General features: G+C 60.8%; 192 protein-coding genes, 2 tRNA genes, 2 pseudogenes and 1 riboswitch (2 of these 197 cut by a window edge). Of the genes and pseudogenes, 89 read left to right on the top strand and 107 right to left on the bottom strand.

Features of this window, described 5'->3' with window-relative positions; all coding sequences use genetic code 11:
- Positions 1-191, bottom strand: partial view of a prepilin peptidase gene (locus tag AC07YV_RS01495; RefSeq protein ID WP_102700485.1) — the 5' portion only. The gene continues 280 nt to the left of window position 1, outside the view; 191 of the gene's 471 nt are visible here — the first part of the coding sequence; the start codon lies at positions 189-191; its stop codon lies off the left edge, out of view.
- A 75-nt stretch (positions 192-266) separates the two neighbouring features.
- Here AC07YV_RS01495 and AC07YV_RS01490 point away from each other — a divergent pair, with 75 nt between their 5' ends.
- Together AC07YV_RS01490 and AC07YV_RS01485 are read left to right on the top strand one after the other, a co-directional pair.
- A complete protein-coding gene (locus AC07YV_RS01490) occupies positions 267-707 on the top strand; it encodes a TadE/TadG family type IV pilus assembly protein (protein WP_102700484.1) in 441 nt (146 codons plus the stop codon).
- The gene (locus AC07YV_RS01485) at positions 704-3,445 is read left to right on the top strand and encodes a PAS domain-containing sensor histidine kinase (protein ID WP_102700483.1); all 2,742 of its coding nucleotides are present in this window, start codon (positions 704-706) and stop codon (positions 3,443-3,445) included. Before AC07YV_RS01490 ends, AC07YV_RS01485 begins: the two co-directional genes overlap by 4 nt.
- Here the strand turns inward: AC07YV_RS01485 and AC07YV_RS01480 are convergent.
- From AC07YV_RS01480 to AC07YV_RS01460, 5 genes are all read right to left on the bottom strand, one after another.
- Positions 3,442-5,424 (bottom strand): pilus assembly protein TadG-related protein, encoded by a 1,983-nt coding sequence (locus AC07YV_RS01480; RefSeq protein WP_102700482.1) that lies wholly within the window; start codon positions 5,422-5,424, stop codon positions 3,442-3,444. The genes AC07YV_RS01485 and AC07YV_RS01480 overlap by 4 nt on opposite strands.
- Before the next feature lie 149 nt (positions 5,425-5,573).
- Complete coding sequence (locus AC07YV_RS01475) at positions 5,574-6,137, bottom strand: DUF4136 domain-containing protein (RefSeq protein WP_102700481.1); 564 nt, start codon at positions 6,135-6,137, stop codon at positions 5,574-5,576.
- A gap of 37 nt (positions 6,138-6,174) precedes the next feature.
- On the bottom strand, positions 6,175-6,783 hold the full coding sequence (locus AC07YV_RS01470) for a DUF4136 domain-containing protein (RefSeq protein WP_102700480.1): 609 nt from the start codon (positions 6,781-6,783) through the stop codon (positions 6,175-6,177).
- Between the two features lie 12 nt (positions 6,784-6,795).
- Positions 6,796-7,545 (bottom strand): methyltransferase domain-containing protein, encoded by a 750-nt coding sequence (locus AC07YV_RS01465; protein ID WP_102700479.1) that lies wholly within the window; start codon positions 7,543-7,545, stop codon positions 6,796-6,798.
- Positions 7,545-7,847 (bottom strand): MazG-like family protein, encoded by a 303-nt coding sequence (locus AC07YV_RS01460; protein WP_102700478.1) that lies wholly within the window; start codon positions 7,845-7,847, stop codon positions 7,545-7,547. The genes AC07YV_RS01465 and AC07YV_RS01460 overlap by 1 nt, the downstream gene beginning before the upstream one ends.
- A 259-nt stretch (positions 7,848-8,106) precedes the next feature.
- On the opposite strand from AC07YV_RS01460, the gene AC07YV_RS01455 reads away from it, so the two are divergent.
- Together AC07YV_RS01455 and AC07YV_RS01450 are read left to right on the top strand one after the other, a co-directional pair.
- Positions 8,107-8,400 carry a hypothetical protein gene (locus tag AC07YV_RS01455; protein ID WP_102700477.1) on the top strand — a complete coding sequence of 98 codons (294 nt, stop codon included), beginning with the start codon at positions 8,107-8,109 and terminating at the stop codon, positions 8,398-8,400.
- 160 nt (positions 8,401-8,560) lie between these two features.
- Positions 8,561-9,910, top strand: coding sequence for an MATE family efflux transporter (locus AC07YV_RS01450; RefSeq protein ID WP_102700476.1), 1,350 nt, complete (start codon positions 8,561-8,563; stop codon positions 9,908-9,910).
- Positions 9,911-9,921: 11 nt separating this feature from the next.
- Here the strand turns inward: AC07YV_RS01450 and AC07YV_RS01445 are convergent, their stop codons facing one another.
- The 6 genes from AC07YV_RS01445 to AC07YV_RS01420 all read right to left on the bottom strand — a co-directional run bounded on the left by AC07YV_RS01445 (position 9,922) and on the right by AC07YV_RS01420 (position 16,705).
- Positions 9,922-10,722, bottom strand: coding sequence for a DUF4123 domain-containing protein (locus AC07YV_RS01445; protein WP_102700475.1), 801 nt, complete (start codon positions 10,720-10,722; stop codon positions 9,922-9,924).
- Positions 10,719-12,038, bottom strand: a complete 1,320-nt coding sequence (locus tag AC07YV_RS01440; RefSeq protein ID WP_102700474.1) for a type VI secretion system Vgr family protein — start codon at positions 12,036-12,038, stop codon at positions 10,719-10,721. The genes AC07YV_RS01445 and AC07YV_RS01440 overlap by 4 nt, the downstream gene beginning before the upstream one ends.
- Positions 12,039-12,269: 231 nt before the next feature.
- Positions 12,270-14,183 (bottom strand): arginine decarboxylase, encoded by a 1,914-nt coding sequence (speA, locus tag AC07YV_RS01435; protein ID WP_102700473.1) that lies wholly within the window; start codon positions 14,181-14,183, stop codon positions 12,270-12,272.
- A 219-nt stretch (positions 14,184-14,402) separates the two neighbouring features.
- Positions 14,403-14,774, bottom strand: coding sequence for a translation initiation factor Sui1 (locus AC07YV_RS01430; RefSeq protein ID WP_102700472.1), 372 nt, complete (start codon positions 14,772-14,774; stop codon positions 14,403-14,405).
- 302 nt (positions 14,775-15,076) lie between these two features.
- A complete protein-coding gene (locus tag AC07YV_RS01425; protein WP_102700471.1) occupies positions 15,077-15,634 on the bottom strand; it encodes an NUDIX hydrolase in 558 nt (185 codons plus the stop codon).
- Between the two features lie 3 nt (positions 15,635-15,637).
- Positions 15,638-16,705 carry a DUF2333 family protein gene (locus AC07YV_RS01420; protein ID WP_102700470.1) on the bottom strand — a complete coding sequence of 356 codons (1,068 nt, stop codon included), beginning with the start codon at positions 16,703-16,705 and terminating at the stop codon, positions 15,638-15,640.
- 483 nt (positions 16,706-17,188) lie between these two features.
- On the opposite strand from AC07YV_RS01420, the gene gcbA reads away from it, so the two are divergent.
- The 14 genes from gcbA to AC07YV_RS01350 all read left to right on the top strand — a co-directional run bounded on the left by gcbA (position 17,189) and on the right by AC07YV_RS01350 (position 35,855).
- On the top strand, positions 17,189-18,859 hold the full coding sequence (gcbA, locus tag AC07YV_RS01415; protein ID WP_102700469.1) for a diguanylate cyclase GcbA: 1,671 nt from the start codon (positions 17,189-17,191) through the stop codon (positions 18,857-18,859).
- A 52-nt stretch (positions 18,860-18,911) separates the two neighbouring features.
- Positions 18,912-20,858, top strand: a complete 1,947-nt coding sequence (locus AC07YV_RS01410) for a methyl-accepting chemotaxis protein (RefSeq protein ID WP_102700468.1) — start codon at positions 18,912-18,914, stop codon at positions 20,856-20,858.
- Positions 20,859-21,030: 172 nt separating this feature from the next.
- Positions 21,031-22,776, top strand: coding sequence for a protein-disulfide reductase DsbD (locus tag AC07YV_RS01405; protein ID WP_102700467.1), 1,746 nt, complete (start codon positions 21,031-21,033; stop codon positions 22,774-22,776).
- A gap of 132 nt (positions 22,777-22,908) precedes the next feature.
- On the top strand, positions 22,909-23,364 hold the full coding sequence (gene aroQ / locus AC07YV_RS01400; protein WP_007971361.1) for a type II 3-dehydroquinate dehydratase: 456 nt from the start codon (positions 22,909-22,911) through the stop codon (positions 23,362-23,364).
- A 24-nt stretch (positions 23,365-23,388) separates the two neighbouring features.
- The gene (accB, locus tag AC07YV_RS01395; protein WP_102700466.1) at positions 23,389-23,850 is read left to right on the top strand and encodes an acetyl-CoA carboxylase biotin carboxyl carrier protein; all 462 of its coding nucleotides are present in this window, start codon (positions 23,389-23,391) and stop codon (positions 23,848-23,850) included.
- Between the two features lie 17 nt (positions 23,851-23,867).
- Positions 23,868-25,226, top strand: coding sequence for an acetyl-CoA carboxylase biotin carboxylase subunit (gene accC, locus AC07YV_RS01390; protein ID WP_095964765.1), 1,359 nt, complete (start codon positions 23,868-23,870; stop codon positions 25,224-25,226).
- A gap of 273 nt (positions 25,227-25,499) precedes the next feature.
- Positions 25,500-26,378 carry a 50S ribosomal protein L11 methyltransferase gene (gene prmA / locus AC07YV_RS01385; RefSeq protein WP_102669200.1) on the top strand — a complete coding sequence of 293 codons (879 nt, stop codon included), beginning with the start codon at positions 25,500-25,502 and terminating at the stop codon, positions 26,376-26,378.
- 30 nt (positions 26,379-26,408) lie between these two features.
- On the top strand, positions 26,409-27,662 hold the full coding sequence (locus AC07YV_RS01380; protein WP_102700465.1) for a DUF3426 domain-containing protein: 1,254 nt from the start codon (positions 26,409-26,411) through the stop codon (positions 27,660-27,662).
- A 184-nt stretch (positions 27,663-27,846) separates the two neighbouring features.
- Positions 27,847-28,857, top strand: a complete 1,011-nt coding sequence (gene dusB / locus AC07YV_RS01375; protein WP_102700463.1) for a tRNA dihydrouridine synthase DusB — start codon at positions 27,847-27,849, stop codon at positions 28,855-28,857.
- A complete protein-coding gene (gene fis / locus AC07YV_RS01370; protein WP_015093301.1) occupies positions 28,854-29,174 on the top strand; it encodes a DNA-binding transcriptional regulator Fis in 321 nt (106 codons plus the stop codon). The genes dusB and fis overlap by 4 nt, the downstream gene beginning before the upstream one ends.
- Positions 29,175-29,256: 82 nt before the next feature.
- A complete protein-coding gene (gene purH, locus AC07YV_RS01365; protein ID WP_015093300.1) occupies positions 29,257-30,864 on the top strand; it encodes a bifunctional phosphoribosylaminoimidazolecarboxamide formyltransferase/IMP cyclohydrolase in 1,608 nt (535 codons plus the stop codon).
- Between the two features lie 155 nt (positions 30,865-31,019).
- Positions 31,020-32,315 carry a phosphoribosylamine--glycine ligase gene (purD, locus tag AC07YV_RS01360; RefSeq protein WP_095964762.1) on the top strand — a complete coding sequence of 432 codons (1,296 nt, stop codon included), beginning with the start codon at positions 31,020-31,022 and terminating at the stop codon, positions 32,313-32,315.
- Positions 32,316-32,415: 100 nt separating this feature from the next.
- Positions 32,416-35,193, top strand: coding sequence for a hybrid sensor histidine kinase/response regulator (locus AC07YV_RS01355; RefSeq protein WP_102700462.1), 2,778 nt, complete (start codon positions 32,416-32,418; stop codon positions 35,191-35,193).
- Positions 35,194-35,258: 65 nt separating this feature from the next.
- Positions 35,259-35,855: a MarC family protein gene (locus tag AC07YV_RS01350; RefSeq protein ID WP_102700461.1), complete on the top strand. Its 597-nt coding sequence runs from the start codon at positions 35,259-35,261 to the stop codon at positions 35,853-35,855.
- 11 nt (positions 35,856-35,866) lie between these two features.
- On the opposite strand, the gene AC07YV_RS01345 is transcribed toward AC07YV_RS01350, so the two are convergent.
- The 6 genes from AC07YV_RS01345 to cobG all read right to left on the bottom strand — a co-directional run bounded on the left by AC07YV_RS01345 (position 35,867) and on the right by cobG (position 42,049).
- Complete coding sequence (locus tag AC07YV_RS01345) at positions 35,867-36,586, bottom strand: hypothetical protein (RefSeq protein ID WP_102700460.1); 720 nt, start codon at positions 36,584-36,586, stop codon at positions 35,867-35,869.
- Between the two features lie 54 nt (positions 36,587-36,640).
- Complete coding sequence (locus tag AC07YV_RS01340) at positions 36,641-37,465, bottom strand: hypothetical protein (RefSeq protein ID WP_494990257.1); 825 nt, start codon at positions 37,463-37,465, stop codon at positions 36,641-36,643.
- A gap of 202 nt (positions 37,466-37,667) precedes the next feature.
- On the bottom strand, positions 37,668-39,377 hold the full coding sequence (gene cobJ / locus AC07YV_RS01335; RefSeq protein ID WP_102700459.1) for a precorrin-3B C(17)-methyltransferase: 1,710 nt from the start codon (positions 39,375-39,377) through the stop codon (positions 37,668-37,670).
- Positions 39,377-40,108, bottom strand: coding sequence for a precorrin-2 C(20)-methyltransferase (locus tag AC07YV_RS01330; RefSeq protein ID WP_095964814.1), 732 nt, complete (start codon positions 40,106-40,108; stop codon positions 39,377-39,379). Before AC07YV_RS01330 ends, cobJ begins: the two co-directional genes overlap by 1 nt.
- Positions 40,108-40,734, bottom strand: coding sequence for a precorrin-8X methylmutase (locus tag AC07YV_RS01325; RefSeq protein WP_007979603.1), 627 nt, complete (start codon positions 40,732-40,734; stop codon positions 40,108-40,110). Before AC07YV_RS01325 ends, AC07YV_RS01330 begins: the two co-directional genes overlap by 1 nt.
- On the bottom strand, positions 40,727-42,049 hold the full coding sequence (gene cobG, locus AC07YV_RS01320) for a precorrin-3B synthase (RefSeq protein WP_102700458.1): 1,323 nt from the start codon (positions 42,047-42,049) through the stop codon (positions 40,727-40,729). The genes AC07YV_RS01325 and cobG overlap by 8 nt, the downstream gene beginning before the upstream one ends.
- 286 nt (positions 42,050-42,335) lie before the next feature.
- On the opposite strand from cobG, the gene AC07YV_RS01315 reads away from it, so the two are divergent.
- From AC07YV_RS01315 to ureC, 24 genes are all read left to right on the top strand, one after another.
- Positions 42,336-42,983, top strand: coding sequence for a hypothetical protein (locus tag AC07YV_RS01315; RefSeq protein ID WP_102700457.1), 648 nt, complete (start codon positions 42,336-42,338; stop codon positions 42,981-42,983).
- Between the two features lie 157 nt (positions 42,984-43,140).
- Positions 43,141-44,352 (top strand): precorrin-6y C5,15-methyltransferase (decarboxylating) subunit CbiE, encoded by a 1,212-nt coding sequence (cbiE, locus tag AC07YV_RS01310; RefSeq protein WP_102700456.1) that lies wholly within the window; start codon positions 43,141-43,143, stop codon positions 44,350-44,352.
- Positions 44,345-45,442 (top strand): cobalt-precorrin-5B (C(1))-methyltransferase, encoded by a 1,098-nt coding sequence (locus tag AC07YV_RS01305; protein WP_102700455.1) that lies wholly within the window; start codon positions 44,345-44,347, stop codon positions 45,440-45,442. The genes cbiE and AC07YV_RS01305 overlap by 8 nt, the downstream gene beginning before the upstream one ends.
- Positions 45,439-46,167 carry a cobalt-precorrin-6A reductase gene (locus AC07YV_RS01300; RefSeq protein ID WP_102700454.1) on the top strand — a complete coding sequence of 243 codons (729 nt, stop codon included), beginning with the start codon at positions 45,439-45,441 and terminating at the stop codon, positions 46,165-46,167. Before AC07YV_RS01305 ends, AC07YV_RS01300 begins: the two co-directional genes overlap by 4 nt.
- Positions 46,168-46,538: 371 nt before the next feature.
- The gene (locus tag AC07YV_RS01295; RefSeq protein ID WP_102700453.1) at positions 46,539-46,937 is read left to right on the top strand and encodes a DUF2946 domain-containing protein; all 399 of its coding nucleotides are present in this window, start codon (positions 46,539-46,541) and stop codon (positions 46,935-46,937) included.
- A 47-nt stretch (positions 46,938-46,984) separates the two neighbouring features.
- Positions 46,985-47,464: a copper chaperone PCu(A)C gene (locus AC07YV_RS01290; protein WP_102700452.1), complete on the top strand. Its 480-nt coding sequence runs from the start codon at positions 46,985-46,987 to the stop codon at positions 47,462-47,464.
- A 21-nt stretch (positions 47,465-47,485) separates the two neighbouring features.
- Positions 47,486-47,929: a DUF2946 domain-containing protein gene (locus tag AC07YV_RS01285; RefSeq protein ID WP_102700451.1), complete on the top strand. Its 444-nt coding sequence runs from the start codon at positions 47,486-47,488 to the stop codon at positions 47,927-47,929.
- A gap of 239 nt (positions 47,930-48,168) precedes the next feature.
- Entirely contained in the window at positions 48,169-50,238 is a 2,070-nt protein-coding gene (locus tag AC07YV_RS01280; RefSeq protein WP_494990256.1) for a TonB-dependent copper receptor, read from the top strand.
- Between the two features lie 106 nt (positions 50,239-50,344).
- Positions 50,345-51,718 (top strand): PepSY-associated TM helix domain-containing protein, encoded by a 1,374-nt coding sequence (locus AC07YV_RS01275; RefSeq protein WP_102700449.1) that lies wholly within the window; start codon positions 50,345-50,347, stop codon positions 51,716-51,718.
- A gap of 187 nt (positions 51,719-51,905) precedes the next feature.
- A complete protein-coding gene (locus AC07YV_RS01270; protein ID WP_102700448.1) occupies positions 51,906-52,694 on the top strand; it encodes an ABC transporter ATP-binding protein in 789 nt (262 codons plus the stop codon).
- Positions 52,691-53,650, top strand: a complete 960-nt coding sequence (locus AC07YV_RS01265; RefSeq protein WP_102700447.1) for an ABC transporter substrate-binding protein — start codon at positions 52,691-52,693, stop codon at positions 53,648-53,650. Before AC07YV_RS01270 ends, AC07YV_RS01265 begins: the two co-directional genes overlap by 4 nt.
- The gene (locus AC07YV_RS01260) at positions 53,647-54,657 is read left to right on the top strand and encodes a FecCD family ABC transporter permease (RefSeq protein ID WP_102700446.1); all 1,011 of its coding nucleotides are present in this window, start codon (positions 53,647-53,649) and stop codon (positions 54,655-54,657) included. Before AC07YV_RS01265 ends, AC07YV_RS01260 begins: the two co-directional genes overlap by 4 nt.
- 201 nt (positions 54,658-54,858) lie before the next feature.
- Complete coding sequence (locus AC07YV_RS01255; RefSeq protein WP_102700445.1) at positions 54,859-55,281, top strand: hypothetical protein; 423 nt, start codon at positions 54,859-54,861, stop codon at positions 55,279-55,281.
- 317 nt (positions 55,282-55,598) lie between these two features.
- Positions 55,599-56,864, top strand: coding sequence for an urea ABC transporter substrate-binding protein (urtA, locus tag AC07YV_RS01250; protein WP_102700443.1), 1,266 nt, complete (start codon positions 55,599-55,601; stop codon positions 56,862-56,864).
- A 154-nt stretch (positions 56,865-57,018) separates the two neighbouring features.
- Entirely contained in the window at positions 57,019-58,521 is a 1,503-nt protein-coding gene (gene urtB, locus AC07YV_RS01245) for an urea ABC transporter permease subunit UrtB (RefSeq protein ID WP_102700442.1), read from the top strand.
- Positions 58,521-59,600: an urea ABC transporter permease subunit UrtC gene (gene urtC / locus AC07YV_RS01240; protein WP_102700441.1), complete on the top strand. Its 1,080-nt coding sequence runs from the start codon at positions 58,521-58,523 to the stop codon at positions 59,598-59,600. Before urtB ends, urtC begins: the two co-directional genes overlap by 1 nt.
- Positions 59,597-60,466, top strand: coding sequence for an urea ABC transporter ATP-binding protein UrtD (urtD, locus tag AC07YV_RS01235; protein WP_102700440.1), 870 nt, complete (start codon positions 59,597-59,599; stop codon positions 60,464-60,466). The genes urtC and urtD overlap by 4 nt, the downstream gene beginning before the upstream one ends.
- Before the next feature lie 133 nt (positions 60,467-60,599).
- Complete coding sequence (gene urtE, locus AC07YV_RS01230) at positions 60,600-61,298, top strand: urea ABC transporter ATP-binding subunit UrtE (RefSeq protein ID WP_102700439.1); 699 nt, start codon at positions 60,600-60,602, stop codon at positions 61,296-61,298.
- Between the two features lie 165 nt (positions 61,299-61,463).
- A complete protein-coding gene (locus AC07YV_RS01225) occupies positions 61,464-62,303 on the top strand; it encodes an urease accessory protein UreD (RefSeq protein ID WP_102700438.1) in 840 nt (279 codons plus the stop codon).
- Positions 62,304-62,458: 155 nt separating this feature from the next.
- Complete coding sequence (locus AC07YV_RS01220; RefSeq protein WP_007979647.1) at positions 62,459-62,761, top strand: urease subunit gamma; 303 nt, start codon at positions 62,459-62,461, stop codon at positions 62,759-62,761.
- 9 nt (positions 62,762-62,770) lie between these two features.
- Positions 62,771-63,304, top strand: coding sequence for a GNAT family N-acetyltransferase (locus AC07YV_RS01215; RefSeq protein ID WP_102700437.1), 534 nt, complete (start codon positions 62,771-62,773; stop codon positions 63,302-63,304).
- A gap of 6 nt (positions 63,305-63,310) precedes the next feature.
- Entirely contained in the window at positions 63,311-63,844 is a 534-nt protein-coding gene (locus tag AC07YV_RS01210) for a GNAT family N-acetyltransferase (RefSeq protein WP_102700436.1), read from the top strand.
- Positions 63,844-64,149, top strand: a complete 306-nt coding sequence (locus AC07YV_RS01205; protein ID WP_102700435.1) for an urease subunit beta — start codon at positions 63,844-63,846, stop codon at positions 64,147-64,149. The genes AC07YV_RS01210 and AC07YV_RS01205 overlap by 1 nt, the downstream gene beginning before the upstream one ends.
- Before the next feature lie 160 nt (positions 64,150-64,309).
- A complete protein-coding gene (gene ureC, locus AC07YV_RS01200; protein ID WP_102700434.1) occupies positions 64,310-66,010 on the top strand; it encodes an urease subunit alpha in 1,701 nt (566 codons plus the stop codon).
- 65 nt (positions 66,011-66,075) lie between these two features.
- On the opposite strand, the gene AC07YV_RS01195 is transcribed toward ureC, so the two are convergent.
- Positions 66,076-71,346, bottom strand: a complete 5,271-nt coding sequence (locus tag AC07YV_RS01195; RefSeq protein WP_102700433.1) for an NEL-type E3 ubiquitin ligase domain-containing protein — start codon at positions 71,344-71,346, stop codon at positions 66,076-66,078.
- 248 nt (positions 71,347-71,594) lie between these two features.
- Here AC07YV_RS01195 and AC07YV_RS01190 point away from each other — a divergent pair, with 248 nt between their 5' ends.
- Positions 71,595-72,722, top strand: a complete 1,128-nt coding sequence (locus AC07YV_RS01190; RefSeq protein ID WP_102700432.1) for a sensor histidine kinase — start codon at positions 71,595-71,597, stop codon at positions 72,720-72,722.
- A gap of 114 nt (positions 72,723-72,836) precedes the next feature.
- Here the strand turns inward: AC07YV_RS01190 and AC07YV_RS01185 are convergent, their stop codons facing one another.
- Together AC07YV_RS01185 and AC07YV_RS01180 are read right to left on the bottom strand one after the other, a co-directional pair.
- Positions 72,837-73,142, bottom strand: a complete 306-nt coding sequence (locus AC07YV_RS01185; protein WP_007979663.1) for a chaperone modulator CbpM — start codon at positions 73,140-73,142, stop codon at positions 72,837-72,839.
- Between the two features lie 27 nt (positions 73,143-73,169).
- Complete coding sequence (locus AC07YV_RS01180) at positions 73,170-74,117, bottom strand: DnaJ C-terminal domain-containing protein (RefSeq protein WP_015093265.1); 948 nt, start codon at positions 74,115-74,117, stop codon at positions 73,170-73,172.
- 297 nt (positions 74,118-74,414) lie between these two features.
- Between AC07YV_RS01180 and AC07YV_RS01175 the strand changes: the two genes are divergently transcribed.
- The gene (locus tag AC07YV_RS01175; protein ID WP_102700431.1) at positions 74,415-75,689 is read left to right on the top strand and encodes an Hsp70 family protein; all 1,275 of its coding nucleotides are present in this window, start codon (positions 74,415-74,417) and stop codon (positions 75,687-75,689) included.
- A 117-nt stretch (positions 75,690-75,806) separates the two neighbouring features.
- On the opposite strand, the gene AC07YV_RS01170 is transcribed toward AC07YV_RS01175, so the two are convergent.
- The 3 genes from AC07YV_RS01170 to AC07YV_RS01160 all read right to left on the bottom strand — a co-directional run bounded on the left by AC07YV_RS01170 (position 75,807) and on the right by AC07YV_RS01160 (position 78,244).
- Entirely contained in the window at positions 75,807-76,820 is a 1,014-nt protein-coding gene (locus tag AC07YV_RS01170) for an AI-2E family transporter (protein ID WP_015093263.1), read from the bottom strand.
- Between the two features lie 256 nt (positions 76,821-77,076).
- Positions 77,077-77,385, bottom strand: a complete 309-nt coding sequence (locus tag AC07YV_RS01165; protein WP_102673139.1) for a PsiF family protein — start codon at positions 77,383-77,385, stop codon at positions 77,077-77,079.
- A 64-nt stretch (positions 77,386-77,449) separates the two neighbouring features.
- Positions 77,450-78,244: an AraC family transcriptional regulator gene (locus tag AC07YV_RS01160; protein ID WP_102700430.1), complete on the bottom strand. Its 795-nt coding sequence runs from the start codon at positions 78,242-78,244 to the stop codon at positions 77,450-77,452.
- A 98-nt stretch (positions 78,245-78,342) separates the two neighbouring features.
- On the opposite strand from AC07YV_RS01160, the gene AC07YV_RS01155 reads away from it, so the two are divergent.
- Positions 78,343-79,230: a DMT family transporter gene (locus tag AC07YV_RS01155; RefSeq protein WP_102700429.1), complete on the top strand. Its 888-nt coding sequence runs from the start codon at positions 78,343-78,345 to the stop codon at positions 79,228-79,230.
- A 10-nt stretch (positions 79,231-79,240) separates the two neighbouring features.
- On the opposite strand, the pseudogene AC07YV_RS01150 reads toward AC07YV_RS01155, so the two are convergent.
- From AC07YV_RS01150 to AC07YV_RS01140, 3 genes and pseudogenes are all read right to left on the bottom strand, one after another.
- Positions 79,241-80,122: pseudogene (locus tag AC07YV_RS01150) on the bottom strand (esterase/lipase family protein); the annotation flags it as partial.
- A gap of 107 nt (positions 80,123-80,229) precedes the next feature.
- Positions 80,230-80,535 carry a DMT family transporter gene (locus AC07YV_RS01145; protein WP_007979676.1) on the bottom strand — a complete coding sequence of 102 codons (306 nt, stop codon included), beginning with the start codon at positions 80,533-80,535 and terminating at the stop codon, positions 80,230-80,232.
- Positions 80,536-81,174 carry an FMN-dependent NADH-azoreductase gene (locus AC07YV_RS01140; protein ID WP_102700428.1) on the bottom strand — a complete coding sequence of 213 codons (639 nt, stop codon included), beginning with the start codon at positions 81,172-81,174 and terminating at the stop codon, positions 80,536-80,538.
- Positions 81,175-81,283: 109 nt separating this feature from the next.
- Between AC07YV_RS01140 and AC07YV_RS01135 the strand changes: the two genes are divergently transcribed.
- The 3 genes from AC07YV_RS01135 to AC07YV_RS01125 all read left to right on the top strand — a co-directional run bounded on the left by AC07YV_RS01135 (position 81,284) and on the right by AC07YV_RS01125 (position 83,956).
- Positions 81,284-82,198 (top strand): LysR substrate-binding domain-containing protein, encoded by a 915-nt coding sequence (locus tag AC07YV_RS01135; protein ID WP_173900818.1) that lies wholly within the window; start codon positions 81,284-81,286, stop codon positions 82,196-82,198.
- A 213-nt stretch (positions 82,199-82,411) separates the two neighbouring features.
- Positions 82,412-83,194 carry a hypothetical protein gene (locus AC07YV_RS01130; protein WP_256358830.1) on the top strand — a complete coding sequence of 261 codons (783 nt, stop codon included), beginning with the start codon at positions 82,412-82,414 and terminating at the stop codon, positions 83,192-83,194.
- Positions 83,195-83,281: 87 nt separating this feature from the next.
- Positions 83,282-83,956 (top strand): hypothetical protein, encoded by a 675-nt coding sequence (locus tag AC07YV_RS01125; RefSeq protein ID WP_102700426.1) that lies wholly within the window; start codon positions 83,282-83,284, stop codon positions 83,954-83,956.
- A gap of 73 nt (positions 83,957-84,029) precedes the next feature.
- Here AC07YV_RS01125 and AC07YV_RS01120 read toward each other — a convergent pair whose 3' ends face one another.
- Positions 84,030-86,099 carry an AsmA family protein gene (locus AC07YV_RS01120; RefSeq protein ID WP_102700425.1) on the bottom strand — a complete coding sequence of 690 codons (2,070 nt, stop codon included), beginning with the start codon at positions 86,097-86,099 and terminating at the stop codon, positions 84,030-84,032.
- A 387-nt stretch (positions 86,100-86,486) separates the two neighbouring features.
- On the opposite strand from AC07YV_RS01120, the gene AC07YV_RS01115 reads away from it, so the two are divergent.
- The 7 genes from AC07YV_RS01115 (at position 86,487) to AC07YV_RS01085 (ending at position 91,799) form a co-directional block, all read left to right on the top strand.
- Positions 86,487-86,957 carry a hypothetical protein gene (locus AC07YV_RS01115; protein WP_102700424.1) on the top strand — a complete coding sequence of 157 codons (471 nt, stop codon included), beginning with the start codon at positions 86,487-86,489 and terminating at the stop codon, positions 86,955-86,957.
- A gap of 171 nt (positions 86,958-87,128) precedes the next feature.
- The gene (locus AC07YV_RS01110) at positions 87,129-87,761 is read left to right on the top strand and encodes a TetR family transcriptional regulator (RefSeq protein ID WP_007979686.1); all 633 of its coding nucleotides are present in this window, start codon (positions 87,129-87,131) and stop codon (positions 87,759-87,761) included.
- Between the two features lie 294 nt (positions 87,762-88,055).
- Positions 88,056-88,556, top strand: a complete 501-nt coding sequence (ureE, locus tag AC07YV_RS01105; RefSeq protein ID WP_015093252.1) for an urease accessory protein UreE — start codon at positions 88,056-88,058, stop codon at positions 88,554-88,556.
- Positions 88,553-89,227: an urease accessory protein UreF gene (locus tag AC07YV_RS01100; protein WP_102698680.1), complete on the top strand. Its 675-nt coding sequence runs from the start codon at positions 88,553-88,555 to the stop codon at positions 89,225-89,227. The genes ureE and AC07YV_RS01100 overlap by 4 nt, the downstream gene beginning before the upstream one ends.
- A gap of 23 nt (positions 89,228-89,250) precedes the next feature.
- On the top strand, positions 89,251-89,865 hold the full coding sequence (gene ureG, locus AC07YV_RS01095) for an urease accessory protein UreG (RefSeq protein WP_007979691.1): 615 nt from the start codon (positions 89,251-89,253) through the stop codon (positions 89,863-89,865).
- A gap of 27 nt (positions 89,866-89,892) precedes the next feature.
- Positions 89,893-90,465, top strand: coding sequence for a HupE/UreJ family protein (locus AC07YV_RS01090; RefSeq protein ID WP_102698679.1), 573 nt, complete (start codon positions 89,893-89,895; stop codon positions 90,463-90,465).
- Positions 90,466-90,665: 200 nt separating this feature from the next.
- Positions 90,666-91,799, top strand: a complete 1,134-nt coding sequence (locus tag AC07YV_RS01085; protein ID WP_102698678.1) for an AGE family epimerase/isomerase — start codon at positions 90,666-90,668, stop codon at positions 91,797-91,799.
- 102 nt (positions 91,800-91,901) lie between these two features.
- Here the strand turns inward: AC07YV_RS01085 and AC07YV_RS01080 are convergent, their stop codons facing one another.
- From AC07YV_RS01080 to amaB, 10 genes are all read right to left on the bottom strand, one after another.
- Entirely contained in the window at positions 91,902-92,807 is a 906-nt protein-coding gene (locus tag AC07YV_RS01080) for a cation diffusion facilitator family transporter (protein ID WP_102698677.1), read from the bottom strand.
- Positions 92,808-92,978: 171 nt separating this feature from the next.
- On the bottom strand, positions 92,979-93,740 hold the full coding sequence (locus AC07YV_RS01075) for an SDR family oxidoreductase (protein WP_007979699.1): 762 nt from the start codon (positions 93,738-93,740) through the stop codon (positions 92,979-92,981).
- Positions 93,741-94,034: 294 nt separating this feature from the next.
- Complete coding sequence (locus AC07YV_RS01070; RefSeq protein ID WP_102698676.1) at positions 94,035-94,283, bottom strand: hypothetical protein; 249 nt, start codon at positions 94,281-94,283, stop codon at positions 94,035-94,037.
- 296 nt (positions 94,284-94,579) lie between these two features.
- Positions 94,580-95,296: an ABC transporter ATP-binding protein gene (locus AC07YV_RS01065; RefSeq protein ID WP_007979701.1), complete on the bottom strand. Its 717-nt coding sequence runs from the start codon at positions 95,294-95,296 to the stop codon at positions 94,580-94,582.
- Positions 95,293-96,165 (bottom strand): ABC transporter ATP-binding protein, encoded by an 873-nt coding sequence (locus AC07YV_RS01060; protein ID WP_102698675.1) that lies wholly within the window; start codon positions 96,163-96,165, stop codon positions 95,293-95,295. The genes AC07YV_RS01065 and AC07YV_RS01060 overlap by 4 nt, the downstream gene beginning before the upstream one ends.
- Positions 96,162-97,445 (bottom strand): high-affinity branched-chain amino acid ABC transporter permease LivM, encoded by a 1,284-nt coding sequence (livM, locus tag AC07YV_RS01055; RefSeq protein ID WP_102698674.1) that lies wholly within the window; start codon positions 97,443-97,445, stop codon positions 96,162-96,164. Before livM ends, AC07YV_RS01060 begins: the two co-directional genes overlap by 4 nt.
- A gap of 3 nt (positions 97,446-97,448) precedes the next feature.
- A complete protein-coding gene (locus AC07YV_RS01050) occupies positions 97,449-98,363 on the bottom strand; it encodes an ABC transporter permease subunit (protein WP_008048116.1) in 915 nt (304 codons plus the stop codon).
- A 250-nt stretch (positions 98,364-98,613) separates the two neighbouring features.
- Entirely contained in the window at positions 98,614-99,747 is a 1,134-nt protein-coding gene (locus AC07YV_RS01045; protein WP_102698673.1) for an ABC transporter substrate-binding protein, read from the bottom strand.
- Positions 99,748-100,110: 363 nt separating this feature from the next.
- The gene (gene amaA / locus AC07YV_RS01040) at positions 100,111-101,394 is read right to left on the bottom strand and encodes an L-pipecolate oxidase (protein ID WP_015093244.1); all 1,284 of its coding nucleotides are present in this window, start codon (positions 101,392-101,394) and stop codon (positions 100,111-100,113) included.
- Positions 101,395-101,524: 130 nt separating this feature from the next.
- Positions 101,525-103,015, bottom strand: a complete 1,491-nt coding sequence (amaB, locus tag AC07YV_RS01035; protein ID WP_102698672.1) for an L-piperidine-6-carboxylate dehydrogenase — start codon at positions 103,013-103,015, stop codon at positions 101,525-101,527.
- Between the two features lie 174 nt (positions 103,016-103,189).
- Here amaB and AC07YV_RS01030 point away from each other — a divergent pair, with 174 nt between their 5' ends.
- The 3 genes from AC07YV_RS01030 (at position 103,190) to nadE (ending at position 106,352) form a co-directional block, all read left to right on the top strand.
- Positions 103,190-104,101: a LysR family transcriptional regulator gene (locus AC07YV_RS01030; RefSeq protein WP_102698671.1), complete on the top strand. Its 912-nt coding sequence runs from the start codon at positions 103,190-103,192 to the stop codon at positions 104,099-104,101.
- Positions 104,102-104,293: 192 nt separating this feature from the next.
- On the top strand, positions 104,294-105,520 hold the full coding sequence (gene pncB, locus AC07YV_RS01025; protein ID WP_007973300.1) for a nicotinate phosphoribosyltransferase: 1,227 nt from the start codon (positions 104,294-104,296) through the stop codon (positions 105,518-105,520).
- Between the two features lie 4 nt (positions 105,521-105,524).
- The gene (gene nadE / locus AC07YV_RS01020; RefSeq protein WP_102698670.1) at positions 105,525-106,352 is read left to right on the top strand and encodes an NAD(+) synthase; all 828 of its coding nucleotides are present in this window, start codon (positions 105,525-105,527) and stop codon (positions 106,350-106,352) included.
- A 176-nt stretch (positions 106,353-106,528) separates the two neighbouring features.
- Here nadE and azu read toward each other — a convergent pair whose 3' ends face one another.
- Positions 106,529-106,975: an azurin gene (azu, locus tag AC07YV_RS01015; RefSeq protein WP_015093240.1), complete on the bottom strand. Its 447-nt coding sequence runs from the start codon at positions 106,973-106,975 to the stop codon at positions 106,529-106,531.
- A 344-nt stretch (positions 106,976-107,319) separates the two neighbouring features.
- Between azu and AC07YV_RS01010 the strand changes: the two genes are divergently transcribed.
- Complete coding sequence (locus tag AC07YV_RS01010; protein WP_102698669.1) at positions 107,320-107,907, top strand: cytokinin riboside 5'-monophosphate phosphoribohydrolase; 588 nt, start codon at positions 107,320-107,322, stop codon at positions 107,905-107,907.
- 68 nt (positions 107,908-107,975) lie between these two features.
- Positions 107,976-108,155 carry a hypothetical protein gene (locus tag AC07YV_RS01005; RefSeq protein WP_102698668.1) on the top strand — a complete coding sequence of 60 codons (180 nt, stop codon included), beginning with the start codon at positions 107,976-107,978 and terminating at the stop codon, positions 108,153-108,155.
- Between the two features lie 213 nt (positions 108,156-108,368).
- Here the strand turns inward: AC07YV_RS01005 and AC07YV_RS01000 are convergent, their stop codons facing one another.
- The 11 genes from AC07YV_RS01000 to rnr form a co-directional block, all read right to left on the bottom strand.
- Positions 108,369-109,259, bottom strand: coding sequence for a transglutaminase family protein (locus AC07YV_RS01000; protein WP_102698667.1), 891 nt, complete (start codon positions 109,257-109,259; stop codon positions 108,369-108,371).
- Positions 109,259-111,745, bottom strand: a complete 2,487-nt coding sequence (locus AC07YV_RS00995; RefSeq protein WP_102698666.1) for a circularly permuted type 2 ATP-grasp protein — start codon at positions 111,743-111,745, stop codon at positions 109,259-109,261. The genes AC07YV_RS01000 and AC07YV_RS00995 overlap by 1 nt, the downstream gene beginning before the upstream one ends.
- Before the next feature lie 88 nt (positions 111,746-111,833).
- Positions 111,834-115,106 carry a transglutaminase family protein gene (locus AC07YV_RS00990; protein WP_102698665.1) on the bottom strand — a complete coding sequence of 1,091 codons (3,273 nt, stop codon included), beginning with the start codon at positions 115,104-115,106 and terminating at the stop codon, positions 111,834-111,836.
- Between the two features lie 363 nt (positions 115,107-115,469).
- A complete protein-coding gene (locus AC07YV_RS00985) occupies positions 115,470-117,773 on the bottom strand; it encodes a YgiQ family radical SAM protein (RefSeq protein ID WP_102698664.1) in 2,304 nt (767 codons plus the stop codon).
- Positions 117,774-117,962: 189 nt separating this feature from the next.
- On the bottom strand, positions 117,963-119,360 hold the full coding sequence (gene dnaB, locus AC07YV_RS00980) for a replicative DNA helicase (RefSeq protein ID WP_007982038.1): 1,398 nt from the start codon (positions 119,358-119,360) through the stop codon (positions 117,963-117,965).
- A gap of 121 nt (positions 119,361-119,481) precedes the next feature.
- Complete coding sequence (rplI, locus tag AC07YV_RS00975; protein WP_007973276.1) at positions 119,482-119,928, bottom strand: 50S ribosomal protein L9; 447 nt, start codon at positions 119,926-119,928, stop codon at positions 119,482-119,484.
- Between the two features lie 19 nt (positions 119,929-119,947).
- Positions 119,948-120,841, bottom strand: coding sequence for a YybS family protein (locus AC07YV_RS00970; RefSeq protein WP_102698663.1), 894 nt, complete (start codon positions 120,839-120,841; stop codon positions 119,948-119,950).
- 36 nt (positions 120,842-120,877) lie between these two features.
- The gene (gene rpsR, locus AC07YV_RS00965) at positions 120,878-121,108 is read right to left on the bottom strand and encodes a 30S ribosomal protein S18 (protein WP_002551829.1); all 231 of its coding nucleotides are present in this window, start codon (positions 121,106-121,108) and stop codon (positions 120,878-120,880) included.
- Positions 121,109-121,136: 28 nt separating this feature from the next.
- Complete coding sequence (gene rpsF / locus AC07YV_RS00960; protein WP_008048087.1) at positions 121,137-121,559, bottom strand: 30S ribosomal protein S6; 423 nt, start codon at positions 121,557-121,559, stop codon at positions 121,137-121,139.
- Positions 121,560-121,864: 305 nt separating this feature from the next.
- Complete coding sequence (rlmB, locus tag AC07YV_RS00955; protein WP_007973273.1) at positions 121,865-122,632, bottom strand: 23S rRNA (guanosine(2251)-2'-O)-methyltransferase RlmB; 768 nt, start codon at positions 122,630-122,632, stop codon at positions 121,865-121,867.
- Positions 122,629-125,256: a ribonuclease R gene (gene rnr / locus AC07YV_RS00950; RefSeq protein WP_102673156.1), complete on the bottom strand. Its 2,628-nt coding sequence runs from the start codon at positions 125,254-125,256 to the stop codon at positions 122,629-122,631. Before rnr ends, rlmB begins: the two co-directional genes overlap by 4 nt.
- Before the next feature lie 224 nt (positions 125,257-125,480).
- Here rnr and AC07YV_RS00945 point away from each other — a divergent pair.
- The 4 genes from AC07YV_RS00945 (at position 125,481) to AC07YV_RS00930 (ending at position 128,580) form a co-directional block, all read left to right on the top strand.
- Positions 125,481-125,567, top strand: a tRNA-Leu gene (locus AC07YV_RS00945).
- Between the two features lie 168 nt (positions 125,568-125,735).
- A tRNA-Leu gene (locus AC07YV_RS00940) sits at positions 125,736-125,822 on the top strand.
- A 191-nt stretch (positions 125,823-126,013) separates the two neighbouring features.
- The gene (locus AC07YV_RS00935; RefSeq protein ID WP_102698662.1) at positions 126,014-127,024 is read left to right on the top strand and encodes an iron ABC transporter substrate-binding protein; all 1,011 of its coding nucleotides are present in this window, start codon (positions 126,014-126,016) and stop codon (positions 127,022-127,024) included.
- Entirely contained in the window at positions 127,024-128,580 is a 1,557-nt protein-coding gene (locus AC07YV_RS00930; RefSeq protein ID WP_102698661.1) for an ABC transporter permease, read from the top strand. The genes AC07YV_RS00935 and AC07YV_RS00930 overlap by 1 nt, the downstream gene beginning before the upstream one ends.
- A gap of 90 nt (positions 128,581-128,670) precedes the next feature.
- Here the strand turns inward: AC07YV_RS00930 and AC07YV_RS00925 are convergent, their stop codons facing one another.
- From AC07YV_RS00925 to AC07YV_RS00870, 12 genes are all read right to left on the bottom strand, one after another.
- A complete protein-coding gene (locus AC07YV_RS00925) occupies positions 128,671-130,605 on the bottom strand; it encodes a methyl-accepting chemotaxis protein (RefSeq protein WP_102698660.1) in 1,935 nt (644 codons plus the stop codon).
- Positions 130,606-130,743: 138 nt separating this feature from the next.
- Complete coding sequence (locus AC07YV_RS00920; RefSeq protein ID WP_007973267.1) at positions 130,744-132,033, bottom strand: adenylosuccinate synthase; 1,290 nt, start codon at positions 132,031-132,033, stop codon at positions 130,744-130,746.
- A 54-nt stretch (positions 132,034-132,087) separates the two neighbouring features.
- A complete protein-coding gene (locus AC07YV_RS00915) occupies positions 132,088-133,275 on the bottom strand; it encodes an ATP phosphoribosyltransferase regulatory subunit (protein WP_007973265.1) in 1,188 nt (395 codons plus the stop codon).
- 312 nt (positions 133,276-133,587) lie between these two features.
- Positions 133,588-134,457 carry a protease modulator HflC gene (hflC, locus tag AC07YV_RS00910; protein WP_007973264.1) on the bottom strand — a complete coding sequence of 290 codons (870 nt, stop codon included), beginning with the start codon at positions 134,455-134,457 and terminating at the stop codon, positions 133,588-133,590.
- Positions 134,457-135,632: an FtsH protease activity modulator HflK gene (gene hflK, locus AC07YV_RS00905; RefSeq protein WP_102698659.1), complete on the bottom strand. Its 1,176-nt coding sequence runs from the start codon at positions 135,630-135,632 to the stop codon at positions 134,457-134,459. Before hflK ends, hflC begins: the two co-directional genes overlap by 1 nt.
- 96 nt (positions 135,633-135,728) lie before the next feature.
- Positions 135,729-137,030 carry a ribosome rescue GTPase HflX gene (gene hflX, locus AC07YV_RS00900; protein WP_095964699.1) on the bottom strand — a complete coding sequence of 434 codons (1,302 nt, stop codon included), beginning with the start codon at positions 137,028-137,030 and terminating at the stop codon, positions 135,729-135,731.
- 12 nt (positions 137,031-137,042) lie between these two features.
- Complete coding sequence (gene hfq / locus AC07YV_RS00895) at positions 137,043-137,303, bottom strand: RNA chaperone Hfq (RefSeq protein ID WP_003221112.1); 261 nt, start codon at positions 137,301-137,303, stop codon at positions 137,043-137,045.
- 93 nt (positions 137,304-137,396) lie between these two features.
- Positions 137,397-138,368, bottom strand: coding sequence for a tRNA (adenosine(37)-N6)-dimethylallyltransferase MiaA (gene miaA, locus AC07YV_RS00890; RefSeq protein WP_102698658.1), 972 nt, complete (start codon positions 138,366-138,368; stop codon positions 137,397-137,399).
- On the bottom strand, positions 138,368-140,278 hold the full coding sequence (gene mutL / locus AC07YV_RS00885) for a DNA mismatch repair endonuclease MutL (RefSeq protein WP_007973255.1): 1,911 nt from the start codon (positions 140,276-140,278) through the stop codon (positions 138,368-138,370). Before mutL ends, miaA begins: the two co-directional genes overlap by 1 nt.
- Entirely contained in the window at positions 140,275-141,705 is a 1,431-nt protein-coding gene (locus AC07YV_RS00880) for an N-acetylmuramoyl-L-alanine amidase (protein ID WP_102698657.1), read from the bottom strand. Before AC07YV_RS00880 ends, mutL begins: the two co-directional genes overlap by 4 nt.
- Positions 141,706-142,176, bottom strand: coding sequence for a tRNA (adenosine(37)-N6)-threonylcarbamoyltransferase complex ATPase subunit type 1 TsaE (gene tsaE, locus AC07YV_RS00875; protein WP_007973252.1), 471 nt, complete (start codon positions 142,174-142,176; stop codon positions 141,706-141,708).
- Positions 142,164-143,663, bottom strand: coding sequence for an NAD(P)H-hydrate dehydratase (locus tag AC07YV_RS00870; RefSeq protein WP_102698656.1), 1,500 nt, complete (start codon positions 143,661-143,663; stop codon positions 142,164-142,166). The genes tsaE and AC07YV_RS00870 overlap by 13 nt, the downstream gene beginning before the upstream one ends.
- 63 nt (positions 143,664-143,726) lie before the next feature.
- Here AC07YV_RS00870 and queG point away from each other — a divergent pair, with 63 nt between their 5' ends.
- Positions 143,727-144,791 (top strand): tRNA epoxyqueuosine(34) reductase QueG, encoded by a 1,065-nt coding sequence (gene queG, locus AC07YV_RS00865; protein WP_102698655.1) that lies wholly within the window; start codon positions 143,727-143,729, stop codon positions 144,789-144,791.
- Between the two features lie 14 nt (positions 144,792-144,805).
- On the opposite strand, the gene AC07YV_RS00860 is transcribed toward queG, so the two are convergent.
- Complete coding sequence (locus tag AC07YV_RS00860; RefSeq protein ID WP_007973246.1) at positions 144,806-145,417, bottom strand: trimeric intracellular cation channel family protein; 612 nt, start codon at positions 145,415-145,417, stop codon at positions 144,806-144,808.
- A gap of 149 nt (positions 145,418-145,566) precedes the next feature.
- Entirely contained in the window at positions 145,567-146,109 is a 543-nt protein-coding gene (gene orn / locus AC07YV_RS00855; protein WP_007983969.1) for an oligoribonuclease, read from the bottom strand.
- A 106-nt stretch (positions 146,110-146,215) separates the two neighbouring features.
- Between orn and rsgA the strand changes: the two genes are divergently transcribed.
- From rsgA to AC07YV_RS00830, 5 genes are all read left to right on the top strand, one after another.
- Positions 146,216-147,247: a small ribosomal subunit biogenesis GTPase RsgA gene (gene rsgA, locus AC07YV_RS00850; protein WP_007978809.1), complete on the top strand. Its 1,032-nt coding sequence runs from the start codon at positions 146,216-146,218 to the stop codon at positions 147,245-147,247.
- Between the two features lie 198 nt (positions 147,248-147,445).
- Positions 147,446-147,853, top strand: a complete 408-nt coding sequence (locus tag AC07YV_RS00845) for a TIR domain-containing protein (RefSeq protein WP_007978807.1) — start codon at positions 147,446-147,448, stop codon at positions 147,851-147,853.
- 2 nt (positions 147,854-147,855) lie between these two features.
- A complete protein-coding gene (locus AC07YV_RS00840; RefSeq protein ID WP_102698654.1) occupies positions 147,856-148,815 on the top strand; it encodes a caspase family protein in 960 nt (319 codons plus the stop codon).
- Positions 148,815-149,306 carry a toll/interleukin-1 receptor domain-containing protein gene (locus AC07YV_RS00835; RefSeq protein WP_102698653.1) on the top strand — a complete coding sequence of 164 codons (492 nt, stop codon included), beginning with the start codon at positions 148,815-148,817 and terminating at the stop codon, positions 149,304-149,306. Before AC07YV_RS00840 ends, AC07YV_RS00835 begins: the two co-directional genes overlap by 1 nt.
- A gap of 537 nt (positions 149,307-149,843) precedes the next feature.
- Positions 149,844-150,278, top strand: coding sequence for a hypothetical protein (locus AC07YV_RS00830; RefSeq protein WP_102698652.1), 435 nt, complete (start codon positions 149,844-149,846; stop codon positions 150,276-150,278).
- A gap of 120 nt (positions 150,279-150,398) precedes the next feature.
- On the opposite strand, the gene motB is transcribed toward AC07YV_RS00830, so the two are convergent.
- Both motB and motA read right to left on the bottom strand, forming a co-directional pair.
- Positions 150,399-151,430, bottom strand: a complete 1,032-nt coding sequence (gene motB / locus AC07YV_RS00825; RefSeq protein ID WP_102698651.1) for a flagellar motor protein MotB — start codon at positions 151,428-151,430, stop codon at positions 150,399-150,401.
- Positions 151,431-151,433: 3 nt separating this feature from the next.
- Positions 151,434-152,285: a flagellar motor stator protein MotA gene (motA, locus tag AC07YV_RS00820; RefSeq protein ID WP_046039800.1), complete on the bottom strand. Its 852-nt coding sequence runs from the start codon at positions 152,283-152,285 to the stop codon at positions 151,434-151,436.
- A 167-nt stretch (positions 152,286-152,452) separates the two neighbouring features.
- Between motA and AC07YV_RS00815 the strand changes: the two genes are divergently transcribed.
- From AC07YV_RS00815 to asd, 3 genes are read left to right on the top strand one after another with little or no spacing between them, the layout of a single operon-like run.
- Entirely contained in the window at positions 152,453-153,991 is a 1,539-nt protein-coding gene (locus AC07YV_RS00815) for an HDOD domain-containing protein (protein WP_102698650.1), read from the top strand.
- 42 nt (positions 153,992-154,033) lie between these two features.
- Entirely contained in the window at positions 154,034-154,858 is an 825-nt protein-coding gene (locus AC07YV_RS00810; RefSeq protein WP_015093218.1) for a rhodanese-like domain-containing protein, read from the top strand.
- A gap of 9 nt (positions 154,859-154,867) precedes the next feature.
- Positions 154,868-155,728: an archaetidylserine decarboxylase gene (gene asd / locus AC07YV_RS00805; protein ID WP_008048034.1), complete on the top strand. Its 861-nt coding sequence runs from the start codon at positions 154,868-154,870 to the stop codon at positions 155,726-155,728.
- A 122-nt stretch (positions 155,729-155,850) separates the two neighbouring features.
- On the opposite strand, the gene serB is transcribed toward asd, so the two are convergent.
- Positions 155,851-157,065 carry a phosphoserine phosphatase SerB gene (gene serB / locus AC07YV_RS00800; protein ID WP_007983950.1) on the bottom strand — a complete coding sequence of 405 codons (1,215 nt, stop codon included), beginning with the start codon at positions 157,063-157,065 and terminating at the stop codon, positions 155,851-155,853.
- 135 nt (positions 157,066-157,200) lie between these two features.
- Here serB and AC07YV_RS00795 point away from each other — a divergent pair, with 135 nt between their 5' ends.
- Positions 157,201-158,712, top strand: coding sequence for an AhpA/YtjB family protein (locus tag AC07YV_RS00795; RefSeq protein ID WP_102698649.1), 1,512 nt, complete (start codon positions 157,201-157,203; stop codon positions 158,710-158,712).
- 251 nt (positions 158,713-158,963) lie between these two features.
- On the opposite strand, the gene AC07YV_RS00790 is transcribed toward AC07YV_RS00795, so the two are convergent.
- The 9 genes from AC07YV_RS00790 to AC07YV_RS00750 form a co-directional block, all read right to left on the bottom strand.
- Complete coding sequence (locus AC07YV_RS00790; protein ID WP_102698648.1) at positions 158,964-159,677, bottom strand: PqiC family protein; 714 nt, start codon at positions 159,675-159,677, stop codon at positions 158,964-158,966.
- 175 nt (positions 159,678-159,852) lie between these two features.
- Entirely contained in the window at positions 159,853-162,120 is a 2,268-nt protein-coding gene (gene parC / locus AC07YV_RS00785) for a DNA topoisomerase IV subunit A (protein ID WP_102698647.1), read from the bottom strand.
- A gap of 7 nt (positions 162,121-162,127) precedes the next feature.
- Complete coding sequence (locus AC07YV_RS00780; RefSeq protein ID WP_102698646.1) at positions 162,128-162,652, bottom strand: retropepsin-like aspartic protease family protein; 525 nt, start codon at positions 162,650-162,652, stop codon at positions 162,128-162,130.
- Positions 162,649-163,638, bottom strand: a complete 990-nt coding sequence (locus AC07YV_RS00775) for an esterase-like activity of phytase family protein (RefSeq protein WP_102698645.1) — start codon at positions 163,636-163,638, stop codon at positions 162,649-162,651. Before AC07YV_RS00775 ends, AC07YV_RS00780 begins: the two co-directional genes overlap by 4 nt.
- Positions 163,638-165,542: a DNA topoisomerase IV subunit B gene (parE, locus tag AC07YV_RS00770; protein ID WP_007977465.1), complete on the bottom strand. Its 1,905-nt coding sequence runs from the start codon at positions 165,540-165,542 to the stop codon at positions 163,638-163,640. The genes AC07YV_RS00775 and parE overlap by 1 nt, the downstream gene beginning before the upstream one ends.
- Before the next feature lie 50 nt (positions 165,543-165,592).
- Complete coding sequence (locus tag AC07YV_RS00765) at positions 165,593-166,201, bottom strand: YqiA/YcfP family alpha/beta fold hydrolase (protein WP_015093211.1); 609 nt, start codon at positions 166,199-166,201, stop codon at positions 165,593-165,595.
- 203 nt (positions 166,202-166,404) lie between these two features.
- Positions 166,405-167,220 (bottom strand): 3',5'-cyclic-AMP phosphodiesterase, encoded by an 816-nt coding sequence (gene cpdA, locus AC07YV_RS00760; RefSeq protein WP_102698644.1) that lies wholly within the window; start codon positions 167,218-167,220, stop codon positions 166,405-166,407.
- A gap of 112 nt (positions 167,221-167,332) precedes the next feature.
- A complete protein-coding gene (locus AC07YV_RS00755; protein ID WP_007977461.1) occupies positions 167,333-167,785 on the bottom strand; it encodes a DUF1249 domain-containing protein in 453 nt (150 codons plus the stop codon).
- Positions 167,776-168,393 carry an NUDIX domain-containing protein gene (locus AC07YV_RS00750; RefSeq protein WP_015093209.1) on the bottom strand — a complete coding sequence of 206 codons (618 nt, stop codon included), beginning with the start codon at positions 168,391-168,393 and terminating at the stop codon, positions 167,776-167,778. Before AC07YV_RS00750 ends, AC07YV_RS00755 begins: the two co-directional genes overlap by 10 nt.
- Before the next feature lie 224 nt (positions 168,394-168,617).
- On the opposite strand from AC07YV_RS00750, the gene AC07YV_RS00745 reads away from it, so the two are divergent.
- A complete protein-coding gene (locus tag AC07YV_RS00745; protein ID WP_102698643.1) occupies positions 168,618-169,364 on the top strand; it encodes an RsiV family protein in 747 nt (248 codons plus the stop codon).
- On the opposite strand, the gene cytX is transcribed toward AC07YV_RS00745, so the two are convergent.
- Positions 169,333-170,625 carry a putative hydroxymethylpyrimidine transporter CytX gene (cytX, locus tag AC07YV_RS00740; RefSeq protein WP_007977456.1) on the bottom strand — a complete coding sequence of 431 codons (1,293 nt, stop codon included), beginning with the start codon at positions 170,623-170,625 and terminating at the stop codon, positions 169,333-169,335. The genes AC07YV_RS00745 and cytX overlap by 32 nt on opposite strands.
- A gap of 167 nt (positions 170,626-170,792) precedes the next feature.
- Positions 170,793-172,682 carry a phosphomethylpyrimidine synthase ThiC gene (thiC, locus tag AC07YV_RS00735; protein WP_102698641.1) on the bottom strand — a complete coding sequence of 630 codons (1,890 nt, stop codon included), beginning with the start codon at positions 172,680-172,682 and terminating at the stop codon, positions 170,793-170,795.
- A 150-nt stretch (positions 172,683-172,832) separates the two neighbouring features.
- A riboswitch (TPP riboswitch) is annotated at positions 172,833-172,938 on the bottom strand.
- A 205-nt stretch (positions 172,939-173,143) separates the two neighbouring features.
- On the opposite strand from thiC, the gene AC07YV_RS00730 reads away from it, so the two are divergent.
- Complete coding sequence (locus AC07YV_RS00730; protein WP_102698640.1) at positions 173,144-174,583, top strand: TolC family outer membrane protein; 1,440 nt, start codon at positions 173,144-173,146, stop codon at positions 174,581-174,583.
- Positions 174,584-174,681: 98 nt separating this feature from the next.
- On the opposite strand, the gene waaA is transcribed toward AC07YV_RS00730, so the two are convergent.
- Together waaA and AC07YV_RS00720 are read right to left on the bottom strand one after the other, a co-directional pair.
- Complete coding sequence (gene waaA, locus AC07YV_RS00725; RefSeq protein WP_102698639.1) at positions 174,682-175,959, bottom strand: lipid IV(A) 3-deoxy-D-manno-octulosonic acid transferase; 1,278 nt, start codon at positions 175,957-175,959, stop codon at positions 174,682-174,684.
- 11 nt (positions 175,960-175,970) lie between these two features.
- A complete protein-coding gene (locus AC07YV_RS00720) occupies positions 175,971-176,873 on the bottom strand; it encodes a LysR family transcriptional regulator (protein WP_173900784.1) in 903 nt (300 codons plus the stop codon).
- Positions 176,874-176,976: 103 nt separating this feature from the next.
- Here AC07YV_RS00720 and AC07YV_RS00715 point away from each other — a divergent pair, with 103 nt between their 5' ends.
- From AC07YV_RS00715 to AC07YV_RS00700, 4 genes are all read left to right on the top strand, one after another.
- A complete protein-coding gene (locus AC07YV_RS00715) occupies positions 176,977-177,309 on the top strand; it encodes a DMT family transporter (protein WP_007977444.1) in 333 nt (110 codons plus the stop codon).
- A 201-nt stretch (positions 177,310-177,510) separates the two neighbouring features.
- Positions 177,511-178,686 (top strand): NAD(P)/FAD-dependent oxidoreductase, encoded by a 1,176-nt coding sequence (locus AC07YV_RS00710; protein WP_102698638.1) that lies wholly within the window; start codon positions 177,511-177,513, stop codon positions 178,684-178,686.
- Positions 178,683-179,495, top strand: a complete 813-nt coding sequence (locus tag AC07YV_RS00705; RefSeq protein WP_102698637.1) for an aldo/keto reductase — start codon at positions 178,683-178,685, stop codon at positions 179,493-179,495. The genes AC07YV_RS00710 and AC07YV_RS00705 overlap by 4 nt, the downstream gene beginning before the upstream one ends.
- A 32-nt stretch (positions 179,496-179,527) precedes the next feature.
- Positions 179,528-180,496: a hypothetical protein gene (locus AC07YV_RS00700; protein ID WP_007977441.1), complete on the top strand. Its 969-nt coding sequence runs from the start codon at positions 179,528-179,530 to the stop codon at positions 180,494-180,496.
- A gap of 109 nt (positions 180,497-180,605) precedes the next feature.
- Here AC07YV_RS00700 and hldE read toward each other — a convergent pair whose 3' ends face one another.
- Entirely contained in the window at positions 180,606-182,027 is a 1,422-nt protein-coding gene (hldE, locus tag AC07YV_RS00695) for a bifunctional D-glycero-beta-D-manno-heptose-7-phosphate kinase/D-glycero-beta-D-manno-heptose 1-phosphate adenylyltransferase HldE (RefSeq protein WP_102698686.1), read from the bottom strand.
- Positions 182,028-182,203: 176 nt separating this feature from the next.
- Positions 182,204-184,006, bottom strand: a complete 1,803-nt coding sequence (msbA, locus tag AC07YV_RS00690) for a lipid A export permease/ATP-binding protein MsbA (RefSeq protein ID WP_102698635.1) — start codon at positions 184,004-184,006, stop codon at positions 182,204-182,206.
- Between the two features lie 156 nt (positions 184,007-184,162).
- Here msbA and AC07YV_RS00685 point away from each other — a divergent pair, with 156 nt between their 5' ends.
- Positions 184,163-186,025 (top strand): bifunctional O-antigen ligase/aminoglycoside phosphotransferase family protein, encoded by a 1,863-nt coding sequence (locus tag AC07YV_RS00685; protein ID WP_102698634.1) that lies wholly within the window; start codon positions 184,163-184,165, stop codon positions 186,023-186,025.
- 84 nt (positions 186,026-186,109) lie between these two features.
- Here AC07YV_RS00685 and AC07YV_RS00680 read toward each other — a convergent pair whose 3' ends face one another.
- From AC07YV_RS00680 to glnE, 15 genes are all read right to left on the bottom strand, one after another.
- Positions 186,110-186,994: a glycosyltransferase gene (locus tag AC07YV_RS00680; protein WP_102698633.1), complete on the bottom strand. Its 885-nt coding sequence runs from the start codon at positions 186,992-186,994 to the stop codon at positions 186,110-186,112.
- Positions 186,991-188,145: a glycosyltransferase family 4 protein gene (locus tag AC07YV_RS00675; RefSeq protein ID WP_102698632.1), complete on the bottom strand. Its 1,155-nt coding sequence runs from the start codon at positions 188,143-188,145 to the stop codon at positions 186,991-186,993. Before AC07YV_RS00675 ends, AC07YV_RS00680 begins: the two co-directional genes overlap by 4 nt.
- The gene (locus AC07YV_RS00670; RefSeq protein WP_102698685.1) at positions 188,142-189,584 is read right to left on the bottom strand and encodes a PIG-L deacetylase family protein; all 1,443 of its coding nucleotides are present in this window, start codon (positions 189,582-189,584) and stop codon (positions 188,142-188,144) included. Before AC07YV_RS00670 ends, AC07YV_RS00675 begins: the two co-directional genes overlap by 4 nt.
- Before the next feature lie 8 nt (positions 189,585-189,592).
- Entirely contained in the window at positions 189,593-190,489 is an 897-nt protein-coding gene (locus AC07YV_RS00665; protein WP_102698631.1) for an antimicrobial resistance protein Mig-14, read from the bottom strand.
- Positions 190,489-191,619: a glycosyltransferase gene (locus AC07YV_RS00660; RefSeq protein ID WP_102698630.1), complete on the bottom strand. Its 1,131-nt coding sequence runs from the start codon at positions 191,617-191,619 to the stop codon at positions 190,489-190,491. The genes AC07YV_RS00665 and AC07YV_RS00660 overlap by 1 nt, the downstream gene beginning before the upstream one ends.
- On the bottom strand, positions 191,603-193,360 hold the full coding sequence (locus AC07YV_RS00655; RefSeq protein WP_007977421.1) for a carbamoyltransferase family protein: 1,758 nt from the start codon (positions 193,358-193,360) through the stop codon (positions 191,603-191,605). Before AC07YV_RS00655 ends, AC07YV_RS00660 begins: the two co-directional genes overlap by 17 nt.
- A gap of 167 nt (positions 193,361-193,527) precedes the next feature.
- The gene (locus tag AC07YV_RS00650; protein ID WP_102698629.1) at positions 193,528-193,863 is read right to left on the bottom strand and encodes a YceK/YidQ family lipoprotein; all 336 of its coding nucleotides are present in this window, start codon (positions 193,861-193,863) and stop codon (positions 193,528-193,530) included.
- A gap of 219 nt (positions 193,864-194,082) precedes the next feature.
- Entirely contained in the window at positions 194,083-195,534 is a 1,452-nt protein-coding gene (locus AC07YV_RS00645; RefSeq protein ID WP_102698628.1) for a lipopolysaccharide kinase InaA family protein, read from the bottom strand.
- Positions 195,534-196,286, bottom strand: a complete 753-nt coding sequence (locus tag AC07YV_RS00640) for a lipopolysaccharide kinase InaA family protein (protein WP_102698627.1) — start codon at positions 196,284-196,286, stop codon at positions 195,534-195,536. Before AC07YV_RS00640 ends, AC07YV_RS00645 begins: the two co-directional genes overlap by 1 nt.
- The gene (locus tag AC07YV_RS00635; protein WP_007971805.1) at positions 196,283-197,017 is read right to left on the bottom strand and encodes a lipopolysaccharide kinase InaA family protein; all 735 of its coding nucleotides are present in this window, start codon (positions 197,015-197,017) and stop codon (positions 196,283-196,285) included. Before AC07YV_RS00635 ends, AC07YV_RS00640 begins: the two co-directional genes overlap by 4 nt.
- Positions 197,017-197,823, bottom strand: a complete 807-nt coding sequence (gene rfaP / locus AC07YV_RS00630) for a lipopolysaccharide core heptose(I) kinase RfaP (protein WP_102698626.1) — start codon at positions 197,821-197,823, stop codon at positions 197,017-197,019. Before rfaP ends, AC07YV_RS00635 begins: the two co-directional genes overlap by 1 nt.
- Positions 197,824-198,945, bottom strand: coding sequence for a glycosyltransferase family 4 protein (locus AC07YV_RS00625; RefSeq protein WP_102698625.1), 1,122 nt, complete (start codon positions 198,943-198,945; stop codon positions 197,824-197,826).
- Positions 198,945-200,006: a lipopolysaccharide heptosyltransferase I gene (gene waaC / locus AC07YV_RS00620; protein WP_007971808.1), complete on the bottom strand. Its 1,062-nt coding sequence runs from the start codon at positions 200,004-200,006 to the stop codon at positions 198,945-198,947. Before waaC ends, AC07YV_RS00625 begins: the two co-directional genes overlap by 1 nt.
- Position 200,007: 1 nt before the next feature.
- On the bottom strand, positions 200,008-201,042 hold the full coding sequence (gene waaF / locus AC07YV_RS00615; RefSeq protein ID WP_102698624.1) for a lipopolysaccharide heptosyltransferase II: 1,035 nt from the start codon (positions 201,040-201,042) through the stop codon (positions 200,008-200,010).
- A 307-nt stretch (positions 201,043-201,349) separates the two neighbouring features.
- Complete coding sequence (gene glnE, locus AC07YV_RS00610; protein ID WP_102698623.1) at positions 201,350-204,289, bottom strand: bifunctional [glutamate--ammonia ligase]-adenylyl-L-tyrosine phosphorylase/[glutamate--ammonia-ligase] adenylyltransferase; 2,940 nt, start codon at positions 204,287-204,289, stop codon at positions 201,350-201,352.
- A gap of 383 nt (positions 204,290-204,672) precedes the next feature.
- Between glnE and aceE the strand changes: the two genes are divergently transcribed.
- The 5 genes from aceE (at position 204,673) to msrA (ending at position 214,707) form a co-directional block, all read left to right on the top strand.
- Complete coding sequence (gene aceE / locus AC07YV_RS00605; RefSeq protein ID WP_015093183.1) at positions 204,673-207,318, top strand: pyruvate dehydrogenase (acetyl-transferring), homodimeric type; 2,646 nt, start codon at positions 204,673-204,675, stop codon at positions 207,316-207,318.
- An 11-nt stretch (positions 207,319-207,329) separates the two neighbouring features.
- Entirely contained in the window at positions 207,330-209,288 is a 1,959-nt protein-coding gene (gene aceF, locus AC07YV_RS00600) for a dihydrolipoyllysine-residue acetyltransferase (protein ID WP_102698622.1), read from the top strand.
- 268 nt (positions 209,289-209,556) lie between these two features.
- The gene (locus AC07YV_RS00595; RefSeq protein WP_102698621.1) at positions 209,557-210,951 is read left to right on the top strand and encodes an alkaline phosphatase D family protein; all 1,395 of its coding nucleotides are present in this window, start codon (positions 209,557-209,559) and stop codon (positions 210,949-210,951) included.
- A gap of 228 nt (positions 210,952-211,179) precedes the next feature.
- Complete coding sequence (locus AC07YV_RS00590; protein WP_102698620.1) at positions 211,180-213,873, top strand: putative bifunctional diguanylate cyclase/phosphodiesterase; 2,694 nt, start codon at positions 211,180-211,182, stop codon at positions 213,871-213,873.
- Between the two features lie 183 nt (positions 213,874-214,056).
- Positions 214,057-214,707, top strand: a complete 651-nt coding sequence (msrA, locus tag AC07YV_RS00585) for a peptide-methionine (S)-S-oxide reductase MsrA (RefSeq protein WP_102698619.1) — start codon at positions 214,057-214,059, stop codon at positions 214,705-214,707.
- 100 nt (positions 214,708-214,807) lie between these two features.
- Here the strand turns inward: msrA and AC07YV_RS00580 are convergent, their stop codons facing one another.
- From AC07YV_RS00580 to putP, 6 genes are all read right to left on the bottom strand, one after another.
- Positions 214,808-215,644 (bottom strand): 23S rRNA (adenine(2030)-N(6))-methyltransferase RlmJ, encoded by an 837-nt coding sequence (locus AC07YV_RS00580; RefSeq protein ID WP_095964657.1) that lies wholly within the window; start codon positions 215,642-215,644, stop codon positions 214,808-214,810.
- A gap of 189 nt (positions 215,645-215,833) precedes the next feature.
- Positions 215,834-216,163, bottom strand: coding sequence for a hypothetical protein (locus tag AC07YV_RS00575; RefSeq protein WP_102698618.1), 330 nt, complete (start codon positions 216,161-216,163; stop codon positions 215,834-215,836).
- Between the two features lie 373 nt (positions 216,164-216,536).
- Positions 216,537-216,920 carry a hypothetical protein gene (locus tag AC07YV_RS00570; protein WP_102698617.1) on the bottom strand — a complete coding sequence of 128 codons (384 nt, stop codon included), beginning with the start codon at positions 216,918-216,920 and terminating at the stop codon, positions 216,537-216,539.
- 204 nt (positions 216,921-217,124) lie between these two features.
- Entirely contained in the window at positions 217,125-217,514 is a 390-nt protein-coding gene (locus AC07YV_RS00565; RefSeq protein ID WP_494990255.1) for a hypothetical protein, read from the bottom strand.
- The gene (locus tag AC07YV_RS00560; RefSeq protein ID WP_102698683.1) at positions 217,511-218,932 is read right to left on the bottom strand and encodes a PAAR domain-containing protein; all 1,422 of its coding nucleotides are present in this window, start codon (positions 218,930-218,932) and stop codon (positions 217,511-217,513) included. Before AC07YV_RS00560 ends, AC07YV_RS00565 begins: the two co-directional genes overlap by 4 nt.
- Positions 218,933-219,226: 294 nt before the next feature.
- Positions 219,227-220,711, bottom strand: a complete 1,485-nt coding sequence (putP, locus tag AC07YV_RS00555; RefSeq protein ID WP_102698616.1) for a sodium/proline symporter PutP — start codon at positions 220,709-220,711, stop codon at positions 219,227-219,229.
- A 461-nt stretch (positions 220,712-221,172) separates the two neighbouring features.
- Between putP and putA the strand changes: the two genes are divergently transcribed.
- Both putA and AC07YV_RS00545 read left to right on the top strand, forming a co-directional pair.
- Positions 221,173-225,123, top strand: a complete 3,951-nt coding sequence (gene putA, locus AC07YV_RS00550) for a trifunctional transcriptional regulator/proline dehydrogenase/L-glutamate gamma-semialdehyde dehydrogenase (RefSeq protein ID WP_102698615.1) — start codon at positions 221,173-221,175, stop codon at positions 225,121-225,123.
- A gap of 258 nt (positions 225,124-225,381) precedes the next feature.
- Entirely contained in the window at positions 225,382-227,184 is a 1,803-nt protein-coding gene (locus tag AC07YV_RS00545) for an acyl-CoA dehydrogenase (RefSeq protein WP_102698613.1), read from the top strand.
- Between the two features lie 90 nt (positions 227,185-227,274).
- Here the strand turns inward: AC07YV_RS00545 and AC07YV_RS00540 are convergent, their stop codons facing one another.
- The 4 genes and pseudogenes from AC07YV_RS00540 to AC07YV_RS00525 all read right to left on the bottom strand — a co-directional run bounded on the left by AC07YV_RS00540 (position 227,275) and on the right by AC07YV_RS00525 (position 229,842).
- Positions 227,275-228,006, bottom strand: a complete 732-nt coding sequence (locus AC07YV_RS00540; RefSeq protein WP_494990259.1) for a methyl-accepting chemotaxis protein — start codon at positions 228,004-228,006, stop codon at positions 227,275-227,277.
- Between the two features lie 132 nt (positions 228,007-228,138).
- Positions 228,139-229,167, bottom strand: a pseudogene (locus AC07YV_RS00535) (HAMP domain-containing protein); the annotation flags it as partial.
- A gap of 145 nt (positions 229,168-229,312) precedes the next feature.
- On the bottom strand, positions 229,313-229,615 hold the full coding sequence (locus tag AC07YV_RS00530) for a cell division protein ZapA (protein WP_102698611.1): 303 nt from the start codon (positions 229,613-229,615) through the stop codon (positions 229,313-229,315).
- Positions 229,612-229,842: a hypothetical protein gene (locus AC07YV_RS00525; RefSeq protein WP_007971835.1), complete on the bottom strand. Its 231-nt coding sequence runs from the start codon at positions 229,840-229,842 to the stop codon at positions 229,612-229,614. Before AC07YV_RS00525 ends, AC07YV_RS00530 begins: the two co-directional genes overlap by 4 nt.
- A 376-nt stretch (positions 229,843-230,218) precedes the next feature.
- Between AC07YV_RS00525 and AC07YV_RS00520 the strand changes: the two genes are divergently transcribed.
- A protein-coding gene (locus AC07YV_RS00520) for a potassium/proton antiporter (protein WP_102698610.1) crosses the window boundary here: on the top strand, positions 230,219-230,686 show its beginning. 1,275 nt of this gene lie beyond the right edge of the window; only the first 468 of its 1,743 coding nucleotides appear in the window; it begins with the start codon at positions 230,219-230,221; its stop codon lies off the right edge, out of view.

Below are 230,686 nucleotides of genomic sequence, written 5' to 3'. Positions count from 1 at the left end.
AAGCCCACGGCCAGCAAAAAAGCCCAGCCGCCCTGTTGCGCTTCGGCCCCCAGCCAGGTCGTGCCGCTCCACAGCAGCCACGCCAGGGCCAGGGCGCCGGCGCCCAGGGTCAGGCCATTGGCGATGTGCCGTTGCCGGGCATCCTGTGCGGCGCAAAGCGCCAGCCAGATCAATAGGACAAAGCTCTGCATTCGGTAAAAAACGTCCGTTTTGGCTGAATGATTCTATGCTGACATTACACAGTGTTGGTCAGGGTAGACGCACTCATGAAAGCCAGCCTCCCCCACAAACAAAAAGGCGCCGCCGCGATTGAGTTCGCCCTGGTGTTCATCATTTTCTTTGGCGTGTTCTACGGCATCGTCAGCTTTAGCCTGCCGCTGCTGTTGATGCAGTCATTCAACCAGTCGACCGCCGAAGCCGTGCGCCGCAGCGTGGCGCTGGACCCAGCCACCCCGGGTTACAGCGCCGCGCTGATCGCCCGCGCCACGACGGAGCTGACCACGCAAACGGCCTGGATTGCGCCGGCCCTGAATTTCAATGTCGCCACCGACGCCAACATCACTTATGTGGGCGGATTGCTGACAGTCCGCATCAGCTACCCCACCAATAAAATCAGCGCCGTCATCCCGTTCCTGAACCTGCCCGGCATCGGTCGGGTACCCAATCTGCCGGCGACCCTCACGGCCAGTGCGAGCCTGCAATTTTGAGTGCCGGGGATAAACTGTTCGGGCGCCTGCTCCACCGCCACCCGCCGCCCCCACCGGAGCCGCCGGAGGCCCTGCGGGTGCACAGCTTCGGATTGCAGATGCAGCTCAATGCCGATGGGCGTGTCGTTCAATTGAGTGGTCCGTTGCGGCACTTGCTGGCCCAGCATCCCCCCGGCGCACAGGCACCGCACCTGCTCGACTTCCTGTTGCCCCACAGCGGCCTCGTCATCGAAGGCGCGCCGGCGCACTGGCAGGGACAAACCCTGGACCTGGATTTCTACAGCCTCAACGGTCCACCCCTGCATTTGCGCGGCTGGGTGCAACCCTTGGCCAATGCCTGGTTGTTGCAGATGCTCGACATCGGCGACTTGTTGCTCGAGCGCCGGCAATCGCGCAACCGCGAGCAATGCCAGGTGCTGGTGCTGCAAATCGCCGAACAGTTGCGCCTGTGCAGCCTGACGCGCCTGCCTGAGGTGCTGGGCGAACAACTGCAAAGCCTGGCCCAGCGCTTTCAGATCCCCTGCATTGCCCTGGCCTTGCTCGATGAGCAGGAACAGGGTTGGCAAATTCATCAGCACTACACGGCTTTCGATGCACCGCAGCTATGGCAAAACAACCAGCGCCTGGGCACGGGGCTGGACAGTTTGAGCGGCTCGGCACCTCAGTACCTGACCCCGCGCGAACACCCGCGCCTGCAAGGCACGTTCGGCAATACCGATGGCTTCGCCGTGCCCTACCACGATGCGCAAGGGGTGGTCGCCTGGTTGCTGTGCGGTTTCTACACGCCGCAACAACGCGCCCCCGATGTCACCGAACGCGACTGGCTGCAAATCACCGCCGCGCTCGCCAGCCCCTTGCTCGAACGCCTGCGCGAGCACCGGCATCACCTGCAACTGGAACGCCTGGAATCGCTGCAAGCGTTGCTGGGCACAGGCTGGTGGGAGGTTTTCAGCGACAGCGAAGAGGTGCAGTTGGCACCTTCGCTGGCGACGACCCTGAACCTTGGAACGTCGCGTTTATCGGTACAGGACTGGCTCGACCAAGTGTATCCCGCCGACCGCGAAGAGCTGCGCATCCGCCTGCAGGACTTGCAGGCGTCGGGCATGCCGCTGCAGTTGTGCGTGCGCCTGTATCGCCCCGACGATGCACTCGAACCCGTCTGGTATCGCCTGCAGGGCCAAGCGCTGGGCGTGGGCAAAAACCGTCGGCTGGTGGGTTTCATGCACGACATCAGTGACATCAAGAATCAGCAGCAGAGCGCTGCCGCAGCCCATGCACGCCTGGACAATCTGATCGCCAGTTCACCGGCGGTGATTTATGTACAGCGCTATGACGAAGGCGCTCTGCAACCGGTGTTCTTCAGCGACAGCCTGTTCCCGTTGCTCGGCTGGACCCTGGCCGACTGCGCACCCGGAACGTTGGTGGAGCGGGTGCACCCCGACGACCGCCTGCAGTATTTCGAGCGCACGCGGCTGTTGCTGCGTGAAGGCTCGGTGCGCGCCCGCTATCGGCTGCGCGACAGTCAGGGTGACTATCACTGGCTGCTCGATGAAGCGAAGTTGTTGCGCGACGACCTCGGCTTGCCGGTGGAAGCCGTGGGCCTGTGGCTGGACGTCACCGAAGCGACCCTGGCGACCGAGCAGGTCAGGCAGAGTGAGGAGCGCTACCGGATTCTGGTGGAGGACTCGCCGGCGATGATCTGCCGCTACCAGCCGGACCTGACCCTGACCTTCGGCAACCGCCCGCTGGCCACCTATCTGGAATTGGCGCCCGAGCAATTGCCGGGGGTGAATCTGGGCAACTGGATGTCCGGGGAACAGCGCGAGGCATTCACCCGGCGGCTGAACCAGTTGAGCCCGGAGTTTCCGGTCAGCACCGCCGAGATCAACCTGCAACTGCCCGGCCGCGAACACGCCTGGTGGGTCTGGTCCGATCGCGGGGTGTTCGACGAACAGGGCCGCTTGCTCGAGGTCCAGGCCGTGGGGCGCGACAACACCGAGGTACGACGCTCGCAGCAGCAGCTCACCCAAAGCGCGAAAATGGCCACCCTCGGTGAAATGGCCACCGGCCTGGCCCATGAGATCAACCAGCCGTTGAACGTGATGCGCATGGCCATCGTCAATGTCCTCAAGCGCCTCAACAACGGCGACGTACAGGTCGATTACCTGATCGACAAGCTCACCCGCATCGACAGCCAGGTGCAACGCGCCGCGCGGGTGGTGGACCACATGCGGGTGTTCGGCCGTCGCTCGGAAATCGAGCAGCAACCGTTCAATCCGACCCAGGCCATCGAAGGCACGCTGGCGCTGTTGTCCGAAGGGATGCGCGGCAAAGGTGTCGACCTGCGCATCAGCGAGACCGGTTTTGAAGTGCAGGTGCACGGCTACGTCGATCAGCTCGAGCAGGTGCTGATCAACCTGATGGTCAACGCCCGGGATGCATTGCTCGGCAAGCGCGAGGCCAACCCCGATTTCAAACCGTGGATTTCGCTGTACGCCGAACGGGATACACAGGTGGTACGCCTGTGGGTCGAGGACAACGGCGGCGGTATCGACCCGCGTTTGCTGGAGCGGATTTTCGAGCCGTTCTTCACCACCAAACCGGTGGGTGTCGGCACCGGCCTGGGACTCTCGGTGAGCTACGGCATTGTCGAGAACATGGGCGGAAAACTGAGCGTGCAAAACGCCACCGAAGGTGCGCGTTTCTGCATTGAGCTGCCGATAGTGAAGCCGGACTAGTTCACCAGCGTCGCTCGACCCGAGTGACAACTGAGGTTGGCACCCACCTCGACTTTGTTCAGGTCGATCCCCAGGCTCGCCAGCAACGTATTGATCAACGTATCCAGTAACGGGCTGAGTACCGTATTGATCGCATTGACCAACGCAGTCGTGACCTCACTCAAAATACCGCCCAAGCCACCGACGATACTGCCCGACGGCCCATACATGTTCACGCCAAGGTTGCTCACGGTGGTGCTCAGGCTGTTGACGATGTTGGTCGTGGTGTAGGCGTAGTAAAACGGCGGCTGATTGATCTCCGGCAGGTTTGTGGCCGCCGGCGCGGAATAGACGTGAGGCATGTTGGCATTCTGGACAACCGCAGTGTTGACCATGATATCGACGCTACCGCCAACGCCAGGCTGATGGTTGTAACAGGTTGGCGGCAAGATCAGCAGCCGCTGGCAGGTCTTCACGCCGATATCGATGACCTTCAAGGGATTGACGTTGTTGCTGGGTGGAACAGTCGGCGAGCCAAACACATCGGCAGGGTTGATCTGCCCGATCTTCAATCCGATCAACGTGGTGGTGGTGTTGGTCGTCAGGCTTTTGTTCGTCGCACTCACACAACTGTAAGCCGTGACATAACTCCAGGCACCGGCCGCCTCCAGCGCCACATCGATGCGTATCGGAGGTGGCAAGAGCTTGATGTCCGGCGTGTCACACGGCACGAGCAAGGCGCAGGTCAATGAGTTGACGACGCCTACCAGGTCCAGATGCAGCAATGAATTCAGGGTGTTGGTCAGTGGCGCAGCGAGATCGATGACGGCGTTGACCAGAGGCGTGATGGCGTCCAGCACGGGCAGGTTGATCGACAACAATGTCTTGACCTGAGCCGTGCGTACATAGATGCGGTTGGGTCCCAGAGGGGCCAATGCCGCGTTTTTCGGATTGCCGATGGCCGACAATTGCGGCGGCTCCATCACCTGCACCCGTGCAGTGATCTGCGCCAGGCCCGCGAGGTTGATCGGTAAAGTCGCGACCAAGGCATTCTTCTTGTTGGCCAGTTGCACAAAGCCTTCAATCAGATCGAAGGCTTTGAGATTCACGGCAAGGGTCGAGATGTCGGTGCCACTTTCAACATGCAACATATTACCCGGCACAACGGACGTCGTACCCGCTGCCACCTTCAACGCTTGCAGGCTGACAATGGTTGCGGAGGCTCCCAGTGTGCCGTTGGGGTCCAGTACGTTGATGGCGGTCTGGATCAACTGGCTGACATTGACCGTACTGCCCAGTACCTGGTCGTAGCCGCCAGCCGTCAGGCCGAGGTCAGTTTTCAACCGATTGAGGTAGCCGAGCAGGCTGATGTCGGTATTGACCAAACCGTTCCAGCCCGCCGCGCTGATACTGACGGTGCCTCCCAGCAATCCCCCGAACAGCAGACTGGTAATGGCCGCCTTGCTGGTATCGAAGGTCAGGGTCGCACTGCGGATCGTCAATGAAGCCACGGGGGGCGGCAGCGCAGCGACCGCCGTAGCGCTGAGCGTCAGCGTCGAGCCCGCCGGTGCACCGCCGGCCAAGGCGCCGATGCCACCGGCAATGCTCTGTTGCACGACATGGCTGGCGATAACCCGGATAGCCTCGCTTTTGCTTGGGTCTGCACCGAATACCCGAAGGTTGTTGGCATCCAGGGTCAGCGTACCGCAGGCCACCGCCAGTGCGCGTCCAGTGGAGGGAATGGCGAAACCATTTCGTTGCGCGCTGGCCGTGGCATAGGTGTTCGCGGTTGAGCCGGCGGAACAGTCTCCCCCCCTTGTGGCCGCCTCAAGGGCAGCCATGTCAGCCACGCGCTGCAAACTGCGTTTTTCCAGGTACAGCCTGCCGGTGTCGACCACCAACAGCATGAATGCCAAAGCCAAGGTCAGGGTCAAAGCAGCCATCAAGCCGATCGCCCCCCGTTGCCGGACCGGGCCGCGAAACTGCATGCGGGGAGACATGGCGCACTCCTTTGCCGGCAAACTGCCGGGCGCGACCTCCGTTGGTGCAAAGCAGTGTAGACAAGGGTGGCCGAGACTGCTGGCAACTCGCCAGCGCAGGCAATAAAAAACCCCTGTGAGGCACAGGGGTTTTTATGGGCTGGCCGATTCTAGGAGGCGTGCGGTGGATAGTTGGCCAATATCCGCGTGACTGTTTCCAGGATGGCATCACGACGATCCGACGGGTTCGGTGTGCGGCTCAGTATCTGTTCGTCACTGCCGCGCCACACCAGTTTGCCGTCCTTGCCATCGAGCAGGTCGATCTGGATGGTGGCGACCTTGTAGCTGACGTTGCGGGTTTCGTTATACATGGGCGCGCCGTAGTAGCCATACCACGGGTACCCCCAGCCGCCGCCGTAGTTGGTGGTCACCTGCTGTTGCCGCTCTTCGACAATCAGGTAGGTCTGCACATTCAAGTCGCCCTTGGCACCCGCGGCGGCCGGGCGCAGACCACGCTGGTCCAGTTGATCGGCAACCGCCTGACGGATGCGCTGGTCGGTCAGGTCGCTCTTGATCCGTGGATCATCGGGACGATATTGCACGGCGGGTTCTTTCCACGCCCAGCTGCGATAGGCAGCAAAATCGCGGCTGGCGTCAAAATCATGATTGACCTGGTTGGCGGCGCAGGCACTGAGCAGCGCGACCATGGCCAGTAGAATGAAACGGCGGAACATGATGGTTCTCCTGCGAAATGCTTCTTATCTACAGAAGCTAACTGGGAGGATACGCCGACATCGCCTTTTCCACAGCCTCCCGTATGGCATCGGCGCGCTCGCTTTCGCTGCCCCGGTTGCCGGTTTCAGCGCTGGAGCTCCATATCGGCTGACCGCTTTTGGCGTCATACATATCCACCTGAACCACCACGACCTGTTCCTGATAGGTCCGGATGATCGGCACGGTGGCGTATGCGCCATATCCAGGGCCGTAGCCGTTGTAGCCGCCATAACCGCCGCCGTAATAGTCGTCCTGAACCTGACGCAAGCGGGTTTCCATCCGCAGGTCTGCGCTGACAAACAGGTCCGCTGGACGATTGTCATGCAACGGGCGCAAACCCCGCTGATCCAGCGCATTGCTGACCGCTTCGGCAATCTGTGCGGAATCAGCCCAGGCCGTGCCCGGTGGCAGGTGCCCGTCGAGCCAGGCCCAACTGCGGTAGCGCCCATAGTCACGGGGTGCTGCCGGGTAAGCGCTGCGATCGAAGGTCTTGGCGGCCTGGGGCGGTGCCGGCGGCAAGGGGTTGGACGTGGCGACATAAGGGTTGCTGCCCTGACAGGCCGCCAGCCCCAGGCAGAACAGCAGTACACCTGAATGACTTTTCATTGCGTGCTCCGATCAGACAGGCCGACAGATCCAGTGCAAGTAACGCCCAAGCCCGGCATAGGCTGGATGACGGCGGTGGGCCAGTTCCATTTCCAGCAGGTCCACCAGCTCGGCGCGGGCCTGGAATTCCACCGGCATGTAATCGTGAAAAACCCGCACGCCACTCTGGGTTTCGACCCGCCACAGACCTTCAAGTTGCGCCGCCAGTTCGCGCGGATCAAGGGGCTGCTGCGGGGTCAGGCTCTGCTTTTCACCGGCCATGTCGTTCTTGCGCATCTTGCGGAAATGACCCTTGAGCAAGTTGCGGTAAATCAGCGCATCGCGGTTGTAGAACGCCAGGGACAGCCAGCCGTCCGCCTTGGTCAGTTGATGCAGCACCGGCAGGATGGCGTGGGGTTCGGCCAGCCATTCCAGCACGGCGTGGCACAGCACCAGGTCGTAGGGTTCGGTGAGCTGCCCGAGCAGTTCCTGCCAGGGTGCCTGAATGAAGGTGGCGCTCTGCCCGGCTTCGGCAAAACGTTGGCGGGCGCCTTCGAGCATCGGTTCGGCAGGCTCGGCGAGGGTCACCTGATGGCCACGCTGGGCCAGCCACAACGACATGTGGCCAAGGCCGGCGCCGATGTCCAACACACGCAGCGGGCGGTCGGGCAAGGTTTCGGCCAGGTCGGCCTGCAACACCGCCAGACGGATCGCACCTTTGGCACCGCCGTAGATTTTTTCGGCGAAACGGGTCGCCAGTTGATCGAAATGACGGTCGCTCATCAGCTGAACCTCCGCTCGCTGTCTGCCAGTTTGCTGCGCACCACGGCCTCCATGTCCAGGCCCAGCTCGCTGCACAACAGCAACAGGTAAAGCACGATGTCACCGACTTCCTGCCCGGCATGGACGAGTTTGTCCGCCGGCAACTGGCGTGACTGGTCTTCGGTCAACCACTGGAAAATCTCCACCAGCTCGGACATTTCCACGCTCGCGGCCATGGCGAGGTTTTTCGGGCTGTGAAATTGCCGCCAGTCATTGCGGTCACGGATGGCGTGCAGGCGTTCGGTCAGTTCAACAAGGTTCATCGGGCTCTCCTGAAGGCGTATAGCTTCGGGGGGATGACGAGTGAAGGCAAGTGACAACGGCTCAGTGTCCCGTTTGTTTTTTGTGGGAGCGAGCCTGCTCGCGAAGGCGGCGGCACATCCAACATTGATGTGTCTGATCCAGTGCTTTCGCGAGCAGGCTCGCTCCCACAGTTACGGTGCAACCCTCTATGCTTGTGGGAACTCGGCAGCATGATCGACAGCCCAAGGCTCAATTCTCTTTAATCAGGACGTTCACTCCATGCAGGTAGAAGGTTTTTCCGAATGGCTCGGCCAGGTACTCGGCTCGATCATCCGCTTCATCGTTGATGGCCTCAGTGGGCTGTTCAATCTGTTGAGCAACGCCAGCAGCAATTTTATCGAAGGCTTGTCCCAGGCGCTGGGCATGGAGACTTCGGTCGTCAGCATCGTGACCTTGATCCTCGGGCTGATCCTGCTGTGGACGGCGATCCGCGCCTTTCTCAATGCGTCGTTCATCATGGGGATCATCTGGTTGATGCTGGGGCTTTGGCTGCTCAGCTGGATCATCCACTGACCCCACCGAACACTGTGGGAGCGAGCCTGCTCGCGAAGGCGGCATCCCATCCAGTATCAATGCGTCTGACAGAATGCTTTCGCGAGCAGGCTCGCTCCCACAATGGATCGCGGAAGATTTCAAATGTGCCGCTACAATGCCGACTCCCCAAGGAGCCTGCATGTCCAACCTGACCGCCGACTGGCGCGACCGCCCTACCCATCGCCGGGTCTGGGCGCTCGCCGCGCCGATGATTCTTTCGAACATTTCCGTACCGCTGGTGGCGCTGGTCGACAGCACCGTCATCGGTCACCTGCCCCATGCCCATCAACTTGGCGCTGTCGCGGTCGGGGCCAGTCTGTATACCTTCCTTGCCTGGGCCATGGGTTTTCTGCGCATGGGCTCCACCGGGTTCGCCGCCCAGGCGGCCGGACGCGGGGATGGTGCGGCCTTGCGGCAGATTCTGTTGCAAGGCCTGTTGCTCGCCTTCGGCCTGGCCTTGGTCCTGGGTGCTGTGGGCGTGCCGTTGAGCGGAGCGGCGCTGCACTTCATGCAACCGTCGGCGGAGCTCGATCAGCTGACCCGCGAGTTTTTCCACACCCGCCTGTTCGGACTGCCCGCCGCGCTGGCCAGTTATGCACTGGTCGGCTGGTTTCTCGGGACCCAGAATGCCCGGGCACCGCTGGCGATTTTGCTGAGTACCAACCTGGTCAATATTGCCCTGAACCTGTGGTTCGTCCTCGGCCTCGAATGGGGCGTGGTCGGTGCGGCCCGGGCCTCGGTGATTGCCGAATGGACGGGGGCGCTGATCGGCTTGCTGATGACCCGCAAGGCCCTGCGCGCCTATCCCGGGCATATCGTCTGGGCGGCATTGGCACTGTGGCAGAGTTGGCGGCCATTGCTGGCGGTCAACCGCGACATCTTCATCCGCAGCCTGGCGTTGCAATCGGTGTTTTTCCTGATCACGGTGCAGGGCACGCGGCTGGGCGACGCCACGGTCGCGGCCAATGCCCTGTTGCTCAACGGTTTGCTGCTGACCGCCCATGCCCTCGATGGCCTGGCCCACGCCGTGGAAGCGCTGTGCGGGCATGCCCTCGGCGCCCGCGACCGCGATGCCCTGCGCCGATCATTGGTGGTGGCGGGCGGCTGGTCGTTGCTCGCGAGCCTGGGCTTTGCCGCACTGTTTCTGTTCGCCGGGCATTTGTTCATCGAGATGCAGACCAACATTCAAAGTGTGCGCGACACCGCGTTCATCTACCTGCCCTACCTCGCCGTACTGCCGCTGATTGCCGTCTGGAGCTACCTGCTCGACGGCCTTTTCATCGGCGCCACCCGCGCCAGGGAAATGCGCAACGGCATGCTGCTGACCGTGGTGCTGGTGCTGCCTTTCGGCTGGGCACTGCAAGGCTGGGGCAACCATGGCCTGTGGATAACCTTTTTGCTGTTCATGCTGCTGCGCAGCCTGACCCTCGGCGTGATCGCCTGGCGCCTGCGCCGTCACGATGGCTGGTTTGCCGTCAGCACTCACTGAGCGGGTCGAGCTCATGGCCAGGGTCGGTCGTTCTGCCACCGGTGGCGCAGGCTATCGAGGCGCTCCTGCTGAGTCCTGCCCGGCAATGGCTGCACGGGCACGGCGTCGGGATACTGCAAACGTAGCCATATCCAGCCATCAAGCACCGGGCGCTCGCTGAAACCCAGCGTCAACCCTTCCTGCACATGGGCCCACAGGCGGGAGAAATCGGCCCCGGTGGATCGGTTCCAGCGCCAGGCATGTTGTTCAAGCAGGCAGGTTTGCAGTTTTCCCTGTTGCCCGGCACTGAGGCTCTCCTCGACGGCCAACGGGCTGACCGCCAGCCCGGGATTGGACAAGCGTTGCCACCCCTCACATCCCGTTGCGCGATCTGCCCAGCTGCCGCCGAACCAACGCAACTGCTGGATGGGCCCTAGCCAGCGACTCAGTTCAGCGGCATCGCAAGCATCGAAAAAATAGCTGGCTGTGACCGGGTTGTAGTAGTTCAAAAGGGCCCGGTGCAAGCCAAGCGTAACCGTGAGCATGCGCCGTAAATGCGCCAGCAACGATGCAGCGCCGGCCTCGCTGACCATCAGCAATCCGGGCCAGCGTTGGCCGTCGACGATGCAAAGGTCGGCCAGTGCCGGGCAGGTGCGCAGATCGACCAGGACCGGCCCCTGCTCACGCAGCGCATGCCACTCCGTCCCCTCGAACAACCCGGACCACCGGGCTTGTGCAAACATCTGCCGAAGCATGACACCCGCCTGCGGCGTGCCCGGCACGTCCAGCAACAACCACTGCGGGGGCGCCTCGGGCGTACGTGTGACGATCATGTTCCCGAGCTCTGGCCAAGCTGCGTCGCCAGACGACAGGTGCACAACGCCTGTGCGCAATGACTGAAACTGCCACCGCCGGGCAGCAGGCACAGCATCAGCAGCGGTTCTGCCGAGTGCAACCATTGCTCCAGGCCCTCATCGGGGGTACAGATGGCCTGGGAAGTGTCCGCGTTCGTCTCCTCGATCGTTGCCGGCGCATGCAGCACCCCGGTTATCTGCGGCTGGTCGGGATCACCTTCGACAAAACTCACGACCAGTTCGGTTCCTTCGCGCAATGGCGAGTACGTCTCGGCCTGCAACGGCCCGGCCAATGCCAGCCAACAGTGACTGGGCGCGGCCCCTTCACCCTGGTAAAGCCAGTCGAACTGCACCGGTACCGGCCTTGCCGGATCGGGGCCTTGTTCATCGACCTCGACGACCCATGCCCGCTGCAGGCTGTGCATCCTGGGTTTGCTCGTCGCGCAGGGCGGCTCGAAGCGGGCCGGCCATTGCAGGGCACGGGCCTGGTTGTGGTACGGCGTCGCCGTACCCTGGCTGCCCCAATGTTCAACGTGGGTCACCAGCCAGAGCCGATTGCAATCGGCAACCGGATGACCGGACAGCGGCATCACCCGACCACTGCGCAAGGTCGCCAGGTCTGTCCGGCATTCGACACTTTGCGCCGCTGTCGCAGCACTACGCTGGCGTTCGAGCTGCCGCACTGCCGGCCGATCACCCTCGCTGTGCATTACCGCAGGCTCTGCGGTTCGAAAATGTTGCTGATCGTCGCTGAACACCACGCAGTGCCCCCCGACCCGGTTTTCGAAGTGGTAATGCAGCCCTTCCTGGGCGCACAGTCGCTGGAGAAACTGCAGGTCCGACTCTCGATATTGCGTGCAGAAATCCCGGGGCGGGTGGTCGCCGCTCAACGCCAGGCGTCGATCTTTACCGGTAATGCCGTGCTCCTTGAGCACCTGATCGAGGATTTGCGGAACTGAACGGGCACTGAAGATTCGTTGGCTGAAGCGCTGGGCCAGACAAGCCAGTCCTGGCCCCAGGCGCACCTGGCAGAGTCGGGGCCCCGAGGCATGATCACGCTGGACGAGTTCATGCAATTGTCCATGCACATGGTTTCCGGCTGGCCCGAAATGCAAGGAGGCCGGGCGGTACAGCAAACTGGCAAGGTCAAGCACCGGGTCATCGATCAGCAGCTCCAGGTCGAACACGAAGGGCTCGCTGATGGCTTCTCTACCGGTAAAGGCCAGGACCTCAAGGGAGTCGGGCAAACCTGCAACATCCAGACGAAATGACGGTTCGCTGACTGGATTGAACATCGGCGTTTCTCTACGGGAGGGGCGGCCGGGGATTCTCGCTGAGAGACATGGCCGAGTAGAGTGCCGAAATACAACTTAGGAAATAACCTACGCGAAAAGAAGACCAAATGCGCTGGGTAGTCGAAACGCAGGTAATTTCCCGCGAAATTGGAGAATTGCCGCACCAGGTCATCTGAAATTTCCGAGGCAAAAGGAAAATTTTCAGACAACCTGGTGAGCGTGGCGCTTACCTCAGGAAGACAGGTAAGACGAACGGGTCAGCCCCAGACGCAAGGCATCGAGGAACTGCGTGCGCTCGGTTGCGCTGATGCGCGCACTGGCGCACTTGTCGCGGTAGTGAGTCATCAACTCCTCCGGCGACAAGTGCACGTAACGCAGCATGTCTTCGATGGTGTCGTGGGTTTCAATACCGGCGTGGTACACGCTGCCGTCGGCGTTCTGGTAGATGTTCACCGAGTCGGTGTCACCGAACAGGTTGTGCATGTCGCCAAGAATTTCCTGGTAGGCACCGACCAGGAACACACCCAGCAAGTAGTCTTCACCTTCGTTCAGCGCGTGCACCGGCAAACTGGTTTCGATGCTCTGCTCGTCGACGTACTGGTTGATCTTGCCGTCGGAGTCACAGGTCAGGTCTTGCAGCACCGCACGACGCAGCGGCTCTTCGTCGAGACGGTGCAGCGGTATGATCGGCAGGACCTGGTCGATGGCCCAAGTGTCCGGCAGGCTCTGGAACACCGAGAAGTTGCAGATGTACTTGTCGGCCAGTTTGTCGTTGAGTTCGTCCAGCACCTGACGGTGGGAACGCTGGCGCGCCTTCAGCGAGTTGTGCAGGCGACGGCACACCGCGAAGTAGCACTGCTCGGCCAGGGCTTTCTCGGCCAGGGTCAGCTTGCCGTCGGCGTACTGGGCCGCAACATCGCTCATGTAGTGCGTGGCGCGCCAGTAGGTTTCGGTGACCATCTCGATGTCGGTCGGGCCGAGCAGATCGACCAGCCACTGCACGGTTTCCGGCAGCGCTTCCTTGTTCTCGATCTGCGGCACGTCGTCGTTGTGTTTCTCGACGTCGGTCACCTGGATCACCAGCATGGCGTGGTGCGCGGTCAGGGAACGGCCGCTTTCGGAGAAGATGTTCGGGTGCGGCAGGCTCTGCGCATCGCAGAACTCCTTGAGCATCCCGACCACGACGCCGGCGTAATCGTCCATGTCGTAGTTGATCGAACTGGCGTTACGCGAGTGCGTGCCGTCGTAGTCCACGCCCAGGCCGCCACCGACATCGATGTGGTCCACCGGCAGGCCGAGGTTGCGCAACTCGCCGTAGTAACGGATCGCTTCCTTGAAGCCGTGCTGGTAGTCCGCCAGGTTGGCGATCTGCGAGCCCATGTGGAAGTGCAGCAGGCGAATGCCCTGGTCCAGGCCGGCCGCGCGGAAACGCTCGACCACCGACAGCAGTTGCGCCGCCGACAGGCCGAACTTGGATTTCTCGCCGCCAGTGTCTGCCCACTTGCTCGACGCGAGGGACGACAGGCGCACGCGCAGGCCGACCTGAGGCTTGACCTTGAGCGAGGCCGCTTCTTCGATCACCAGGCCGACTTCGGATTCTTTCTCGATCACGATGAACACGTTGTGGCCGAGCTTCTGGCCCATCAGCGCCAGGCGAATGAACTCGCGGTCCTTGTAGCCGTTGCAGACGATGGTGCCGCCCTTCGGCGCCAGTGCCAGCACCGCCAGCAGCTCTGGCTTGGACCCGGCTTCCAGACCGATGGAAACGTTCTGGGTGGCGATGATGTTTTCGATCACCGCTTCCTGCTGGTTCACCTTGATCGGATACAGCGCGGTGTACTTGCTCTGGTATTCCAGACGCTCGATGTTGGCATCGAACGCGCCCGTCAGCTGACGCACGCGGTCTTGCAGAATGTCCGGGAAACGGACCAGCAACGGCAAGGACAGGCCGCTTTTGCGCAGCTGGTCGACTTGCTCGAACAGGTCGATAGGCGAGCTGCTCGGACCGTTCGGACGAACTTCGACGCGACCGGCGTCATTGATCGCGAAATACCCGGCCCCCCAATGGCGAATCCCGTAAACACTGCGGCTGTCCGCAACTGTCCATTGGCTGCCATCGTCTTTGCGTGTGCGTCGTACGGACATCGAAGTCCCCTATAAAGAAGTCATAGTGCGTCGCCTGGTTTCAGGCCGGCGCAGTCTAAAGAATGAAAATGACGGTTCGTCAACGAGGCAATAGACCCCGCCGACCGCAGTGAGTTTAGAAACCGGTCATGAACAGGCTCTGTGAAAACCATGTGGACGGCGCCAGGCCTGAATGCCATCAGGACCGGATCAAGCCGAGGGTGGTTTTCACAGAGGCTGCTAGCCGCCGGACTTCTTCGCCTTGAAACCGAGCTTGATCAGTTCTGCCAAGAGTAGCTCGACATGATCGCCCTGGATTTCGATGACACCGTCTTTCAACGCCCCACCGGTTCCGCAACGCTTCTTCAACGTCGTGGCCAGTTCCTTGAGCGCCTCTTCAGCCAATGGCACGCCGGTGATGGTGGTCACCGTCTTGCCGCCACGGCCCTTGCTTTCGCGACGCACGCGCGCAATGCCGTCGCCGGCCGGGATAACGGTCTGTTTGCAGATGCAGGCGTCCACCGGTTTACTGCATTCCGGGCAATGACGACCTGCGTCGGTGGAAAATACCAGGCCGCCCAAGGCGGCGAAGGATGCGGCTTTTTTGGCCACCGGCAATCCTCTTCGGAGGACAAAGACTGGTCGCAGCACTTGGGAAGGCTATCGACCGCGAAGCCCCACTCAGGCAGGGGCAGCGCTACTGAAACGGTACAACATTCACTTCACTGTGGGAGCGAGCTTGCTCGCGATGAACTCAAAGGCGACGCGTTCATTCTGGATGCCCGCGTAATCGTTGACGTCCATCGCGAGCAGGCTCGCTCCTACAGCAACAACCAGCAATACCGGTTCAGTTTAAAAAGGTCGCGCAGTGTAACGGCAAAAACGCCGATTGCTAAGAGCCAATCGGCGCCAATTTATAGCTGTTTTGCGACGTTGCTTTGTTGAGCCTTCAGATAGCGCTTCAACGCCGCCAGAGAGTCCGGGCAGTAAGGCTTTTGCTCGATCTCCAGCATGACCTGATCGATGGGGATAAAGCGCGCTTCGAGTACCTCTTCCGGTTGCAGGGTCAACGGGCCGTCCCACACCGCCGAGAACGCCGAGCACCACAGGCGATTGCCAGTGTCCTCGAAGAAGAAATGGTCATGGGCGGTCAGCTCCACGCCACTCACGCCCAGTTCCTCTTCCAGTTCCCGGGCCGCCGATTCGGCATAGGTTTCACTGGCGAGCACCATGCCCCCCGCCGCCACGTCCCAGTAACCGGGATAGATCGCCTTGCTCAGGGTGCGGCGATGCACGCATAGCTCGCCAGCGGAATTGAACAACATGATGTAGGTACCGCGCCCAATCAGCCCGCGCTCGCGCAAATCGGAACGGACCAGGGCGCCCAGCAGGTTGTCCTGCTCGTCTACCCAGGCGATCTGTTCGGCATCGGAAGCCGCACGGTGTGCGGCTTCCCTGGTGTTTTCGACCATGACTCAGCCCTGATTGAGCAGTTGACGCAAATCGATCACCGCGGCGTTGGCCCGGGAAATGTAGTTGGCCATGACCAGCGAGTGGTTGGCCAGTACGCCGAAGCCACTGCCGTTAAGGATCATCGGGCTCCATACCGGCTCCTGCGAGGCTTCCAGCTCACGAATGATCTGGCGCACGCTGACAGTGGCGTTTTTCTTGGCCAGCACATCGGCGAAGTCGACTTCGATGGCGCGCAACAGGTGCGACAGCGCCCAGGCCTGGCCGCGGGCTTCGTAGAACACGTTGTCGATCTGCATCCACGGTGTCTCGACGATTTCCTCGTCGACCTGCGGCACTTCGCCCGGTGCCACGACTTCGGTTTTCAATGCGGTATTGAGCTTGACCCGGCCCACACTGGCCGACAGCCGTTGCGACAGCGAACCCAGGCGGGTACCGACATCACCCAGCCAGTTGTTCAGGTTGTCGGCACGGGCATAGAACAGCGCGCTCTTCTGGTTCGGATCGGACAGGCGCGCCTGATAGCGACTCAGGGAGTTGATGCCTTCCTGGTACTCGGACTCACTGGACGGCAGCACCCAGCTCTTGTTGTCGAAGTTGAAACGCGGCTCGGCCTTGGCCAGGTCGGCGTCTTCGGCGGACTGCGACTGCGAACGGGCGAAGTCTTTGCGCAACGCCCGGCTCAGGTCGCGGACCTGCACCAGCACGCCATACTCCCAGCTCGGCATGTTGTCCATCCACAGGCCTGGCGGGAAACGGTCGTTGGATATATAGCCGCCCGGCTTGGTCAGCAAGGTACCGGCGACGGTCTTGAGGGTTTCCACCGTGGTGTAGCCGACGACCATCTGCTTGCCTTCTTTCTCGGCCGCCAGCTGTGCGGTTTGCTGGACCGGGAAGAGCGCCGGCTCCTGGCTCCAGTACCAGCCCAGGACACTCGCCACCAACAGGTAGATGCCCAGCAGAGTGGCCAGCGCCCGGCTGAACAACAGACCGCCCAGGTAACTGCGGGTCTCCGACTTCGGTTCAGCGGCACGTTCAGGCGCACTGCCTGTGCGGTTCTTCCAGTCCAGCATGGCGATATCCTTTCAATCTCTTGAGTTCAACGGTTCGACCACAACCATACAACAACGTGCCTTGGCCCGGCACCCGCCATTGCACCGATGGGGAAAATTACCGGGCTTGTGGATGAAAAATGTTCCTGGCCTCCCGACGACGCTACGACCTTCAGAATCCGGCTAATGCCCTGGACTGCCGCCTAAGGGAATCCCCTACCCCCGAAACCGAAAAAACCGGGCCACTGTGCACTGGCTGGAAAATCATGAATCTCCAAATGCCAGTCACACTCCAATGGCCATCCCACGCCCGCCAAGTGCCCTGAATAAAGCCCTTCACCCCCGCACACCGCGACTTTAAAGGCTAGAACCAGACTGACCGGTCACAAACTGAATGTGGTCGCATTACAGATTATTGACGTACAGCGCTCATGTAATGGAAAAGTGGTGCTAGCATAGAGCCACCAGTCGACCTCAGTGTGCACCCTAACTAGTAGTCAGGATATGACCGAGCCAGAAGACCCCAGCCGCGAGCGCCTCAAGCACCACTTTGCCCAGCGGGTAATTCATCAGGCTCGTCAGATTCTTGAGATATGGCAGCGCCTGCAACGCAGCGAGTGGTCCACCGCCGACCTGTCAGAACTGAGCGAGGCCAATCTGCGCCTGCTGCGTTTCGCCGAGCGCTTCGAGCAACCGGAACACACGCAACTGGCACGTCATATCGGTCAATCCCTGGAGGCGGTCGACGCCAACCGCGGACGCCTGAGCAGCGGTCTGATCACCGACCTCAATCGCTTGATGCAGCGCCTGTCACGCACCGGCCTGCGCCATGGCGACCAACTCGATCAAACCTTCCTGCCGCCACTGCGCAAGCCCATCTATGTGATGCTGCAGGATCACGACCGCGCCGAGCGCCTGGCCAAACAACTGGAATTCTTCGGGCTCAGCGCCCAGTCCCTGGACAGCGTAGACGCGTTTCGCTCGTCGATGGTCGAGCGCTTGCCCGCGGCGATTGTCATGGACGTGGACTTCAGCGGCCCCGGCGTCGGCCTGAAGCTGGCCGCCGAAGCCCAGGAAGGCCTGGACCATCGCTTGCCGCTGCTGTTCTTCAGCCTGCACGAAACCGACACACCGACCCGCCTCGCCGCCGTGCGTGCCGGAGGCCAGGAGTTCCTCACCGGCACCCTCGAAGCGTCGAGCCTGCTGGAGAAAATCGAAGTCCTGACCTGCGTCGCCCAGTACGAACCTTATAAAGTGTTGATCATCGACGACTCCCGCGCCCAGGCCCTGCACACCGAGCGCCTGCTCAACAGTGCCGGGATCGTCACCCGGACGTTGATCGAGCCGATCCAGGCCATGGCCGAACTGGCGGACTTCCAGCCAGACCTGATCATCCTCGACATGTACATGCCGGCCTGCACCGGTACGGAACTGGCCAAGGTGATCCGTCACAACGACCGTTATGTCAGCGTGCCGATCATTTACCTGTCGGCCGAAGACGACCTGGACAAGCAACTCGACGCCATGAGCGAGGGCGGCGATGACTTCCTGACCAAACCGATCAAGCCCCGGCACCTGATCACCACCGTGCGCAACCGTGCAGCAAGGGCCCGCAATCTCAAGGCACGGATGGTCCGCGACAGCCTCACCGGCCTGTACAACCACACGCACATCCTGCAATTGCTCGAAGACTGCTCGTTCCGCGCCCGTCGCGAGAACAAGCCGCTGAGCTTTGCCATGCTCGACATCGACCACTTCAAACGGGTCAACGACAGCCACGGCCATCCCATGGGCGACCGGGTGATCAAGAGCTTGGCGCTGTTTCTCAAGCAACGCCTGCGCAAAACCGACTTCATCGGCCGCTACGGTGGCGAAGAGTTCGCCATTGTCATGCCGGACACCGATATCGAAGCGGCCTACAACGTGCTCGATGAAATCCGCCAGCGTTTTGCCGAGATTCACTACCCCGCTCAACCCCAGGACCTGTGGTGCACCTTCAGCGCCGGGGTGGTGGAGTTATGCGAAAGCTCTGACAGCCTGATGATGGCCAGCCTGGCAGACGAGGCGCTGTACCGTGCCAAGGGCGGCGGACGCAATCGCGTACAGGCCGCTCGCACATCAAAGCAAAGTGCCACTTTTTCATCAGAATCGACCGATACAGTCATAACCCTGTAACAGAAACGCAATAACTTCAGGCGCTTACCATTTCTGTCGTTGGTAGTCCGTAATGCGCCTGAAGCTGCTGACCAATCTCAATACCCTCCTTTTGGTGGCCGTGTGCGTGGCCCTCGGCGCCACGCTGTGGTGGTCGCAAAAAGCCCTTGAGCGTCCGTATCTATTAATGGAGCGCTACCTGGGCCTGTCGCAGCAGTTTCAGAATGAAGTCGCCCGCAGCGTCGAGGATTACCTTGGCAGCGGCGATGCCCTGCGCCTGAGCAGTGCCGCCCAAGGCATCGACAGCCTGCAAAAACAACTCGGCGAATTGCCACCCGCCCTGGCCGAGACCTTGCGCCCGAGCCTGTCGACCCTTGAAGAGTTCAGCAAGACCGACCTGCTGGCAGCCGGCAAACTGGCCGGCGATCCGCAGGCACTGCTGCTGCAGGCCGAACGGGAACTGGGTGCCAGTCTCGATCAGCTCAGCCAGTACGCCAGTGGCAATGCCGCCTATCTGACACCGCTGCTCAGCGCATCGCAGCACCTGGGCAAATTGTCCCTGGCGCGGGACAAACTGGTCAGCAGCGGCCGCAGCGAGCTGGCCGCCGACGTCGAGCGCGAAGTGACCAACATTCGCACCCAGGCGGAAAAACTCGATGCCCTGCCCTTGCTGGGCGTGACCTCCAGCAGCGAATCGAACACCGATGATTTCGCCGCGATGATGGGCCTGGAGAACAAGGAAAAAACCGTCGCCGAAGATGCTGGCGTCGGCCTCAAGCGTGAGCTCAACAGCCTGCTCACCCGCTACCCGGCCGAGCTCGCGCGCACCCGTGATCAAATCGGCAAACGCGCTGACCTGAGCACCGCGACTCACCTGAAAATCGCCGACGTGCAACAGGCCATTGCCGGGTTGGAGCCGGTGGTACGCGCCCAGCACGGGCAGATCCAGGGTGAAGTGCGGCTGATGCAAGGCGTGATGATCGGCTTGATCCTGTTGATCGCGCTGCTGATCGACACCCTGCAGCGCAAACTGGCCCGGACCCTGACCAACCTCGCCCCGGCCCTGTCGACCTGGGCCGAAGGCGACTTCAGCCGCGACATTCAACTGGGCAACACCAACCGCGAATTGCATGACATTGAAGCCTCGCTCAACCGCCTGCGCGCTTATCTGGTGGACCTGGTAGGGACCATTCGCCTCAATGCCGAGCAAGTGGCCGGCAGCAGTCGCACCCTGGCCGACCTGAGCAACGATTTGCATGACGGTGCGCAACATCAGGCCGGCGACACGGCGCTGATCCGCGACTCCCTCAGCGAGCTGGAAGCGACCATTCAGCAAGTCGCCGGCGATGCCAGCCAGGCTGCCGACGCCAGCCGCCATGCCGGCCTGGCCGTGGAGCACGGACAGAAAGTCATCGGCCTGAGCCTCACCGGCCTGCATGCGCTGGTGGATGAAGTGCAAGGCAATGCGCAAATGATCGAACACCTGGCCGAGGAGTCGGCCACCATCGGCGGCGTGTTGACGGTGATCCGCTCGATCGCCGACCAGACCAACCTGCTGGCCTTGAACGCTGCCATCGAAGCGGCCCGGGCCGGGGAAATGGGCCGCGGCTTTGCCGTAGTGGCGGAAGAGGTGCGGTCACTGGCGCAACGTACCGCCGGGGCCACGGCAGAAATCCAGACGCTGATCGCCGGGTTGCAAACCGCCGCGCGGCAATCGGTGGAAGGCATGCGTGCCCAGGTCGAACACGCTGAAGCCACGGCCAGCCAGGCCCAGGCCGCCGATGGCGCGCTGGATAAAATCGTCGGGGCGATCCAGACCATTTCCGACACGGCGGTGCGCATCGCCGATGTCACCGCCCAGCAAAGCGGCGCGGTCAGCGAGATTCGTGATCACAGCGAGCGGATTCATCAGTTGGGTGGGGATAACCTGCTGCGCATTGGCGAAGGGCGTGAGCAGGGGGAGAATTTGCTGGTGCTGGGTGGGCGATTGCATACGGCCGTTCAAGCCTTCCGCGTCTGACAGACCGCCATCGCGAGCAAGCTCGCTCCCACATTTGATCTGTGCACGACACAAATCCCCTGTGGGAGCGAGCTTGCTCGCGATGGCGTCAGAACATTCGCAGCAGACTCCTGCTCTGCACGCCTGGCCACTGTCCGCTATCATCCCCCCAATTCCGATACGCGAGATTGTCATGCGCCGTTTGCTCTGCCTGCTGCTTTTAGTATTCGCCCTGCCGGCCAGCGCCACCGGCTTGCTGGAAAATCGTCCCAGCTCGACCCTGGGCTCGATCAACAACAGCGCCGACTTCCTGCCCGTGCGCGAAGCCTTCCAGTTGAGCCTGGTAGAAAGTACGCCGCAATCGATCAAGCTGCGCTTCGTCGCCACTGAAGGCTATTACCTCTACCGTCACCGCTTCCAGTTTCGTGCCGATCCGGCCGACGTCGTGCTCGGCGCGGCGAAACTGCCCGACGGCCAGAAAAAGCACGACGAGTACTTCGGCGATGTCGAGGTCTACCACGGCATTCTCGACGTCGAACTACCGCGCACCGATCAGCGGGCCTTCACCCTGGCCGTGACGTATCAGGGTTGCGCCGATAAAGGCCTGTGCTATCCGCCGGAGACCGAGCGCCTGAGCATCGACGGCAGCGGCGAGGCGACGACGGCATCTCAATGGAGCTGGCGCGAACTGGCCTTGTTTTTCCTCGCGGGCCTGGGCCTGACCTTCACACCCTGCGTGCTGCCCATGCTGCCGATCCTGTCCGGGGTGGTGCTGCGCGGCCAGGTCGGCGGCTGGCGCGGCTTCAATCTTTCGCTGGCCTATGTGCTGCCGATGGCCGCGTGCTTTGCCCTGCTCGGTGCGCTGATGGGCCTGTTCGGTGCCCAGCTCAATCTGCAGGCGCGGCTGCAATCGGCTTGGGTGCTGGTGCCCTTTGCGATGTTTTTTGCGCTGTTCGCGCTGGCGATGTTCGGCGTCTTCGAACTGAAACTGCCGCACGCCATCAGCAGTCGCCTGGACCGCATCGCCGGTCGCACCGAAGGCGGATCACTGTGGGGCGCCGCGGTGTTGGGCGTGGTCTCCAGCTTGCTGGTTTCACCCTGTGTTTCGGCACCACTGGCCGGCGCGTTGCTGTACATCAGCGCCAGTGGCGATGCGCTGGGCGGCGGCCTGAAACTGTTCATGCTCGGCCTCGGCATGGGGGCACCGCTGTTGCTGGTGGCCACCGGTGGCGCAGCCTGGTTGCCAAAAAGCGGTCCGTGGCTGGTCTACGTGAAAAACGCGATTGGCGTGTTGTTGCTCGGGTTGGCCGTCGGCCTGCTCGGTCGCGTCCTGCCGGGCCAGGTCACCTTGCTGCTGATCGGTTTGCTGGCCGGCGGTGTCGGCCTGTTCATGGGGGCGCTGGAGTTCGTCTATAAACCACCACGCAAACGTCTCGGACAGTTGCTCGGCATGTTCCTGGTGTTCTACGCGCTGGCCTGCTGGTACGGCGCGTTCAGCGGCCAGACCGACCCGTTCAACCCGATAGGCCAGCCCCGTATCATTGCCAACAGCGGTGCCGCGCAAAACACCAGCGCCTGGCAAACCGTCAGCACGCCAGCCGATCTGGACCGCGCACTCGCCGATGCACGCTCCTCCGGCACACCGCTGCTGCTCGACTGGTATGCCGACTGGTGCATCAGCTGCAAAGTCATCGAGCGCGAGGTACTGGAAGACCCTGTCGTCATCGAACGCCTCAAGGGTTACCGGCTGATCCGCTTCGACATCACCGCCAGCAACGCCGAGCAACGCGCCCTGCTCGACCGCTACCAGTTGTTCGGTCCACCGGCCCTGATGTTTTTCGGCAAGGACGGTGTCGAACGCGCTGATGTGCGGGTGATCGGCGAGATCAACGCCAGGGACTTCGCCGAACGTGTTACCAGGGCGAATGACCGCATTTAATCAAGCAGTCATATATTTCGCGCAAACATCGGTCATCGTGCTGCCTATTGCAGAGAACTGGACAGTCACAAAGGCTTTGCGGCATAGTCGCCGGGTTCTGACAATTGCTCACGGAAAATAAAGGAACAGCCGATGGCGACCCTACTGGTTCTGCACGGACCCAACCTGAACTTGCTCGGCACTCGTGAACCGGGCACCTACGGCGCCACGACGCTGGCGCAGATCAACCAGGACCTGGAACGCCGTGCCCGCGAAGCCGGTCACCATCTGCTGCACCTGCAAAGCAATGCCGAGTACGAATTGATCGACCGTATTCACGCTGCCCGCAGCGAAGGCGTGGACTTCATTTTGATTAACCCGGCAGCTTTTACACATACAAGTGTCGCATTACGTGACGCGCTGCTGGCGGTGAGCATCCCATTCATCGAAGTGCATTTGTCCAACGTGCACAAACGCGAACCTTTCCGCCATCACTCTTACTTCTCCGACGTAGCGGTGGGAGTGATCTGCGGCCTTGGCGCCAGCGGTTACCGACTGGCCCTGGAGGCCGCCCTGGAACAGCTTGAACAACAAGTTAACCGCCCCTGACCGACCCTTGGGAGTTGATGATTCATGGATATCCGTAAAGTTAAGAAACTGATCGAATTGCTGGAAGAGTCCGGCATCGACGAGCTCGAGATCAAGGAAGGCGAAGAGTCCGTACGCATCAGCCGTCATAGCAAGACCCCGGCTCAGCAGTACTACGCGCCGGCTCCAATGCCTGCTCCGGCTGCCGCGCCTGTCGCTGCCGCCGCTCCGGCTGCCGCTGCTGCTCCTGCTGCTGCCGCACCAGCGCTGAACGGCACCGTTGCCCGTTCGCCGATGGTCGGTACGTTCTACCGCAAGTCTTCGCCAACCTCGCCGTCCTTCGTTGAAGTCGGCCAGACCGTGAAGAAAGGCGACACCCTGTGCATCGTTGAAGCCATGAAGATGATGAACCACATCGAAGCTGAAACCAGCGGTGTGATCGAATCCATCCTCGTCGAAGACGGCCAGCCGGTTGAGTACGACCAACCGCTGTTCACCATCGTTTGAACCGCGGAGAGCCTTTGATGACTGCGAAGTTGGAAAAAGTTCTGATCGCCAACCGCGGTGAGATCGCCCTGCGGATCCTGCGCGCCTGCAAAGAGATGGGCATCAAGACCGTCGCCGTTTACTCCAAGGCTGACAAGGAACTGATGCACCTGGGCCTGGCAGACGAATCCGTCTGCATCGGACCGGCATCGGCCGCCCACTCCTACCTGCACATTCCGGCAATCATTGCTGCAGCCGAAGTGACTGGCGCCACCGCCATTCACCCGGGCTACGGCTTCCTTGCGGAAAACGCCGACTTCGCCGAACAGGTCGAGAAATCCGGCTTCGCGTTCATTGGCCCGAAAGCCGAAACCATTCGCCTGATGGGCGACAAGGTATCGGCCAAGCACGCCATGATCGCTGCTGGCGTACCGACCGTTCCGGGTTCTGACGGCCCGTTGCCGGAAGACGAAGAAACCGCTCTGCGCATTGGTCGCGAAGTGGGTTACCCGGTGATCATCAAGGCCGCTGGCGGCGGCGGTGGTCGCGGCATGCGCGTTGTGCACAAGGAAGAAGACCTGATTTCCTCGGCGAAACTGACCCGCTCCGAAGCAGGCGCGGCGTTCGGCAACCCGATGGTCTATCTGGAAAAATTCCTGACCAACCCACGCCACGTGGAAGTCCAGGTTCTTTCCGACGGCCAGGGCCAGGCTATCCATCTGGGCGACCGCGATTGCTCGCTGCAACGTCGTCACCAGAAGGTTCTTGAAGAAGCGCCGGCACCGGGCATTGACGAAAACGCACGCCAGGAAGTTCTCGCACGCTGCGTCAAGGCATGCATCGACATCGGCTACCGTGGCGCAGGCACTTTCGAGTTCCTGTACGAAAACGGTCGTTTCTACTTCATCGAGATGAACACTCGTGTCCAGGTAGAGCACCCGGTTTCGGAAATGGTCACCGGCATCGACATCGTCAAGGAGATGCTCAGCATCGCCGCCGGCAACAAGCTGTCGTTCACCCAGGATGACGTGGTCATCCGCGGTCACGCGCTGGAATGCCGGATCAACGCCGAAGACCCGAAAACCTTCATGCCGAGCCCTGGCACGGTCAAGCATTTCCACGCTCCAGGCGGCAACGGCGTTCGCGTCGACTCGCACCTGTACAGTGGCTATGCCGTTCCGCCGAACTACGATTCGTTGATCGGCAAGCTGATCACCTACGGCGCAACCCGTGACGAAGCCATGGCGCGCATGCGCAATGCGCTGGACGAGATCGTGGTTGACGGGATCAAGACCAACATCCCGCTGCACCGCGACCTGACCCGCGATGAAGGCTTCTGCAAAGGGGGCGTGAACATTCACTACCTCGAGCACAAGCTGGCTGGCGAGAAGCACTAAGCTTCAGCTGGTACACGACAAAGCCGCCTTCGGGCGGCTTTGTTGTATCTGGACATTTCATCAGATAGGTGGCTTTGCACAATCCCTGTGGGAGCGGGCTTGCCCGCGAAGACGTCGGCACATCCAACATCAATGCGACAGACAGCACGCATTCGCGAGCAAGCCCGCTCCCACAGGCACAGCGGACTCCCACAAAACCCGCTCTCTCGCGTAAACTTGCGACCTTCTCGCAGCCCGCCAGGCTGCAATCAACATTTTTCAAAGGTGCCCGCCATGCCTTGGCTGCAAGTACGTCTCGCCATCAGCCCAGAACAAGCCGAAACCTATGAAGACGCGTTCCTCGAAGTGGGCGCCGTGTCGGTGACCTTCATGGACGCCGAAGACCAGCCGATCTTCGAGCCGGAACTCAATACCACGCCACTGTGGTCGCACACGCACCTGCTGGCCCTATTCGAAGGTGGCACCGAGCCTGGCCCGGTACTGGCCCACCTGGAACTGCTGACCGGCAGTCCGCTGCCTGAACACCACAGCGAAGTCATCGAAGACCAGGATTGGGAACGCAGCTGGATGGACGGATTCCAGCCGATGCGTTTCGGCCAGCGCCTGTGGATCGTGCCGAGCTGGCACGCCGCACCGGAACCTGACGCAGTGAACCTGTTGCTTGATCCGGGCCTGGCGTTCGGCACCGGCACCCACCCGACCACCGCACTGTGCCTGGAATGGCTCGACGGTCAGGACCTGAAGGACTGCAACGTGCTGGACTTCGGCTGCGGTTCGGGGATTCTGGCGATTGCCGCCCTGCTGCTGGGCGCCAAGGAGGCCGTGGGTACCGACATCGACGTGCAGGCGCTGGAAGCGTCCCGCGACAACGCCGGGCGCAATAACATCGCTGATGAGTTGTTCCCACTGTATCTGCCGGAAGATTTGCCGCAGGTTCAGGCCGACGTACTGGTGGCCAATATTCTCGCCGGCCCGCTGGTTTCCCTGGCGCCGCAGCTGTCCGGCCTGGTCAAGTCGGGCGGTCGCCTGGCGCTGTCGGGCATCCTCGCCGAACAAGGCGACGAAGTCGCTGCCGCCTACGCCAAGGACTTCGATCTGGATCCGATCGCCAATCGCGATGGCTGGGTGCGCATCACTGGCCGTCGGCGCTAGAATGGCCGCCTGCATAATCCGGAACGCCGCATGACCGATAGCTTCGTCACTCAGTGCCCGCATTGCCAAACCAGCTTCCGCGTCAGCCATGCCCAATTGAGCGTGGCTCGCGGCGTGGTTCGCTGCGGCTCCTGCCTGCAGGTGTTCAATGCCGCCAGGCAGTTGCTTGAGCAGGCCGGCAAGGAACCACCGGTAGCGGTGCCGTTACCGCCTGTGCAGCCTGCCGAACCCCTCGAGCCATCGGCACCGCGCGCCATCAGCCAAAAGCAATGGAGCGCGACCGAACTGGACCTGGACAGTCTCGACCTCGACGAAGAACTCGCCCGGCTCGAACAGCGGGAAATCCAGCCCGCCACCGAGCTCGGTCGCCATCGCGACGACTCGCTGAGCGCCCGCCGCGACAGCACCGGGCAGGATGATGAGGAGCCGTGGTCCGACAGCCTGTTCAGTGAGTCGGCGGCCGATCGTGCGCAAGTCGACGAACCGTTCGACCAACTTGAAACACCTGAGCCGACGATCGAATCGGGCAAAGCCTCGCGCACCGAACCTTCGCTGTCTCTGGAACCGGTCGATCTCGACGACGAACTGCAACCACCCCAGTTGCGCTTGCACGACCCACTCGATGCGCCGCTGCACCACGAACGCCTGTCGGCCGCCGACGAGAACGAACTCGACGACAACCTGCCCTCGGTCGAGCCGCTGCGCAAGCGCCGCGAACGCAGCGAGACGGGCCCGCGTGCCGAAGTGTTGCAAGACCTGACCGACGACCCGCTGCAACTGGACTGGCAAAAACGCCGCTCGCCCTGGGGCCGACGGCTGTTGTGGTTGTTGCTGGTGCTGATTGCCGCTGGCGCGCTCGCCGGCCAGTACATCGCCTACCATTTCGACGAACTGGCGCGACAGGATCAATATCGCCCGTGGTTCCAGCAACTGTGCCCGCAAATCGGCTGCTCCGTGCCCTCCAAGGTCGACATTGCAAAAATCAAAAGCAGCAACCTGGTGGTGCGCAGCCATCCCGAATTCAATGGCGCGCTGGTGGTCGATGCGATCATCTATAACCGCGCAACCTTTTCCCAGCCCTTCCCGCTGCTGGAACTGCGCTTCGCCGACCTCAATGGCCACCTGATCGCCAGTCGCCGCTTCAAGCCCGGCGAGTACCTCAAAGGCGATCTCGAAGGCATGGCGGAAATGCCTCCGCAGACGCCGATCCACATCGCCCTGGACATTCTCGACCCCGGCGCCAAGGCCGTGAACTACAGTCTGAGCTTCCACTCTCCGGAGTGAAACGCTTCATCGCCCCCCGATTGACGTGGGCTTTCTGACTCCCCCTGGCCAACCAAACCACGGGTAATAACAGAATAACTGTTCAGATTTTGTTCAATTCAGCCTTTATCCAGTCATCGAGAGCGGGTATCATGCCAACCCTTTTTCGAACTCTCATGATCCGGCCCCACAACAGGGAAGTCCTATGTCGGCGGTACGCATCGGCCCATACACATTACATAACAGCTTGATTCTCGCCCCCATGGCGGGTGTCACCGACCAGCCCTTTCGTCAGCTGTGCAAGCGATTGGGCGCGGGACTGGTCGTCTCGGAAATGGTCACCAGCGACATGAGTTTGTGGAACACCCGCAAGTCGCGCATGCGCATGATCCACACAGGCGATCCCGAGCCGCGCTCGGTACAGATCGCCGGTGGGGACGCGCAGATGCTGGCGGACGCTGCCCGTGCCAATGTTGAAATGGGCGCGCAGATTATTGATATCAACATGGGCTGCCCGGCCAAGAAAGTCTGCAACAAGGCTGCCGGTTCCGCACTGTTGAAGGATGAAACCCTGGTCACCGAGATCCTGCAGGCCGTCGTGGCTGCGGTCGATGTGCCGGTTACCCTGAAGATCCGGACCGGTTGGGACCGGGACAACAAGAACGGTCTGACGGTGGCGAAGATCGCCGAGCAGGCAGGCATTACGGCGCTGGCAGTGCATGGCCGCACCCGTGCCGACCTGTACACCGGTGAAGCCGAGTACGACACCATTGCCGCGATCAAGCAGGCGGTGTCGATTCCGGTCTTCGCCAACGGCGATATCGATTCGCCGGAAAAAGCCCGGTACGTGCTCGACGCGACCGGTGCCGATGGTTTGTTGATTGGCCGGGCTGCCCAGGGGCGGCCATGGATTTTTCGCGAGATCGACCATTTCCTGCGTACCGGCGAGAAACTCCCGGCGCTGGAACTGATCGAGGTGGAACGCATCCTGCTAGAGCATCTGGCTACCCTGCACGCCTTCTATGGCGATGTCATGGGTGTACGCATTGCTCGAAAGCATGTGGGCTGGTATCTCGCAACCCTGCCGGGCGCCAGGGAGTTTCGCGCCCACTTCAATCGTTTGGATGGTACGGATACACAATGCGCCAACGTTCGGGCGTTTTTCGCCGAGCGTTACAAGAGCCTGACAGGGGACGGAGAGTGGGTGGCCGCATGACGATGATGACCGAGACTTTAGTGAGTGGAACAACACCCGTGAGCGACAACGTGAATTTGAAACAGCACCTCAATACACCGAGCGAAGAGGGCCAGACCCTTCGCGGGAGTGTCGAGAAGGCGCTGCACAATTATTTCGCCCACCTTGAGGGCGCTGCCGTCACTGATGTGTACAACCTGGTGCTCTCCGAAGTCGAGGCTCCCCTGCTCGAGTGCGTGATGAACTACGTCAAGGGCAACCAGACCAAGGCCAGCGAGATGCTCGGACTGAACCGGGGCACGCTGCGCAAGAAACTCAAGCAGTACGATTTGCTGTAAGCATTCAATCAAACCAGAAAGGCGCCCGCGTAAAACCGGTCGCCTTTTTTGCTGACTTCCTTTGCTTTTGATGGAAATTGAGATGACCGACCAGACTACCCGCCTGCCGATCCGCCGCGCCTTGATCAGCGTTTCCGACAAGACCGGGATCCTCGAATTCGCCAAGGAGCTTGAAGCCCTGGGCGTCGAGATCCTCTCCACCGGCGGGACGTTCAAGCTGCTGCAGGACAACGGCGTTGCCGCAGTGGAAGTCGCGGATTACACCGGTTTCGCCGAAATGATGGACGGCCGGGTGAAAACCCTGCACCCGAAAATCCACGGCGGGATCCTCGGTCGTCGCGGTATCGACGACGCGATCATGAACGAACACGGCATCAAGCCGATCGACCTGGTCGCGGTCAACCTGTACCCGTTCGAAGCCACCATCAACAAGCCAGGTTGCGACCTGCCGACCGCCATCGAGAACATCGACATCGGCGGCCCGACCATGGTTCGTTCAGCCGCGAAAAACCATAAAGACGTAGCGATCGTGGTCAATGCCAGCGATTACGCCAGCGTCCTGGAAAACCTCAAGGCCGGCGGCCTGACCTACGCTCAGCGCTTCGACCTGATGCTCAAGGCGTTCGAACACACCGCTGCCTACGACGGCATGATCGCCAACTACATGGGCACCGTGAACCAGGCGGCCGACACCCTGAGCACGGAAGGCCGCAGCGAATTCCCGCGCACCTTCAACAGCCAGTTCATCAAGGCCCAGGAAATGCGCTACGGCGAGAACCCGCACCAGAGCGCGGCGTTCTACGTGGAAGCCAAGCCTGCCGAAGTCGGCATCGCCACCGCAACCCAGTTGCAAGGCAAGGAACTGTCGTACAACAACGTGGCCGACACCGACGCCGCGCTGGAGTGCGTGAAGAGCTTCGTCAAGCCGGCTTGCGTGATCGTCAAGCACGCCAACCCGTGCGGCGTGGCTGTCAGCCCTGACGCCGAAGGCGGCATCCGCAAGGCCTACGACCTGGCCTACGCCACCGACACCGAATCCGCGTTCGGCGGCATCATCGCCTTCAACCGCGAACTGGACGCCGAGACCGCCAAGGCCATCGTCGAGCGCCAGTTCGTCGAAGTGATCATTGCCCCGAGTGTCAGCGAAGAAGCCCGCGCCATTGTCGCCGCCAAAGCCAACGTACGCCTGCTGGCCTGCGGCGAGTGGTCGGCTGACCGCGCCGCTGCCTGGGACTACAAACGCGTCAACGGTGGCCTGCTGGTACAGAGCCGCGACATCGGCATGATCGGCGCCGACGACCTGAAAGTGGTGACCAAGCGCGCACCGACCGAACAGGAAATCAACGACCTGATCTTCGCCTGGAAAGTCGCCAAGTACGTGAAATCCAACGCCATCGTCTACGCCAAGAATCGCCAGACCATCGGTGTCGGCGCCGGCCAGATGAGCCGCGTGAACTCGGCGCGCATTGCTGCCATCAAGGCTGAACATGCCGGTTTGCAGGTAGCCGGTTCGGTGATGGCTTCCGACGCATTCTTCCCGTTCCGCGACGGCCTGGACAATGCGGCCAAGGCAGGCGTGACTGCTGTGATCCAGCCAGGCGGCTCGATGCGTGATGCTGAAGTGATTGCTGCGGCCGACGAAGCCGGCATCGCCATGGTCTTCACTGGCATGCGCCACTTCCGTCACTGATACGACGATCAACTGTGGGAGCGGGCTTGCTCGCGAAGACGGCGGCACATTCAATATTGATGTGACTGAAACACCGCTTTCGCGAGCAAGCCCGCTCCCACATAAGAGCATCCCAGCGGTGCTATCAAGAATTTGCGTCATCCGAGGTTTTTGAAATGAATGTTTTGATCATTGGCAGCGGTGGCCGTGAACACGCCCTGGCCTGGAAAGTGGCTCAGGATCCGCGCGTGCAGAAAGTGTTCGTGGCGCCGGGCAACGCCGGTACCGCCATCGAAGCCAAGTGCGAGAACGTCGCCATCGACGTACTGGCACTTGAGCAACTGGCAGACTTTGCCGAGAAAAACGTTTCCCTGACCATCGTCGGCCCTGAAGTGCCGCTGGTTGCCGGTGTCGTGGATCTGTTCCGCAGCCGCGGCCTCGATTGCTTCGGCCCGACCGCTGGCGCTGCGCAGCTGGAAGGTTCGAAAGCCTTCACCAAGGACTTCCTGGCTCGCCACAAGATCCCGACTGCCGACTACCAGAACTTCACCGAAATCGAGCCAGCCCTGGCTTACCTGCGTGAAAAAGGCGCTCCGATCGTGATCAAGGCCGACGGCCTGGCCGCCGGTAAAGGCGTGATCGTCGCCATGACCCTGGCCGAAGCCGAAGACGCCGTGCGCGACATGCTGGCGGGCAATGCCTTTGGCGATGCGGGTTCGCGCGTGGTCATCGAAGAGTTCCTGGACGGCGAAGAAGCCAGCTTCATCGTCATGGTCGACGGCAAGAACGTGCTGCCAATGGCCACCAGCCAGGACCACAAACGCGTCGGCGACGGCGACACTGGTCCGAACACCGGCGGCATGGGTGCTTACTCCCCGGCGCCAGTGGTCACCGCCGACGTGCACAAGCGCGTCATGGACCTGGTGATCTGGCCGACCGTGCGCGGCATGGCCGAAGAAGGCAACGTCTACACTGGTTTCCTGTACGCAGGCCTGATGATCGACAAGGCTGGTAACCCAAAAGTCATCGAATTCAACTGCCGTTTCGGCGACCCTGAAACCCAACCGGTGATGCTGCGCCTGCAGTCGAGCCTGGTGTTGCTGGTCGAAGCCGCCCTGGCCCAGGCGCTGGATAAAGTGGAAGCGCAATGGGATCCACGTCCGAGCGTCGGCATCGTTCTGGCCGCTGGCGGCTATCCTGGTGACTACGCCAAGGGCACAGCCATCAAGGGACTGGATGCAGCCGCCGCACTGGAAGGCAAGGTTTTCCACGCCGGTACGGCGCTCAAGGACGGTCAGGTAGTGACCGCCGGTGGTCGTGTGTTGTGCGCCACAGCCATGGGTGCCAGCGTCGACGCTGCACAGCAGCAGGCCTACAAGCTGGCGGCAACGATTGACTGGGAAGGCTGTTTCTATCGCAAGGACATTGGCTATCGCGCCATTGCCCGCGAGCGTGGCGAAAGCCAGGAATAAGGTAGACACCGCACCAGGCAATGAACACGGTTCATTGCCTGGCTATTCCGGCGCCGCGCATCGTTATATTCTGGCATCAACCTAACGAAGGGATTTCGCCGTGCGCTGGCTCAGGATTGCCATAAGCTTAACCGTCACATTGCTGACCCTGCTCTGCATGCTACCGGCCCAGGCCGCGCAAGGCAGTGGTTGGGCGGTATTGCTCGACGAACAGGGCGACCTGCAACTGAGCGACATCCGTTCCGCACGCTACACCAATCAATTCAGCCCCATCGAACTCGACCGCATTACAGCGGCTGAACCCGATGGGGCGCTATGGTTGCGATTCAAGCTTGCACCGGGCAAGCACGAACAAGTGCTGCGGTTGTTCGCGCCCGACCTGCGCCAATTCAACATGTACGTACTGGACGGCGACAAGCTGATCGACCAATCCAGCACGGGCAACGAACAGCCCCAATCCGAGCGTCCATTGCCCAGCAGCGACTTCATGCTGCCGCTGCCGCAAAGTGACAGCCCTCTGGATGTCTACCTGCGACTGGCCTCCGACCACCAGTTACGGCCCTACATCACCCTGCAATCGGCGGTCATCGCGGCTGCCAACCAGAACCAGACGCTGATCTATGGCCTGCTGTTCGGTTGCATCGCCATGCTGATCCTGCACAACCTCATCCGCTACGCCTACACCCGCTCGCACAGCGCCCTCTGGCTGGCAGCGTGCGAAGGGCTGTTGATGCTCAGCCTGCTGTTGTTGCTGAACCTTGCTGGCCCCTGGCTACCGGACTGGCACGCACTGCAAACGCCGGGGGCTTACCTGGCATTGCTGCTGACGGCGCCCTGCGGCCTGATGCTTGCCTATCGCTTCTTCTCCCCGCTCGGTCCGCACCCGCTGAACCGGTTGCTGCTCGGCGAGGTCCTGCTGATCACCGCCTGCGGCCTGATGCTGCTGTTCGTCAATACCCTGCCGCTGAACTTCATTACCTACGGCCTGGTAGCCCTGGCTGGCCTGACCATGCTGTTCATCAGCGCCTATCACTGGCAAAAAGGCTATCGCCCGGCGCGTCTCTTCGTGGCGGCCATGGTGGTGTTCAACCTCGGGACCCTGGTCATCCTGCCTGCGCTGTTGGGGCTGACCCTGGTCGAACCCCATGGCCTGATCACCACCTTGCTGGTATTCATCTGCATCAGCGGCCTGCTGATGAGCATTGCGTTGAGCGAGCGCCAGCGCCGCATCACCGAAGACCGTTTCAGCATCAGCCGTGACCTGGCGGCCAGCAATGCCGAGGTCAACGCCAAGGCCGAGTTCCTGGCGAAGATCAGCCATGAAATCCGCACCCCGATGAACGGCGTTCTCGGCATGACCGAACTGCTGTTGGGCACACCGCTGTCGGTCAAGCAACGCGACTATGTGCAGACGATCCACAGCGCCGGGAACGAGCTGCTGACACTGATCAACGAAATTCTCGACATTTCCAAACTCGAGTCCGGGCAGATCGAGCTGGACGATGTGCAGTTCGACCTCAACGCGCTGATCGAAGACTGCCTGAGCATCTTCCGCGCCAAGGCCGAGCAGCAAAACGTCGAGTTGATCAGCTTCATCCAGCCGCAAGTGCCTCGAGTGATCAGCGGTGACCCGACGCGCCTGCGCCAGACCCTGTTGAGCCTGCTCGAAAATGCCCTGAAAAAAACCGATGAAGGCGAAATCCTGATCGTCGTGGCGCTCGACGAGCGCAACACCAAACCGCGCCTGCGTATCGCCGTGCAGGACAGCGGCGAGCCGATGGACGCCGAAGAACGCGACGCCCTGATGCACGCCGAACTGCACAGCCGGCATTTTCTGTCGGCCACCCACCTTGGTGGCAACCTGGGTCTGGTAATTGCCCGACAACTGATACGCTTGATGCAAGGGGAATTCGGCATCAAGAGTGGCAGCAACCAGGGCAGCACCCTGTGGCTGACCCTGCCGCTGGATCCGGATCGCCTCGAGCACCCGACCTCCGACCTCGATGGCCCGCTGCAAGGTGCACGGGTATTGGTGGTGGACGACAACGATACCTGTCGCAAGGTGCTGGTGCAGCAATGCAGCGCCTGGGGCCTTAACGTCAGCGCCGCGCCTTCCGGCAAGGAAGCGCTGGCACTGCTGCGCACCAAGGCGCATTTGCGCGATTACTTCGATGTGGTCCTGCTGGACCAGAACATGCCCGGCATGACCGGCATGCAACTGGCGGCCAAGATCAAGGAAGACCCGAGCCTGAACCATGACATCCTGCTGATCATGCTCACCGGCATCAGCAATGCGCCGAGCAAGATCATTGCGCGCAACTCCGGGATCAAGCGCATCCTCGCCAAACCTGTGGCCGGCTACACCCTCAAGACCACCCTGGCCGACGAACTGACCCAACGCAACAAAGGCCTGGTCGTCACGCAATCACTGCCAAGCGGCCCGCCCCCGCCGGTCAAGGTCCCCAGCGATTTCCGCATTCTGGTGGCCGAAGACAACAGCATTTCGACCAAGGTGATCCGCGGCATGCTGAGCAAGCTCAACCTGCAACCGGATACCGCCTGCAACGGCGAAGAAGCCTTGCAGGCGATGAAAGCCCAGCGTTACGACCTGGTGCTGATGGACTGCGAAATGCCGATCCTCGACGGTTTCTCGGCCACCCAGCAATTGCGTGCCTGGGAAGTCGGCAACCAGCGGGTCCGTACCCCCGTGGTGGCATTGACCGCCCACATCCTGGCCGAACACAAAGAGCGTGCGCGCCAGGCCGGCATGGACGGACACATGGCCAAACCGGTCGAACTGTCACAACTGCGTGAATTGATCGAACACTGGGTCGCCCAGCGTGACCAGCAGAATCGCACAACGACCCAAACGTCCTGAGCCGACAGACTGCGCAACCCCTGATAGACTCCCCCTCGACTTCCCTCGCCAGTGAGCCCGGCACCATGCTCCATGTGTTGTTCAGCGTTTACCTGAAGATGCTGGTGCTCTACAGCCCATTCTTCGTGTTGTCCTGCTTCATCAGCCTGACCCGTGGTTATTCGCGCAAGGAACAGCGACGGCTGGCCTGGAAAGTTGCGGTCGCCACACTGGTCTCCAGTGTGCTGCTGTACTTGTTCGGCCGAGTGATTTTCAGTGTTTTCGGCATTACCGTGGACGCATTCCGCATCGGCGCCGGTAGTGTCCTGTTCATCTCGGCACTCGGAATGGCACAAGGCAAATCGGCGGTACAGACCGACAACGTGCAGCAGGATGTAACCATCGTCCCGTTGACCATTCCACTGACCGTCGGCCCCGGCACCATCGGTGCGTTACTGGTGATGGGCGTGAGTCAGCCGCACTGGGACGACAAGCTCACGGCCATTGTCGGCATTGCCATGGCCAGCTTTACCGTGGGCGTGGTGCTGTTTTTGTCCAGCCGAATCGAGCGCATTCTCGGTGATCAGGGATTACAGATCGTCAGCCGCTTGATGGGGCTATTCGTATGCGCACTGGCGGCGCAGATCATCTTCACCGGCGTCAAAGGCTATCTAGTGCCTTAGCCCGCGCCACCCTAAGCAAGCTGCACCGCATGTTCGCCGACCTTGATGCACAGTGCCTGCCGTTGCTGCCCTAGCCACTGCACTGTGTCTTCTCGGAATGCCGTGTATTCGTTGACAGCAAATCGGGCGTGAAGAAATGAAGTCTTCACACCTCCCTGCACGCGATTCAAAGCAAAGTCTTGCCCGATAAACCGGCCTTCAATCGGCTGATCCGTTTCAAAGAACACGGTGGCCAATGTTAAAAAACCATCAGCCTCGACTATGCCTGCCAGCACTCTCACACGATGAGTACGCTTGAGATTGTCTTCGATGCCGACTGAATGAGTCCCACTCTCCAATATCGATTGCTGACGGAAAACCCTGGCCCCCAGCGACTGTACCGGCAGTTGCGCAATCATGCGCAAAGCACTTCCCATCAGAATGACTTGCTGAGCGGACAGCCTTGATTGAAAGGCTGCATGCACAGCGTCATACACGGAAAAAATCGTAACGCCTGCGCAAGGGAACATCCCCGAGGTTTCCCCTTGGTCATGGAACTGCCAGCCACAAGCGGCCAGCGTATCCACAAATACTTCGGCCCATTTGACGTGGGCGTGACCATTCGGAAAATCTTCCTCGGCGGCGAGTTGCGCAAACAAGACAGTGTCGAGGCTGTCCTGCAGGGCCGCAGGCGACAACGCCTTCGACATCAGCAAAACGCCGCCTGAATTTATTACTACGGAGTACGTCATTCGCTTTCCTTGATTCAGGAAGGCCAAAGGCCTGAAGCCTCTGGCCTCGGTCCTTCACTTGCGCCGACTGAACCGCTTGACCAACACATCTTTTCGGTGCTCGCCGAGGTACTCTTCGATGTCCGACTTGATTTCCGCATAACGGGCAGGGTTGAACGTTACAAACGACTTTCCGTGAAAGATGTCCAGGGAAGAAGTCCTCCAGTCGACAAACAGCAGACCGCCATCATTACCTCCACCCTGATGATCAACCGCGCCTACCGCGATCAGGATAATTCCGTTGGCCATTTGCTCGCAGGGAATAGTGGTCAGGCGTACGCCTTCCGTATTCTTCGCTTCAAGGTTGAACAGATTTATTGCATCAGACTCTTTCTTCAATGCATCCAGCGTGGAGCTGGTGATTGCACTGAGCACAGTTGCACCAGGAATTGCAGCCTTTGCGGCGTCGACGGCAGCCTGGATAATATCGACCATGACATTATCCATTGTGATATTTAGCGAAGTGGCACTGTATTTTGAGTAACCTTTATCCGGGACAAAACACCCCAAGTCCTCCAGACATTTTGTAAACGCCTGGTACCAAGCTTTGGGGTCCTTATTTCCGGGCACTTCGTAATTGGCTTCCATCTTCGACATGGTGATCAGGTTTTCAATGATCGCCATGTTCTCGATGCTGATCTTGTCACCGTAGCCAATCAGGCTATTGCCCAGCACCAGCGCGTCCAATTCCTTGGTAGGACTCGAAGCGACCGACGACATCAGCGACATCATGCGCGGCCGCTTGGCCACAGCACTTTTACGTTTGTTAATGCATGCCCGTACAAAGTCAGCACTTTTCGTAATATTTACCGAACTCTCAAAATTATCCACGAATAACATTCCCTTATTTATTAATAAACGCCCCGTCCTGGAGCGTCCTAAACCTAGCGCGGCCACCCCCAACTATCAACCGCAACTAAATACAACATATGTATATCCACCACCCATCACTAACAACACAAACAACACAAACAATCAGCAACAACCAGGCCACTACTCATAAATAGTGGCCTGGTGCTACTCAGCAGAGAAGAACTATAAATTATTGGATTGGAGTCAGTTTGTCGCCGTAACTGCGCGGCGTGTAAACCCAGGTACTACCGTCCAGGCGAGGGAACACCCGAGTGGTCGACGAGCCAATAAGAACCATCGTTCGCATGTCCACCTGATCAACGCTCAGTTGCCCCAGCGTGGTGACCCGCAAGGTCTGACCGGGGCGGCCAATATCGCGCCCCAACACGACCGGAGTCGCCGGCTCACGGTGCTGGCTGACAATCTCCAGCGCCCGGCCCAATTGCCACGGCCGCGAACGCGAAATCGGATTGTAGAAAGCCAGTGCCAGGTCGGCCTGAGCGGCCAGATCCAGACGTTTCTCGATGATCGCCCACGGCTTGAGGTTGTCCGACAGTGACAACACACAGAAGTCATGACCCAAAGGCGCACCCGCCTGGGCAGCCGTTGCCAACGAAGCAGAGACTCCCGGCAAGATCTCGAGATCGACGCCGTGCCATGCGCCATCGCTGGACTCGTGAAGCGCCTCCAGCACAGCGGCTGCCATGGCAAAAACACCCGGATCGCCGGACGAAACCACCACCACCGACCGCCCTTGAGCCGCCAGTTCGAAGGCGTGTCGGGCACGCTGCATTTCTTCACGGTTATCGGTGCAGTGCAGGACCTGGTCTGCACGGAACGGGCCGGCCATGCGCACGTAGGTTTCGTAGCCGAGCACATCGTTGGCGCGAGCCAGTTCCGCCTTCACCGCCGGCACCATCAACTCGGCAGCTCCCGGCCCAAGACCGATCACCGCCAGACGTCCGCGAGGGCGGCCGATATGCAGAGGGTCCAGCGGCTGTTCGGCGACAGCAATGGCAATAGCGTCATCACCGACAATGGAGACAGGTTGCCCGATGGCGTGCCGCACCAGTTCGCCGGCCACACCGGCCGAACTGACAAAACGCAACGGCACACCCAACTCAAGCGCCACTTCACGCAAGGTGGAGCTGCTCATTTCGGTGTCGGCAGCCAACAGGCAAGCCACCGATTGCGCGGCGATTCCGGCCTGATGCAATGCCTCGCGAATGGTCTCTGACACAAGCATCGATTCGCCCGCCACGGCAACCAGCACGTTGCGTGGATAGATCAGCAATTCGTTGGCGGCCGGCTCGCGCCGGGCATGACCGACGTGAACAATCAGCCGCGCCTGTTCATTCTCGGGCAGTTGCGCGTCTGCCAACCAAGGCGCCGAACCTTCGATGCGCACCGTTTCCCCGGCCAGCAAATCGGAAACGAAGCGCTTGCCCAACGCCAGGTCGCCCAAGGCATACCCCTGGGGAGGATTCAGCAGACAGGTACCGAAACGCAGTTCACCACTGGTGGTGATGGCCGGCGCCACATCCAGGTGCGCCGCCACTTCGCGGGCGATGACATTGACCCCACCCAGACCGCCGAGCAGCGGCACCACGGCACTGCCATCTTCGGCAACGGCCAGCACTGGGGGCTCTGCGCCTTTCTCCAGCAACAACGGCGCCAGCGTGCGGATCACGATCCCGGCGGCGCACAGGGCAATCACCGGTGTGCCCTGTTGATAGAGCTCGCGCAGGGTCGCACCGAATTCGTGGTAGACCCGATCCGCGCCTTCGACCCGTTCAGCCAGGCCGTGGATCAGCGCATCGGGATAAAGCTGTTGAATCCTGCGCGCGGTCGCGAGGCTGCCATTGCCGAGAATGACAATCGCCGGAACTGGACGGGTCATCAGCCTTGCCACCTTTCACCGGGAACGATGATCAACGAGAAGTACGGCGAAGACATCGGCTCGACCTGATCCAGCGGCACGATCTTCTGGTTGGCCATGGTTGCGCGTTCGACGTACAGCGCACGCTCGGCCAGGCCGAGCTCTTCCAGCACCTGGCGGACCTTGGGGAAATTGCGTCCCAGTTTCATGATCACCGCCGCATCGGCATCGGCCAGGCGACGCTTGAGTTCGTCGTGCGGCAGCACACCGGACAACACCGACAGACTCTGATTGCGATACACCAGCGGCGCACCGAGCACCGAAGCACCGCCGAGCATCGAGCACACGCCAGGCACGACTTCAGCCTGATAACGCTGGGCGAGCCGGTCGTGCAGGTACATGTAGGAGCCGTAGAAGAACGGGTCGCCCTCACAGATCACCGCCACATCGCGGCCTGCGTCCAGATGCGCGGCCAGTTCTGCGGCAGCGTCATCGTAGAAGTCGCTGATCACTTGCTCGTAGGACAACGGCGCCGGCAAGGCTTCGGTGGTCACCGGGTACACCAGTGGCAACAAATTCTGTGCGTCTTGCAGGTGGGCTTCGATGATACCGAAGGCGTTGCCCTTCTTGCCCTTGGCGACGAAGTACGCCACTACAGGCGACTCGCGCAGCAACCGCAGTGCCTTGACGGTAATCAGTTCCGGATCACCGGGACCGACACCAAGGCCGATCAAACGTCCAGGTTGCTGCATCATTCGATCTCCGTGGCGAGGGCATTGACGGCGGCGGCAGCCATGGCGCTACCGCCCAGGCGACCCTGCATGATGACAAACGGCACGCCACGGCTGTCAGCCGCCAGCGCTGCCTTGGATTCGGCGGCGCCGACGAAACCTACAGGGAAGCCGAGGATCAGCGCCGGTTTCGGCGCACCGGCGTCGAGCATTTCCAGCAAATAGAACAGCGCCGTCGGAGCGTTGCCGATGACCACCACGCTACCTTCCAGATGGGGACGCCACAGTTCCAGCGCAGCGGCTGAGCGGGTGTTGCCCAATTCACGGGCCAGTTCCGGAACGCTTTCGTCGCGCAAGGTGCAGATCACCGGATTGTTCGCCGGCAACCGCGCGCGGGTCACGCCTTCGGAGACCATTCGCGCATCGCACAAAATCGGCGCGCCGGCCGCCAGCGCATCACGCCCGGCCTTGCCCGCCCCTTCGGAAAACTGCAGACCGTCAATGGCCTCGACCATGCCGCAGGCGTGAATCACACGGACCGCGAGTTTCTCCAGATCGGCCGGAATTCGGTCGAGGTTGGCCTCGGCGCGAATGATCGCGAAGGAGTTGCGATAGATCTCCTGACCGTCGCGGATGTAATCAAGCATCAAGGGGGCTCCGTGAGCGGGCGTCGAGCAAGGCCGCGACCGCTTCAATAGTAAGGTTGTGTGCGTGCAGCGCACCGAAACCCGGCTGCGCTGCATCGCGAAAATATAGATCGTAGTGACCGGGGGTGACGGCCAGCAAGGTGACGGGCGCAATATGCGCGGCGGCGCAGGAGCGCGGGCAACCGCTCAGGTGTATGTTGAGCGCCGGTCCGTGGCGGCGCAGCAGCGCGGCCAATTGCAGGGCATCGCCCTTGGTCTCGGCCAGGCCTTTGGCGCAACCGTTTGAGCCGGTGCAGGCGATCAGCCTGGACAATGGCTGATCGGCTTCGCACTGCAGCCCCAGGCACTGCAGTCGCCGAATGACCTCAGCGGCATTTTCCGCGCGGACATTGGGCACCAGCAGGCTTTGCCAGGGCGTGAAACGCAGACTCGAATCACCGAGTTCGCAGGCCACTTGCGCCACCCCCCTCAACATCGTCGGATCGAGCCGCCCCAGTGGCGGGACAGCCCCCACATAGACAACGCCGGACTCGGCCTGGGGATGGGCGCCGATGTGCAAATCGCTGCCAGCCGAAACCCGCTGCCAATCGACAACCGCTTGCATCGATACACGCTCAGCCAGCCGAAGCAGAACGTGCTCGATCGAGTACTCGGCCAGCAAATGACGCATCCGCGTCTGCTCGGGGCGCGCCCATTCAAGGAACAACTCAAGCACCGCGACGACCAGGGCATGGCCATCGTCGAGCGCGACCGAACCGGCCGGTTGGTCCGTCGGGCATCCAGCCAACCCAAACGCCAGCCGTTGCTCACCGTTTCGCTCGAAGGCCGCGAGCCACAGGTCGTGGGGATGCTCAAGCATCGCCAGAGCCTCGCCGCCATCGAGCTGCACAGCGAACTTGGCACTGAGATCGTGAAAGCGTTCGTGCTGTTGCACCGTGGCCAAAATCCGATCGGCAAGTGCACGGGTATCGAACAGCATCTGCCGATCGAACCCGGCGGCGGGGCTGAGCATCAGATTGCGCACATCGTCACCCGCCGCATGGCTCGGGCCCAATCCTGCGGCAAGCAGGCAGTCGATCAAGGCGGCCTGTTCGTTGCCGATGCCACGAATCTGCAAGTTGCCGCGGTTGGTCGCCTCGATCACACCACCGGCATATCGCTCGGCTGCATCGGCCACGGCGACAGCCTGCTGTGCGCGCATGGAACCACTGCTGAGTTTGATTCGGCAAATGCCGCCGTCCAACGCCTGGACGATACGCAGTAATCCGGGACAGGCCGAAGGGCGTAAAGGGTTGGATTTCTGACGAGAATTCACTGGATGACCGGTACGAGGCGAAGGGCAGCATTATGCCTGCTTTGTCAGGCGGGATGAAAAGTCCAGGCAGATGGACGACGAAAAGCGCCTGGCTCGGCGTCAGAGTGTTTGTTCTGGCGCACGAGTCGTACTGGCTCATGTCAGGCATAAACGCCGCAAAAAATACTGACAACAAAAATCAACTTCACAACCCGCTCTTGTTTCACCCCCCCTATCGACTCCTGTACTTTTCATTCGCAAACAACGATAGAAAACATATCCAACAGATAACTATCAGGAGCAACACATGAGCAAAAACAACCTGCCTGGAGTATTAACCGGACACAGCCTTACTTCATGCATAGACGAAATTTCACCGCAAGATTACGAAGACCTTACCGATTGCACGCAAATAGCCACAAAGTCCGCCGACATGCTTTGTAGTCGCTTCGCTGATTCGTTCAAGTGGCTGGATGAATATGTATTTACGATGAAATACCTGGGTTGGTCTGTTTTTGAAGACGCGATTTTCACCCGCACCCGTAGCGTCATTACACATAGCGTTGCGGACTTTCTGGTGCAAAGCGCTGAAGGGATGCGGGACTCCCGACAAGGCATTGCCATGATAGACACGCTCGACGCGCTGAAGCCCGACAATTCGGCGCTGTTTTCGCTGGATAAAGAAAGTCTGATGGGAGAAGGCTTTCAGGTAATACCTGCACGCTACGATTCAAAGGGTTTCCTTGAAATAGCCGTCTTTAATCTTGAATTGGAAGTCACTACAAGAAAAAATGGTTTTTTGTTCTGGAACTGGGAAGATCAGGATGCACAAATCACCCAGCGACGGGCCAGCCTTAAACTGGACAGATACAAACTCGAAAACAACAAACTATGGATTGAAAAAAAGATTCGCGAGATCGCCATGAAGAGATTCGAACTGCGCAAACCATCATAAGATTGAATACCCTGACACTTGAACGGTGTCCTCACGGTCAAAAGCATGCCTTCACCCGATGACAACAGGCGAATGCCGCGCCGCGGTATGATGCGCAACCGCCAGCCCGGCACGGACCGGCTCCGTGATTGGCTTCGATTGATAGATGAGGAACAGCATGACCCCCTGGCTGACAGTAGTAGGCATCGGAGAGGACGGCTTCAAGGGGCTTGGAAAAAATGCCCGACATGCTCTGCTGAAGGCTTCGCGGATCATTGGCGGTCAACGACAACTGGATCTGCTGCCAGCCTGCATCCGTGGCGAACGGCAATTGTGGCCAAGTCCTTTTTCCCTTGATCCGGTCCTGACCAGACGTGGCGAGCCCGTTTGTGTCCTGGCCAGTGGCGATCCGATGTTCTTCGGCGTCGGCGCCAGCCTGGCCCGGCAACTCCCCGCCGCCGAGATGCTGACGCTTCCCGCGCCCTCCTCCTGCTCACTGGCCGCAGCGCGAATGGGTTGGCCCTTGCAGGACGTGGTCACCCTTTCGGTGGTGGCCCGGCCGGTCGCCGCACTCAATGCCCAGCTGTCCAGCGGCGTACGCTTGCTGGTATTGAGCAACGACGGCCGCAGCCCCGCCGCCATCGCTGCACTGTTGCGCGAACGAGGCTTCGGTCTCAGTCGTCTCACCGTGCTGGAACACCTGGACGGCGAAGCCGAGCGGCGTGTAGACGGTATCGCCAGCGACTGGAACGATCCGCCGATCGCCGATCTGAACCTGATCGCCATCGAGTGCATCGCAGAGCCGAACACGTTGCGGCTGTCCCGACTGGCCGGACTGCCGGACTCCGCCTTCAGGCACGACGGCCAATTGACCAAACGCGATGTGCGCGCCATCACCCTCGCGCGCCTGGCCCCGATCCCCGGCGAACTGTTGTGGGATGTCGGTGCCGGCAGTGGCTCGATCGGCATCGAATGGATGCGCACCCACCCCGGTTGCCGTGCACTGGCCATCGAGGCGGATGACGGCCGCCAGGCGTTGATCGAACATAACCGCGATGCCCTTGGCGTTCCCGGCCTGCAACTGGTTCGCGGCAGTGCTCCGCAGGCCTTGGTCGGCCTGGAGCGACCGGACGCGATTTTCATCGGCGGCGGTGTCACCCGTGAAGGCGTGCTGGATACATGCTGGGCCAAACTCAAACCCGGTGGCCGGCTGATTGCCAATGCGGTCACCCTGCAAAGTGAAATGACCCTGATGGCCTGGCGCGAGCAAAACGGCGGAGAGTTGACGCGGATTCATATCGCGCAGGCTCAACCGCTGGGCGACTTCGACACCTGGCGCCAGGCATTGCCGATTACCTTGCTGGACGTGACGAAGCCCTTCGATGCGTGACGAAACCGCCGAACAACCCGCACCGCTGCGCAGTGGCCTGACCACCGGCAGTTGCGCCACCGCTACCAGCCTCGCTGCCGCACGCTTGCTGTTGGCCGGTGTAAGGGCCGATGCGGTGGACATCGTGCTGCCCAAAGGCAAGCACGTGCAGATGCGCCTGGAGTTCTGCCGCCTCACCGAGGACGGCGCCGAAGCGGGAACCCTCAAGGACGCCGGCGACGATCCCGACGTGACCCATGGCGCCCTGCTCTACTCGCAGGTGCGCCTGAGCGCCGAGCCGGGGATTCGCTTCCATGCCGGCCGCGGCGTCGGCACCGTGACCCGGCCCGGGCTGGTGCTGGGTGTCGGCGAACCGGCGATCAACCCGGTGCCACGCAAAATGATCGGCGATCACCTGGCGGGACTGGCCGACGAACTCGGTTATGCCGGCGGTTTCGACGTGACGGTCAATGTCGAGAATGGCGAGGCACTGGCACTGAAAACCATGAACCCACGCCTGGGCATTCTTGGCGGACTGTCGATCCTCGGCACCAGCGGCATCGTCCGGCCGTTTTCATGCGCGGCCTACATTGCCTCGATCCACCAGGGCATCGACGTGGCGAAAACCAACGGTTACCTGCACATCGCCGCCTGTACCGGCAACGCCAGCGAAGACACCATGCGCCAGGTCTACAACTTGCCGGAAATTGCCCTGATCGAAATGGGCGACTTCGTCGGTGCCGTACTCAAGCACCTGCGCAAAGTGCCCGTGGACAAGCTCAGCCTGTGCGGTGGTTTCGGCAAGATCAGCAAGCTGGCGGCCGGGCATATGGATTTGCACAGTCGTCATTCGAGCATCGACCTGCCGCAACTGGCGCAATGGGCCGCACAGGTCGGCGCCGATACGGTATTGCAGCAAAGCATCCGCGAGGCCAACACCAGCCAGCAGGCACTGGCCATGGCCGCCGCAGCCGGAGTAGCCCTGGGCGATGCAGTCTGCCAGCACGCCCTGGACTTTGCCCGCAGCGTGGTGCCGGCGCAGGTTCAGGTGGAAGTCTTTGCCATCGATCGCCAGGGCGGGATTGTCGGCCATGCAGGCGCTTTTCAATGAAGCGCATCCTGTTGCTCGGCGGTGTGACCGAAGCCCTGGCCATTGCCCGCACGCTGGGGCCGCAGCACATTTACAGCCTGGCCGGTATCGGCCGGGTGCCGACGGACCTGCAATGTCAGATCCGCGTGGGAGGTTACGGCGGTGCCGAGGGTCTGGCGCAATTCATTCGCGATGAAGGTATCGAACTGCTGGTTGACGCCACTCACCCCTACGCCGCCCAAATCAGCCAGAACGCTGCGACCGCCGCGCACTTGAGCGGTGTTCCCTGCTGGGCGCTACGACGTCCGGCCTGGCAAGCCCGGGCGGGTGATGACTGGCGGGAAGTTGCCGATTGGGCCGAACTGATCGAAGCCCTGAAACCCTTCCACCGACCGCTGTTCACCCTCGGTCGCGAGCCCCTGCAACATCTGGATGAAATTCCTGCGGAGCAATTCTGGACCCTGCGCGCGCTGGACGTCTATCCGGGCAACGCGCGCTGCGAAGTGATCGGCGCACGGGGGCCCTTCCTGATTGAGGATGAACGAGTATTGTTCGAACGTCGGCAGATCGACGTATTGATCAGCAAGAACAGCGGCAGCACGGCGACCGAGCCGAAGCTGGAAGTGGCGCGTGAGCGTGGGGTGCCGGTGATTGTATTGAAACGACCGGAGTTGCCTGGGGTTGAGCGAGAGTTTGCGGCGGTGGCCGAGATACTGCAGGTAATGGCAGAGCAGCAATTGATCTGATTTTTGCGAACACGTCAGGACGCCTTCGCGGGCAAGCACGCTCCCACAGTGGACTTCACCGAGCACAAATCCAGGGCTAGACAAAGAAACCTGTGGGAGCGGGCTTGCCCGCGAAAGCGTCATCAGTGGTAACGCAAAGGCTGGAACCTGCCAGTCACTCCGACTTTACGTACAAACCTTTAAGGAACGACTGACTCTCTGAGATTCTGAACAATATTTAAGCGGTGCAGGCATTCTGGAATTCGCGGCTATGATGAAATCAATGGACGCAACGCACTGCGACACCAAACCGCACGCCGCGTTTTTACTTATCGGCCCTGATCAGGCTAAATAGCCCGCGCCTGATCGCCCACCCAAACGGATTTTGTCCCATGTCCCGACAACGGCTCGCAATTGCCTGGATAGCCTGCTTCGCAGTGCTGTTCAATTTGCTCGCCATGCCGATGTCCGGAGCGATGGCGCAAACGTCGAAGTCACCTGCCGAACAGTTGTTGTGGGGCAGCTTCTGCAGCGCCAGCGGCACCAGGATGGTGGCGATCTCCATCGGCGACCTTGAACAGAAAGCTCCGCAAAACGACGATCATTCCAACATGCAGCATTGCTGGTGCTGTTCGGGGTCTGCGCCATTGGTGGCGTTGCCGGGGCATGCGCCACAGCTGTATTTCGCGCACTTCGAATCCAACCGAAGCCTGCCTGCCACCTCGCTCGACAGCCCGTCGCCGCGCCAGCAATGGCCGAGTCTCAACCCCCGCGCGTCCCCTCTGGTGTGATTTTTTCTCGCAATTGACTGCGTTTTAAATCGTTCCGGAGAACTGCCATGTTGAACAAACTCATCGTTCTGGCTGCGTTGCTGCTGCCTGCCTGCTTTGCCAATGCCCACGAATACAAGGTCGGCACGCTGGAAATCGCCCATCCGTGGTCCCAGGAGTTGCCGCCCAATGCGCCCACCGTTGCGGCGTATTTCGTGATCGACAATGAAGGCAAGACCGCCGACCGCCTGCTCAGCGTCGACACCCCCATTGCCGGCGAAGCGCAATTGCATGAGCACGTGATGCAAGGCGACATGATGAAAATGCAACACGTACCGAGCGTGGAAGTGCCCGCCGGTGGCGAGGTCACTTTCGCACCGATGGCCTATCACGTGATGTTGCTGGGCCTCAAGGACCGCAGCCTGCTGGTTGACGGCAAGCGCTTTCCCATGACGCTGCACTTCGAGAAGGCCGGTGACGTGACGGTCGAAGTCGCGGTGCAGAAGCAGGCGCCGGACGGCATGCAAGCGCACGTGCACAATCCGTAATCACCTGAGCTGAAAACGCCCATGCGCCCGCTTAGCGCCAGGTCATCCAGGACACGCTGTCAGGCATTGAGCCTGACACGCGGCAGCTGGATCAGCCTGTTCGCCATGCTGATGATCTTTATCGGTCCGCTGATTTCCCAGTCGATGCCGATGGATTCGCGCGCCATGTCGATGAGCATGCCTGCGGGTATGAGCATGGACATGTCGGCGATGGAGCATGCCGACCACGGCAAGCAAACCTCCGCCGAACATTGCCCGCCTGCCCCGGGGCACCATGTGCTGTGGGAAAAGTGCGGCTATTGCAGCCTGCTGTTCAATTGCCCGGCGCTGACCGGTGGCCTGTCCTTCGCCAACTTTGTCATTCCCCCCGTCAACACATTCACCACGCCTTCTCCGCGCCAGGGCCATGCCCGGCAAACCTTCTTCCCCGGCGCCCGCACCCGCGCCCCGCCTTCCGTCGCGTAAACACCCACCTCCGATCTCACACGGTCCGCAAGACAACCCAAGCAACCGGTGGGAGCGGGCTTGCTCGCGAAGAGGGAGTGTCAGTCAACGCAGATGTCGCCTGGCACACCGCTTTCACGAGCAAGCCCGCTCCCACAGGGACAGCTTCAGGCTGCCGGCCGTGTCGTTTACGACTGTACGATGGAAATTTCATGTCCAGGTTTTCTGCTGACACAGGCTTGAGCCCAGCTCAAGTCTCCATGGCCCAAAACGAATCCGGCATTCGTTTCAGGCACGCCACTGCGATTTTGTGCAGTGCATTGCTGGCGCCTTCCGCGCTGGCCGATGAACACGCCGGTCACACTGAAGAACTGAGCCCGACGGTGATTACCGCCGTTGCCCCCAGCTCGCCATTGACCATCGTCACCAACCCCAAGGACCCGCGCCAACCGGTGCCGGCCAGCGACGGCTCGGATTACCTGAAAACCATTCCGGGTTTCGCCCAGGTGCGCAACGGCGGCACCAACGGCGACCCGGTGCTGCGCGGCATGTTCGGCTCGCGGCTGAACATCCTCACCAACGGCGGCATGATGCTCGGCGCCTGCCCTGGGCGGATGGACGCGCCGACCTCCTACATTTCGCCGGAAACCTACGACAAGCTGACCGTGATCAAAGGCCCGCAAACCGTGCTCTGGGGACCGGGCGCTTCGGCCGGCACCATCCTGTTCGAACGCGAGCCGGAAAGCTTCGGTGAACTCGGCACGAGGGTGAATGCCAGCGTGCTGGCCGGCTCCAACGGGCGCTTCGACAAACTGGTGGACGCCGCTGCCGGCGGGCCACTGGGCTACGTGCGGGTAATCGGCAACACCGCACATGCAGACGACTATCAGGATGGCAACAACGACACCGTCCCATCGCGCTACGACAAATGGAACGGCGACGTTGCACTTGGCTGGACCCCGGATGCCGATACCCTGCTGGAGCTGACCGCCGGCAAGGGTGACGGTGAAGCGCGCTACGCCGGGCGCAGCATGGACGGCTCGCAGTTTCTGCGCGAGAGCCTCGGCCTGCGCTTCGAGAAATCCAACATCGGTGATGTGCTGGATACGATCGAGGCGCAGGTCTACTACAACTACGCCGACCACGTGATGGACAACTACACCCTGCGCACGCCGTCCGGTACCGGCATGATGGCCGGCCCCATGGCCTCCAACGTCGACCGCCGCACCCTCGGCGCGCGGATCAAGGCCACCTGGCGCTGGGCTGATGTGCAACTGATCAGCGGCATCGACGCACAGACCAACGAACATCGCCAGCGCAGCGCCATGGGCATCGACGCCTACAAGGACCTGCCCTACACCAAGGATGCCGACTTCCATGACTACGGTGTGTTCGGCGAACTGACCTGGTACGCCGCCGACCGTGACCGTTTGATCAGCGGCGCACGGCTGGACCGCGCCTCGGCCAAGGACTATCGGCAGACCATCGGCTCGGGAATGATGACCCGCCCGAATCCGACCGCCGACGACACCCGCGCCGACACCCTGCCAAGCGGCTTCATCCGCTACGAGCATGACCTGGCCGACAGCCCGACCACCTTGTACGCGGGCCTCGGTCACACCCAACGGTTCCCAGACTACTGGGAGCTGTTTTCGCCCAACTCCGGCCCCGCCGGTTCGGTGAATGCCTTCGATTCGATCAAGCCGGAAAAAACCACCCAGCTCGATTTCGGCCTGCAATACAAGACCGGAGCACTCGAAGCCTGGGCCTCGGGTTACGTCGGGCAGGTGCGCGATTACATCCTGTTCAACTACACCCCGACGATGATGGGCACGACCTCGCAAGCCGAGAACATCGACGCACGAATCATGGGCGGCGAACTGGGCGCCGCGTACAGCCTCACTGAACACTGGAAAGCCGACGCGACCCTGGCCTACGCCTGGGGCAAGAACAGCAGCGATGGCTCTGCATTGCCGCAGATGCCGCCGCTGGATGCCCGTTTCGGCCTGACCTACAGCGAAGATAACTGGAGTGCCGGCGCACTGTGGAGAGTGGTCGCCGCACAAAACCGTATCGACCAGAACAAGGGCAACGTGGTCGGCAAGGACTTCGGCAAGACGCCGGGATTCGGCGTGTTCTCCCTCAACGGTGCCTATCGGATCAACAGCAACTGGAAGGTCAGCAGCGGCGTCGACAACCTGTTCGGCAAGGCTTACGCCGAGCACTTGAACCTGGCCGGCAACGCCGGCTTCGGCTACCCCGCCAATGACCCGCAAGCCATCAAGGAGCCGGGGCGCACGCTCTGGACCAAGGTGGACATGAGTTTCTAACCCTTGAGGGCCCCGCTCCCTCTGTGGGAGCGGGCTTGCCCGCGATCGGTTGCGCAGCAACCGCAAAACAAACAACTAAAAGATCCAGCCAAGCGGAGCACACGTGATGAAACAGCCCAAAGTGAACTTCTACAACCTGGCCTGGCGCTGGCATTTCTATGCCGGATTGTTCGTTGCGCCATTCATGGTGATGCTGGCCCTGACCGGCACCATTTACCTGTTCAAGCCGCAACTCGATTCGCTGATGTACAGCAGCCTGCTCAACGTGCCGGCCGGTCATCACACCGTCCCGGCCGACGACCTGCTCAAGCGGGTAAAAGATGCGTATCCCCAGGCAACGATCAAACAGTACCTGCCACCGGTCAATGCCGAACGCAGCGCCCAGTTTGTCGTGCTCAACGGTGGCAACGAGCTGAACGTTTTTGTCGATCCGTACCAAGGCGACATCCTCGGCGAGCAAGACGCCAAGAAGAACCTGCAAGCCATTGCGCGCGCGATTCACGGCGAGCTGATGATCGGCACCGTCGGTGATCGGCTGATCGAACTGGCGGCCGGCTGGGGTGTGGTGCTGGTGGTTTCCGGGATATTCCTGTGGTGGCCGCGCGGTCAGGCCGCCGGCATTCTGTGGCCACGCCTGAGCAGTCGCGGGCGGGTGCTTTGGCGGGACTTGCATGCCGTCACCGGGTTCTGGGGCGCCTCCCTGTTGCTGGTGATGCTGCTCAGCGGGATGACCTGGACCGGCTTCTGGGGCCAGCAATACGCGGCCGTGTGGAACGTCTTTCCGGCGGCAATGTGGGACAACGTACCGAAGTCCGACGTCGAGGCGCGCAGCCTCAACAGCGCCACGCGCCAGACCGTGCCCTGGGCCATGGAAAACACGCCGATGCCAATGTCCGGCGGCCACGCCGAACACATGGCCCACGATGGCGCGCAAGCCGGTCCGGCCGCACCGACCATCAGCCTGCAGGACGTGCAAAACATCGCCACCCAAAGCAAGGTCGAACCGGGCTACAGCATCACCTTGCCAACGACCGCTACCGGTGTGTTCACCATCGCGGTGTCCGCCGATGACCCGCGCAATGACGCCACCTTGCACATCGACCAGTACACCGGCAAGGTCCTTGCCGATGTGCGTTACGAGCAATATGGCGCCGTCGCCCGCGCCACGGAAATCGGCGTGATGTTGCACGAAGGCAAGATGTTCGGCACGCTCAATCAGATCATCGTGTTGCTGATCTGCCTGATGATCCTGCTCAGCGCAGTCAGCGGCGTGGTGATCTGGTGGAAGCGTCGTCCGCAAGGAAAACTCGGCGTACCGCCGCTGCGTCACGACCTGCCGAAATGGAAAACCGCCATGGTGATCATGTTCGCCCTCGCGGTGGCCTTCCCGTTGGTGGGCGCTTCGCTGGTGGTGGTGTGGGTGCTGGATCGTGTGCTGCTGTCGCGTTTTACCCGGCAGACTGAGAGCGCCTCATCTTGATCATGAAACAGCTGAGATGCGCGGGGCGCAAGGGGCTGTAAACTCCCCCCGCGCGTCACCCTCTTGCATTCAGGGTGTCCTTTCGGGCCTCTTCGCGAGCAAGCCCGCTCCCACAGGATTCACGCAATTCCTGTGGGAGCGGGCTTGCTCGCGAAGAGGCCATCAGCTTCACCTCAAGAGTAACGGCATGACCTCGCTGCACCTCACCAACCTCACCTGGTCCCCACTGGGCCACGGCCATTGCCATCACCAATTCCAGCTGCGTGATGCCTCCGTGCACGTCGCCGCCGGTGAGTTCGTCGGGTTGATCGGCCCCAATGGCAGTGGCAAGACCAGCCTGTTGCGTTGTGCCTGGCGCTTCAGTAAACCGGAGCACGGCGAGGTCAGGCTCGATCACCAGAATGTCTGGAAACAGTCTTCACGCTGGTGTGCGCAACGCATCGCCGTGGTCTTGCAGGAGTTCCCCGACGCCTTCGGCCTGACCGTCGAGGAAGTGGTCGCCATGGGCCGCACGCCGCACAAAGGCCTGTTCGATGGTGACACGCTCGAGGACTCGATACTCATTCATCAGGCGCTGGAGTCCGTCGGCCTCAAGGGCTTCGATGACCATGAGTTCGCCACCCTCTCAGGCGGTGAAAAACAGCGGGTAATCCTCGCCCGCGCCCTGGCCCAGCAACCGCAACTGCTGATCCTCGACGAGCCGACCAACCACCTCGACCCTCGCTATCAGCTTGAGCTGTTGAAGTTGGTCAGGCGCTTGAACATCGGCACCCTGGCGAGCATCCACGACCTCAACCTGGCGGCGGCTTTTTGTGATCGCCTGTACGTGATCAACCATGGCCGCATCGTCGCCAGCGGCACGCCGCAAGAGGTGCTCACCGCTGCCCTGCTGCGCAATGTGTTTGGCGTCGAAGCGCTTATTGATGACCATCCGCTGCACGGCTACCCACGAATCACCTGGATAACCCAACCATGAATTTGCGTTCCCTGCTGCGCTCCGGCCTCTGCCTCGTGATGCTGTCGGGCAGCGCCCAGGCCTTGGCCGAAGCCACCCATTACCCGCTGACAGTCAAAAGCTGCAACCGCGAAGTGACCTTCACGCAAGCACCGCAACACGCCCTCAGCCACGACATCAACATGACCCAGATGATGCTCGCCCTCGGTCTCAAGCCACGGATGGCCGGCTACAGCGGCGTCAGTGGCTGGAAGGCGGTGACACCCGACATGCAGTCGCTGCTCGACGGCCTGCCGGAGCTGGCGGCCAAGTACCCGTCAGTGGAAACCCTGCTCGATGCCAACGTCGATTTCCTCTTCGCCGGTTGGGACTACGGCATGCGCGTCGGCGGCGATCTCACTCCGCAAACCCTGCAGCCGCTGGGCATCAATGTGTATGAGCTGAGCGAATCCTGCGCCTTCGTGATGAAGCGCCCACCGGCCAGCCTCGAAGACACCTACAACGACCTGCGCAACCTCGGCAGGATCTTCGACGTGCAGGACCGCGCCAACGCCCTGGTCGCCCACATGCAGGCGCAAGTGGCAGACATTCGCAAAACCCTGCCCGCGCAAAGACCGCGGGTCTTCCTGTACGACAGCGGCGAAGACCGGGCCATGACTTCAGGCCGCCTGGGCATGCCGCAAGCGCTGATCGACGCCGCTGGCGGGCGCAACATCCTGGAGGATGTCGACGCAAGCTGGACCCGGGTCAACTGGGAAAGCGTGGTCGAACACAATCCGCAGGTGATCGTGATCGTCGACTACAGCGAAATCACCGCCGAACAGAAGATTCAGTTCCTGCTGGCCAACAAGGCCCTGCAATCGGTGGACGCGATCAGGCACCGGCGCTTCATCATCATCCCGTACGTGCAGGCCACGCCGGGGATCGATAACGTGCTGGCGGTCGCTACCCTGGCCAAGGGTTTCCACGGCGAATGATCAACCGTCGCTACGCCCTGTTGCTGATCGTCCTCGGTGCCCTGTTGCTGGTGTCGTGCGTAGTGTCCCTGGGTTTCGGCCCGGCGCGGGTACCGCTGGACGTGGTGTGGCGCATCCTGCTGCACAAGCTGTTCGGCTTCGGTGTGCCGGACTGGAGCCCCGGGCAGGAGCATATCGTCTGGCTGATCCGTGTCCCGCGCATGCTGCTCGGTGCGTTGGTGGGCGCCGGGCTGGCACTGATCGGCGCGGTGCTGCAAGCGGTGACGCGCAACCCCCTGGCTGACCCGCATCTACTCGGCGTCACGTCCGGCGCGACGTTGGGCGCGGTGATCGTAGTGTTGCATGTCGGAGAGATCGTTGGCCTGCTGACCTTGCCGATCGCAGCCTTCATCGGTGCATTGCTGAGCATGCTGGTGGTGCTGATGATTGCCAGCCGCCACGGTCGCCTCGACAGTGACCGTCTGCTGTTGTGCGGCGTGGCGGTGTCGTTCGTGATGATGGCGATCGCCAATTTGTTGCTGTTCCTCGGCGACCATCGAGCCAGTTCGGCGGTGATGTTCTGGATGCTCGGCGGACTCGGGCTGGCGCGCTGGGAATTGCTGGCGGTACCGACCGCCAGTGTGTTGTTCGGGCTGGTTTTGCTGCTGGGCATGGCGCGACCGTTGAATGCGCTGATGGCCGGTGAGCAGACGGCAGTGACCCTGGGCCTGAATGCGCGCACCGTGCGCCTGCGGGTATTTCTGATTGCATCGCTGATGACCGGGGTGCTGGTGTCGATCAGCGGCTCGATCGGCTTTGTCGGGCTGATGGTGCCGCACATCGCGCGGCGTCTGGTCGGGGCTGAACACCGAAGAGTGCTGCCGGTGTGCGTGTTGCTCGGCAGCGTGTTTCTGGTCTGGGTCGACGTCGCTGCCCGGACGATGATTGCTCCGGAGGACTTGCCTATTGGTGTGGCCACGGCGGCGATTGGCGGGTTGTTCTTCATCGGTTTGATGCGACGTCGTTAACGCCATGTTTAATTAAAACAACATTCAAAAATGCATCTATGCCTGGAAAAACCTCGTATTGAGTTAGCACTTAACAAATCCATAACCACGCTCATACTCCGCTCCCGCGAGTTGAATAATAAAAAATACTCGCGCACTTCAATGACGATTATTCCTACACCTTAATCGTCACAACTCCTACAAGAGCGGAAAGAGGTAACCATGTTCAAAAAAATCATCATATCCATCGCACTTGTCTCATCGCCTGCATGGGCAGCCAAGCCCCCCTTTACTGGCGTTGACTACAGCGGCCGATATCAATGTAGCGGAATGGACAGCCATGACGGTGCGTTTGAAGGTGTTGTCGACATGAAGCTCAATGCCGAACAAAGTACCGGCGAACATGGCGCCTACGGTTTTACCCTGACGTTGCTCGACAACTCCCGGTATGACGGGTTTGCCGCCGCCAACTCGAGTTCCCTGGCGATTTACTTTGCCCATACGGATCCGTCGTTCAAGGACTACGGTGTCGGGATAGCGAACATCGCGTCCACGCCTGACGGGAAAACTTCATTCACCAAGTACTATTACGGCCCGGAGTACAAAGGTGGCGGACATGGTTTTGAAACATGCATTAAAAGCTGAGCGAATGCACCACTGACTTTGTGGGAGCGGGCTTGCTCGCGAAAGCAGTGGATCAGTCGACACTGCAATCGACTGACCTGACGCTTTCGCGAGCAAGCCCGCTCCCACAATTGATCGATGCTGCCCGCCCCAATCTGGCGCAACTCCTCGCACCAATACGCCTGCCGCGTCCATTTCTGGTGCGCCATCAATCCGCACAACCGCTCTAAAACGCCATTCCCGTACCTTTCTCCGACCGGGCACAGCCCTTGCTAAAGACCCTTCAGTAGTCCGCATCTGCCAACCAAGAAAACTCATAAGTTCATGGAGATCGCACAATGAAGCGTCGCAGTTTGATCAAGGCTTTCACTCTCTCGGCATCCATTGCCGCAATGGGCATGACCTGGACCGTCCAGGCCGCCGAGACCATCAAGGTCGGTATTCTGCATTCGTTGTCCGGGACCATGGCGATCTCCGAAACGTCGTTGAAAGACATGGCGCTGATGACCATCGACGAGATCAACGCCAAGGGCGGCGTGAACGGCAAGATGCTGGAACCGGTGGTGGTCGACCCGGCGTCGAACTGGCCGCTGTTCGCCGAAAAGGGCCGTCAGTTGCTGACCCAGAACAAGGTTGCCGTGGTGTTCGGTTGCTGGACTTCGGTGTCGCGCAAATCGGTACTGCCGGTGTTCGAAGAGCTCAATGGCCTGCTGTTCTACCCGGTGCAGTACGAAGGCGAAGAAATGTCGCCGAACGTGTTCTACACCGGCGCCGCGCCAAACCAGCAGGCGATCCCTGCCGTTGAATACCTGATGAGCGAAGAAGGCGGCAGCGCCAAGCGCTACTTCCTGCTCGGCACCGACTACGTCTACCCGCGCACCACCAACAAGATCCTGCGTTCGTTCCTGCACTCCAAAGGTGTGGCCGACAAGGACATCGAAGAGGTCTACACCCCCTTCGGTCACAGCGACTACCAGACCATCGTCGCCAACATCAAGAAGTTCTCGGCGGGCGGCAAGACCGCCGTCATCTCCACCGTCAACGGCGACTCCAACGTGCCGTTCTACAAAGAGCTGGCCAACCAGGGCCTGAAAGCCACCGACGTTCCGGTCGTGGCGTTCTCGGTCGGCGAAGAAGAACTGCGCGGCATCGACACCAAGCCACTGGTGGGCAACCTCGCCGCGTGGAACTACTTCGAATCGGTCGAGAACCCGGTGAACAAGAAGTTCGTCGACGACTGGAAAGCCTACGCCAAAAAACACAACCTGCCGGGCGCCGACAAAGCGGTGACCAACGACCCGATGGAAGCCACCTATGTCGGCATCCACATGTGGGCGCAAGCCGCCGAAAAAGCCAAATCCACCGACGTCGACAAAGTACGCGAAGCCCTGGCCGGCCAGACCTTTGCCGCACCGTCCGGTTACACGCTGACCATGGACAAGACCAATCACCACCTGCACAAGCCGGTGATGATCGGTGAGATCCAGTCTGACGGTCAGTTCAACGTGGTGTGGCAGACCGAAGGACCTATCCGCGCCCAACCGTGGAGCCCGTTCATCCAGGGCAACGACAAGAAGCCGGAGTATGCGGTGAAGAGCAACTAAGCCATTGGGCCTGACGATTGTTCAGGCCCAACACAACTCCCTGTGGGAGCGGGCTTGCTCGCGAAGACGGCGACACATCCAACATCTATGTGACTGACACACCGTATTCGCGAGCAAGCCCGCTCCCACATTTAGTCCGCGCAAGGCCAAGCATATGCCCACTGCCCTCTACCGCTTCCTCCTCGCCATCGTGCTCTTGTTGCCGATGACCACCCACGCCGATGACGCCGAAGACTTCGTCGCCGCCAATCCCGTGCAGCAAGCCAAACTTCTGGAAGCCTGGGCCGCGCAGCCCGATCCGGCCCGTATCGAATTGATCAATGCCCTGCAGCAAGGCGAACTGACCATCGACGGGCAACCGAAAACCCTGCGCCTGAACAACCGCCTGCGGGGTCTGATCGACTCGGCCCTGGCCAGTCATCAGTTGCTCGCCGCCGACGCCAAAATCCGTCTGGCCGCCGCGCAGCAATTGCAGAAGAGCGCCAAACCGGCGCAGTTGAAATTCCTCGACCGGCAACTGGCGGGCGAAACGGATGAAGGCGTCCACGCCGCCCTCAGCCTGGCCCTGGCCAATCTGCAACTGGTCGACAGCGATCCGGTCGTGCGCCTCGCTGCCGTGCGCCTGCTCGGTGAAACCGGCGATCCGCTGGCCCGCCCCCGCCTCGAAAGCCTGCTGGAGCCGGGCGTTGAAACCGATGCGATGGTGCGCACCGCCGCTGAAACCAGCCTCGCCCAGGTCAAACGCAAACTGCTGGTCGGCGAGATGCTGGGCCAGGCGTTTAGCGGCATGTCCCTCGGTTCGATCCTGCTGCTCGCGGCATTGGGCCTTGCGATCACCTTCGGCCTGCTCGGCGTGATCAACATGGCCCACGGCGAGATGCTGATGCTCGGCGCCTACTCGACCTATGTGGTGCAACTGATGTTCCAGCGCTTCGCTCCGCAGGCCATCGAGTTCTATCCATTGATCGCGCTACCCGTGGCATTTTTCGTCACCGCCGCCATCGGCATGGCGCTGGAGCGCACGGTGATTCGCCACCTCTATGGTCGCCCGCTGGAAACCCTGCTCGCCACCTGGGGCATCAGCCTGATGCTGATTCAGCTCGTTCGGTTGCTGTTCGGCGCGCAGAACGTCGAAGTGGCCAACCCGGCCTGGCTGTCGGGCGGGATTCAGGTGCTGCCCAATCTCGTACTACCCTACAACCGCATCGTCATCATTGCCTTTGCGCTGTTTGTGGTGGTGCTGACCTGGCTGCTGCTGAACAAGACGCGCCTGGGCCTGAACGTGCGAGCGGTCACCCAGAATCGCAACATGGCCGCCTGCTGCGGCGTGCCCACCGGGCGCGTGGACATGCTCGCCTTCGGTCTTGGCTCGGGCATCGCCGGCCTCGGTGGCGTGGCCCTGAGCCAGATCGGCAACGTCGGTCCGGACCTCGGCCAGAGCTACATCATCGACTCGTTCCTGGTGGTGGTGCTCGGTGGTGTCGGCCAGTTGGCCGGTAGCGTGCTGGCGGCTTTCGGCTTAGGGATAGCCAACAAGATTCTCGAACCGCAGATCGGTGCGGTGCTCGGCAAGATCCTCATCCTCGCGCTGATCATTCTGTTCATCCAGAAACGTCCGCAAGGCCTCTTCGCACTCAAAGGACGGGTGATCGACTGATGAACCAGCCCCTGCTCGTTACCGCGACCCAAAAAGCCGGCCCCAAAGTCTCGATTGCCATCGGCGCAGTGATCCTCATTGTGCTGCTGGCGTTACCGCTGCTGTCGCTGTTGCCGGTGGACAGCACGCTGCATGTTTCAGCTTATACGCTGACGTTGGTGGGCAAGATTCTCTGCTACGCCATCGTCGCCCTGGCGCTCGATCTGGTCTGGGGCTATGCCGGCCTGCTGTCCCTGGGGCACGGTTTGTTCTTCGCCCTCGGCGGCTATGCCATGGGCATGTACCTGATGCGCCAGGCCTCGGGTGATGGTTTGCCGGCGTTCATGACCTTCCTGTCGTGGACTGAAATGCCGTGGTTCTGGACCGGCACCAGCAGCTTCCTCTGGACCCTGTGCCTGGTGGTATTGGCGCCGGGGTTGCTGGCGCTGGTGTTCGGTTTCTTCGCCTTCCGTTCGCGGATCAAGGGCGTGTATTTCTCGATCATGACCCAGGCCCTGACCTTCGCCGGCATGTTGCTGTTCTTCCGCAACGAAACCGGTTTTGGCGGCAACAACGGCTTCACCAACTTCCGCACCATTCTCGGCTTTGGCATCACCGAACCGGGCACCCGCGCGGTGCTGTTTTTCGCCACGGTGCTGTTGCTGGTGGCGAGCCTGTACATCGGCTGGCGCCTGGCGCAGAGCAAGTTCGGCCGGGTACTGACCGCACTGCGCGATGCGGAGAACCGCCTGATGTTCTGCGGCTACGATCCGCGCGGGTTCAAGTTGTTTGTCTGGGTGTTGAGCGCGGTGTTGTGTGGCCTGGCCGGTGCGCTGTACGTGCCGCAAGTCGGCATCATCAACCCGAGCGAGATGTCGCCGACCAACTCGATCGAAGCCGCCGTATGGGTCGCCCTCGGCGGGCGCGGCACGCTGATCGGTCCGTTGCTCGGTGCCGGCGTGGTCAACGGCATGAAGAGCTGGTTCACCGTGGCCTTCCCCGAGTACTGGCTGTTCTTCCTCGGCGCACTGTTCATCGTCGTGACCCTGTACCTGCCCAAAGGCGTGATCGGTCTGCTGAAGAAAAGAGGTGAATCATGAGAGTCACGGCAACCGCTGAATTCATGCTCGAGCCGGCGTTTTTCCCCGTAGAGCCCAACAAGGACGCCGGCAGCAGCCGTGACGCCATCGGTCTCGGCCAGCGCGCCGGCAAAGGCCTGAATACGCGCCACGGCACCATCCTGACCCTGGAAGACATCAGCGTCAGCTTCGACGGCTTCAAGGCGCTGAACGAGTTGAACCTGTACATCGGCGTCGGCGAACTGCGCTGCATCATCGGTCCCAATGGCGCGGGCAAGACCACGCTGATGGATGTGATCACCGGCAAGACCCGTCCCGGCCACGGCAAGGCCTGGTTCGGCGAAACCCTGGACCTGACGCAGATGAGCGAAGTGCAGATCGCCCAGGCCGGCATCGGCCGCAAGTTCCAGAAGCCGACGGTGTTCGAAGCCTTGAGCGTGTTCGAGAACCTGGAACTGGCGCAGAAAACCGACAAGTCGGTGTGGGCCAGCCTGCGGGCGCGCTTGAGCGGCGAGCAGAAAGACCGTATCGCCGAAGTGCTGGAGACCATTCGCTTGACCAGCTCGGTCAATCGCCCGGCCGGCCTGTTGTCCCACGGCCAGAAGCAGTTCCTCGAGATCGGCATGCTGCTGATGCAGGACCCGCAATTGCTGCTGCTCGATGAACCGGTGGCGGGCATGACCGACGCCGAAACCGAATTCACCGCCGAGCTGTTCAAGCGCCTGGCCGGCAAGCATTCGCTGATGGTGGTGGAACACGACATGGGCTTCGTCGGCTCGATTGCCGACCACGTCACCGTGTTGCATCAGGGCAGCGTGCTGGCCGAGGGCTCACTGGAGCAGGTGCAGGACAACGAACGGGTGATCGAGGTCTACCTCGGTCGATAGGCATGTGAATGCCATCCAAATGTGGGAGCGGGCTTGCTCGCGAAAGCAGTGTGTCCGTCGATGAAAATGTTGAATGTCAGTCCGCATTCGCGAGCAAGCCCGCTCCCACAGGGGAACTGAGGAGTATTTGAGAATGCTACAAGTCGAAAAACTGCACCAGTACTATGGCGGAAGCCACATCCTGCGCGGCCTGACGTTTGACGTGAAGGTCGGCGAAGTCACCTGCCTGCTCGGGCGCAACGGCGTGGGCAAGACCACCCTGCTCAAATGCCTGATGGGCCTGCTCCCGGCCAGGGAAGGCGCGGTGAACTGGGAGGGCAAACCCATCACTGCGCTCAAGCCGCACCAGCGCGTGCATGCCGGCATTGCCTACGTACCCCAGGGCCGGGAGATCTTCGGCCGCCTGACCGTCGAGGAAAACCTGCTGATGGGCCTGTCGCGTTTTCCCGGTGGCGAAGCGAAGGAAGTGCCAGCGTTCATTTACGAGTTGTTCCCGGTACTGCTGCAAATGAAACAACGCCGAGGGGGCGATCTGTCCGGCGGCCAGCAACAGCAATTGGCCATCGGCCGCGCGCTGGCCAGCCGCCCTCGCCTGCTGATCCTCGACGAGCCCACCGAAGGCATCCAGCCATCGGTGATCAAGGAGATCGGTGCCGTGATCAAAAAGCTCGCGGCCCGGGGCGACATGGCCATTCTGCTGGTGGAGCAGTTCTACGATTTCGCCGCCGAACTGGCCGACCAATACCTGGTGATGTCCCGGGGTGAGATCGTGCAACAGGGGCGTGGTGAAAATATGGAAGCCGAGGGCGTGCGTGGGCTCGTTACCATCTGAGGCGTCACGGTCCGCTTCTTTTGACACGGCACCAATTTGTCGCGCCGAATTTGCGGCTGCGCACGCTTTTGGTGCATCACAACACTAAACAGCCACCTCCTGCCTGCAATGCCTTGCGGCACAGCCTTTGCAAACATCCTGACGACCTCTCGACAAGCATTGACTATGAATCTTCCGGCTTCAGGCGTTTTGTTTACCCCCAGTTGGCACGCCGAACTGGAACTGGGCTACGCCCGATTCGACAACACCACACGCCCGGTCCAGCGTCGGCACAAAGGTCCGCTGCGGGTACAAAAACACCTGTATGCCGAAGGGCCGGAAGTCTGCCAGCACATCATCGTCCACCCACCCGGCGGAATTGCCGGCGGGGATCGACTGGAGATTTCGGCCAGCGTCGAGGGCAATGCCTGGGCGCAAATCACCAGCCCCGGTGCGGCCAAGTGGTATCGCGCCGCGGGTCCCGCCTATCAGCAGCTGAATCTGAAGGTGGCGGCCGGTGCGACACTGGAGTGGCTGCCCCAGGAGACGATCATTTTCAGTGCGGCCCAGGCTGAACTCAGCACCTCCATCGACCTTGAAGGCGATGCGCGTCTGTTCTACTGGGACGTCGTGGCCCTGGGCCGTCCGGCCAGTGGCGAGCGCTTCGACCTTGGGCATTTCCAGGCACGACTGGATGTGCGCCGCGACGGCCTGTTGCTCTGGCATGAACGTCAGCGCATTGTCGGAGCGGACGGTTTACTTGATTCACCCATCGGACTGGATGGTCAACCGGTGTTTGCCACCTTGTTGGTGACGGGTGAGATCGATAGCGAACTGCTGGAGAAATGCCGCTTGCTGCCCAACGACGTGCGCGGGGATTTGACCCAGTTGCCCGGGTTGCTGGTTGCACGGTGCCTGGCGAGTGAGGCGTTGTTGGCGCGGGGATGGTTGATTGAACTTTGGAAGTTGTTACGCCCCGCCCTTCTGGGTCGCGAGGCCGTATCACCCAGAATATGGAGCACCTGAAATGCGATCGAATGTGGGAGCGGGCTTGCTCGCGAATGCGGTGGGCCAGTCAACATTGATGTTGAATGACACTCCGCATTCGCGAGCAAGCCCGCTCCCACAGGGATTGTATTCATAGATCCGAACTTTTTAATCTGCCCAGATGGATGTCTACGATGGACCTGACCCCACGCGAAAAAGACAAGCTGCTGATCTTCACCGCGGGCCTGGTGGCCGAGCGGCGTTTGGCGCGCGGCGTGAAACTCAATTACCCGGAAGCCATGGCCTACATCTCCGCGGCCCTGCTCGAAGGCGCCCGTGACGGCCAGAGCGTGGCCGACCTGATGCACTTCGGCACCACCCTGCTGACCCGCGAACAAGTGATGGAAGGTATCCCGGAAATGATCCCGGAAATCCAGGTCGAGGCCACCTTCCCCGACGGCACCAAACTGGTCACCGTCCACCAACCCATCGCCTGAGGCCGCGCCATGACTTACCACATCCGCGATGCCGTGCCTGCCGACTTGCCGGCCATCTGCGACATCTACAACGACGCCGTGCTCAACACCACGGCGATCTGGAATGAACAGGCGGTCGACCTCGGCAATCGCCAGGCCTGGTTCAGCGCCCGGCAATCCCAGGCTTACCCGATTCTGGTGATCGTCGACGGTGAAAACTCGGTACTGGGCTATGCCTCATTCGGCGACTGGCGACCTTTCGACGGTTTCCGCCACACCGTCGAGCATTCGGTCTACGTGCGCAGCGACCAACGAGGCAACGGCCTCGGCCCACAACTGATGGAAGCACTGGTCGAGCGCGCCAAAGGCTGCGGCAAGCACGTGATGGTCGCCGCCATCGAAAGTGGTAACGCCGCCTCCATTCGTTTGCATGAGCGCATCGGTTTCATCACCACCGGGCAAATGCCTCAGGTCGGCACCAAATTCGGCCGCTGGCTGGACCTGACGTTCATGCAACTGACCCTCAACCCCGGCGCGCAACCGCCGAGTGTCAACCAGGAGTAATGCCCGATGAACGCCGCCCAACTGCGACGCGTCAACGTTGAAAGCTTTGCGCACTATCGTCAGGGCCTGATCGACCTGCTGCTCGATGCCGTCGGCTACGGGGCCAGTGTCGGCTTCATGGCTGGCCTCGATGCGACCCAGGCCCACGCCTATTTCGATGAGGTCCAGGACAACCTGAACAAGGGCAATCTGTTGCTGTGGGTGGTGGTCAAGGACGAACAGGTGCAGGCCAGCGTGCAGTTGGGTTTGTGCCAGAAAGCCAACGGCCTGAACCGCGCCGAAGTGCAAAAGCTGCTGGTGCGTGAACATGCCCGGCGTCGCGGTCTGGGCCAGCAACTGATGAACGCTCTGGAGGCGGCGGCCCTGCAGCACAAGCGCGGCATGCTGTACCTCGACACCGAGGCCGGCTCGCCCGCCGAAGCCTTCTATCAATCGCTGGGCTATACCCGCGCCGGTGAAATCCCCGACTACGCCTGCGACCCGAGCGGCCGCTACAAGCCGACCGCCCTCTACTACAAGATTCTTCAGGGAGCCCATTGATGATTCCCGGTGAATACCAGATCCAGCCCGGCGACATCGAACTCAACGTCGGCCGCCGCACGATCAGCCTGAAGGTTGCCAACAGGGGTGACCGGCCGATCCAGGTCGGCTCGCATTATCATTTTTTCGAAACCAACGACGCCCTGGCGTTCGACCGTGCCGCCAGTCGTGGCATGCGCCTGAACATCCCGGCCGGCACGGCGGTGCGTTTCGAACCGGGGCAGAGTCGCGAGGTGGAGTTGGTGGATCTGGCGGGGCATCGTCGGGTGTTCGGGTTTGCCGGCAGGATCATGGGTGATCTTTGATTGATGCGATGTCTGCACCGGCCCCTTCGCGAGCAAGCCCGCTCCCACATTCGACCGAGTTCCTCCGGTTGGAATGTGGGCAACTGTGGGAGCGGGCTTGCTCGCGAATCTGTGAGCGAAGCGAACAGTCTCAAACACAATTGAATCCCAAGGCAAGCGCATGAAAATCTCAAGACAAGCCTACGCCGACATGTTCGGTCCCACTATCGGTGACAAGGTGCGCCTGGCCGATACCGAGTTGTGGATCGAAGTGGAACAGGACTTCACCACCTACGGCGAAGAAGTGAAATTCGGTGGCGGTAAAGTCATTCGTGACGGCCAGGGTCAGAGCCAGTTGCTGGCCGCCGACGTGGTCGACACCTTGATCACCAACGCACTGATCATCGATCACTGGGGTATCGTCAAGGCAGACGTCGGTCTCAAGGACGGGCGCATCGCGGCGATCGGCAAGGCCGGCAACCCGGACATCCAGCCCAACGTCAACATCGCCATTGGCGCCAGCACCGAAGTCATCGCCGGCGAAGGCATGATCCTTACCGCCGGCGGCATCGACACCCACATCCACTTCATCTGCCCGCAGCAGATCGAAGAGGCATTGATGAGCGGTGTCACCACCATGATCGGTGGCGGCACCGGCCCGGCTACCGGCACCAATGCGACCACCTGCACCTCCGGGCCGTGGCACCTGGCGCGCATGCTTCAGGCTGCCGATGCCTTCCCGATGAACATCGGCCTCACCGGCAAGGGCAACGCCAGCTTGCCGGAGCCGTTGATCGAACAGGTCAAGGCCGGTGCCATCGGCCTCAAGTTGCATGAGGACTGGGGCACCACGCCCGCGAGCATCGACAACTGCCTGAGCGTGGCCGACCGGTTCGACGTGCAGGTGGCGATCCACACCGACACCCTCAACGAATCCGGTTTCGTCGAGACCACCCTCGCCGCCTTCAAGGGCCGCACCATTCACACCTATCACACCGAAGGTGCCGGTGGCGGTCACGCACCGGACATCATCAAGGCCTGTGGTTTTACCAACGTGCTGCCGAGTTCGACCAACCCGACCCGGCCGTTCACCCGCAACACCATCGACGAACACCTCGACATGCTGATGGTCTGCCATCACCTCGACCCGAGCATTGCCGAGGATGTGGCCTTCGCCGAAAGCCGCATTCGCCGCGAAACGATTGCCGCCGAAGACATCCTCCACGACCTCGGTGCGTTCTCGATGATCAGCTCCGACAGCCAGGCCATGGGGCGGGTCGGTGAGGTCATCACCCGCACCTGGCAGACCGCCGACAAGATGAAAAAACAACGCGGGCCGCTGCCCGGTGATGGCGCCGGCAACGACAACTTCCGCGCCAAACGCTACATCGCCAAGTACACCATCAACCCGGCGATCACCCACGGCATCAGCCATGAAGTGGGTTCGGTCGAAGTGGGCAAATGGGCGGACCTGGTGCTCTGGCGTCCGGCGTTTTTCGGCGTGAAACCGACGCTGATTCTCAAGGGCGGCGCTATCGCGGCCAGCCTGATGGGCGACGCCAATGCCTCGATCCCGACACCGCAACCGGTGCACTACCGCCCGATGTTCGCCAGCTTCGGCGGATCGCTGCACGCCACCAGCCTGACCTTCATCAGTCAGGCGGCGCAGGAGGCAGGCTTGCCCGAAGCACTGGGTTTGAAGAAGAAAATCGCGGTGGTCAAAGGTTGCCGCGACGTGCAGAAAACCGACCTGATCCACAACGACTACCTGCCGAAAATCGACGTCGATCCGCAGACCTATCAGGTCAAGGCCGATGGGGTTTTGCTGTGGTGTGAACCGGCTGAGACGTTGCCGATGGCCCAGCGTTACTTCCTGTTCTGAACCGGCAACCACGACACGAGCAAAGGCCTCGCACACCCTGTGTCGAGGCCTTTGTTTTTCCGTGATTACTGAACGGATTCAATCCGCAACCGATCCAGCTTGGCCCGAATCATCGCTTCCCGTGTCAGTTTTTTCAGCAACTGCGTAATCTGCAGATCGATGTCATCCAAGGCTTGAACATATTCCTCGTCAGTCATCAGCTTGCCGTTCGCAAAGTCAGTTTCACTTTTGCCCAACTCACTGCACAACCCCTTGATTTCCGCCTCCACCGCCGCCTTTCCCTCGGCGGTGAGCCGCGTACCTTCGGCCCTGCGCTGCAACGCATCCTGCAAATCGATAGTGGCGTCGATCCTGCGCTTCAAGCCGTTCAATTCCTCGCGGTAAGTCGTCTCCAGCCAGGTTCGCCAGAGCGGTTGCTCGAAGAGGCGATCACTCAGCAGATCACCTTCCTCCAGCGCCTTGATCCGCTGGAACGCTGCTTCGGTCATTTCCTTGCTCACACCGGCGATGTTGCGAAACTGCATGCCCCGCGCCTGCCACGGCAAATCCAGACGCTCCGCCAGATCGGTCATGTAGGCCAGGTGCACTTCCACTTCATCGATAGTGCCGATCACATCGCCATTGGCGTCGTAGCGACGGAACCCTTCGCCGTTAGCCAACCGCGCAGACACCCGCTGACGGGCAATGGCACCCAGCTCATCGAGCCGGGACTTGCCCAGGGCCAGTTCCAGCAATTGCGCCTCGATCAGGTCCGCACGCACCAGGGCGTAGGCTTCGTGCACCAGCACCTGCACGCCCATGGCATTGAACAGTTGCGTGCCGCCATCCACGCACTCGGTGGGCGTTGCCGCCTCGTTGAACAGTTTGCTTCGCAGTTCAGTGTCGCGGGCCATGGCTTCGAGCATGCGCCAGACCTTGGTCGTCAGTTCCGTCTGATAGTCACCGCCGGCCTTGAAGTCGGCGGACTGGGTGAGCTTGCGCAGTTCATTGAAAAACGGCACCGAACCAAACTCGTCTTCGACCTCGTTCCAGATCTCCTGTTTTTCCTGCCATTGCCACTCGGTCATGCCCATCCACCAATCCGCGCTGTCGAGCAAGCCTCGGGGTGGGTATGGGCGGTCCGGGTCCATGCCGACCGACTCGATGTACAACCTGAGGGTGTCGAGATTTTCCGGCGATATCCAGTGCGGCTCCCGGCTGATCACCGTGCGGGCCAGCAGCTCGGCGCGAAACGATCCGGGCGCGACCTGCGGTATCCGGCTGATCGGATTGCGGCTCAACTCAATGAAGATACTGCGTGGCCGCGATTGGGAAAACAAACCGACAGGCCAACTGTCCAGTCCGGCATCGCTCAATACCAACACCTGCAAATGCGGCATCCGGCTGACATCGGGAATGAGCTTCAGCGGGTTGCCGCGCAACGCCAACGACCTCAGACGTGTCAGATTCTTCAGGCGATCAACTGCCACTAGATCCAGCTCGATGCGGTTGTCGTTGAGGAACAGGTCGGTGAGATGACGCATGTCCTTCAGTACCGGCGGAACAGCCGTCAGCAGATTGTCTTGCAGGTTGAGGTAGCGCACCTGATGGAACGGCTCGAGGAACGACAGGTTCCCGGAACGCAACTGCCCACCGCGCAGACTCAGGCTGGTGACATGATCGAAGTTGGCCTCCAGCCTCGGCAGGGTTTCCAGCAGTCGGCTCAGCCTGGGAATGTTGTCCAGACTCAACGCCTGCGGCCGCACAACCCCGTAAGCCTCGATGCCCTCCGGCCCGGTGCGCTGCCAGCATTGCCTGAGCGCTTTGTAGATGTTGTTTCGCGCATGCCACTCCGCCACGCCCGCCGGGGTAAAACGAGCGGATTGCGTCGGCGAATTCATCCAGCGTTGCAGGGCACGGTTCAATTGGTTGAACTCGGCCTCCAGCACGGTCAGCCGTGCATGCACCGCCCCTTCGCCCTGACCGAAACCCGCCAGCAGTGTCTCGACTTCCTCCGAGGTAAAATCCGGATACAGTGCATGAGCCCGTCGTCGCAGGCCTACGCCTTGCGGTGCTTGTCGGGCATAGCCACGCATGCCGCCACGCAAGCGCATGACGCTCGGGTCGTAAGCCGGCCTGGTGATCGGGTGGTCCCGCAGAATCGGCTCGAGCCGGGATCGATCCAGCGGCTGCGCCCTGACCGCTTGCTCAAGACGTGAAGACTCGTGAATTTCAAAGCCAAGCGCTGTGCGCTCGGAGTCGGGCAAGGCATGCAGCACCGCCGCGTACAGATTGTCCGCACCGTGCAGATGTTGATCGTTGCCGTCCCGTGCCTCGTATTGGCCATCCTCACCCAGGACCAGCACTTTGCGGGTCGTCGCGTCGACGGGACCGAGACTGTCGGTCAGTGATCCCGTGAATGAATACTCACGGATTTCCAGACGCAGATCCGCCGGCCAGCCCGGCAATGCGGCCAGCGAGTGCAGCTCCAGGCGTGCGGTATCGCGATTGTGCAGTGCGTCGAGGTACAGGCCTTCATATGCCCGTGTCACACGCAGTTGTTCCGCTGCCTCCCGAGCTTGTTGAGCCAGTCTCAACGGAACACGTTTTTTTTCGTTCAAATGCTGCACATCCGAGGGATGCGCTTCACTCAGCAACGCCTGCGCCTGACTGACAGAGATATCAGCCCCATCATCCATGAGCATCTTCACCAACGGATCGTCCGACCGACTCCGGCGCTTGTACAACAGGTCGAACAACTGACTTTTGCGCTGACGCGCCAGCGCCGCCCATTGATCACAAAGTGCCTGGACACGTTTTGCTTGTTCACCGGAATACCCTTCTCCAAGCAGTTCGCGTAGCGCTGTTTCGTCAAGGAAACCGACCACTCGTTCAGGCAACTCACCCGCAAGCAGTTCAGACCAGGTCATCTGCAAGGTATTGGTCGCTGACGCATTGGCGTAGCCTTCCTTGATCGATACACCGGTCAGGCCCGGTCCCTGGAAGACTTCAATGGCCTTGTCGCCGGGCCAGCCGCGCAATTCCGTCATGAGTCGAAGCGAGTAATCCGCCCAATCGTTACTGATCCGATGGGCCAGAATCTGTTGCACACCGGCTTCGGCATCGGCATGGGCCTTGAAGCGCTTGAGGGTATCGACCAATGACGCGGGCGGAGTTTCATGCTCGACATGGAGCCGGCGCAAGGTGTTTTCATGTACGCCGCTGGCAGTCAAAACCTGCTCCAGGGTCTCATCGGAAAGCCCCTCCACCGAAGCGCCCAGACGCCTGAGCACTACACGCCGATCCCATTCGAGCGGTTGATCGAGTTCGGTCTTCCAGCTGCCGGCACCGTTGTGCTCCAACAGCGGCTGATAGGCATCGGCGCGAGTCGGGTGTTGCAGCCGATGCTGGCCGGTTTCCGGGTCTTGCCTGACGGCATAGCATTTGTCATCGAGGCGTAGCAGGTCTTGCTCTTGATAACGGTACAGCCCAGTGTCACCAGCCTTCGCCCCATCGGGCAATGTGATCGATTGCTCATAGGGCACAAGGTCAGGGTTCCACAACCGCTCCTTGCCGCCGACTTCCACTGGTTTGAGCCCCTCGACAAACGGAGACACCTTGATCGGTGCGACAACGGGGCCGGGCAACACATGTCCGGCGCCCATCAGTGCCAATTGCGCGAAGTTGATCAAGACCCCGTTGAAGTACGCCGAAGCCTGTTCCTTGTCACCCTTGCTCCAGTCCTCGACGCCTTCGGCAACCTCGGCGAGCATTTGCGCGACCATGATGCCAAGCATGGCTTCCCCCAGCCCCGGCACCAGCATTGCGGCGAAATTGAAAACATTCCAACCGATCGACAGGTAACCGGTCAGGCGCTTGAAGCGGGCGTTGGCATCCTCGTCGCCGGTCGGTACGGCGATCAGCCGGGCATCGGCGATGGCCTTGTCACGGCGCTCCAGAAAAAGCGTGACCCACAGCTCATCGCGGATCTGGTTGGTCACCGGTTCCGCATCGGGATTTTCGACCGCCGTTTCACGCCACCACGGGCCCATGTCCAGCGGTTCGCGCTCATGCCAGGTATAGGTGGTGAGACGCTCTTTGACCCGGGCGAAAAACAGCCCCTTGTCCTTCTGCGCCACAAACCGGCTGAAAAAGGCCTGGTAATCCGTATTTCTCAACTGACCCAGGAGCGCCTTCATGAACGCGGTCAGTGAGGGATACTCCTTCAACGGATGGTCAGGATCATCGGGCACATAGGCGATCAACGGACCGCTTACACGACTCTGTTGATAGATATCGTCGCGGCGCAACAGTTCATCGCTCAACCCCTGCGGCCCATTGGCGAAGAAGGCTTGCAGCAGTTTGAATTGATCGTATTCCCGGCCCGGAAGAACAGGGACGCGGTGCGACCAGTCGATCCAGAATCTCAACAGCGCCGGCGTCAGCGCTTCAATGTCGCGCTTTATTTGCGATGGCTCGCTGACCGCGCTGAACAACACGATGCCGGTCAACCGAAAACCCATCAGCGACAAGCGATGAGCATGCAACGGCCGGTCGTACAGCGTGACGTTTGCCTGCCCCTCACGCACCTGGCCCAGTTTGACGTAGGCATGGTCACTGATATCGCCCTTCAATCGGGCAATCAGTGCGGCCACATGAAAGGCCGCCTGTTCACTGGCCACCGAGTCTTGTTGCAAGGTTCGCTGTGCTTGCGGGGTATCGGGCAACAGGATGGACTTGATGTGCCGCTGGTATTGCCCGCCGATGTCCACCCTGCGGCACAAGGCGGCAAAATCCGGCAGGGCAATCGCCGGCTCCAGGCTGAGACTGCCCCGGCTGTCCTTACGGTAAATACCGGAGCTGTTTCGGAACGCCCCTTCGACGGTTTCAGCTTCCTCGAAGTTGTGCAGTGCCGCCTCCAGCAAGGTGGACTGGCGGACGCGACTGGCGCCGGTGTCGATGCCGAATATGATCGTACTGGGCACCTCGAGCTGCACGCTGAGTTCGTCGACGCGTTCAACGGAGCTGAAATTCGCCTGCAACATCTCACTGACCAGTGGTTCGGCGAAGGCCTCAATGTCGTGTTGCAAGCTGCCCAGGGTTTTGTCCAGTACGCCCTGCACACGCCAGCGCTCCTCGATCAACTGCTTCAGGTATTGGCGGTCAATGGCCCGTGCGCCGCTGTACCACTCGGGCAACGCCGGCTTCAGGGTTTCGAGGGATTTGAGCCTTGCAAGCGGGGCATTTTTCAGGGCGCCCGGTATCCCGTCGACTACGCGACGGTAATGCACGCCCTGGTGTTCGACGCCTGTGGTTTCAATGGTTTGCTGTGAATGGCTTCCATGCAATTCAGACACTGTTACATCACCTTGATGGCTGGATTTGAACCCACAGCTTCGCCAACCCAACCGCCAAACAAAAGCCCAAAAAACCGCTGGGCCGCCCCTGAAAAAAGGCCTCCACCGTTCGAAATTCAAAGAGCCTTCAATACATAAGTACCGCCACTGAGGCCTGGACTTATGCCACCGAACGAGCGGTCGTGTTTTTTCCGGCAAAGGGACTACTATTCGATTCGCTGTCCCCGATTCATGCTCAGGTAACCGCCATGCGTCTTTCCGAATTCATCGTGCTACAGGTTGATCGCATCGTCGATGAGTGGGAGCAGTTCGCCAAAACCATCACCCCGGCCGCCGAGTCCATGGACAGCGCCGCCTTGCGCGACCATGCCCGGTCGATCCTGCTGGCCGCGGCCCGAGACATGTGCAAGCCCCAGACACCCTCCGAACAAGCGGCCAAGGCACGCGGCGAAGGCCCGGAGAAAACCCCGAGCCTCGACGAGGCCGGTGCCAGCCATGGCGAGTTGCGCCATACCGTGGGTTTTGATCTGGTGCAGATGACCAGTGAATTCCGTCATTTGCGCGCCTGTGTCATCCGCCTGTGGGTCAATAGCCTGCAATCGCCTGACCTGGCCTACTTCCAGGACATGATCCGCTTCAACGAAGCCATCGACGAAGCCCTGGCCGAATCCACCGCCGCCTATGCCGAAATGGTCAACCGCTCCCGGGACATTTTCCTCGCGATCCTCGGTCATGACCTGCGCGCGCCCCTGCAGGCGGTGAGCATGTCCACCGAAATCCTGCTGCGCAAAGCCGCACTGGAAGGTGATGCGCTCAAGTGCGCGATCAATATCCAGCGCAGTACCGGGCACCTCGCGGTGATGGTCGGGGATTTGCTGGAACTGGTGCGCAGTCGCCTGGGCAAGCACTTGCCGATCGAACCGGCGCCCATGGAGCTGGCCGAAGCGGCACGGGACGCGATTGCGCGGGCCTGTGCCGGTCAACCGGAGTGCGATCCAACCCTGACGGTACAGGGTGACACCCGCGGTACCTGGGATCCGCGCAGGGTCGATCAGATGCTGCAAAACCTGATCGGCAATGCCTTGCAACATGGCTCGAGCAAACGTGAAGTGACCTTGACCCTCAAGGGCGAGGCCGACAGCGTTCGGCTGACGGTGCAGAACGACGGAGTCCCCATCCCCGGCGATGCGATCGCGACCATTTTCGACCCGCTGGTGCGCAGTGCCAGCGAAGAGCTCGGCGAGCCCACTACCAGCCTTGGGTTGGGGTTGTTTATCGTCAAGGAAGTGGTCGACGCCCATCAGGGGACGATTGAAGTCAGTTCCAGTGAGAGGGATGGCACGACCTTTACCGTGGTGTTGCCACGCAAAACCTGAAGCACCCCCTGTAGGAGCTGCCGCAGGCTGCGATCTTTTGATTTTGCTTTTGAAGTTTTGCATCAGCAGGAGCAATGAAACACAAGATCAAAAGATCGCAGCCTTCGGCAGCTCCTACTCGACCAGCAACCGCCCCAAGCGCTGCTTGAGCATGCGGTTCTCGGCCCTCAGCTGCTGCACCTCTTCGAGCAGGTCCAGCGCCAGGGCGACGCCTTCCCACTCCAGGTCAAGGTCGCGCCGCAGCTTGGCGGCGCGCTTGGCCAGGGTCAGCTCATAGTCGTTGAAAACCCAGTCCTTGGGCTGAGCGCCCTGAGGTTCGAGGATGCCGTGCTCGACGATTTCGATCACGTAGACGTCCGACAGCTCGGTCGCCTCACAGAATTCTGCCATGTCCAGTTGAACGATCAGGGGACTGCTCATTGTCAGTGACTCCTTGGTTCTAAGGGATCAAAAATGCTCTCGCGGGTCGAACGCGGCTTTTTTCGCCAGCTCCTGCCACAGGGCCTTGATGTCATCGTCGGATTTCTTCGGCATCACGGCCTTCAATTGCACGAACAGGTAACCGCGCTCACCGGCCTTGTTCATCAGGCCATGGCCCTTGGCGCGCATGCGCTGGCCGTTCTGGCTGCCGGCCGGCACCTTGAGGTTGATCTTGCCGGTCAGGGTCGGCACGGCGACTTCGGCCCCCAGCGCCAGCTCCCACGGAGCCAGTGGCAAGGTGATGATCAGGTTATCGCCTTCGACGTCGAATTTCGGGTGCGGCGCGAAACGGATCGTCAGGTACAGGTCGCCATTGGCGCCGCCACCCACACCCGGAGCGCCCTGCCCCTTGAGGCGAATGCGCTCGCCGTCGGCCACACCGGCCGGAATCTTCACGTTCAGGCTTTTGCTGGTGTTGCTCACATGCTGGCCAGCCGCGTTGTACTGCGGCACCTGGAAGGTGACCTTCTTCGATTCGGTCGACAGCGTTTCTTCAAGAAAAACCCCAAGCTCCATTTCCACGTCCTGCCCTCGACGTCCGGTGCTGCGACGCGACTGTCCACCACCATTGAAACCAGGCCCACGGTTGCCGAAGATCGAACTGAAGAAGTCCGAGAAATCGCCCGTGTCCTGGCCACCGCCACCAAAACCGCCACGGCTCTGCCAGCCCGGTGGTCCCTGGAATGGCTGACCGTGCTGGCCATAGCGGCGCAGATCATCGTATTCGGCGCGTTTGTCGGCGCTTTTCAGCGCTTCATAGGCTTCCGAGGCGTCCTTGAACTTGGCCTCGGCGTCCTTTTCCTTGCTGACGTCAGGGTGGTATTTGCGCGCCAGCTTGCGATAGGCGGCCTTGATCGCCTTATCGTCTGCGGTCGGCTCCACACCGAGAATCTTGTAATAGTCTTTGAAGTCCATCGCGGGAATCACCATCCGTTATCAAATCGCGCCACGGGCCACAGCATGCGCTTGTTTGCAGCCGTTGGTTTGACCGATCTCAAATTTGTGACCGGGCGGCGCAGCAGAAGTTTATCGGCAGCCGGCGGGGCTTCTTGCGAGCACGCCCGCCGCTGTCCGGTTGATGCAGGGTAGTTTGGGGGGGATGCCCCATCTTTCAAGGCATTGTTTGCGAAGAATTAGCAGATAACCGGCCTTCGAATCTGGCGCGCACTGGCATACACTGCGCGGCCGTTTTTTAACCGGAACCTGAAAGACATGAACAACGCATCTCCAGCCCGTGCCGTGGGTATCGACTTTGGCACGTCCAACTCCACCGTCGGCTGGCTGCGCCCCGGCGTGGAAACGCTGATCGCGCTGGAGGACGACAAGATCACCCTGCCGTCAGTGGTCTTCTTCAATATCGAAGAACGTCGCCCGGTGTACGGCCGGCTGGCGCTGCACGAGTATCTGGAAGGCTACGAAGGCCGCCTGATGCGCTCGCTCAAGAGCCTGCTGGGTTCCAAGCTGATCAAGCACGACACCAGCGTCCTCGGCACGGCGATGCCGTTCAAGGACCTGCTCGGGCTGTTCATCGGCCAGCTCAAGAGCCGTGCCGAAGCCGCCGCCGGTCGGGAATTCGAAGAAGTGGTGCTGGGTCGCCCGGTGTTCTTCGTCGATGACGACCCGATGGCCGACAAGGAAGCCGAAGACACCCTGGTCGACGTGGCCCGCAAGATCGGTTTCAAGGAAGTCTCGTTCCAGTTCGAACCGATTGCCGCGGCATTCGACTACGAGTCGACCATCGAGAAAGAAGAGCTGGTACTGATCGTCGACATCGGCGGGGGTACGTCCGACTTCTCCCTGGTGCGTCTGTCGCCGAAGCGTCGTGCTGTGGATAACCGCCAGGACGACATCCTCGCCACCGGCGGCGTGCACATCGGCGGGACCGACTTCGACAAGCAACTCTCGCTGGCCGGCCTGATGCCGCTGTTCGGCTACGGCAGCCGGATGAAGAGCGGCGCCTACATGCCCACCAGCCATCACATGAACCTGGCGACCTGGCACACGATCAACTCGGTGTACTCGCAGAAATCGCAACTGGCCCTGGGCAGCATGCGCTACGACATCGAAGACACCGGCGGCATCGATCGCCTGTTCAAGCTGATCGAACAGCGCGCCGGGCACTGGCTGGCGATGGAAGTGGAAGAAACCAAGATCCAGCTGACCCACGCCGACAACCGCCACGTGCCGCTGGACCGCATTGAAGCGGGCCTGAGCGTGGACTTGAGCCGTGCGCTGTTCGAGTCGGCCATCGACAACCTGCTGGAGCGCGTACGCAACAGCGTCACCCAATTGCTGACAGACGCCGATGTTCGGGTCGATCAGGTCGACACGGTGTACTTCACCGGCGGTTCGAGCGGCATTCCGGCGCTGCGCAACAGTGTCTCGGCGATGCTGCCGAAGGCGCGGCATGTAGAAGGGAACATCTTTGGCAGTATCGGCAGTGGTTTGGCGATTGAGGCTGCGAAACGCTACGGGTCGATGGACTGATCCAGAATCCTTGGCGCGCCCTTCGCGAGCAAGCCCGCTCCCACAAGGACAATGCATGACCTGTGGGAGCGGGCTTGCTCGCGAAGACGCCAGCTCAGACAACAAAGATCCAGCAGATCAAACCATCCCCACCTGCTTCAACTCACTCTTCAGATACGCGTAGTAAATCGGCCCCGCCACCACCCCCGGCAGGCCGAACGCGGCCTCGAACACCAGCATCGCCAGCAGCAACTCCCACGACTTGGCACTGATCTGCCCGCCGACGATGCGCGCGTTGAGGAAGTATTCGAGCTTGTGGATAACAATCAGGTAACCCAGCGCCGCGACGGCGACCCAGATCGACAGCGACAGACCGACGATGGTGATCAGGGTGTTCGACATCAGGTTGCCGATCACCGGCAGCAGGCCGAGCAGGAACGTCAGCACGATCAGGGTTTTGGTCAGGGGCAGCTTGATGCCGAACATCGGCAGGATCACCGCCAGGAAAATACCGGTGAAAATGGTGTTGAGCAGGGAAATCTTGATCTGGGCGAACACGATGTTGCGAAACGCCTGGACCAGCAGGTGCAGACGATCAAACAGCGCCGCCGCCAGCGGTTTGCGCTTGGTCAGATCCGGCACACGCTGCAACGCAATGATCGCACCCAACACCATGCCGATCAGCAAGGTCACGAACATGTGTGCCGCATCCTTGCCCACCAGTTGCAATTCGCTCAGGTGCTTGCTGACCCACTCGCCAATGGCCACACGGAACTCGGCGGCACTGGCCGGCAGATAGGCGTCGATGAACGGCGGCAGTTGCCCGCGTGCACGGTCGACCACCCCCATGAATTTGTCGAGGGAGGCGCCGGGGTTTTCCGCCTCGTGCAACAGGAAGCTGAAGGCACCGGCAAAGATCAGCGACAGTACGCTGACAATCAGCGTCCCCAGCAATGCCACCGCCAGCCAGCGCGCACGCCGGCCTTCGATCAGCCGTTGCAGTTGCGGAGTGAGCATGTTGACCAGTTCGAACACCAGCAACCCGGCGAGCAGGCTCGGCAGCAACCGTAGCGGCAGGACCAGCAGCAGCCCGCCAAAAATGATGACCCAGCTGATGACCAGCAAAACTTGACGCTGAGAAAACGTTGGCATACAGCCTCAAAAACGAACGGCGTAAAAAGGATTGGCAGTCTGCCAGCGATCCGGTGCGAGCACTAGGATTGTGTGGATCGACCTTGGTCGGGGGCTGGGCAAATTTTTACATTCCCCAGGCAGCCCATACATCGCCGATCACCTGTGGGAGCGGGCTTGCTCGCGAGGGCGCCATCACCTTCAACATTGTTGTGACAGGTACACCGCCTTCGCGAGCAAGCCCGCTCCCACACTCGACTGAGTTGATCCCTGTGAATTATTTTTTCTTCAGGCAATCGCTCATGAAAGCCTTGCGCTCATCACCTTTGAGGGCTTTGGTGGCGGCGTCGGCGTTGCAGGTTTTCATTTTCTCTTGCTGCGGCGTCAAGGCCTTGCCGGCATCGTTTGCCGCCGGAGTAGCCTTCAGGCAGGTGCTCATGAAGGCTTTGCGCTCGTCGCCCTTGAGGCTCTTGGCCGTGGCGTCGGCATTGCAGGTAGTCATCTTTTCCTGTTGGGCTGTGGCGGCGAAGCCCTGGGAGCAGAGCAGCAAACCGATCATCAACAAAGGGACACGCAACATCTTCATGGAGTTTTCTCCTGGTCGCCACACCGAGGGGCGCGGCCTCGTACTGGAGTGTAGACAACCCCTGTTACACCTTCCTGTTCTCCAGATGGCTGCGCCGGTACTGCTCCGGCGTACACCCGGCCTGGCGCTGGAACATCGCGATAAATGCCGAGCCGGTGCTGTAGCCCATGTCGAAAGCGATTTCCTGAATGCTGCGCTGGCTGTCCAGCGCTTCGATCGCCGCCAGAAAACGCAAGCGCTGGCGCCACTCACCGAAGCTCATGCCCAGCTCCCGCACGAACTGCCGCGCCAGGGTGCGTTCGCTGACATGGATGCGTGCGGCCCATTCCGCCAGCGGCCGGTTATCCCCGGGTTCGGCCTGCAATGCTTCCAGAATCCCCAGCAATCCGGGGCTGCTGGCGTAGGGCAGATAGCACTCGTGCACCGGGGCCTGTTGCAGTTGATCCACCAATACCTGGGCCAGGCGCTGGTCGGCGGCCTGCTCGGGAATCTGCACGTCCCGGGCGGCGAAGTCCTTGAGGATCGCCTTGAGGATGTCGCTGATGGCCAGGGTACAGGCTCGCGACGGCAGATCAGCGCACACCTTGGGCGCCAGGCACACGGCGCGGTAGTTGACCGGTTGGTGGCTATAGAAGCTGTGCTCGATCTGTGGCGGCACCCACACCGCGTATTGCGGAGGCGACATGAAGCGGCTGCCCTCGACATCCATGTGCAGCACGCCGTGGGCTGCATATTCCAGCGTCCCCCAGGGATGCCGATGGGGGGCGGCGTATTCGTGGGCGTCAAAATCGGCATAGCGGAAGTACACCGCCGACGGCAGTTCGCTGAAATCCAGCAGGTCGATGTGTTTACTGCTCATGCTGTCCGTCATCAGGGGCGAGTTGTCCGAATCGAAGTATAGGCTTGCATCCAGACAAGCGGATAATTGCACTTCATTAACGTTCTGGTTTTTTCCCGATGCAATACGCTTATCCCCTGCTGGCCATTTTCATCTGGGCCGGCAATACCGTGATCACCAAAATGTCGGCCGGGGCGATCTTCCCCGCCGAGATCGGTTTCTACCGCTGGCTGCTGGCCGGGTTGCTGTTCACGCCCTTCATGCTCAAACCGGTGCTCGCCCATTGGCCGCTGATCCGCCCGAAACTGGGCAAGATCTTTGTCCTCGGTGTTCTTGGCATGGCGGTCTATCAAAGCCTGGCGTACTTCGCCGCGAGCCTGACCTCGGCCACCAACATGGGCATCATCCTCTCGCTGATGCCGCTGATGTCGCTCGCGATGGCGATCATCAGCCTCGGCCAGCGCCTGACCATGGGCGCCCTGGCCGGTGCGGTGCTGTCGTTCGCCGGCGTCCTGGTGGTGGTGTCGTCCGGTAGCCTGGGCACATTGCTCGAACACGGGGTCAACCTGGGCGACGCGATGATGCTGATCGCCACCCTGGCCTACGCGGTCTACAGCACCCTGTTGAAAAAATGGCAGCTGAAACTGCCGCCGCTGGTGCTCCTGTATCTGCAGGTGCTGGTGGCCGTGGTGGTGCTGTTTCCGCTGTTCCTCGCCTCACCGAAAGTCGGCCCGACCCTGCAGAACATTCCGCTGGTGCTGTACGCCTGCCTGCTGGCTTCGATGGTCGCGCCGTTGGCGTGGATGCAGGCGGTGGTACGTTTGGGTCCGAGCCGGACCACGCAGTTTTTCAATTTGCTGCCGTTGATCACCGCATTGATTGCAGCGGTGGTGCTGCATGAACAACTGGCGATGTATCACCTGGTGGGCGGGGTGTTGACCTTGGGTGGGGTGATTGTTTCCGAGCGTTGGACGACGGTGTTGGGGCGTAAGGTCGGCGTTGCCTGATTGAAAAGATCGCAGCCTGCAGTCGCGCCGCATGCTCGACAAACAACCGGACCGGCGCAGCCCCCTTGCCCACCAGCCCCAGCGACTGATTGACGATATCGAAGTGATCCAGCGGATACTCATCGCCAATCACCGTGCCCAGGTGCGAGCTGTAGCGCCCGACCATGCCGTCGCAATGCCCGGCTTCACGGACGAAGGTTTTGGCGAACAACCGGCAACTGCGGTTAGTGCCGTCCAGCAGATTGCGCCCGCGATCGGTGATGCCCGGCTGCAAGGTGCCGGACCAGGAGTAATAGCGCACGCCATTGACCTCTTCCGGCCCCTGACCGCCCCAGGTTTCAGGCAAGCCCTGTGGATAACGCTGGTTGAACAGCCCGACGCCAGCGGTGGTGAGAGCGTGATGGGAGGCATGGATATCCACCGGCAACTTCGGCCCGTGGTAACCGGTATCCAGCCACCCCATCAGCGTGCCGACCATCCGCAGCAAAAAGCTCAGCAGACGACCGCGCAGGCTGTCATGGGGATAGTGCTGATGCAGGTAATCAGCGAGTTCCGAACCGTGGTTCGGCCCCGCCACCGAGGTCACCGATGCCACCCGATCCGGGCGTTTGGCCGCGGCGTAACGGGCGGTCAGCGAGCCCTGGCTATGGCCGATCAGATTGACCTTGTCGGCCCCGGTTTCCCGCAGGATTTCGTCGATACGCGCCAGCAATTGCTCGCCGCGTACTTCGTTCGAATTAAGCGGCGAGACCTGCACGGCGAACACCACGGCCCCACCACGGCGCAGCGCCTCGACGATCCCGTACCAGTACGGATAAAGCACCAACCGGATGAACCCGAGCATTCCCGGGACCAGCACCAGCGGGTAGCGCGGGGCAGAACCTTGCGACATGGGTGGACATCCTTGTGGTCGGGTGGTGACGCAAGGCGCAATGCAAGACATCCGCCAAGTTACGCCTGCGAAGATGACAACTCGACGACAAGTCTATGTCATCCGCCCTACTTCAACCCCGCCACACCCGCCACGATCAGCCCGACCGAGACCAGTTTGATCACGCTCAGGCTTTCCCCCAGCAGCGCGAACCCGAGAAACACCGTGCCCAGCGAACCGATAGCGGTCCAGATCGGGTACGCGATGCTCACGGGTAACTCGCGCATGGCCAGGGTCAGGAAGTAGATCCCGCCCACAGCGGCCACCACCGTGATCAGCGAAGGCCAGAGCCGGGTGAAGCCCTCGGCGTACTTCATGCCCATGGCGAAGGTGACTTCGAACCCGGCGGCGACCAGCAGAAACACCCAGGCCATCTAGAACTCCCCGGCCAGCGCCAACAAGCGCTGCTCAGCCTCGGCGGCAGAGATCTCAAAGCTGCGTTCGGCGGACTCCTCGCCCTCGGCAGCCACCACTGTGACATCGGTGATGCCGATGAATCCGAGCACCGTGCGCAGTAGCGTGTCGGCATGGTTCATGGCTTCCAGCTCGCCGCCCGGACCAAAACCGAAGCCGCCACGGCTGGTAATGATCAGGGCTTTTTTACCCTGCACCAATGGCTCGTACTGGGCCACGCCATTATCCAGTGTGTGATCGAAGGTCACCCCCACCCGCACGATCTGATCGATCCAGGCCTTCAAGCCGCTGGGAACGCTGAAATTGTGCATCGGTGTGGAAATCACCAGTACATCATGACCAAGCAGTTCGCCGACCAATTCGTCGCTGAGCGCCAGGTCGGCCTGCATCGACAGCGGCCGAGCGTCGGGCTCGGGGTAAAACGCGGCGGCCACGAATGCCTCGTTGACCGGCGGGATCAGCGCCCGGCCGACTTCGCGGCGAGTCAGTGGCGAGTGTGGATGACGGGCCTGCCAGGCCGACAGAAACACTTCGGCCAAACGCCGGGAGTGCGAACGATCGCCACGGGGGCTGGCATGAACAGCAAGAATTTTACTCATCTGTCTCTCCTCAGGGCTAAACTCAAACGGTTTGTGGCTTGCAGCTTGAAGCTCGTGGCTACACCCATTCAAATGAGTAAAAATCAGCCAAGGTGAATCTATTTCACCTGTGGAGTGTTCAATGTTCGCCTCGCTGCCCTTGACCGCCCTGCGCGCCTTCGAATCCGCCTCACGCCTGTTGAGTTTCAAGGCCGCCGCCGAAGAACTGTCCGTCACCCCGACGGCGGTGTCCCATCAGATCCGCTCCCTGGAAAGCTGGCTCGGCGTGCCGCTGTTCGAACGCCTGCCACGCCAGGTGCGCCTGACCGAATGCGGCGAACGGCTGTTCCAGAGCCTGCACGGGGCTTTCCTCGAAGTGGCACAAAGTGTCGATACCCTGCGCCCGCAACGCAGCGGCGCCAACCTGACGGTCTCCACCACCGCAGCCTTCGCCGCGCTGTGGCTGGTGCCGCGCCTGGGACGCTTCTATGCGCGCCACCCGAACATCAGCGTGCGCCTCGACACTCATTGCGAGGTCATCGATTTGCATCAGGACGCCAGCGTCGATCTGGTGCTGCGCTACAGCCTCGACGACTACCCCAACCTGTACGGCCAGTGTCTGTTCGATGAGTCCTTCGGTGTCTACGGTTCGCCCGAACAAGTGGCGCTGGCTTTGAATCGTGCCCCGACGCTGATCAGCGTACGCTGGCACAACTCCAGACTCTATGCCCACGGCTGGGAGGCCTGGTGCGCGCAATCGGGCGAAACCTGGCTGAGCGGTCGGCCAGCGGTGCGCGAATACGACGAAGAGCATTACGCCCTGCAAGCGGCGATTGCCGGGCAGGGCCTGGTGCTGGCGAGCAATATTCTTGTTTCGGAAAGTGTGGCCAGTGGGTTGCTGGTGCCGTATCGGGGTGACGTCCAGGTCGAAGGCGCCGGGTACAGTGCCCTGTGTGTTCCGGGGCGCGAACGTCATCCGCCGGTACGGGCGTTTTTTGGGTGGTTGCGTGAGGAGGCGTTGGCATCCGGTCATTCGTTGCGATGAACGTTCATCGACTACCGACGCAAATAACGACAGCGACAATAGTTACCAGACACCAAACATACTGATCACAAATTTAAACCAGACCAACTCCCCGCACCAAAAACAGCAACGCACGATATTTATCACGTTACAACCACACTATGGACTAAACCCTCCAACCCCTTATATTAAACTGACAGACAAGAAGTCTGGAAAACATATAAAGGACTAACGATGATGCACATTGAACAACAACTTGAATTTCTCGACAGCCTGCCCGCCCTGCCTGCTCGACGTACTGCCTACACTCAAACACTGCAGACCATTCGAAGCGTTTCCGACGACCTTCCAATCGATCCAGACAAGGAAAGTGGCACCGTCGGCCCGGACATGATGAACATCTATGTACCCGGCGTATCGGTGCAAAACCGTGAAGATGTCGACAACTGCAAATTACTGATGCAAAACGCGGCATCGCAAAAATACGACATGGTTAAAGAGTTGCATCAGTGGTACAAATTTTACACAGAAGGCCTGCGTACCCTCGGATGGACGATCAACAAGCTTTACGCTCAGGACAGAATCATTGAAAGAACCGGACTTACCATGGACGCCGTCGCTTTTGAAATACTTCAGAATCTGGTCCAGGGAAACGCTCCTCGCCTGGCAGCACTGGCTGGCAAAGCCGTGGAGGGAGTGAAAGGTGAGGACGGCCTGATCCAGATCTACAATCGTAACGCTCAAAAAGGTTATCAAGCGGTATTTGATATTTCCCCAGTCTGGCAAACCCGGGAAGGCTCTCCGATGATGATCCTTAGCTGTACTAGTGTGGATGTCAGGGAAAGTACTCGCGGTATTCTTTGGTGGAAATCGACAACTAAATCCACCGCCGTAAAATCGCAGGCAACGCCGGTTTACCTCAACACTCAAGTCTATGCGCGAGTGCGCAACAAAGTGCTTGAGAAACTGGGTAATGCTGCTGACGAGTACCTCGACAATATCCCGGGCTTTCAGTAACACCTAAACTTTAGATTAGCACTGGGACCGACCCACACTGACGGTCTCAGTGCCACACTTACCTCACTTTTTTAGCTTGAGGCCAATATGAAATCATTATCATCCGAGACTTACATCATCGATGGCAATATCACACTTTTTTTAGGCAAACACTCCGATCAATTCAAAAAGGACATTCTGCACTCCAGCTTACTGGCACAACTACTCGCTGACAGTACTCCAGACAAGTGGCTAACATCGTACAGAACCACACTTGAAAAATTGCACTGGACACTTAATGGCTTCAAGAATCACACGCTTCCAAAAAGTTCATCCAGCCTGTTCAGCATTGCATCCACGGTACTGGCTGATACATTACAAAAAGAGCAACTGCAACAACTGAGCGGCGCGCTTTCAAACATTGCACAACTACCCAGCGAATCACCTGCCCTCAAGGCACTCCTGAACAGGATTCAAACAGAGATCGCGCCCAGCCACGGAGAAGGCTCGCTTACCGTGAGCACGCTGTTGACAATCGTCTGCGAAAACAAAAAAACCATCTCACTTCAAATTTCCCTCGAAACGACTCGCCCCGTAGACATCAGCTTTCTTAGGCAACCGCTCCCTGAAGCGGTCATACAGAGCGATATTGAGACCAGCTTATGGACCACCTATTTGTCCGAAGACAAGTACGCCAAAATCAGAACTCAGGTTGTCGGTAAACTTGGCAGCAAGCCTCAGACTCATCTGTTCCAGATTTTTGAATCAGATCCAGCAATCTGAGCCCCCGTTGAAAACGCCTGCAGCATGCCGCCCTCCAGTACTCAAAAGGTCCGGGCTGCAGGTCTTCAGCTCTTCAGTTCTTCACCGTTTTCGGCGCCTTGCCCGACTTCATCTGCTCCAACAACGGTGCGCATTGATTTGGCTCACCACCACTCGGTGCAACCAGCGCCAGCAACCCCGCCGCCGGTGCGGCGATCACGCCCAGCGCCACCATCCCGGCCCCGCGTAACATCAGAGGCACAGCCTTGACCCCGGCATCGGGCTTGATGAACTTGCCGCGCACATACAGCGGCGAACGCAATGAAATCAGGCGCCAGCCCTTGGATTCCGGGGTGATGGTCAGGTCCAGTTGTTCCGTCGCCATGTTAGCGGTGCCGTCGATGTAGACGATGGCGTTCTCGGTGTCGAATACGAACAGCCGGGTGGTTGCCAGGCCGGACTGGATACCGAAGTCGGCGGCCGCGCAGTTGATCTTCACTTCCTTGTCGCCAAAGATCTTGCCAACCACATAGTTGCCGACGTTCAGCCCCGCCAGCTCCATCAATTCGCGACTGATGGCGCCATCGTTGATCAGCATTTTCAGATTGCCATTGGCGCTGCCCAGCAGCCTGGCCACCGAATTGCCGCGCCCGCTGATATCAGCGTCGCCATTGAGCTCGCCAAAACTGGTTTTCATCGGCTCAAAGCCTGGGAACAACTGTTTGAGCTTGAAGCCCCGCGCCGTGAGCCTGGCGTGGCCTTCCAGAGGATCGGTGTGGCCGTTCAGGCGAATCTGCGCGTCCAGCTTGCCGCCGGCCACGCCGAAGCGCAGCGGTTCGAGGCTGAGCACGCCATCGGTGAGCACCAGATGGGTATAGAGATCGTTGAATGGCAATTTTTCGCTGTGCACGATGCGCTTGCCGGTGAACTCGACATCGGCGTCCATATCGCGCCAGCGGTCTGTCTTGAACTCTTCGACCGGCAGCACTTTGTCCGCCGGTTGTTTGCTGTCACCGCCACGGGCCTTCTGCTTGGCGTTGGAATCGGCGCCGATCAGCGGCGCCAGGTCAGCGAACAGCAATTGATTGGACAACAGCGAGCCGCTGAGTTTTGGCCGTGGCTGGCTGGCCACGTAGGTCAGACTGCCGTGGATGTCACTCTCGCCGATCTTGCCGTTGAATTCCTCATAGCGAAACACCGCGCCACCCGGCTCGTGCAACTTGGCGTTCAGATGGCCGTCGGTGGCATAGGGCGGGGTGTCCGGCAGGATCACGCCGGTCAGCGGGTAGAGGTTGCCCAGGCTGGTGCCGGCCAGTTTCAGGCGCAGGTCCAGGGCGCCGAGATTCAGCGGATCGGTCAGGGTGCCAGCCAGTTCGACGCTGGAATCGGCGATCGTCACCTGCGCCTGAAGCGGAAACGGGCGTGCCGCATCCTGCAACGCCAACAACCCGCCAATCTTGCCATGCCCCGCGAGTTTCTGGCCGTGGTACTGGCCGTTGACCTTGAGGGCGAACGCATAATCCTGGGGTGATGAGCCCTTTTCCTGCGCGGCTTTCGCCGCCTTGTCGCCAACAATATCGCTGAATGGAATCGGCTTGCCCAACGGATCGATCAGCACGTCGAGCTGCGTCTTCAGGCTCTGGTCGTCGAGGATGACGTGGCCCTTGTCGAAGCCGATCGCACCGATATCCACCACCCAACTGGAAGGCTCGGCGTTCGGGTCTTTGGGGTCGAATTTGAACGTCCAGTTGGCGCGCCCGTCAGCCAGGCGTTGCAGCTGCGCATTCGGCTCGGCGAGGTCGATACGCGGGATCACCACCCGCCGTGCCAGCAAAGCCAAGGGTGAAATGCGCAACTCGACACGCTTGAGAGTGGCCATCTGCGGTTGCTTCGACCAGTCCGGGTTGCCCAGGCTGATGTCCTCGGCCACCACATGAGGCCATGGCACCCAAGCGCGCCAGCCGCTTTGATCGGGCTCGGTCTGCCAGACCACCGACAGATTGCCGTTGATGGCAAAAGCGCGGTGCAGTTCTTCGGAAACCTTGGCATTGAGCGGCGGTTTGATCCGGTTCCAGTCGAAGAACACGATGATCAGCACCAGCAACGCCAGCAAGGTAAGGAAGGTGGAAAGGGTCCAGACAAACGTCTTTTGGGTGCGCGTCATTGCACAGGGCTCCTGATACGACTGAGCGCCCCGACTGCGACGCACAGGTGAAATGGTGAGCCGGAAGCGGCTCGCCATGAAGTCTACGACTGATAAAAACCCGGCAGGTTTAATCGATAGACCGATTTCGCCGAATTCAGCCAGTCCGATACTGACCCATCAGTCGAGCAGCGTTACCGGCCCCGCACTTTTACACGTCAAGGCTGGGTCGAAAATACCCAAACCAGGGCAAGACAACTCGTCGGAAACGCCCGTCCTAGAGCCTCCCCAGCAAACAATCAATTCCGTTGATTATTACCATTGCGTTTATGAACTTTTATATCGATTTATCGAGAGTAGCATTGCCCTCGTACCCACTTTTTCGCACCCCCGAGGAGCACAACAATCATGAAACGCCAATTACTGCTTAGCCTTTCACTCTCGATGCTGGCCAGCACTGCTTTTGCCCTGCCAGCAGCTGACCAGGCCACCCCACAAGTGAAACAAGACCACTCGGTGTTCAGCCAGACCGTCGCCGCCGATGGCTCCGACCGTACTCCTCAGGGTCAAACCCTTGCCGAAGGCGGTAATGATCGCCTGAAAGAAAAAGGCCTGATCACTCAGGATGGCTCGGACCGCACTCCACAAGGCCAGACCCTGGCTGCCGATGGTTCGGATCGCACCCCACAAGGCCAGACCCTCGCCGCTGACGGCTCGGATCGCACCCCACAGGGCCAGACCCTCGCCGCTGATGGTTCGGATCGCACCCCACAAGGTCAAACCCTGGCTGCCGACGGTTCGGATCGCACTCCACAAGGTCAAACCCTCGCTGAAGGCGGTGGTGACCGTGTGATCGAACGCAACAGCACTCTGAGCTAAGCCCCATGGCCGCCCAGAAAAAAAGCCCAATCCCCGGATTGGGCTTTTGACTTTTCAGCACTGCGCTTTATAGATGCCGCACTTCCCCGCTTGATCCCTCACAGTCGTTCGACGCCGGCAAAGCCGATTTGCTAGAGTGCGCCGCGTCCTTGTCCAGAAAACACCCTTGCGATGCTGCCCCGCGCCGAACAGAAACAACAGACCCGTAATGCCCTGATGGACGCTGCCCGGCGTCTGATGGACGGCGGCCGAGGATTCGGCAGCCTGAGCCTGCGTGAAGTCGCGAAAACCGCCGGCATCGTACCGACCGGTTTCTACCGCCATTTTGCCGATATGGATGAACTGGGCCTGGTGCTGGTCAGCGAAGTCGGTCAGACCTTCCGCGAAACCATTCGCCTGGTACGGCACAACGAATTCGTGATGGGCGGCATCATCGATGCCTCGGTGCGGATTTTTCTCGACGTGGTCAGCGCCAACCGTTCGCAGTTCCTGTTTCTCGCCCGCGAGCAATACGGCGGTTCGCTGCCGGTACGCCAGGCCATTGGCCGTCTGCGTGAAGGCATCAGTTCGGACCTGGCGGCGGATTTGTCACTGATGCCGAAACTGCAGCACCTGGACATCGCCGACCTGAGCGTCATGGCGGATCTGATCGTCAAAAGCGTGTTCGCCACCCTGCCGGACATCATCGATCCGCCAGCCGAGGCCTTACCTGAGCACCTGACGCCCCAGGCCAAGATCACCCAGCAACTGCGCTTCATCTTTATCGGCCTCAAGCACTGGCAAGGGCTCGGCAGTACCGAGTAACCCTTAACCTTCAGTCTGGATCAAGACCCTGTGGGAGCGAGCTTGCTCGCGATAGCGTCGGCACATACAGTATCAATGTGACAGATACGCCGTCATCGCGAGCAAGCTCGCTCCCACAATGAACTGCATCGCTTCAACTTGGTGCGCAAATCAAAAACAACGCACCAACTTCAACCAAAAAACCCACTCAATAAATACCTTTCCTACGTCTCCTTCAGCCATTTCCTACACATCAAGTCGATTGGCAAGCCCCTTGCTCTAGCCTGAGCATCGTCCATTGCTGGAAGCCTTCCGATGCTGGTGATTCATCGCAGAATCGACCCTCAACCCGTTTGGGCAGCTGAACTGCACCTGACGTTCGAAGCCCGCAGCAAAAGCCGTTTGCGCTGTTTCAGTGCCGAGGGCGAAGACGTCGGGTTGTTTTTGGAGCGTGGCCAGCCGCCGCTGCATGACGGCGAATGCCTGCAAGCCGAAGACGGGCGAATCGTGCGTGTCTGCGCCCGCCCCGAACAACTGCTGCACGTCACCTGCGCCAATGCCTTCGAACTGACCCGCGCGGCCTATCACCTGGGCAACCGCCATGTCGCCCTGCAAGTCGGTGACGGCTGGTTGCGACTGCTCGACGACTACGTGCTCAAGGCCATGCTCGAACAACTCGGTGCCATTGCCTCGAACATCGAAGCGCCGTTCCAGCCGGAACATGGCGCCTACGGCGGCGGCCATCATCATTCACGCCACGGCGATGAAGACTTCAACTACGCGCCGAAACTGCACCAGTTCGGCGTACGCCCATGAACCCGGCCTGGGCGCTGCTGCGCCTGGCCAGTCCGCAATTGCCGATTGGCGGCTACAGCTATTCCCAAGGGCTGGAAATGGCTGTGGATAACGGCCGGGTAAACGACCCCGACAGTGCGCGACGCTGGATCAGCGATCAGTTGCTGTTGAATCTGGCACGTTTCGAAGCACCGTTGCTGCTCGCCCATTGCGTGGCCGCCTGCGAGGACAACTGGGGCCAATTGCTGCAACGCTGCGAGGAACATCGGGCCAGTCGCGAAACCCGAGAGCTGCATCAGGAAAGCCGGCAGATGGGTTACTCGTTGCAGCAATTGCTCAACGGCTTGCCGGAACTCGACACACCCGCCCGCGCCTTCCTCGAACAACGCAGCGAGCACCATCTGGCCCTGGGTTGGGCCCTGGCCGCGCGCGCCTGGCAGATCAGCCCGCAGGATGCTTTGGCTGCATGGCTATGGAGCTGGCTGGAAAACCAGTTGGCGGTGCTGATGAAGACCTTGCCACTGGGCCAGCAAGCCGCCCAACGCCTGACCAGCGAACTGTTGCCGCTGCTTCAAGAGGCTCAACAGAACGCCACCCGAATCGATCCCGATCACTACGGCAGTGCCGCTTTCGGCCTGTCCCTGACGTGCATGGCCCATGAGCGCCAATACAGCCGTCTGTTCCGTTCCTAGGGTCTGTTATTTTGGAGAATCACATGAACACACAACCCCTGCGCGTCGGCATCGGTGGCCCGGTCGGTTCCGGCAAAACCGCCCTGACCCTGGCCCTGTGCCTGGCCCTGCGCGAGCGCTACAACCTGGCCGTGGTGACCAACGACATCTACACCCGCGAAGACGCCGACTTTCTGGTGCGCAATGAAGCCCTGGCGCCGGAACGCATCATCGGCGTGGAAACCGGCGGCTGCCCGCACACGGCCATCCGCGAAGACGCTTCGATCAACCTTGAAGCCGTGGATCAACTCAATCGCCGTTTTCCGGGGCTGGACCTGATTCTCGTGGAGTCCGGTGGCGACAACCTCTCCGCGACCTTCAGCCCGGAACTGTCCGACCTGACGATTTACGTGATCGACGTCTCCGCCGGCGACAAGCTGCCGCGCAAGGGTGGGCCGGGGATCTGCAAATCCGACCTGCTGGTGATCAACAAGATCGACCTGGCGCCGCTGGTCGGGGCCTCGCTGGAGATGATGAACAGCGACACCCAGCGCATGCGCAACGGCAAGCCATTTGTCTTCAGCAACCAGAAAACCGGCCAGGGTCTGGAACAGATCATCGCCTTCATCGAACGCCAGGGCTTGCTGACCGCGGCCTGATCACCCCTTCAACAAGGAAGCTTATCCATGACACTGAAACGCATTCTGGGCGCCCTGGCCCTGCTGCTGACGCCAGCCCTTGCCCTCGCCCATCCAGGGCACGGCGACAATGGCTTGATCGCCGGTATCAGCCATCCGCTTGGCGGTCTCGATCACCTGCTGGCGATGCTCGCGGTCGGCCTGTGGGCCGCACAGCAGCAGGGTGCTGCGCGCTGGGCGCTGCCATGCACCTTCGTCGGGACCCTGCTGATCGGCGGGATGCTGGGTTTTGAAGGATTGAACCTGCCTGCACTGGAGAGCGGGATTGCCGCTTCCGTATTGGCCTTGGGGCTGGCGGTGGCGCTGGCTGTGCGTCCACCGCTGGTAATGGCGGTGGGTGCGACAGCCTTGTTTGCGCTGTTTCATGGTGTGGCGCATGGGCTGGAACTGCCGGACATGTCGAGTCCCTGGACCTATGCCGCAGGTTTTGTCGCCGCGACGGCGGTGTTGCATGCGGTAGGTTATGCGCTGGTGCGGACCTTGCCGCTGGCGGCAGCACCACTGGTTCGACTGGCGGGCGCGGCTTCGGCGGCGACCGGGGTGTGGTTGTTGGCGGGTTGATTCTCTAGCGCCTTCCACGGCCTCTTCGCGGGCAAGCCCGCTCCCACAGGGTTCCTGGTGTGAATGCTATCTATGTCACACAGTAAATCACTGTGGGAGCGGGCTTGCCCGCGAAGGCGGCCTGACAGACACAGCCTCTCTCAAGCCAGCCTCTCTGCTAACATGTCGCGCAATCGCCCCTGCCGTGACGACGCCAGCCAATGCCACCTGTTCCCCGCTCCGCCTCCCAGCCTGAATTGACCGCCCTGTTCGCCTCGGTGCAACAGCATTTCCTGAACGTCATCGTGCCGCTCTGGCAAGGTCCGGGCTGGAATGCCGACATGGCGTTGCCCTACGAGGCGCTGGATGCCGAACACCAACCGCTGCCACCGCAACGCTACCGGGCCATGGCCTGTGCGCGGCAGTTGTATCTGTTTGCCAGCCTGATCGGTCAGGTGCCGGGCGCCGAAGAGCGTGCCGCCGCCTTGTTCCGCTCGTTGCAGCGGCACTTCCACGATGCCGAGCACGGTGGCTGGTTCTACAGCGTCGATGCGCAAGGTGCGCCACTGGATCAGCGCAAGGACCTCTACACCCACGCGTTCATCCTGTTCGCCTGTGCCCATTACTGGGACAAGGTCCGCGAGCCGCTGGTGGAGTCGGTACTCAACGCATCGCTGGAAGTGATCGCGCAGCGTTTCGCCACGGACGACGGTCTGTATGAAGCCACGCTCGACCGCGACTGGGCATCGCTGGGCAGCGGCCCCTTGCAAAACCCGCTGATGCACCTGGCCGAAGCATTCCTCGCCACCCTGTCGGTGCGTGAAGATCTCGACGCGCAACACGCACTCATCGAGTTATGCACAGCCATGCACGCGCGCTTTATCGATCCGCAGCACGGCGTGTTGATGGAAAAGCCGCTGGGGTCTGTGGATAACTGGTTTGAACCGGGGCATCAGTTCGAGTGGTATTTCCTGCTGGAATCCTCGGCACTGCTGCGCACTTCGACCCTGCATGCCGATCTGGAAAGGGCCTTCGCCTTTACCGAGCAGTTGGGCGTCGATCAGCAGACCGGTGCGGTGCGGGCCATGCTCGACCTCGAACCAGGTGGCGGCGTCCGGGATGCCACGCAGCGTATCTGGGCCCAAGCCGAATACCTGCGCGCCCTGACGCTGCGACCCAATAGCGAAGCGGATGTCCTGCGCCAGTTGCAGGCGTTGCAGCAGCGCTCGCTGCATGCCGGCGGCTGGTATGAATGTCGTGATGAGCGTGGTGAAGTCAGCCGCCGCGACATGCCGTCGACCACGCCTTATCACCTGGCGACCTGTTATCGCGGGCTGGCGGTATATCTCGACTGACTGTTTGGTTGCTTTCGCGAGCAGGCTCGCTCCCACAGGTGATCGCATTTCAATGTGGGAGCGAGCCTGCTCGCGAATGACCTCAAAGAGCTCACCTGGCTGTCACTCAATCCACTTGCGGTCCCCGGTAAAGCTGATGGTCAGCCATCGCGCGGCATCCGGCTCGCCAAGCTTCGCGGAAATTTCCTCGCGCAAACTGTCCAGCTGCCCCACCCCGTCCAGCCAGTAATCCTTCGGCAATACAATGTGGATCTCGATAAAACACGCCCTGCCGTGCTTCTGCACGTAGGAAATGTAGTCGTCGAAACCATGCTCGACCTTCGCCACCTCCATCACCTGACGCACCTTGTCGTCCAGCTGGTCCGGGACGATCCCCAACACATCGCGCAAGGCCGGTCCGAGGATTTTGAACGCCGGGGGGAGCATGCCCAAGGCCAGCAGAATCAGGATCATCGGGTCGACATACACCGCCCACTTGTCGTACCCCTGAGTCTTGAGCAGCAGCGCGATGAGGAAACTCACCAGCAGGCCCGCCGACAGCATCGCGTCCACCAGCCAACTGATGTTGTCGAACTGGATCAGCGATGAGTTGAGCGTGCGATTGCGTTGGCGGACGTAGAAAAAGTAAATGAGTTCAACGACAGTGAAGAACGCCGCGTAGAAGATCACCAGCCCCAGTTCGACCTCGCGGCCTCCGCTGATGATGCCGAACACGCCGTTGAGAAAGGCGTAAATGGCGACCAGGAAAATGAAGCTACCCTCGATCACCAGCACCATGGGTTCCAGGTGCCAGGAACCGAACTGGAAGCGCTGGTTGCTTTCTTTGGCGATCAGCCTGGCGGTGATCAGCATCAGGACCTTGATGAAGGCCGCGATCAACGAAAAGAAGCCATCGAACAGGATGGATTGGGCGCCCGACACAAAACCGGTGATGATCCCGGCGAATGTCACGGCGAGCATCAGGAAGGTCGATTGTTTGAGCAGCGACTGCTCGCCTCGATTACTCACTGGATCTCCTCTAAGACCTCTAGACCGCCGGGTGTGGCGGTTGCTTGAGGGAGGAGTCTAGCTGAAGCTTTGTGTCGCCTGAGCCGGCCCTTTCGCGAGCAAGCCCGCTCCCACACTGGATCGCGGTCTAATGTGGGAGCGGGCTTGCTCGCGAAGAACGATGACTCGGTCTTAAGACTTGCGCTCGATAGCAAACCCAGCCCAGGTCTGGCTCACCGGCATCAGCTCCAGGCTGTTGATGTTGATGTGCGCAGGCGCATTGAGTACCCAGAAAATGGTCTCGGCGATGTCTTGCGGCTGGATCGGCTCGGCGCCGGCGTAGGTGGCGTTGTAGCGCTCCTGGTCACCGGCAAAACGCACCAGCGAGAACTCGCTCTCGCACAGGCCCGGCTCGATGTTGCTGACCCGTACGCCTGTGCCCTGCAGGTCGCAGCGCAGGTTCAGGGAGAACTGTTTGACGAACGCCTTGGTCGCGCCATACACGTGGCTGCCCGGGTACGGGTAGTTGCCGGCGATGGACCCCAGGTTGACGATACCGGCGCCACGACCGTGGGCGATCAGGCGTGGCAACAGCAGACGAGTGCTGTACATCAGGCCTTTGACGTTGGTGTCGACCATGGTGTCCCAATCGTCCAGGTCGCACTTGGGTGCCGGATCGACGCCCAGGGCCAGCCCGGCGTTGTTGATCAACCCACGCAGTTTGGCAAAGGATGGCGGCAGATTGGCAATCGCTTCCTCCATGGCCTTGCGATCACGCACATCGAGCACCAGGCCATGGACTTCGGTCTGCTTCGACAGCTCGGCGCACAGCGCATTGAGGCGCTCTTCACGACGGCCTGTCAGCACCAATTTCCAGCCAGCGTCGGCAAAACGACGGGCACAGGCTTCACCAAAACCGGAGGTCGCGCCGGTAATAAACAGGGTGTTGGACATCGTGTTCTCCTTGCTTCGGCTGATCGCCAGCCATTGGAATGGTAAATCAGCAGGCAGAATGCCCGGCCTTGCCCATAGCGGCAACCGCCCTTTCTGTACAAAAAACGAACAATTCTCGCAAGCCCTCGGCCAGCCTGGCTTGCAGCCATGTGCGCGCACGTTATCCACAGGCCGGTCCACAGTCTTTGGGGGCAAGTGGAAAAGCTGCAAGCCGCTATCCACAAGGCTTTGCGCGGCTTTTTGAAACTTTTTTGCTTGACCCTCAATAGCCTGCCGTGTAGCCCCTGGCAATTTTCATGACTGACGGGTCAAACCAGCGATGGCGCCAAGCCAGTAACCACGGCCTTCAGCCGGGTCTTTCCAGAGTTTAATCACAGACTTATCCACAGGCTTGTCCACGTCGATTTCACGCAGTTGCGCCCCGAACAAAAAGGTTGACAAAGCGGCCTGCAAGCTGCGCAAAAACACATGATCAAAAAACAACCACAGCTCTGCAAGCCACGGTTTAAAAGGCCTGCAGCCAGCTACTCCCACGTTATTCACAGCCGGCTCCACAGCAAACGGGGACAAGTCAAAACCGTGACAAAACAACTATTTGCAGCGGCTTTATGTCGCGCTTCGGGAGCTCTTGAATATTGTTTTCCACAATTTCCCGGAGGCACGCCAAAAACCCTGTGGGAGCGAGCTTGCTCGCGATAGCGGTTTGTCAGTCAACATCAATATTGGCTGATAGATTGCTATCGCGAGCAAGCTCGCTCCCACAGGGTTTAGTGGTGTTTGGGAGATGAAAAAAAGCCCCGGCGATTGCGCGCTGGGGCTTGTGTATAACCCACTGAAACTCAGTGCCCGCCGAGATAAGCGTTACGCACATCCTCGTTGACCAGCAGCTCCTTGCCGGTGCCGGTCATGCGGATTTCGCCGTTGACCATCACGTACGCCCGGTCCGACAACCGCAGGGCGTGGTTGGCGTTCTGTTCCACCAGGAAGATGGTCATGCCGGTCTTGGCCAGTTCTCGCAGGGTCGCGAAGATCTGTTTCACCACGATCGGCGCCAGGCCCAGGCTCGGCTCATCGAGCAGCAACAACTTGGGCCGGCTCATCAGGGCGCGGGCGATGGCAAGCATCTGCTGCTCGCCGCCAGACATGGTCATCGCCCGCTGGGTACGCCGTTCTTCAAGCCGCGGGAACAGCTCGAACATGCGTTGCATGTCTTCCTTGGCGTACTTGTCACCGATAGGGATGGTGCCCATCAGCAGGTTTTCCTCGACTGTCATGTCGGGGAACACCCGCCGCCCTTCCGGCGACTGCGCGATGCCGTTGGAGGCGATGTAGTGGGACGACTTGTGGGTAATGTCCACGCCCTGATAAAGGATCTGCCCGTCGGCGGCCCGTGGCTGGCCGAAGATCGACATCAGCAGGGTCGACTTGCCGGCGCCGTTGGAGCCGATGAGGCTGACGGTTTCGCCTTCGTTGATGTGCAGCGAGACGCCTTTCAGGGCCTGGATCGGGCCGTAGAACACGTCCAGGTCCTTGAGTTCGAGGATGGGTTTGCTCATACCACTTCCTCTTCGTCGGCGCCCAGGTACGCGGCAATCACTTTCGGGTCGTTGCGGATGTCGTCGGGACCACCCTCGGCGATGACGATGCCGTGGTCCAGCACCACGATGTGGTCGGAAATGCTCATTACCATGCCCATGTCGTGTTCGATCAGCACCACGGTCAGATCGTGCTCATCGCGCAGCAGCCGGATCATCGCGCTCAGCGCTTCGGTTTCCTGAGGGTTGAGGCCGGCGGCCGGTTCGTCGAGGCAGATGATCTGCGGACGGGTGCACATGGCGCGGGCGATTTCCAGGCGGCGCTGCTGGCCGTAGGACAGTTCACCGGCCAGGCGGTTGGCGCAGTCCACCAGGTCCACCACTTCCAGCCAGTAGAAGGCATGGTCCAGCGCATCGCTTTCGGCCTTGCGATAGCCCTTGGTGTTGAGGATGCCGGCCAGCATGTTGCGGTTGACCCACATGTGCTGGGCCACCAGCAGGTTTTCCAGCACCGACATTTCCTTGAACAGGCGAATGTTCTGGAACGTCCGCGCCAGGCCGGCACGGTTCACCAGGTGGGTGCCGCCGAACATCTTGTAGCGCAGCCGGGTGATGAAGCTTTTTGGCGAAACGAAATCGGTCGGCTTGAACGATTCGCCCAGCAATTGGATGACGTTGGTCTGTTTCCCGCGCACGTTCAGTTCGATCTTGCCGCCGGAGGCCTTGTAGAACCCGGTCAGGCAGTTGAACACCGTGGTCTTGCCGGCGCCGTTGGGGCCGATCAGGGCGAAGATCGAGTTGCGCTTGACCTTCAGGCTCACATCATTCAGCGCCTTGATGCCGCCGAAGTGCATCATCAGCTTCTCTACGGAGAGTACGACTTCGCTCATGGCGCTACTCCTTTACGCGGCGTCACACCGGTACGGCTGATCCGAATCAGGCCGCGCGGTCGCCAGATCATCATCAACACCATCAGGATGCCGAACAGCAGCACGCGGTACTCGGCGAAGCCACGCAGCAGTTCCGGAGCGACGGTCAGCACGAATGCTGCAATCACCACGCCGATGGTCGAACCCATGCCCCCCAGTACCACGATGGCGAGGATCAACGCCGATTCGAAGAAGGTGAACGAGGTCGGGTTGACGAAGCCCTGGTAGGTGGCGAAGAACACCCCGGCCAGACCGGCCGTCGAGGCACCGATGGTGAATGCCGAGAGCTTGACCAATACGTGGTTCAGGCCCATGGAGCGGCAGGCGATTTCGTCTTCGCGCAGGGCTTCCCAGGCGCGGCCGACCGGCATGCGGGTCAGGCGATGCTTGATGTACAGCACAGCCAGCACCACCAGGAACAGCACCGCGTAGATAAAGTAGTACTTCACGTCGGGGTTGTAGGCGATGCCGAAGAACTCATGGAACGGCACGCCGCCGTCCTTGGCTCGTTTGCCGAACTCCAGGCCGAAGAAAGTCGGCAGCGGTGCCGGCATGCCGTTCGGGCCGCCAGTGAGCGACAACCAGTTGTTGAGGATCAGGCGAATGATTTCACCGAAGCCCAGGGTCACGATCGCCAGGTAGTCACCGTGCAGGCGCAGCACCGGGAAACCGAGGATGCAACCGGCCAGGCCGGCGATGATCGCCGCCAGCGGCAACACCGTCCAGAAGCCCAGCCCGAGGTATTGGTAACCGAGTGCCAGGCCGTAGGCGCCGATGGCGTAGAACGCCACGTAACCGAGGTCGAGCAGGCCGGCCAAGCCGACCACGATGTTCAGCCCCAGCCCCAGCAGTACGTAGATCAGCCCGAGGATGACCACGCCCAGCAGGTAGGAGTTGGAGAAAAACGGCAGCGCCACGGCAATCAAGATGACCAGCGGGATGATCCAGCGCAACCGCGACTTGTAGTCAGGTGCCAGCACATGCACCCCGGAGCCTGTCGATTCAAAGCCTTCGAGGATTTTCAGGCCCTGGGCTGTCTGCAGGAACATGCTCAGGGCGAAACGTCCGGCCATGACGATCGCCACGATCCACGCCACCCGGGTGGTTTCCAGGTTGAAGCCATAGCCATCGAGAACGACGCCGACAATCGGCCCGAACACAATCAGGGCAATGAGGCCGGCAAGAATCGCGTCAACCAGACTTTTTTTGATATCAATGGTTTTTTTAGTGGTTGAAGACATCGCTTACACCTTCGACACAAGAGGACGGCCGAGCAGGCCTTGAGGCCGAAAGACCAGAACGAGGACCAACAGCGAGAAGCTGAAAACGTCTTTGTAGTCCGAGTTCACCAGACCGGAAAACAGCGACTCGGAAATCCCGAGAATGATCCCGCCGAGCATTGCGCCGGGCAGTGAGCCAATCCCGCCGAGCACCGCGGCGGTGAACGCCTTGATCCCGATGATGAAGCCGGCATAGAAGTCGAATGTGCCGTAGTTCATGGTGATCAGCACGCCGGCCAGGGCCGCCATCGCTGCACCGATGATGAACACGTAGGAAATCACCCGATCGGTGTTGATCCCCAGGATCGAAGCCATCTTGCGGTCTTGCTGGGTTGCACGGCACATGCGGCCGAGCTTGGTGTATTTGATGATGTAGGTCAGCGCGGCCATCCCGACAAACGCGGCGACCAGAATGAAGACCTTGGTGTAGGTCAACTGAACGAAACCGGTACCGATATCAACGCGCCAGGCACCCGAGAGCAATGTCGGAACGCCTTGTTGCTTCGCGCCCTGGGAGATCTGTGCGTAGTTTTGCAGGATCAGGGAGATACCGATCGCACTGATCAGCGGTGCGAGTCGAGTGGAGTTGCGCAGGGGTTTGTAGGCGACACGCTCGATGACCCAGCCATACACCGCCGTGACGACGATGGTGAAGATCAGTGTGCCGAGCATCAGCAGCGGGAAGGATTCGATACCGAAGTAAGCCAGCAGAGCCAGACTGATTGCCGCGAGGTAAGCGGAAATCATGTAAACCTCGCCGTGGGCGAAGTTGATCATGCCGATGATGCCATAGACCATTGTGTAGCCGATGGCGATCAGGCCATAGACCGACCCGAGGGTCAGGCCGTTGACCAGTTGCTGCAGGAAAATACCATCCATAACGCAATCTCACGCAATGAGAACCTGCACATGTGGCTGTGCGGTTCTTCTAAGGAAAATACAGATATACGTCGGAGCAATGACAACCACGATCAGGCTGGCCACCACCGCCCCCTGTAGGAGCGAGCCTGCTCGCGAAGAACCTGAGGACAACGCGTTGAACCAGCAAACACGCGTCATCGTTGACGTTTTTCGCGAGCAAGCCCGCTCCCACAAGGGATCAGTGGGGTTCAGGTGATCGAGTCAGCCCTTACTTCTGTTTTTCCAGCTGGTGGTATTTGCCGTCCTTGTCCCACTGGTAAACCACGTAGTCGGAGATTTTCAGGTCGCCCTTGCTGTCCCAGGTCTTCTCGCCCATGACGGTCTTGACCGGGTTCTTCTTCAGCCATGCGGCCGCTTCTTCGCCCTTGTTGGACTTGGCGCCGTTGAAGGCTGCCGCCAGGGCCTGGACCGAAGCGTAGGCGTACAGGGTGTAGCCTTCAGGCTCGGTACCGGCCTTGCGGAAGGCATCTACCACGGTCTTGCTGTCTGGCAGCAGGCGTGGGTCGGCGCCGAAGGTCATCAGCACGCCGTCAACGAATTGCGGACCGCCAGCGGTGGTCACCAGTTCGTCGGTCACGATGCCGTCGTCGGACATGAACTTGACGTCTTTCAGGCCCTGTTCACGCAGTTGACGCACCAGAGGACCGGCTTCCGGGTGCAGGCCACCGAAGTAGACGACGTCAGCGCCAGCGCCGCGGATCTTGGTCACGATGGTGCTGAAGTCTTTCTCGCCACGGGTCAGGCCTTCATACAGCACAGGCTTCACGCCACGCTTCTCAAGCTGAGCCTTGGTGGCATCCGCCAGGCCCTGACCGTAGGTGTCCTTGTCGTGCAGCACGACCACTTTCTTGCCCTTGAGCACGTCGACGATGTAGTCGCCGGCCACGATGCCTTGCTGGTCGTCACGCCCGCACATACGGAACATGGCGCTCAGGCCGCGCTCGGTCACAGCCGGGTTGGTGGAGCCTGGAGTGATGGCGATGATGCCTGCTTCGTCGTAGATCTCGGAAGCCGGGATGGTCGACGAGGAGCAGAAGTGACCGACCACGCCGGCGACTTTCTGGTTGGTCAGGTCCTTGGCGACCGTTACAGCCTGTTTCGGTTCGCAGGCGTCATCGCCCTTGACCAGTACGATTTTTTCCCCGTTGACCCCGCCCGACGCGTTGACCGCATCGGCCGCCGCTTGTGCACCCTTCATGTACTGTTCGCCAAATGCCGCGTTGGCGCCTGTCATTGGTCCCGCTACGCCGATCTTGATGTCAGCCTGAGCAAACGCAGAAACACCCAGCGCAGTTGCCACTGCGAGGGCCAGAAAGCCTTTCTTGTAAAACGTCTGGGACATGAGGTGGTGCTCCATGGTTTTTTTAATTGGCACTGCGACTTCAATGAATGCTCAGAGCAAGGGCCGTGCCATCGGTTTTTTATTCTGAAAAAAGTCGCTGCTTTCTTGTTATTTCGACTGTTTCGATCCCATTTTCATTGGGCGTGCAACCGTCTAAACCGCGGAAGGTAAAACCATAATTTTTTTGAGGCGCAACCCGCCTGCGCCATCATTGCAACCGCGGCTTTAAACGACGTGCAACCAGCCTGTAACAACGTGCGTCACCGAAGTGCACACTGCTGGTGCGAGACTGCTACAACCCGCACCACTACAGGCTAGCTGCAGATCGAAAAAGCGCCGCTTCCCCACTGCAAAAATCAACATTCAGATCACGATCCGCAGGCACTGGCCTGCGTGATACAGCGAGAATCCCGCCTCGTACAGACAGCTGCGCAACCCCACCCCGGCCAATGGCTGCATGGGCGCGAAAGGAATCGGCAGCGCTTGAGGATTTCCGTTACACAGGTAATCGGCAAAGGCCTTGCCGACCACCGTTCCCGTGGTCACGCCCCGCCCGTTGTAACCGGTGACTGCCACCAAACCGGGTGCCGGTTCGAACAGGCGCATCAAATGATCGGGGGTGAAGGCGATGCGGCCGGTCCAGGTGCACTCCCATTCCACCGGCTTGAGGTACGGGAAATAGTGCTGCTGCACCCGGTCGGCCCAGGCCTTGAGGAACCAGGTCGGCTTCTGATTGCCATTACCCAGGCTGCCAAGCAACAGGCGACCGTCTTTATCTCGACGGATACTGCTGAGCACCTGTCGGGTGTCCCAGGAACCCTGGCCACCGGGCAGAATTTGCCGGGCGGCTTCTTCGGTCAGCGGCACCGAGGCCACCTGATAGTAATAACCGGGGAAGAAATTGCGCCGCAGTTCCGTCCAGTCGCCTTCGGTGTAGGCATTGGAGGCAATCACCACTTTCTCGGCCATCACCGAACCCTGGGCGGTTTGCACCGACCAGCGCTGGCCCTGGCGTTCGAGGCGGGTGACCGGGGAATGATCGAACAATTGACCACCCAGGCCGATAGCCGCCTTGGCCAACCCGGTGGTGTAGGCCATCGGGTTGAGCGTGCCGGCGCGGCGATCGAGCAATGCCGCGGCGATCTTTTTCGTGCCGGTGGCTTGCTCGCAGGCCTGACCAGTGAGCAGCTCAACCGGCGCACCGCGACGTTTCCATTGTTCTTCACGACTGCGCAAGTCGGCTTCGCCACGGGCGTTGTGCGCCATGTGCAGCGTGCCTTCGCGGCGCAACTGGCAATCGATGTTGTATTTGTCCACAAGGCTGAACACCAGGGATGGCGCCGCCCCAAGCATGCGGTTGAGCTGGCTGCCGACCTCAGTGCCGAACCCGGCTTCGATCTCGTCCGGGGGAATCCACATCCCGGCATTGACCAGCCCGACGTTGCGCCCCGAACCACCATGGCCGGCACGATGGGCCTCCAGCACACAAACGGTCTTGCCTTGCTCCAGCAGATGCACCGCCGCCGACAAACCGGTAAACCCGGCGCCGATGACGCAGACATCCACCGTGACCTCACCCTTGAGGGCCGAATTGTCCGGCCTCTGCGGCGTCAGTTTTTCCCACAGACACTCTTCGCGTAACGGCATTGCCAGACTCCAACAGAAACCTAACAAACACATCATTCCCCTGTAGGAGCTGCCGAAGGCTGCGATCTTTTGATTTTGTTTCAAAAAGATCGCAGCCTTCGGCAGCTCCTACAGGGGATCATCTACAGACTCAGTCGAAGGTGATCCCTTGAGCCAACGGCAACTCCAGCGAATAGTTCACGGTGTTGGTCTGGCGGCGCATGTAGCCGCGCCATGCGTCAGAGCCGGATTCACGACCGCCGCCAGTTTCTTTCTCGCCGCCAAACGCGCCACCGATTTCCGCACCGCTCGGGCCGATGTTGACGTTGGCGATGCCGCAGTCGCTGCCCACCGCCGACATGAACTGCTCGGCTTCACGCACATCGGTGGTGAAGATGCACGAGGACAGGCCTTGTGGCACGGCGTTGTTCAGGCGCAGCGCTTCCTGGAAGTCGGTGTAGCCGACCACGTACAGGATCGGGGCGAAGGTTTCGTGGCAGACCACATCGCTCTGCTCCGGCATTTCGACGATGGCCGGCGACACGTAGTAAGCGTTCGGGAACTGGTCTTCCAGCTGACGCTTGCCGCCGAAGACTTTGCCGCCTTCGCTCAAGGCCTGCTCCAGCGAATCCTGCATGTTGTCGAAGCTTTGCTTGTCGATCAGCGGGCCGACCAGGTTGCCTTCCAGCGGATGGCCGATACGCACTTTCGAGTAAGCGGCTTTCAGGCGGGTGACGATTTCTTCTTTCACCGATTCATGAGCGATCAGTCGACGCAGGGTGGTGCAGCGCTGACCGGCGGTGCCGACGGCGCTGAACAGGATCGCGCGAACGGCCATGTCCAGGTCGGCGCTCGGGCCGAGGATCATGGCGTTGTTACCGCCCAGTTCGAGAATGCTGCGGGCAAAGCGCGCGGCCACTTTCGGTGCCACTTCGCGGCCCATGCGGGTGCTGCCGGTGGCGCTGATCAGGGCTACGCGTGGGTCGTCCACCAAGGCTTCGCCGGCATCGCGACCGCCGATCACTACCTGGCACAAATTCGCAGGCGCATCGCTGAAGTTCTTCACGACGCGGTCGAACAGCGCCTGGCAGGCCAGCGCGGTGAGCGGGGTCTTTTCCGACGGTTTCCACACCACCGGGTTACCGCACACCAGCGCCAGCGTGGTGTTCCAGGCCCAGACCGCAACCGGGAAGTTGAAGGCACTGATCACCCCGACAACGCCCAGCGGGTGCCAGGTTTCACGCATGTGGTGGCCTGGGCGCTCGGAAGCGATGGTCAAACCGTACAGTTGACGGGACAGGCCGACGGCGAAGTCGCAGATGTCGATCATTTCCTGAACTTCACCCAGGCCTTCCTGAGTGATCTTGCCGGCTTCCCAGGACACCAGCTCGCCGAGGTCGGCCTTGTATTCGCGCAGCACTTCACCGAATTGACGCACCAACTCACCACGGCGCGGTGCCGGAACCTTGCGCCACAGTTCGAACGCATGATCTGCGCGACTGATGTGCTGCTCGACTTCAGCCGCGCCTTCCCAGTTCACGGCGGCGATCCTGCTGCCATCGACCGGCGAATGCACCGGCACTTTGCCGTTCTGGTACAGGGCCGGGTTCACACCTAGACGATCAAGCAATGCGGCAACCATGGGTCACTCCTCAAGCAAAAGACAGAACACGTGCAGCCGGAAATTCACGGCTGATCAGACCTGTAGTTTTAGCTGCCCGGAGGTTACTCAACAAACGACCTTTAAGAGAGATATCATTCCGTTTATTCATGCTGTGCATTGCTGGCAATAAGAAACAAGAACCAAGGACCGCCCATGCTGAATAAACGCTACCTGCCATCGATCGCTGCGCTGCAGTGCTTCGAAGCCGTCACCCGACATTTGAGCTTCACCCGGGCTGCCGAAGAGCTGAACCTGACCCAGAGCGCCGTGAGCAAACAGGTCGCGCAACTCGAGGAGCTGTTGCAGCACCTGCTGTTCCGCCGGGTGCGCCGCCGCCTGCAGATGACGCCGGCCGGCGATCTGTACCTGGTTGAAGTGCGAAAAATCCTCACTCAGGTCGAGATGTCGACCCATTACCTGCGTTCCTACGGTGGCGAAACCGAAGTCCTGCGGGTTTCGACGCCGCCCACTTTCGGCGCGCGCTGGCTGGTACCGCGCCTGAAAGGCTGGCGTCTGCGGCACCCGTCGATCCATCTGGACCTGTGCAGCGAGCAGGAAGCCGACGACCTGCTGCAAGGTCGCAGCGACCTGGCGTTCTACTTCGGCCAGGGCTCGCGGCCAGGCACCGAATGCCTGAAGCTGTTCGGCGAAGAGCTGGTGCCAGTGTGTGCCCCGGGTAGCCTGCCGGACACGCCGTTCACCGACCCGACGCAACTGACCGACCTGGTCCTGCTGCAAAACGCCTCCCGCCCCCAGGCCTGGCATGACTGGTTCGACCACCAGGGCTACCACACCGAGCACAGCTACCACGGCCCGCGTTTCGAAACCTTTTACATGTGCATCCGCGCCGCCCAGGTTGGCTGCGGCGTGGCGCTGCTACCGCGCTTTCTGGTGGAGGAGGAACTGGCCGACGGCAAGCTGGTCATTCCCTGGCAGCATGCAATGCCCAGCAGCGATGCCTATTACCTTGCATACCCGGAGCATTCGGCGGAAGTGCCGAAGGTGCGGGACTTTGTGAAGTGGATGCTGGAGCAGATCGATAGCCCGGAGGCTCCACAACATTGAGCCTTTTCACATTCCCTGTGGGAGCGAGCTTGCTCGCGATGGCGTCATTACATTCAATACTTGAATTGCCTGTCAGTCCGCTATCGCGAGCAAGCTCGCTCCCACAAGGATCTGGGGCAGTCTGAAAAATTGCTGGCAATCCCCACCACCGTTGTGCGCCACTAGCTCTATTCAATGTGGAGAACCCCCGTTATGAGCGAGAGTGTGTTTGCCGATCGCATCGTGCAGAACCTGCTCGACACCGACTTCTACAAACTGACGATGATGCAGGCGGTGCTGCACAACTACCCCAACGTCGAAGTCGAATGGGAGTTTCGTTGCCGTAACGGCGAGGATTTGCGCCCCTACCTGGCGGAGATCCGTTTCCAGATCGAGCGCCTGGCCGAACTGAGCCTGAGCGCCGATCAATTGAGCTTTCTGGAACGCATCAGCTTCCTGAAGCCGGATTTCCTGCGCTTTCTCGGTTTGTTTCGCTTCAACCTGCGCTACCTCCACACCGGTATCGAAAACGGCGAGCTGGTCATCCGCCTGCGCGGCCCCTGGCTGCATGTGATCCTGTTCGAAGTGCCGCTGCTGGCGCTGGTCAGCGAGGTACGCAATCGTTATCGCTACCGCGAAGTCGTACTGGAGCAGGCCCGCGAGCAGCTCTACCGCAAGTTCGACTGGCTGAGTGCCAACGCCAGCAGTGATGAATTGTCCGAATTGCAGGTGGCCGATTTCGGCACGCGCCGCCGCTTCTCGTATCGCGTACAGGAAGAAGTGGTGAATGTGCTCAAGCACGACTTCCCCGGACGCTTTGTCGGCACCAGCAACGTGCACCTGTCCCGGGAGTTGGACATGAAGCCCCTGGGCACCATGGCCCACGAATGGATCATGGCCCACCAGCAGCTCGGCCCGCGGCTGATCGACAGCCAGATCGCCGCACTCGATTGCTGGGTCCGCGAATACCGTGGCCTGCTGGGAATTGCCCTGACCGACTGCATCACCATGGATGCCTTCCTCGGCGATTTCGATCTGTTTTTCGCCAAGCTTTTCGACGGTTTGCGCCACGACTCGGGCGATCCGGTGGTCTGGGCGGAAAAAGCCATCGCCCACTATCACAAGCTGGGCATCGACCCGATGAGCAAGACCCTGACCTTCTCCGACAGCCTGACCCTGCCCAGGGCCCTGGAGATATTCCGGGCGTTGCGCGGTCGGATCAATGTCAGCTTCGGCATCGGCACCAACCTGACCTGTGACATTCCGGGTGTCGAACCGATGAGCATCGTGCTTAAAATGGCCGCCTGCAACGGCCAGCCGGTGGCGAAGATCTCGGACGAGCCCGGCAAGACGCACTGCAAAGACCCGAATTTCGTCGCGTACTTGCGACACGTTTTCCAAGTACCTGCCGCCCTTTCAAGTCCATCAAGCAAGGAGTGAATTCATGCAAGCCGTACAGCGTGAGATTGCTGAACAGCTCAAGGTCCAGCCGCCATTCGCCGACGAAGCCGCCCTTGAGGCCGAAGTCGCCCGGCGGGTGACCTTCATTCAGGACTGCCTGGTCAACTCCGGGCTCAAGACCCTGGTCCTGGGCATCAGTGGCGGTGTCGACTCCCTGACCGCCGGCCTGCTTGCCCAGCGAGCCGTGCGTGAACTGCGCCAGCGCAGCGGTGATGCCGCGTACAAATTCATTGCCGTGCGCCTGCCCTACGAAACCCAGTTCGATGAACACGACGCCCAGGCTTCGGTGGATTTCATCAAGCCGGACGAGCGTCACACCGTGAACATCGGTCCGGCGGTCAAGGCCCTGGCCAATGAAGTGGCGGCCTTCGAAGGCAAACATGCGGTGTCGGTGGACTTCGTGCTCGGCAACACCAAGGCGCGCATGCGCATGGTCGCCCAGTACACCATCGCCGGCGCGGCCCATGGCCTGGTGATCGGCACCGATCACGCGGCGGAAGCGGTGATGGGGTTCTTCACCAAGTTCGGTGACGGCGCCTGCGACCTGGCGCCACTGAGCGGTCTGGTGAAAAACCAGGTCCGCTCCATCGCCCGCAGCTTCGGCGCGCCGGAATCGCTGGTGGAAAAAGTCCCGACGGCGGACCTTGAAGACCTGTCGCCCGGCAAACCGGACGAAGCCTCCCACGGCGTGACCTATGCCGAGATCGACGCGTTCCTGCACGGCCATCCAGTGCGTGAGGAAGCGTTCAAGATCATTTGCGACACCTACAACAAGACCCATCACAAGCGTGTGATGCCGTTTGCGCCTTGAAGCGTGAGTGAATGAAAAAGCCCGCTGAAGTGTTGAGCTTCAGCGGGCTTTTTCTTGGGCCAAAGCATGCGTCGATGCTTCTGGCCCCTTCGCGAGCAGGCTCGCTCCCACATTTGATCGCGGTCTAAATGTGGGAGCGAGCCTGCTCGCGAAGAACGATGACGCGGTTTACCTGATTACTTCAGGGTCACGGTGCCTTTCATCATCGAGATGTGGCCCGGGAACGAGCAGAAGAACCCGTACTTTTCACCGGCCGCGAGCTTGGACACGTCGAAGGTCACCGAATCGGTTTCCTTGGCGCCGATGATCTTGGTGTGGGCGATCACACGGGCGTCGCCTTCTTTCAGGTAGTTCTTGTCGATGCCGGCGCTCAGGCCATCGGTGGCGATCGGCTGCATGTCGGCTTCTTTACTCAGCACCCAGTTATGGCCCATGACGTTCTTCGGCAAGCTGCCGGAGTGCTTGAGTTCCACGGTAAACGTCTTGCAGCTCTTGTCGATTTCAATGGCCTTCGTGTCGAAAGACATCTGGTCGGTGGAGTCGACAGTGACTTTGCACTCGGCAGCCATCAATTGGCTGCTGGCCAGTGTCAACAGGGATACCGCAACAAGTTTGGCAAACATGGTGAATCTCCAAGGCAGGGTTAACGAAATCGCGAATAAACAGAAGACTGCCTGAAAACTTCGCAAGTTCATATGACTTGAATCAAAAATTGTATACAACTTTCGCGCTATGGCACCGATACGAAATATCTACCGGCCAAGTGTCTGGCCCGGGCCTATCATCAGGCCGTCCCCCTTCAAATGGAATGCCTGTCATGTCGATCAACAGCCTGTTGTGCAGTTTGCTGGCCGCCTACGCCTGCGGCGCCAGCGGTACGTACGAAACGCCAAAACACCAAGTCTAGCCCTTGGAGTGACGCGCGCCTGCCTTTACTCTGTGGCCCTGATCGACCATGGAGCAAGGCATGTCTTTAACATCCGTTTGTGTATTTTGTGGCGCCAGCACCGGCACCCACCCGGCTTACCGCGAGGCCGCCGTGGCCCTTGGCCAGGCCCTGGCCGAACGCAAGCTGACCCTGGTGTATGGCGGTGGCGCCGTGGGGCTGATGGGCATCGTCGCTGATGCGGCCCTGGCGGCCGGCGGTGAAGTGATCGGCATCATCCCGCAAAGCCTCAAGGACAAGGAAATCGGCCACAGCGGCCTGACCCGCCTGGAAGTTGTCGATGGCATGCACGCGCGCAAGGCGCGGATGGCCGAACTCAGCGATGCCTTTATCGCGCTGCCCGGTGGCCTTGGCACCCTCGAAGAACTGTTCGAAGTCTGGACCTGGGGCCAACTCGGCTACCACGGAAAACCGCTGGGATTGCTGGAAGTGAACGGTTTCTACAGCAAATTGACGTCTTTTCTTGATCACATCGTCGGCGAAGGCTTCGTTCGCGGGCAGCACCGTGACATGCTGCAAGTGAGCGAATCGCCGCAAAACCTGCTCGATGCTCTGGATGCCTGGCAACCGTCCGTAGCGCCAAAGTGGGCCGAGCAAAAACCCAGCTAACGGCTCGGTACCGATACAGGGCAGAATATGCGCCGCTCAACCTCACCTTCGACCCCAGAGGATCGCCCATGGCTAAACCTAATTATTCCTTCGCCAAACGTCAGAGAGACTTGGCCAAGGAGCAGAAGAAAGAGGAAAAGCTTCAGCGCAAGAAAGCTACAGCTGAAGAAGCGGCACTGAACCCTGAGGGTGAAGTGGCGGCAGAAGACGATGTTGATGCACCGAAAGACTCGACGCCCGACGCCTGAGAACCTCCGGGCCGGTTGATCTGATCTGGCCCACCGGATCTGTGTAATGGATTGGCAGCTTGGCTGCCGATCCTCACAGGCCGATCGTATGACTCAAACACACCGTAATTCCCTGTGGGAGCGAGCTTGCTCGCGATGAAGGCTGCACATCTAATATCAAACTGACTGACACACCGCTATCGCGAGCAAGCTCGCTCCCACAGTTGATTTTCGTTATTCCAGTGGCATCACGGTTACCCGAACTTCCGGGTCGTGGTTCCCTCCTCCCAGAATTACCCCCCGCAACGGCGACACATCGGAAAAATCCCGGCCCCAGGCCAGGGTGATGTGCTCCAGCGCCGGCTGCACATTGTTGGTCGGATCGAAATCCACCCACCCCGACACCGGGCAAAACACCGATACCCAGGCGTGGGACGCATCGGCACCGATCAGCCGTGGCTGGCCCGGTGGTGGCTGGGTCAGCAGGTAGCCGCTGATATAGCGCGCGGCCAATCCACGGGAACGCACGCAAGCGAGCATCAGGTGAGCAAAGTCCTGACAGACCCCGCGTCGGCGCTCCAGCACTTCCACCAGTGGCGTCGCCACTTGGGTAGCTTCAGCATCGAAGGTGAATTCGCTGAAGATTTTCTCCATCAGCGCCTGCACGCCGAGCAACAACGGTCGACCGGGTGGAAAACAGCTTTGCGAGAATTCGACGAAGTTTTTCTTCAAATGCACATACGGCGATTCGAACCGGTATCGACAGGCTTCGAGCAACTCTGGCGACAACGGTTGGCTGCTGTAGGTCAGCGCGCTTCGTGTGTCTTCCCACGCCGCAGACCCACTGAAGTCCGGCACAGGTCGGGGCAACACTTCGATGGTGAGACTGGCGTTGACCAGCAACTCATCGTGGGGACGCTCGAATGCCAGCCGGGTCAGCGGATTGCCGAATACATCCAGCTCATCGCGACGCGAGGTCGGCTGTGGGCTGATTTGCAATTGCCGGTCGGTGCAGCGCTGCCAGGCACAAGGCCGTGGCCACAAATGCGCCAGTTGCTGGGCCAGGGACACCGGGCTGTCGTAGTGATAATGGGTGTCGTGGAAAATCTGGTAGCGGGCGCTCATCACACGGACACCGTGCGCTGGCTGACATCGTCGACATGGGCGAAATGCCGCAGCGCCAGGCGATCGGAAACTTGCCCGCTGGCGTCGGCGATCTCTTGCAACAGTGCGGCCAACCCTTCGATGGCGGCGCGAACACTGGCGTCGCCGAACAGCGGGTTTTCCAGGCAGCCAAGATCGAATCGCGCCAAACGCTCGACCAATTGCGGCAGTACTGTTTCACGCGGTACGCCAAAGTCGTCATTGAGACGCTTGAGGGTGCGCGTCACCAGTTTCAGCTGGAACAACACGGCGTGAGGGTTCTGCTCGTCGAGCAACAACAGGTCGAGCACCGGGATCAGCTGCGCGACCGCCAGATAGCGCGACCGGTAGGTGATGCTGCTGTTACCCAGTTCCAGCAACCATTCCAGCCCGGCCTGATCGAAGACCCCGGCGCCCCGCAGGAACGCCGCCAGGCTTCCGCTGAGAAATTGCAGGCGCTCTATCCGCCGGCCAATCATCAGGAAACGCCAGCCTTCGTCCCGGGTCATGTCGTCCAGGGCAAAACCGGACAGCGCCGCCAGGGACATCACCAGACGGTTGAGGAAATCCAGCAACTCGCCGAAATCCGGTTCTTCGGTTTCCAGCTCCATGGCTTCGCGCTGCAACTCCACCAGCGCCTGCCAGTTTTCCCGCGAGAGCTTGCCGCGCACCTGCGAAGCGGCCCACTGCAAGCGTTGTAGATTGGAGCGCAGGCTGAACGGCCAGTCGTCACCGAGCAATGCCGCCAACAGGCGTTCGGGTAATTCGCCCTCATCGGGCAGCAGCATCAGCCGTTCGCCGAGATCGACTGCGGCCTGCAAGGCTTGCGGGTCGTCGCCGTCGACATAGCGTGCGAGCATGATGCGCAGCAAACGGGCACTGTCGTCGCAACGTTCGCAGTAACGACCAAACCAGAACAGGTTTTCCACCACCCGCGATGGCAGATATGGATCGCGCCGCACCAGGTCATGCACGCCGATGTTGCGCTGGGCCTTCCATTGCTCGCCACTGGGCGCTCGATCGCCCAACACCCAGGTGTCCTTGCTGGCGCCGCCGCTTTGCATCGACACCACTTCGGCATCGGCTTGTGCGGCGACCCGGGTCAAGCCACCGGGCAACACCCGATATCCCTCGCGGCTGGCCACCGCATACACGCGCATGCCGATGGCCCGGGGTTGCAGTTGACCGTCTTCGGCTTGCCAGATCGGCGCCTGGGACAATTGCGCAAGTTCTTGCGCCACATAAGCGTATGGCCGTGCCTGCATGCGCTCGGCGAGCTCCTGGCGCTGTTTTTCACTCAAGTCGCGGCCGAATACCGGTGCAAAGCTCTGGGACGGAAACGCCGGTTTGATCAGCAGCTCCGGTAGTTTTTCCAGGGCCTGGGCCAATACCGGCGCTTCACCGCACCACCAGGTGGCGATGGACGGCAGGATCAGCTCTTCGCCGAACAGGAACTGATTGATCTTCGGCAGGAAACCCAACAAGCCCGGCGATTCCAGCACTCCACTGCCTAGGGCGTTGGCCACCAGCACCCGCCCCTGCCGCACCGCTTCCAGCAGGCCCGGGACTCCGAGGGCCGAATCGGTGCGCAGTTCCAGGGGGTCGCAGAAGTCATCGTCGAGCCGACGCATGATCGCGTGCACCCGGCGCAGTCCACTCAGGGTCTTCAGGTAGACCGTGGCATCGCGCACCGTCAGGTCGCCGCCCTCCACCAGCGGATAACCCAGCTGACGCGCCAGGTACAGATGTTCGAAATAGCTTTCGTTGAAACGCCCTGGTGTCAGCACCACCACCAAGGGTGCGTCCTCGTCACTCGGGGCCTGACGCGCCAACGTTTCCTGCAAGGTGCGGAAGAATCCCGCCAGGTGTTGCACCTTCAAATCACGGTACAACTCGGGAAAGGCCCGGGACACGATCGTGCGGTTTTCCAGCGCATACCCGGCACCCGAAGGCGCCTGGGTACGGTCCGCCGTGACCCACCAGCGGCCATCGGGTGTACGCGCCAGGTCCACGGCATACAGGTGCAGAAAGGCTCCGTCAGGGGGGCTGATGCCCTGACAGGGCCAAAGGAAATTGTTGTGACCGAACACCAGCTCGGCAGGCAGCAGACCTTCGGCAATCAGCCGTTGCGGACCGTAAAGGTCAGCCAGCACGGCATTGAGCAAGCGCGCCCGCTGCGCGATGCCGGCCGACAACTGTTGCCACTCATCGGCAGCGATCACATGGGGTAGCAGATCCAGCTCCCATGGCCGGTCAGCGCCCTTGGGGTCGGCATAGACGTTATAGGTAACGCCGTTTTCCTGGATTTGCCGGGTCAGCAGGGCCTGGCGCTGCACCAATTGCGCCGGCGTGCTGCGTTGCAACTGCTCGAACAGCCGGCGCCAGTGCGGGCGCACGGCGCCACTGTCGTCGAGCAGTTCGTGATAGGTGCCCGCCGTCAGCGGGTAGCGGTCTAGCAGGTCAGGCATGGAAAGCTCGGTAGACAGCAATGTTCGGTCAGACTAGCGCAGGCTCGTGACGCCCGGATAGACGAAAAATCCCAGCGTCGCGGACGGTTTAGAAACGTCGCAAATCGAGCGTCATCGGTAGCTCATCGTTAATGTCCAGAGGGGGTACAGGCAGTTTCCCTGGCGTGTGTCCGATGCGGAAGAAGCGCGCCATCCGGCGGCTCTCGGCCTCGTTGGCATTGACCGGCAAGCTGTCGTAATTGCGCCCGCCCGGATGGGCGACGTGGTACTGGCAGCCGCCCAGCGAGCGCTGCATCCAGGTATCCAGCAAGTCGAACACCAGCGGCGCGTGGACCGGGATGGTCGGCTGCAGGCAGTTGGCCGGTTGCCAGGCACGAAAACGCACGCCCGCGACGAATTCGCCGACCCGCCCCGTGGGTTGCAATGGAACAGGAATGCCGTTGCAGGTCAGCAGGTAACGCTGGGGTGGCAAGCCGCTGAGCTTGACCTGCAAACGCTCCAGCGACGAATCCACATAACGCACCGTGCCGCCCATGGCGCCCTCTTCGCCCAGCACGTGCCAGGGCTCGAGCGCCTGGCGCAGTTCCAGGGCAATACCACTGACGGCGTAATCGCCCACCTTGGGAAAACGAAACTCCAGATGCGCGGCGAACCATTCGGCACGCACCGGATAACCGGCGGCGTTGAGGTCGACGATGACATCGGCAAAATCCTGCTCGATAAAGTGCGGCAACAGGAAGCGATCGTGCAGCTCCGTGCCCCAGCGCGCCAGTTTTGGCGGTGCATAGGGCTCGCGCCAGAAACGCGCCACCAGTGCCCGCAGCAGCAATTGTTGCGCCAGGCTCATGCGGGCATGGGGCGGCATCTCGAACGCACGCAGCTCCAGCAATCCGAGGCGGCCGGTGGCACCGTCCGGCGAATAGAGCTTGTCGATGCAGAACTCGGCGCGATGGGTGTTGCCGGTGACATCGATCAGCAGGTTGCGCAGCAGTCGATCCACCAGCCATGGCGGAGATTCCTCACCCGCTTCAGGCATCTGCGCGAAGGCGATTTCCAGTTCGTACAAGGCATCGTTGCGCGCTTCGTCGACGCGGGGCGCCTGGGACGTCGGGCCGATGAACAATCCGGAAAACAGGTAGGACAAGGACGGGTGGTTGTGCCAGTAGCTGATCAGGCTGCGCAGCAGATCCGGGCGACGCAGAAACGGCGAGTCCCCCGGGGTCGCACCGCCCAGCACGAAATGGTTACCGCCACCCGTACCGGTGTGCCGGCCGTCGATCATGAATTTCTCGGTGGTCAGGCGGGTCTGGCGCGCTTCTTCGTAGAGGAACTCGGTGCGCTCGACCAATTCATCCCAGGTCGCGGACGGCTGCACGTTGACCTCGATCACCCCTGGGTCCGGGGTGATGCGGAAGTTGCTCAGGCGTGGATCGCTCGGCGGCTCATAGCCCTCCAGCAATACCGGGCACATCAGTTCTTCAGCGGTGGCTTCGATGGCAGCGACCAGCTCAAGGTAGTCCTCGACCCGCTCCAGCGGCGGCATGAACAGGTACAACCGGCCTTCCCGCGCCTCGGCACAGAAGGCCGTGCGGGTCAGCCAGTCGGCGGACTCATCGATTTTTGGCGCACGCTCTTCTGTAACTGCTGCGCCTTGGCTCTGAAGCTGACCGGTGTCAGGCAGCGGTGGGAACGCCTGATTCGGGTCTTGGGCATGAATGAATGGATACTCCGCCGCTTTCACCCAGGGTTGCGACCCCAGCGGCAAGCGATAGCCCAGCGGCGAGTCCCCCGGCACCAGACGGCAGTGCTCTTCGCGCAGATACCAGCGGCCGCTCTGCCACTGATCGCCCTTGGCGGTGCGCGCCAGCGGAAGGACCTGGCCATTTACCTTATCCAACCCCTGGCTGAACACTTTGCGCAGACGCGCCCGCTCCAACGGTTCCTCCAGACGCGAATCTTCGGCGCTGACGTTTTGCGGCAGCATTCCTTCGCGCCAGAGGTAATAGAAATTGTCTTCGTAGGCTGGAAAAACGAAGCGTGTCGGAATTTTCAGGCGTTCGGCGACGCTCGCCAGAAAACGTCCGGCCAGCGCGCCATCGGCGCCGTAGTCTTGTTGCTCGTCAGCGATCAGCGCGCTGTTGTGCCAGATCGGCACGCCGTCGCGGCGCCAGTAACAATTGAGCGACCAGCGCGGCAGTTGCTCGCCGGGATACCACTTGCCCTGCCCGAAATGCACCAGTCCATTGGGCGCGTAATGTTTACGCATGCGCTGGAACAGTTCGGCGGACAACCGCCGTTTATCCGGCCCCAGTGCCGCGGTATTCCACTCGGCGCCGTCCGGGTCATCGATGGACACAAAGGTCGGCTCGCCGCCCATGGTCAGGCGCACGTCGCCCTCCAGCAAGTCGGCATCGATCTGTCGACCCAGGGCTTGAATCGCCAGCCACTGGTCGTCGGTGTAGGGCTTGGTGACCCGCGGCGCTTCCCAAATCCGCTCCACGGACATTTCGTGGCTGAATTCGCACGCGCAGGGTTCCACCAGGCCACTGATCGGCGCCGCAGAAGACGGATCGGGACTACAGGCCAACGGAATATGTCCTTCACCGGCAAACAGCCCGGAGGTAGCGTCCAGGCCGATCCAGCCGGCACCGGGCAAGTACACCTCGCACCAGGCGTGCAGGTCGGTGAAATCCACTTCGGTGCCCGACGGGCCGTCGAGACTTTTCACGTCGGCGGTGAGCTGGATCAGGTAACCCGACACGAAGCGCGCCGCCAGTCCGAGGTTGCGCAGCAGTTGCACCAACAACCATGCCGAGTCGCGGCAGGAACCGGAGGCGTGTTCGAGGGTGTGTTCCGGCGTCTGCACGCCGGGTTCCATGCGAATCAGGTAGTCGATGTCTTCGCTCAGGCGCTGGTTGAGGGCGACGAGAAAGTCCACGGCGGGCAATGGTGTGCGGTCGATGCCGTCCAGATAGGCCTTGAATTTCGGCGTCAGGGGCAGGGTTTCCAGGTACGGCGCCAGTTCCTTGCGCTCATCTGCGGCATAGGTGAAGGGGATCTTTTCCGCGTAGGGTTCGAGGAAGAAGTCGAACGGATTGAAGATCGCCATTTCTGCCAGCAGATCGACTTCAATGCGCAATTCATCGGTTTTCTCCGGGAACACCAGTCGCGCCAGGTAATTGCCCTGAGGGTCCTGCTGCCAGTTGATGAAGTGCTGTTCGGGCGAGACTTTCAGCGCATAAGACAGAATCCGCGTGCGGCTGTGGGCGGCGGGACGCAGGCGAACAATCTGCGGGCCGAGCTCGACAGCGCGGTCATAGCGGTAATGCGTGACATGGTGCAATGCGACATGAATCGACACGGCGTGCCTCCTGCGAGCCTTGAGCGTATTGGAAAGCGCGCAAGACTTATGCCATCCAGCAGCGCTGGCGCTTTCTTCGATTACTGGAGGCAGTACAGCACCAAAATCGGGCGATGCAGAAAAATGATTGAAGGCGATTGCACGTATATGTGGCAGCCAGCTACGAAATCGTCGCCTGAGTCGGCCCCTTCGCGAGCAAGCCCGCTCCCACAGTGTCCGAGTCGAATACAAATTTTGCGAACGCCTCTAAACCTGTGGGAGCGGGCTTGCTCGCGAAGGGGCCAGCAGCCCTCGCATACCTTTCAAGCCCGGAATGCAAAACGCCAACCCGAAGGTTGGCGTTCTGTTCAGCGCAGGCGAGGCTTAGCGCGGTACGACGGGCTTGCGAGCCGGCTTCGGCCCCTTGCCCTTGGCCGCGTCCTTGCGTTCCTTGGCCGCCTGCTGGTTGCGGGCGAACGCCGCCGCCTTGGCCTGTTCGCGCTTGTCCCACGGGTTGCCGCCATCGCTGGCACGCGGTGGCAGGCCAGTGTGCTGGGTGAGGATCTTGGTGGTCTTTTCCTTGGCCACTTTATGGCTGCCGGCTGGCGTCGAATTCTTGCGACGGGCGCTCTGGTAGCTGTCGGTCGACGGCTGGTGCAAAGGAATCAACTGGTTCTTGCCCGGCCCGATCAGGTCGGCGCGACCCATGCGGGTCAGTGCTTCACGCAGCATCGGCCAGCCTTTCGGGTCGTGATAACGCAAGAACGCCTTGTGCAGACGACGCTGCTCCTCGCTCTTGACGATGGTCACCGCGTCACTCTTGTAGGTGACCTTGCGCAGCGGGTTCTTGCCCGAGTGGTACATCGCGGTGGCGGTGGCCATCGGCGACGGGTAGAACGCCTGCACCTGGTCGGCGCGGAAACCGTTGCCCTTGAGCCACAGAGCCAGGTTCATCATGTCTTCATCGGTGGTGCCCGGGTGGGCGGCGATGAAGTACGGAATCAGGTACTGCTCCTTGCCCGCTTCCTTGGAGTACTTCTCGAACATGCGCTTGAACTTGTCATAGCTGCCGATGCCCGGTTTCATCATCTGGTTGAGCGGACCTTCCTCGGTGTGTTCCGGGGCGATCTTCAGGTAACCACCGACATGGTGGGTCACCAGCTCTTTAACGTATTCCGGCGACTCGACCGCGAGGTCATAACGCAGGCCGGAAGCGATCAGGATCTTCTTCACACCCGGCAATTCACGGGCACTGCGGTACAGCTGGATCAGCGCCGAGTGGTCGGTGTTCAGGTTCGGGCAGATGCCCGGGAACACGCAGGATGGCTTGCGGCACGCGGATTCGATTTCCGGGCTCTTGCAGGCGATGCGGTACATGTTCGCGGTCGGGCCACCGAGGTCGGAGATTACGCCGGTAAAACCGGGAACCTTGTCGCGAATTTCTTCGATTTCGCGAATGATCGACTCGTGGGAACGGTTCTGGATGATCCGCCCTTCGTGCTCGGTGATCGAGCAGAAGGTGCAGCCGCCGAAGCAGCCACGCATGATGTTCACCGAGAAACGGATCATGTCGTAGGCCGGGATCTTCTCCTTGCCGTACGCCGGGTGCGGAATGCGCGCATAAGGCATGCCGAACACGTAGTCCATTTCTTCGGTGGTCATCGGAATCGGTGGCGGGTTGAACCAGACGTCGACTTCGCCGTGCTTCTGGACCAAGGCGCGGGCGTTGCCCGGGTTGGTTTCCAGGTGCAGCACGCGGTTGGCGTGGGCGTAGAGCACCGCGTCATTGCGGACCTTTTCCACCGACGGCAGACGGATCACGGTCTTGTCGCGGGTCATGCGCGGGCTGGCGAGGATCTGCACGACCTTGGCTTCTTGCGGATCCTCAACCGGACCTTTTTCCTGCTCGATGGCGCAGGCCTGGGTGTCCTGGGTGTTGACGTACGGGTTGATGATCTTGTCGATCTTGCCCGGACGGTCGATGCGCGTGGAGTCGACTTCGTACCAGCCTTGCGGCGTATCACGACGGATGAACGCGGTCCCGCGCACGTCGGTGATGTCTTCGATCTTGTGACCGTAGGACAGACGCTGGGCGACCTCGACGATCGCGCGCTCGGCGTTGCCGTAGAGCAGGATGTCGGCGCTGGCGTCGATCAGGATCGAGTTGCGCACGCGGTCCTGCCAGTAGTCGTAATGCGCGATGCGGCGCAGCGACGCTTCGATGCCGCCGAGCACGATCGGCACGTGCTTGTAGGCTTCCTTGCAGCGCTGGCTGTAGACCAGGCTGGCGCGGTCCGGACGCTTGCCGGCCAGGCCACCCGGCGTGTAGGCATCGTCGGAACGGATTTTCTTGTCCGCGGTGTAGCGGTTGATCATCGAGTCCATGTTGCCGGCCGCGACACCGAAGAACAGGTTCGGCTCGCCGAGCTTCATGAAGTCGTCTTTGGACTGCCAGTTCGGCTGGGCAATGATCCCGACGCGGAAGCCCTGGGACTCCAGCAGCCGGCCGATGATCGCCATACCGAACGACGGGTGATCGACGTAGGCATCACCGGTGACGATGATGATGTCGCAGGAATCCCAGCCGAGCTGATCCATCTCCTCCCTGCTCATGGGCAGGAACGGCGCTGGCCCGAAACATTCGGCCCAGTACTTGGGATAGTCAAATAACGGCTTGGCTGCTTGCATGTCGATAACCGGTGTTGGCTTTCATTGAATTTCGCGGGCGCGGAATATAGCACAAATTTTGACCAATTCCGACGGCTGTGGTCGGAAATTGGTGGAACCTCATTCGCGAGCAGGCTCGCTCCCACAGGTTGAATGAAGTTCCTGTGGGAGCGAGCCTGCTCGCGAAGAGGCCCGCACAGTCGCTACAACTTACTCATCATCATCGAAGTTATAGCTACCCGGCGCGAGATTCTCGAATCGGGTGTACTTACCGATAAAGGCCAGGCGGATAAAGCCGATCGGCCCGTTCCGCTGCTTGCCGATGATGATTTCGGCGATGCCCTTGTGCTCGGTTTCCGGGTGATACACCTCGTCGCGATACACGAACATGATCACGTCGGCGTCCTGCTCGATCGCTCCGGATTCCCGCAAGTCGGAGTTCACCGGGCGCTTGTTCGGCCGCTGTTCCAGGGAACGGTTGAGCTGCGAGAGCGCCACCACCGGGCAGTTGAATTCCTTGGCCAGGGCTTTCAGGGATCGGGAGATCTCGGAAATCTCGTTGGTCCGGTTGTCACCGCTGGAACCCGGAATCTGCATCAGCTGCAGGTAGTCGATCATGATCAGGCCGACATCGCCGTGTTCGCGCACCAGACGGCGGGTCCGGGCGCGCATTTCCGACGGGCTGATGCCCGCGGTATCGTCGATGAACAGCTTGCGATCGTTGAGCAGGTTGACCGCCGAGGTCAGGCGCGGCCAGTCGTCGTCTTCCAACTGACCTGAACGCACCTTGGTCTGGTCGATGCGGCCGAGGGAAGACAGCATACGCATGATCAGCGATTCGCCTGGCATCTCGAGGGAGTACACCAGGACGGCCTTCTCGCTACGCAGCACGGCGTTTTCCACCAGGTTCATCGCAAAGGTGGTTTTACCCATGGACGGACGACCTGCAACGATGATCAGGTCGGCCGGTTGCAGGCCGCTGGTTTTCTCGTCGAGGTCGGTATAGCCGGTGGACAGGCCGGTGATGGCGTTGTCGGTGTTGAACAAGGTGTCGATACGGTCGATGGCCTTGGTCAGCAGGTCGTTGACGCCCACCGGGCCACCGGTTTTTGGCCGGGCTTCGGCAATCTGGAAGATCTGGCGCTCGGCTTCATCGAGAATTTCGGCGGCGGTACGGCCTTCCGGATTGAAAGCGCTATCGGCGATTTCGGTGCTGATGCCGATCAACTGGCGCAGCGTCGCCCGCTCGCGAACGATCTGGGCATAGGCCTTGATGTTGGCGACGGACGGGGTGTTTTTCGCCAGCTCGCCGAGATAGCCGAGGCCGCCGACTTGCGAGGTCTGGCCTTCCTTGTCCAGTTGCTCGGACAGGGTCACGACGTCGATCGGCATGTTCTGATCGGCCAGTTTGGCGATCGCGCGGAAGATCAGGCGGTGGTCATGTCGATAGAAATCACCGTCGGAGACTTGATCGAGCACGCGCTCCCAGGCGTTGTTGTCCAGCATCAGACCACCGAGCACGGCCTGTTCGGCCTCGATGGAATGCGGCGGCACTTTCAGCGCGGCAGTTTGCAGATCGTATTGCTCGGGAGCGGAGATTTCGTTCATGGCCACTTGGAATCAGAATTTAAAAACTGGGATGCCAGAAAGACAAAGGGCACGACCTGTAAACAGGATCGTGCCCGATGTTACCGGCAAGCACCCGAGGGTGCCAGCCGACAAGTGCTGCTTAAGCTGCTACCACGACAACGCGTACGGTGGCTTCAACTTCGGCGTGCAGGTGCACGGCTACGTCGAATTCGCCTACGTTGCGGATGGTGCCGTTCGGCAGACGAACTTCGCTCTTCTGCACTTCAACGCCGGAGGCGGTCAGTGCGTCAGCGATGTCGTGAGTACCGATCGAACCGAACAGCTTGCCTTCGTCGCCAGCGGTGGCAGTGATGGTCACTTCCAGCTCGGCCAGTTGGGCAGCGCGGCTTTCAGCCGATGCTTTGCGATCTGCTGCAGCTTTTTCCAGCTCAGCGCGACGCTCTTCGAACGCAGCCAGGTTGGCTGGGGTCGCAGCGGTAGCTTTGCCGTAAGGCAGCAGGTAGTTACGACCGTAACCAGCCTTAACGTTCACTTTGTCACCCAGGTTGCCCAGGTTGGTGACTTTTTCCAGAAGGATCAGTTGCATGTGAAAATCCTCTTAACTTTTAACCTTCACCGTTCGCGTTATCGGCATCTTTCGGTGCCGAACGACCGCGAAAATCAATCAGGCTGTCGACGATGGCCAGGACCACCAGCAACGGATAGATCAGTTGCATGAACAGCAACAGCGTCACGTACAACCCCACCAGCCAGAACCTGGCCAGTCGCTTCTGCGCCACCAGCCCGTGAATCAGGGCCAGCCCGGCGAACACCAGCGGTACGCTGCACAACGGCGTCAACATGGCCAACTGCGGACCGATGTTCGGCCCCAGAAGCATGCACGCCAGCAGCAACATCGCCGGCAACAGCGGGAGGCGGATGGCGCGAAACTCGCGACCAAAACCGCCCGGGTTGTACAACAACGCCTGCCAGTAGCGCCCGACAAGCAGGCTCAGCAAGCTGACGATTTGCAACAACGCCGCAATCAGGCCGGTCAGGACCGGTGCAATCAGGGACGCGAAACGCGCTTGTTCGTCTACCGACAACTTCTGGTAGACATCGCCGAGTAGCGACGGCATGACTTTGATCAAAGCCTGCGCCAGCATCTCGATCTGGGGAGCAAAAGCTGTCCCCAACACCACTGAAAACACCACTCCCATCGCTATGCTGACCAGCAGCACGCGGTTCCAGGACTCGCTTGCGCGCAAAACCAACGCAAGGCTCGCAGCCCCCAGCAGCACCAGAAGTGCCCGTGGGTCGTCGGAGTAAAGCCACCAGGCCAATGCCGGCAGCAGTCCCAGAGCAAGAACGCCCAGGGCGTCCCTCAATCCGCGCCGCAGGAGCACAAGGCATCCGGCGGCAGCACCCAACCAATACAACAGCGGCAATGCCGCGCATCCAGCCACTACCAGAGTGGCCTGCATACGGCCGCGCATGATGAACTCAGCTATGGCCCGCATGCATTCAATCCTTTGCTACGTGTCGACTGCCCGGTCTCAGCGGCCGTGGCTGTCGGTGTAGGCCAGCAGGGCCAGGAAGCGGGCGCGCTTGATAGCGGTGGCCAGCTGACGCTGATAACGAGCTTTGGTACCGGTGATGCGGCTTGGAACAATTTTGCCGGTCTCGGATACGTAGGCTTTCAGAGTGTTGAGATCTTTGTAATCGATCTCTTTCACGTCTTCAGCGGTGAAGCGGCAGAATTTACGACGACGGAAGAAACGTGCCATTTGATAGGCTCCTTAAAAGGTCCGTGGATTACTCGTCAGCGTTATCGCTGTTGTCGCTGTCATCACTGTCAGCGCTTTCAGCGCCTTCGTGCTCAGGACGGTCGCGACGCTCACGGCGCTCACTGCGGTTTTCTTCAGCCTTGAGCATCTCGGACTGGCCGGTAACGGCTTCGTCGCGACGGATGACCAGGTTACGGATCACTGCATCGTTGTAGCGGAAGTTGTCTTCCAGCTCGGCCAGGGCCTTGCCAGTGCACTCAACGTTCAGCATCACGTAGTGAGCCTTGTGAACATTGTTGATTGCGTAGGCCAGTTGACGACGGCCCCAATCTTCCAGACGGTGGATTTTGCCGCCGTCTTCTTCGATCAGCTTGGTGTAACGCTCAACCATGCCGCCGACTTGCTCGCTTTGATCCGGGTGGACCAAAAAGATGATTTCGTAATGACGCATGAATGCTCCTTACGGGTTGTAGCCTGCCGCTCAAAAGCGGTCAGACAAGGAGTGAATGACACTTATGGACTTGCGGACGCTAGACACGTTGGTGCCTGCCATCACAGCAAGGGGCGCAATTGTAGAGAAGGGATGAGGGAGGCGCAAGGCAATTGGCGATTATTTGAACAGCCACACATTCATGCCACACCACAAAACACTGTGGGAGCGAGCTTGCTCGCGATGGGGGCCTACCATTCAACATTGATGCTGAATGTTACTCCGTCATCGCGAGCAAGCTCGCTCCCACAGGGACTGCAACCGGATCAGGATTTCTTGGCGGCAGCCTTGGCTTTGACGCTGCGCTGGCGCTGCGCTTCGAACAGGCAGACGCCAGTCGCCACGGAAACGTTGAGACTGCTGACGCTACCGGCCATCGGCAGGTTCACCAGATAGTCGCAATGCTCACGGGTCAGGCGACGCATGCCCTTGCCTTCGGCGCCCATGATCAGGATGGTCGGACCGGTGAGATCCTGGTCATACAGACTGACCTCAGCTTCGCCAGCCGTACCGACAACCCACAAGCCACGCTGCTGGAGCTTTTCCAGGGTGCGCGCCAGGTTGGTCACGGCAACCAGCGGAATCACTTCCGCCGCGCCGCAGGCGATTTTCCGTACGACCGGGGTCAGGGTCGCCGACTTGTCCTTCGGCACGATCACGGCCAGCGCGCCCGCCGCATCGGCGGAGCGCAGGCAGGCGCCGAGGTTGTGCGGATCGGTCACGCCGTCGAGCACCAGCAACAACGGCGCGCCGTCGGTGCGATCGAGCAGTTCGTCGAGCATTGCCTCGCCCCAGACCTGGCTCGGACTCACGTCCGCGACCACGCCCTGGTGCACACCCTCAACCCAGGCGTCCATTTCGCGGCGCTCGGCCTGGCCGACCTGGACACGGTTTTCGTTGGCCAGCTCAATCAGCGTCTGGACCCGAGGATCATTGCGGCCTTCGGCCAGCCAGATCTGCTTGACGCGTTTCGGGTGGTGACGCAACAACGCTTCTACAGCATGGACGCCGTAGATCTTTTCCAACTGACTCATGGCTTGGCCTTAGGTTTACGCGCCCCGCCACTCTTGGCTGGAGCCGAGCCCGCTTTTGGCGGGCCTTTACGATGTTTGCTCGGTTTGGCTGGCTTGCCGCCGACGGCCTTGTCAGGCGCCGACCGACTGGTCTTTCCCCCAGACGCCGCTTTACCGCCGCTTTTCGCACCGGCCAGCAACGCCTGTTTCATTTCACGACTTTTGCGCACTTCGGCGTTTTTCGCCGCGGCATCGCTCGGGCGATAGGCTTCCACAGCCTTTTCCTTGGCAGGACGGCGACCGGTTTTCGCCGGGGCCGGCTCTGCTTCGACTTTCGCTGCAGGCGCTGCACTTTCGGTACCGCGTTTTTTGCGGCCGATCGGCGCGCTGATGGTTTTTTCGGCCATCTCGAAGTCGATCTTGCGCTCGTCGAGGTCGACGCGCATGACCCGCACTTCCACGGTATCGCCCAGGCGGAAACTGCGACCGGTGCGCTCACCGGCCAGACGGTGGTGCACAGGATCGAAGTGGTAGTAATCGCCCGGCAGCGCGGTGACATGCACCAGGCCTTCGACATAGATATCGGTCAGCTCGACGAACAGACCAAAACCGGTCACGGCGGTGATCACACCCGGGAACGATTCGCCCACGCGATCTTTCATGAACTCGCACTTGAGCCAGTTCACGACATCGCGGGTCGCTTCGTCGGCACGGCGCTCGCTCATCGAGCACTGCTCGCCGAGTTGCTCCAGGGCCGCTTCGTCGTACGGATAGATGCGCGCCTTCGGAATGGTCATCGCACCGGCACGGCGAACGTGCGGGGTGTTCTGCTTCGAATGGATCACGCTGCGGATTGCGCGATGCGTGAGCAAATCCGGGTAGCGGCGGATCGGCGAGGTGAAGTGGGTATAGGCTTCGTAATTCAGGCCGAAGTGGCCCTGGTTATCGGCGCTGTACACCGCCTGGCTCAACGAACGCAGCATGACAGTCTGGATCAGGTGGAAATCCGGACGATCCTTGATACCGGCCAGCAATGCCTGGTAATCCTTCGGCGACGGACCGTCCTTGCCTTTGTGCAGGGACAGGCCGAGCTCGCCGAGAAAGGCGCGCAGCTTTTCCAGACGCTCCGGCGGCGGACCATCGTGAACACGGTACAACGCAGGAATTTCGTGCTTTTTCAGGAATTCGGCGGTGGCCACGTTGGCCGCCAGCATGCATTCCTCGATCAGCTTGTGTGCGTCGTTGCGTACGGTCGGACGGATTTCGGCGATCTTGCGCTCGGAACCGAAAATGATCCGGGTTTCCTGGGTCTCGAAATCGATCGCGCCACGAACGTGACGGGCCGCCAGCAATACCTTGTACAGCGAGTACAGCTGCTTGAGGTGCGGCACGACGTCGGTGTATTCGCCGCGCAGCTTGCGCGCCTCGGTGGCTTTCGGCGTTTCCAGCATGGCGCTGACTTTGTTGTAGGTCAGGCGCGCATGGGAGTGGATCACCGCTTCGTAGAAGCAGTAGTCGGTCATTTCACCGGATTTGGAGATGGTCATCTCGCAAACCATGGCCAGACGGTCGACTTGCGGGTTCAGCGAGCACAAACCGTTGGACAGTTGCTCAGGCAGCATCGGGATCACGCGCTCGGGGAAGTACACCGAGTTGCCGCGAACCTGTGCTTCGGCATCCAGCGCCGAACCGAGCTTCACGTAGCTGGATACGTCGGCAATCGCCACGTACAGCTTCCAGCCACCCGAAAACAGACGCAGCTTGCCCGGACGGGCTTCGCAATAGACCGCATCGTCGAAGTCGCGGGCATCTTCGCCGTCAATGGTGACGAACGGCAGATGACGCAGGTCGATGCGCTTCTCTTTGTCCTTCTCTTCGACTTCCGGCTTGAGCTTGCCGGCTTCCTTGAGCACGGCGTCAGGCCAGACGTGAGGAATGTCATAGGTACGCAGGGCGACGTCGATTTCCATGCCCGGCGCCATGTAGTTGCCCACAACTTCAACCACGTCGCCTTGCGGCTGGAAGCGTGGCGTCGGCCAGTGAGTGATCTTCACTTCGACGAACTGACCGATCTGCGCGTTGGCATTACGGCCCGGCGTCACCAGCACTTCCTGCTGGATCTTCGGGTTATCCGCGACGACGAAACCGATACCGCCTTCTTCGAAGTAGCGACCGACGATGGTCTCGTGAGCACGGGACACCACTTCGACGATCATGCCTTCACGGCGACCACGACGATCCAGACCGGAAACACGCGCCAGGGCACGGTCACCGTCGAACACCAGGCGCATCTGCGCCGGGCTCATGAACAGGTCGTCACTGCCGTCGTCCGGCACCAGGAAGCCGAAGCCGTCACGGTGACCGCTGATGCGGCCCAGGATCAGGTCAAGCTTGTCCACCGGCGCATAGGTGCCGCGACGGGTATAGATGAGTTGAGCATCGCGCTCCATGGCGCGCAGGCGGCGGCGCAGGGCTTCGATCTGGTCTTCTGTGGTCAGACCAAACTCTTCGACCAGTTGCTCGCGGTTAGCAGGCGAACCCCGATCAGCAAGGTGCTGAAGGATCAGTTCGCGGCTAGGAATAGGGTTTTCATATTTTTCCGCTTCACGAGCGGCCTCGGGATCGAGGGACTGCCAATCGGCCATTAGAGAGTTTTCACCTTGTCTATATGCGGGTTAGTTTGGCATAGGCGTAATGAAACGGGAAATTTCAAGCTAAGACGCCCCATCTAAAGCCCTGTATCGACACCGCAAAGCTGTTTTGAAGACCGCTGGCGAAATTTTCCAGGTTTTTTTGATTCCGGGGGTTTACAGTTAAAAAGACGCTCCGTATAGTGCGCGCCATCGACGACGGAGACGTTGCCGATACTGCCCAGATGGTGAAATTGGTAGACACGCCAGCTTCAGGTGCTGGTGACCGCAAGGTCGTGGAAGTTCGAGTCTTCTTCTGGGCACCAATTTCGAGCTTGAGATTAGTTCAATTTCAAGGCTCACACAAAAACCCGCGAAAGCGGGTTTTTGCATTCTGGGCCCCTGGTTTATTAATTTTTAAAATCAGGGGTTTACAGATCAAAACGCTCTCCGTATAGTGCGCCACATCAACAGCGGCAACGCTGAAGATGAATGCCCAGATGGTGAAATTGGTAGACACGCCAGCTTCAGGTGCTGGTGACCTTACGGTCGTGGAAGTTCGAGTCTTCTTCTGGGCACCAATTCAAGTTCAAGGTTACGGCCTTGAATTTCACAAAAACCCGCGAAAGCGGGTTTTTGCGTTTCTGGCATTCGAAAATTTCCGCATGACCGGATTGTGTGTCGCTCCGGCAAACCCGAGGGCGCATTTGAGAAACAATATCGTTTATCATTGTTGCAAGTTTTTGCAATGCGACAGTGAGGAACCCTGCGAATGATGTTTCGAAATACCCTGCGCCGCGGCTTGACCATCACCCTGCTCGGCCTGGCACTTGCCACTCCCCTCACCCAAGCCGCCGACCCGGTTTCCCTGACGCTCTACAACGGCCAACACAAAGAAGTCGGCGACGCGGTCGCCAAAGCCTTCGAAGCCAAGACCGGGATCCACGTCAACGTACGAAAAGGCAGCAGCAACCAGCTCGCCAGCCAGGTCGTCGAAGAAGGCGATCGCTCCCCTGCCGACGTGATCTACACCGAAGAATCGCCGCCACTGAACAAACTTGGCGAACAAGGTCTGCTGACCAAGGCGGATGACGCCACGCTGGCGGTTCTGCCCAAGGAATACGTCGCCAGCAATGGCACCTGGATTGGCGTGACTGCCCGGGTGCGCGTCGTCGCCTACAACCCCAAGCTGATTGATGAAAAAGACCTGCCGACCTCGGTGATGGACTTCTCCGATCCAAAATGGCAAGGCAAGGTCGGCTTCGTGCCCACCAGCGGCGCCTTCCAGGAACAAGCCGTCGCCATCATCAAAGTGCACGGCATGGACGCTGCCGAAGAATGGCTGACCGGGCTGCGCGCATTCGGCAAGACCTACAGCAACAACATGGTCGCGCTCAAGGCCGTGGAAAATGGCGAAGTGGCCACCGTGCTGGTCAACAACTACTACTGGTTCGCCTTGCAGCGTGAAAAAGGCCAGCTCGATTCGAAACTGCACTACTTCACCGGCGGCGACGTCGGCGGGCTGATCACCGTGTCCAGCGCAGCCGTCCTGAAATCCAGCAAACACCCCAAAGAAGCACAACAATTGCTCGCCTACATGGCCAGCGAGGAAGGCCAGCGCGTGATCACCCAGACCACCGCCGAATACCCGCTGCACAAAGGCATGGAATCTGATCGCGGGCTCAAGCCATTCAGCGAGCTGCAAGCACCGAAAGTCACGCCCGCCGACCTGGGCAATGCCGAAGAAGCCCTGGACCTGGAACGTGAAGTTGGCCTGAACTGATGAGCGCATCGCTTTCCGCGCATGGCGGGTACATGCCACGGCGCAAGCGGCCGTCGATCTGGCTGGTCCTGCCGGTTTTGCTACTGGTGGTGCTCAGCCTGTTGCCGTTGGCCTATGTCGGGCTCAAGACCTGGCAAGCAGGCTGGGCCGAGGCGCTGCATTTGCTGTGGCGCCCCTATGTGTTCGGACTGCTGCGCAACACCCTGGCGCTGATGGTCGGCGTGACGCTGGCCTGCGGCGTGATCGGCCTGTCACTGGCGTGGTTGCTGGAGCGCAGCAGCCTGCCGGGGCGACGCCTGTGGGGCGTGATCCTGTGCCTGCCCTTTGCCGTACCGGCGTTTGTCAGCAGCTTCACCTGGGTTTCATTGAGCGCTCATTTCGAAGGGCTCGGCGGGGCGATTCTGGTGATGACGCTCTCCAAATACCCGCTGATTTTCCTGCCGGTGGCGGCGACCCTGCGCAATCTCGACCCATCACTGGAGGAGTCGGCGCGCACGCTGGGACAGAACCGCTGGGGCGTGTTCTTCAAGGTCACCCTGCCCCTGCTCTGGCCGTCGCTGCTCGCCGGTTCCTTGCTGATCGCCCTGCACATGCTGGTGGAATTCGGCGCGCTGTCGATCATCGGCCTGCAAACCTTCACCACGGCAATCTACCAGCAGTTCGAATTGGAGTTCAGCAATGCCAACGCAGCGATGCTCTCCGCCGTACTGCTGATGCTGTGCCTGGCGCTGTTGTGGCTGGAGCTGCGCGTGCGCGGCAAGGGTCGACACGTGCGCACCGGCCAGGGCGCGGCGCGACGCGCGGAACAGGTTCACCTGGGACCCTGGGCTGTGGCAGGACAGCTTTATTGCCTGCTGCTGGCAATCGTCGGCAGCGGGATTCCGCTGGGCATGCTGGCTTACTGGCTGGCCGTCGGATCATCGGCAGCCTTTCCAATGGCAGCCATCGGCGAAGCATTGCTGTCATCCCTCGCGCTGTCGCTGGGTGGCGCGGCGGTGTGCCTGGTGCTGGCGGTGCCGGTCGGCCTGCTGGTCGTGCGCTACAAGGGCCAACTGGCGATCTGGGCCGAGCGCTTGCCCTATCTGCTGCATGCCCTGCCGGGACTGGTCATTGCCCTGACCCTGGTGTATTTCGCCCTGCACTACGTGCCGATGCTTTACCAGACTTCGGCATTGCTGCTGATTGCCTATGCGCTGCTGTTTCTGCCGCTGGCCCAGGCGCCGATCCGCACCGCCCTGAACAAGGCGGCACCGCAGCTTGAAGAAGCGGCGCGCACGCTGGGCGCCTCATCATTCAGTGCTTTCTGCCGAGTGACTCTGCCGATCATTTTCCCGGCACTGGGCGCGGCTTTTGCCCTGGTGTTCCTGGATGCGATGAAGGAACTGACGGCGACCTTGCTGTTGAGTCCGACGGGGCTGAATACGCTGGCGACGGAAGTCTGGGCGCATACTGCGAATGTGGAGTTTGCGGCGGCTGCGCCTTATGCGGCGTTGTTGATCGTGGTGTCGGGGTTGCCGGTTTATCTACTGACGACGCGGATGTATTTGAGCCGCTGACAAAGCAAAAGATCGCAGCCTGCGGCAGCCCCTACATGGAAATACGCGTTTCCCTGTAGGAGCTGCCGCAGGCTGCGATCTTTTGATCTTTTAAGCCCTGAACTGCCCCAGGCTCGCCTTCAACTGCGCCGCCAACCCATCCAGCACCTTGCCGCTGGCCGTGGTCTCCACCACCGCCTGAGCCGCTTTCTCGGCCTGGGCATGAATGGTCTCGACCCGACCACGCACCGCCTGCGCCCCTTGCGCCTGATGCGCCGCGGCCTGGGTCGCCAGGCCGATCGCCGCATGCACCTGCTCGACCGACGCCTGCACCGACTGCTGCAACCGCGCACTGTCACGCAGCACCACCAAACCTTCGTTGGCCTGGCGTCCGGCCTGACCGATTGCCGCGACCGCCTCGCGCGCGCCCTGCTGCAATGCCACGATGTGCGCCTGGATATCGCCGGTGGAGCTCTGCGTCTTGCTCGCCAGTGCCCGCACTTCATCTGCCACCACCGCAAACCCGCGCCCGGTCTCGCCGGCACGCGCCGCTTCAATAGCCGCGTTCAGCGCCAGCAGGTTGGTCTGTTCGGCGATGCCGTGGATCACCGTCAACACTACTTCAATCTGCTGGCTTTGCTGCGCCAGGCGCTCGATCACCTGGGCGCCGGTATTGACCTGGCCCGCCAGCTCCTCGATCAGGCTGCCGACTTTCGCCGAGGTCCGGGTGTTTTCATCGGTGGCCTGACGAATCTCCACCACCTGCTTGAGCGCCGCCTGCATGGCGTGGCTTTCCGACTGCGCCTCATCCGCCATTTGCGACAGGGCACGCAAGCTCTCCGCCACTTCGTCACGCTGCATGCCAGCCGCTGCGTCCGCACCCGCGTTGCGCAGGGTCATGGCACCAATCTCGACGCCAGTACGCTGAGCCACATCGCCCGCCTCGCGCACGATCGGCTGCAACTTATCCACAAAGCGATTGACCGCCGAGGCCATGTCGCCGATTTCGTCCTTGCTGTTGATCTGCACACGCTTGGTCAGGTCGCCCTCACCCGCTGCCAGGTCATCCATGGCAACGATCAGCATCTTCAGGCGATTGACCACTCGACGACCGAGCACCACCGCCAGCAACAGCAGGACACCAAAACCCACGACCGCCAGACACACGCCGATGCGCCAGCGCAATGTTGCAGCGGCTTCCTGTACGGTGCTGGTGGTGTTGGCTTTCATTTCAGCCGCGGTGGACTGCGCCGACTGCAGACGCGCGCGCATCGCCATTGCACTGTCGGCAGCCGCGCCTTTGAGGCTGTCGCCGACCAGTTGATCGCTGCTGGCGATCAAGGCCGAGAAGCGCTTGTCGAGGGCCGCCAGATCAGTCTCCACCGACGCCGTCGAGACCCCCATCAAGACCTTGCCGATTTCCACGCCATTGGGGTTGATCGAGGCCTCGATGTAGAAGACCGAAGGATCGTTCTTCGCTGCATCCAGCACCTTGTCGAGCGCCCGCTCGCCCTGGCCTTTTTCCAGCAGAGCCTTGTTGATCGGGTTTTCCCGGTTGAGGTAGCGCGTCAGGTGCTGACCGGTAGCGTCGTCATACACCACGAACAGCACATTGGGATTACGCTGGGCCCGGCGGGCGAATTCGGACAGCGTCGGAATGTCGTTGTCCCACATGGCGCGGGGCGCGACCGAAGCCAGAAGCTGCGCCATATCGTTGGCGGAGTCCTTCAGATCCTTTTCCAGGGTCGAACGCAGTTGCGCCTGCTCTTCCTCAAGACGCGAGGACAAACCGGCCGTGAGGCGCTGACGTGTACTGGTAGAAAGGCTGTCCAGGCTGGACGTGACTTCACGCCCGGCCTGCTCGAGCTCGGCGGAAAGTTTTTGACTGTCCGCACCCAGGCGCGCGCCCAGATCGGCTTCGAGCGCGGTCACCGTGCTCCGGGTCAGAGCAACAGCCACCAGCACCTGCACCAAAAGGGCGATACCCAGAGTAACGAACACGGGCCGCAACAAACGGCTTTGTAACAGTGAGAGAACGGCCGACACTGTGAATCCCTCTACTTGGACGCCATTAATTTGATGGCATTCTTTTGAGGATATTTACAGCAAAGGTCATGCCGTCCTGCAGACAAATACGACAAAGGCCCCGATTAAGGAGCCTTTGTGTTTTACATCAACGACTTATCAAGCAAACGGATGACGCAGAACGATGGTTTCGTTGCGGTCCGGGCCCGTCGAAATAATGTCGATCGGCGCACCGATCAGCTCTTCAACGCGCTTGATGTAAGCACGGGCGTTAGCTGGCAGCTCTTCCAGGGTCTTGGCACCCACGGTCGACTCGGTCCAGCCCGGCACTTCTTCGTACACAGGCTGCAGGCCCACGTAGCTGTCAGCATCAGTCGGGGCAACGGCCTTGCCTTCTGCGTCTTTGTAGCCGACGCAGATGTTGATGGTTTCCAGACCGTCGAGCACGTCCAGCTTGGTCAGGCAGATGCCCGAGATGCTGTTCACATCGATAGCGCGACGCAGGATAACAGCGTCGAACCAGCCACAACGACGAGCACGGCCGGTCGTCGCGCCGAACTCGTGACCTTGTTTGGCCAGGTGCGCACCGACTTCGTCGAACAGCTCTGTCGGGAATGGACCCGAACCTACACGCGTGGTGTAAGCCTTGGTGATGCCCAGGATGTAGTCCAGGAACATAGGGCCGACACCCGAACCGGTAGCAACGCCGCCAGCGGTGGTGTTGGAGCTGGTCACGTACGGGTAGGTACCGTGGTCGATGTCCAGCAGGGAGCCTTGGGCGCCTTCGAACATGATGTCTTTGCCAGCGCGACGCAGGTCGTGCAGCTCGGCAGTCACGTCCAGCATCAGCGGCTTGAGCAGCTCAGCGTATTCCTTGCACTCGGCCAGGGTCTTGTCGAAGTCGATGGCTGGCTCTTTGTAGTAACCCACCAGCATGAAGTTGTGGTAATCCACCAGTTCACGCAGCTTGTCTTCAAAGCGCGGCATGTTGAGCAGGTCGCCCACACGCAGGCCACGACGTGCAACCTTGTCTTCGTAGGCCGGGCCGATGCCGCGACCGGTGGTACCGATCTTCAGCTCGCCACGGGCCTTTTCGCGGGCCTGGTCCAGCGCAACGTGGAAGGACAGGATCAGCGGGCAGGACGGGCTGATACGCAGGCGCTCGCGCACCGGCACACCTTTTTCTTCCAGCTTGGTGATCTCGCGCAGCAGGGCGTCAGGTGCAACCACCACGCCGTTGCCGATCAGGCACTGCACGCCTTCGCGCAGCACGCCCGACGGGATCAGGTGCAAGACGGTTTTTTCGCCATCGATCACCAGAGTGTGGCCCGCGTTGTGGCCACCCTGGTAGCGCACTACGGCGGCAGCATGTTCGGTCAGCAGATCAACGATCTTGCCTTTGCCCTCATCACCCCATTGGGTGCCCAGGACTACGACATTCTTACCCATAACACTTGTCCTCATTCGCGCAAACTTGGTGCCGGCGGCAGCCGGCAGGAAAACTCAAGAAGCCAGTGGCGATACTTGCCAAAGCCCGTTCTGCTGAATCAATTGCCGGTCGCAGTCCGCTTCACGGGCGGCGGCCAAAGGTTGTCCAGGCAAGGCCTGAACGACACGCTGACCCTCACTGCGCAACTGGCAAACCTGCTGCCAGAGTGCCGCATCCGTACTGTCAGGCATCCAGATACCGCCAGACGGTAGCTCGATCTCAGCACGCCCCAGGGTCACCAGGGTTTTCAAATCGGTGGAAAAGCCGGTCGCCGGACGGGCACGACCGAAGTCGGCGCCGATGTCGTCGTAACGACCGCCCTGGGCAATGGACTGGCCAACACCCGGGACGAACACGGCGAACACCACACCGGTGTGGTAGTGGTAGCCACGCAGCTCGCCCAGGTCGAAATACAGCGGCAGCTCAGGGAAACGCACGGACAGCCGCTCGGCAATTGCCAGCAAGTCGTCCAGCGCCGCCAGAACCGGGGCAGGCGCCTTGGCCAGACGCTCGCGGGCCGCAGCCAGCACTTCACGGCCGCCACACAGGTCGACCAACGCCCGCAGCATGCCCGACAGATCGGCAGGCAAGCCTTCGGTCAAGGTAATGACCTCGTCGATGGCCTTGCGTTGCAAGGCATCGAACAACTGTTGCTCGACTTCACCGGACAAACCGGCCGCACGGGCCAGGCCGCGATAGATGCCGACATGACCGAGGTCCATGTGCACATCCGGCACATCGGCCAGTTGCAGCATGGCCAGCATCAGGCTGATGACTTCGACGTCGCTGCTCGGGCTGCCGTCGCCGTACAACTCGGCACCCAGTTGAATCGGGCTGCGCGAGGACGACAAGGCACGCGGCTGAGCATGCAGCACGCTGCCGGCATAGCACAGGCGGCTTGGACCTTCACGACGCAGGGTATGCGCATCGATGCGCGCCACTTGCGGCGTGATATCGGCACGGAAACCCATCTGGCGGCCCGATTGCGGGTCGATGACCTTGAAGGTGCGCAGATCCAGGTCCTGGCCCGCGCCGGTCAGCAGGGATTCCAGGTACTCGATATGGGGAGTCACGACAAACTCGTAACCCCAGCTCTGGAACAGATCCAACACCTGACGACGCGCGACTTCAATACGCGCAGCTTCCGGTGGCAGTACTTCTTCGATGCCATCTGGCAGAAGCCAGCGGTCTACCGTTGCCATTACGCCTTCCCCTATCTCCGGGCGACCAGCCTGTCGGCGAGCCTTGAGTGAAGCAGAAAATGATCGGCTTGCGCACAAACCACGCGCATGAGCGACGGAGCGAAAAGCCCTTCTACCGGCTTCGCCAACCACTTTCCTCGAAAAACTGTCGAGCCAATCGGCCCGGCATCTGCTTTAAATCAGCAATCAAACGTGCAGACGCAAAAAAGCCGGGAATTTCCCGGCTGCCGCATCATACACACGTTTTCCCAAAGGATCACCCCGCCAGAGGTTTTAGCCGCCCGGCGGGGGATAAATCAGGTCAACGCCGTATCAAGGCTTGGCTTTTTCCAGGTAGTGGAAGAAGTCGCTGCTTGGGTCGAGGACCATGACGTCGGATTTGTTCGCGAAGCTTTCACGGTAGGCACGCAGGCTACGGTAGAACGCGTAGAACTCCTGATCCTGACCGTAGGCCTTGGAGTAGATCGCAGCGGCCTGGGCATCGCCGTCACCGCGAACCTCTTCGGATTCACGATAGGCTTCAGCCAGCAGCACGCGGCGTTGACGATCGGCGTCGGCACGGATGCCTTCGGCCAGCTCGTTACCCTTGGCGCGGTGCTCGCGAGCTTCACGCTCACGCTCGGTGCTCATACGTTCGAACACGCTGCGGTTCACTTCTTTCGGCAGGTCGATGGTCTTGACCCGTACATCGACCACTTCGATGCCCAGTTCCTTTTCAGCCATCTTGTTCAGCGAAGCAGTAATGTCCGCCATCAACGCATCGCGCTCACCAGAGACCACTTCGTGCAAGGTGCGCTTACCGAACTGGTCACGCAGGCCCGATTCGAGACGACGGGACAGACGTTCGTCGGCGATCTGCTTGAGGCCGGAAGTCGCGGTGTAGTAACGCTCTGCGTCCTTCACGCGCCACTTGGCGTAGGCATCGACCATCACGGCTTTCTTTTCCAGCGTCAGGAAGCGTTGTGTCGGTGCATCCAGCGTCATCAGGCGTGCGTCAAATTTACGCACCTGGTTAACGTAAGGCACTTTCACATGCAGGCCTGGCTGAACATCAGTCTGGACCACGCGACCGAACTGCAGCAACACCGCACGCTCGGTCTGAGCCACGATGTAGAAGCAGTTCCAGGCAGCGATCGCCACGACGACGCCGACAATAAGGGCGATCAGCGATTTATTGCTCATCAGCGACTCTCCCTGGTACGTGCTTGCTGTTGCTGCAGATCAGCTGCCGCACGCGCATTCGCTTCATTGCTGGTGGCTGCCGCACTGGTCACCGGAGTGCTGGTGTTGCGACCACTTTCGACCATCTTGTCCAGCGGCAGGTACAACAGATTGCTCTGGCCGTTCTTGTTGCCGGTCACGAGCACCTTGCTGGTGTTGCTGAAGACTTCCTGCATGGTGTCCAGGTACAGACGCTGGCGGGTGACTTCAGGCGCCTTGCGATACTCGGCAACCAGCTTGGTGAAGCGATCGGCCTCACCCTTGGCGCGCGAGACGGTCTCGTCACGGTAACCATTGGCATCCTCAAGGATGCGCTGGGCCTGACCACGGGCTTCCGGCACGACGCCGTTGGCATAGGTTTCGGCCTGGTTGCGCGAACGCTGCTCGTCTTCCCGGGCACGGATCACGTCATCGAAGGCTTCCTGGACTTCGCGCGGTGCCGCTGCGCTCTGAACGTTGACCTGGGTAACGGTGATACCGGTGCGATAGGTGTCCATGAAGCGTTGCAGACGCTCCTTGATCTCGCTGGCCATCAACTCACGACCTTCGGTCAGTACCTGGTCCATGGCGGTGGAACCCACCACATGGCGCAAGGCGCTGTCGGTCGCGTGCTGCAGGCTGATTTCCGGCTGATCGACGCTCAGCACGAAGTCCTGCAGGTTGCTGATCTTGTACTGCACGGTCAGCGGCACTTCGACGATGTTCTCGTCTTCGGTCAGCATCTGGCCCTGCTTGGTGTAGGCACGCTCACGCGTGACGTTTTCCATGTACTTCTTGTCGATCGGCGGGAAATAGATATTCAGGCCCGGACCCACGGTTTCGTAGTACTTGCCGAAGCGCAGCACCACGGCTTGCTCCTGCTCGTCGACGACATAAACCGCGCTGTACAGCCAAACGGCAGCCAACACGACCAGGCCGATGCCGAGCAGGCCGCCAAAGCCGCCACTCTTGCCCGGACCACCGCCGTCGTCGCCACCACGTTTCTTACCACCACCGAACAAACCGTTCAGGCTTTCCTGCAGCTTTCGGAAGGCCTCGTCGAGATCCGGTGGCCCCTTGCGGTCGCCGTTGTTACGACGCTTGCCACCCCAAGGATCCTGATTATTCGAGTTGCCACCCGGCTCATTCCAAGCCATAGCGCTCTCCATCTGATAAAGCAAAGACGCACCCACGGCGCGCCGACCAATGCTACAGAATGCCTGTCACCACGGCACAACCGCTTTCTCAGGCTTTTATTGCAAAGTGTGTTGCTCGATAAACTCCGTCGGCACAACGCCTTCACGGCTGACCAGTCGATTGAGCTCCGAGCGCGGCAATCGAACGGCCAGCAAGCTGACACCTTCTTCGTCGTATTCTTCTTTCTGTACCGCGCCCAGCTCGAAAAACTGTGCACGCAGACGCGCAAAACGCTGAGGCAAGCGCAAGGTACCGACAAACAATTCACTGCCCAGCAACTCGGCAATGGCTTGCTCAAGCAATTCCAGACCTGTGCCATCACGTGCCGAGAGCCAGACCCGTTGGGGCCTGCCGTTTTCGTCGCGCTGGATTTGTGGCTCAACGCCTTCAAGCAAATCGAGTTTGTTATAGACCTCGAGGATCGGCAAGTCCTGGGCACCAATCTCGCCCAGCACCACCATCACCTGCTCGATCTGCAACATGCGATCCGGTTCAGCCGCATCGATCACGTGCAACAGCAGGTCGGAGTTGCTCGACTCTTCGAGCGTAGACCGAAATGCCTCGACCAGCTTATGGGGCAAGTGGCGAATGAAACCCACAGTGTCAGCCAGGACAATCGGCCCCAGGTCGTCCAGTTCCAGACGGCGCAAGGTCGGGTCCAGCGTGGCAAACAACTGGTCAGCCGCGTACACGTCGGATTTCGTCACGTTATTGAAGAGCGTGGATTTGCCGGCGTTGGTATAGCCCACCAGGGACACGGTAGGAATATCGGCACGGGAACGGCCGCGTCGCGACTGTTCGCGCTGACTGCGCACTTTTTCCAGGCGGCCCTTGATCTGCCGCAGGCGAACCCGGAGCAGACGACGGTCGGTTTCCAGCTGGGTTTCACCCGGGCCACGCATGCCGATACCGCCAGCCTGACGCTCAAGGTGGGTCCAGCCACGAACCAGCCGGGTGCTCATGTGGTCAAGCTGGGCCAGTTCTACCTGGAGCTTGCCTTCATGGGTGCGGGCGCGTTGGGCGAAAATATCGAGAATCAGACCGGTGCGGTCGATCACGCGACACTCGAAGACACGTTCGAGGTTACGTTCCTGACTGGGTGTGAGGACGTGATTGAAGATGACCAGGTCTGCTTCTTCGGCATGGACCAGATCGCGTAGCTCCTCGACCTTGCCGCTGCCAATCAGAAATTTGGCGGTTGGCCGATGACGCGGCACGTTAAAAAACGCAACGGTCTCGGCGCCGGCCGAATTAGCCAATTCCTGAAACTCCTGCGGATCTTCGCGCGCCTCAGGGTCCTGTCCATCCAAGTGAACGAGGATTACTCGCTCACCACCACCGTGGCGCTCAAAGAACAAAGGAGACTCCTATCAGGCGTTACCTGGCTCAGCGTCACCTGCATCGGATTCGGTTGCGCTAGGCAGACGAATTGGACGAACCGGTACCACTGTAGAGATAGCGTGCTTGTAGACCATCTGGCTTACGGTGTTTTTCAGCAGGATGACGAACTGGTCGAACGACTCGATCGTTCCTTGCAGTTTGATACCGTTGACCAGGTAGATGGACACCCCAACTTTCTCTTTACGTAAAGTATTCAAGTAAGGGTCTTGTAGCGAATGCCCTTTTGACATGTGCCGCACTCCTTTAAGGATTCAATATAAAAAATAGGTAAACAGATGGCTTTAGCCGCCACACCCCCAAGGATAGACGGCAATTGCAAGGACTCAGCTCAATATGGAGATGGTCCCAAGGTATTTCAAGGCGCGCGGCAGATTGTCGCAATCCAGACTGTCCAGCCAATGCAGGTCAGTCCAACTGCGCAGCCAGGTGAACTGGCGCTTCGCCAATTGGCGCGTGGCAATGATTCCACGCTCCTGCATCTCGGCTGACGTCAGCTTGCCATCCAGGTAGTCCCAGACTTGGCGATAGCCTACTGCACGTATAGACGGCATCCCGGCATGCAGGTCACCTCTATTACGCAGGGCTACGACCTCGTCAATGAATCCCTGTTCCAACATTAAAGTGAATCTTTGTTTAATTCGCTCGTGCAGTACCTGGCGATTTGCCGGGGCAATAGCCAAGTTCGCGACAGTATAGGGCAATTGTTGCTGTCCCGAAGCGGCTGCTTCGGTACTTTGCACAGATTGTTGCAAGCGTAGCGCAGTCATGCTCTGACCGCTTACCCGATAAACTTCCAGCGCTCGACTCAGACGCTGCGGATCGTTCGGATGAATACGCGCGGCAGAAACCGGGTCGATCACTGCCAACTGGTCGTGCAGGGCTTGCCAGCCAAGGCGTGCAGCTTCTTCTTCGATCTGTGCGCGCACTTGCGGGTCGGCGGCCGGCATCTGCGCCAGGCCTTCAAGCAAAGCCTTGTAATAGAGCATCGTGCCGCCTACCAGCAGCGGAATTTTTCCGCGCGCGGTGATCTCGGCCATGGCTTCCAGGGCGTCACGGCGGAAATCCGCAGCCGAATAGCTCTCGGCCGGGTCGAGAATATCGATCAGACGGTGCGGATATTGCGCCAGCAGCTCTTTGGAAGGCTTGGCGGTGCCGATATCCATGCCACGATAGACCAGCGCCGAATCGACGCTGATCAACTCGCAAGGCAGGACTTTGGTGAGTTCGATGGCCAGGTCGGTCTTGCCGGCGGCGGTCGGGCCCATCAGGAAAATCGCAGGTGGGAGCTGGCTCATCAACGACCGCGCAAGAACAGTTTGTCCAGATCGTCCAGGCCCAGTTGGGTCCAGGTCGGTCGGCCATGGTTGCATTGACCGCTGCGCTCGGTGTTTTCCATGTCACGCAGCAGGGCATTCATTTCCGGCAGGGCCAGACGCCGGTTCGCCCGAACCGCACCGTGGCAGGCCATGGTCCCGAGTAACTCGTTCAGGTGCGCCTGAATGCGGTCGCTGGTGCCGAATTCCATCAGATCCGCCAGGACGTCCGCGACCAGCCGGTTGGCTTCGGCCTGTTTGAGCAGCGCCGGGATCTGTCGGATGGCCAGGGTTTCCGGGCCCAGGCGCTGCAACTCGAAGCCCAGGCGCTGGAACCAGGCGACATGTTCCTCGGCGCAATCGGCTTCACGCTGGCTCACGGCCAGGGACTCAGGCACCAGCAACGGCTGACCACTCAGGCCCTCGCTGGCCATCGCCACCTTCAGACGCTCATACATGATCCGCTCGTGGGCGGCATGCATGTCCACCAGCACCAGGCCCTGGGCGTTTTCCGAAAGGATGTAGATGCCCTTGAGCTGTGCCAGCGCATAACCCAGCGGCGGGATGTCGTCCTGCCCGGCCGGTAGCGCGACGGCATTGGCCTCGGGCAGCGGCGCAAAAAACTCGCGGTAGGCGGCCTGCGCTTCGGCGACAGGCACACCGGACTGCGGGCGCGGCGTGTATTGATACTGATAACCGGCGCCAGCACCCGAACCCGCCGGCGCATTGAACGAGGGCTGGGCCTGAGGCTGTTCCAGCAACGCATTGGCGGCCAGGCGCATTTCGCCCTGGGGCCCGAATTCACCGGCTTCGAGGCCGGTAGGCCGGACAATGGCCGTGGCAACCGGTGCCGCCAGATGATCATCGGGGCGCACATCGCCCAAGGCGCGATGCAAGGTGCCGTAGAGGAAATCGTGAACCATGCGCCCTTCGCGGAAGCGCACTTCGTGTTTGGTCGGGTGCACATTGACGTCGACGCCGGTCGGATCGACTTCGAAAAACAGCACGAAGGTCGGGTGCCGACCGTTGAACAGCACGTCGCGATAGGCCTGGCGTACCGCGTGGGCCACCAGCTTGTCGCGCACGGCACGGCCATTGACGAAGAAATACTGCAAGTCGGCCTGGCTGCGGTTGAAGGTCGGCAGGCCGACCCAGCCCCATAAGTGCAGGCCGTTGCGCTCGATTTCGATCGGCAGGGCCTGCTCCAGGAAGCCCGGCCCGCAAATCGCCGCCACGCGCCGGGCACGGGCCGCATCATCATGGGCCTCGTGCAGGCTGAGGATGGTCTTGCCGTTGTGGCGCAGATGGAACGCCACATCGAAGCGCGCCAGGGCCAGACGCCTGATCACTTCCTGCAGGTGATCGAATTCGGTTTTTTCGGTCTTGAGAAACTTGCGCCGCGCCGGGGTATTGAAGAACAGGTCGCGCACTTCAACCGAAGTGCCCACCGGATGCGCCGCAGGCTGCACGCGGGGCGCCATGTCACGGCCTTCGGTCTCGACCTGCCAGGCCTGATCGGCGTCACGGGTGCGGGAAGTCAGGGTCAGGCGCGCGACGGAGCTGATCGATGCCAGGGCCTCACCGCGAAAGCCCAGGCTCATGACCTGCTCGAGGTCTTCAAGGTTGCGGATCTTGCTGGTGGCGTGACGGGCCAGGGCCAGCGGCAGGTCATCGGCGGAAATGCCGCTACCGTCGTCGCGCACCCGCAGCAACTTGACGCCGCCCTGCTCCACATCGACGTCGATGCGCCTGGCACCGGAGTCGAGGCTGTTTTCCAGCAGCTCCTTGATCACCGATGCCGGGCGCTCAACCACCTCACCGGCAGCAATCTGGTTCGCCAGTCGCGGGCTGAGCAGCTCGATGCGCGCGCCGCTGTTCACGACCTGATTCATTCTTTGGCCGCCAGTTCAGTACCCGGAATGGTCAGGTGCTGACCGATCTTGAGCTCATCGCTCGACAGGTTGTTGGCACTGCGCAAGGCCGCGGGCGACACCTGATAACGCACGGCGATCATCGCCAGGGTCTCGCCCGGGTTGACGCGGTGGTCACGTGGCCCCTGGACAATCTTGCCGGAGTCGCGCAGCCAGGCAATGTAAGTGCCCGGCGGCGGGTTCTGCTGGAAGAACTGGCGCACGCCGCTGCTGATCGAACGCGCCAGCGCCTGCTGATGGTTCGATGCCGCGAGTTTCGAGGCTTCGTTGGCGTTGGAGATGAACCCGGTTTCCACCAGGATCGACGGAATATCCGGCGACTTCAGCACCATGAACCCGGCCTGTTCGACCCGCTGCTTGTGCAGAGGCGTGACCCGGCCAATGTTGCTCAGCACCTTCTGGCCAACGTTCAGGCTGGACGTCAGGGAGGCCGTCATCGACAGGTCGAGCAGCACGCCAGCGAGCATGCGGTCCTTGTCATCGAGGCTGACGTTGCCGGCACCACCGATCAGGTCGGAACGGTTTTCGCTGTCAGCCAGCCAGCGGGCGGTCTCGGAAGTTGCGCCGCGATCGGACAGGGCAAATACCGAGGCACCGAAAGCAGCAGCAGAAGGCGCGGCGTCGGCGTGGATCGAGACGAACAGGTCGGCGCCCTTCTTGCGGGCAATTTCGGTACGGCCGCGCAATGGAATGAAGTAGTCGCCGGTACGGGTCAGTTCGGCGCGGAAACCTTTCATGCCGTTGATCTGACGTTGCAATTCGCGGGCGATCTGCAACACCACGTCTTTCTCACGCTGACCACGAGAACCCGATGCGCCCGGGTCCTCGCCACCGTGTCCGGCATCGATCACCACAATGATGTCGCGCTTGCCGGCCGGGGCCGGTGGCAGCTTGATTGCAGGTTCGGCAGGCGTGACCGGCACGGCGGGCACCGTGGCGACCGACGGTGCCGGCGCTGGAGGAGGCGCGGCATCCGCGGCGTTATCGAACAGATCGACCACCAACCGGTTGCCGTACTGGGCGTTCGGCGCCAGGGAGAAGCTTTTTGGCGTCACCGCCTTTTTCAGGTCTATGACCACCCGCAGGTCGGTCGGCGTGCGTTGAGCCGAGCGCATGGCGGTAATCGGGGTGTTCGACGTGTTGACGTTGAGTGGCGCACCGAGGGTCGCACCATTGATGTCGATGACCAGGCGATCCGGCGCGGTCAGGGTAAACACGCTGTGTTGCACCGGGCCGGTCAGGTCAAACACCAGACGTGTGTTGTCCGGTGCCCGCCACAGACGAACACTGTTGACCTTCGAATCGGCCACAGCGTCGACGGTCACCGCCAGAAACAACACCCCTACGGCAGCAACCAACGCGCGAAAGCGCATACCTAACCCCATCATTTATTTGGATTCCAATGCCAAAGCGGCACACCAGGCCTCGCCACGCGAGCCCTGGGATAAAATTTTCAGCGAACGCCCGCTGTCTTGCGGGCTAATGGTAATGGTCAGGTCCGGCTTTGGCAAAAAGCCTGCACCTTTGTCGGGCCACTCGATCAGACACAGGGCATCGTCTTCGAAATAGTCGCGGATACCGAGGAACTCCAGCTCTTCCGGATCGACCAGACGGTACAAATCGAAATGGAAGGCGCGAATGTCGCCAATCTCGTAGGGTTCAACCAGGGTGAAGGTCGGACTTTTCACTGCCCCGACATGCCCCAGGCCGCGGATGATGCCTCGGGACAAGGTGGTTTTGCCCATCCCCAGGTTGCCCTCGAGGAAGATCAGGCCATGACCTTGGGTGATTCGGGCAATGCGTGCGCCAAAGTCGCTCATGGCCTGCTCATCGGCCAGGTACAGGGTTACTTCAGACACGGTGCTTGCTCCTCCAACAACTGACGAATGACTGGAATCAGATCACTGGCCGCCAGCCCGCGGCCGAATTTTCCTTGTTGCTCGCCGGCATTGGCGTGCAGCCAGACCGCCAGGCAGGCCGCGTCGAAGGGTTCCATGCCCTGGGCCAGCAATGCGCCGAGCAAACCGGCCAGTACATCGCCTAAACCGGCAGTAGCCATCGCCGGGTGGCCCTGATGACAGACGGCCAGCCGCCCGTCGGGACAGGTAACCAGGCTCCCGGCCCCCTTGAGCACCACGACCGCCGAATATTTCTTGCTCAATGCATGGGCCGCTGCCGGTCGGTCGGCTTGAACCTGCGCCGTACTCATTCCGAGCAAACGCGCCGCTTCACCCGGGTGCGGGGTGATCACGCAATCCCTGGGCAAACTCACACGCTCCTCGGCCAACAGGTTCAGCGCATCGGCGTCCCAGACCTGCGGCAACGCTGCGTTAGCGGCGACCGACAACAAACTGCGCCCCCACCCCGCCTGCCCCAGCCCCGGACCGACAACCAACACGGAAACCTTTTGCAGCAAATCCATCAACTGATTGGCCGAGGACGTGCCCAGCACCATCGCCTCGGGGATCCGCGCCAGTGCGGCCGCGACATGTTCGCTGCGGGTCGCCACCGACACCATGCCCGCACCGCTGCGCAGCGCACTTTGCGCGCTCAGCAGGATCGCGCCACCCAACCCGCGATCGCCGCCAATCAGCAACACATGACCGAATTTGCCTTTGTGGGAAGCCGGTGCCCGCGCCGCTGGACGCGGCAGGTTAGCTGCAGTCAGGCGACGGGCGGTGAAAGCAGCGCCTTCTATCAACCGGGGGTCTGCGTGCAAGTCGTTGAACAGCAGTTCGCCGACCACATCCGCCGCCTCGCCGGTGAACAATCCCAATTTCAAGCCGATGAAGGTCACTGTCAGGTCGGCCTGCACCGCCAGGCCGAGGATGCGACCGGTATCGGCGCACAGTCCTGAAGGAATATCCACCGCCGCGACCGGCAGCCCGCTCACATTGATCGCGGTGATGGCGCTGGCATACGGCTCACGCACCTCGCCACTCAGGCCGGTGCCGAGCAAAGCATCCAGGACGATGCCGCGCAATCCGGATTGTGCCGTCCAGGGCTCGATGAGCACTTTTTCAGAAACCGCCTCGGCATGGGCCAAGGCCGCGTCCCCCAGCAGACGCTGCGGATCTCCGACGGCCAACACCCGGACGGCCCATCCTGCACGCTGGGCCAACACGGCCACCAGATACCCGTCCCCGGCGTTGTTGCCATGGCCGGCGAGTACACTGAGTTCGTTCGCTGTCGGCCATTGCCGCACCAGCGCCCGCCACGTCGCCCGCGCCGCGCGCTGCATCAATTCGAAGCCCGGTGTGCCGGCGGCGATCAGGCTCGCGTCGAGTGCTCGCACTTGCGCGGCACTGTACAGTGCGTCGGGTAATTCATCTTTAGTGTGCGGCATGCGTCTTCGGACTCCGATGTCTGGCAGAATTATACGCACCTCAGCTCCGGTTTCTCTCGCATCATGCCCGCTATTACCACAGACCTGCCTGCCCTCGCCCAATCCATCAAGGACTGGGGCCGCGAGCTGGGCTTTCAGCAAGTCGGCATCAGCGGCCTCGACCTGGGCGAGCACGAGCAACACCTGGAGCGCTGGCTCGCCGCCGGCTACCACGGCGAGATGGACTACATGGGCGCCCATGGCAGTAAACGCTCACACCCGGAGGAGCTGGTGCCCGGCACTTTGCGCGTGGTTTCGCTGCGCATGGACTACCTGGCGGGCGACACCCACATGGCGAAAATGCTCGCCCAGCCGGAAAAAGCCTACGTCTCGCGCTACGCCCTGGGTCGTGATTACCACAAATTGATCCGCAAGCGCGTACAACAACTGGCGGACAAGATTCAGGAAGAAATCGGCCCGTTTGGTTTCCGTGCCTTTGTCGACAGTGCACCGGTGCTGGAAAAAGCCATCGCCGAACAGGCCGGCCTGGGCTGGATTGGCAAAAACACCCTGGTGTTGAATCGCAAGGCAGGCAGTTATTTCTTCCTCGCCGAGCTGTTCGTTGACTTGCCGCTGCCGGTAGACCCGCCCCACGCCACCGAACACTGCGGTCGCTGCAGTGCCTGCCTCGACATCTGTCCGACCAATGCTTTCGTCGGCCCTTACGTGCTGGATGCCCGGCGCTGCATTTCCTACCTGACCATCGAACTCAAAGGCGCGATCCCGCAAGACCTGCGGCCGCTGATCGGCAATCGGGTGTTCGGTTGCGATGATTGCCAGATTGTCTGCCCCTGGAACCGCTTCGCCCGCCCGTCCGGTGAAAGCGACTTCAAGCCGCGGCACAACCTGGACAACGCCGAACTGGCGGAACTGTTCATGTGGGATGAGGAGAAATTCCTGAGCAGCACCGAAGGCTCGCCGCTGCGTCGGACCGGTTACGAAAACTGGTTGCGCAACCTGGCGGTAGGCCTGGGCAATGCGCCTTCGACGATTCCGGTGCTGGAGGCGTTGAAAGCGCGGCGCGAGCATCCGTCCGAACTGGTTCGCGAACACGTCGAGTGGGCCTTGAAACAACACGGCCTCGCGTAGGGGGGATCGCGGCGTCAGGCTTCGTCGTTGTAGACGAACTTGGGCATTTCCCAGTGAAAACGAATCGCCAACAAGCGCAACAGGAAACCGCCGAACAGGGTGATCAGAATCGCCTGTTCTCCTGGCAAGTTCAGGTATAGACAGAGCATGTAGCACCACGCCGCCGCAAACGAGACGCTGGCATACAGCTCACGCCGGAAGATCAGCGGAATATCGTTGCAGAAAATGTCCCGCAGGATGCCGCCAAATACTCCGGTGATCACGCCGCTGACCGAGGCGACCAACATGCCATGGCCCATTTCCAGGGCAGTGATGCAGCCGATCAGGGTGAAAGCCACCAGCCCCATGGCATCGAGCACCAGAAACAGTGAGCGCAAATGCCGCATCCAGCGTGCCGTGAACACGGTAATCATCGCCGCAGCCGTGGTCAGCACCAGGTATTCCGGGTGTTTGACCCATGTCAGCGGGTAATGCCCGAGCAGCACATCGCGCACCGAACCGCCCCCCAGCGCCGTGACGCAAGCGATCAGCACCACGCCAAACCAGTCCATGCCACGACGCCCGGCAGATAGGGCGCCGGTCATGGCTTCGGCGGTGATGGCGATCAGGTAGAGCATCAGCAACATGGTGGCGGTCCTTGCGAAAAGGCGCGCAGTCTACCCACTTTCACAATTCCCATGTAGGAGCTGCCGCAGGCTGCGATCTTTTGATCCTGTCTTTCAAGAATCAAGATCAAGAGATCGCAGCCTGCGGCAGCTCCTGCAGGGGAGTCCGATCAGGCCTTGATGAAGTGCTTGCGGTAGTGCTGCAACTCGGCGATGGATTCGCGGATGTCGTCCAGCGCCAGGTGGGTGCTGCCCTTCTTGAAGCTGTCACGCACGTCCGGTGCCCAGCGCGCCGCCAGCTCTTTGAGCGTGGACACGTCGAGGTTGCGGTAGTGGAAATAGCTTTCCAGGGATTTCATGTGGGTATAAAGGAAGCGACGGTCCTGGCAGATGCTGTTGCCGCAGATCGGCGATTTGCCCTTCGGCACCCACTTTTCCAGGAAGGCGATGGTTTCGGCTTCGGCCTCGGCCATGCTGATACGGCTATCGCGAACCCGCTGGGTCAGCCCGGAACCGCCATGCTGACGGGTGTTCCACTCGTCCATGCCGGCGAGGATTTCGTCGCTGTGGTGAATGGCTATCACCGGGCCTTCGGCCAGGGTGTTCAGGTCACTGTCGGTGACAATGGTGGCCATTTCGATGATGACGTCGGTGTCAGGGTTCAGACCGGTCATTTCCAGGTCGATCCAGATCAGGTTCTGCGGATTTTGCATGTTCGGCTCCTAAGCAATGCTGCGCAGTTTAGCCTAGGCCGGTGGCCGGGCGTGCTAAACTCGCGGCCGTTTTACCTAATCGCTGCATTCTTTATACGGAACACCCATGGCCAAACGCCAACTCAATCGCCGCCAAAACTGGCGCATCGAAAAGATTCAGGGCGAACGCGCTGCCCGCGCCGCCAAACGCGAGTCCTCGGCTGTCGAGGCACTTGAGGGCGGCGATCTGGGCCCGGAACAGCACGGCCTGGTGATCGCGCACTTCGGTGTGCAGGTCGAGGTCGAGGCCCGCGACGGCGAGCTCGCCGGCCAGGTGTTCCGTTGCCACCTGCGCGCGAACCTGCCGGCGCTGGTGACCGGCGATCAGGTGGTGTGGCGCGCCGGCAACCAGGGCATCGGCGTGATCGTGGCGCAACTGCCGCGCAACACCGAGCTGTGCCGCCCGGACAGCCGTGGTCAGCTCAAGCCGGTGGCGGCCAACGTCGACATGATCGTCATCGTGTTTGCACCGCTGCCCGAGCCCCACGCCAACCTGATCGACCGCTACCTGGTGGCGGCCGAACATGCGGGCATCAAGCCGCTGCTGCTGCTGAACAAATTCGACCTGATCGACGAAAACAACGCCCCTGCGCTGAATGCCTTGCTCGCCGTATACCGCACCCTCGGTTACCCGGTGCTGGAAGTGTCGGCGCATCACGGTAACGGTATGGAACAATTGCAGACGCAACTGGACGGACGCATCAGCGTGTTCGTCGGCCAGTCCGGTGTCGGCAAGTCGTCGCTGGTCAACAGCCTGCTGCCGGATGTCGAGACCCGCGTCGGCCCGCTGTCCGAGCTGTCCGGCCAGGGCACCCACACCACCACTACCGCGCGGCTCTTCCACTTCCCCGGCGGCGGTGAGTTGATCGACTCCCCGGGTATCCGCGAATTCGGCCTGGGTCACGTCAGCCGTGCCGACGTCGAAGCCGGCTTCATCGAGTTCAACGACCTGCTGGGCACCTGCCGCTTCCGCGACTGCAAGCATGACCGCGAACCCGGTTGCGCCCTGCTCAAGGCCCTTGAGGATGGCCGCGTGCAGCAGCAACGGATGAACAGCTACCGCTCGATCATCGCCAGCCTGCCGGAAAACGGCTACTAAACAGACGTGCCGACCGCCCGGTTTTACGCGGGGTGGTCGGCGCCTGGAACTTCCCCCGCTTAAACATCAGACCTTTCTGTAAGACGTGCGCACGCTCGCTTGTAGGGCATTTCTCTTTCCGCGCCGACCTCTTGTAGCCGCCCTGTAATCGCCTAGTTTCAAACCCTCTTCGCACTCCAGCGACACCGAGGGACACCCATGCAAACCTACCATCTGTTCATCAGCCACTCGTGGAACTACTCCGACGCCCACGACAATCTCGTGCGCCTGCTCAACGCCAAGCCCGGCTTCACCTACAAGAATTTTTCGGTGCCACCGGACAACCCGATTGTCGGCGCGAAAACCGACAAACAACTTGAGGAGGCCATCGAAAACAAGATCCGCCCGTGTTCGGCGGTATTGATCATGGCCGGGATGTATTCCACCTACAGCAAGTGGATCAACAAGGAAATCGAGATCGCCAAGCGCATGGGCAAGGTGATCATTGCGATCAAGCCGTTCGGTGCCGAGCGGATTTCCACGGTGGTACGTGAGGCGGCACATGCCGAGTGTGCCTGGAACACCAACAGCATCATCAGCGCAATTCGCCAGCATACGGCGGTGTAACCATGCGCAAGGGACTGTTTATCGGCATCAACGACTACACCCACGTTTCGCGCCTGAGCGGTTGCAGCAATGACGCCATGGCCATGGCTTCCGTGCTGAAGACCGACGCCAATGGCGATCCGAACTTCAAGAACATCGTGCTGACCTCCGCCGAGGACTACCTGAGCCGGGAAAAGCTCGAAGACCAGATTCGCGAACTGTTTTCCGGGGACTGCAATGTCGCGCTGCTGTATTTCGCCGGCCACGGCAGCTTCGACACCGACACCGACGAAGGCATGTTGATCCCCCAGGATTACAAGAGCGCCAAGGACGGGATTCGCCTCAGCGACATTCTCAACTGGGCGAGCAAGGCCACGAAGATCAAAAACAAAGTGATCATCCTCGATTGCTGTCAGAGCGGCTCGGCCGGCGAACTGCGCGCCTTGCGCAGCGAGGGCAGTGTGGTCGGCGAAGGCATGACCATCCTGACCGCCTGTAAAAAGGAAGAGCCGGCGATGGAGGGCGCGCAACACGGCGTGTTCACTGGACTGTTGCTCCAGGCCCTGCACGGCGGAGCAGCGAACATCCTGGGCAAGATCACACCCGGCAGCCTCTATTCGTTTGTCGACAACGCCCTCGACGCCTGGGAACAGCGCCCGGTGTTCAAGACCAACGTCTCGCAGTTCATTTCCCTGCGCGAAGTGTCGCCGCTGATCCCCAAGGAGATCCTGCGCAAACTCCCCGAATGGTTTGCCGAAGCGGAGTCGGTGTACCCCCTCGCCCCCAGCTTTGAGCCCACCGAACCTGAATTCAACCCGGAACACGGCGACGTCTTCGCCCAGTTGCAAAAGTGCAACCGCCACAGCCTCATCGAACCGGTGGACGCCGAGCATATGTACTACGCCGCCATCCACTCCACCGGCTGCCGCCTCACCGCCCTCGGCGCCTACTACCGCGAACTCGCGATCAAGGGACATTTCTGATGCCAGTGTTTATCAGCTACCGCCACATGGACCGCGCCTACGCGATCAACATCAACACCCGCCTGCTGCAGGCGAACATCAAGACCTACCTGGATGTGCTGGACCCCGAATCCCAGACCACCGACGACATCACCGGCGTGATCACCCGCAACATTAGTGAATGCACGCACCTGCTGGCAGTAGTCTCGGAGAAAACCGCGCTGTCCTGGTGGGTGCCGTTCGAAATCGGCGAGGCGACCATCACCCACCGACGCATCTGCTCGTTCAAGACCGGCCCGACCGAGCTGCCGCTGTACCTGGACAAATGGCCGAAGCTGACCAGCGACCGGGACATCGACTTCTTTATCGATGCCTATCGCAACGAAACGACGCTCAAGCGCTCGATGTCACTGGAATCGGTGACCGGCAGCGAGTCGGTGCGCAGCGTCAACAAATCCAATGCGGATCGCTTTCACGCCGAGCTCAAGTCCCGAATCATCCGTGGGTTCTGACGTCACTCTGCTCCCCGATCCGTCCTCTTGACCGGTCGGGGTTTCTCTCACCCATCATCTGTAGGAGCGAGCTTACTCGCGATGGACCCATAGGCAGCGCTTTTACCACGCTTATACGCGTCATCGTTAACTGAAGTTGATTGCTAGAGAGTCGCTTGAGAAACCAACAATCAATCGACTGACTTAAAAGAAAAAACCTATCGTCAGATATGGGGTTTTTCCGCTCTTGCAAAACCAATTATTACTCCACGCCCAATTGGCGAACACACTTTCAGCACATTGCATGCCCCACCAACATCACTGAAAACCAGCAAACACCTCTCTGTTTATCGCCCTTCGATCTAAAGAACTGTTAACTATAACAGTAGATAAAGGAAAACAGCTCACCGACTATATCAGCAGAGGAATGCTGAGAACTTGAGAGGTCTGGGTGAATGAATTAACCCAGCTATTCATCGCGTTGTTTCTTCGTTGGCTACCAGCTTGGCTGCTTGAGTGGAGGCAGCCTGCCTAACAATCTCAACACGAGAAACTCATATGAACGTTAAAGATTTCGATAAGAAGTACAATGCGAAAAAAATGGACGGAGCGGTCCGTGCGTCAATGAAATTGGAGAATTTAGAAAAGCCATTCGACTTTCATTCTTTGTATGGCAGCCTCAGCTCCGAGCTCCGCTACATTAATGCTACATCCACGGACGGATATTTAATTTTATTTTTTATCCCGATTAGCTGGGGCAAAGGCAGCCATGTTTTAGAACCTCACTCAGAGGTTATTAAATTTGAGCCAGGCAAGGAAATCCCACCCGAAAGATTGTGGTATGCCCAGCGGGGGAAAATATCGATTACAGACAGTACCGATAACAACTTTCAAGGCACGTTTGTTTGTTATGAAAGTTCCGACACCACTAAGGAGAGGCCCGCATTAACAGAAGGAAAATTCAGGATCAACTTCAATTCAGCCGATAAATAGCCTGAATATTTTATAGCGTCCGCACTCACCCAAGCATCGCACCCAGCTGCAAAAATGCCCGTATCGCTAGATACGGGCATTTTGTCGTTACGCGAGATCCATGACAGGGAAATCAGGGCGTCACGGCCGGGCGCCAGACTCACCCGGCTTCGGCGCTGGATCATCGAACAGGTTCAACCGTTCGCGCAGTTCGTGAGCCGGCAGCGGTTCCTTGTCCGCCGGCAACGCATTTGGATCGACCGGTGTGGCCGGCGCGCCGTCCGGAGCAGTCGAACCTTGCGGTGCATCGGGAGCTGGCTCCGCGCCTTGCGAACCTTCGATGGCACGCTGGGCTTTCTTGGTCAGCACCACGATGTCGATACGGCGGTTGACCGGGTTGAACGGATGCTCGCGATCAAACAACGCCGACGAGGCATAACCGACCACGCGCGCCACCTGTGCATCCGGATAGCTGCCCGCCACCAGCGCACGCCGTGCGGCGTTGGCACGGTTGGCCGAGAGTTCCCAGTTACCGAAATCACCGGTGCCGGTGTACGGCTTGGCATCGGTGTGACCGCTGATGCTGATCTTGTTCGGCACCGCCTTGATGGTGTCGGCCATGGCCAGCAGGATGTCTTCGAAATACGGCTTCAAGCGAGCTGAGCCCGAGTCGAACATCGGGCGGTTTTCCGCGTCCATGATCTGGATACGCAGGCCGTCCGGGGTAATTTCGAACAGGATCTGGTCCTTGAACTTCTGCAACTGCGGATTCTCATCAACTTTGTTCTGCAGTTCTTGCAGCAACAGTTCGAGACGTTCCTTTTCGACCTGCTCGGCCATGCCTTCGACCTGGTCGGTATCGATGGTGACCTTGTCCGGCTGCGGCTGGGACTTCACCTCAGGGTTGAGGGTGTTTTCCGGCGCCAGGGTCGGCGTGCCGCCCAGATCGATGATGTAGGGCGTGCCGCTTTCGGAAAAGCCGATCGGGTCCTTGAAGTAACCGGCGATGGCGATCTTCTGTTCCGGCGTGGCGGTGGACAGCAGCCACAACACCAGGAAGAACGCCATCATCGCCGTGGCGAAGTCGGCGAAGGCGATTTTCCAGGCGCCCCCGTGATGCCCGCCGGCGTAGCGCTTGACGCGCTTGATGATTATCGGCTGGTTATTTTCCATTTCTTAACGACCACGAACCGCTTGTTCCAGCTCGGCGAAGCTTGGACGGTGCGCCGGGTACAGAACCTTGCGCCCGAACTCAACGGCCAGCGATGGCGGCATGCCGGAAGCCGAAGCCACCAGCGAGGCCTTGATGGCTTCGTAGACGTTCAGCTCTTCCTTGGCATCGTGGGCCAGGGAATGGGCCAGCGGGCCGAAGAAGCCGTAGGCGGCGAGAATACCGAAGAAGGTACCGACCAGTGCCGCACCCACGTGCAGGCCGATGGACTTCTGGTCGCCCTCACCCAGCGAAGCCATGGTCACCACGATACCCAGTACCGCCGCGACGATACCGAAACCGGGCATGGCGTCGGCGATGCCGTTGACCGCGTGAGATGGGTGCTCCAGGTCTTCCTTGAGGCTGAACAGTTCCATGTCGAACAAGCCTTCCAGCTCGTGTGGGGCCATGTTGCCGGAGGACATGATGCGCAGGTAATCACAGATGAACGCGGTCATGCGCTCGTCCTTGAGGACCGTCGGGTACTTGGCGAAGATCGGGCTCGCGGCGGCATCTTCGATGTCGCCTTCGATGGCCATCATGCCTTCGCGGCGGCTCTTGTTGAGGATCTCGTAGATCAGGCCCAGCACTTCAAGGTAAAAGGCGTGGTTGAAACGCGAGCTGAACATGCCCAGGGACTTCTTGAGCACGTGCATCGTCATGTAGCCGGGGTTGGCCTGCAAGAATGCGCCGAGGGCTGCACCGCCAATAATCATGACCTCGAAAGGCTGGATCAGGGCGGCAATCTTGCCGTGGGAAAGCACGTATCCGCCGAGCACGCTCGCGAATACGACGATGATGCCGATAATTTTAGCCATAGGTTAGGAGAGCACTTACTGAGTCGGGTTCAAGGTCATATTCGGAAGTTAAAAAATCTCTTCTTCTACTTATCGGCAAAACTGCGCCAGACTATAGCCAGTTCAGGCGAAAAGCTAATTTGACCCCTTCCGGGCACAGGTATTGTTGACGATGATCGCCTCCCACCATGGTTAACGAAACGAACGTTCCAACACCAAAACCAACGACGCTCGAAGGCTGGGTCAAGCTGCTCGATGGCGTGCGCTTGCCGGTTCCGCAAGCCAGCCACGACCGGGTCTGCAAGGCCATCCGCGACAATCGCAGCTCGCTGCGCGATATCGCCGACCTCATGCAAGGCAGCCCCGCCCTGGCCTTGAGCGTGATTCGCGAAGCCAACCGGCACACTCACGGCGGCATGACCGAGCCGGCGGAAAACCTCGAGATCGCGATCAATCGCCTCGGCCTGAAACGCACCGAAGAATTGCTCGCGCGGCTGCCCGCTGAACCCCAGTCCGAAATCCCCAAAGCCTTGCGTCAGCTGCAGATGATCAGCCAGCACGCCACGCAACAGGCCAATGGTTTTTTTGCCAGTCGCCTGGCGCGCCTGTGGCAGGACATCCACTGGGGCAGCCTGCTGTTTCTTTCGCCCCTGTGGCCTTTGGCGCTGACCCATCCAAAACTGCTCGAAGACTGGGAACTGCGAGTCATCCATAAAGGTGAGTCGGCACGTAAAGTCGAAAAGCAATTGTTTGGCGTACGCCTGCTGGACATCGGCCAGGCGCTGGTGGAGGTCTGGCGCTTGCCGATCTGGGTGCAACAGGGCTATCGCCTGTTGCTCACCGAGCAGCGGGAGCTGGTGAAAGTCCTGCGCATCGCCCGTGACAGCGAGCACCCGTTGCGCCAGCAGAACCGCCTCGATGACGATCCGACCCTGCGCCGCTGGCTCAATCAACCGGCCAATACGGTGCTGCTGGCCAACGGGCTGGCGCTGTCGGCACAACACGCCTGGGACAGCCCGCACAGTGAACGCTGGCAGTACCTGACCAGCCTTTACCTGCAAATGCCGATGGATGAGGTGCAACAACAACTGCACCAGCAAGCCGCCAACAGCGCGCGCCATCACGCCATGCCCGACCTCTGGCACCCCGCCGAATCGCTGATCTGGCCGTGGGGCATGAACCGTATCCACGCCGGACTGCTGCCGGCCGCGGCCCCCACTGCCGAAGATCTGGCGAAATGGCGCAAGCAATGCGCCGAATTGCTGGCCGAGCCGAGTCGTTTCACCAACGCCATGCACTTGACCATCGCCGCCCGGGACGCCCTTGCAGCCTGCGGCATGCGTCGGGTGATGATCCTGATGGCCGACCGTACCCATGCCAACCTGCGCGTACACCAGACGGCCGGCCTGCCGAAGGAAACGGCCGGGCTGAACTTCGTGGTGAGCCAGAGCAACGTATTGCAACGCCTGCTCGCGCAACAGGCCCAGGTCCGCCTGACACCGGCCAACAACGCGCAATTCTCGGCCCTGCTGCCCCACAGCCTGCGCTCACAGTTCAGCGGCGAACACCTGCTGCTGCGCTCGCTGGTCAACAATGGCCGGGTGATCATGATCGTCGTGGCGGATCAGGGCGGCGGGCCGTTTTCGGAAGTTTCCGTACAGGCCTTCGGCAAAACCGCGCAGTGCATCGAAAAAGCCCTTCACAGCTTTAGCCACCGTGGCCAATAAGGCTGCGCTACAATCCTCCCTTTTGTGCTCTGGAGACCTCACATGTCTGACTTCTCTGGCTTGCCGCTGGTGATCGAGCCGAGCGACTTGCTCCCTCGCCTCGATGCCCGCGAACTGATTCTGGTGGACTTGACCAGTCCCGCCCGCTACGCCGAGGGACACATTCCCGGCGCGCGTTTTGTCGATCCGAAACGCACGCAACTGGGGCAGGCCCCCGCCCCTGGACTGATGCCCCCGCAGGCAGCACTCGAAACGCTGTTTGGCGAGCTGGGACACAATCCCGATGCGGTCTACGTGGTGTATGACGACGAAGGCGGCGGTTGGGCCGGACGCTTTATCTGGCTGCTGGATGTCATCGGCCACAGCAAGTACCACTATGTCGACGGCGGCCTGACGGCCTGGCTGGCAGAAGGCTTGCCCATGTCGATCCAGATCCCGCCAGCCGTGGGCGGCCCGGTTTCTCTGACCCTGCACGATGAACCCACCGCCACCCGTGAATACCTGCAAAGCCGCCTCGGTGCCGCCGACCTGGCCATCTGGGACGCACGTGGGCCGCTGGAGTATTCCGGCGAGAAGGTCCTGGCGGCCAAGGGCGGGCACATTCCCGGCGCGGTCAATTTCGAATGGACCGCCGGCATGGATCGGGCACGCCAGTTGCGCATCCGCACCGACATGCCGCAGATCCTCGAACAACTCGGGATCAGCAAAGACAAAGAAGTGATTACCCACTGCCAGACCCACCACCGTTCTGGCTTCACCTATCTGGTGGCCAAGGCTCTCGGTTATCCGCGGGTCAAGGGCTACGCCGGCTCCTGGGGCGAATGGGGCAACCATCCCGATACCCCGGTAGAAATTCAAGATTTTTAAGGACTGTTAATGAACAAGCGTCTGTTTCTCCTCGGCCAGTACCTGCTGCCCCACAACTTGCTCTCGCGACTGGCCGGCTGCATCGCCGAATGCCGCGTGCGCTGGTTCAAGAATGCCTTTACCGCCTGGTTCGCCAAGCGCTATCAAGTCGACATGTCCCAAGCGCTGGTCGAAGACCTGACTGCCTACGAGCACTTCAACGCGTTCTTCACCCGCGCACTGAAAGACGGTGCCCGTCCGCTGGACGAAACGCCGGGCGCGATCCTCAGCCCGGCCGACGGCGCGATCAGCCAGCTCGGCCCGATCGAGCACGGTCGTGTATTCCAGGCCAAGGGCCACAGCTTCAGCGTGCTGGAACTGTTGGGTGGCGATGCGGCGAACGCTGCGCCGTTCATGGGCGGTGACTTCGCGACCATCTACCTGTCGCCGAAGGACTACCACCGCGTGCACATGCCGCTGGCCGGCACCCTGCGCGAGATGGTCTACATCCCGGGTCGTCTGTTCTCGGTCAACCAGACCACCGCTGAAAACGTTCCGGAACTGTTCGCCCGCAACGAGCGCGTGGCGTGCATTTTCGACACCGAGCGCGGGCCGATGGCCGTGGTGCTGGTGGGTGCAATGATCGTGGCTTCGATTGAAACCGTCTGGGCCGGCCTGGTCACGCCGCCGAAGCGCGAGCTGAAAACCTTCCGCTACGACGAAGCCGCACGCGCGCCAATTCATCTGGAAAAAGGTGCGGAACTGGGTCGCTTCAAGCTGGGTTCGACCGCCGTCGTGCTGTTCGGGCCGGATCAGGTGAAGTGGGCTGAGGAGATGACTGCCGGTACAGCGGTGCAGATGGGTCAGGGCATGGGTTCGCCAAAGGCCTAAGGACCAAACTGTACCCCTGTGGGAGCGGGCTTGCTCGCGAAAGCGGACTTACAGTCAACATAGATGTTGAATGTGATGACGCCTTCGCGAGCAAGCCCGCTCCCACATTTGTATCGGGTATATCAGAGCTGGCCGTCGCGATCGCGGAAGCCCAGCAGGTACAGCACGCCATCCAGGCCCAGCGTCGAAATGGCCTGCTTGGCCGACTGCTTGACCAGCGGCTTGGCGCGGAACGCCACGCCCAACCCGGCAATCGCCAGCATCGGCAGATCGTTGGCACCGTCGCCGACCGCAATGGTCTGCTCCAGGCGCAAGCCTTCCTTGTGTGCCAGTTCCCTCAGCAAATCCGCCTTGCGCTGCGCATCGACAATCGGCTCGACCGCCACGCCAGTGACTTTGCCGTCGACCACTTCCAGTTCGTTGGCAAACACATAGTCGATACCCAGCTTGGCCTGCAATTGCTTGGCGAAGTAGGTGAAGCCGCCCGACAGGATCGCGGTCTTGTAGCCCAGGCGCTTGAGTTCGGCGAACAGGGTTTCGGCCCCTTCGGTCAGGCGCAACGAGGCACCGATGGAGTCCAGCACGCCAACGTCCAGACCTTTGAGCAAGGCCAGGCGCTCCTTGAAGCTGGCGCGGAAATCCAGTTCGCCGGCCATCGCCCGCTCAGTGATTTCCGAAACCTTGTCACCCACGCCAGCCGCCTTGGCCAGCTCGTCGATCACTTCGGCTTCGATCAGGGTCGAGTCCATGTCGAACACCGCCAGGCGACGGTTGCGACGGAACAGCGAATCTTCCTGGAAGGCGATGTCGACGTTCAGTTCCTGGGCGACGCTGAGGAATTCGGCCCGCAGCGCCTGCGGATCAGCCGCCTCGCCACGCACGGAAAACTCGATGCAACCCTTGCCCTTGTCGGCCGGCGTGTCCAGTGGCATGCGCCCGGACAGACGATCGATGTGGTCAATGTTCAGACCATATTTGGCGGTGATCGAACTCACGGCCTGCAACTGCCCGGCTGTCACCTTGCGGGTCAACAGGGTCACGATGTGGCGCTTTTTGCCCTGGTTGCCGACCCACTGCTGGTAATCCTGCTCGGACACCGGCGTGAAACGCACCTGTTGATCGAGCTCGTAGCCCTTGAACAGGATGTCCTTGAGCACGGACTTGCCTTGCTCGGTGTCGGGAATTTCAACCAGGATGCCGAACGACAAGGTGTCGTGAATCACCGCCTGACCGATGTCGAGAATGTTCACACCACCCTGGGCCAGAACGCCGGTAATGGCCGCAGTCAGACCCGGACGGTCGACTCCCGTGATGTTTATCAGGACGATTTCGCGCAAGGCGCACCCCCGCAGGTGGAAAAAAACCGCATTCTACCCACTTTCGGTGACCATCGGGCACCGTGAGCGCTTTGACGGTCTAGGGCCTGTCGCTATACTGCGCGTCAACTTCACGGACAAAAGAGCCGAGCTCAAGTGAACCGGCCCACGCCAGTAAAAACCGATAACTTCTTCCTGCTGATCTTCCGGGCACTGCGCCACCGCCGTGTACCGATTGCATTGCGCATCGCCAGCCATAACGTGATCCTGGTCGCCCTGGCCCTGGTCATCTATGCCGGTGTGATGGGCCTGCAGTTCAAGCAGGCCATGCACGAGCAGGCGGATGCGCTGGGCGAAAGCCTGACGACGCAGACGGCCACTTCGGCCACGGAGCTGTTGGTGTCCAACGACATCCTCAGCCTCAATGTGCTGCTCAATAACCTGACCAAGAACAAGCTGGTGGCCCACGCCGCCATCTACAGTCCGGACAACCGCATCCTTGCCGAATCCGGCCAGCGTCCCAAGCATGGCCTGCTGGGCGAGGCCGAAGGCATGTACCAGAGCAAGATCACCTTCCAGGACGTGACCGCCGGGCAATTGCGTATCAGCCTGGACATGGACCAGTTCCAGCAGCCGATGACCATCAGCCTGCAAAGTATGGGCATCCTCAGCGCCATCCTGCTGGCCCTGTCCCTGGCCCTGAGCCTGCGCATGGGGCGTTATCTCTCGACGCCACTGCTGCAATTGCGGGTATGGCTGCGCAATATCGATGAATACACCCCGGCCACCGACCGCCAGGACGAAATCGGCGACCTGGCGCGCCAGCTGCACGCCAACTTCGCCCCGGAGCCTGCCCCTGTGCCGGAACCGGAATTCGACGACGTCGATGACGAGGCCGACCCGGCCTTCGAAGTCCGCAACCTGCGCGATCCGAGTTTCGACGAGAGCCGCCCGGTAGCGGCGCTCAAGCCAGTGCCACGGCAGATCGTCAGCACCGTCGAAGACGACGATGACGAAGACCCGTTCGCCGATCTGCGCGACGAGTCGCTGGACAGCCCCCCGCAACCGGTGATTCGCAAGGCCACGCCGAGCGTGCCGCAACACAGCGCGGTACTGGCGGTGCAACTGGGTTCCCAGGAGCAACTGCGACGCCTGCCGCGGGCACGCCTTGAAGAACTGCTGGAGCGCTATCGCGATTGCCTCGACCAGGCCGCATCGCTGTATCAAGGCGAAGTGGAGACCTTGAACGATGGCAGCACGCTGATGCTGTTCCACACCGAAGACAGCGGCGACGATTACCTGACCAACGCCATTTGCTGTGGCGAGCTGCTACGGGCCCTGGGCCACCAGCTGCAGATCGAAGTCGCGGACAGCGGCATCACCCTGCAATTGCAGCTGGGCCTGACCCTCGGCGACGAACTGTTCGGCCTGAGCCAGATCGACCTGCTGCTGACCGACTCCGCCCAGGACGCCCTGGCCCTGTCGCAGCACAGCCGCAACCTGCTGCTGGTGGAGCGTAAGATCAGTGACGACGCGTTGATCCGTCAGCGCGCACGGATCCGCCCGATTGCCAGCCCTGAAGGTGCATGCTGCGTAGAGCGGTTGATGGAGCCGTATCCATCGATGCTTGAACGGCAACTGGCGCGGATGCACGAACGCCGGGCTTAAACCTTAGGCCCGGCCACAATGAAGCCCGCAGATGAGTGATCGTCTGCGGGCTTTTTTGTTGTCTGTGCTGACGCCTTCGCGGGCAAGCCCGCTCCCACAGGTTCAGGGGTGTTCACATAATTTGTGTACGACGCGGACACTGTGGGAGCTGGCTTGCCAGCGAAGAGGCCGGAACTGACGCCAGATATTTCCAACCTGCAGAAACAACAAAGCCCGCATCAATGCGGGCTTTGTTTCAAATCCATCCAGGCTTAGAAGCGAAACACTTCCATATCCGTACGAATAGGCGCAGCCATCGGGATCTTCGGCTGCTTTTCCTGTTCTACCGCAGGTGCAGGCGCCTTGGCTGGCGCTTTACGCGGGACTTCGGCGATCGGTGGCTGATTGGCCAGTGGCTTGAGCGCCACCGACAATTCCGAGGCCAGGCGTTGCAACAACACGCCCTGTGCCTGGACCTGAGCCGCCGTACTACCGGCATGCTGTTCCTGCAAATGGATGATGCGATTATCACGGACCTGCCCGCGACGGTCGATCAGGCGCCATTGCGCATCGAGGATCGCCGGTTGTTTTTCACCCGAATCCAGGCGTGTGATGGTCAGCAGCACCTGAACGTCCGGGGTGAACCCCAATGTTGCCGGGGCCAGCACTACGCGCTGGCTGTCCAGGTGACCTGCGACCTGACGCAGTAGCAACTGATCGATATCCGACGAAAGGCTGCCGGCCCAACGACCGTCGGTCGATGCTTGCAAGCTGCCATCCGGCTGACGCTGCAACAGGGTTTCGCGCTGCAGGTAGTCGGCCACGGTGACCGGGCCCAACAATACCGCCATGCCTGCGTTCTGTGCAGGCTGAACCGGGTTTCCGGCGTCCAGCTGATACAACGACACCGGTTGGTGAACGCTGCAACCCGCCAGGCCAAGAATGCCGGCGAGCATAAGAATAAAAGGAAGGCGCAGAGCAGTCATCGTCCCATCCAGGTGATCGCTAAAAGGCTGATCACAGTGAAAATACTCAACAAATATGAAGAACGCGCGGCAGTGCCGGCGCTTGAAAGGCCATATCATCCGTGAATATTCGTTCCGACTCCAGCGCAAAGCGCCGAACTACGGGTTAAATCGTAGTTCGGCGCCTCTGAGTCGCCTAATTCAGGTTTTCGACGAGCAGCGCATCTACCCTCTGGAAGCCACGCGGCAGCTTGTTGCCACGACGGCCACGCTCACCCTTGTAGTGCTCGAGGTCGTCCGCTTTCAGTGACAAGGTACGTTTCCCGGCCTGCAACACCAAGGTTGCACCGTCCGGCAATACGGCGATGTCCGTCACATACTCTTCGCGACTGGCCACTCGCTCACCGGGAATCCCGATGATCTTGTTGCCTTTGCCTTTACCTAATTGTGGCAGGTCGCTGATCTTGAAGATCAACAGGCGACCTTCGGTCGTCACCGATGCCAGCCAGTTCTGCTCACGATCGGCCACAGGGCGCGGCAGCATGACCTTGGCGTTGTTCGGCAGGCTCAACAGGGCCTTGCCCGCCTTGTTCTTGGCTTGCAGGTCCTCGCCCTTGACCACGAAACCGTAGCCGGCGTCGGAGGCGATCACGTACAACGCATCGTCTTCGGGCATGAGCACGCATTCGAAACTCGCTCCCGGTGGCGGTGTCAGGCGACCGGTCAGCGGTTCGCCCTGGCCACGGGCCGACGGCAAGGTGTGGGCGGCCACCGAGTAACTGCGGCCGGTGGAGTCGATAAACACGGCAAACTGGTTGGAGCGCCCGGCGGCCAACGCCTTGAAACCGTCCCCGGCCTTGTAGGAAAGCCCGGTGGCATCGATCTCGTGGCCTTTGGCGGAACGAATCCAGCCTTTTTCCGACAATACGACCGTCACTTTCTCGTTCGGCAGCAGATCGTGCTCGGTCAGGGCCTTGGCCTCGGCGCGCTCGACAATCGGCGAACGACGGTCGTCGCCGTAGGTTTCGGCGTCCTTGATCAGCTCGGTGCGTACCAGTTTCTTCAACTTGGCTTCGCTGCTCAGCAGGGCTTGCAGCTTGGCTTGTTCCTTGAGCAGTTCATCCTGCTCGGCACGCAGTTTCATTTCTTCCAGTCGCGCCAACTGACGCAAACGGGTATCGAGGATGTAGTCGGCCTGGATCTCGCTCAGGGCGAAGCGTTCGATCAGTTTGGCCCGTGGATGCTCCTCGGTACGGATGATGTGGATCACTTCATCCAGATTGAGGTAGGCAATCAGCAAACCGTCCAACAGGTGCAGGCGACGCTCGACCTTGTCGAGGCGGAATTGCAGGCGACGACGCACGGTCTGCACCCGGAACTCCAGCCATTCGACCAGCAACGCGCGCAGGTTTTTCAGCTGCGGCTTGCCGTCCAGGCCGATGATGTTGATGTTGACCCGGTAGCTCGACTCCAGTTCGGTGCTGGCGAACAGGTGTTGCATCAAGGCATCGTGGTCGAAGTTCTTGCGCGCCCCCGGAATGATCACGATCCGGCACGGGTTTTCGTGGTCGGACTCGTCGCGCAGGTCGGCGATTTGCGGCGCCTTGGACGGCTTGGCCTGCATCATCGCGGCGATCTGTTCCAGCACCTTGGCGCCCGAGACCTGATGCGGCAACGCGGTGACGATGATGTCGCCGTCTTCGATGTGATACACGGCGCGCATGCGCACCGAGCCGCGACCGGTTTCGTAGATTTTCAGCAGGTCGGCGCGCGGGGTGATGATTTCCGCTTCGGTCGGGTAATCCGGGCCCTGGATGTGCTCACAGAGCTGTTCGACCGTGGCCTTGGGCTCATCGAGCAAACGCACGCACGCCGTGGCGACTTCGCGCAGGTTGTGCGGCGGCACGTCGGTGGCCATGCCCACGGCGATGCCGGTGGTACCGTTGAGCAGGATGTTCGGCAAACGGGCCGGCAGGACCAGCGGCTCGTCCAGCGTGCCGTCGAAGTTCGGACCCCAGTCCGCCGTGCCTTGGCCCAGCTCGCTGAGCAGCACTTCGGAATAACGCGACAGCCGCGCTTCGGTGTAACGCATGGCGGCGAAGGACTTGGGATCATCCGGCGCACCCCAGTTACCCTGACCGTCGACCAGCGTGTAGCGATAGCTGAACGGCTGGGCCATCAGGACCATGGCTTCGTAGCAGGCCGAGTCCCCGTGGGGGTGAAACTTACCGAGCACGTCACCGACGGTACGCGCCGACTTCTTGTGCTTGGAATCGGCGTCCAGCCCCAGCTCGCTCATGGCGTAGACGATACGCCGCTGTACCGGTTTCAGACCGTCGCCGATATGCGGCAAGGCACGGTCCATGATCACGTACATGGAGTAGTTGAGGTAGGCATTTTCGGTGAAGTCAGCCAGTGACCGGCGTTCTACACCGTCCAGGCTGAGATCAAGGGAGTCGCTCATGCGGGCCTCATCGGTTCGTTGTCTGGCGCAGCAGCATGGTGCCACCGCGCTGGGTAAATTCAAGTTTGTTCAGTGCGCTCATGCCGAGCAACACCTGATCGCCATGCAGCCCCGGGGCCACCAGTGCGCGTACATCCCGCAGCACGATGTCGCCCAGTTGCAGCCGTTCAATACGGGTGCGATAGCCCTGGCTCAGGCCATTGGCCGTGCTCAGGGTCACGCCGAATCCTTCTTCGAGCTTCAAACGCTTGGCCAGGTCCGCCGGAATCGACACATCGGTCGCCCCGGTGTCGAGCATGAAGTCCACCGGCTGGCCGTTGATCTGGCCGCTGGCAACGAAATGCCCCTGCGCATTGCTGACCAGTTTCACCTCGATGAAACCTTCGCCCTGCTCCGAGCTGACCACCACGTTCGGATTTTGCTGCCGCGCTTCCCACTGGCCGAAAAACCGCGTGGCCAGAAACAGCGCTGCGCACCAAGCCAGCACCATGAACACCCGGCCGATGCGCTGCCCCGGCGTTTGCTGCTTCACAGTCTGGCACTCCAGCCACCGTCCGGCGCCGCGAAGCGCCAGACCACCGGACGCACTTCACCATCGGCGCGCGCACCGAAGTTGTTGTCGACACCGATCCAGGCACCCTCGGCGTCCACGATCAACGCTTCTTCCAACCCGTAGTCCTGTGGATAACGACGGTTTTCCTGCAACAACTCGGCGGCGTACGACCAGCAGCGCTCGACCCTGGCCGTCTGCGGATCCCGGCGACAAATCTGATAGGCGTTGCGTTCAAGGGTGAACAGCTTGCCGTTGAACAGCGACAGGTCAGAGAAATCCCGCGAGACAGCTCTGGCGTGGGGAAACTGCTCGGGTTGCATTTCCATGCCCGCCTCGCTCAGCAGCACGCAGCCACCGTCGCAATCCCACAACGTCTGCTTGCGTTTGATCATCAGCAACCCGCGGCCTTTACGCTCGGCGGCGAGCCACAGCTGATCGCCCGCCGGATTGACCGCCAGCCCTTCGAACAGTGCATTGAATTGCAACAGCAAACCTCTGGCCCGCGCCTCGCGAACCATCATCGGCGAAATTTTCAGCCAGGTAGCAGGCCCCGTTGGCGGCACTTGCAAGACAGCGGCATGGCCTTCGCTGACGATGTAGCGATTGCCGGCGCTGTCGCAGCTAATGCCTTCGAAGTCCAGATCGCCGCCACGCACGAACGAAGCCCCCCAGACGCGAGACTTCAGCCCCCAGGGCAAACCGCTGTCAGGCACCGGCGGTACATCAATGTGCACCGTTTGTGCCTGCCACACGGATTCGCGGGTATCGAGGCGGTAGATCTGATCATCGTCGCGGTCGGAAACTGCCCACAGGTCATTGCCGCACTGCGCCAGCCCGGACAGGTTGCCACCGCGCATGCCGTCGACGACATGCCCGGACAACACGCGCAGTTGTGGCGCCGGCTCGGCAGATACCGTAATCGACGTCAGCAGCAACGCACAGGCCAGGGCAAAGCCCAGACGCATCAGCCCAGCACCTCGGCCAGGTTGCCCTTGGACTCCAGCCAGGTCTTGCGGTCACCGGCGCGTTTCTTCGCCAGCAGCATGTCCATCATTTCCGAGGTCGCCTCGAAATCTTCCAGGGTCAACTGCACCAGACGCCGAGTGTTCGGGTCCATGGTGGTTTCACGTAGCTGCGGCGGGTTCATTTCACCCAGCCCCTTGAATCGGGTGACCTGTGGTTTGCCGCGTTTCTTCTCGGCAACCAGACGATCGAGGATGCCGTCGCGTTCGGCTTCATCCAGGGCGTAGTAGATTTCCTTGCCCAGGTCGATGCGGTACAGCGGCGGCATGGCCACGTAGACGTGACCGGCATCCACCAGCGGGCGGAAGTGCTGGACGAACAAAGCACACAGCAAGGTCGCGATGTGCAGGCCATCGGAGTCGGCGTCGGCGAGGATGCAGATCTTGCCGTAGCGCAGCTGGCTCATGTCGGCAGCGCCCGGATCGACACCGATCGCCACGGCGATGTTGTGCACTTCCTGGCTGGCCAGCACTTCGCTGCCGTCGACTTCCCAGGTGTTGAGGATCTTGCCGCGCAACGGCAGGATCGCCTGGAATTCTTTGTCCCGCGCCTGCTTGGCCGAGCCGCCGGCGGAATCACCTTCCACCAGGAACAGCTCGGAACGCATCGGGTCCTGCCCGGCACAGTCGGCCAGCTTGCCCGGCAGCGCCGGGCCCTGGGTAATGCGTTTGCGCTCGACCTTCTTGCTGGCCTTGAGGCGACGGCCGGCGTTGTTGATCGCCAGTTCCGCCAGCAGCATGCCGGTTTCCGGGTGAGCGTTGAGCCACAGGCTGAACGCATCCTTGACTACACCGGAAACAAACGCCGCCGCTTCACGGGACGACAGGCGCTCCTTGGTCTGGCCGGAGAATTGCGGCTCCTGCATCTTCATCGACAGTACGAAGGCAATACGTTCCCAGACGTCTTCCGGCGCCAGCTTCACGCCGCGCGGCAACAGGCTGCGGAATTCGCAGAACTCGCGCATGGCGTCGAGCAGGCCTTGGCGCAAGCCGTTGACGTGGGTACCGCCCTGGGCGGTCGGGATCAGGTTGACGTAGCTTTCCTGTACCGCGTCGCCACCTTCGGGCAGCCACAGCAGCGCCCAATCCACCGCTTCCTTATTACCGGCCAGGCTGCCGCAGAACGGCTCGTCCGGCAGGCGCTCGAATTCGCTGACCGCGTCCACCAGGTAGGAACGCAGGCCGTCTTCGTAATGCCATTCGACTTTTTCGCCGGTGGCTTTGTCTTCAAAACTGACCAGCAGCCCCGGGCACAACACGGCCTTGGCCTTGAGCACGTGCTTGAGGCGGCTGATGGAAAACTTGGGAGAGTCGAAGTATTTCGGATCCGGTGCGAAGAACACACTGGTGCCGGTGTTGCGTTTGCCGACAGTGCCGACGATCTCCAGCTCGGTGGCCTTGTAGCCATCCTTGAAGGTCATCTGGTACTCGTTGCCGTCACGCTTGACCCGCACCCGCACTTCGGTGGACAAGGCGTTGACCACGGAAATACCCACCCCGTGCAAACCGCCGGAGAACTGGTAGTTCTTGTTGGAAAACTTGCCCCCGGCATGAAGCTTGGTGAGGATCAACTCGACGCCCGAAACACCTTCCTCGGGGTGAATGTCCACCGGCATGCCACGGCCGTCATCGCTGACTTCCAGGGAATGGTCGGCATGCAGGATCACCTGTACCGATGAGGCATGCCCGGCCAGGGCTTCGTCGACACTGTTGTCGATGACTTCCTGGGCAAGGTGGTTCGGCCGACTGGTGTCGGTGTACATGCCGGGGCGTTTGCGCACCGGGTCGAGGCCCGAGAGGACTTCGATGGCGTCGGCGTTATAAGAGCTAGCGCTGGGAGTGGCCATAGGGTCTCGTCGTCAGTGTTCGGTGAAAAAAGAATTCAAGGGGCTATCGCTCACAATGCGGTGAAATCGATTGCCTGATACAAATCGGCGCCGATGCCGGCAAAACTCAACATGGCCGGCAGTCGCGTGGCAAAACCCTGGAAACTGTGGTCGCCGCCGGCCTGGATACGCAAGGCGCATGCCCGGTAATACTGCTGGGCGAGACGATAGTCCAACGTTTCGTCAGCTGTCTGCAACCATACCTGATAACGCTGCGGATCCCGGGGTGCCGGCACTTCCAGCTCGGCCAGGGCCGTCACGTGGTCGTGGGTCAATTCCCAGGCCTCTTCGGTATACAGGTTTTTCTGCGTCCCCAGATAGCCGTCGAACATCCGGTGCGGGCTGACGGCAGGGTTGATCAACAGGGCTTTCAAGCCATGGCGCTCGGCCAGGTGAGTGGCATAGTAGCCGCCGAGGGAGCTGCCGACCAGCAGTGGCCGCCCCAGTTCGGCAATCGCCTGCTCCAGCTGCTCGATAGCCTGGCGCGGGTGGTGGTGCAATGCCGGAACGCGCAACTGTTCGCTCAGGCCCAGACGTTCCATCACCTCGACCAACTGGCAGGCCTTCTTCGACAACGGCGAGCTGTTGAAGCCGTGGATATAAAGGATCGAACCGGACATTTGAGTTCCCTGTGCGTCGGCTAAAGAGGCGGAGTTTACAGGGACTCTGGGGAATCGGGGATATCCGCGAAATTCGAGGTGTCTTTGAAGACGTCATCGCGAGCAAGCTCGCTCCCACAGGGGATTTGTGAATGACGCAGATCCAATGTGGGAGCGGGCTTGCTCGCGAAGGCCGCGCCCCGGTTTTCCAGAAAAATGAAAAATCAGTAGCCGCTGGAACCGTAATCCACAGTGAAATCGAACCCGGTAACCCGCTCTACCCCGGTTTCCAGCCCCCCATCGGGCAGCAGTCGCAACCAGCGATAACCCGGCGCCTGTTCCCCGACCTTGAAATCCTCGCTGCCCGGCTCGAACTGGATGCAGGTCGAGGGCGAGGCGATCAATCGCACACCATTGCGCCTCTGATCGATTTCCTGGTGCACATGCCCCCACAACACCGCGCGCACCTGTTCGAAACGGTCCAGCACGGCGAACAGCGCCTCGGGATTGCGTAAGCCAATCGGTTCCATCCAGGCACAACCGATGGACACCGGGTGATGGTGGAAGCACACCAGATGATGGCGTTCCGGCGCTTCGCTCAACGAGCGGGCGAGCAACTGCAGCTGTTCATCCTGCAAATATCCCGGCACCGAGCCCGGCACCGCCGAATCGAGCATCGTGACCCGCCAGTTGCCGATATCCACCACAGGTTCGAGCAAAGCGCTCTGCACCGCCGCCTCGGCCATGATCTGCGGCTCATCGTGATTGCCGGGAATCCAGCGCGCCGGCGCACCGAGTTGGCGCGTCATCTCGCGAAATTGCCGGTAGGACGCAAGCGTCCCGTCCTGGGACAGATCACCCGTGGCCAGGATCAAATCGATCTGCGGCTGTTGCGCGCGCACCAGCTCGATGACCTTTTGCAGGCTGTCGTGGGTGTTCATGCCCAGCAGCGTACCGTCCGTTTCGGCAAACAGATGACTGTCGGAGAGTTGCACCAGCAACGCCGGATCGGCGGTGGTCAATGTGGATACGCTCGGCAAGGCGTTCTCCCAGGGCGTGATCACGGGGATGGGTAAGTGCCGCAATTATGCTGGGGGACGATCGAAAGGGGAAATCCGTGAACCTGACGCAGTTCACAACTGCGCTTCACGGTTAACGTACGACTTCGTACTCATGCCCCAGCGCCAGGCAATGGCTCAGCCATTCGCCCAGAAACATGTTCAGCTGGGCCTTTTCGTCCGGCTGGTGCATCGAGGCGTTCGGGTAAGGATAGATGCCGCGAAAGCGTCGTGCATGTTCGGCGCTGACCACTTCGGCCATGCGCGCGTCGTGATAGACCTGCACTTCCAGTTGCGGCACCGGCAGCCACGGCAGGCTGTGCTCCTGCCTTACTTGCAGGGTCGTGGTGTAAGGACAGGTCAGCAATACCTCCAGGGCCAGCACGCCGAGCATCTGGTCGCCATGGGTCACGGCGATGCGCCGCGCGGCAGGCTCGCTGCGCATGTCCGGCAGCAGTCGCATCAGGCGCGCGTAGTTCGCCTCGCAGGACGCTTGCAGCCCCACCAGATCTACCCGATAGCGATCGCGCAGCTTGTTTACGACCATAACCCCCTCACTTCAACGCGGTTCAAAGCCAGCCATTGCAAGGCAATGATGCTCGCCGCGTTGGCAATACGCCCGTCGCGCACGGCTTGCAGGGCATCTTCGAAAGCCCAGACCGTGACGCGGATGTCTTCTGCCTCTTCCTCCAGCCCATGCAGGCCGCCAACCCCGGTAGTGTCACAACGCCCCAGGTACAAATGCACGAATTCGTTACTGCCGCCCGGCGATGGAAAATATTTGAGCATCGGCCAGAGCGCCCCGATTTCCAGCCCAGCTTCCTCCTGCGCTTCGCGGTGAGCAACTGCTTCCGGCACTTCATCCTTGTCGATCAGACCAGCGACCAGTTCGATCAGCCACGGGTTGTCGGTCTTGCCCATGGCGCCGACGCGAAACTGCTCGATCAGCACCACTTCATCGCGCTGCGGATCGTAAGGCAACATGCAGACCGCGTCATGGCGAACGAACACTTCACGATTGATCTCACGGCTCATGCCGCCGGCGAACAATTCGTGGCGCAAGTGCACGCGTTCGAGTTTGTAGAAACCCTCGTAGCATTTTTCGCGCCGCACGATATCAACGGCGGTCGGAATGGCGTTGGCAAAATCCGTCATGACAATCCTCGTTACTGCGAATCCTGAACGAGGCTCCTTTCTTCCTGGGCCTCGACTTCGCGCCATCCTAACGCGCCCGTGATGTTTGATGCAGCCCCTTTCCCGTCAGCGGGATGGACGGTGAAGGCGAAACCCTCTCTAATTAGCTTAGTGGCGAACTGATTGCTTTGTTGAGAGTCGAAGCCGGTAACTTTTTGCCTTCCCCTGTTTCAGAAAGGACGCCCATGTCGCTTTTCAAAATCGCCTCCGTGGCCGCCATCGCCTTGACCCTGGGCGCTTGCGCGAGCCTGTTCCAGCCCAACTACCGGACGCCGCTGGAAACCACCCGCGATGCCTCCGAGCAACTCAAGCCCGGTTGCAGCAACCCGGATTGCCCGCTGGTCAACATCGACACCCTGCGCTTTCCGGACGAGCCTGCACTGGACGGCATCATCGAAAAGCGCCTGCTGCAGATGACCCGCACCTCGCCCGACGCGCCAGTGGCCCCGACCCTGGCAGCCTATCGCGAAGAGTTTTTGCGCACCGCCGGCCCGCGCAACAGCAGCTATCTGCAAGCGAAGGTACGTGAGCAGCATGACGGCTTGGTGATCATCGAATTGTCCAGCTACCTGGACACCGGCGGAGCCCATGGCACGCCGGGACGGGGTTTCATCAACTACTCGCGCCAGCAGCATAAAGTGCTGACGTTGTCCGACATGTTGGTGCCGGGGCAGGAAGACGCGTTCTGGAAAGCCGCGCAAGTGGCGCACAACAGCTGGCTGATCAGCACCAAGCTCGATCAGGAACCGGAGTTCGTGAAGAGCTGGCCGTTCCAGAAAACCCAGAACGTGGCGCTGACCTACGGCGGGGTGATCCTCAAGTACGAAACCAGCACCATTGCGCCTTACGCGCTGGGCCATGTCGAACTGAAGATCCCCTACCCTCGCCTGAACGGCATCATCAAGCCCGAGCTGTTTCCCGGCCGTAACTGAAGGCCCGGCCCAGCACCAGCTGCAGCAACCCTGCCAGGACCAGCGCCGGCAGGGTTGCACCCACGTCCGGATACAGGTTGGCGAGCAGATGGTAAGTGCTGATCCCACCCAGCCAGGCCAGCAGCGCCGGCCAGCGCAAAGCGGCTGAAGCCACCTGGCCGCTGCGCTTGCGCAGGATGAAGTGGTCCACCAGCACCACGCCGAACAACGGCGCAAATACCGAACCGATCAGCAGCAGGAAGTTCTGGTACTGGGCCAATGGCGCCAGCAGGGCAATCAGCGTACAGATAACGCCGATGGCCAAGGCGAGATGCTCGACTTTGGCACGCAACAGAATCCCGCTGGACACCGCCGCCGAGTGAATATCGGCAAAGGCGTTTTCCGACTCATCCAGAAGAATCAGCAGCAGCGGAATCCCCAGGCCGGCCCCGGCCAGCGCCAGCAGCAAGGCATTGACTTCACCGCTCGGCGCGAACGCCAGGGTGTAGGCCACGCCCAGGCTCATCAGCCAGAAGTTACCGATGAAGAATCCGATGGCGGTGCCACCGAAGACGTTTTTCGCCCGTTTGCCGAACCGCGAGTAGTCGGCGATCAGCGGCAGCCAGGAGAGCGGCATGGCAATGGCGATGTCGAAACCCACGGCAAACGGCATCGAACCATCACCGGCCTGGGCCCACAACGCAGCCAGGTCAGCCTTGGCGAACAGGTTCCAGGTCAGCCAGATGCACGCGGCCAGCAGCAGCCAGATGCCCCACTTGCGCAGGATCTGCCGGACGAAAGTCAGCGGGCCGCTGACCGCCAACAGGGTCGCCAGGGCGCCGAAGAACAGGGTCCAAAGCAGCGGATTCGACAGCAGGCTGCCTTCGCTGAAGGCCTTCGCGCCCAACAGACTGGCGGCATCGCGCATGACAATGATTTCGAACGAGCCCCAGCCGATCAGCTGCAGCAGGTTCAGCACCGCCGGCAGGCTCGCGCCCTTGGCACCGAGGCTGAGTTTGAGCGCGGCCATCGACGACAGGCCGGTGTCACTGCCAATCACCCCGACCGCCGCCAGCAGCAGAACGCCGACCAGGGTGCCGAGGAAAATCGCCAGCAACGAACCGGACAGGCCCAGGCCCGGCGCGAGCAATGCACCAGTCTGCAACACCATCAGGCCGATGCCGAGGGAGAACCACAGGGAAAACAGATCGCGACCGCCGAACACACGTTTGTCGGTCGGCACCGCGATGTCGGGTGAATAAGTGCTGGGTTGTATGCTCAAGGGTGTTATCTCAGAGGGACACATTTTGTTTTTGGGAGTTTCGGTGTCTGAACTGGCGCTTTCGCGAGCAAGCCCGCTCCCACATTGGTCCTGCGTACACAGGTCAAATGTGGGAGCGGGCTTGCTCGCGAAGACGGCACCAAAGGCACCGTCAATCCCAGGTCAGATCAAACCTTCTTGTATAACTGGCTGCCTTCCTTCTTGAAGCGCTCGGCCTGTTCGGCCATGCCTTGGGCGACGTCCACGTCGACCGCATCGATCCGTTGGTTGGCCGCATACTCGCGGACTTCCTGGGTGATTTTCATCGAACAGAACTTCGGCCCGCACATCGAGCAGAAGTGCGCGACCTTGGCCGAATCCTTCGGCAGGGTTTCATCGTGATACGAACGCGCGGTGTCCGGATCGAGGCCCAGGTTGAACTGGTCTTCCCAGCGGAACTCGAAACGCGCCTTGCTCAAGGCATTGTCGCGGATCTGTGCGCCTGGGTGCCCCTTCGCCAGATCGGCGGCGTGCGCGGCGATCTTGTAGGTGATGATCCCGGTCTTCACGTCATCCTTGTTCGGCAGCCCCAGGTGCTCCTTCGGCGTCACGTAGCAGAGCATGGCGCAACCGAACCAGCCGATCATTGCCGCACCGATGCCCGAGGTGATGTGGTCGTAGCCCGGCGCGATGTCGGTGGTCAGCGGGCCGAGGGTGTAGAACGGCGCCTCGTCGCAGCACTCCAGCTGCTTGTCCATGTTCTCCTTGATCAACTGCATCGGCACGTGGCCCGGGCCTTCGATCATGCACTGCACGTCGTGTTTCCAGGCGATCTTGGTCAGCTCGCCGAGGGTTTCCAGTTCACCGAACTGCGCTTCGTCGTTGGCGTCGGCAATCGAGCCCGGACGCAGGCCGTCGCCCAGCGAGAAGCTGACGTCGTAGGCCTTCATGATTTCGCAGATTTCGTCGAAATGGGTGTAGAGGAAGTTCTCTTTGTGGTGCGCCAGGCACCACTTGGCCATGATCGAGCCGCCACGGGACACGATGCCGGTCACGCGCTTGGCGGTCATCGGTACGTAGCGCAGCAACACGCCGGCGTGGATGGTGAAGTAGTCGACGCCCTGCTCGGCCTGTTCGATCAGCGTGTCGCGGAACAGCTCCCAGGTCAGGTCTTCGGCCACACCGTTGACCTTCTCCAGCGCCTGGTAGATCGGCACCGTACCGATCGGCACCGGCGAGTTGCGGATGATCCACTCACGGGTTTCGTGGATGTGCTTGCCGGTGGACAGGTCCATGACCGTGTCCGAACCCCAGCGAATGCCCCAGGTCAGTTTCGCCACTTCTTCTTCGATGGACGAACCCAGGGCGCTGTTGCCGATGTTGCCGTTGATCTTCACCAGGAAGTTACGGCCGATGATCATCGGTTCCAGTTCGGTGTGGTTGATGTTGGCCGGGATGATCGCGCGGCCGCGGGCGATTTCCTCGCGGACGAATTCAGGGGTGATTTCTTTCGGGATGCTCGCGCCGAAACTGTGGCCGGCGTGCTGTTGCTTCAACAGGCCGGCGGCGCGGGCCTCTTGCAGCTTCATGTTTTCGCGGATGGCGACGTATTCCATCTCGGCGGTGATGATGCCTTTGCGCGCGTAGTGCATCTGGCTGACGTTGGCCCCGGCCTTGGCGCGACGCGGGTTGTTCACGTGGGCAAAGCGCAGTTTGGTCAGCTCTGGATCGGCAAGGCGCTCCTGCCCGAAGTTCGAGCTCAGGCCACTCAGGCGTTCGGTGTCACCACGGTCGTCGATCCACGCCGAACGCACGTCACCCAGGCCTTTACGCACGTCAATCACCACGTTGGGATCGGTGTAAGGGCCCGAGGTATCGTAGACAGTCACCGGGGCGTTGATTTCGCCGCCGAAGTCAGTCGGCGTCACGTCCAGGGTGATTTCGCGCATCGGCACGCGGATGTCCGGGCGAGAGCCCTGGACGTAGACTTTTTGCGAACGGGTAAAGGGTTGAACCGACTGCTCATCGACCTTGGCCGACTCACTGAGGTTGATCGCGTTTTTTGCTTTTATGGTCATCACGGGCTCTCCAGACAGCATCCAGGCAGTGGATTGTCGGAGCAGAACCTGAAAGGCACGGACGCACCAGGACTGGTGCTGTGCGTCGTCACACGGGGAGCGCTCGATTGTCGAACAATTTCCCGGACGAAGCACAAGAGGACTCGCCGGGTGACGAGAAATCTTGTTCCCTACGCAGGCGCTAACCTGATCAGGTTCAACGGGATCCGAAATTATTCGATCTCAGCCTCATAGCAAGGCACCCCGACAAGAACCCGGCCAGTCTAGACACAACTGGCAGAGAACGCCAACCCCCCGGCAAATACCATGATGAATGGCGTAATAACACGCAGTATCAGGATTGTTGCCACCCCGATGCGCAACTACACTCGCTACGCTGAGCCGCGCATTGACGCTGTCGAAGCAGAGCCTTAGCCTTGGCGCTCAAATTACCTCTGTAATATCAATTCTAGGGATCGTCTATGCTGCGCAAACTCTCACTGGCCCTTGCCGTGTCTTGTGCGTCCAACGGATTGGCCTGGGCAGCAGATGCGCCCTTATCGAACAAGACGGACCTTGTCAGCGTTTATCAGGAAGCCGTCAACAACAACGCCGATCTGGCGGCGGCCATCGCCCAATACGGCGCGCAGAAGGAAGTCGTCCCCCAGGCCCGCGCCGGACTGCTGCCGAACCTCTCCGGTGGCGCGAATGTTTCCGAGGTGCGTACCTCGCTCGATCAACCCTCGGGCACGTCCAACCGCGATGCTCATTCCTACCAGGCCACTTTGGCGCAGCCGCTGTTCCGGGCCGACCGCTGGTTCCAGTTCCAGGCCGCCAAGGAAGTCAACGAACAGGCCGCCCTGCAACTCTCGGCGACCGAGCAGAACCTGATCCTGCAAACCGCCGACAGCTATTTCAACGTGCTGCGCACCCAGGACAACCTGGCCTCGACCAAGGCCGAAGAAGCGGCGTTCAAACGCCAGCTCGATCAATCCAACGAGCGTTTCGATGTCGGCCTCTCGGACAAGACCGACGTATTGAACTCACAGGCCAGCTACGACACCGCACGCGCCAACCGCATCGTTGCGCAGCGCCAGGTGGACGACGCCTTTGAAGCATTGATCACCCTGACCAACCGTCAGTACAACTCGATCTGGGGCATCAGCCATAACCTGCCGATCCTGCCGCCAGTACCGAACGACGCCAAGGCCTGGGTCGAAACCGCGGGCAGGCAGAACCTCAATCTGTTGGCCAGCAACTATGCCGTCAGCGCCGCCGAGCAAACCCTCAAGCAACGCAAGTCCGGGCACTTGCCAACGGTTGACGCGATCGCCAAGTACGAGAAAGGCGACAACGATGCACTGGGCTTCAGCAACCCGAACAACCTGCCCCAGGCGTACGGTGGCGACGTCGATCAAACCACCGTCGGCCTGCAACTGAACATCCCGATCTACAGTGGTGGCCTGATCAACTCCCAGGTGCGCCAGTCGTATGCACAACTGGACCAGACCGAGCAGCAACGCGAAGCCCTGCGCCGCAGCATCGTGGAAAACACCCGCGACCTGCACCGCGCGGTGAACACCGATGTCGAGCAGGTACAGGCGCGCAAGCAATCGATCATCTCCAACCAGAGCGCGGTGGAAGCGACTGAAATCGGCTATCAGGTGGGGACGCGAAACATCGTCGACGTGCTGGATGCGCAGCGCTCGCTCTACAACTCGGTGCGCGACTACAACAACACCCGCTACGACTACATCCTCGACAACCTGCGCCTGAAGCAACAGGCCGGCACGTTGAATCCTGGAGACCTGCAAAACCTCGCACGCTGGCTCAATCCCAACTACAACCCGGACAAGGATTTCCTGCCACCGGATCTGGCCAAGGCGGCAGAGGAGCAGTTGAAGGCGCGACCGGAGCAATAAAGCAAAAGATCGCAGCCTGCGGCAGCTCCTACAGGATGAACATCAATCCGTGTAGGAGCTGCCGCAGGCTGCGATCTTTTTCTGCCAGACGACGCGGTCTACCGCTCGATCAACCGCCCCAACCCGTCCAGCAAGCGCTGCAACGCCCCCTGGTTGGCGCGCATCACCTTCAACCCGGCCTCTGCCATGCGCTGTGCATCACGGGGCAGTTCGAACAGCCGCTGCACCGCCACCGCCAACCCTTCGGCATCCTCCACTTCCTGCAACGCCCCGGCACTGCGCAATTGCGCAGCGATTTCGAGGAAGTTGAAAAGATGCGGCCCGCTCAGCACCGGTTTGGCCAGGGCCGCCGGCTCCAGCAGGTTATGCCCGCCGTTCGGCACCAGGCTGCCGCCGACGAAAGCACTGTCAGCCAGGGCGTAGAGAAACAGCAACTCACCCATTGTGTCGCCCAGCAACACTGAAGTATCGGCACTGACCGCGTCGCCACTGGAGCGCCGGACGGTGGCAAACCCTTGTTGCTGGCACAGTCCGTACACCGAATTGAAGCGTTCCGGATGACGCGGTACCAGAATCAGCAACGCATCGGGGTGACTGGCCAGCAACTGACGATGAGCCGCCAGCACGACCTCGTCTTCGCCGTCATGGGTACTGGCCGCGATCCACACCGGTCGCTCCAGCGCCTGCCATTGCCCGCGCAACTGGCTGGCGCGCTCGAGCAGTTGCGGGTCGATGGTCAGGTCGAACTTGATCGAACCGGTGACCTCGACGGTTTCCGTCCGCGCGCCCAGATCACGGAAGCGCTGGGCTTCGGCCTCGGTCTGCACCGCGAACAGGCTCATCTCGGCCAGCATCGGCTGGGTCAGCTTGCGGAACCGGCCGTAGCCCTTGGCCGAACGCTCGGACAGTCGCGCATTGGCCAGCGCTACGGGAATCCCGCGTTTGGCACATTGATGGATATGGTTGGGCCACAGCTCGGTTTCCATGATCACCGCCAGTTTCGGCCGGACCCGATCGAGGAAGCGCCGGGCGGCGCACGGCAAATCGTAAGGCAGATAACAGTGCTGGATGCGCGGCTCATTGGCAAACAGGGCCAGGATGCGTTCCGAACCGGTCGGCGTCATGCAGGTCACGGTGATCGGCAGATTCGGGTAACGCGCCAGCAAGGCGCGGATCATCGGCGCGGCAGCAATGCTTTCGCCCACCGACACGGCATGCACCCAGATGCCGCCCGGTTTCATCGCCGGCATCCCGTAGGAGAAGCGCTCGCCGATGCGCCTGGCATACGCCGGCGCCTTGCGCGCGCGCAGCCAAAGCCGAATCGCTACCAGTGGCAGCCCCAGATAAAACAGCGCGGTGTAGAGAGTTCTATTCATGGCGGCGGAGTTTATCGGCTTTTTTCGCCAATCGTCTGCAAGTGCACGGCAAAACGTTCGGCGAGCCAGCGCGCGGCCGGACCGAGGGGCTCGTCCCGGCGCCATACCAGCTCCACCACCAGGGCCGGCGGGGTCCATTCGCTGACCAGTTCGACCATCTGGTTCTGATAAGTCGGGTATTGCACCACGTGGCGCGGCAACCACGCCCAGCCAAGGCCGCGCACCAGCCACTCGGCCATTACATAGAAACTGTCGGCGCGCCAGACTTGCGGGCTGGCGGGATCACTGCCGGGATAAATGCTCGACTCCGTGGACATCAGCAACTGCCGATGCTGCGCCAACTGCTGGCCGTCCACCGTGCCTTTGCCCGCCAACGGATGGTCCTTGCCGCACACCGTGACCATTTCCACGCTGCCCAGCACACGACGCTCCAGCGCCTCGGGAATCTGATCGTGAAAGAACAGCAACCCCAGGTCGGCGCGCCGCTCCACCAGCTTGCGCGCGACATCGCCCTGGGCGGCACTGGTCAGTTGCACTTCAAGGCTGGGGAATTTTTCCGCCAGGGCCTCGAAGCTTTCGATGATCGGCTGATAAGGCATCGCTTCATCCTGCGCCACGCGCAGTCGTGCCTCCTGGCCGCGCATCATCGCCAATGCCCGGCCATTGAGTCGTTCACACTGACGCAACACTTCCCGTGCTTCGTCCAGCAAAGCGGTACCGGCTTCAGTGAGCTTCGGCTGACGGCCGCTGCTGCGGTCGAACAGGCTGATGCCCAGGTCATCCTCCAGCAACGCTATCGCACTGCTGACCGCCGACTGCGCCTTGCGCTGATCCCGCGCCACGGCAGAAAACGAACGCTGCTCCGCTACGCTGACAAACAACCGCAGTTGCTCCAGATTCCACTGCATGCTCATGGCTCAACCCATCTCTTGAACAGATAGGTAATGACTTTACCGCATCTGGCAAATCACTAGAATGCCGACCTCAGAGAGCAACACTTCACACGAGGATTGACCCATGACCGCTTACTACTACCTGGCCATTGCCATCTGCGCCGAAGTGATTGCCACTGTTTCGATGAAAGCCGTCAAAGGTCTCAGCACCCCGCTGCCACTGGTGCTGGTCATCCTCGGCTACGGCATTGCCTTCTGGATGCTGACCCTGGTGGTGCGCAGCGTTCCCGTGGGTGTGGCGTATGCCGTGTGGGCCGGCATGGGGATCGTGATGGTCAGCGTCGCGGCGCTGTTTATCTACGGGCAGAAGCTGGATGTGCCGGCGATGCTGGGGATGGCGTTGATTGTGCTGGGGGTTGTGGTCATCCAGCTCTTCTCCAAGACTGCTGGGCATTAGAACTCGAAACGCGACCCCCTGTGGGAGCGAGCTTGCTCGCGATGACGGCATGGAATTCAACATCAATGTTGACTGACCCACCGTTATCGCGAGCAAGCTCGCTCCCACAGGGTTACTCGTTGGCTCGAGAGTACTGGCGTCAGCCCCTCCAATCTTCGAGTCTGTATACTGCGCCCTCGTCTTGAACACAGAGGTCGCTGCATGCCATCCGTTATTTCCACCGACGTTCTGATTGTCGGCGCTGGTGTCGCCGGCCTCTGGCTGAACGCGCGCCTGCGCCGCCAGGGTTTTTCGACCGTGCTGGTGGAAAGCGCCAGCCTCGGCGGCGGGCAGACCGTGAAGTCCCAGGGCATTATCCACGGTGGTGCCAAGTACGCATTGCACGGTGCCCTGACCGGCGCTTCGGAAGCCATCGCCGATATGCCGCGCCGCTGGCGTGAAGCCCTGGCCGGTGACGGCGAGCTGGACCTGTCTGGTGTGCGCCTGCTCTCCGAAGCCCATTACCTGTGGTCCCCTGGCACCCTCGCCGGCAACCTGACCAGTTTCTTCGCCAGCAAGGCCGTGCGCGGTCGCGTCGATCAGGTCAAGGGCGACCAGTTGCCGCCCGCGCTGCAGGACAAGCGCTTCAAGGGCAAGGTCTATCGCCTGGCGGAACTGGTGATCGATGTGCCGAGCCTGATCCAGCGCCTCGCCGACCTCGCCGGTGACGGCTTGCTCGCCGGGCAGAAGATCGAACCGCTGCTGGAGGGTGGCAAGCTGGTCGGCCTGATCGTCGATGAGCGCGAGATCCGCGCCCAGCGCATCGTCTTGAGCGCCGGTGCGGGCACGGCGCAACTGCTCGAAGCATTGGGCCTCAGCGAGCCGGCGATGCAGCGTCGACCGCTGCACATGATCATCGCCAAGGGGCCGAGCCTCAAACCGCTGTACGCCCATTGCCTGGGCGGCGGCACCAAACCGCGAATTACCGTCACCACCCACCCGGCCGCCGACGGTCAATGGGTCTGGTACATGGGTGGCGACATCGCCGAAAGCGAAGGCGTGCTCCGTGAGCCTGCGGAGCAAATCGCCACCGCCCAGAAAGAACTCGGCCAGTTGCTGCCGTGGATCGACTTGAGCACGGTGCAGTGGGCCACCCTGCGTGTGGATCGTGCCGAACCCCTGCAATCGGGCCTGACCCGCCCCGACAATGCGTTTCTCGCAGAAGAAGGCCGGCTGCTGGTGGGCTGGCCAACCAAACTCGCCCTGGCGCCGGACTTCGCTGACCGCGTGATCGCCAGCCTGACCCGCGACGGTATCCAGCCAGGCCACCCGGCAGCGCTGCCTGAACTGCCGAAGCCACCGATGGGCGTACCGGCCTGGGAGCAACTGTTGCCATGAGCCAACCGACCCTGCATGACTTGCATCGCCCCCTGGGCAGCAGCGGCCTGCTGGTTTCACCCCTGGGCCTGGGCACGGTGAAACTGGGCCGCGACCAGGGCGTGAAATACCCCAGCGGCTTCCGGATTCCCGATGACGATGAAGCGCGCATGCTGCTCAAGCTCGCCCGCGACCTGGGCATCAACCTGATCGACACGGCCCCGGCCTATGGCCGCAGCGAAGAACGCCTCGGCCCGCTGCTGCGCGGTCAGCGTCAGGATTGGGTGATTGTCAGCAAGGTGGGTGAAGAATTTGCCAACGGCCAGTCCCGTCATGATTTCAGCGCGGCACACACGCGCATGTCGGTAGAGCGCAGCCTGCAACGTCTGGAAACGGACTTCATCGACCTGGTGCTGGTGCACTCCGATGGCAACGACCTGGCGATCCTCAATGACTGCGAAGTCTACGAAACCCTCGCCGAACTCAAGGCCGAAGGCAAGATTGGCGGCTTCGGGTTTTCCGGCAAGACCGTCGAAGGCGGATTGAAGGCGCTGGAGCAAGGCGACTGCGCGATGGTCACCTACAATCTGAACGAACAAAACGAGAAGGCCGTCATTGACTATGCTGCTGCACACGGCAAAGCCATTCTGGTCAAGAAAGCCCTCGCCAGCGGTCACGTATGCCTGAGTCCGGGCGTGGACCCGGTGCGCGCCAGTTTCGAGTTGCTGTTTGAACATCCGGGTGTTGCCAGTGCTATTGTCGGGACCATCAATCCGCTACACCTCGCCCACAATGTCGCGACCGTTGCCCAGGTCCTACGTAGCCACTGACGCCGCTCACGCGGCCTTAAGCAGGAGCCGACATGTCGCGCACGCTCATCAGAAAGAACCCGAGCAACTTCAAGACCCTGCCGTTATTCGTCGAAGCGACTCCTGAAGGCCTGAGCTACCAGAGCGTCGGCAGGCCGCTGAATTTCTCCCAGACCCTGCAACGTCGTCGACCGGTCACGGTCGGCGACAGCGAACGCTTTGCCCTGGAACTGGCCAATCTCGGGGTCTCGGTGCGCCTGACCCTGCATTGGCAGAATCGCGACTACTGGGTGCTGGTGCGTCAGCGTCGGCAGGACCGTGGCGACGTGGTGCTCAAGCTGATCTCCGGTTACGTGCCGGCCCACGAACTGAACCTCCCCCTGCACACGGCGATCCAGGAGATTGCCGAAGAATGCCTGCTGGAAACCCCGGAGGGCTGGCTCGGTGGCCGGTTCAATGACACCTGGCTGCCGGCACCCTACTCGGCCGCCCTGCATTACCGCGAAGCCCTGCCGTTTCGCTTGTCGCCACTGTCCGGCTCGGCGCGGCCGGTGCGTTGCGCCAACCTGACGTTGATGGAGCGTCCGCGGGCTTACGTGCATTTGCCGACGGCGTCGCTGCAACTGATTTACGACCTGCGCCTGGACGTTCCCAAGGAAGCCAAGTCCCTGAGCCTGTTCCATGTCGATGAAAGGCTCGAAGGCGATCAACTCGTCGCCCGTCTCGACCGCAAGCGCCCCGATCTGTACTTGATGCCCTTGCAGGACGGCCACCCGATGGCTGAGCTCTACACCCTGAAAAAGGATCAACTGCACCCGGCCAGCACCCGCGGCCTGTACCTGGCCGAAAGCTTTGCCCGACAGGAAGGCTGGCTGGTGCGCGATGAACGAATCCGCTGGAAGGACTGGGTGAGGCAGCAGGGGTTGACCCCGCCGGGGAAGGATTCGGGTTTGGCGCGGTTGCGCGGGAAGGCCAAGCTGCTGCTGAAGAAAATCGTGCCGCGCAAGAAGGTCAGCTCTTAAAAGCAAAAAATCGCAGCCCCTGCACTCCATGTAGGAGCTGCCGCAGGCTGCGATCTTTTGATTTTACGATTCACGGGCTACCGGAAAAGATCGCAGGCTACGCCAGCTCCTACGACTTGCGGATCTTCTCGACAATCGCCGTGGTCGAGCTGTTTTCCACCAGCCCCAGCACTTTCACGGTACCGCCGTAGGCCGTCACGATGTCCGCGCCAACCACCTGATCGATTCCGTAGTCGCCACCCTTGACCAGCACGTCCGGCTTGATCGCGCTCAGCAGGTTTTCCGGAGTGCCTTCCGGGAAACTGATGACCCAGTCCACCGCGCCCAACCCGGCCAGCACCGCCATGCGCCGGTCGACACTGTTGATCGGACGGCCCGGCCCTTTCAGGCGGCTGACCGATGCATCGTCGTTGATCGCGACGATCAGGCGATCGCCCTGGGCCCGCGCCTGTTCCAGATAGGTCACGTGGCCGGCATGCAGGATGTCGAAGCAACCGTTGGTGAACACGATCCGCTCGTTATGCGCGCGGGCATCATCGACCGCCAGCAACAGTTGCTCAAGACCCAACACACCGCGCTCGGAACCCTCCGCGCGCTGGATTGCACGACGCAGTTCCGGCGCACTGATGGCCGCCGTACCGAGCTTGCCGACCACGATACCGGCCGCCAGGTTGGCCAGGGCCACTGCGTGAGGCAGTTCTTCGCCAGCGGCAATCGCTGCTGCCAGGGTGGAAATCACGGTATCGCCGGCACCGGTCACGTCGAACACTTCGCGGGCACGGGCTGGCAAGTGCAGCGCCGGATGATCCGGACGCAGCAAGGTCATGCCGTGCTCGCCACGGGTCACCAGCAAGGCACCGAGGTCCAGGTCGTGCATCAGTTGCGCGCCCTTGTTGACCAGATCGTGTTCATCGGCACAACCACCGACGATGGTTTCGAATTCGTTGAGGTTCGGCGTGATCAGGCTTGCGCCACGGTAGATCGAAAAATCCTTGCCCTTTGGATCGGCCAGCACCGGAATACCGCGGGCCCGGGCGGCCTGGATCAGCGCCTGATGATTTTTCAGTGCGCCTTTGCCGTAGTCGGACAACACCAGCACCTTGATGCCTTCGAGCAGCTCGTCGACCTGCGCGGCCAATGCCAGCGCGTCGGTGGCGAAGGGTTCTTCGAAATCGATACGCAGCAGTTGCTGGTGACGACTCATGACCCGCAGCTTGACGATGGTCGGCTGGTGCGCAATGCGCTGGAAGATGGCGCGCACGCCAGCACCCTTGAGGCTGTTGACCAGGCTATTGGCGGCTTCATCGTCGCCGGTTACACCGACCAGCGAGGCCGGAGCCCCCAGGGCGGCAATGTTCAAGGCAACGTTGGCAGCGCCACCCGGACGGTCCTCGATGTGATCGACCTTGACCACCGGCACCGGCGCCTCAGGGGAAATCCGTGAGGTACCACCATGCCAGTAACGGTCGAGCATGACATCGCCGACCACCAAGACAGGGGCTTGATCGAATCGCGGCATGGACAACTTCATGGTGCAACCCACATACAGAATGAACAGGGGCGCGATATTAACACAGGGTTGGCATCGGCTTGTGCGGTGGCTGCAACGGGATGATTTGCCGGGTGTTTTTGCTCATTTTTTGAGCAAAAGAACCGCCAGGCGACGGCACCGGCACGAAAGGGCGAGCCAGGCTCGCCCTTTCGTGGTCAGGCGATGTCTTCGGCCGGGGCGTCGAGACCCATCGCGTTGAGGCGCGAGTAGTAGCCGTTTTGCGCCAGCAGTTGCTCGTGGGTGCCGCGCTCGACGATTTTCCCCTGATCCATGACCAGGATCAGGTCGGCCTTCTCGATGGTCGACAAGCGATGAGCGATCACCAGCGTGGTGCGCCCCTTCATGACCTGATCCAGGGCGGCCTGGATATGCCGCTCGGACTCGGTATCGAGTGCCGAAGTCGCCTCGTCGAGAATCAGCAGCGGGGCATTCTTCAACAGCGCCCGGGCAATCGCCAGGCGCTGACGCTGGCCACCGGAGAGCAACACGCCGTTTTCCCCGACCTGGGTGTCCAGGCCCTCGGGCAATTGAGCAATGAAGTCCATCGCGTAGGCATCTCTCGCCGCTTTTTCGATGTCTTCACGAGGTGCGCCGGCCAAGTCGCCATAGGCGATGTTATTGGCCACCGTGTCGCTGAACAGGGTCACGTGCTGAGTCACCTGGGCGATATGCCGCCGCAGGTTCAACAGCTTGTACTGTTCCACTTCGACGCCATCGATGAGGATTTCGCCCTTGTCGTGGTGATAGAAACGCGGAATCAGGTTGGCCAGGGTCGACTTGCCGCTGCCCGAACGCCCCACCAGCGCCACCATTTGCCCGGGCTCGACCGAGAAACTGATGTCATTGAGCACCTGGCGCTCGGTGTCAGGGTAGGTGAAGCTGAGGTTGCGCACGTCCAGGCGGCCGCTGACGACATCACGCTCGACGGTACCGGTATCGACTTCAGGCTCGACATCCAGTTGCTCGAAGATACTTTCAGCACCGGCCACACCTTTCTGGATGGTCGAGCTGACTTCGGACAGCTGGCGAATCGGCTTGGGCAGCAGGCCGGCCAGGGTGATGTAGGCCACCATGTCGCCGGCAGACGCATCGCCACGCAGGAACAGCACCAGGAACATCAGCACGGCCATGGCGGTGTAGATCACCAGTTGCAGCAGCGGCGTATAGATGGCGCCGGTGCGGGTCATGCGCAATTGCTTGTCGGTATTGCCCTGGCTGGCGTCGAAGAAGCGTTTCTCTTCGTACTTTTCACCGCCGAAGCTGCGCACCACACGATAGCCCTGGATCGTTTCGGACGCCACGTGCGTCACGTCCCCCATGGCCAGCTGGATTTTCTTGCTTTGCTTGCGGAATTTCTTGCTGGCCGTGCGCACCATGATGGCAATCAGCGGCAGGATGGCGACCATCACCAGCGTCAGGCGCCAGTTCATGAACAACAGCGAGGCAAACAGGAAGACCACCGTCATGCCTTCACGAATTACGACCTTGATCGCATCTGTTGCCGCCCCCGTGACCATGGTCACGTTGAAGGTGATACGTGAAATCAGGTGCCCCGAGTTATGCTTGTCGAAATACCGGTTCGGCAACACCAGCAGGTTGTTGAACAGCTGGACCCGCAAGTCATGGACCAGGCCCAGGGAAACCTTGGCCAGGAAGTAGTTGCCCAGGTACGACCCCAGCCCCTGCCACGCAGCGATCAGGATGATCAGCAACGGCACCGCCTGCAGCAGTTGCAGGTCGCGCAGGTAGGGCACGCTTGGAAACAGCGCCGCTTCAGGATTGGATAGACCGTCGACGAAGTACTTGAGGATGTAGCCCAGCATTGGCTGCGTCGAAGCGAAAATCAGAAAGCCGACGATGCTGATCAGGAACAGGCTGATATACGGCCGGACATAGCCGAGCAGGCGGAAGTAGATTTTCAAGCTCGATGGGCTTGCGGAGAGACTGGAGTCGGTCATATCACGCGAATGTCGATGAAAAGGACGCTGACTTTAGCACAGCTTCCCCAGGGTTCTGGCAATCGCATACAGTCTGTGTATTGTGGCGCGTCAAATAGCCACCCGCTGTCCCTGCCTTGGTACGGTCGCGCTCATTTCAGGAATAAGTTACTCAGCATGCATTTAAACGCTTTGAACAGCACGTCCAATAGAATCTTCGATTTCATTTGTTTGTGGATCCTTCCACTCGGTTATTTATTGCTGCTTTGCGCACTGTTTTTCCTGCCGGGGCGCAGTGAGCATCACAAGCTCTACTATGGCCTGTTCAGCATTCCGGCACTGATTGCACTGTGCCTGCGGCCACGGCTCGCCAAGGAGCTGCTGCACGAACCGATCGTCGTTGCAGTCCTGCTGTTTGTGGCGTGGGCATTGCTCAGCCTGAACTGGGGGCCGGGCGACGAAATCGACTTTGGTCAGATCAAACCGTCACTGCATACCCTGATGCTGTTCGTTGGCTGCTACCTGCTGGTGCGCTATCGCAGCGAAATCATTCAACCCCTGCTGTTCTGCGCCGCGACGGTGGCGTTGATCAGCTCGGCTTACAACCTGTACAGGTTCGGCCTGATCTACCAGCCGGAAATGCGCCTGATCGGTGTCGGCGCGTTCGACAATCCACTGCTCAGCTCCCACGTCTTCGGCTTTTTCTGTACCTACTGGCTAAGCCTGAGCATGACCTGCAAGCGCCCCCGGATACTTTGGTTGAGCTTGCCAGCGATGGCGATCATGTTCGCCACCGTGCTGGCCACCGGTTCCAGGACACCACTGGTTGCGCTGACGATCGCCGCGCTGTGGCTGTGTTTCATCTGCTGGAATCGACGCTCGGTCCTCCTGCTTGCCTCCATTTTCATCGCCGGAACGGCGACTTTCGCGCTATTTGCGGACAAAATCATCGCAAGAGGCAGCTCCTTCCGCATCGAGCTCTGGCAATTGACCCTGGGCAGGATCGCTGACCATCCGTGGATCGGACATGGCTACAACGCCAAGTTGACCCTGGACCCGGGCGTCGGCTACACCCTGCAAGAACCCCATAGCTTTGCCTTGGGCGTGCTCTATTACGTCGGCATTATCGGCCTGCTGCCATGGCTGTTCTTCCTCGCATGGGGCCTCATCAGTAGCCAGCGCCATCGCGTGCAACCGCTGTTCATCATTGCCTCGGCCTGGCTGGCCTTCGGTATCGGCGCGGGCCTGACTGAAGGTGGCGGGATTATTTCGCGCCCCAAGGAGCACTGGTTCCTGCTGTGGATCCCCCTGGCGCTGGTTGCCGCCTTGAGCATCAATCAACGGGCCAGACGCCTTCTGGCCACGCCGATCAAGGCCGCGACGCCAAGCGCTCTGCAGCAGCTGATTGCCGATGCCCGGATCATCGAAGAAGACGGTTTGGGGCCCAAAGTCCTGCGCCTGACCGACGGCAGCTTTCTCAAGCTGTTCCGCCGTCGCCGCTGGTATACCTCGGGCAGTTTCACGCCCTATTCCGATCGTTTTGCCGTCAACAGTGTGCAACTGCGCGGCATAGGCATCCCGACCCCGCAAATCCTCGATCTCTACCGATTCGAAGACGGCAGCACCGGGGTGCACTACTCACCGTTGCCGGGCAACACGCTGCGCCAGATCCTGCAAGGCATCACCGCGCCGGCGGTGCGCCAGGCACTGGTGGAGCGCTTCGGCAAGTTCATGGCTCAACTGCATCACAAAGGGATCTACTTCCGCTCCCTGCACCTGGGCAATGTGCTGGTGCTGGAGGACGGCGAGTTCGGCCTGATCGACCTGGCCGACCTGCGAATCTACCCATCATCACTGAGCCCTTCCCTGCGCCGGCGTAATCTGCGCCATATGCAGCGCTACGCAGAAGATCGGCGCTGGCTGTTCGAGGACCACTTCGAAGCGCTGCTGCAGGGATACGCCGCGGTGGCCTCGAAAGCCGACGTGGATAATTTGCACAGGCAAGTGCTGGCCGGGAGCCCTTCGGCCCAAGCTCACTGATGACGTAAACCAGCCCGCTGATCGCGATAACGGCCTACCGGCCGGCTATCGCGACCGCGCCGGGCAAAGCCTCAAGCCCCTGGCTCAGTCTTTCTCCAGCCGTGAGAAATACATCCGGCCCAACCCGCGCCAGGTTTTCTTGTTCCAGGCCTTGAAGGGAATCTGCGCCAGCAACTCACGCGCCAGCTTGCGATCACGGTTGGCGGTCTTGAGGAACATGGAATTGAGAAACTTGTAGCGCACCTCGTCATACAGCGGGTGATCGCTGAAGAGCGCGTAGGTGCGCAGGATGCTGTCGATCATGAAGCGGTGGTTCTTGTAGGAGTTGGTGGCGTGCTTGCGATAGCGTGCCATCAAAACGTTCAAACCATCGATGAAGTAACCGGCATGGGTCACCTTCAACTCGATCAGCAAATCTTCCAGGCGAATGGTCGGGTCGAAACCGCCCACCTTCTCCAGCGCTTCGCGCCGGATCATCAGGGTGGGTGCCGGAGGATAGGGCTTGCGCTCCAGGAACATGTCATCGAAGTCCAGGCGACGGAACGGCACATCCCGGCGCTGGCGCTTCTCCGGGTAGAGATTGCCGTCGGCATCGATCAGCTCGATGTTGCCGGCGCAAATGCCGACCTCGGGCTTGCCGTCCATATGCGCGACCTGGATGGCGATTCGCTCCGGCAACATGATGTCATCCGAACCGAACGGCACGATCAGGCTGCCCTTTGCCCGGGCAATCGCACCATTGAGGGTGTTGGTCAGCCCCTGGTTTTCCTGGACCCGGAAGTCGAAACCATGGGTGGCCTGCAACGCCTTGATCCGCTCGACGCTGTCATCCTTCGACCCATCGTCGACTACCAGCAACTCAATGTTCCGATAGGTCTGGTTGAGGACGCTGAGAATGCTCTGCTCGATGTAGGGACCGTGGTTGTACGACGCGATAATGACCGTGACGATGGGTTGCGCGTCGTTCATGGCTGTTCCTTGCGGGCCTGTTCCAGGCCGGAGTCGATCAGATTGAGGTATTCGCGACGGAACTCCTCGATGTCATGGTGTTGTTGCAGATAACGGAAAGCCTGCTCGCCCTTGGCCTTGAGCTCGTCATCCGACAGCCCGAGGTAGGTGTCCAGCGCAGCCTGCAGCGTCGGCACATCCTTGGGCGTAATCGCCAGGCCACCGGCCCCCTCGATGAGCGGCAACATGGCCGGCACGTTCGAGGCAATCACCGGCAAATGCCCGCTCATGCCTTCAAGCAGCGCCAACCCGAGGCCCTCGGCCAGGGAAGGCATGGTCCAGATGTCGAACGCGCGAATGTACTGCAGGGCAATTTCCTTGAACCCCAGCAAATGGGCGCGACCGCCGAGGCCGAGGCGGTCGATTTCCGCGGCCAGGCGCGACTCTTCGCGACCGGCACCGATGATCGCCAGCTGGGTATTCGGGTATTTGTCCTTGAGCGCGGCAAAGGCCTGCAGCAAATAGATATGGCCCTTGACCGGCACCAGCCGCCCCAGCGCACCGATCAGCCGTACCGACGGATCGATGCCGAGCATTTCACGGGCCTTTTCACGACTGTGCTGCAGACCTTCGGCTTGCTCGATGTCGATGGCATTGGTGATGGCATAGGTATTCTGGTCGGTGAAGCCACAGTCGCAGTCCAGCAGATACTGCTTTACCGCTGGCGACACGCCGACGAAACGCCAGTGACGATCGATCAGGCGTTGGGTCTGGCGGCGCCGGTAAAAACGGTCGTACTCGCCAAAGCCGTGGGAAATGCCGATGCACAGCGGCACTTTCAACCAGCGGTTGAGCGCCAGCATCATGTTCACCGGCTTGAAGCGGTTGCAGATCACCACATCGAATTTTTCCCGGCGGCAGAACTTGTACAGCTGCCACATTGCCCGCAGGCGCATGCCCTTGAGGGACTTGTCGGAAAACTCGAAGTACACCGAACGGTCGGCCCGGCTCACCGCTTCGCCCGGCCCGGGTTTGCCCCGCAGAAACGCGGCGGTCACTTCATATCGATCGGTGGGCAGGGCCTTGACGATTTGCTCCGCGAGGTCGGCGAAATCATGGGCTTTGACGTTGTAGTCAGGCTGCAGCTGCAGGACCTTTGACCGCTGACTCATAACTCTCCCCGCTGAAAAACATTGCCTGGTGTGTGCTTGATGGACCACAAAAGCTCGTGGCGCCGGACGGCCTTGCGAAAGAACTCGTTCTCGCCATAGGTGGGCGGCACCCGGCCGGCCAACAACCGCTGGATCAAGCGACGCAGGCGGCGCTTGAACGGCATCGGCGGCTGCAGGTCGTGCATCATGCCCAACGCCATGGCCTTGTCCCGCTGTTGCTCCAGCGGCATCGGCAGGCAATAAGGCTGCATCGGCTGGACGGAATCGAAGGCCGGCGGCAAGGCGATGCCGTCACCGCTATCGCCCATCGGCCAACGGTCGTTGTCGTGCAGGTGGTTGGCGTAGCCCAACAGCGTGGTCGGTTGCCAGTCCAGGCCTTGCAAGGCCTCGAGGACTGCCGCCTGGGCGCAGATATGATCGGGGTGCGGATCCAGCGTCGGATGCGGCAGCACGATGACCTCGGGCCGGGCCCGCAGCAGCAATTCGCGCAGATCGGCCAGCAGATTGTTCCAGGTCGGCGCGCCATCGGCATCGCCTGGCAGCGTGAACGGATTCAGCTGGCGAAATAGTCGGGTGTCGCTCAGGTCCGCTTCCCGCGATCCCGCCGGCAAGCCAGGCGCGGCCTGCATGCTCGCCAGTTGCAGGCAGAAATAACCCAGCTGTACGCAGCGAGCCTCGGGCACACCGGCCCAACGCGGTACGGCAATGCTGTCCCAGGTGCGCAGGCGGCCTTTCAAGCGGGCCGCATCGACCTTGGTCAGGCCCATCTGCCGGTAGTGTTCGGCTTCGATTTCACCGGCAGTCAGCGTGACGATCCAGGTTTCGTCGGCCTGGCTGTACAAACCGTAGGCTGCCAGCTCGGCGTCATCGGCGTGGGGCGCGATGACCATCACCCGCTGACGCCGGTAATCCGGATGTTCCAGCGCCCACAGCACCGGCTCGCCGAACACCCGACAGAAACGCCCGCGCAAGCGCAGGTCACCACGGGACAGCGCCTGAGCCTGACCACTGAGATTGAGGTAACGCAGGCCGTTTACGCCCCGTTCGAAGGTTTGTCGGTCAGGGTTTTCGCCCCCCGCCAACTCGACCACCGGATCGAAAAAACGACCCAACCAGGTGCTTTTTACCCGCAGGGCCAGCACCAGCGTCGCGTCGTCGACCAGCATCACGCCCTCGTCCAGCCGCAAATGTTCACCGCTCAGGTGCACCTTGGGCTGTGGCGTGTACGGGGGAAAGCTGTACTGATAATCGTCTTTCGGCGAGTAGAACAGATGGTCGGCAAACCAGGCTTCATGGGCTATCCAGCCCAGAGCCGCCAGCACCAGCGGCAACCACCAGGCCACCAGCACACCGATGACGATCAACAGCACCAGCGCAATCAACAGGCCGATACGTTTAGTGCGCCGATGGCGCTTGAGCAGTTGCTGTTTGCGGCTCATGGCTTGGCTCATACGGTGAAGACCGGCACAGGGTTGCACCAGCGATCCTTGTATTCACGGTCGGCGCGACCGAAAGAAAAACGCAACGGCTTGTCCTGCGCCCGGGCATGCTCCCAAGCGCTTTGCGTATTGAGAAAACTCAGCACGCTGCCGGGGCTGAACTCGCGAGTCTCGGGATCGACCCCGCCGTTGATGTACTCGACGCTGATCCACTGCGGGGTTTCGACGCGGTACACCAATTGAATCGCAATCGGCGCATCGTTGAGAAAAATCACCGAACCGATCAGCAACTCACGCAGCAACTCGATGACCTCGGCCATGCGTTCGGCACCCGTCGCCGGGAAACCCCAGCGGCGCTGGAACAGGTCGCAATAAATCGCCGCCAGCTCAGTGCTGGAGAATTCGGACACCGGCCGCACCACGCCCCCGGCCTCTTCCAGCAGACGCAATTCACGGCGCTGGTTGTAGCGAAATTTCTTCGACAGCTCTTCGGGGGTACGAGCCATGGCCAGTTGCTCGGCCTGCAAGCGGATGCCGGTGAACCGCCCTTCGTTCAACGCCGACAGATAGCGCCCGCGATGGCGTAAAGGCGCCTGGGTATCGGCCGCGGCCGGCAGGATGATTTCAGCATTGCCCAGGTCGAACAGACCTTTTTTGCCGCGACGCTTGAGCACGTCCTTGGACAAGGCCAGGTCGCGACCCCAGGTCGGGATCGCCGCCTTGACCTCACCACCCTGCATCCAGGCCAGGTAGCGCACCGGGATGTCGGCCAGTTGCGCCAGGCGCTCGACCACCATGGGATGAGTCGCGACGCTGCCGCCATAACGCTGCCAGGTTTCGGCGTAAGTCGAGGCGTCGACTACCGCCCAGCCACGCTCGCGCCAGCCTTGAAATCGGTTGAGCATCAGCCCCTCTGTGCCAGTTCGGTAACGTGCGGCAAGTGCCAGAAAGCATCGCGCACTGCGCGGTCGGAAAAGCGTTCGCGCAAGCGCTCGAGCATCATCTCGGCACACTGCCGGCGTTGCTGATCATCCATGGCAGCCAGGTGTTGCAGGCCCTGGGCCAGATGTCCGGCATCGCCCAAGGGGAACAGGATGCCCACGCCTTCGACCACTTCCTTCGCGCCGCCGCACGCCGTGGCGAGCAAGGGGACGCCGGCGGCCATGGCCTCCAGCAGCACCATGCCGAACGGTTCGTGATCGGAGCTCAGGGCGAACACGTCGAAGGCGCGGAAATAGTTGCGCGCATCCGGCACCTGGCCGAGGAACAGCACCCGGTCGCCGATACCCAGCTCGCGGGCCCGAGCCTTGAGGTCTTCCTCCAGGCGCCCCTTGCCGAGAATCACCAACTGGCTGTTGGCCGGCAACTGCGGCAATGCCTCGGCGAAACCATCGAGCAGCGTGGCCTGGTCCTTGTCCGGATGCAGGCGTCCGACGTTGCCGACAATCCAGGCATCCGTCGCCAGCCCGAGGGTTTCCCGGGCCTCGCGAGCCGACACCTGCGTGGCTTGCAAGGCATCGACGTCGATGCGGTTGTACAACGTCTGAATTCGCGAAGCCGGCCACTTCGGCAGGCAACTGCGCATGTCGTCGCGCACCGCGTCGGACACACCGAGCAGGCTCAAACGCTTGCGGAATATATGGGCGAACAGTTTGCGGCTGCCGCGCTTGTAGTCTTCAAACCCGTGGTGCACGCCAATGACCGGCAACGACGTACCGAGCAGGGCGATATAAATAGGCTTGAAGCGATGAGCGATGCAGAAACTGAAGTTGCGCGACGCGGCGATCTTGCGCAGATCGCCGATGGCGCCCAGTTTCAGGCCACGTATGGCCTTGGAACTGTACTCCATGAACAGCACCTCGTCGGAGGCGCAGCCCGCGGCGACTTCGGCATCGGCAACCCCGGTGAGAAACACCGTGGTCACGCGATAGCCAGTCCCCGCGAACAGGCTGGCGTACTGCCGTGCGCAATCCAGGAACGGCCCGTCATAGCCGTGGCAGAACTGCAGCACATGACGTTCAGCCGAACGTGTCATAGGCGTTTGCGCCCTCTTTGACCACCAGGATGTCTTCCATGATCAGATACTGTAGATCCGAACCGAAGAACATGTTCAGCGCATCGGTCGGCGAGCAGATCATCGGTTCGCCGCGACGGTTGAGCGAGGTATTGAGCGACACACCGTTGCCGGTGAGCACTTCCAGCGCTTTCATCATGTCGTAGTAGCGCGGGTTGTATTCGCGCTTGAGCACCTGGGCGCGGGAGGTGCCGTCTTCGTGGACGACTTCCGGCACGCGGGTCTTCCATTCTTCCGCCACTTCGAAGGTGAAGGTCATGAACGGAGCCGGGTGATCGATCTTGATCATCTGCGGCGCCACGGTGTCGAGCATCGACGGGCAGAAAGGCCTCCAGCGCTCGCGGAACTTGATCTGGTGGTTGATGCGATCAGCCACGCCCGGCACGCTCGGGCAACCGATGATCGAACGACCGCCCAGTGCACGCGGACCGAACTCCATGCGGCCCTGGAACCAGGCCACCGGGTTGCCGTCGACCATGATCTTGGCGATCTGCTCCGGCATGTTGTCGAGCTTGCGCCAGGTCGGCTTGTTCTCGTGACGGGCGCAGGCGGCGATCACGTCTTCGTTGCTGTACGACGGGCCGAGGTAGACGTGTTCCATCTTCTCCACCGGTACGCCACGGGCGTGAGACACATAAGCCGCGGCGCCGACCGCGGTGCCGGCATCACCGGACGCCGGCTGTACGAACAGCTCCTTGACGTCGTCGCGGGCGATGATTTTCTGGTTGAGCTTGACGTTCAACGCACAGCCACCGGCATAGGCCAGCTTGCCGGTTTCCTTGAGCACGTCGCCCAGGTAGTAGTCGATCATCTGCAGCGCAATCTTTTCGAACAACGCTTGAATGCTGGCGGCGTAGTGGATGTAAGGCTCGTCGGCGATGTCGCCTTCGCGCTTGGGACCCAGCCACTCGATCAGCTTCGGCGAGAAGTAGTAACCCTTGCCCTTCTCTTTATAGCGACGCAGGCCGATGACGTTGGCGTAGTCGGTGTTGATCACCAGCTCGCCGTTTTCGAACGAAGCCAGGCGCGAGAAATCGTATTTGCTGGCGTCGCCGTACGGCGCCATGCCCATGACCTTGAACTCACCGTCGAGCATGTCGAAACCGAGGAACTCGGTGATCGCGCCGTACAGGCCGCCGAGGGAGTCCGGATCGAAGAATTCCTTGATCTTGTGGATCTTGCCGTTTACGCCATAACCGAAGAAGGTCGTGGCGTACTCGCCCTTGCCGTCGATGCCCAGGATCGCGGTTTTTTCCTTGAAGCCGGAGCAGTGGTAGGCGCTGGAAGCGTGGGCCAGGTGGTGTTCGACCGGCTCGATCTTGATCTTCTTCGGATCAAAGCCCAGTTGTTCCAGGCACCAGACGATCTTGTTGCGATAGCGCTTGTAGCGACGGTTGCCCATCAGGATCGCGTCGAGTGCACGGTCCGGGGCGTACCAGTAACGCTTGGCGTACTGCCAGCGGGCCTTGCCGAACAGGCTGATCGGGGCGAACGGGATCGCTACCACGTCGACATCGGACGGCTTAATGCCAGCCTGTTCCAGGCAGAATTTCGCCGATTCGTAGGGCATGCGGTTCTTTGCATGTTTATCGCGTACGAAGCGCTCCTCTTCAGCCGCCGCGACCAGCTTGCCGTCGATGTACAGGGCTGCGGAAGGATCATGGCTAAGGGCGCCGGACAGGCCAAGAATCGTCAATGCCACAGGGGTCTAGCCTCTTTAGTCTGCATGCAGGCGCAAGCGCCTCAAAAATTAATGTGCCCTCGCAAGGGGGCGAGAGACAGCTAAAGGGCGGGATTATAGCGTAAAAGCAGCGGCTAGCCTCTAGCTACAAGCGGCAAGCCACCACTGTGGTGACCTTGCGATTACTTTTAACCGCGCGAAGGGCGCCAGTAGACGACGATATTGCCGTCCACGCTTTGCCGGTAAATCGTGTAGGGCAAGGCGGCGGTGTCCAGTGCGCCGGACAGGGCCAGGTCGAGCAAAATGAGCGGTACGAGGACACCCGTGGGATCGGGTGGTGCGTTCAATACGCAGAAGTCATAAGCGAGGCCGCTATAGACCCGGGGAATGGACTGGCAATAGGTCTTTTGCCTGCGCAGCCCGTGCGCGGCTTCGGCTTCATCCTGGAGGACCGTAGCGGCGGTCCCGCAGCCCATTAGCGACACGGATAAAACACCCGATGAAACTGCCATTTTGATCGTCACAGCCTGACCTCCGAGAACGTCAGGCAAACTAGCATCGGGGCGATTTCGGCCACAGTTCATGGCTTCCCAAGATCGCGTAGGACGGTTCACAAGAACCTGCCTGCTTTCTCGGCTGGCTGTTCCGGCCCCTTCGCGAGCAAGCCCGCTCCCACAGGGATTTCTGAGCGACCGGAACCACTGTGGGAGCGGGCTTGCCCGCGAAAGGACCGAAGGTCCGATTCAGTCAGCGCTGGAGATATCTTTGGGAAGACGCTGATCGATGACCTGATAAAGGGCACTGCCTTCAGGCCAGTTACGCATGAACCGCGCGCGATCCCGCGCATATGCCGGTGCATAACTGGTCAGCGAGCCGTGCTGGCACATCGAGTCGAGGTCGATCAACGCCCAGCGATCCTGCTGCCAGAACAGGTTATGGCCCTTGAAGTCGCCATGACTGATTCGCAAACGAATCAGCTCGGCAAACAGATGATCCAGTGCCGCCAGTTCGGCCTGGGGTGCGTCACCGCTTTCAACATAGGGCGCAAAACGCTCGATGATGTCCGGCCCCGGCAGATACTCGGTGATCAGGTACGCCCGGCTGCGCAGCCACAGGAAACGCTTCTCCAGCAACGCCAGTGGCTTGGGCGTGGCAATCCCGAGGAACGCCAGGCGATTGCCTTCGCGCCACGAATGCCAGGCCCGGCTCGGGCGCCAGAAACGCTTGAGCCAGTGGGCAAAACCCTTGATGTTGTAACGCTTGATCACCAGCGTGCGGCCATCCACTTCGACCCTGCCAACACTCGCAGCGCCGCCGGTCTTGTACAGATGCCCCTGATCGAGCAAGGCATCGGCCTGCTCCAGCACCGGCACCATCGACGCCTCTTCCTCGCGGCGAATCGCCCGGAGTCCGAAGGCCCCGCGCCGGACGCTGAACAGCGTGCACTCGCGGCCGACCTTGATCAGGTAATCCTTGAGGCGCCAGTTGCGGACCTTGTCGATCTGCTTCTGCAGCGCCTCCATGGGCAAGGCGTGTTCGCCGTTGCTGAGCAGGTAATACACCAGCAACTCTTCAATGAAGGGCTCGATCGACTTCGGCAACTGGGCGAAGAACACCCCGAGGTTTTCCAGGACTTTCTGCCGCGACAGCGGCTGGCCAGGCGTCTCGCTGCAGATACCGGCACCATCGATCAGGTACAGGCGGCCACCCTGGCGCAGTAGATTGTCCAGGTGCAGGTCTTCCTGCCACAGGCCCTTGCGATGCATCTGACCGATCGCGCCCAACGCCTCGGCCAGCACCGCCCCTTGTCCATCGGACAGTACGGGCTGCTGCTCAACCTGCTTCCAGGTGTCGCCCAGGCTTTCGGCATGCTCAAGGAAATCAAACAGCAGCCAGCCACCCTCGCCGTCTTTCAGGCCATCGGCCAACAACTGCGGCGTGGTCAGGCCCTGGGCGGAGAGCAGGCGCACGCCGTCCAGTTCACGCTGAAAATGCCGTGCGGCCTTGCTGCCGACCAGCAACTTGGCCAACACCGGCCGGCCGCGCCAGACACCCGCACCGACATAACGCTGCCCCGGCAATACCCGCAACAGGCTCAACAGCTGCAAATCGGCGGGACCGGCGGCATCGGCCAGCGTAACGCTCAGCGGCAATGCCGGATGGCGGCCAGCGGATTTCAATTCGGACAAACGCATCAACGAGGCCCCTTTTGGCTGCGCCGTGCGGTCAAGCGCTGCAGCCAGCTGTCGATCAGGGAGCTGTCCTGCGGCTGATCCAGATAGGCCGCCAGCAATTGCCGCAGCTGCGATTCGCCCCACTCGGGCGCGCGGCGCGTCAGCGGTTCCAGGTCCTTGATTCGGTCACGCTGCCCGTACAGCAGCGGCCGGGTCTTTTCCAGGTCGATCAATTGAGCCTGGTAGCCGTGACCGGTGGCACGCATGAAAATGTGCTTGGGATAGAAACACCCGTGCACCTGGCGTGCCGCGTGCAGTTGCCGGGCCAGTTCGCCACTGGCCTTGAGGATTTCCAAGTGCTGCTCAGGGCTCAATTGAGCCCAGCGCTGCAACAGCGAGTCGAGGTCGTCCCAACCGTCCAGGGCGCGGGTCATCAGGATCGCGCGGACTTCGCCATTGACCTTGCGCTGCCCGTAGAACACCGCTTCCAGCGCCGGAATACCCATCTTCCGGTAACGGGAGATGTTGCGAAACTCGCGGGCGAAACTCGGCTCACCGAACGGCGCGCGCAAGGTGCGGGTCAGGTAGTTGCTTTGCCGCTTGAGGTAGTAGCCATGACCTTCCAGATCCAGCCGAAACACGCTGCTCCAGCCGCCGCGACCGGTGTTGGGTTCGTCCACCGCATCGAGCTGTTTGGCCCAGAGTGCCTCGAACGTGCCGAGACCATGGCGCTCAAGCAGCGCACGGTCTTCAGCGGCCAGAAAATCAGTCATTCGCGTCCCTCGAAAAATCTCACCACGTGCCGGATACGTTTCTTGTCCGCGGCGTTGAGCCGGGTCCGGTTGCGGTATTGCAGGTAAAAGCGCAGGCGCTGGGTAGCCGACAGTTGATACTTGGCAACCTTGTCCAGGCACGCCAGATCCTTGGTGATTCGGTACTTGAGCCAGAAACCGCGCCAGAAATCGCCGTTGGGGCAATCGATCAGAAACAGTCGAGCCTCATCGTCGATCAGCAGGTTGCGCCACTTCAGATCATTATGGGTGAAACGGTGGTCGTGCATGGTCCGGGTGTACTGGGCCAACTGACGACTCACGGCATCGACCCAGGCGCGGTCCGACAATTTCGGATCGCGTCGCTCGGCCAGTGCCGACAAGTCTTCGGTACGCGGCAGTTCCCGGGTAATCATCGCGCCGCGAGCGTAGGCCGCACCGCGCCGCTCCAGCCCCCAGGCCACCACTTCGGCCGTGGGAATGCCCCACTTGGCGAAGCGCTTGAGGTTCTGCCACTCCATCTTCACCCGAGGCTTGCCGAGGTAACGCCGCAAGCCTTTGCCGGCACCCACGTAGCGCTTGACGTAATAGTTGACGCCATTGCGCTGAACACGAATGACCTCGGAGAGCAGGTCCTTGGTCAACTGCTCGCCCTGAAGCGCAAACACCGCCTCAAGGCTGCCAAAGTCATCGGCCAGATCGCTGTAGGCCGGCTCCAGTTTCCAACCCGACATCAGAGCGCATCCCCGTATCGCTGTTTACGCTCGTAGAGCTTGTTGGCCTTGCCATCGAGCCATGCCAGCAAACCGGCCTCTTCACTGAGGATCTGCCGCAGCGGACGCTGGAAATAGCCTTTGAGAAAACGCAATTTGTCGCGGCGGGTCAGGCCGATGTCCAGGGCGGAAAAGTACAGGGCCGCCAGATCCTTGTTGCGCCAGCGCGAGGTGATTGTCGGGCGGGTCTGGGCGCGGTGCAGGTCAATCACCGAAAGCTTGAAGTCGTCAGCTGTCACCGGTTTGTCGGTGTGCAGCAGGAAATGGCAGATGTAGCAGTCGCGGTGATTGACCCCGGCGCGGTGCATCATGCCGGTCATGCGTGCGACTTCGGCGATCAGCGCGCGCTTGAGCTTTGGCTCGGGCGGCTGCTTGACCCAGTTGATGCTGAAGTCTTCGAGGCTGACGGTGGGCGCCAACTCTTCGGTAACGATGAACGAGTGCTGGTCGGCCGGGTTACTGCCCTTCTCGCCATACGCGACGGCGGTCATGGTCGGCACGCCGACTTCCTGCAGGCGCTGAATGGCCTTCCACTCCTGGCCGGCACCCAGTACCGGGAGCTTGGCCGTGAGCAGGTTCTTGAAGATTTCGCCCCAGCCGATGCCACGGTGGATTTTCACGAAAAACCCGTTGCCGTCGACTTCCGTGCGCAATGTCCGGCGTGCTTCCAGCTCGCGGTACACCTCGCCCTTGAGCCCCTCGACTTCGGCGAACGGGTCGCGTCCGGCCCAGAGGCTCTTGAACGGTTCAGCCAGCATCAACTTCATTTAAGCGTGCTCCGCCAGAATCACATCGGCCGCGTGTTGCGGCATGCTGTAGAGGTCGGCCGTTTCGGCGAAGGCCAGACCATTGCGGCTCCAGGCCGCCCTTGCTTGAGCGTCGTTCAACATGCCGGTCAGGTATTGCGTCAGCTGTGCCTGATCGAAGGGTTCGTCCAACACCAGGCCAGCATCGGCCTCGGCGATGTAATGGGCGTAACCGCACACCGCGCTCACCAACACCGGCAAGCCGGCCACCAGTGCTTCGAGCAGCACGGTACCGGTATTTTCGTTGTACGCCGGGTGGATCAACAGATCGGCACCCAACAGGAAACGCGGGATATCGCTGCGGCCCTTGAGGAACGTGACGTTGTCGCCCAACCCCAATGTCGCACTCTGCATCTGGAATAACTTGGGGTCATCCTGGCCAATTACAAACAGCCGGGTGCGCTTCCTCAACTCGGCAGGCAATGCCGCCAGTGCCTTGAGGCTGCGATCGACACCTTTGGTCTTGAACCCGGAGCCGATCTGCACCAGCAGCAGTTCGTCGTCCTTGAGATTGAACTCAGCGCGAAACCCGGCGCGAATGTCATCGGCATCGGCCGGTCGGCGACGATCCTGGGCGATACCCGGTGGCAGCAGGTGGAAACGCTCCAGCGGTGTGTCGTAATGCTTGATGAACAGCGGCTGCTGGACCTCGGAAATCATCAACACTTCGGTCTTCGCATCCTTGGCGAACACCGCGCGCTCGTATTCGGCGAAGTGGCGATAGCGGCCCCAACGGCGATACAGCGAGTTGCGCAGGTTCTGCGCCTTGTCTTCGAAGCAGCCGTCGGCGGCGTAGTAGACGTCCAGGCCCGGCATCTTGTTGAAGCCGATCAGGCGGTCGACCGGGCGCTTGGCCAGGTCGGCTTCCATCCATTCGCTGAGTTTTTCGTTGCGTCGATGGTTGAAGAACGCCTTGACCGGTGCCACCAGCACTTCGAAACCCGGCGGTACATCGCCCTCCCAGATCAGCGTGTAGACGCGAATCTGATGGCCGCGCTTCTGGCACTCCAGGGCAATGCGCATGAAATCGCGCTGCAAGCCGCCGAACGGAAAATATTTGTACAAGACAAATGCCAATTGCATCAGCGCAGCTCCTCAGCCATTAACAACGTGCTCAGTCGGCTGGCGACACGCTCGGGGTTCAGACGCGTGAAGCACAGGGGCCACTCGCGTTTCAGGTCAAATTGACGGGCATCTTCGGCCGTCGGTTGATAGGTACATTTCTTTTGCAGGCACGGCGCACACGGGAAGTCGCTGGCCAGGTGAATCTGCACTTTGCCGTAGGCGCCGGTCAGGCCCGGATTGGTCGGACCGAACAGCGACAGCGTCGGCACATCCAGCGCGGCAGCCAGATGGCCCAGGCCGGTATCCACCGCCACGCAGGCTTGCGCGCCGGCCAGCACCTTGCCGACACCGGCCAGGTTCAATTTGGGCAACACTTCGGCGTGCTTGAAACCGGCAGCGATGCGCTCGGCCCGGGCTTTCTCCTGCGCATTGCCCCAAGGCAACTTGACCCCGACGCCCAGGTAGCCGACCCGTTCGGTCAGCTCGCGCCAGTAAGCTTCAGGCCAGTGCTTGGTGTCCCAGGTCGTGCCATGCAGAAACACCACGTACGGGTTCTTGCGCGGCAACTCCACCAGGCGTTCGACATTCAGACCGTAGTCACCCATGCCTTTGGGCAAGTCATAGCCCAACGCGATGGCGAACAACTGACGCACTCGCTCCACCGCGTGCTGCCCGCGGGCAACGGCCAGACGCCGATTGTAAAAGCGCGCAGCGATGGGTTCGCGCGCCGAGCTTTTATCGAGGCCGGCCACCGGTGCCTTGACGTAACGGGTCAGCCAGGCGCTTTTCAGCAAGCCCTGGGCGTCGATCACCAAATCGTATTTCGTGGCGCGAACGCTTTGCTTGAAGCGCTTCCACTCACCGCTCTTGATGGTCTGCCAGATATTTTTGCGCCAGCGACGGATCGCCACCGGAATCACCTTGCCCACCGCCGGATGCCAGGTCGGGATTTCGGCAAAGCCTTCTTCCACCACCCAGTCGAATTTGATGCCGGGAATCGCCCGCGCCGCGTCGGTCAACGCCGGCAACGCATGAATGACGTCGCCCAGCGAAGACGTCTTGATCAACAGAACCCGCAAGCTATTTGACCTCGACCACAGTGCCTTGCAACCGCTGCAAGGCGTCGTTCACCGCTTGCGGCATGAGTTGGCGCAGGCAGTTGTAATGACCGAAACGGCAGGTGCGATCGAAGCACGGGCTGCACTCGATGCCCAGGCGTACGATTTCCACGTGCTCGGCCAACGGTGGCGTGAAACCCGGCGACGTCGAGCCGTAGACCGCAACCAGCGGGCGGTTCAGCGCGGCGGCGACGTGCATCAGGCCGGAGTCGTTGGACACCACCGAATCGGCACAGGACATCAAGTCGATGGCTTCGGCCAGCGAGGTGCCGCCACTGAGGTTCACTGACTCTTCACGCAGGCCGGGAATCAGCCGCGCGCGAATGTCTTCGCCCACCGCGTGGTCGTTTTTCGAACCGAACAGCCAGACTTGCCAGCCTTCACGAATCTTCGTTTCGGCGACCTTGGCGTAATGCTCGGACGGCCAGCGCTTGGACTCGCCGAACTCGGCGCCGGGGCACAGGGCCAACACCGGGCGGTCGAGGGTCAGGCCGAACCTGGCCAGTGCCGCCTCGCGGGTGACCGGGTCGATCTGCAGCATCGGACGCGGATAGGGTTTCGGCAACTCGACGCCCGGCTCGAAGGCCAGGGCCATGAAGCGCTCGATCATCAGCGGATAACGATCCTTATCCAGCGTGCGCACGTCATTGAGCAGGCCATAGCGGAATTCGCCACGCCAGCCGGTGCGCTTCGGGATGCCGGCAAAGAACGGCACCAGCGCCGACTTCAGGGAATTGGGCAACAGGATCGCCTGGTCGTACTGGCCGGCCAGGGATTTGCCGATGCGCCGGCGCGTCGCCAACTCCAGCACGCCATGACCGAGCGGAAAGCTCAAGGCCTGGCGAACTTCGGGCATGCGCTCAAGAATCGGCCGGCTCCACTCGGGGGCCAGCACGTCGATTTCGCACTGCGGGTGGCGTTGCTTGAGACACTGGAAAAGTGTCTGCGCCATCACCATGTCACCGACCCAACTGGGCCCAACGATCAGAATTTTCATGTGGTTTCCATAAACGAACCGGGGAGGCCTACGCCTCCCCGCCTCGAGAATCTCTGCGGGAGCATGCTGGCTTGCGATGGGTCATCACCTTCAACATTGCTGTCGACTGTCACTCCGCTATCGCGAGCAGACTCGCTCCCACATTGGGTATTGGTGTACTTCGATCGGCATGACACTGCAGATCTACTGTGGGAGCGGGCTTGCCCGCGATGAGGGCGTCACATCCGAACATCAATGGTGACTGTGCCTCCGCTATCGCGAGCAAGCTCGCTCCCACAGGGGTATCGGGCGTATCAAAAATCCCGTGTCAGTTTAGCCCCAGCTCACGCCAGATCCGCATGACCTGCTGCCGTTCGTCCGTGAACTGGTCGGCCGGTATCACCCCCGGGTTCTTCTGCAGAGCCTGTCGGTGGGCGGCGGAACGGTACGCTTTATACGCTTCACGCAACAGACTGGCATCTTCGACAGGCATCAGCCCTTCGTGCTCCAGCTCTTCCAGAATGCGGATGTTATCGGTCCAGCGCAGCAATGGCGGGTGTGTTTCGGACCACGCCAGGGCCGCGTATTGCACCATAAATTCAATATCGACGATACCTCCGGCGTCCTGCTTGATATCGAACGGCGCCGTGGCTTCGAAGGCATTTGCCCCGGTGCCGGCCGCCGTGCTCTTGCTGCCGAGGTTATCGCGCATCTTGGCGCGCATCTCGCTGACCTCCTGGCGCAGGGTCGGCAAATCACGCGTCTTGCCCAATATCGCGGCACGGACTTTCTCGAAGGCCTGGCCGACATCCTGACTGCCCACCAACACCCGCGCCCGCACCAGCGCCTGATGCTCCCAGGTCCACGCTTCGTTCTCCTGATAACGGGCAAACGCCCCCAAAGAACTCACCAGCAATCCCGACGCACCGGACGGCCGCAGGCGCATGTCCACTTCATACAACTGCCCGGAGTTGGTCTGCGCCGTCAGCAGGTGAATGATCCGCTGCCCCAGACGGGTGAAAAATTGCGCGCCGTCGATGGGTTTGGGCCCATCGGTTTCAGCTTGCGGATCACCGTCGTGGATGAACACCAGGTCCAGGTCCGAACCATGCCCGAGTTCCAGGCCGCCGACTTTCCCATAACCGACAATGATGAAGCCGGGATCGCACAAGGTGCCATCGCTGCGCAGGGGCGTGCCGTACTTGGCCACGGTCTGGCGCCAGGCCAGTGCGAGCACCTGTTCCAGAATCGCTTCGGCGAGCCAGGTCAGGTAGTCGCTGACTTTCATCAGCGGCAGGCTGCCGGCGATTTCCGAGGCGGCCACCCGCAAGCGGTGCGCCAGCTTGAAGTGACGCAGCGCTTCCATTTGCTGTTCGAGGTCGTCCTCGGGAATCCGCGTCAGGCGCTCGCGCAACTCGGCTGCCAGTTCTGGTGCCAGTGGCGGCTTGAACAGTCGGCCTTCGTTGAGCAATTCGTCGAGCAGCAGCGGGAAACGGGTGATTTGCTCGGCGATCCACGGGCTCGCGGCGCACAGCGTCAGCAAACGCCGCAAGGCGCCAGGGTTCTCGGTCAGCAGCACCAGGTATGCGGAACGACGGGCCACGGCCTCAACCAGCGGCAACACGCGTTCCAGCACCAGATCCGGATTGGCATGCTCCACGGCCTGCGCCAGCAAGCGCGGAATAAACGCATCGAGACGTTCGCGTCCCAGACGCTGCATCGCCCGCAATTGCGGACTGCTGCGCAAGCCGGCCAAGGCGTTCAAGGCCTTGGGCGCATCCTTGAAACCACCCTCCTCCAGTTGGCGGCATGCGGCCTCATCGTCCTGAGCTTCTTCCCACAGCGGCAACCATTCACCGCCGACCACCACTTCGCTTTCGGCACCCTGCTCTTCGTCGGGATCGGCGATCACCTGCCCGAAGTGCCAGGCTACGCGGCCACGCCAGTACATCAGTTGTTCGTGGAACGCCGTCCAGTTGGCGAAACCCAGCATAAAGGCAATGCGCGCCTGATCCTGCTCGCCACTGGGCAACATTTGCGTCTGGCGGTCAGCGATCGCCTGAATCGCGTGTTCGGTGTAACGCAGGAATTCGTAGCCTTCGCGCAGCTCGCTGATCACAGCCGGCGGTAGATAACCCTGACCTTCCAACGTACTCAGCACCTTTAATAGCGGGCGCTGCTGCAAGCTCAGATCGCGGCCGCCGTGGATCAGCTGGAACGCCTGGGCAATGAACTCGACTTCACGAATACCGCCAGAACCGAGCTTGATGTTGTCGGCCATGCCCTTGCGCCGCACTTCCTGCTGGATCAATTGCTTCATGGTGCGCAGCGCTTCGATGGCCGAGAAGTCCAGGTAACGCCGGTAAACGAACGGCCGCAGCATGTCCTGCAGTTGCGCGCCAGCCACCTGGTCGCCGGCCACCACCCGCGACTTGATCATCGCGTAGCGTTCCCAGTCGCGACCCTGGTCCTGGTAATACTGCTCCAGCGCATTGAAGCTCAGCACCAGCGCGCCCGCCGAACCGTAGGGGCGCAAGCGCATGTCGACGCGGAATACAAAGCCGTCGACGGTCATCGGGTCCAGGGCCTTGATCAGCCGCTGGCCCAGACGAATGAAGAATTCCTGGTTATCCAGCGCGCGCTTCACACCGACGGTTTCGCCGCCCTCGGGATAGGCGAAAATCAGGTCGATGTCCGAAGACAGGTTCAACTCCACGGCACCGAGCTTGCCCATGCCGAGGATGACCATCTGCTGCGGCTCGCCGCTGCGCCGCCCGGTCGGCACGCCGAACTGCTGGCAATGCCGCACGTACAACCACTGATAGGCCTGATCGATGCTGGCATCGGCCATGTCCGAGAGGTCGCGGCAGGTCTGGATCAAATCGGCCTGGCGGGTCAGGTCGCGCCAGATGATCCGCACCTGATGGCGCGCGCGCTGGCGGCGCAGGGCACGGCCCAGCAGATCTTCGGTCTCGGCCGTGCTCACGGCGGCCGCGATCTGCGCGCACAATTCACCGGGCGCGTAGCTGCGGTCCAGTTCACCGGACTGCACCAGTTGCAGCAACATCAAAGGGTCACGAACAGACTGTTCAATCACGAAATCGCTGGCGGCGGTGACGCGGGCAAATTGCGCCCAGCGCTCTGGCGACCAGGCAGACAGCCCGTGATCATCGTCCAGAGTGGCGACGGCAGCCCGGAACGACTGCTCGGCGCGGGTGACAAACGGCTGGAGAATGGCGGGCAGTTCGGCAAGCGAAGGGAGGCTCATGGTCTATCCTTGATCGGCGTACAACGGACTGCATGTAGTGGTTTTCGAAAACCCACTACCTGAGGGAGTGTCGAACAAAAGTTAGAAATAGCTGAAATTTCTTTTATTTTGGCAGCCAGCATCAAGCTTTTACCTTTTGTAGTTGGAAAAAGACCAACCTTAACGATTATTCTCACAACGCAGCCGGGGGCCACAAGCCGCTCATCTGTAGTTTTACTACTCGTATATACATTAGACGGGCTGAAATGCCGGAAGATTTGTAGTAAAACTACACGCCGCCGGAACAACCTGTCGGCAATCCAAGAATTCATAACGTCTGCCCACAAGGCCAGTCGCTAACTCAGGCAACCGATTCTGGTAGCCTTTCCGCCCTGGAGCAAGCCATGCAAGACCTCGATCCCGTCGAAACCCAGGAATGGCTGGACGCCCTGGAATCGGTTCTCGACAAAGAAGGCGAAGACCGTGCTCACTATCTGATGACCCGTATGGGTGAACTGGCGACCCGCAGCGGTTCGCAGTTGCCTTACGCCATCACCACGCCTTACCGCAACACGATCCCCGTTACCCACGAAGCACGCATGCCTGGCGACCTGTTCATGGAACGCCGCATTCGCTCGCTGGTACGCTGGAACGCGATGGCCATGGTGATGCGTACGAACCTGAAAGATTCTGACCTCGGCGGTCACATCTCCAGCTTCGCCTCCAGTGCGACCCTTTATGACATCGGCTTCAACTACTTCTTCCAGGCCCCGACCGACGAACACGGCGGCGACCTGATCTACTTCCAGGGCCACACCTCGCCAGGCGTTTACGCCCGCGCATTCATGGAAGGCCGCATCACCGAAGACCAGATGAACAACTTCCGCCAGGAAGTCGACGGTCAGGGCCTGTCGTCCTACCCGCACCCTTGGCTGATGCCTGACTTCTGGCAGTTCCCGACCGTATCCATGGGTCTGGGCCCGATCCAGGCGATCTACCAGGCACGCTTCATGAAGTACCTGGAACACCGCGGCTTCATCCAGCCAGGCAAACAGAAAGTCTGGTGCTTCCTGGGCGACGGCGAGTGCGACGAACCGGAATCCCTGGGCGCGATCTCCCTGGCCGGCCGCGAGAAGCTGGACAACCTGATCTTCGTCATCAACTGCAACCTGCAGCGCCTCGACGGCCCGGTTCGCGGCAACGGCAAGATCATCCAGGAACTCGAAGGCGTGTTCCGCGGTGCTCAGTGGAACGTGACCAAAGTCATCTGGGGCCGTTTCTGGGACCCACTGCTGGCCAAGGACGTCGACGGCATCCTGCAACGCCGCATGGACGAAGTCATCGACGGCGAGTACCAGAACTACAAAGCCAAAGACGGCGCGTTCGTACGTGAACACTTCTTCAACACGCCGGAACTCAAGGCGATGGTTGAAGACCTGTCCGACGACGAGATCTGGAAACTCAACCGTGGCGGCCACGACCCGTACAAGGTCTACGCGGCGTACCACGAAGCGGTCAACCACAAAGAACAACCGACCGTCATCCTGGCCAAGACCATCAAGGGTTATGGCACCGGTGCCGGCGAAGCGAAGAACACTGCGCACAACACCAAGAAAGTCGATGTCGACAGCCTGAAGTTGTTCCGCGATCGTTTCGACATCCCGGTCAAGGACGACGAGCTGGAAAACCTGCCGTTCTTCAAGCCGGAAGAAGGCAGCGCCGAAGCCCGTTACCTGAGCGAGCGCCGTACCGCACTGGGCGGCTTCGTGCCTCAGCGTCGCGCCAAGAGCTTCAACATCCCGACTCCGCCACTGGACACCCTCAAGGCGATCCTGGACGGCTCGGGCGACCGTGAAATCTCCACCACCATGGCCTTCGTGCGGATCCTCGCGCAACTGGTCAAGGACAAGGAAATCGGTCCGCGCATCGTGCCGATCATCCCGGACGAAGCCCGTACCTTCGGTATGGAAGGCATGTTCCGTCAGTTGGGCATCTACTCCTCCGTCGGCCAACTCTACGAGCCAGTCGATAAAGACCAGGTGATGTTCTACAAGGAAGACCAGAAGGGCCAGATCCTCGAAGAAGGCATCAACGAAGCGGGCGCCATGAGCTCCTTCATCGCTGCCGGTACTTCGTACTCCAGCCACAACCAGCCGATGCTGCCGTTCTACATCTTCTACTCGATGTTCGGTTTCCAGCGTATCGGCGACCTGGCCTGGGCCGCTGGCGACAGCCGCACCCGTGGTTTCCTGATCGGCGGCACCGCCGGCCGTACCACCCTGAACGGTGAAGGCCTGCAACACGAAGACGGTCACAGCCACCTGCTGGCTGCCACCATCCCTAACTGCCGCACCTACGATCCAACCTACGGCTACGAGCTGGCGGTGATCATTCAGGACGGCATGAAGAAGATGACCGAAGAGCAACAGGACGTCTTCTACTACATCACCGTGATGAACGAGTCGTACCAACAGCCAGCCATGCCGGCCGGTGCCGAAGAAGGCATCAAGAAAGGCATGTACCTGCTCGAGGAAGACAACCGCGAAGCGGCGCACCACGTTCAGCTGATGGGCTCCGGCACCATCCTGCGTGAAGTCCGTGAAGCCGCGAAGATCCTGCGTGAAGAGTTCAACGTCGGCGCCGACGTGTGGAGCGTTACCAGCTTCAACGAACTGCGTCGCGACGGCCTGGCCGTTGAGCGCAGCAACCGTCTGCACCCTGGCCAGAAGCCTAAGCTGAGCTACGTCGAAGAGTGCCTGAACGGCCGTAAGGGTCCGGTCATCGCCTCGACCGACTACATGAAACTGTTCGCCGAGCAGATCCGTCAGTGGGTACCGTCCAAGGAATTCAAAGTCCTGGGCACCGACGGTTTCGGCCGCAGCGACAGCCGCAAGAAACTGCGTCATTTCTTCGAAGTCGACCGTCATTTCGTGGTGTTGGCAGCCCTGGAAGCACTGGCTGACCGTGGTGACATCGAACCCAAGGTTGTGGCCGAGGCCATCGCCAAGTTCGGTATCAACCCGGAAAAACGCAACCCACTGGACTGCTGAGGAGAGATTCTGTGAGCGAACTCATTCGCGTACCTGACATCGGCAGCGGTGAAGGTGAAGTAATTGAACTGTTTGTGAAGGTCGGCGACCGTATCGAAGCCGACCAGAGCATCCTGACACTTGAGTCGGACAAGGCGAGCATGGAAGTGCCTGCGCCGAAGGCCGGTATCATCAAGAGCCTGAAAGTGAAGCTGGGCGATCGCCTGAAAGAGGGCGACGAACTGCTGGAGCTGGAAGTCGAAGGTGCCGCTGCTGCGGCTCCTGCGGCTGCCGCTGCGCCGGCGGCCAAGGCTGAAGCCAAGCCGGCTGCTGCTCCTGCCGCCGCTCCTGCTGCTGCGCCGGCTGCCGCCAGCGTTCAGCAAGTGCACGTGCCGGACATCGGTTCGTCGGGCAAGGCCCAGATCATCGAGATCCAGGTCAAGGTCGGCGACACCGTCGCAGCTGATCAGTCGCTGATCACCCTGGAATCCGACAAGGCGAGCATGGAAATCCCGTCGCCTGCCGCTGGCGTGGTCAAGGCCATCAGCGTCAAGCTCAACGACGAGGTCGGCACCGGCGACCTGATCCTGGATCTGGAAGTGGCAGGTGCTGCGGCACCGGCTGCCGCCCCGGCCCAGGCTGCCGCTCCAGCTGCTGCCGCTGCGCCTGCACCTGCAGCAGCTCCGGCTGCACCGGTTGCCGACAGCGTCCAGGACATCCACGTTCCGGACATCGGTTCGTCGGGCAAGGCCAAGATCATCGAAGTCCTGGTCAAGGCCGGCGACACCGTTGTGGCCGACCAGTCGCTGATCACCCTGGAATCCGACAAGGCCAGCATGGAAATTCCATCGCCAGCCGCTGGCGTGGTGGAAAGCGTTTCCATCAAGCTCGATGACGAAGTCGGTACCGGCGACCTGATCCTCAAGCTGAAAGTCAAAGGCGCTGCCCCGGCTGCTGCACCGGCACCTGCCGCTGCTGCTCCGAGCGCTGCTGCTTCGGCTCCAGCCGCTACTGCTCCTGCCGCGGCCGCACCTGTTGCTGCTCCGGTTGCCGCTCCAGCCAAGCCGGGTGCAAAAGTTCACGCCGGCCCTGCCGTGCGTCAACTGGCCCGCGAATTCGGCGTCGAGCTGAGCGCCGTCGGCGCCAGCGGTCCGCACGGCCGAATCCTGAAAGAAGACGTGCAGGTTTACGTCAAGGCCATGATGCAGAAGGCCAAGGAAGCGCCGGCCGCTGCTGCTGGCGCAACCGGTGGCGCGGGCATCCCGCCGATTCCGGTCGTGGACTTCAGCCGCTTCGGTGAAATCGAAGAAGTGCCGATGACCCGCCTGATGCAGGTCGGTGCTGCCAACCTGCACCGCAGCTGGCTGAACGTGCCGCACGTGACGCAATTCGATTCGGCGGATATCACCGAACTCGAAGCGTTCCGTGTTGCCCAGAAAGCCGTTGCAGAGAAGGCCGGCGTCAAGCTGACCGTCCTGCCGTTGCTGCTCAAGTCCTGCGCGCACCTGCTCAAGGAACTGCCGGACTTCAACAGCTCGCTGGCACCAAGCGGCAAAGCGATCATCCGCAAGAAATACGTGAACATCGGCTTCGCCGTCGACACCCCGGAAGGCCTGCTGGTACCGGTCATCAAGAACGTCGACCAGAAGAGCCTGCTGCAACTGGCTGCCGAAGCCGCTTCCCTGGCCGAAAAAGCCAGGACCAAGAAGCTTTCGTCGGACGAGATGCAAGGCGCCTGCTTCACCATTTCCAGCCTCGGGCACATTGGCGGCACCGGCTTCACGCCGATCGTCAACGCGCCGGAAGTGGCGATCCTCGGTGTTTCCAAGGCCACCATCCAGCCAGTCTGGGACGGCAAAGCCTTCCAGCCGAAACTGATGCTGCCACTGTCGCTGTCCTACGATCACCGTGTGATCAACGGCGCCGCTGCTGCACGCTTCACCAAGCGTCTGAGCGACCTGCTGGGCGACATCCGCACCATGCTCCTGTAATACCGACCGGCCCTCCTTCACCGGAGGGCCGATCGCGTTCCACGTTTCCGAGCGCCACGCTCGTACCTCAACCCCGCCAATTTGGCGGGGCTTTTTTTGCCTGAAGTTCTTGTTTAAACACCTTCCTACATTTGTGGCTGCTATTGCCCACAACTTGAATCCATTTCTGCCAGGTATTTATTCAGGCCAAATAATTAGTCTTGGCTGAATACCCCATTACATTCGAACAACCAACTTCCTGATTAACTGGCAGCGAATGGACTCAAACATGATAAAACCAACTGTTGGCCCGATTATTGGCCACACAACAACTAATCACGCGCGTATTTTTGTACGCGGCGAAACGCAAAACAGTGCACCCGTATTTGCCGGCATTCGTTATCGGCAGTCCGGGCATGAACAATGGCTTAACAGTGTCTTTGCAAGGCTGACAAACCTGCAGGACATGTCCGATGTCATTGCTCTCAATAACCTGGCAGCCGATACCGAGTACGAATACCAGGCCGGCTGGTTCAGCACCCAGAGTACCGAGCACACCGCGGATTCGCTGCAGGAACTGCCGCTGCAATGGCCACAAGAGCTCTATCGTTTGCGCACCCGGTCCGGCGCGGCGGGTACGCCACGAGCCTATTTCGTCGGCTCATGTCGTTACCTGCGGATGACCGCTGGCATCCCGTCGGCACCACAACAGGGTGACCGGATATTTGCCTCGATGGCTCAACTGGCAACGCAAGCCAACCCACCAGTCAGCGCAATACTGATGACTGGCGACCAGATCTATGCCGACGACTTGAATTTTTTTGCGCCTGACCGCGAGTATCAGCAAATACTCGCAAAATACCGTGCGGCTTTCTCCCAGCCGCATATTTCCAGGTTAATGGCCAACGTATCGACTTACATGATCCTCGACGATCATGAAATTAAAGACAACTGGCCAAACAAGAAAAGTTCGGCCGATGAGGTGTTATACAAAAACGCCATCACTGCATATGAGTTATATCAAGCCAGCCACAGCCCGGCATTTGAATTACTTGACGATGGCCGGCTCGACCGGATTCCGAATCACTACTGGTATCAGTTCACCGATGGAGATATCGAATGGTTCATCACCGATAGTCGCACCCGGCGCAACTTGTCCGCCGATGATCGACGCATGCTTGATGTCGAACAGGAACATGCCTTGTGCCAATGGCTGATCAACAGCACCGCACGGGTCAAGCTGGTGGTTACCAGTGTGATGTTCTTTCCCGACGCCAAACAGGATGGGAACGACGCCTGGGCCGGTTTTCCCGGGCAACGATTGCGGTTGCTGGAGTTCATTCGTTCACACCGGCTGAAGAATGTCATTTTCGTTTCCGGTGACATCCACGCCTCCTTGACCAGTCGACTGACCCACAGCGAAGACCCTGACTTCGAAGTGCACACCATCGTGTCGTCGCCATTGTGCAACACCAAACTGCTGCCCTATGCCAGTCAATCCAGCTTTATCCTCGACCGGCCGCTGGCAGGGAACGCCGCTGGCGAATATCGGCAGGAATTGACCGGTAAAGTCATCAGCCAGGATAACTTCGCGCACCTGGTCATCGACGCAGAGCGCATTCAGGTGAATTACCACGATCGGGATGGCAAGTTACTGCAAACGACGCGCATTCATTTGCGTTGATGTCAAAAAATCACGGTCTTCGAGACGGCCTCCAAGCCCGTGATCTGATCAATAGCCATACTTTTTCCGGAAACTGCAGAAATCTTCGCGCCTGCCGACATATTCTTATAGCACTTAGCCTTCATCTCTCTTGTCAGTCGGTGTCGCAATGATGCAACCTTGCCGCAGGCAACAGTAAAGAGGGCGTGAGCCCGGCGCGTTCAGCATATTCGAAGCGAGTTTCCCTCCATGAAAAGCCAACCCGATGCCGCCAGCCGTATGGTGGCCGAGGTAGTGACGCAGTTGCCTGTGCCCTCGCGGCTCGGCATGCTGCGTTTCGAACGGCTTAATGAACCCAGCTGGGCGCTATTGTTTCTCGATCCCAATTGCGAACGCCAGTTCGGCCTGCCAGCCGTGGAGCTGTGCGCACTGGTGGGTTCGCCCTACGCCAGCCTGATGGAGCCGGAAGCGCGCTATCAACTTCATGATGCGGTCCAGCAACAGCTGTCTCAAAGCACGCATTACCTGATCCGCTACACCCTGCATACGGCCTCTGGCTCCCTGAATCTGCTGGAACTGGGGGAAGCCTACAAACAGCACAATCGTCACCTGTTGCGCGGCTACCTGTTGGTGATTGACGGCCTGTTCGAGGATGACCCGCTGCAACCGGCCCTTGACCTGGAAACCCAGAACTCGCGCCTGCAAATCGCCCTGGAGCTCAATCAGCGCGCCCAGCAGGAGCAACTGCTGCATCTGGACCGGGTACGTGCCCAGCAGGATTTGATCCTGCTGCTTACCCGTCAGCGCTACAGCAGCAACAACTCCTTGCGCGAAGCCGCCGAGCTGATCACCCGCAGCGCCTGCGACATTTACCAAATCGACTGCGCCAGCCTGTGGAGCCTCGAAGGCTCGATGCTGGTACCGATTTCGGCCTATCACCGCACGAATCAGGAATACCTGCTGCCGCAGCCGATCGACGCCAGCGTGTTCCCCGACTACCTCGACGCCCTGCACACAGGCCGTGCCATCGACGCCCATAACGCCATGCGCGATCCGCGCACCCGGGAGATGGCCGAAAGCCTGCGTCCGCGCGACGTCAACGCAATGCTCGACGCCAGCATCCGTGTCGATGGCCAGGTGGTTGGCGTCTTGTGCCTGGAGCAAATCGGTGCAACCCGTGCCTGGCAGTCCGATGAAATCGCTTTCGCCGGCGAACTGGCCGACCAGTTTGCCCAAGTCATCAGCAACCACAACCGGCGAACCGCTACCAGCGCCCTGCACCTGTTTCAGCGTGCGGTCGAGCAAAGTGCCAACGCCTTTCTGCTGGTCAACTGCGACGGTGTGGTGGAGTACGTCAACCCGAGCTTCACCGCAATCACTCAGTACTCCACCGAAGAAGTGCACGGTCAGCGCCTGTCGGAACTGCCGGCCCTGGAGAACCTCAGCGAACTGCTGTTCGACGCGCCTTCGGCGCTGGCCAAGAGCAATAGTTGGCAGGGCGAATTCAAGAGCCGCCGGAAAAACCTCGAACCCTACTGGGGCCAGCTGTCGATCTCCAAGGTTTATGGCGACAACCGCGAGCTGACCCACTACATCGGCATCTATGAAGACATCACCCAGACCAAGCTCGCTCAGCAGCGTATCGAGCGCCTTGCCTACACCGACAACCTGACCAATCTCGGCAACCGCCCGGCGTTCATCCGCAACCTTGATGAACGCTTCGCCCGCGACAGCGACGCGCCGATCAGCCTGTTGCTGGTGGACATCGACAACTTCAAGCGGATCAACGACAGCCTCGGCCACCAGACTGGCGACAAATTGCTCATCAGCCTGGCCCGACGCCTGCGCAACAGCTTGATCCCGAGCGGCAGCCTCGCGCGATTCGCCAGTAACGAATTCGCCGTGTTGCTGGACAACAGCGACCTCACGATGGGTCAGCAAGTGGCCAATCAGTTGCTGGCCACCCTCGACAAACCGATGTTCGTCGACAACCAGTTGATCAGCGTCACGGGTTCCGTGGGTCTGGCCTGCGCGCCGCTGCACGGGCGCGACCCGCAAACCCTGATGCGCAACGCCGGGCTGGCGCTGCACAAGGCCAAGGCCAATGGAAAACATCAGGTGCAGGTGTTCACTGAAGCGCTGAACGCCGAGGCCAGCTACAAGCTGTTCGTCGAAAACAACCTGCGCCGCGCCTTGACCCAGAACGAACTCGACGTGTTCTACCAGCCCAAGCTGTGCCTGCGCAGCGGTCGCTTGCTGGGCATGGAAGCCTTGCTGCGCTGGGATCATCCGGAAAAGGGCATGATCCGCCCGGATCAGTTCATCAGCGTCGCCGAAGAAACCGGGCTGATCATTCCGATCGGCAAATGGATCGCCCGCCAGGCCTGCCGCATGAGCAAAGCGCTGACTGCCGCCGGCCTGGGCAACCTGCAAGTGGCGATCAACCTGTCGCCCAAGCAATTCTCCGATCCGGACCTGGTGGCCTCCATCGCCACCATCCTCAAGGAAGAAGCCCTGCCCGCTCATTTGCTGGAGCTGGAGCTGACCGAAGGCCTGCTGCTGGAGGCCACCGAAGACACCCACTTGCAACTCGACCAGCTCAAGCGCCTTGGCCTGACCCTGGCCATGGACGACTTCGGCACCGGTTACTCGTCGCTCAGTTACTTGAAAAAATTCCCCATCGACATCATCAAGATCGATCGAAGCTTCATCCACGAAATCCCGGACAACCAGGACGACATGGAAATCACCTCCGCGGTGATCGCCATGGCCCACAACCTGAAACTCAAGGTCGTGGCTGAAGGCATCGAAACCGCCGAGCAGTTGTCGTTCCTGCGCCGTCACCGCTGCGACGTCGGCCAGGGCTACCTGTTCGACCGTCCGATCCCGGGCAATGAGCTGATCGAAAAGCTCAAACGCTACCCGCGTGGCCCAATCGCCTGACAGACACAAAACCTGTGGGAGCGAGCTTGCTCGCGATAGCGGTGGATCAGTCGACATTGATGCTGAAAGTTATGCCCTCATCGCGAGCAAGCTCGCTCCCACAAGGGTAGTGCGTATCTGGCCGGCATTGGGCACACTGACAGCCTGTTTATTTACAACTCAACCTGACTGAGAGGACTGATCATGGTTCTGCGCTCGGAAATTCTGGTGAACAAAAACGTGCTCCCTACTAAAGAACAAGCTCTACCCGGTCGCGAAACCGCAATGACCCTGCCTGAAAAGCACTTTGTGTTTAAAGACACCCCCTTGCTCGGCCCGTTCTTCGAAGACGTCGACTTCGCGATCTTCGGCCTCGGCTGCTTCTGGGGCGCGGAACGCCGCTTCTGGCAGCGCGACGGCGTGGTCAGCACTGTTGTGGGTTACGCCGGCGGCTTCACGCCGAACCCGACCTACGAAGAAGTCTGCTCGGGCCTGACCGGCCACGCCGAAGTGGTGCTGGTGGTGTATGACAAGGCCAAGGTCAGCTACCAGGAACTGCTGGCGATGTTCTGGGAACTGCACAACCCGACTCAGGGCATGCGTCAGGGCAACGACATCGGCACCCAGTACCGCTCAGTGATCTACGCCACTTCGCCGGAACAACTGGACGCCGCGCTCAAGAGCAAGGAAGCGTACCAGGCTGAACTGTCCAAGGCCGGCCTCGGTGAAATCAGCACCGAAATCGACCAGGCCCCGACCGTCTTCTTTGCCGAGACGTATCACCAGCAGTACCTGGCCAAGAATCCGGAAGGCTACTGCGGGATTGGCGGTACAGGCGTGACTTGCCCGATCTGATCGCTAAAGCAAAAGATCGCAGCCTTCGGCAGCTCCTACAGGTGTACGAGTGACCCTGTAGGAGCTGCCGCAGGCTGCGATCTTTTGATCATGCCGCTTGTTACTCGGCAATCAACCAATCCATCCGCCACCCACCCTGGGTCTGCCCAAGCTTCTCGGACAACCACGGCAGCAGCTCACGCAACTCTTCCTCCAGCCCCCACGGCGGATTGGCAATCGCCAGCCCGGAGCCGTTCAGGCTGTTCGGCGTATCCAGCGGGTGCACCAGCAACTCCACCCGCAACAACTTCGGCGCACCGGTACCGGCCAGATCCTGGTAGAAACGACGCAGCGCGCGCTGATCCTTCACCGGGTACCAGATCGCTGCCACAGTCTGGCGCATCCGGCCAATCGCTTCCTTGAGCGACGCAGCACAACGCTGCATCTCGTCGAGCTTCTCGAACGGCGGATCGATCAACATCACCGCACGCTTCTCCGGCACCGGCAGCAAGGCCCGCGACACATGCCAACCTTCGCCCAGGTGCACCTTGACCCGACGATCACCGGCCATGTTGTCCTTGAGCAAAACGCCATCTTCCGGATGCTTCTCGTTGAGCAACACGCGATCCTGGGGACGAGTCAAACGTCGCGCCAGCTCCGGCGACCCCGGGTAATAGCGCAACTGGCCATCCGGGTTCATCTCGTGCAGCACCTGCATGTAATCGGCGGTCAGGATCGGCAGATCCGGCTGACCCCATAAACGCGCAATGCCCTCCAGGTACTCGCCGGTACGGCTGGCCTGGTCACCCTGAAGGTCATACAGACCGATGCCGGCGTGAGTGTCGAGATAGGCAAACGGCTGCTCCTTGCGCGACATCAGGGCGATGAGGCGGGTCAAGGTCAGGTGTTTGAACACATCGGCGTGATTGCCGGCATGGAAGGCGTGACGATAATTCATGGCTGCTCCTGCGAAGGCCGGGAAGTTTACCTTTTACCGGCCGGCAAGTCAGGGGTTGGGGGCTGAGTGGCCCTCAACGTCAAAAAATCGCAGCCTTCGGCAGCTCCTACAGGGATCGCGCAGATGGATCTGACACCTGTAGGAGCTGCCGAAGGCTGCGATCTTTTGATCTTGATCTTGTGACGATGCCTACGCCCCTGCTGAAGGCCCCGCCCGCAACCGCCGCCCAACCACATCCAGCACATCACAGCCATCGCGCAATGGAATAGCGCAGAGCAAGGCGAAATCGCTGAGGATGAACGACTCGCACTCGATCGAACCGCGCATGGACAGGTTCTCAAGCACTTGGGTAACCGCGCGAATTCTGTAGTTGGCAGCGTCGGTGAGGATGTCGAGTGGCGCGAGGGTGTCGACGAACAGGGTGGGCATGTCGTTGCAGTTGCTGGTCAATGCCATGAAGCGGTTGTCGGGATGGGGGATTGGTTTTTCGTAGGGTGGGTCGGGGTGAATTGTTTTCATTTTTTAACCTCTGGTAGAAGTGGCGGCTACCATCGGCCTTCCTACAGGCTTGGGTGGCAGCCATACGCGGGGTAGGAATATCGAGACCAGAGAACTCGACCACGCTGAAGCGTGCCCGCGCACAGCCGCCGCAACAGATCTTACGGGCGCACGTTAGTGGCCGCAAATCAGGTGTCGATGCCAAGCGTGTCCTATGGTCTTAACGGGTTCCTACACCCCACCACTGAATTGTCAGTGACCACAAAAGACTATCGACGGAACTCACATCGCACCAGTTCATGAAAACCGCTAGATTTTGAAGGAAACGTCCTAGGACCTTGCCCGTAAAACTCACAGATGGTGACGAGCACCAGATCCTAAAATTTTGGGCTGATTATTTCAGCGCTCCTGATTCCCACAACGCGACGAGCAGCGCTAAAGCGGCGAACAGACCTATAGCACTCCACATGAGCACTACGAGCTTGCGCCTGAGAGAAAGAGGAAAGCTCGCTATATCTTCAGCACCGGCGATACCGTGTTTCACAAAAAAGCTGGGAAATGTAACGACACTGCATGCTGAACCCACCAACTGCAGTTTTCCCCAAGGCCCCGTGTGTATGCGCGTAGAGATGGTTATGGCAGAAGAACTGTTCTTGAAAGAATCCAGCAACACACCAGTTTTTGTGTAGCCAAGATATAGCGCAACCGCGAGCCAGACAAACATGCTGATGAGCACTACTCCACATAAACTGCCAAAAACCAGTTCCGTAGTAGTCATTTCGTCGCCTCATAAATCACTTCGCCAGCCATTTCACCTAACTTACCACCAACTTCGCAACCTATGTAAGCGCCAGCGCCAACCACGACGATACTGCATGCCAATGGCGCAGCGCAGGCAGTAGCTTCAGCTAGTGCAACACAGGACGAAAGAGGACTGATTTATTTTAACCTTACAAATCAGACAACATTTAGTTCAGGGGCATTACTGGATATAGCCAAGCGCATTGACTGCAAAAAGCACAAGCAATAAAGCAATACAAGCAACCCCACCCCAGTGCAAAACTATTAGTTTTTTCCTAAGTCCTTCAGGAAAGCTTTCCAGATCTTTCGCATCGGCCCCACCATCGCGAAGATAAAAATTTGGCATAGTCATCACACCCATTACTGCACCAAGTACGAACAACCTTCCCCAAGCCCCGCCATTCTTGAAAGGAGCCCGCACCATAATAGCCGGGCAGTTTTTCAAATGTTCCAACATTATATCCATTTTGGCGTAAGCCAAATGCAACGCGACACCAAGGAAAACTAGAAGCCCGCCAAAACCAGTAATGCTGATGCACAGAAATAACTTTTGCGCGAAACTCACGCTCATTTCAGCGTCTCGTAGATTAATTCGCCCGTTTTTTCACCCGTCTTGCCGAGGGCAAATCCTGTAGCCAAAGAGCCAGCTCCTGCCACTACAAGCCCACATATTAGGGTTCCCGCGCCTGCAGTAGTTATCCCGAGCCCTGCGCAGATTACACCTGTCGTACCAGCGCCAAAGATCACGCCCGCAGCACTACCACCGACCAATTCCCCAATAAACGATCCACTCTCGGTGAATTTCACCCTTTTGCAAGCTTCCGTATCTCCTGCTGTACACACATCCTGAACTTTCATCGCCGACGCCCCTCCACCGACCGCAGTGCCGACCCAGCCACCGTACTTGAGGTACTTGGAAGCCCCGGCCACACCCTCAAGGTGAGTGGCGTATCCCGGCATCTGCCCTACGCCGCCGGCTTCAGTCCAGCGGTGAACCAGGCTGGGAGGCGAGAGGAACATTGCACGATTCAAATTGGGGTGGTCGGGGAAACCGATACCTTTGCGCGTCAGGCTTGTCAGGTGGATATCGAGTTGAGCGAGCAGCTTTTGGCGCTCTGCCAGAAACGCTGGTGAACTCAAGTGGCCATCGCGCAGGAATGAATGCTGATGCAACGCTTCGATTTTTCTCAGGGTGTCGCTGACGTTATCCAGATTGTTTTTGAGAATACTCGCGCCAACGCCGATTGCGGTCGAGCCATGGCCCAGGAAGGTCTGGATGGCATCACGGTGTTGCACCATGAAATCCGCTTCTTCCGGACTGAGCGTTTCAAGCACTTGGTTGGTCCTGGCCGCCACGTCCATGAGCAGGGCTTCTTCGCGGGTGCACCGGTAGTTGTTCGGGTCGCTCAGCACGATCATCGAGCCGGCTTTGACGTCGCGCAGATTGGGATTGAGCAGCTTGAATTTACCCATCACCGCCGGGTCACGCAGGGTGAACAACGAGGCTTCTAGTTGTTCGCGGGTGGTGCTCTTTGGAACGATGTAAAAGCCGGGCTCAGGAACGTCGATGCTGGTGAACCGTGATGGAGACGGGGCATATGGCGCTGACGTAACGCTGGATGGACCCGGTGCAGTCGAATTGCTGGTGGCTGTCATCGATGGCGCAGGCGCGGCCGATTGCGCAGTTGCCCTGGCTGCTTTCGGTGCAGGGGGTTCGTTCACATAACTACCCTCGAAATTCGAAGGGAGCAGTTTGGCTCGACAGGGGCAGCCACTGAAACTGTCCAGCGTGCCAGCCACTCGTCGACCCTCGCTCAGGACGTGCGAGACGCCACCGATGATCCGGTAGCTCTTCTTGTCTTTTCCGCAACTGACCAGATCACCCTCACGAGCATGGATGAGACCGAAATTGAAAGTATGGTCCCCCTCCAGAACGGTACCGCCGCAATCAGTTTTGTCACCTAGCCCAATGTAATACCCGGTAGCCATGTCTTGATGTCCCTTTCCACTGGCGTCCCATCCGCTGGTGAAGCACGCCATTGTTAACGATGAGTGACTCCGGCTCGGGAACGAGTCGGGCTAGCGCAAAGTACGTGACCAGAGAGGTAATTCAAGGCAACCGGGCAAAACAGGAACTTTCCTACAAGCCCCAAAGAAAAGGGTGACGAAAACGGAAGCAGGAACCAAAGCGCGCTCTAGATTGACCTCAAAAAAAACGGCCCGCACCATGAGGCTGCGAGCCGTTCTTTTATCAGGGATGGGAAGCACTCCCCCCATCACTCATCACTTGTTCAGACGATAATCACGCTCTGCAGCCTCAAAACGCTGGAACATGCCGGCAGTCGGCGTGCCCATTTTGCTGACGAAGTAGATCGCCAGGCTGGCGAAGATGAAGCCCGGGATGATTTCGTACAGGCCCAGCAGTTCGAAGTGCTTCCAGACGATCACGGTGATCGCGCCGACCAGGATGCCGGCCAGTGCGCCGTTGCGGGTCATGTCTTTCCAGATCACGGAGATCAGCACGACCGGACCGAATGCGGCACCGAAACCGGCCCAGGCGTAGCTCACCAGGCCCAGTACACGGTTTTCCGGGTTGGACGCCAGGGCGATCGCCACCAGGGCAACCAACAACACCATGGCACGACCGACCCAGACCAGTTCCAGCTGCGAAGCGGATTTACGCAGGAAGGTCTTGTAGAAGTCTTCGGTCAGGGCGCTCGAGCACACCAGCAACTGGCAGCTCAGGGTGCTCATCACCGCAGCCAGAATGGCCGACAGCAGGATACCCGCGATCCATGGGTTGAACAGGATCTTGGCCAGCTCGATGAACACACGCTCGTGGTTCTCGGTGACTGCGCCAGCCACGTCCGGATGCGCCGAGAAGTAGGCGATACCGAAGAAGCCCACAGCCACGGTGCCGCCCAGGCACAGGATCATCCAGGTCATGGAGATGCGGCGAGCGTTGGCGATCGATTTAACCGAATCGGCCGCCATGAAACGCGCCAGGATGTGCGGCTGACCGAAGTAGCCAAGACCCCAGCCCATCAGCGAGATGATGCCGATGAAAGTGGTGCCCTTGAGCATGTCGAAGTTGCTTGGATCTTGCGCTTCGATGGCCAGGAAGGTGGTGTCGACACCACCGGTTGCCAGCAGCACGATGACTGGCGTCAGGATCAACGCGAAGATCATCAGGGTGGCTTGTACGGTATCGGTCCAGCTTACGGCCAGGAATCCACCGATAAAGGTGTAGGCAATCGTCGCCGCAGCACCGGCCCACAGCGCCGTCTCGTAGGACATGCCGAAGGTGCTTTCGAACAGACGGGCACCGGCCACGATGCCGGAAGCGCAGTAGATGGTGAAGAACACCAGGATCACGACCGCAGAGATGATCCGCAGCAGGCCGCTCTTGTCTTCGAAGCGGCTGGCGAAGTAGTCCGGCAGGGTCAGTGCATCACCGTTGTGCTCGGTTTGCACGCGCAGACGGCCGGCGACGAACAGCCAGTTCAGGTAGGCGCCGACGATCAGGCCGATGGCGATCCAGCTTTCGGAAAGACCGGACATGTAGATTGCGCCGGGCAAGCCCATCAACAACCAGCCGCTCATGTCGGAGGCACCGGCGGACAGTGCAGTCACGACGCTGCCCAGGCTGCGACCGCCCAGGATGTAGTCGGAAAGATTGTTGGTGGAGCGATAGGCCATCAAGCCGATCAGCACCATTGCTGCGATGTAGATCACGAACGTGATCAGGGTTGGATTGCTTACGCTCATTAAGTTACGCCCTGGCTTTGTTTTTATGTAGCGGCGGCTGGTGAACCGCTCGCAAACGCATACGTTTGACAGACGATCCGGATTCCCGCGCATTTATGACTGATGTTTCCCCAGGAAAGCCATCAGCCGGAGCACCCGGTTTCTGCCCGGGTTGCACCTTGGGCGCGAATGCTATTCAACAAAGCAAATATGGTGCAACCTGTTTCTTGAGAATAAGTTGCACCCTTTTCAATTTGCGACAAATCCTACGGTTTTTGCTCCTTTTTAGCGCAGTTCAGACGCTTTACTAGAAGCAAAAGCACCAAGCAGGAGCAGCACGCTCGTACCAGAAATTAATTCCCGACGAGGCGCCGATTTTTCCTGCAAAAAAAGGGTTGCACCCGGTTGCACCTCGACAGTCGCACGGCTAATCTTGCCGCCAGCTGATGCCACGCAGTCGTGGCAAACATGAGGATAAAAACATGGCTACCACCACCCTTGGGGTCAAACTTGACGACCCGACCCGCGAACGCCTCAAGGCCGCCGCGACCTCGATTGATCGCACACCGCACTGGTTGATCAAGCAGGCAATCTTCAATTACCTGGAAAAACTCGAGGGTGGTGCAACCCTGACCGAGCTGAGCGGCTTGACCAAGGACTCCGACGACAGCGTCGACGCGCCTCTGGATCACGCCCACCAGTGCTTCCTCGAATTCGCCGAAAGCATCCTGCCGCAGTCGGTTCTGCGCGCCTCGATCACCGCCGCCTACCGCCGCCCTGAGCCGGAAGTCGTGCCGATGCTGATCGAACAGGCTCGCCTGCCGGCCCCGATGGCCGAAGCCACCAACAAACTCGCCGCCTCGATTGCTGAAAAACTGCGCAACCAGAAGAGCGCTGGCGGCCGTGCCGGCATCGTTCAGGGCCTGCTGCAGGAGTTCTCCCTGTCGTCCCAGGAAGGTGTGGCGCTGATGTGCCTGGCCGAAGCGCTGCTGCGCATCCCGGACAAAGGCACCCGTGACGCCCTGATCCGCGACAAGATCAGCACCGGCAACTGGCAGCCGCACCTGGGCAACAGCCCTTCGCTGTTCGTCAACGCCGCCACCTGGGGCTTGCTGCTGACCGGCAAGCTTGTATCCACGCACAACGAAGCCGGCCTGACTTCGTCCCTGAGCCGCATCATCGGCAAGAGCGGCGAGCCGATGATCCGCAAGGGTGTCGACATGGCCATGCGCCTGATGGGCGAGCAGTTCGTGACGGGCGAAACCATCGCCGAAGCCCTGGCCAACGCCAGCAAGTTCGAAGCCAAGGGCTTCCGCTATTCCTACGACATGCTGGGTGAAGCCGCACTCACCGAGCACGACGCCCAGAAGTACCTGGCCTCGTACGAACAAGCCATTCACTCGATCGGCAAGGCGTCCCACGGTCGCGGGATTTATGAAGGGCCGGGCATTTCCATCAAGCTGTCCGCCCTGCACCCGCGCTACAGCCGCGCCCAGTACGAGCGCGTGATGGATGAGCTGTACCCGCGCCTGCTGTCACTGACCCTGCTGGCCAAGCAATACGACATCGGCCTGAACATCGACGCCGAAGAAGCCGACCGCCTCGAGCTGTCCCTGGATCTGCTCGAGCGCCTGTGCTTCGAGCCGCAACTGACCGGCTGGAACGGCATCGGTTTCGTGATCCAGGCTTATCAGAAGCGTTGCCCGTACGTGATCGACTACGTGATCGACCTGGCTCGTCGCAGCCGTCATCGCCTGATGATCCGTTTGGTAAAAGGCGCCTACTGGGACAGCGAAATCAAGCGCGCCCAGGTCGAAGGCCTGGAAGGCTACCCGGTCTATACCCGCAAGGTGTACACCGACGTGTCCTACATCGCTTGCGCGCGCAAACTGCTGTCGGTGCCGGAAGTCATCTACCCGCAGTTCGCCACGCACAACGCCCACACCCTGTCGGCCATCTATCACATCGCCGGTCAGAACTATTACCCGGGCCAGTACGAGTTCCAGTGCCTGCACGGCATGGGTGAACCGCTGTACGAACAGGTTGTAGGCAAAGTCTCCGAAGGCAAGCTGAACCGTCCGTGCCGCGTGTACGCGCCGGTCGGCACCCACGAAACCCTGCTGGCTTACCTGGTGCGTCGCCTGCTGGAAAACGGCGCGAACACCTCGTTCGTCAACCGTATTGCCGACCAGTCGATTTCGATCCAGGAACTGGTAGCCGATCCGGTAGCCAGCATTGAGCAGATGGCAACCGTGGAAGGTGGTTTCGGCCTGCCGCACCCGCGCATTCCGCTGCCGCGTGACCTGTATGGCGCCGAACGCGCCAACTCCAGCGGCATCGACATGGCCAACGAACATCGTTTGGCGTCGCTGTCCTGCGCACTTCTCGCTACCGCGCACAACCACTGGAAAGCCGCACCGATACTCGGCTGCGCGTCCAGCAACGAAGCCCCGGCTCCCGTGCTGAACCCGTCCGATCTGCGTGACGTGGTCGGCCATGTACAGGAAGCGACCGTCGAAGACGTCGACAATGCGATCCAGTGCGCCCTCAACGCTGCACCGATCTGGCAGGCCACCCCGCCCGCCGAACGCGCCGCGATCCTGGAACGTGCCGCCGACCTGATGGAAGCCGAGATCCAGCCGCTGATGGGCCTGCTGGCCCGCGAAGCCGGCAAGACCTTCACCAACGCCATCGCTGAAGTCCGCGAGGCCGTGGACTTCCTGCGTTACTACGCGGTGCAGGCACGCAACGACTTCACCAACGACGCTCACCGTCCGCTGGGTCCAGTGGTGTGCATCAGCCCGTGGAACTTCCCGCTGGCGATCTTCAGTGGCCAGGTGGCTGCTGCGCTGGCCGCCGGTAACCCGGTACTGGCCAAGCCTGCGGAACAGACTCCCCTGGTCGCCGCTCAAGCCGTGCGCCTGCTGCTCGAAGCCGGCATTCCCGAGGGCGTGCTGCAACTGCTGCCGGGTCGCGGTGAAACCGTCGGTGCCGGCCTGGTCGGCGACGATCGCGTCAAAGGCGTGATGTTCACCGGCTCCACCGAAGTCGCGCGCTTGCTGCAACGCAACATCGCCGGCCGCCTGGACAGCCAGGGCCGTCCGATCCCGCTGATCGCCGAAACCGGTGGCCAGAACGCGATGATCGTCGACTCTTCGGCACTGACCGAACAAGTGGTGATCGACGTGGTTTCGTCGGCGTTCGACAGCGCCGGTCAGCGTTGCTCGGCCCTGCGCGTCCTGTGCTTGCAGGAAGATTCTGCTGATCGCGTCATCGAAATGCTCAAGGGCGCGATGGCTGAAAGCCGTCTCGGCAACCCTGAGCGTCTGTCCGTGGACATCGGCCCGGTGATCGACGCCGAAGCCAAGGCTGGCATCGAGAAGCACATCCAGGCCATGCGCGACAAAGGTCGCAGCGTGTACCAGGTGGCCATCGCCGATGCTGAAGAAGTCAAACGCGGCACCTTCGTGATGCCGACCCTGATCGAACTGGAAAGCTTCGACGAACTGCAACGGGAGATCTTCGGCCCGGTGCTGCACGTGGTTCGCTACAAGCGCAAGGACATCGATCAACTGATCGGCCAGATCAACGCTTCCGGCTACGGCCTGACCCTGGGCGTGCACACCCGCATCGACGAAACCATCGCCAAGGTGATCGACAACGTCAATGCCGGTAACGTCTACGTCAACCGCAACATCGTCGGTGCCGTGGTCGGCGTGCAGCCATTCGGCGGCGAAGGCCTGTCGGGTACCGGCCCGAAAGCCGGTGGCCCGCTGTACCTGTACCGCCTGCTGTCGACCCGCCCTGCCGATGCGATCGAACAATCCTTCGCTCGTGGCGATGCCGCCGCAGCACCGGACGTTCGTCTACGCGACGCCATGAGCAAGCCGCTGACCGCCCTGAAAGCCTGGGCCGACAGCCACAAGTTCGCCGACCTGAGCACCCTGTGCGTGCAATTCGCTGCACAATCGCAAAGCGGCATCACCCGCGTTCTGGCCGGCCCGACCGGCGAGCGCAACAGCTACGCGATCCTGCCACGGGAACACGTGCTGTGCCTGGCGGAAGTCGAAGGCGACCTGCTGACGCAACTGGCGGCGGTACTGGCTGTCGGCGGTTCGGCGGTGTGGCCGGAAGGTGAACTGACCAAGGCGCTGTTCGCACGCCTGCCGAAGGAGATTCAGGCGCGTATCAAGCTGGTTTCCGACTGGAACAAGGACGAAGTGGTGTTTGACGCGGTTGTGCATCACGGCCATTCCGACCAGTTGCGTGCGGTTTGCCAGCAGGTTGCCAAGCGTGCCGGTGCGATTGTCGGGGTTCAGGGCCTGTCGCAGGGCGAGACCAACATTGCGCTGGAACGTTTGGTGATCGAGCGTGCGTTGAGCGTCAACACGGCGGCGGCGGGTGGTAATGCCAGCTTGATGACCATCGGCTAAACCCGACAATCCGGGCACCTGCAACAGGTGCCCGGTTCAGCAACAATCCCTGTGGGAGCGAGCTTGCTCGCGATAGCGGTCTATCAGTCACCTTTAATATTGACTGATCTGCCGCCATCGCGAGCAAGCTCGCTCCCACAGTGGTTTGTGGCGCTTGCTAAGTTTCTGCGCGGCTCCAACATCACCCTTATCAATCATCCTGTTCAGCTTCTATTCGCAAGACTAGACTCGGCCCATCCCAACAAAAGGTAGGCCGCCATGTCCGAGACGCTGCTCAGTTCCCGCAATCTGGCTTTCGAGCTGTATGAAGTCCTCGATGCCGAGGGCCTGACCCAGCGTGAGCGTTTCGCCGAGCACAACCGCGAAACCTTCGATGCCGCCCTCGGCACCGCCCGCAGCATCGCCGAGAAATTCTTCGCCCCGCACAACCGCAAGGGCGACGAGAACGAGCCGCGCTACGAGAACGGTCAGGCGATTCTGATTCCGGAAGTGAAACCGGCGGTGGATGCTTTCCTCGAAGCCGGCTTCCTCAACGCCGCACGCAGTTTCGACGCTGGCGGCATGCAACTTCCTACGCTGCTGTCCCAGGCCTGCTTTTCGCACTTCCAGTCGGCCAACGCCGCTTCGACCTCTTATCCGTTCCTGACCATGGGCGCGGCCAACCTGATCGAAAGCTTCGGTACCGAGGAGCAGAAGCGCCGCTTCCTGCAACCGATGATCGATGGCCGCTTCTTCGGCACCATGGCCCTGACCGAACCCCACGCTGGTTCGTCGCTGTCGGATATTCGTACCCGCGCGGAGCCTGCGTCCGACGGCACTTATCGCCTCAAGGGCAACAAGATTTTCATTTCCGGCGGTGATCATCCGCTGTCGGAAAACATCGTGCACATGGTCCTGGCCAAGCTGCCGGACGCGCCGGCCGGGGTGAAGGGCATCTCGCTGTTCATCGTGCCCAAGTACCTGGTCAACGATGACGGCAGCCTCGGCCAGCGCAACGACGTGCTGCTCGCCGGGCTTTTCCACAAGATGGGCTGGCGCGGCACCACCTCCACCGCGCTGAACTTCGGCGATAACGGCGAGTGCGTCGGCTATCTGGTGGGCAAGCCACACCAGGGCTTGAGCTACATGTTCCAGATGATGAACGAGGCGCGGATTGGCGTCGGCATGGGGGCAGTGATGCTCGGCTACGCCGGCTACCTGTATTCGCTGGAATACGCCCGCGAGCGTCCGCAAGGTCGCGTGCCGGACAGCAAGGACCCGAACACTGCGCCAGTGGCGATCATTCAGCACGCCGACGTCAAACGCATGCTGCTGACACAAAAGGCCTACGTTGAAGGCTCGTTCGACCTCGGCCTGTACGCGGCGCGACTGTTCGACGACACCACCACCCTTGAAACCGAAGCCGAACGCAAGCAGGCCCATGAACTGCTGGACCTGCTGACGCCGATCGTCAAATCCTGGCCCTCGGAGTTCTGCCTGAAGGCCAACGAACTGGCGATCCAGATCCTCGGCGGCCATGGCTACACCCGTGAATACCCGGTGGAGCAGTACTACCGTGACAACCGCCTGAACCCGATCCACGAAGGCACCCACGGCATTCAATCGCTGGACCTGCTGGGCCGCAAACTGGCGCAGAACGGTGGCGCGGGGCTCAAGCAACTGATCCGCCTGATCGCCGACACCGCCGAACGTGCCCAGGCGTTCGAGACGCTGACGCCGCTGCGCGAGCCGCTGGAGAAACTGGTGGCGCGCCTGCAAACGGTGACCATTGGTTTGCTGACGGATTTGGGGCAAGGCAAGGTTAATAGCAGCCTGGCGAACTCGGCGCTGTACCTGAAAGTGTTCGGGCACACGGTGATTGGCTGGCGCTGGCTGGAACAGGCCATTCGTGCCGAGGAAGGCTTGGCCAAGGGCAATGCAGCGGATGTGAGCTTCTATAAAGGCAAGCTGCAGGCGGCCCGCTACTTCCTGACATGGGAAGTGCCAGGATGCCACCATGAGTTGACGATTCTTGAGGCACGGGACGATGTGTGCCTGGGTATGCAGGATGAGTGGTTCTAATCACAAAAAAGATCGCAGCCTGCGGCAGCTCCTACAGGGGAACGCATTCCCATGTAGGAGCTGCCGCAGGCTGCGATCTTTTGATCTTGATCAGTTCAGCTTGAACCCACCCATCTGCCGCGCCAGGTCATCCGCCAACCGCTGCAATGTCTGGCAATCCTCACGACAAGCCCTGACCTCCCCCGCCGTCGCCCGCGCCAGATCGGAAATGCCCTGCACGTTGCGATTGATTTCCTCGGTGACTGCCGATTGCTCTTCCGTCGCCGTCGCCACCTGATGGTTCATATCGCTGATGCGCTCCACTTGCCCGGTAATCGCCGTCAACGAGGTGCCGGTACGCTGGCTCGACTCGACCCCCGTGCCCGTCGCGGCTTGCCCGGAATGCATCGACGACACCGCGTTCTCCGCGCCTTGCTTGAGGCTGCCGATCATCTGCTGGATTTCATCGGTGGACGATTGCGTACGCCGCGCCAGGGTGCGCACTTCATCGGCCACCACGGCGAATCCACGCCCCATGTCACCCGCGCGCGCCGCTTCGATAGCAGCGTTGAGTGCCAGCAGGTTGGTCTGCTCGGAAATCCCGCGAATCACCGCCAGCACCTGATCGATGGACGCCACTTGATGAGCCAGCTCGGCCACCGCCGTGGCCGCTACACCGATTTCCCGGGACATGCTTTCAATGTGGCGAATAGAACCACCCACCACCTCCCGCGCCTGCATCGCTTCGTCACGGGCGGTTTGTGACGCGAACGCCGCGTTGCCGGCGTTCTGCGCGATGTCCTGCACGGTCAGGCCCATTTCGTGAACAGCGGTGGCGACCATGTCGGTCATTTCCTGCTGACGACCAGAGCGTTCGGCGGTGTTGTCCACCACCCGCGCCACCTGGCCGACAGCGGTGCGCAGGCGCTCGCTGGTGGTCAGTACTTCCCCGATCATGTCGCGCTGGCTATCCAGGAACCGATTGAAACCGCGAGCCAGATCGCCCAACTCATCGGCGCGACTGGAATCTAACCGATGGGTCAAATCTCCACCACCGCTACCGATAGCAACCAGCGCCGCTGTTACCTGACGAATCGGTCGCACCAGCCCTCGGGCCAGCAACACCACGAGCAACAGGCACACCAGCGCCACCGCCAGGCCGATGCCACTGCTCATCCACATCGCGCGGCGGGCTTCGGCGTAGATCTGCGATTGCGGCACTTCTGCCACCAGGGTCCAGCCGAGATCGCGCAGCGGCAAACTCAAGGCGAGGAAGTCTTCGCCGTCGCGCTGGAAGTCGCTGCTGGTGGCGGCTTTTTGACTCATCAGCGTTTGCGCCGCTGTAGCGCCGATCTGCTCGGTCAAGGTGCGTTTGCCGCTGAATTGCGCCTCGGGATGGACCTGGATCAAACCGTCGGAACGCACGAGATAGACCTTGCCGCGCTCCCCGAAACTGAAGTTGTGAATCAGCTCCGACAGCTCTTTCATGCTCAGGCCAAGCCCGGCAACGCCCACGACTTTGCCGGCCTGTTCGACCTTGAGGTCGATGAACAGCGCCAATTCTCCGGTGGCCGTGTCGTTGTCGATGTTGAGGGTGCGCGGCTGATTGCTGTCGAGGAACGCGTAGAACCAGGCATCTTTGGGATTGGATCGGCTGAGGGTGCGGTCCAGACCCTTTTCGGTGATGTAGTGATTGGACGCGGTGCCGACAATCAGCGCGGTAAAGGCTTTGTGTTCGGCGCGGATGCCTTCCAGATAGGTGGCGAAGGTGGTGGTCCGGGCACTGTCTTCACCCCCGGCCAACCAGTCGCGCACCATGCTGTTGCTGGCGATGTCCTTGGCGGCGGTGAGCGGCTGCACGAGGATCCGCTCGATGTCGTTGCGCATCGCTTCGATGCTCGACGGCAAGGCTTGCTCGACCAGATAGCTCTGGGCGAGACGGTTGACCACGAGGGTATAAATGCCAACCACGATCAGGATGCTGACCAGCAGGGCGGTGCCCATGCTCAGGATCAACTGCCATTGAATACTGCGTCGCCAGAACTGCATGGAGCACCCCCAAAGAATAAGAGGCTGAAACACTGCAACAGCCGTGCCGATTGTATACAGACCAACCGACAATCTATTCTTTGGTTGTGCGCAAAGCCGATCAGGCCTGATTGATCGTCTTGGAGATCACTTCAACCGTGGCGCTGACTTGCTCTTGGTAACGGTCGAGTTCGAGCTTGTGCTGCTTCTGCATTTCAATCTGCTGGGAGCACAGATTCATCGCCGCCAGCACCAGCAGTCGGTCACCGATCAGCGTCGGGTACTTTCTCTTGGTGTCGGCCAGGGCTGCCTTCAACATCATCGCGGCGTCCAGCAGGGTTTGTTCTTCCCCGGCCGGTGCCTTGATCGAATAGTCCTCCCCCAGGATCGAGACGACTTTTACCCCTGCGGCGTTGTAACTCATGCGCTGACAGGGCCTGCGCTGACGCGCTCAACCAGGGCCTGGATGCGAGCCGCCGTGGCGCCTTGTTTCTCTTCCTGCTCCATCAGGCTCAGTTGCAGGCTTTCGTTTTCATCCTTGGCCTGGGCCAGTTCTGCAGTCAGGGTCTGGTTGGTGCCGAGCAGGGTCTGGTTCTGCTGCACCAGGTCGCTGACCAGTTGTTCCAATTGGCTTAGGGATGCTTCCAACATTTTGATATTCCGGGCTTTTTCAAAGGGCGCGTACGATAAAGAAAAGTCACTGTGGATGCCAGGGTTAAACAGGCGCAAAGCCTTGATTTTGCTGACGGGCAACCTTCCTCGCGAGTTTTAAAGACTGCGGTAGGCCAATCTGGTTCCTGCACTTCGTCGCCGAGGCCTTTGCTCTATTACAGAGTGATGCCGAAAAGATCGCAGCCTGCGGCAGCTCCTACATGTAATGCGAGCCTGTGCAGGAGCTGCCGCAGGCTGCGATCTTTTGATCTGCAAAACCTTTTTGACAGCATCACATTTCAACAGGTTAGAATCGCTGGCACGCAGACTGCATGGTCAGTTTGTGCCCGCCTTTCAGCTTTCTGGAGTACTGCCTTTGAATGCGACGACCATCAACAGCCTGTTCTTGATCGGCGCGTTGCTGGTAGGTGCGAGCATTCTGGTGAGCTCCCTTTCGTCTCGCCTCGGCATCCCGATTCTGGTGATCATCCTGGCCGTAGGCATGGCGGCCGGTGTCGATGGCGGCGGCATTATCTTCGACAACTACCCCACGGCCTACCTGGTCGGCAACCTCGCACTGGCGGTGATCCTGCTCGATGGCGGCTTGCGTACCCGGGTCTCGAGTTTCCGCGTGGCGTTATGGCCGGCGCTCTCATTGGCCACGGTCGGGGTGCTGATTACCACCGGGCTGACCGGCATGGCGGCCGCCTGGCTGTTCGACCTGAACCTGATCCAGGGTCTGCTGATCGGCGCCATCGTCGGCTCCACCGACGCCGCGGCGGTGTTCTCGCTGTTGGGTGGCAAAGGCCTGAACGAACGGGTAACCGCCAGCCTTGAAATCGAA

This window comes from Pseudomonas sp. GW456-E7, from assembly GCF_059424105.1.
The sequence above is the reverse complement of the archived record's forward strand: the minus strand, read 5'-3'. Positions and strand labels throughout refer to the sequence as shown.

What these genes read in the sequence shown, in the direction of transcription:
- AC07YV_RS00835 (WP_102698653.1), top strand. Translation starts at nt 148,815, where the DNA reads ATGCCAGTGTTTATCAGCTACCGCCACATGGACCGCGCCTACGCGATC.
- mutL (WP_007973255.1), bottom strand. Translation starts at nt 140,278, where the DNA reads ATGAATCAGGTCGTGAACAGCGGCGCGCGCATCGAGCTGCTCAGCCCG.
- orn (WP_007983969.1), bottom strand. Translation starts at nt 146,109, where the DNA reads ATGCAAAATCCGCAGAACCTGATCTGGATCGACCTGGAAATGACCGGT.
- AC07YV_RS01265 (WP_102700447.1), top strand. Translation starts at nt 52,691, where the DNA reads ATGAATTTGCGTTCCCTGCTGCGCTCCGGCCTCTGCCTCGTGATGCTG.
- queG (WP_102698655.1), top strand. Translation starts at nt 143,727, where the DNA reads ATGCCCGCTATTACCACAGACCTGCCTGCCCTCGCCCAATCCATCAAG.
- AC07YV_RS00755 (WP_007977461.1), bottom strand. Translation starts at nt 167,785, where the DNA reads ATGGTCGTAAACAAGCTGCGCGATCGCTATCGGGTAGATCTGGTGGGG.
- AC07YV_RS01145 (WP_007979676.1), bottom strand. Translation starts at nt 80,535, where the DNA reads ATGGCCTGGGTGTTTCTGCTGGTCGCCGCCGGGTTCGAAGTCACCTTC.
- rlmB (WP_007973273.1), bottom strand. Translation starts at nt 122,632, where the DNA reads ATGAGTCAGTTGGAAAAGATCTACGGCGTCCATGCTGTAGAAGCGTTG.
- parE (WP_007977465.1), bottom strand. Translation starts at nt 165,542, where the DNA reads ATGGCCACTCCCAGCGCTAGCTCTTATAACGCCGACGCCATCGAAGTC.
- ureE (WP_015093252.1), top strand. Translation starts at nt 88,056, where the DNA reads ATGCTGGTGATTCATCGCAGAATCGACCCTCAACCCGTTTGGGCAGCT.
- AC07YV_RS00765 (WP_015093211.1), bottom strand. Translation starts at nt 166,201, where the DNA reads ATGTCCGGTTCGATCCTTTATATCCACGGCTTCAACAGCTCGCCGTTG.
- AC07YV_RS00720 (WP_173900784.1), bottom strand. Translation starts at nt 176,873, where the DNA reads ATGAGCATGCAGTGGAATCTGGAGCAACTGCGGTTGTTTGTCAGCGTA.
- AC07YV_RS00915 (WP_007973265.1), bottom strand. Translation starts at nt 133,275, where the DNA reads ATGGCAACGGTAGACCGCTGGCTTCTGCCAGATGGCATCGAAGAAGTA.
- pncB (WP_007973300.1), top strand. Translation starts at nt 104,294, where the DNA reads ATGAGCGAGAGTGTGTTTGCCGATCGCATCGTGCAGAACCTGCTCGAC.
- parC (WP_102698647.1), bottom strand. Translation starts at nt 162,120, where the DNA reads ATGAGCGACTCCCTTGATCTCAGCCTGGACGGTGTAGAACGCCGGTCA.
- AC07YV_RS00525 (WP_007971835.1), bottom strand. Translation starts at nt 229,842, where the DNA reads ATGTTGGAAGCATCCCTAAGCCAATTGGAACAACTGGTCAGCGACCTG.
- msrA (WP_102698619.1), top strand. Translation starts at nt 214,057, where the DNA reads ATGGTTCTGCGCTCGGAAATTCTGGTGAACAAAAACGTGCTCCCTACT.
- asd (WP_008048034.1), top strand. Translation starts at nt 154,868, where the DNA reads ATGAACAAGCGTCTGTTTCTCCTCGGCCAGTACCTGCTGCCCCACAAC.
- AC07YV_RS00830 (WP_102698652.1), top strand. Translation starts at nt 149,844, where the DNA reads ATGAACGTTAAAGATTTCGATAAGAAGTACAATGCGAAAAAAATGGAC.
- AC07YV_RS01030 (WP_102698671.1), top strand. Translation starts at nt 103,190, where the DNA reads ATGCTGAATAAACGCTACCTGCCATCGATCGCTGCGCTGCAGTGCTTC.
- rfaP (WP_102698626.1), bottom strand. Translation starts at nt 197,823, where the DNA reads ATGAAGTTGATGCTGGCTGAACCGTTCAAGAGCCTCTGGGCCGGACGC.
- AC07YV_RS01165 (WP_102673139.1), bottom strand. Translation starts at nt 77,385, where the DNA reads ATGAAGATGTTGCGTGTCCCTTTGTTGATGATCGGTTTGCTGCTCTGC.
- AC07YV_RS01170 (WP_015093263.1), bottom strand. Translation starts at nt 76,820, where the DNA reads ATGCCAACGTTTTCTCAGCGTCAAGTTTTGCTGGTCATCAGCTGGGTC.
- AC07YV_RS01420 (WP_102700470.1), bottom strand. Translation starts at nt 16,705, where the DNA reads ATGCTGGACTGGAAGAACCGCACAGGCAGTGCGCCTGAACGTGCCGCT.
- AC07YV_RS01340 (WP_494990257.1), bottom strand. Translation starts at nt 37,465, where the DNA reads ATGTTATTCGTGGATAATTTTGAGAGTTCGGTAAATATTACGAAAAGT.
- accC (WP_095964765.1), top strand. Translation starts at nt 23,868, where the DNA reads ATGACTGCGAAGTTGGAAAAAGTTCTGATCGCCAACCGCGGTGAGATC.
- AC07YV_RS01155 (WP_102700429.1), top strand. Translation starts at nt 78,343, where the DNA reads ATGCAATACGCTTATCCCCTGCTGGCCATTTTCATCTGGGCCGGCAAT.
- waaF (WP_102698624.1), bottom strand. Translation starts at nt 201,042, where the DNA reads ATGAAAATTCTGATCGTTGGGCCCAGTTGGGTCGGTGACATGGTGATG.
- aceE (WP_015093183.1), top strand. Translation starts at nt 204,673, where the DNA reads ATGCAAGACCTCGATCCCGTCGAAACCCAGGAATGGCTGGACGCCCTG.
- AC07YV_RS01285 (WP_102700451.1), top strand. Translation starts at nt 47,486, where the DNA reads ATGCGCCCGCTTAGCGCCAGGTCATCCAGGACACGCTGTCAGGCATTG.
- urtB (WP_102700442.1), top strand. Translation starts at nt 57,019, where the DNA reads ATGCCCACTGCCCTCTACCGCTTCCTCCTCGCCATCGTGCTCTTGTTG.
- AC07YV_RS00840 (WP_102698654.1), top strand. Translation starts at nt 147,856, where the DNA reads ATGCGCAAGGGACTGTTTATCGGCATCAACGACTACACCCACGTTTCG.
- AC07YV_RS01130 (WP_256358830.1), top strand. Translation starts at nt 82,412, where the DNA reads ATGATGCACATTGAACAACAACTTGAATTTCTCGACAGCCTGCCCGCC.
- AC07YV_RS01005 (WP_102698668.1), top strand. Translation starts at nt 107,976, where the DNA reads ATGGCTAAACCTAATTATTCCTTCGCCAAACGTCAGAGAGACTTGGCC.
- AC07YV_RS01160 (WP_102700430.1), bottom strand. Translation starts at nt 78,244, where the DNA reads ATGAGCAGTAAACACATCGACCTGCTGGATTTCAGCGAACTGCCGTCG.
- AC07YV_RS01180 (WP_015093265.1), bottom strand. Translation starts at nt 74,117, where the DNA reads ATGGACTTCAAAGACTATTACAAGATTCTCGGTGTGGAGCCGACCGCA.
- rplI (WP_007973276.1), bottom strand. Translation starts at nt 119,928, where the DNA reads ATGCAACTGATCCTTCTGGAAAAAGTCACCAACCTGGGCAACCTGGGT.
- cobJ (WP_102700459.1), bottom strand. Translation starts at nt 39,377, where the DNA reads ATGACCCGTCCAGTTCCGGCGATTGTCATTCTCGGCAATGGCAGCCTC.
- glnE (WP_102698623.1), bottom strand. Translation starts at nt 204,289, where the DNA reads ATGAGCCTCCCTTCGCTTGCCGAACTGCCCGCCATTCTCCAGCCGTTT.
- AC07YV_RS01455 (WP_102700477.1), top strand. Translation starts at nt 8,107, where the DNA reads ATGCAGGTAGAAGGTTTTTCCGAATGGCTCGGCCAGGTACTCGGCTCG.
- AC07YV_RS00810 (WP_015093218.1), top strand. Translation starts at nt 154,034, where the DNA reads ATGTCTGACTTCTCTGGCTTGCCGCTGGTGATCGAGCCGAGCGACTTG.
- AC07YV_RS01065 (WP_007979701.1), bottom strand. Translation starts at nt 95,296, where the DNA reads ATGAGCAAACCCATCCTCGAACTCAAGGACCTGGACGTGTTCTACGGC.
- AC07YV_RS01295 (WP_102700453.1), top strand. Translation starts at nt 46,539, where the DNA reads ATGTCCCGACAACGGCTCGCAATTGCCTGGATAGCCTGCTTCGCAGTG.
- cbiE (WP_102700456.1), top strand. Translation starts at nt 43,141, where the DNA reads ATGACCCCCTGGCTGACAGTAGTAGGCATCGGAGAGGACGGCTTCAAG.
- AC07YV_RS00730 (WP_102698640.1), top strand. Translation starts at nt 173,144, where the DNA reads ATGCTGCGCAAACTCTCACTGGCCCTTGCCGTGTCTTGTGCGTCCAAC.
- AC07YV_RS00635 (WP_007971805.1), bottom strand. Translation starts at nt 197,017, where the DNA reads ATGTCGGGTTGGAAACTGGAGCCGGCCTACAGCGATCTGGCCGATGAC.
- AC07YV_RS01090 (WP_102698679.1), top strand. Translation starts at nt 89,893, where the DNA reads ATGACACTGAAACGCATTCTGGGCGCCCTGGCCCTGCTGCTGACGCCA.
- AC07YV_RS00570 (WP_102698617.1), bottom strand. Translation starts at nt 216,920, where the DNA reads ATGACTACTACGGAACTGGTTTTTGGCAGTTTATGTGGAGTAGTGCTC.
- AC07YV_RS00815 (WP_102698650.1), top strand. Translation starts at nt 152,453, where the DNA reads ATGGTTAACGAAACGAACGTTCCAACACCAAAACCAACGACGCTCGAA.
- purH (WP_015093300.1), top strand. Translation starts at nt 29,257, where the DNA reads ATGACCGACCAGACTACCCGCCTGCCGATCCGCCGCGCCTTGATCAGC.
- AC07YV_RS01215 (WP_102700437.1), top strand. Translation starts at nt 62,771, where the DNA reads ATGACTTACCACATCCGCGATGCCGTGCCTGCCGACTTGCCGGCCATC.
- rpsR (WP_002551829.1), bottom strand. Translation starts at nt 121,108, where the DNA reads ATGGCACGTTTCTTCCGTCGTCGTAAATTCTGCCGCTTCACCGCTGAA.
- AC07YV_RS01350 (WP_102700461.1), top strand. Translation starts at nt 35,259, where the DNA reads ATGCTCCATGTGTTGTTCAGCGTTTACCTGAAGATGCTGGTGCTCTAC.
- AC07YV_RS01100 (WP_102698680.1), top strand. Translation starts at nt 88,553, where the DNA reads ATGAACCCGGCCTGGGCGCTGCTGCGCCTGGCCAGTCCGCAATTGCCG.
- AC07YV_RS01450 (WP_102700476.1), top strand. Translation starts at nt 8,561, where the DNA reads ATGTCCAACCTGACCGCCGACTGGCGCGACCGCCCTACCCATCGCCGG.
- hflC (WP_007973264.1), bottom strand. Translation starts at nt 134,457, where the DNA reads ATGAGCAATAAATCGCTGATCGCCCTTATTGTCGGCGTCGTCGTGGCG.
- AC07YV_RS01425 (WP_102700471.1), bottom strand. Translation starts at nt 15,634, where the DNA reads ATGGTCGAAAACACCAGGGAAGCCGCACACCGTGCGGCTTCCGATGCC.
- AC07YV_RS01175 (WP_102700431.1), top strand. Translation starts at nt 74,415, where the DNA reads ATGAACAACGCATCTCCAGCCCGTGCCGTGGGTATCGACTTTGGCACG.
- AC07YV_RS00880 (WP_102698657.1), bottom strand. Translation starts at nt 141,705, where the DNA reads ATGATGGGGTTAGGTATGCGCTTTCGCGCGTTGGTTGCTGCCGTAGGG.
- AC07YV_RS01345 (WP_102700460.1), bottom strand. Translation starts at nt 36,586, where the DNA reads ATGACGTACTCCGTAGTAATAAATTCAGGCGGCGTTTTGCTGATGTCG.
- AC07YV_RS00640 (WP_102698627.1), bottom strand. Translation starts at nt 196,286, where the DNA reads ATGACTGATTTTCTGGCCGCTGAAGACCGTGCGCTGCTTGAGCGCCAT.
- AC07YV_RS01410 (WP_102700468.1), top strand. Translation starts at nt 18,912, where the DNA reads ATGCGCCTGAAGCTGCTGACCAATCTCAATACCCTCCTTTTGGTGGCC.
- urtC (WP_102700441.1), top strand. Translation starts at nt 58,521, where the DNA reads ATGAACCAGCCCCTGCTCGTTACCGCGACCCAAAAAGCCGGCCCCAAA.
- putP (WP_102698616.1), bottom strand. Translation starts at nt 220,711, where the DNA reads ATGAGCGTAAGCAATCCAACCCTGATCACGTTCGTGATCTACATCGCA.
- AC07YV_RS01490 (WP_102700484.1), top strand. Translation starts at nt 267, where the DNA reads ATGAAAGCCAGCCTCCCCCACAAACAAAAAGGCGCCGCCGCGATTGAG.
- accB (WP_102700466.1), top strand. Translation starts at nt 23,389, where the DNA reads ATGGATATCCGTAAAGTTAAGAAACTGATCGAATTGCTGGAAGAGTCC.
- AC07YV_RS01255 (WP_102700445.1), top strand. Translation starts at nt 54,859, where the DNA reads ATGTTCAAAAAAATCATCATATCCATCGCACTTGTCTCATCGCCTGCA.
- AC07YV_RS01405 (WP_102700467.1), top strand. Translation starts at nt 21,031, where the DNA reads ATGCGCCGTTTGCTCTGCCTGCTGCTTTTAGTATTCGCCCTGCCGGCC.
- AC07YV_RS01300 (WP_102700454.1), top strand. Translation starts at nt 45,439, where the DNA reads ATGAAGCGCATCCTGTTGCTCGGCGGTGTGACCGAAGCCCTGGCCATT.
- AC07YV_RS00625 (WP_102698625.1), bottom strand. Translation starts at nt 198,945, where the DNA reads ATGCAATTGGCATTTGTCTTGTACAAATATTTTCCGTTCGGCGGCTTG.
- AC07YV_RS01440 (WP_102700474.1), bottom strand. Translation starts at nt 12,038, where the DNA reads ATGTTCAATCCAGTCAGCGAACCGTCATTTCGTCTGGATGTTGCAGGT.
- AC07YV_RS01275 (WP_102700449.1), top strand. Translation starts at nt 50,345, where the DNA reads ATGAAACAGCCCAAAGTGAACTTCTACAACCTGGCCTGGCGCTGGCAT.
- AC07YV_RS00845 (WP_007978807.1), top strand. Translation starts at nt 147,446, where the DNA reads ATGCAAACCTACCATCTGTTCATCAGCCACTCGTGGAACTACTCCGAC.
- AC07YV_RS01125 (WP_102700426.1), top strand. Translation starts at nt 83,282, where the DNA reads ATGAAATCATTATCATCCGAGACTTACATCATCGATGGCAATATCACA.
- AC07YV_RS01060 (WP_102698675.1), bottom strand. Translation starts at nt 96,165, where the DNA reads ATGAGCGAAGTCGTACTCTCCGTAGAGAAGCTGATGATGCACTTCGGC.
- AC07YV_RS01085 (WP_102698678.1), top strand. Translation starts at nt 90,666, where the DNA reads ATGCCACCTGTTCCCCGCTCCGCCTCCCAGCCTGAATTGACCGCCCTG.
- AC07YV_RS00565 (WP_494990255.1), bottom strand. Translation starts at nt 217,514, where the DNA reads ATGAGCGTGAGTTTCGCGCAAAAGTTATTTCTGTGCATCAGCATTACT.
- prmA (WP_102669200.1), top strand. Translation starts at nt 25,500, where the DNA reads ATGCCTTGGCTGCAAGTACGTCTCGCCATCAGCCCAGAACAAGCCGAA.
- speA (WP_102700473.1), bottom strand. Translation starts at nt 14,183, where the DNA reads ATGTCCGTACGACGCACACGCAAAGACGATGGCAGCCAATGGACAGTT.
- AC07YV_RS00660 (WP_102698630.1), bottom strand. Translation starts at nt 191,619, where the DNA reads ATGACACGTTCGGCTGAACGTCATGTGCTGCAGTTCTGCCACGGCTAT.
- AC07YV_RS01050 (WP_008048116.1), bottom strand. Translation starts at nt 98,363, where the DNA reads ATGGATGGTATTTTCCTGCAGCAACTGGTCAACGGCCTGACCCTCGGG.
- AC07YV_RS00580 (WP_095964657.1), bottom strand. Translation starts at nt 215,644, where the DNA reads ATGAATTATCGTCACGCCTTCCATGCCGGCAATCACGCCGATGTGTTC.
- AC07YV_RS01210 (WP_102700436.1), top strand. Translation starts at nt 63,311, where the DNA reads ATGAACGCCGCCCAACTGCGACGCGTCAACGTTGAAAGCTTTGCGCAC.
- AC07YV_RS01115 (WP_102700424.1), top strand. Translation starts at nt 86,487, where the DNA reads ATGAAACGCCAATTACTGCTTAGCCTTTCACTCTCGATGCTGGCCAGC.
- AC07YV_RS00935 (WP_102698662.1), top strand. Translation starts at nt 126,014, where the DNA reads ATGATGTTTCGAAATACCCTGCGCCGCGGCTTGACCATCACCCTGCTC.
- rsgA (WP_007978809.1), top strand. Translation starts at nt 146,216, where the DNA reads ATGGCCAAACGCCAACTCAATCGCCGCCAAAACTGGCGCATCGAAAAG.
- AC07YV_RS00870 (WP_102698656.1), bottom strand. Translation starts at nt 143,663, where the DNA reads ATGCCGCACACTAAAGATGAATTACCCGACGCACTGTACAGTGCCGCG.
- AC07YV_RS00545 (WP_102698613.1), top strand. Translation starts at nt 225,382, where the DNA reads ATGTCCGAGACGCTGCTCAGTTCCCGCAATCTGGCTTTCGAGCTGTAT.
- AC07YV_RS00590 (WP_102698620.1), top strand. Translation starts at nt 211,180, where the DNA reads ATGAAAAGCCAACCCGATGCCGCCAGCCGTATGGTGGCCGAGGTAGTG.
- AC07YV_RS01475 (WP_102700481.1), bottom strand. Translation starts at nt 6,137, where the DNA reads ATGTTCCGCCGTTTCATTCTACTGGCCATGGTCGCGCTGCTCAGTGCC.
- AC07YV_RS00540 (WP_494990259.1), bottom strand. Translation starts at nt 228,006, where the DNA reads ATGGTCGCCACCGCTGTTCACGAAATGGGCCTGACCGTGCAGGACATC.
- motA (WP_046039800.1), bottom strand. Translation starts at nt 152,285, where the DNA reads ATGGCTAAAATTATCGGCATCATCGTCGTATTCGCGAGCGTGCTCGGC.
- AC07YV_RS00790 (WP_102698648.1), bottom strand. Translation starts at nt 159,677, where the DNA reads ATGACTGCTCTGCGCCTTCCTTTTATTCTTATGCTCGCCGGCATTCTT.
- AC07YV_RS01325 (WP_007979603.1), bottom strand. Translation starts at nt 40,734, where the DNA reads ATGCTTGATTACATCCGCGACGGTCAGGAGATCTATCGCAACTCCTTC.
- AC07YV_RS01280 (WP_494990256.1), top strand. Translation starts at nt 48,169, where the DNA reads ATGGCCCAAAACGAATCCGGCATTCGTTTCAGGCACGCCACTGCGATT.
- urtD (WP_102700440.1), top strand. Translation starts at nt 59,597, where the DNA reads ATGAGAGTCACGGCAACCGCTGAATTCATGCTCGAGCCGGCGTTTTTC.
- aroQ (WP_007971361.1), top strand. Translation starts at nt 22,909, where the DNA reads ATGGCGACCCTACTGGTTCTGCACGGACCCAACCTGAACTTGCTCGGC.
- miaA (WP_102698658.1), bottom strand. Translation starts at nt 138,368, where the DNA reads ATGAGCCAGCTCCCACCTGCGATTTTCCTGATGGGCCCGACCGCCGCC.
- putA (WP_102698615.1), top strand. Translation starts at nt 221,173, where the DNA reads ATGGCTACCACCACCCTTGGGGTCAAACTTGACGACCCGACCCGCGAA.
- AC07YV_RS01305 (WP_102700455.1), top strand. Translation starts at nt 44,345, where the DNA reads ATGCGTGACGAAACCGCCGAACAACCCGCACCGCTGCGCAGTGGCCTG.
- waaA (WP_102698639.1), bottom strand. Translation starts at nt 175,959, where the DNA reads ATGAATAGAACTCTCTACACCGCGCTGTTTTATCTGGGGCTGCCACTG.
- AC07YV_RS00675 (WP_102698632.1), bottom strand. Translation starts at nt 188,145, where the DNA reads ATGAGTCAGCGGTCAAAGGTCCTGCAGCTGCAGCCTGACTACAACGTC.
- AC07YV_RS00705 (WP_102698637.1), top strand. Translation starts at nt 178,683, where the DNA reads ATGAGCCAACCGACCCTGCATGACTTGCATCGCCCCCTGGGCAGCAGC.
- AC07YV_RS01315 (WP_102700457.1), top strand. Translation starts at nt 42,336, where the DNA reads ATGAGCAAAAACAACCTGCCTGGAGTATTAACCGGACACAGCCTTACT.
- AC07YV_RS00645 (WP_102698628.1), bottom strand. Translation starts at nt 195,534, where the DNA reads ATGCGTTTGTCCGAATTGAAATCCGCTGGCCGCCATCCGGCATTGCCG.
- hldE (WP_102698686.1), bottom strand. Translation starts at nt 182,027, where the DNA reads ATGAAGTTGTCCATGCCGCGATTCGATCAAGCCCCTGTCTTGGTGGTC.
- AC07YV_RS01185 (WP_007979663.1), bottom strand. Translation starts at nt 73,142, where the DNA reads ATGAGCAGTCCCCTGATCGTTCAACTGGACATGGCAGAATTCTGTGAG.
- fis (WP_015093301.1), top strand. Translation starts at nt 28,854, where the DNA reads ATGACGATGATGACCGAGACTTTAGTGAGTGGAACAACACCCGTGAGC.
- AC07YV_RS01045 (WP_102698673.1), bottom strand. Translation starts at nt 99,747, where the DNA reads ATGTCCCAGACGTTTTACAAGAAAGGCTTTCTGGCCCTCGCAGTGGCA.
- amaA (WP_015093244.1), bottom strand. Translation starts at nt 101,394, where the DNA reads ATGCCGTTACGCGAAGAGTGTCTGTGGGAAAAACTGACGCCGCAGAGG.
- purD (WP_095964762.1), top strand. Translation starts at nt 31,020, where the DNA reads ATGAATGTTTTGATCATTGGCAGCGGTGGCCGTGAACACGCCCTGGCC.
- dnaB (WP_007982038.1), bottom strand. Translation starts at nt 119,360, where the DNA reads ATGAACGAAATCTCCGCTCCCGAGCAATACGATCTGCAAACTGCCGCG.
- AC07YV_RS00680 (WP_102698633.1), bottom strand. Translation starts at nt 186,994, where the DNA reads ATGAACGACGCGCAACCCATCGTCACGGTCATTATCGCGTCGTACAAC.
- AC07YV_RS01270 (WP_102700448.1), top strand. Translation starts at nt 51,906, where the DNA reads ATGACCTCGCTGCACCTCACCAACCTCACCTGGTCCCCACTGGGCCAC.
- thiC (WP_102698641.1), bottom strand. Translation starts at nt 172,682, where the DNA reads ATGACCATAAAAGCAAAAAACGCGATCAACCTCAGTGAGTCGGCCAAG.
- AC07YV_RS01260 (WP_102700446.1), top strand. Translation starts at nt 53,647, where the DNA reads ATGATCAACCGTCGCTACGCCCTGTTGCTGATCGTCCTCGGTGCCCTG.
- urtA (WP_102700443.1), top strand. Translation starts at nt 55,599, where the DNA reads ATGAAGCGTCGCAGTTTGATCAAGGCTTTCACTCTCTCGGCATCCATT.
- AC07YV_RS00750 (WP_015093209.1), bottom strand. Translation starts at nt 168,393, where the DNA reads ATGACGGATTTTGCCAACGCCATTCCGACCGCCGTTGATATCGTGCGG.
- AC07YV_RS00995 (WP_102698666.1), bottom strand. Translation starts at nt 111,745, where the DNA reads ATGCCTGACCTGCTAGACCGCTACCCGCTGACGGCGGGCACCTATCAC.
- AC07YV_RS00970 (WP_102698663.1), bottom strand. Translation starts at nt 120,841, where the DNA reads ATGCGGGCCATAGCTGAGTTCATCATGCGCGGCCGTATGCAGGCCACT.
- AC07YV_RS01465 (WP_102700479.1), bottom strand. Translation starts at nt 7,545, where the DNA reads ATGAGCGACCGTCATTTCGATCAACTGGCGACCCGTTTCGCCGAAAAA.
- AC07YV_RS01330 (WP_095964814.1), bottom strand. Translation starts at nt 40,108, where the DNA reads ATGCAGCAACCTGGACGTTTGATCGGCCTTGGTGTCGGTCCCGGTGAT.
- AC07YV_RS01460 (WP_102700478.1), bottom strand. Translation starts at nt 7,847, where the DNA reads ATGAACCTTGTTGAACTGACCGAACGCCTGCACGCCATCCGTGACCGC.
- AC07YV_RS01470 (WP_102700480.1), bottom strand. Translation starts at nt 6,783, where the DNA reads ATGAAAAGTCATTCAGGTGTACTGCTGTTCTGCCTGGGGCTGGCGGCC.
- AC07YV_RS01010 (WP_102698669.1), top strand. Translation starts at nt 107,320, where the DNA reads ATGTCTTTAACATCCGTTTGTGTATTTTGTGGCGCCAGCACCGGCACC.
- AC07YV_RS00710 (WP_102698638.1), top strand. Translation starts at nt 177,511, where the DNA reads ATGCCATCCGTTATTTCCACCGACGTTCTGATTGTCGGCGCTGGTGTC.
- AC07YV_RS01290 (WP_102700452.1), top strand. Translation starts at nt 46,985, where the DNA reads ATGTTGAACAAACTCATCGTTCTGGCTGCGTTGCTGCTGCCTGCCTGC.
- gcbA (WP_102700469.1), top strand. Translation starts at nt 17,189, where the DNA reads ATGACCGAGCCAGAAGACCCCAGCCGCGAGCGCCTCAAGCACCACTTT.
- AC07YV_RS01380 (WP_102700465.1), top strand. Translation starts at nt 26,409, where the DNA reads ATGACCGATAGCTTCGTCACTCAGTGCCCGCATTGCCAAACCAGCTTC.
- AC07YV_RS00920 (WP_007973267.1), bottom strand. Translation starts at nt 132,033, where the DNA reads ATGGGTAAGAATGTCGTAGTCCTGGGCACCCAATGGGGTGATGAGGGC.
- AC07YV_RS01075 (WP_007979699.1), bottom strand. Translation starts at nt 93,740, where the DNA reads ATGTCCAACACCCTGTTTATTACCGGCGCGACCTCCGGTTTTGGTGAA.
- AC07YV_RS00860 (WP_007973246.1), bottom strand. Translation starts at nt 145,417, where the DNA reads ATGTTGCTGATGCTCTACCTGATCGCCATCACCGCCGAAGCCATGACC.
- AC07YV_RS00775 (WP_102698645.1), bottom strand. Translation starts at nt 163,638, where the DNA reads ATGCGTCTGGGCTTTGCCCTGGCCTGTGCGTTGCTGCTGACGTCGATT.
- AC07YV_RS00530 (WP_102698611.1), bottom strand. Translation starts at nt 229,615, where the DNA reads ATGAGTTACAACGCCGCAGGGGTAAAAGTCGTCTCGATCCTGGGGGAG.
- nadE (WP_102698670.1), top strand. Translation starts at nt 105,525, where the DNA reads ATGCAAGCCGTACAGCGTGAGATTGCTGAACAGCTCAAGGTCCAGCCG.
- AC07YV_RS00685 (WP_102698634.1), top strand. Translation starts at nt 184,163, where the DNA reads ATGCATTTAAACGCTTTGAACAGCACGTCCAATAGAATCTTCGATTTC.
- AC07YV_RS01205 (WP_102700435.1), top strand. Translation starts at nt 63,844, where the DNA reads ATGATTCCCGGTGAATACCAGATCCAGCCCGGCGACATCGAACTCAAC.
- AC07YV_RS00745 (WP_102698643.1), top strand. Translation starts at nt 168,618, where the DNA reads ATGTCGCTTTTCAAAATCGCCTCCGTGGCCGCCATCGCCTTGACCCTG.
- ureC (WP_102700434.1), top strand. Translation starts at nt 64,310, where the DNA reads ATGAAAATCTCAAGACAAGCCTACGCCGACATGTTCGGTCCCACTATC.
- AC07YV_RS00575 (WP_102698618.1), bottom strand. Translation starts at nt 216,163, where the DNA reads ATGAAAACAATTCACCCCGACCCACCCTACGAAAAACCAATCCCCCAT.
- rpsF (WP_008048087.1), bottom strand. Translation starts at nt 121,559, where the DNA reads ATGCGTCATTACGAAATCATCTTTTTGGTCCACCCGGATCAAAGCGAG.
- AC07YV_RS01220 (WP_007979647.1), top strand. Translation starts at nt 62,459, where the DNA reads ATGGACCTGACCCCACGCGAAAAAGACAAGCTGCTGATCTTCACCGCG.
- livM (WP_102698674.1), bottom strand. Translation starts at nt 97,445, where the DNA reads ATGTCTTCAACCACTAAAAAAACCATTGATATCAAAAAAAGTCTGGTT.
- AC07YV_RS00930 (WP_102698661.1), top strand. Translation starts at nt 127,024, where the DNA reads ATGAGCGCATCGCTTTCCGCGCATGGCGGGTACATGCCACGGCGCAAG.
- AC07YV_RS00985 (WP_102698664.1), bottom strand. Translation starts at nt 117,773, where the DNA reads ATGCAAGCAGCCAAGCCGTTATTTGACTATCCCAAGTACTGGGCCGAA.
- AC07YV_RS00595 (WP_102698621.1), top strand. Translation starts at nt 209,557, where the DNA reads ATGATAAAACCAACTGTTGGCCCGATTATTGGCCACACAACAACTAAT.
- AC07YV_RS01480 (WP_102700482.1), bottom strand. Translation starts at nt 5,424, where the DNA reads ATGTCTCCCCGCATGCAGTTTCGCGGCCCGGTCCGGCAACGGGGGGCG.
- AC07YV_RS00700 (WP_007977441.1), top strand. Translation starts at nt 179,528, where the DNA reads ATGTCGCGCACGCTCATCAGAAAGAACCCGAGCAACTTCAAGACCCTG.
- AC07YV_RS00665 (WP_102698631.1), bottom strand. Translation starts at nt 190,489, where the DNA reads ATGCTCAACCGATTTCAAGGCTGGCGCGAGCGTGGCTGGGCGGTAGTC.
- urtE (WP_102700439.1), top strand. Translation starts at nt 60,600, where the DNA reads ATGCTACAAGTCGAAAAACTGCACCAGTACTATGGCGGAAGCCACATC.
- AC07YV_RS01225 (WP_102700438.1), top strand. Translation starts at nt 61,464, where the DNA reads ATGAATCTTCCGGCTTCAGGCGTTTTGTTTACCCCCAGTTGGCACGCC.
- AC07YV_RS01110 (WP_007979686.1), top strand. Translation starts at nt 87,129, where the DNA reads ATGCTGCCCCGCGCCGAACAGAAACAACAGACCCGTAATGCCCTGATG.
- AC07YV_RS01445 (WP_102700475.1), bottom strand. Translation starts at nt 10,722, where the DNA reads ATGATCGTCACACGTACGCCCGAGGCGCCCCCGCAGTGGTTGTTGCTG.
- motB (WP_102698651.1), bottom strand. Translation starts at nt 151,430, where the DNA reads ATGGAAAATAACCAGCCGATAATCATCAAGCGCGTCAAGCGCTACGCC.
- AC07YV_RS00715 (WP_007977444.1), top strand. Translation starts at nt 176,977, where the DNA reads ATGACCGCTTACTACTACCTGGCCATTGCCATCTGCGCCGAAGTGATT.
- rnr (WP_102673156.1), bottom strand. Translation starts at nt 125,256, where the DNA reads ATGGCCGATTGGCAGTCCCTCGATCCCGAGGCCGCTCGTGAAGCGGAA.
- AC07YV_RS01190 (WP_102700432.1), top strand. Translation starts at nt 71,595, where the DNA reads ATGCGTCTTTCCGAATTCATCGTGCTACAGGTTGATCGCATCGTCGAT.
- AC07YV_RS00560 (WP_102698683.1), bottom strand. Translation starts at nt 218,932, where the DNA reads ATGGCTACCGGGTATTACATTGGGCTAGGTGACAAAACTGATTGCGGC.
- AC07YV_RS01000 (WP_102698667.1), bottom strand. Translation starts at nt 109,259, where the DNA reads ATGAGCGCCCGCTACCAGATTTTCCACGACACCCATTATCACTACGAC.
- amaB (WP_102698672.1), bottom strand. Translation starts at nt 103,015, where the DNA reads ATGGTTGCCGCATTGCTTGATCGTCTAGGTGTGAACCCGGCCCTGTAC.
- azu (WP_015093240.1), bottom strand. Translation starts at nt 106,975, where the DNA reads ATGTTTGCCAAACTTGTTGCGGTATCCCTGTTGACACTGGCCAGCAGC.
- AC07YV_RS01140 (WP_102700428.1), bottom strand. Translation starts at nt 81,174, where the DNA reads ATGAGTAAAATTCTTGCTGTTCATGCCAGCCCCCGTGGCGATCGTTCG.
- dusB (WP_102700463.1), top strand. Translation starts at nt 27,847, where the DNA reads ATGTCGGCGGTACGCATCGGCCCATACACATTACATAACAGCTTGATT.
- hflK (WP_102698659.1), bottom strand. Translation starts at nt 135,632, where the DNA reads ATGGCTTGGAATGAGCCGGGTGGCAACTCGAATAATCAGGATCCTTGG.
- ureG (WP_007979691.1), top strand. Translation starts at nt 89,251, where the DNA reads ATGAACACACAACCCCTGCGCGTCGGCATCGGTGGCCCGGTCGGTTCC.
- hfq (WP_003221112.1), bottom strand. Translation starts at nt 137,303, where the DNA reads ATGTCAAAAGGGCATTCGCTACAAGACCCTTACTTGAATACTTTACGT.
- AC07YV_RS00670 (WP_102698685.1), bottom strand. Translation starts at nt 189,584, where the DNA reads ATGAGCCGCAAACAGCAACTGCTCAAGCGCCATCGGCGCACTAAACGT.
- msbA (WP_102698635.1), bottom strand. Translation starts at nt 184,006, where the DNA reads ATGACCGACTCCAGTCTCTCCGCAAGCCCATCGAGCTTGAAAATCTAC.
- AC07YV_RS01120 (WP_102700425.1), bottom strand. Translation starts at nt 86,099, where the DNA reads ATGACGCGCACCCAAAAGACGTTTGTCTGGACCCTTTCCACCTTCCTT.